Source organism: Sphingobacterium sp. BS-2, from assembly GCF_046161205.1.
GTDB lineage: Bacteria > Bacteroidota > Bacteroidia > Sphingobacteriales > Sphingobacteriaceae > Sphingobacterium > Sphingobacterium mizutaii.
Genome location: NZ_JBIXGO010000020.1, coordinates 57672 through 264559, shown reverse-complemented (window position 1 = coordinate 264559; position 206888 = coordinate 57672). Strand labels below are relative to the sequence as shown.

Below are 206888 nucleotides of genomic sequence, written 5' to 3'. Positions count from 1 at the left end.
CTTAACGGGAACAGGATTTTAAGTCCTGCGTGTCTACCAGTTCCACCACCTAGGCAACTGAGCGAAAGACGAGATTCGAACTCGCGACCCCAACCTTGGCAAGGTTGTGCTCTACCAACTGAGCTACTTTCGCTTGACGTGGTGCAAATATAGAGAGAAAATTGAAATCCTAAAATTATTTTTTCAAAAATATTTCATTATCCCTCCAACCCATTGTCTTTCAGTATCTCTAAAATCAAATTATTTTCATACCCTCGACCCAAGGCATATTGATACAGCTTGTTTCTATGTTTATAAGGGTCTGATTCTTTAATTAAGGCCGATTTCTTCTCTATGATTGTCTTCAATTTCTCAAAGTAATCATTCGGGTCGATCTCCTTCATCGCGATCTTAATCAATGGAGCTGAAACCTGTTTTAATTTCAATCCTTGCATGATCTTGATCCGGCCCCAACCTTTAATCCTAAATTTGCCCAGTACATAGGCATTCGCAAAACGCTCCTCATTTAAGAAATTGTTCTCGATCAGGTAACTGATAATATTTTCAACATCCTTACTATGTAAGCCCCATTGATATAATTTGTCACGAACTTCCTGCTGCGAACGCTCCTGATAGGCACAATAGGATTCAGCTTTCCGCTTGGCTTCCAAGGGAGTATAGGTCTTCTGTTTTCTTATAGGGTCATCCATAATGCAAATCTTCAAAAAATGATGAACTTTTAAAAAAAATGATGAACTTCGTTCTTTATTTGCAGAATCATGTATACTATTAAATTTATTTGCGAGGAATTAAATATAAGACCTTTGATATCAAATGATTTATCGTCTAAAATCAGCGAACTAGTATACGATAGCCGTAAGGTAAACAATCCTGATGAATCTCTATTCTTTGCCCTTAAAGCCACTCGTGATGGTCATGATTTTATTCCTGATGCCTACAAGAAGGGGATTCGTAATTTCGTAATTTCCAATCCTGTCGCCTTTTTTGAGGGTAAAAACGATGTCAATGTCATCCAGGTCGACAATGTTTTGCATTTTATGCAAGAACTGGTTGCCTACCATAGAAAACAGTTCCATTACCCGATCATCGGGATAACGGGCAGTAATGGGAAGTCCATTGTCAAGGCATGGTTGTTCCAGCTGTTGATTCCAGAAAAGAAAGTTTATCAAAGTCCTAAAAGTTATAACTCCCAGCTTGGGGTTGCGCTATCACTTTGGAATTTAGGTCCACAGTATGATCTTGCCATAATCGAAGCCGGTATCAGCGAGCCTGGCGAAATGTCCAGCCTGCAACAAATGATCCAACCCAATATTGGCATTTTCACCAATATTGGTGTAGCACATTCCCAGAACTTCTCGAGTAAACAAGAGAAGTTAAAAGAAAAAATGAAACTCTTCTCCCAAGTGGAAACCCTGATTGCGGGATCCGATTATATCGATACCGAACAGATCGATCCCAATATTCGTTTGGTTACATGGGGAAGGACAGATAGGGACCAAATCCAATTGATCCAAGAGGAAACCCATAATCAGCTCAGTAAATTAAAAATCAGGATAGGCGAGGTGATCTGCATCTGTCAGGTCCCTTTCACTGACCGCGCATCCATAGAAAATATCATGAGCTGTATCGCCTGTATGTATTTCATGGGATATGATGCAGAAACCATCGTGGAAAGGATACAAAACCTGAAGCCTCTGGAAATGCGCTTGCAATTGAAAAAAGGAATCAATAATAGTTCGATTATCGATGACTCTTATTCAAATGATCTGGCATCCCTAAAGATTTCCTTAGAATTTTTAAATCAACAGAACCAACATAACAGCAAAACGCTCATTCTTTCTGAAATGGAAGGATTGGCTGAAAGCGAAAAACTGCAACAGAAATTGATCGCATTGCTGAATTCATCTGAACTTCAAAAGTTCATTTGGGTTGGCAACAAATATCCTTGGTTAAAGGATATTGAAATAGATCTGATGAAAGAATATGCAACTACGGAAGAATTCCTCGAGCATTTGACGGAATTAAACCTAAGTGATGAAAGCATTCTGATCAAAGGAGCACGTAAATTCCAATTTGAACGCATTGTCCAACGATTGGCATTAAGGTCGCATGGAACGGTATTGGAAATCAATCTGAATGCCATTTCCAATAACTTGATGTTATATCGTTCATTGATCCCCAAGAATGTCAAGTTGATGGCGATGGTCAAGGCATTCTCCTATGGCAGTGGTAGTTTTGAAGTGGCGAATCTGCTTCAATTCAGTAAGGTCGATTACCTGACTGTTGCCTTTGCAGATGAAGGAGTGGAATTAAGGACAGCAGGAATTGCTTTGCCGATTATGGTATTGAGCCCCGATCGAGATACCTTTCAATCGTTGATCCAACATAATCTGGAACCTGAAGTCTATAGTATGGACTTTCTACATGAATTTATTGAATTCTTGGAAGAACAGAAGATCAATGATTTTAAGATCCATCTGAAATTGGATACGGGCATGCATAGATTAGGTTTCTTTCCATCAGAAATCGATTCCGTGATAGAAAAACTAAAATCACAGAAACAGGTACGGGTGCAGTCTTTCTTTACCCATTTAGTAGCTTCTGGTGATCCGAATCAAGATGAATTCACAGCATCGCAGATTTCAAGCTATCTTACTGCTGCACAGAAATTAGAACAGGGTTTGGGCTATAAGTTTATTAAGCATGTGGCCAATACATCAGCGATTGTCCGTTGGCCAGAGGCGCATTTGGATATGGTTCGATTGGGGATAGGGCTATATGGAGTAGATATGGATAAAAACCTTATGAACCTGGAACAGGTCAGCTGCCTAAAAACTACGGTGACCCAGATCAAAGAATTGCAAGCAGGAGAGACCGTTGGGTACGATAGGAAGGGAGTCTTGAGCAGGGACAGCAAGATTGCTACGGTAAAAATCGGCTATGCAGATGGTTATGCCCGCCGATTTGGTAATTCAGTCGGAAAAATGCAAATTAATGGTTTCCTAGCGCCAACCGTTGGAAATATCTGCATGGATATGTGTATGTTGGATGTTACTGGACAGGATGTCCAGGTGGGCGATGAGGTCTTGGTATTTCCAGACCTGATGCAAGCAGCTTCCGATATCGGTACCATACCGTATGAACTGTTGGTCAATATTTCAAGTCGAGTAAAAAGAGTCTATTATTACGAGTAAAAATGATAACTAAATTTTTTCAACAATTCTTCTATTACCTCATCAAAGGAACATTGGTTGTAGCACCTGTTGCCGGGGCGATTTTCGTCATTGTCTGGTTGGTGGCCACCTTAGATGGCGCATTGAACATTACAGAGCACTTCTTGGTCGATGAAACCGGCAAACCGCTTTATATTCCAGGATTAGGCATTGTGTCTGTCATTCTTTTATTAACATTGATTGGTTTTATTTTTACCACCTTGGTTACTGCACCCATCCGGAACTGGTTGAGCAGGACCATCAGTAAGATTCCATTGTTCAATACGCTTTATTCATCCATCAAGGATTTTACGGAAGCCTTTGTGGGGGATGCCAAAAAGTTCAATGAACCAGTATTAGTGGAAGTCAATGAATTTGGGCTTAAGAAAATCGGTTTCTTGACCCAAAAAGACTTACATATCATTGACCTTCCGGGTGAAGTGATTGTTTATTTTCCTTATTCCTATTCCGTTGCAGGTCAGGTTGTAGTGGTTGCTTCAGAAAAAGTGACCAAGTTGAATATTTCCGCTACGGATGCCATGAAGTTGGTAGTTTCAGGTGGTGTGAGTGGCTTAGAGGGAAAGAAGGAAACAAAAAAAGAAATACATTAACCTAAAACCATGTTTTGGAAAAATAATTCGAAAAACATTAAGGAGCTGGAATACAAACTCTTGAATTCAGATGCTGAGCTAAGTTTTTTGAATGCACAGACAGAAAGGGAACTTTCGAAACTTTATTATAACCAATCGTCGGATGATGGGATCCTGAAAAGCAAATACCAAGAATATCAACAGAAGGTATTGGCCATTTCAAAAAGCAGCGTTCACTCGGTAGACGAGGAATGCAAACTGCTCTCAAAATTTATTGACCTATATGCTGGACTTTCCAGTTCTGAACATTTCCATAAGGTAGATCTAGCTATTGATGATGCTGATGGGAAAATACCAGCTTTGTTGCTTTTTCCGATTGTGCAGAATGCAATGGTCAATGGGTATAATAGCATGTCTAGCTTCCCTTTGAAAATAAAGTTAAAGGTAAAGGGGCAGCAGCTAAGTCTGGAGGTCAGCAATCGTGTAAATCATTACCTGAGCAATCAGGCAGATGATCCTCGGATCAAACAACTGGAAAGTAGGTTGTTCTTGGAATATGCTGAGGATTACAATCTCTTTATCAATAGCAATTCCAATCTCTTTAAAATTACTCTTCTTATTAAGTTTAAGAGAGACTGATCATACTTACTTATACAAAAAAAGAGCAATCATATTGATCGCTCTTTTCAAGTTAAATTAATCTGTATATATCGAAGTTTTAGTCTCTTTTACAATTGGCTGTCCAAGTTTCTCCTTCATCAGTAGAAGAGTATCCAATTGTCAACTGATCAGCATCAATGGAGATAAGTCCAAGTTTTCCGTCCTCTAAGAACAATTTATTGTTATCTCCCTTTTGCATTTTAACATTCAAGATATCTGGAATTTCACTATCAAAGATAAAGGAGTAATTTGAGCCACCCACTTTGGTCACTGTTACCTTCCCTTCGGTAGGTGCTACATTTTTCTGACTATCATTTTTGTTAACATAACTGATTGTTCCTCTGTATTCATCCACAAATATGTCGTTATCTGCTGGATCATCGTCTTTTGAACATGCAGAAACTGCGAACAATACTACAAACAATAGACTTAGTAATTTCATTGATTTTTTCATAGTGCAAATTATTTTATCGTTTTTCTATAGTTTATCGCTGTACTATGACCAAACGATATGCCATTTAGGCTGCAACATAGCTGTTACAACATTATTTTAACAAAACTTTAACGTTCCTTAACCTAAGGTTTCAAATAGGTCTAATTGGGGATTTTGTTGCTTTTTGAAGTGTGAGAGGTCATATTCGAACATGCTCTGGTTCAAATTATTCTTTCGGCAATGCAGCCTGAAATTATTGCGGATTATTTCAGCAAGCTGACCTGTTCCTCTCATTCTGTTGCCAAATTCACTGTCATTTACTTTACCGTTATGGCAAGCTTGTATGCTATGCCAAATCTTATTTGCACGATCGGGGTAGGCCTTATGCAGCCATTCTTCAAAAATCTTGGAAATTTCACCATTTAAGCGTACAACGGTATAGCCTGCCCATTTTGCCCCAGCAGATGCCGCGGCCTTCAATACCTTAGGTATTTCATGGTCTGTTAGCCCAGGGATCACTGGAGCGCACATGATTCCTACAGGGATGCCATTATTCGAAAGCGTTTCAATCACCTTGAGCCTTTGTTGGGCAGTAGCCGTCCTAGGTTCCATCTTGGATCGCGTTTCTTTCGTCAGGGAATTAATGGAAATAAAGACCATACATAGATTTTTCATGGCCATTTCCTTCAGTATGTCCAGATCACGCAGTATTAAGCTGTTCTTCGTAATTAATCCAATAGGTTGACCATGTTCAAGAGCAATTTTTAAAATGGCTCTAGTGAGCTTAAATTTCCTTTCTAATGGCTGGTAACAATCCGTGTTGCCCGAAAGGGAAATAGGGGTTCCGTCCCAGTTTTTTCGGGTAATGAAATCCCGGAACAATTTAGGACTGTTAGACTTCACTAAAATCTTGCTCTCGAAATCAAGTCCGGCACTGTATCCCCAGTATTGATGCGAATTCCGTGCATAGCAATAGATGCAACCATGTTCGCAACCCTGATATGGATTGGCGGAATATTCCATACCCACATCAGGACTGCTAACTTTGTTGACTATGCTCTTAGGATGGATAATGGTAAACTGGGTATTTGGAATGTCCTGTTCCCAATCATCAATCCCTTCTATATGATCTTGTGTATAACTCAGCTTAGAAAATACATTATGTATATTCTTTTGCGCCCCTCTTCCTGAAATAAATCCATGTTCCATCTCACCAATATTTTTACTAAAATACTAAAAATATTAGCAAAATAAAAAATCTTGTTTATTGTTCTATCGGTTCTAATACAGGGGCTTCCAATTCTTTGACCTCATGTTCCACAGCTTTTGCCTTTAAATAATTATGGATCTCGATCTGGGATCTGCAAATCGGCTCATCATTGTGGACATATTCATTATTCTGTTTATTGTTCAGGATCCTAGCCTTGACATTATCGCGCAATTGAATTTCCAGCATATCCAGAAGCTCATGTTTTAGCTTTTTGCTATTGATCTTCACAGCTGCTTCGATCCGATGGTCCAAATTTCTGGTCATCAAGTCGGCGGATGAAATGTAGGTCAGTTCTTTTCCAGCGGCATAAAAGTAAAATACGCGGGCATGCTCTAAGAATTCATCTACAATGCTAATGGCATTATAGGGTGCTGAAAACTTCCGCTGATTAACAGCACAGAATATTCCCCTTACGATCAGATCGACCTGAACACCAGCTGAGGAAGCCTCGTAGATTTTTTTGATAGATTCCTTATCGCTCAGGGAATTGATCTTGATAATAATCCTCGCAGGTCTTCCGGCCTTAGCTTCAGCGATCTCCTTATCGATTAGGGCCGATAACTGTTGTCGCATATCGTATGGACAGATCATCAAGTGCTTGTTATGATGGATCTGTTGTTCGATTGGGATTTTAGGCTTTTGCAATGCATTGAATATCTTGTTGATATCGGCCATTACACCCTTATTGCTGGTCATCAGGCAATAATCTCCATAAAGTTTTGCGGTCTTTTCATTGATATTTCCTGTGCTCACAAATCCATATTGAATGGTTTTGTTTTGTACCCTTTTCTTGATGATGCATAATTTCGCATGCACCTTTTTATTCGGTACACCCACCAATACCTTCACACCTTCCATCTCAAAGCGCTCTTTCCACTCTAGGTTATGTTCTTCATCAAATCTTGCACGAAGTTCCAACATCACCGTTACTTCCTTTCCATTTCTAGCCGCATTTACCAAGGCATTCGCAATCTTGGAATTGCTGGCCATCCTATAGATCGTCGTTTTAATAGATTTAACATCAGGGTCCATTGCGGCTTCACGCAAAAGGTCGATCATTGGACGGAACTCATGGTAAGGGAAGGAGAGAAGCACATCTTTCTTTTGGATGATGTCGGTCACTCGATCATAACCCGTGAAATCAGGATGTTCGAATGATCTACGTTCTTCAGGTTTCTGATATGACTTGAATACATCTGGAAAATCCATGAAGTGCTTAAAGTTATGGATCTTCTGGCCAGGGATTATGGAGTCTTTTTTGCTGAAATTCAATTTCTTGATCAATAATTCCAATAATTTAGGATCCATTTCCTGGTCGAAAACAAAACGGGTCGGCTTACCTTTCCTTCTGGTCTTGATCCCTTTACTGATCTTATCGGCAAAGGAAGTGTTGACATCATTGTCCAAGTCAAACTCCGCATCTTTTGTGACCTTAAAGGTGTTTGCTACAAAGTCGTCGAAGCCGAAATAAGAGAAAATGTAGGGTAAGTTTACTTTTACAATATCCTCAATCAGGATAATATCTTTTTGATTTTTTGAAGAAGGTAAGATTACAAAGCGGCCCAATTGCCTTGAGGGTAACTCGATGATAGCAAATTTGGTGTCATATTGCCATTCCTCTTTGTACATGGCAATTCCAAGATAAAGACTTTTGTCCCTTAAGTATGGCATAGGTTTGCTTTCGTCCAATATTAAGGGGATGATATTGGTCTCTACTTCTTCATCGAAATAATTCTTTACAAACTCAAGTTGGGTAGGGGTTAAGTCCTCCGCAGACTTGATATAGACCTTTTGTTTGGCCATTTCACGCTGTACCTGGTTCCAGATCTTATCAAATTTGCGTTGTTGTTTGATTACGATTTCTGTAATCTTCTCCAAAATTATAGCCGGAGCTTTGTAAAAATAGCCATTGGACTCTTTCGTGTTTATTTCAGCTGCCCGTTTAAGCGCAGCAACCCGAACCCTGAAAAACTCATCCAGGTTATTGGAAAAGATACCCAAGAACTTAATTCTTAAATGTAAGGGAACTGTAGGGTCCGCAGCTTCTTGCAAAACTCGACCATTAAAACTTAACCAACTGATATCTCTCGGGATAAACTTGCTTGCCATTTCTCTATCTATCATCATAGCTCAAAGATGTTCGAGCTTTATTTGGTAAAAGTTAATAAATTAATATCAAATTATTAAATAATCAGAGAGCTTAGGGAACAAAATTTTAATCTTCAAATTTTCCCTTTAATTTCCCGATTAGACTTGGTTTTTATACTAATTTGTTAGTTTTCCCCTCGAACTTTTTATGTGTTTACAGATTAATAATTACCTTCAATTAATTCAAGGTTAAAATTAGTTAAAATAACTGTAAATAATAATTAATAAATAAACTATTTGATAATACATTGTCTCATATGACTATATCGGAAGGAAATAGCGAGGGTAGGATGTAGCTGTTAAATAAAAGAGCATCCAAGAAAACTTGGATGCTGTCATTACTACTATAATCGCAATAAATAAAATGCAATTTAACAACAGCTTTTTTCCTGTATCATCAAATGACAGATTGGCTCATAATCATTCGAAAACAACCTTTAGGTTAAATTAATGTTTGTTAAATGTTTTATTTTTATAAAATTATAAATAAATATTTATAAAAGAAAATAATATTGCGTTAAACAATAAAAGCTGCAATAATTTAATATTGCAGCTTTCTTTATTTAATATTTTGATGATTTATTTACTCACACCTCGACGACTTAATATATTGATAGCTTCATACTTGCTATTGTCGTAATGGGGATCTTCTAGTTGAAGACTGCTAGGATAAGGTTTGTCCTTGTCAAAGAAATAGATCTTAGTAACACTGCCATAATCATTTACAGGGAACAAATCGGCACATTGATCATACTGTGCGTTTAATGGATCCTTCACAGTCACAGCGTATATCCTGATGATTCCACCTTTGTTGTTTTCATTGCGTACAAATGCTACCTCTTCAAATCCACCGGGCAGATCCTCAATGGAAGGTTGGGAATAAGCATCGTAAATGAAATAACCCAAGATCAAAATCAATGGTATGGCAATAAACCATATTTTCTTCTTCTTTTTCTCCATTATAGGGTAATCTTAACGCCTAATAGCTTATAGAATTCCTTAAGGATGTTCTGATGACCTGGCCAAGCTGGTGAAGTAACCAAGTTGCCATCAACCACTGCTTGGTCGGCAGGGATGTTTTTCCAAGTACCACCTGCTAATTCGATGTCTGGACCCACTGCCACATAAGCTGTCAATGTCCTTCCTTGTAAAACCTTGGCAGCAGTCAAGACCTGGATGCCGTGACAGATTGCCGCAACAGGTTTATCCTTGTCAAAAAAGTCCTTGGTGATCTCCAATACGCGTTTATTTAAACGGATATATTCAGCCGAACGGCCACCTGCAATGTACAAGCCATCGTAATCCTCGGTATTGATCGAGTCAAAGTCTTTGTTGATCGCAAAGTTGTGTCCTCTTAATTCCTTGTAAGTTTGATCTCCGGTGAAATCATGGACTGCCGTAGGAACAACATCGCCTTTTTTACGGTCAGGAGCCACGGTGTCTACTTCAATCCCAACAGACTCCATTGCTTGAAAAGGAACCATTGCTTCATAGTCCTCTACGTAATCACCAACTAATAATAATACTTTCTTTGCCATAATATTGAAAATTTAATTTTACTGTTGTCCTTTATTTAATATCTCTGCCATCAGTCGTTTTGTCTTCCTGACTTTTGCTTCCAATTGGCTTCTGAATACATTGCTTATAACACCTTTCCCTTCTTCAAAGTTTTTGCTGAATTCAGGCAAGGAGAAAGTCTCCAACACCTGGGCAGCATCCCTAGGCATTCTGGCAGTCGCAATTTCTAATACGGATTGTCCTCCACGGCCGCCCTCACTGGTTGCCAATAGAAAAACCGGTTTTTCGGGGAAAACCTTCCTGCCTTTGATCCTGGAAACCCAGTCAATCAAGTTCTTGTATCCAACATTGTAATTGCCATTGTTCTCCGCAAAGGAGATGATGATGAAATCTGCCCAGTCGATATGGTCGGCAAACTTTTGGGCAGCTTCCGGAATGCCAATCGCTTTTTCTAAGTCCTTTGAAAATAGGGGAAGTTCAAAATCGTTGATATCTAAAACGAGGATTTCGTCTTCTATTTCCTTGTAATACTTACTTACACTGTTTACTAATTTTTTATTGATTGAATCTGAGCTATTGCTCGCTCCAAATGCCAATATTTTCATATCCCTAAATTTAAGGAATATGTCTGAGATTTAGAATGTCTGGTTGAGATATTAGCCAAATATGACATTGGAACATTCGCAAAAAGAGCCTGATTTCCGCATTTTTTTCCAATTCCAAAAAATTATATTTTGGAAATTTGTAGTGGCACGACCTTCGAGTCAAGCTTTACCCTTATTCGAGACATGTTCGGAAATTTGAAAACATGTCTCGAATAAGGCTGAACATAGAACCATAAAATCAAGCTGAAAAATCCATTTCTTTTTTGGTTTAGGTGGAAAGGATTCTTTGTGGACTATTTTTATATTTTGGTTAGTTTAATGACTAACTGAAATTTTATGTTTCTGCAAAAGGCCGGGCAAACTGATCAAGCTAAATTTAGCTGACTTGATTTTGTTCTGGTCTGGATCAAGCAGTAGGTTCTGCGCGCCCCGGAAATCTACTTTTTCAAGTTGGCTATTGAAAAATTGGCTTCCATTGAGGTCCGACCCATCAAAACTGCTATTGCTTAGCTGCGCATTTTCAAAATCCACCTGCAGCAGCCTGCAGTTTATGAATTTCGTTCCTTTAATATTGCAATTGAAGAAAGAGCTATGGTCTAGACTGCATCCTTCAAATTCCAACTGTAGGTTAAAAGGGTTTGCACTGTCAAACCGCATGCCCAAGAGTTTACAGTTCTTGAACTTAGCATCCTGGAAACTGGTCTGCTCGATCTTGGATAAGGACAGATTGCATTCCGTAAATATACAATCTATAAACTTAACCTCGTTTAAGTTCAGCCCCTCAAAATTGCACTGTTCAAATCGGCAATATTCATATTCAGCCTTGGCAAAAGGCTGCTCTTGAAAATTAATGTTCTTGAAGGTTTGGTCTTCAAAGTACTCCATGTTAATATAAAATGTATAAAATTAATCGTTAAGGATCTCTTTTCTGATTCGGCTCAGGGAACTGTCGGTAACCCCTAAATAAGAGGCTATAAACTTGAGCGGAGCCTGCTGTATGATCTGCGGTTTTTCTTCCATCAGATGGAGGTATCGCATTTTTGCGGGCTCGGTGATCATCTCCGTTGCCCTTTTCTTGCTGAGGTAAAGTTCAAATGCCATCCATGCGCGACCCCATTCTCGAAGAGCGGGGATCTTATGGAAAAGATCCTGGAAGCTTTCATAATCGATTTTCCATAAACAGCAATCGGTAAGGCATTGTATATATTCTTGGGTAGGTATTCGTTGGAAGATAGAGGCCACTTCGATGACCACTTCGTTCTTTCCAGTAAAGCCTGTGGTTATTTCATTACCTTCATAATCGTATAAATAGGTACGAACTAAACCCTCCTCCAGAATATAATATTCATTGGCTATCTGACCCTTTTCTAAGATATAATCTCCTTTGGTCAAATTTACTTTTTCATGAGCATGATAAATCTGTTCTAAATCTGCTGCTTCTAGTAGTGGATGCTGATAGGCGTATTTTAATACTTCCATGGGTGGAAATTTATTTCTACAATATAAAGAAAAAGCCTTGGAATTAAAATGGGTCGCTCAACTCAAATTTAACCGAAGTCTTGGTCAGAGGATGGACAAATTGAATAAAACCTGCATGTAAGTGTAAGCGATTAGCTCGCTTGCCATACAGATCATCTCCGGTTATTGGGCAATTAAGTCCCTTTACATGCGCAGAATGCACTCTCAATTGATGGGTTCTTCCCGTTAGCGGAAAATAATGGATCCTCGTTTTATCCCCTTCAATCGCTACGACTTTATATTGAGTTTGTGCAGGTTTTCCATATTCGTAACAAACCACTTGCCTAGGTCGGTCATCTAAGTCGACTCGCAAAGGGAGATCGATCAGACCTTCCTTTTCCGTAATGATTCCGTCCAAAAGTGCAGTATATCTCTTTTTTACGGTATGCTTGATGAATTGATCCTGAATAAATTGATGGGCTTCCTTAGTTTTTGCCAAGACAAGTATTCCTGAGGTCGACATATCCAATCGATGGATGATCCAAGGACTATCTATTTCGGGAAACTGGTTCTGGATCCTGGCCTGAACGCTGTCTTGTACATTGATTCCAGGTACGGAAAGGAACTCAGCAGGTTTATTGACCACAATGATCGCTTCATCTTCAAATAGGATTTCCAATTCCTTGTCAGCTGCAGGGTTTTCGAGCATAGGATTTGCATCCAGCTCCAATCCAATGAGCATATGTGCCAGGATTGGTTCACATTTTCCTCGACAGGCTGGGTAATAATTTTGATGCTTTCTTACTTCTTGGTTAGGAGAGGAGCCCCACCAAAATTCAGCCATGCAAATTGGTTTCAGATTACGCTGAAACGCATATTGCAGCAATTTAGGAGCGGCACATTCACCTGCACCTGCTGGCGGTTGGATGTTTTTACTTTCCTTAAATATGTCAAGCACCGATTTGGATTCTTGCTGGGCATTTAGGAAATGGTATTGGTCAAATAGTTGATTTTGGAGATTCGAAGATCTGATTTTACGTTCTAACTTCAGCTCTTCAATTTGCTCCACGATATGGTTCAAAGCCTCCTCAGCCAATTGGATTTGCTGGGCAGAGCTTTCCTTTTGCACATCGTAATCATGTTGATCTCTATAGCTTTGCTTGATCAGGTCTTCCAGAAGGTCTTGGTATTCGGTTTCTGACAGCGTTGTTTTTTGAGAATTCCTGCTTTCTTTTCGTTCAGCTTTGTTTTTCTTGTGCAGTTTTCTCAGATCTGATAGTATTTGATCCTCACGTTTTTTGCAAATGATCAGGTTTTCTTTCAGTTCCTTCAATTCAACCGATTTTTGAAGCTGCTCAATATTTCGGTTGATCTGGTTGATATGTTCTTCTTCCTTTAAAAAGAAGCCATCGGGGTCTAACATGTCAAAAATAGGAGGGACAAAGAATTTATGCCTATTGGTGCCGGCCATTTTTCCGGAAAAGGCAGCTAAGTACCCGAGTCTACCATTTTCATCTTGGACAACCAGTACACCAAACATTTTCCCGATCACTAGGCCATCTTGTCCATCGATCAAGCCAAAGTTATGGTTGAAATCCTTTTGGCTTTCCAAATATGCTTGCACCTGCTCAGCGGCCAAGATGCTCAACTCATGCGGGTCATAGCAAAAAGGAAAGGTAAAGCGCAAAGGAAGTTCAATTCCTGAGGTATCTTTTTGGAAATGATGGAAGTAAGGGGCTGAAGTAGACATTCTTAAATTTTGCAAAGGACAAAAATAATAATAGTTCGGATAAGGCGAGGATTTATCGACTTTTTTATGACAATAAACTCCCTGAAATCGGCCTTAATCACCTAAAAAATGGCTATATTGTTAATGTTAAAATAAAACGGAAAAATGGAGAAATCAGTACAATTGGCCCATTCAGATCTGAATATCGTACCGATTATTTTCGGTGGTAATGTCTTTGGATGGACTTTGGATGAGAAGCAATCCTTTGAAATCCTAGACGGTTTTCTGGACCTGGGATTTGATGCCATCGATACGGCAAACAACTACTCGCATTGGGTACCGGGAAATGTCGGGGGCGAGTCGGAAACCATCATCGGAAATTGGTTAAAAGAAAGAAAAAATAGAGATAAAATCGTTTTGATGACTAAAGTGGGTGGACGCTTTAGTTACGACAGTAAGAAAAACACCTCAGCTCCTTATATCAAAGAACAAGTAGAGCTGTCTTTAAATAGGCTTAAGACGGATAATATTGATTTATATCAGACACATTATGATGATACCACTACGCCTGTGGAGGAAACATTAAGGGCTTACGATGATTTGGTAAAAGAAGGAAAGGTAAGGTACATCGGCGCTTCCAATATTTCAACGGACCGCTTGGTAGAGAGTTTGGACACTTCTTCTAAGCTTTCTTTACCCCAATATATTTCCTTACAACCAGAGTATAATCTATACGATCGGGAAAAATATGAACAGGAATATGAAGCAACCGTGAAGGAGTATGGGTTAGCTGTGATTCCTTATTATTCCTTAGCCAGTGGCTTTTTGTCCGGCAAGTACTTGACCGACGATGATTTTTCTAAGTCAGCAAGGGGAGAGGGTATTGAAAAACGCTATTGGAATGAACGTGGTAAAAGAATTGTCGCGGCACTGAATGAGGTAGCCTCTGCCTACAGAACATCAGCTTCTTCGGTGGCTTTAGCTTGGTTATTGGCACAGCCTACCATTACTGCACCCATTGCTAGTGCTACAAAAGATGCACATCTACAGAGTTTTGTTGCTGCGTTGCAATTGAGACTTGGAGAAGAAGCAATTGAAAAACTAAATGACGCAAGTCGTTATTAATAATAAACAACATTAAACATTTAACATAAAATTTATAACTATGAAAACTGATATCGGAATAAAAGAAAATGACACTAAAGTAGTTGCAGGATTGTTAAACAAACTCTTGTCAGATGAAAACGTGCTGTATACCAAAGTAAGGAACGCACATTGGAATGTCGAAGGTCCAGATTTCCATGCGCAACATGTTTTCTTCGAAGAGCTGTACACGGAATTGGCAGAAATTATCGATGAAGTCGCAGAACGTGTTCGTGCTATTGGACATTATGCCGTAGGGACCATGAAAGAATTCCTGGAACTTACCCAACTGACGGAAATGAAGTATAAAAAGAATGATAGTCAAGGTTTTATTACGGAATTATTAAATGATTACGAGAGCTTGATTATCTCCTTAAGGGAGGATATTAAATTAGCGGAGGAGCATAATGATGCTGGTACAGAGGATTTTCTGGTTGGCCTTTTGGAAAAACACGAGAAAAATGCTTGGATGCTGAGATCGCATGTAAGATAAGCAGTTAAAAATATCGCTGGATCACGGAGGTCCGGATAAGAAATTTTTAGGAAGCACCCAATCGGGTGCTTCTTGTTTTATTATCGTTATTTTTTAGAATTCTTGTTTAGAATAGTTAATTTCAAAAAATTATTTTCCGCTGGATCAAATGATAGACGAATTAGTAGAATTTCTTGGAAAACAGAATGCTGTTGTTGCTGCATTATTTGCTGGATTGTTCACTTGGGGTGTAACTGCCGTAGGAGCCGCCGGCGTATTTCTTTTTAAGGGGGTCAATAAAAAGTTGCTGAATGGCATGCTCGGTTTTACGGGTGGAGTCATGATTGCAGCTAGTTTTTGGTCATTATTGGCACCAGCCATTGAAATGAGTTCCGGAGAAGGGTTTAGCAAGGTCATGCCATCGGCAATTGGCTTTATCCTTGGTGCGCTTTTTATCTTTGGCTTGGATAAATTAATGCCCCACCTACACCTTAATTTCTTAAAAACAGAAGGTCCGAAATCTTCTTTACATCGAACTACCTTATTGACCATAGCGATTGCCCTGCATAATATTCCCGAGGGATTGGCCGTAGGGGTATTATTTGGAGGTGCTGCCTCAGGGATCCCTGAAGCTAGTATCACCGGCGCTGTATTATTGGCCATGGGTATCGGCTTGCAGAACTTTCCTGAAGGTATCGCCGTTTCCATGCCCCTACGTAGAATGGGACTATCAAGATGGAAGAGCTTTCAATACGGACAGCTTTCCGCTGTAGTAGAGCCCGTATTCGCCGTTCTTGGCGCATTTGCTGTAGGATTCTTTATGCCCATCCTTCCGTATGCACTTTCCTTTGCTGCAGGAGCCATGATATTCGTGGTTATCGAAGAAGTCATCCCTGAAACACAACAAGAAGAACACTCCGATATCCCAATCCTAGGATTTGTGTTGGGATTTGTGGTGATGATGGTATTGGATGTGGCTTTAGGGTAAGGAAGACATAAGACTGTGTTACGCTTTGTAGGGGCTTATTGCATAAGCCCGTTACATTATTTTGTTTGTATTGGCGTACTTTACATGACCTTCGCTTTCTCTCACAGCGCGACATTCTGACGCAGGAAGAATCTCGGAACCATACAAAATTTTAAATAGGAGCATTGGCGTAATGTTCCAGTACCTTCGCTATCTCCCACAGCGCGTCATTCTGACGCAGGAAGAATCTCGGAACCATACAAAAATTCAACTGGATTTATTAAGAACAGCATTGGCGTACAGGTCCTTTACCTTCGGTAAAGAATGACAGCACATGTGGTAGTAGAACCGTACAGATTCTTCACGAATTGTTCAGAATCGCTCTTTAGCGCATTTCCAATTCTGAACGAAAAGTGAAGAATCTGTACGCAAATGTCCAAATACCTGCTGTCATCCCCATCGAAGATGGAGGACCTGTACGCCAATACAAACAAAATCATAAAGCGGGCTTATACAATTAGACATTCCAACCTGTATATAAACTATTTATTGATCGTGGTCCATCCTCTCATCCCATCAATCCTGGTTCAAATGTCAGCGGGCGTATGCGATACGCCCCTACAGTAATATGGTCAAATATAGTCCATGAAGCCACGTTTATGCCAAAATCTTGATCCATCCGGTGGGTGAGCGGAGCCGAACTCCGCATCCCATCAATCCTGGTTCATACCCTGATCTTGGTCCATCCTCTCATCCCATTCAATCCTGGTTCAAATGTCAGCGGGCGTATGCGATACGCCCCTACCGTAATATAGTCAAATATAGTTCGAGAAGCCACGTTTATGCCAAAATCTTGGTCCATCCGGTGGGTGAGCGGAGCCGAACTCCGCATCCCATCAATCCTGGTTCAACTCTTAAATACCAGCATCTCATCCCATCCAACCATCAAACAAAAAAAGGGATGACCACTGGCCATCCCTTTTTTTTTATCTTTTCCTAAGCCTAGTTTAGGGCTTCAATTTTAGCTTGTAATTCAGCAGATTTTGCTTCGTCGTTCATAAAATCGTAGTAGTTTTTAAGGTTTCTTAAAGCGTCTACGTTTTTAGCGTCAAGCTCAACAGCTTTTTCCAAGTAAGGTACCGCTCTAGCGATTTTACCTTTGATAGCTTCTACTTTTTTGTTGTATTCAGCAGCAGGAACTGATTTGTCTTCGTTCAACTTCATCAATTCATCACGGCCACCGTTCATAATAACTACAGCAGCGTTTGTGTTCGCTTCAAGGTAGTTAGGATCGATCTCGATTGCTTTTTGGTATGAAGCCAATGCTTTTTCAGCATCGCCAGAAGCACCATAAGCAAGGCCTAGGTAGTAGTGAAGGCTTTTGTTTTGTGGGTCTTTTGCTACTTGAGACTCGATATCAGATACAATCTTAGCCTCATTTCCAGTGATTAGGTTCAATTCGATGTTTTGAACAACAGCATCATTATCATTAGGATAAGCAGCTACAGCTTCAGCAGCAGCAGCGATCGCTGATGTAGTATCACCTTTTTGAAGGTAAAGTTTAGGAAGGTCAACCATGATTGTTTTATGGCTTGAATATTCCTTAACTGGAACTAGCTCTTTGTATTTTTCGATTGCTTTGTCGTATTCCTTGTTTTGTACCGCCGCTAAACCAGAGTAGAAGGTTAAGGTAGTATCACCAGGAAGGTAAACTAAAGCATCGCTAAAGTCTGAATAAGCTGTTTTAAAATCTTGTTTGTCCCAAGCTGCAACACCTTGGTTGAATTTGTACTGACCTAAAGTTTGACCAGCAACAGCGATGTTTTCGGCGTGTTTTTTGTCTGTATCAAGTTCAGTAGCTTTTTTGATTGCGTCTTGCGCTTTAGTAGCGTCTTCAGCACTCTTGTCCAAGCTAGCTAGGTTTGAGTAAACTAGGGCATAGTATGTCCATGCTTCTGGATCATCTTTCGTCTTGTCGTGTACAACTGCAGCATCGATTGCTTCTTTGGCAGCAGTAAGGTTTGATTTACCTAATTCAGCAGAACCTGCTCCTTTTAGTTCTTCAAACTTTACAATTGCAGCTTTTGCTTTTTTCACATTGCCCGACTGTGCAAAAAGGGCAGTGGAACTGGTTGCAAAAAGCAATCCTACAAATAATATCGATTTTCTTAAATTCATATCTATTTATTGTTTGTTTAATTCGTAAGTTGGTTTAACAATAGATTCACTCGATCTAATTGAGTTTCATCTTCGGTCTTTTGATAGAATAAAGCTAAGGATTTCAAAGCATTTATTTCATAAGGCTTTATCTCATTTGCTTTTAACAAATAATTTTGGGCATTATACTGTGCTTCTTGATTCTCGGCATCCTTTAAGAAGGTATTCAAATTGATCAGCCCCAATGCAAGATTAGACTCATAATTATTTGGATCCAGTTCAAGGACCTTTTCGTAGTAAGTCTTTGCTATCTCTAAATTATTGGCATTTTCATTTGCATAACCTGCCAGGTAATTTAACTCTATGTTTTCTGGCTCTAGCTTGATTGCCTGTTCTATTATCGGAACGATAGCGTCATAGGCATTGCTTTTCGCATATTTATCGATCAACAAGAACAATATAGCTTTGTCTTCAGCATATTTGGTCCTTCCTTCTTCCAAGGTTGAAAGCGCTTTTTGCTTTTCGTCCAATTGGTCGTAAAGGTTAGCCAACTCGATATACTGGTTAGGCGTCATATTGCCAGATTCATGGATCTTGCCATAATATTTGATCGCTTCTTCCGGTTTACCTGCCTTGCTCGCCAATAATGCTAAATTGTAGGTTACATCGCCACTTTTAGCATCCAAAGCATCCACTTTGCTGAAATCGGCAAAGGCTTCATCAAACTTTTTGTTCTCGAGGGATTTATTAGCGCGGTAGATCAATGCAGCAGCCAAGTTTTGGTTGACATAGCTGATTTCACCTGAATAGCCAGATCTATCTTTCTTATCGATCCTATCCATAGTTTGATAGGTCAGATCGATAGGATCGGCATTCAACTTAATGGTCCTTGTAGAATCTGCATAAGCAATTGAACTCAATACCATAGCTCTTAAGACATTTACGCGGGTTTTGGAAGAGTCGCGTCTGGTCTTGTAGATATTGTCGATTTGTTTCCTGGCATTATCAAGGTTTGCGATGTTACCAGTTTGGGTGTATAATGCAAAGGCATTGCTGGCTTCTTTATAAGCAGACTGTCCAAAAGCACTATTGGCACCCAATAGTAATATTGCTCCTAAAGCACTTGAAATATATCTATTCTTGTTCTTCATTCTCCGTGTTAGCTGAATCATTGTCTGTTGGGTTTTCTGCTCCTTCAGCACCTTCAACGTCTAATTCCTCTTCTTCCTCTTGTCTTTCAACTTTGGTAACTGATGCAATTTCGTCGTTGTCTTTCAAAGTGATCAATTTCACACCTTGGGTAGCACGACCCATTACACGTAAGCTTTCAACTCCGATACGGATTACAATTCCAGATTTATTGATGATCATTAAGTCGTTCTCATCCGTAACGCCTTTAATGGCAACCAGTTCACCAGTTTTGTCCGTAACATTAATGGTTTTTACACCTTTACCACCACGATTGGTAATTCTATAATCATCGATATCGGTACGTTTACCGTATCCTTTTTCTGAAACTACCAATACGGTTGTTTCTTGATTATTAACACTAATCATGCCAACTACCTCATCATTTTCGTGCGCTAAGGTAATACCACGAACACCGGTAGCAGTTCTACCCATTGGTCTTACTGTTGATTCATTGAATCGGATAGCACGACCTGAGCGAAGTGCCATTACGATCTCGCTAGTACCATTGGTCAATGTTGCTTCCAATAATTGATCGCCTTCATTGATGTTGATCGCATTGATACCATTTGCTCTCGGTCTTGAATACGCTTCCAGCGAAGTTTTCTTGATGGTACCTTTCTTAGTACACATGATGATAAAGTTGTTCTCAAGGTATTCTTGATCCTTAAGGTTAGTTACCTTAATATAAGCCTTGATCTTTTCATCTTTTGGTATGTTGATGATATTCTGAAGTGCACGGCCTTTAGAAGTACGGCTACCCTCAGGAATCTCAAATGCTCTTAACCAGAAACATCTTCCAGCTTCAGTAAATAACAATAGGTAGTTGTGTGCAGAAGCGGTGATGATATGTTCGGTAAAGTCTTCATCGCGGGTAGTCGAGCCAATAGCTCCTTTACCACCACGACCTTGAACACGGTATTCGGTAAGCGGAGTACGTTTTACATAACTGTTATGTGAAATCGTGATTACCACCTCTTCATCATCGATGAAATCTTCCATACGAAGATCTTCAGCAGAGTGAACGATATGAGAACGTCTTTCGTCGCCATATTTCTCTTTCACTTCCATTAATTCATCTTTGATGATCTTGAAGCGAAGGCTTTCATCGGCAAGTACTTCTTTCAAGTATTCGATGGTTTTCATCAACTCAGCATATTCTTCTTTGATCTTGTCGCGTTCCAGTCCTGTCAACCTTCTTAGGGTCATGTCCAAGATGGCTCTTGCTTGGATATCAGAAAGCGCAAAACGCTCCATCAAGCCAACACGTGCATCTTCTGGGGTATCTGAATTACGGATCAATTTGATTACCTCGTCTAGGTGATCTAGGGCGATCAGGTAACCTTCTAAGATATGGGCTCTTTTTTCAGCTTCAGCTAATTCAAACTTAGTTCTACGGATTACCACATCATGTCTATGTTCTACGAACTCGTGGATCATATCCTTCAAGTTCAACATTTGTGGTCTACCTTTAACTAAGGCAATGTTGTTTACCGAAAAAGAGGTTTGCAAAGCGGTATGCTTATATAGGTTGTTTAAAACCACATTGGCATTCGCATCACGTTTTATTTCATAGATAACGCGGATATCCTTAGAGGATTCATCCCTGATTTCCGAGATACCTTCGATTTTCTTTTCTTGAACCAAATCGGCTGTTCTTTTGATCATATCCGATTTGTTGACTTGGTAAGGGATTTCTGTTACGATGATGATCTCTTTACCAGTCTTGGTGGTTTCGATCTCTGCTTTAGCACGCATCACGATACGGCCACGGCCAGTTTCGAAAGCTTCTTTAACCCCATTGTATCCATAGATCAGACCTCCGGTAGGGAAGTCAGGACCTTTAACATGGGTCATCAATTCCGAGATTTCGATATCTCTATTGTCGATATAGGCAATGGTACCATCGATAACTTCGCTCAAGTTGTGCGGAGCCATGTTGGTTGCCATACCTACGGCGATACCAGATGCGCCATTGACAAGAAGGTTAGGGATTCGGGTAGGAAGAACGGTAGGTTCTTCAAGGGAGTCGTCAAAGTTTAATTGAAAATCAACGGTGTCTTTGTTAATGTCCGCCAACATTTCTTCGGTAATCTTCCTTAAGCGAGCCTCTGTATAACGCATCGCTGCTGGTGGGTCACCGTCAATCGAACCGTAGTTACCCTGTCCATCGACTAGGGGATACCGCATGGACCAGTTTTGGGCCATACGCACCATGGTATCATAAACGGATGAGTCACCGTGTGGGTGGTACTTACCGAGTACATCTCCAACAATACGAGCAGATTTTTTATAAGGTTTACCACTCGTTACCCCAAGGTCTAGCATACCATACAATACACGGCGGTGTACTGGTTTCAGACCATCACGAGCATCAGGCAATGCACGCGAAACGATTACCGACATCGAATAGTCGATGTAGGCAGATTTCATTTGGTCTTCGATATTGATGGGGATGATCCTGTTTTCGGCAGGAACTAAATTGTTTTCGTTTTCTGTTTCTTCAGCCATTATATTTTGGTTTCAATCAATATAATAAGTGTTATATCTATAAAAGACACGTAACAGGCGAAGATACACAAATTTTTAGGTTTTTGGTACGGATTTCATCATTAAAGATATCCACAATCAAGGGTGTTTGTTAATATTTTTTATGAAGTAATGTGTTTAAACACGCACTTTCTTTCAATAAGAGAATGATAGCAAATGTCTTTTTAATTTAAGATATTTTAAACAAATGTGGATTTTGTTTTAAAAATTTTTAAAAATATTTTACCTTTGGGCATTCAAATTAAGGTCAAACGATTGTTTAATCGTTAACCTCCTAATTTTTAACAAATTATACAAGTCTAATGAAACATAATTTCGGTGCAGGCCCATGTATTTTACCAAAAGAGGTTTTTGAAGAAGCTTCAAGAGCGGTAATAGATTTTAATGGTACAGGTTTATCAATCTTGGAAATTTCGCACCGTTCCAAAGAGTTTGAGGAAGTAGTCATTGAGACTGAGAAATTGGTCCGTGAACTATTAGAAGTACCAGCTGGATACTCCATTTTATTCCTTCAAGGTGGTGCTAGCCAACAATTTGCCATGGTTCCGATGAACCTATTGCCTGAAAATGGGAAGGCTTCTTACTTGGATACAGGTGTTTGGGCAACAAAAGCTGCCAAAGAAGCTAAAAAGGTAGGGCAAGTTGAGATCGTTGCTTCTTCGAGCGACAAAAATTATACGTATATTCCAAAGGATTTTGTAGTTCCATCGGATGCTGCATATTTCCATTACACTTCAAATAATACCATCTACGGAACTGAAGTATTTGAAAAACCTAACACATCCGTTACGACCGTGGTGGATATGTCATCAGATATTTTGAGTAGAACGATCAATGTGTCTGAATTTGGTTTGATCTATGCTGGTGCCCAGAAAAATATGGGTCCTGCAGGGGTTACCCTAGTTATCATCAAAGATGATCTGTTTGCTAAGTCTGGACGTACCATTCCTACGATCTTTGATTATGAAGCGCATGCAAAAGCTGGTTCTATGTACAATACACCGCCAGTATTCTCCATCTATGTATCGATGTTGAACCTTCGTTGGTTGAAAGCAAAAGGTGGAATTTCGGTTATTGAACAAGAGAATATCATCAAGGCACGTACTTTATACGATGAGATTGACCGCAACCCATTCTTCAACGGAACTGCAGCTGTGGAAGATCGCTCTAGAATGAACGTTACTTTCGTGATGGATACCCCTGAATTAGAAGCTGAATTCTTGGCATTAGCTAAAGAGCGCAACTTGATCGGTATCAAAGGTCACCGTTCAGTAGGTGGATTTAGAGCATCCATCTATAATGCATTGAGCATTAGCTCTATCAATGCATTAGTGGATACGATGAGAGAGTTTGAAGAAAAGAAGAAATAATTACTATGAAAATTTTAGCTAACGATGGGATTGATCCTATCGGTAAAAAAATATTAGAGGATGCGGGCTTTGTAGTGGATACAAACCATATACCTCAGGATGAATTGATCAATAGATTGAACGAATACGATGCAGTTACGGTACGTAGTGCTACGAAATTACGTCAACCCTTGATCGATGCTTGCCCAAATATCAAGGTTATTGGTAGGGGTGGAGTCGGCATGGATAATATTGATGTGGACTATGCACGCTCAAAAGGTATCGCTGTAGTCAATACGCCTGCAGCTTCTTCACATTCAGTTGCTGAATTGGTTTTTGCGCATCTATTGAATGGGGTTAGATTCTTGTATGATTCTAATCGTAAGATGCCTGTAGAAGGAAACAGTAATTTTGCTGGATTGAAAAAAGCTTATGCTGCAGGTTCTGAATTGAAAGGAAAAGTATTAGGCGTAGTTGGATTTGGTCGTATCGGTCGCGAGACAGCTATGATCGGATTAGGTTTGGGAATGACAGTTATCTATTCAGATCTATTTGAAGGACCAAATTCTTTGACTTTAGACTTCGCTGGAGATGTTAGTGTGAATGTTCCTGTAGAGCAAGTGAACATTGATACCATCTTCCAAAAATCAGACTTTATTTCTCTTCACGTTCCTTTTACAGATAAGCCTGTAATCGGTAAAGAAGAATTTGCATTATTGAAAGATGGTGTAGGTTTGGTAAATGCTTCCAGAGGAGGTGTTATTGAAGAGCTAGCTTTGGTAGAAGCATTGAATTCTGGAAAAGTAGGTTTTGCTGCTTTGGACGTGTTTGATAATGAGCCAACTCCAAGAGCAGAGATTTTGAATCATCCAAGGATTTCATTGACTCCTCATATTGGTGCTGCTACCAATGAGGCGCAAGAACGAATCGGAGAAGAGCTTGCCCAGTTATTGATCGATAACTTGAAGAAGTAATTCTTCCGCATAAAATTATATGCGGCACAAAAGCTTTTATTTGCATTTGTGCCGCTTTTTTTTGTTAAAAGACTTATATTCACACCCTCGTAAAATAAATAGTTTAAAAATAGATATGAAAATTCTAAAATTCGGTGGAACATCCGTAGGGAGTGCTGAACGTATCCAGAGTTTATTGGATATCGTTAATCCCGCAGAGCGTCAGATTGTGGTGCTTTCAGCAGTGGCTGGAACGACAAATGCATTGGTAGAAATCTCTAAAGCTTACTTGAATGGTAAGAAGGACGAGGCCAAGGAATTGATCAAGGAACACAAGAACAAGTACGAAGCTTTAATCAAGGAACTCTTCAGCACTGAGAACGGATATAAGCAGGGTAAGGAATTGATAGATTATCATTTTAACTTAATTGCATCTTTGTCGAACGATCTATTCACTCCAACGGAAGAAAAGATCATCTTAGCTCAAGGAGAATTGATGTCCACTACTTTATGGCATCTGTACCTGAGTGAAAAAGGAATTAAATCGGTATTGCTTCCGGCTCTTGATTTTATGAAAATCGATGAGGACAATGAGCCTATGGTTCCTTTTATTAAGGAAAAATTGGAAGCAATCTTGGCTGATTATCCAGATAATAGTTTGTTTATTACGCAAGGTTATATCTGTAGAAATTCATTTGGCGAAATAGACAATTTACGTCGTGGTGGATCGGATTATACGGCATCCTTGATCGGTGCCGCTATCCAAGCGGATGAAATCCAGATCTGGACTGATATCGATGGTATGCATAACAATGATCCAAGGATTGTAAAAGGCACTACGCCGATTGCCGAGTTGAGCTTTGATGAGGCTGCAGAGTTGGCATATTTTGGTGCTAAGATCTTGCACCCGCAGAGTGTATTCCCAGCACAGCGATACAATGTGCCGGTTCGTTTGTTGAATACCATGGACCCTAAAGCTTTTGGAACCTTGATTTCTAAAAATGGTGGACAAAAGGGATCGATCCGTGCTGTTGCAGCGAAAGATGATATTACCGCAATCCATATTCATTCTTCCAGAATGTTGCTGGCTTATGGTTTCCTAAGGAAGATCTTTGAAATTTTTGAGCGCTATAAAACGCCAATCGATATGATCACTACTTCGGAAGTGGCGGTATCCTTGACCATTGATGAGACCAAAAATTTGGAAGATATCATCCGCGAGGTGGAGGATTTCGGGAAGGTGAGTGTAGATAGAAACCAAACGATCATTTGTGTGGTTGGAGATTTTGGTGCAAATACCCATGGCTATGCTGCCCGCGTATTGGATGCAGTGAAGCATTTGCCATTGCGTATGGTTTCCTATGGTGGTTCAGACTATAATGTCTCCATCTTATTGGATTCTGAGCACAAAGTAGAAGCATTGAGGTCGTTACATAATAGAATTTTTTAAAGAGAATGAACATTAATCAAATTGATTTAGGACGTTTAAAAGAATATGAAACTCCGTTTTATTACTATGACCTGGACTTGTTGAATGAGACATTGGACAAGGCTAAGGCTGCAGCTGATAAAAGAGGATTCCATGTTCATTATGCGCTAAAAGCAAATTTTAATGATAGGATTTTAGGCTTGATCCAATCGAAAGGCTTTGGTGCTGATTGTGTAAGTGGAAATGAGGTTCAAAAATCAATTGATTCTGGTTTTCCAGCAAATCAGATCACCTTTGCGGGTGTTGGAAAATCTGATAAGGAGATAAAGCTGGCCTTAAGCCATAATATTTTTGCTTTTAATGTAGAATCTATCCAGGAGTTATTGGTGATCAATGAATTGGCGGCTAAACAGAACGTGAAAGCTCAAGTTTCATTGCGCATCAATCCGAATGTAGATGCACATACGCACCATTACATTACGACTGGTTTAGATGAAAATAAATTTGGAGTGCCTAATTCGGAGTTGGAGAAAGCTGCTTCAGTGCTTAGGGAATGTGATCATCTGGATTTATTGGGTCTACATTTCCATGTTGGCTCGCAAATCACGGATATTAATGTTTTCAAGAGCCTTTGTGTGAAGGTCAATGAGTGGAAGAATTGGTTTGAGGAACGCGGAACCATGATCAAGGTATTGAATGTTGGTGGTGGCTTAGGTGTTGATTACCATGAACCCGATGCACATCCTTTTGCAGACTTTGAGGCTTATTTTGATGTTTTCGACAAGTTCTTGGAAAGAACTCCGCAGCAGGAAGTGCATTTTGAGTTAGGGCGTGCCCTAGTGGCTCAATCCGGAACATTGGTGAGTAGGGTACTTTATACCAAAAGTGGTGTAAAGAAAAACTTCCTGATCCTAGATGCCGGTATGACTGAATTAATGCGTCCAGCATTATACCAAGCCTTCCATAAAATTGAAAAATTAGGCAGCAACAATAACAGTACTGAAAAATTGAACTATGATGTGGTTGGACCAATCTGTGAGAGCTCGGATTGTTTCGGAAAAGAAGTGACCCTTCCTGTATCCGAACGCGGCGATCTAATCGCAATCCGTACCGCAGGTGCCTATGGAGAGGTTATGGCTTCGAAATATAATCTTAGAGATGAAATTAGGTTTGTGTTCTCTGGGGAGATTTGAGATATGAGATTTGAGATCTGAGATAGAAAGGGTTTTATATATTTATTCATCAGACATCAGACATCAGACATATGATGGTTGAATGTTTTTAGTCATTAAACAAGAGAATGGGGAATTTTAATACAGTTGATATCTCAATACTCACATCTCAATACTCAAATCTAATTTAATATCTCAATACTCATATCTCATATCTCACATCTAAATAAAAAAAGAACTCCTGAGCTTATTTAGCTCAGGAGTTCTTTTTTTTATTTATTCCTGGTCCTTATTAAGGAAGACGAATTTTCCATCAAATGCATCCAGTTTGATTACGGAATCTCTGGATATTTTTCCGGAAAGGATCTCTTTGGAGAGTTCGTTCAGGATTCTTTTTTGGATGACACGTTTTAATGGTCTTGCACCATAAACAGGATCGTATCCTAACTGGGCTAACCAATCTAAAGCTTCGTCGGAGGCAGTTAGGAAGATGTTTTGTTCAGCAAGTTGTTTTTCAACTCTGTTAAATTGCATCCTAACGATATCTCCAATTTCAGTTCTGGACAACGGAGTAAACATGATCACCTCATCAATACGGTTCAAGAACTCCGGACGGATGGATTTTTGTAATAGATCCAAAACTTCATCCTTGGTTTTTGCAACCACTTCTTCTCTGTTCTCATCACTCAATTTAGAGAAATTCTCTTGGATGATATGAGATCCAGTGTTGGAAGTCATGATAATGATGGTGTTCTTAAAGTTTACCACACGACCCTTATTATCAGTCAAGTGACCATCATCCAATACCTGTAACAGGATATTGAATACATCAGGATGGGCCTTTTCGATTTCGTCTAAGAGAACCACTGAATAAGGTCTACGACGGACAGCTTCTGTTAATTGTCCACCTTCATCATAACCCACATATCCCGGAGGCGCTCCGATCAAACGAGATACGGCATGTCTTTCTTGGTATTCCGACATATCGATTCGGATCATCGCCTGTTCATCATCAAATAGATATTCAGCCAAGGCTTTTGCTAGTTCGGTTTTACCGACCCCAGTGGTACCTAAGAAAATAAAGGAACCGATTGGACGTTTAGCGTCACTTAAGCCAGCTCTAGACCTACGGATGGCATCAGCAATGGCTTCGATCGCCTCGTCTTGTCCAGCAACGCGTTTATGTAATTCTTCCTCAAGGTTCAATAATTTTTCCCTTTCGGATTGAATCATTTTGCTTACAGGGATGCCGGTCCATTTGGATACAACATCAGCAATATCCTCAGAAGTTACTTCTTCTTTCAGCATCCGGCTGCTATCTTGTTTTTCGGAAAGCTCTTTCTTCAAGGCATCCACTTTATCCTGTGCTTCCTTGATCTTACCGTATCTTAATTCCGCAACCTTGCCATAGTCACCAGCACGTTCAGCTTGTTCAGCTTCCAGTTTGTAGTTCTCTATGTTTTGGGCTTCGGAGTTGACTTGGTCAACCAAAGTCTTTTCAGATTGCCATTTTGCCCTTAGGGAATCTCTTTCATTGGAAAGGTTTGCGATGGTTTCAGAGAGTTCGGAGATTTTCTTCTCGTCTTTCTCACGTTTGATCGCTTCTCTTTCGATTTCCAATTGCATGATGCGACGTTCAAGTTCATCGACAACTACTGGAACGGAGTCCATTTCAAGCCTTAATTTCGACGCTGCCTCGTCGACAAGGTCAATGGCCTTGTCTGGTAAGAAACGGTCTGTAATGTACCTTTGTGAAAGTTCTACAGCCGAAATGATGGCCTCATCCAGGATCCTTACTTTATGGTGGGTCTCGTAGCGTTCCTTGATACCTCGAAGAATTGAAATCGCATCTTGGGTATCTGGTTCTTCTACCATTACTTTTTGGAACCTACGTTCCAATGCCTTGTCCTTTTCGAAATACTTTTGGTATTCGTTCAAGGTAGTAGCTCCGATTGTTCTAAGTTCACCACGAGCTAGGGCAGGTTTTAGGATGTTGGCAGCGTCCATTGCGCCTTCACCACCACCAGCACCAACTAGGGTATGGATTTCATCAATGAATAGGATGATTTCACCATCGCTGTCTGATACTTCCTTAACCACAGCTTTTAAGCGTTCTTCGAATTCACCTTTATATTTTGCTCCGGCAACCAAAGCGCCCATATCCAAGGAGAACACGGTCTTTGTCTTCAGATTCTCAGGAGCATCACCTTTAATGATTCGATATGCAATACCTTCTGCAATGGCTGTTTTACCAACTCCTGGTTCACCTACTAGGATGGGGTTATTCTTTGTTCTACGCGATAGGATCTGCATTACGCGTCTGATTTCCTCATCTCGACCAATTACAGGGTCGAGTTTACCGGATTCAGCGTATTCATTTAAGTTCCTGGCGTATTTGTTCAAGGCATTATAGGTTGCTTCGGCGTTCTGATCCGTTACCCTTGAATTCCCTCTCAATTCTTTGATCGCAGTTTTCAGGTCTTTTTCCGTAACACCTTGATCCTTCAATAGGCTGGATACTTTATCGCCAGAAAGCAATAATCCCAATAAGATATGCTCGATGGATACGAATTCATCATTGAATTCTTTCAAAAAGCTTTGTGCTTTCTGTAAAACAGCAGTGGCACTGTTGCTTAGGTATACATTACTTCCGCTTACCTTAGGGTAGGATTCGATTATTTTATCGACTTCTTGGCTTAAGTAGCTGATATTGACGTTTAATTTCTTGAGTAAATGAGAAATGACATTCTCATCTACTGATAACAAAGCTTTCATGATATGCGCTGGCTCAATCGCTTGTTGCTGATGGCCAGATGCAATTTCGGAAGCTTTTTGTATTGCCTCTTGGGCTTTAATAGTAAAGTTGTTAAAGTTCATATGATAGTTAAGCTATTTGTATTATGAGGTTAACAAAAGGAATGCCTACAGTGTTTTTAGTTATTTTGCTGTAATTTTGACAGTTATAAATAATAATATATGTCAAAAAGACATGATGTAATTTAAATTAAGAAAAATAATGCCTTGTAGGTCATTTAGTTAGTGTTTTTGTTTAGATGGATGAAATCAAAACTCTTGTAAAAGTGGTCTGAAGTTTACATCTTTGCATCGCTTTCAAGGAAAATGCCTCCTTAGCTCAGCTGGTAGAGCAACTGACTTGTAATCAGTAGGTCATTGGTTCGATTCCGATAGGAGGCTCAAAAAGAGGATATCAAACGATATCCTCTTTTTTGTTTTATTCTTTTTATTTGAGCATCATCGCCTCTTTATGGTTCAGAACCTGTTTGAAGGTTGGTGTACCATTTTGGAATAGGGCTTTATGGTGCGGAGCAGGAATTAGGACCTTTACTTCATATTTTTCTAATGGAATAAAGAAAAGAATGCCATGTTCAACAAAGTTTTCATCTGTTATTTCCGTGTATTTCTCTGCTTTATCGTTGATACGATTTAAAGATTCTAGTTTTTTGATTACCTGCTGCATAATTATTTTTCTTCATGGAAAACCAAAATCGGCACCTTTGAATGCAGAGCAAGGTTGTTGCTGATGCTGCTATTGAATAGCCGATCAAAGAAGCTTCGATTTCTTTTAACGACGCCTAATATATCAATATTGTTTTCAAGGATGTAATTTGCAATGGTATTTTCTATACTTTCAACCTCATCAAGCAGGACATAGTTGATGTTTTCATTCGGGAATTCCTTTTGCCATGCTTCGCTATGCAATAAGACATCCGCTACTTTATCGTTATGCAACACATGCAAGCATTCGATCTTAGCATCTACAGCTTTTGCCATGATCAACATCTCTTTCAGTGCAGATTTGTCCTTTTCACGGAAAAGGGTGGTGAAGACAGTTCGTTTGATACCTTGATATTTAGCATGAGGAGGAACCGCCAGCACTGGGTTTTGGATGGACTTGATGACACTCACGGTATTGGTTCCGATCAATTTGGATAGGAAACCGGATTCGCCATGGGTTCCCATTACCACCAAATGGATATTTTCGCGAGTTACAATGTTTTTTACCACGGAAGCGACGGGGCCTTCTTCAAAGAGAAATACCAATTCCACTTCCTGCATACCTATCTCGGCAGCTATATCACGAAGCTTTTGGGTTTTCTTTTTATAGACTTCGAATTGATTGAGCTCAATGGTTTGATAGACTTCACCTAGTAGTTCCGGTTGGCCGCCATGTGTTGCAGAAAGGACTGGCTCTAAATAGGAGTAAAGGACATAAATCTTGGCATCAATCGATTTGGCTATATGCAATGCATAGAGGAACGCATTATTAGCAATTTCTGAAAAATCTGTAGGAAATAATATGGCTCTCATAGTCGTTAATTTTGTGTTTGTTAAATTTACCAAATAATGGGCAAGGAATTAATGACCTTTATCATTATTTTATACCAACTGTAGCATGAATTTGTTTTATATCGTTATCCTAATATAGAATATTTATAGCAGGATTTGTATGAATAAAGCTTAGCTTCATCTATAGTTTTTTTAATTACAGAAGATTAGAGAAGACATAGGTGGGAATTTTAAGGAAATATCTCAGTAACAGTACAGCATTGAATCTAAGGACAGCTTTGGAGCAATGTGCTATGTCTAATTCTGAGAAGAGTAAATCCTTTCTGTACAAGAAATTCTATGGGTACGTGATGGCGGTCGTGATCCGATATATGAAGCATGAAATGGAGGCTGAGGAGTTGGTCAATGAGTGTTTTGTTAAAGCTTTCAATAAGATCGGGACATTTTCACTGCATGAGGATCCTAATGTTCTGGAAAAGACATTTAAGTCTTGGATTGCAAGGATTGCCGTGAATACTTCGATCGATGCACTCAGGGTGAGAAAGCAAATGTATATGCTGGATGACCTGAGCAGTAGTGATACCATTCATTATTCAGTAGATAATGGCAGCAAGTTGGAATATGAAGATATGCTTTCCTTGATTCAGCAATTGCCAGATATCCAGCGATCGATCTTCAACTTGTATGAGATTGAGGGTTATTCGCACGAGGAGATAGGGAAGGAACTGGGCATTCCAGAAAGTACGTCCAGGACTTATTTGACAAGAGCGAAACAGAAGTTGCGCAAATTGTATTTGAGTCAAATTGATTTAGAAAATATTAAATCCTGATTCGTTTAGATAATGGAAGAGAAGAATAAAAAAGATATTGTCGAACAGATCGTCGAAAAGATGAAATCCATGGAGGAACTTCCTTATAAGGAAGGCGCATGGGAGAATTTTCAGAGTCGATACGGCGGGGCCCCGATAAAAAGAAACAAACCTTATTATTGGGCTGCTAGCGCTGCGGCAATTTTATTGTTAGGAGTTGCAACTGTTAAGTACTGGCCGGATAATAATCCTGCTGATATCAATAACCAAATGGCTTCCAATCAAGAAGCAACTATAGATAACGGATCGACCCCGCAGGATAATAATGGGCTCCAAGAAGGTTTGAACAGTCAAGATATTGGAGTGAATCCATTGCAAGGCAGTGAAATTGCTAATACTAATGGATGGAATGCCTCTGCAAATGGAACTAATCTTATTGCCCAGGCGCAAGTTCAGGATGCCCATGATGAAGTGAGGGGCTATCAAGATTTGGGTTTGGTTTCTAATTATGCTAATCAAGGAGTTTACCCATCGACCGTACAGATTCCTAATTCATTGCATGCTTATAACTTATCAGATAAGAGAGCAAAGATTGATCTTGAGGACGATAATCTAGGTTTTAGGGAAAATAATATCAATACTGAATTGGCATACCAGGCTCAAGAAGCTAAGAAAGGTGCTGAGCCGACCATTAAAAACAGGAATTTTAATTTTAGGGAGCGATTTGATCTAGGGCTTTTCGTTTCTCCAAATTCAACCAATGAGCGGTTCAACTTTGGAGGTGGAGTCTTATTAGCTTATAACATCAATAAGAATGTTAGTGTAAGGACTGGATTGGCTTACAACAGGTACGATGCGTCCCAAATGAAAGATCCTGTAGCGAATTCTGAGACTCCTGTTGTAGCGAGTAAAGAAGCCTTGCAGAAAATTACGGCAAATGGACTTACCCAGAATTTTGCGAGCAGCAATGCGATTATTTTGCCGAACGTAAATGCGATTTCTGGAAATGTGCAGGCCTTGGAAGTTCCATTGGATGTACGTGTGAAGTCTAAATCAGGTTATTACGCCTCCACAGGTATTACCTATGCTGCTGTATTCAACCAAAATAGATATGCCCACTATGTGGAGAATGCCAATACTGAATTGTTTGGTAATGGACTCCCAGAAAGTGAGGCGGAAGTGAAGACTGCCGTGAAGCAGGTTTCCAGAGCCATCAAGACTGAGGATGAAAACGTGAGTAGCAATGGTTTTGGCGGTTTTGTGAACTTCTCCATTGGAAAAGAAATGAAGATGAACAAAAACATCAATCTATCGGTAGAGCCTTATTTCAAAATGCCAGTTGGTAGCTTTAAAAGAGCAGATATGAACTATACCAATGGTGGTATCAGGATCATCACGAACTTTTAATTTACATCTGGTCTATTCGGACCCAAGCCATGCCGGCAGAAATTGCTCCTTGAACTCCAGGGTCGCCATCTTCGAATACCAAGCAGTCGATTGGATCGACATTTAAGTGTTCTGCAGCCAATAAAAATGGTTGAGGAGAGGGTTTTCCTTCAGGTGTATCACCAGCACAGACCAATGTTTCATATTTGCCCACGACCTTAATGACATCCAGTGTAATATTTAAGGTAGAGCGGCTCCCACCTGATACAATCCCAATTTTCCTGGATTCTGCGAAATCATACAAGACTTGTCTTACAAAATCTACGGGTTGGGTCTTTTGGATGAACTGTTCAATAAAGATTGCAGATTTTCTCTTTGCAAATTCAAATCTGTCCAAGGGTACTTGATAACGGGAAGAGATCTCGTCTGCCACTGCTACGGTGGGCCATCCAGCAGTTTCATCGATCAGATCAGGATTTAAAATAATGCCGTGTTCCTTGGCAGTCTCTACATAAGCAGCTTTATGGGCGTGCATATTATCTGCTAAAGTTCCATCAACATCAAAAAGTAAAGCTTTGAAAGGGGCGGCAATTTCTTTTAGTTTAAGGTATTTCTGATAATTTTCTTCCGTCATTCCGCAAAAATAAGAAAGTCTCCAAGAATTGGAGACTTTCAAGATCATTTTCTGGTCATACCTGTAGTGTTAGGTATGTTGTTAATCTTATTTTTCAGATTTACGGCGTTTCAGCTCTTTCATTATTAAGCTCAGCTCGCGTCCAGTCTGTCCACCTACAGAGGTGTTTTCTTGAGCACGGCGGAACAAGTAAGGCATTACAGATTTAACTGGTCCGTAAGGCATGTACTTAGCCACGTTGTAACCTGCAGCTGCCAAGTTGAAAGAAAGGTTGTCCGACATTCCTAGAAGCTGTGCAAAGAACACATTAGGAAGATTGTGTGGGATGTTTCTTTTTTCCAATTCATTGGTCAGCAATCTGCAGCTTTCCTCATTGTGGGTACCAGCCATCAATCCAACGGTATCAATGTTGTCAAGACAAAAGTCTACAGCGGCATTGTAATCTGTATCAGAAGCTTTTTTGTTGGGTTGAATAGGAGAAGGGTAATTGTTTTCTTTAGCCCTTTCTCTTTCAATTTCCATGTATGCACCACGTACGAGTTTAGCACCAAGATGGAAACCCTGAGTTTTAGCATAGGCAAAATCAGCTTTGATGGAAGCTAATTTGTCATGACGGTACATTTGATAGGTGTTATATACAATTGGGCTTTCCGAATTGTATTTTTCCATCATTTCTCTAGCAATATCATCGATAGTGTCCTGGATCCAGGAGTGTTCAGCATCGATAAGCACACGGATGTTGTTATCATAACAAGCTTTGCAGATCCGGTCACATCTCTCCAACATGCGGTTGTATTCCGCTTGTTCTTCAGGGGAAAGAGATTCTTTAGCATCGATTTTGGCCAAAAGGTCAAATCTTCCCAAACCGGTAGGTTTGAAAACACAGAAGGAGATCAACGGGTTTGCTTTTGCAGCTTCTACGGTCCTAAGGATTTCAGCGCAGCAAGCATCGAAGCTTTCTTCCGAGTCTTCGCCTTCCACAGAGTAGTCAAGGATGGTAGTCACATGACCTTTACCTAGGTCTTGGATTGCAGTTTGGCAATCTTGGATACTTTCTCCGCCACAGAACTGTTTGTAGATGGTGTTTTTGATAATGCCTTGAATCGGTAATCCGATATTCAACGAAAAGTTTGTAATTGGTGTCCCTATCTTAATTAGGGTGTTGCTCGCGACCATTTTAAATAACCAATACGCTTTGTTAAGGTCTTTGTCGCTTTTGCCTTGAAAGGCAATTTCGGTGTTGTTAAAGTCAAGCTTTAAGGGTGAAGCTATGTCCATATTACTTTAATTTGATGTTGGTAAAATTAGGCTTTTTTTATGAATTAAAAACATTGTAATAATGTAAATACTATCAATAAGAATTACTTTTGTTCATGCAAACGTTTACACTAGAAGGGGATTACATCCAATTGATCCAATTATTGAAAGTTATGAACTGGGTTGAGCATGGTGCCATGGCCCAATGGGTGGTCGAAGAAGGCCTTGTAAAGTACAATGGTCAAGTAGATTACAGGAAAAGATTGAAAGTTAAGGTCGGCGATATCGTAGAATTCGACGGCAATAAAGTGAAGGTTCAATAATTCTTAGGCTCTGTAAAATATCTGTTTACAGTTTTAAAAATCCAATTACATTCAATAAAAAAATCTATCTTTAGGTAGAAAATATATATGAAGAAGATTAATAGTTTGGGATACGAAGTCGTATTCGATGATGAGTTAGATGAACTGCAGTCCTTTCTCATTGATCATGATTATTCGCAACTCTTGATTCTTGTGGATAGAAACACAAATGATCATTGTCTACCTGTAATTCAGGCTGCCATACCTGATATTGTTGATTATGATATCATTGAGGTAGATCCAGGAGAGGAGAACAAGAACATAGACTTCTGTATAGGTGTTTGGAAAACCATGTTGGACTTTGGAGCCGACCGCAAAGCTTTGATGCTTAACCTAGGTGGCGGAGTAGTGACTGACATGGGCGGTTTTGCTGCCTCTACCTATAAAAGAGGGATTGATTTTTTAAATGTACCGACAACTTTACTTTCTCAAGTTGATGCTTCTGTTGGAGGCAAAACTGGGATCGATCTTGATAATGTGAAAAATATCATAGGTACATTCAGCCAACCAAAGGCTGTTTTTATTTCCAATAAATTTCTTGAAACACTAGATGATCGTCAGGTCCTATCAGGATTTGCTGAGGTAATCAAGCATGGTTTGATTCAAGATAAGGATTTGTTTAACCGTTGTAAAACAGTGAATCTGCCTGTTATACCTGAAGGTATGGTGTATGATTCTGTGCTGATCAAGAATAAGGTAGTTGTTGAAGATCCTACAGAGAAGGGATTGAGAAAGATCTTGAATTTTGGACATACTATCGGCCATGCCATTGAAGGTTATTCTTTGGTGACCGATGTAAATCCTTTATTACATGGAGAAGCAATTGCTATTGGAATGATATGTGAAGCGTATCTTTCCTATAAAATTAACAATTTAGATAAGGCTGAATTGGATGAGATCGTTGATTATCTATTATCAATCTATCCTAAATACAATTTAAATTCGGCGGTTTACCCAGAGTTGCTGGCATTGATGAAGAACGATAAGAAGAATGAAGGCAATAAACTTGGGTTTGCGCTGTTAAGGAAAATTGGGGATTGTGACTTTAATAAATACGTGGAAGAAGATGCCATCATCGAAAGTCTAGATTACTATCAATCAAAAACCAAATAAACAAATGAAAAGAATTTGCATACTGACCCTAATCTGTTGTTTAAGTATCTGTTTTGCTTTTGCAACAGGCATTGAAAAACCCAAAAAAGTTTTAGTTTTCACCAAGACAGCAGGCTTTAGGCATGACAATATTGAAGAAGGAGTGAAGGTCCTGACCAAATTGTTGAAGGATGAAAACATTGGGATGTTTCATACCGAAGATGCAAATGTATTTTTAGCGGATTCCTTAGAGAATTTTGATGCCGTTTTATTCTTCAGCACTACAGGTACTATCCTTAATGAACAACAAAAGGTTGCTTTTCAGAACTTCCTGAAATCAGGAAAGGGATTTATGGGTATTCATGCTGCTACTGATACTGAGCATGACTGGCCATGGTACAATAATTTAGTAGGGGCTTATTTTGCTAGCCATCCGGCCGTACAAGAAGCGAAGATCGATGTAAAGAATAGAAAACATTTAGCTACAAAGCATCTTCCAAAGGTATGGATGCATAAGGATGAATGGTATGATTTCTCCAATGTTAAACCGGACCTGAAAATATTGATGACCCTGGATGAGAAGTCATACAAAAATGGGAAGATGGGTGATTTCCATCCTATTGCTTGGTATCAGAAGTACGATGGTATTAAAGTTTTTTATACTGGCTTAGGACATACCAAGGAATCATTTTACGAACCTAACTTTCAAAAACAGATTATAGGTGGATTAAAATACGTTTTGGGCTATTAATCGATTCTCAATAAAGGATTTAAAAAAGGAGGTATTTTACCTCCTTTTTTCATTGTAAATAAATTGTTTCATAAAACTCTTGTTTTTTAAAAATAATTCATAAATTAGTTCTAATTGTAAACTTAATTCTAAACAAAATCAATTCCTGTTATTATTGTATTATTCCTTTTTGATGTGAAGGAAAAGTACAACAGAAATTTTGAAAGTGTTTGATGTACACTTTGTTAATATTAAGCAGAGGGAAATAGAGTGAGGGAAAGTACCATAAATACCGATAACTAATAAACTATATAACTTTAACTAACAGCTTATGATCAACAAGTACTTAATTCCAATTAGTAAACCAAAATAACTTAAAGAAATACATTTCTTTTTAGGAAGATAGATCTCCCATACTTGGGATTTCTACGGTTATTAAATAATAAATATTTAATTCATGGCATTGCTATGCCATGAGGTTAAGATTTATTGAAACATTGAACTAATAATTTAACAAACTAACTAACAAATTCTATTATGGGAAGATCAATGAAGTTCCATAGCAATTCTTTTATTCCCAAAAGATTGCTAAAAAATGGACTTCTGATATCAATGGGCGTGCTCGCAATGGGTAGTGTCTCTGCATCAGAAGTTTCAATTTGGAATAAAATCGCTATGCATCCGCTATATGCGATGCAAAGTCCAGTAAAAGGTAAGATTATTAACCAGGCTACTCAAGAGCCAATTGCTGGTGCCACCATTAAAATCGTCGGAAAGACGTCGAGTACCTCATCAGATGCTTCAGGAAATTTTGAAATCGATGCGCAAACAAACGATGTCCTTATTATTTCTTATGTAGGCTATTCTTCTACTCGTCACACAGTGACCTCCACAACTCAACCGATTACCATCTCTTTAACGGAGGATAGCAGTAATTTGGAAGAAGTGGTTGTAACCGGTTATGGAACGCAAAGGAAGAAAGACTTAACGGGTTCTGTAGCCGTAGTAAATGTATCGGAATTGAAGTCCCAGCCAGCTGGTAGTGCAGTTGAAGCCTTGCAAGGTCGTGCTACAGGGGTGCAGATTGTCAACGACGGTGCGCCAGGTTCTACGCCTCAAATTCGTATCCGTGGTTATTCTACCATTAACAACAACGAACCTTTGTACATTATTGATGGTGTACCATATGAAGGCAAGTTGAGTTGGTTGAACCAAAATGATATTGAAAGTATGCAGGTATTGAAAGATGCGTCAGCTGCTTCAATCTATGGTGCTCGTGCGAATAACGGGGTTGTGATCGTAACGACCAAGTCCGGAAAAGAAGGAAGTACCAAAATCACTTTGGATGCTTACGCAGGAGCGGGGGTTCCTAACAAAGGTTCATTCCCTAAAATGCTGACTCCTCAGCAGATTTTGGATATCGACAATAAATTCAATGGAACTAACTTACAGTTACCTGATTATTTATTGGCGGGTTCAAAAACAAACTGGGATGTAACTGCCGCAGATGCTGATATGAGCAAGTACAACTACTTCGCTAAAGATCGTGCATCATTCTATCAGATCACCAAAGCGAATAAAGCAGGAACCAAATGGTTTGATGAATTATCACAAACTGCTCCAATTCAATCCTATCAATTAGCTGCAACTGGAGGTAATGAAACTTCTCAATATGCATTCTCTGGAGGTTATCTAGATCAAAGAGGAAGTATTATCCATACCGGTTTCCGTCGTTATAACGTGAGGACCAATACCCAATTCAATGCTTTCAATAAGAAATTAAGATTCGGTGAAAACCTTTCTTATGCTTATACAGAAGGTCATGGTATGGGAGTTAACCCTAATACTGCGGGTGGTTACCAAGGTGAAGGATCTGTATTAGGATTCGCTTACCGTATCCAAAACATTATCCCAGTTTATGATGAAGGTGGAAACTTTGCAGGTTCATTTGGTAAGGACTTAGGAAACGGTGAAAACCCAGTGGCTTTGGCTTACCGTGCTAAAGACAATATGAACCGTTCTAATTTCTTCTTCGGTAACGCATTTGCAGAGTATGACATCATTGATGGTTTGACATTACGCTCTAACTTCGGTTTGAGATATGAAAACTACAATGGAGTAAGCTATACTTATCCAAACCCAGAATTCTCTGAAGGTAGTTTCAATAATGGTATGAGTGAATATCAGGGATATACTACAGAATGGACTTGGACCAATACAGTAAACTATAAACCTAATCTTGGTGAAGACCATAGCTTAAACGTAATGGTTGGTACCGAGGCTATCAAAAACAGAAACCGTGGTATTGATGGCAGTAGAAATGGTTACTTCATCATGAACAGCTTGGATTATCTGTATCTAAACGCAGGTAGTTCGAACTTCAACAATAATGGTTCTGGTTCTATAGGAAGTATGTTTTCTTTAATGGGAAAAGCTGACTATGCATACAAAGACCGTTATCTATTGAGCTTGATCGCTCGTCGTGATGGTTCTTCTAACTTTGGTGAAAACCACTTATACGGGGTGTTCCCAGGGGTTAGTGCTGCATGGCGTATTTCTCAAGAGGAGTTTGCAAAAAGTGCGGAATGGTTAACTGACTTAAAACTTCGTGCAGGATACGGGGTGACAGGTAACCAACGTATCCCAGGATTCCAGTACTTGAACAGGTATTTGGCTTCCTTGACTGAATCATCATACCCAATCAACAATGGCGTGGTAAATGGTATCTGGCAAAACTCTTACTCTAACCCAGATATTAAATGGGAGCAGGTTAAATCATTGAACGTAGGTTTGGACTTTACTGTATTGAACGGTGATTTAGACGGATCGATCGATTGGTTTAACAAGAAAACGACTGACATGTTGTTCTTAGTTCCACTTCCAGCTGCTGCTGCAGGTAGAGCTGCTTCTCCATACCAAAATATCGGTGATATGAGCAATAAAGGTTTTGAGTTCTCTTTGGGTTACCACTATGGTCACAGACAAGAGAAACCATTTACCTTAGACTTATCAGCTAATTTCTCTAACTACAAGAATGAGGTAGTAGCTTTGGCTCCAACCGTATCACAAGTGAACTATGGTGCCTTCCGTTCAATGGAAACTTCCATCCTTCAAAAGGGACAACCGTTTGGATCATTCTATGGTTACCAAGTGACCGGTATTTACCAAAGTGTTGATGATGTGAATAATTCACCTTCATACGATGACGCTAGACCAGGAGGTTTGAAATATGCAGACTTGAACGGTAACGGTGAAATCGATCCTGGAGACAGAACGATCATCGGTAATCCACACCCAGATTTCACATACTCTTTAAATATTAACGCAGCTTATAAGAACTTTGATGTGTTACTATACTTCTATGGTTCACAAGGGAATGACCTATATGAAGCTACTCGTTACTTTACAGATTTCGGGGTATTCCGTGGACAGAAGAGCGTAAGGGTATTGGATGCTTGGAGTGAATCAAACACAGGTAGTAATATCCCATCTCTACCTAATCCAGCTGACAAAACTAGTGCGATGGAATATGCAACATCCTCTTATTATGTGCAGGATGGAAGTTTCTTGAAACTTAAGAATTTCCAAATTGGATATAACTTGCCAACTAAAAAGCTATTTGGTGAGAACACTACATTCAATAGGTTAAGATTATATTTAGGTGTTACCAACTTATTCACAATTACCAAATACGAAGGCTTAGATCCAGAGGTTTCAGCGACTCCATCTGCTTATCCAGCATTGGGTGTTGACTTTGGGGTGTATCCACAAGCTCGTCAGTATACATTTGGACTTAATTTAGGATTTTAGTAGGTAGAGAATATTAAATAGAACAATCATGAAACGAAATAAATTAATGATTCTTTTAGGCGCGGGAATGCTACTTGTTACTTCCTGTGGTAAAGAATTTTTACAGAAATTACCTCAAGGCCAGTTGTCTGAGCCTCAGGTAGGGAATAAAGATGGTGTGGAAGGTGCACTAATAGGTGCATATAGTATCTTAAATGGTAATGTAAGCGGTACATGGGGTAACTATGCTTCGGCACCTAGCCAGTGGCTATTTGGTGAGGTTGCATCCGACAATGCCCACAAAGGTTCAGAGCTTACTGACCAGACACCAATGAATATGATCGAAACCTATAATGCGATCAGTACCAATGACAACTTGTCCCAAATGTGGCAAGTATACTTTGAAGGTATTTTACGTTGTAACAATACCTTGAAGTTACTAGCTGCAGACCAAGCTGGACCAAAAGAAATCTCTGCAGAGCGAGCTAAGGAAATCGAAGCTGAGGCAAAGATGTTGAGAGGTCATTACAACTTCTTCTTATGGAGGATCTTTAAAAATGTCCCAATCATTACCGAAGCGATAACTACAGCTGAAGCACAGACCATTCCAAATGACAAGGATATTACGCCTGCCATTGAAGAGGACTTCAAATTTGCAGTAGCTAATTTACCAGCTACTAAAATCAAAGATGAGTTTGGTCGTATGGACAAAAATGCTGCAAAAGCATATTTAGGTAAGCTTTATCTGTATCAAAAGAAATATGCACAGGCTTTGACTCTATTCAAAGAGGTTATGGCTGGTAAGGATATCACTACCATGCCATACTGGAACAACTTTGATGTAACCAAGGAAAATGGACCTGAGGTAGTGATGGTAGCTAAGCATGCCATCAATTCCAATGGTGCTGCCGATAACTCCAACGTAGGGGATATGCTATCCGGTCTATATGGTAGTTCACCAGTAGGATGTTGTGGTTTCTATCAACCAACCATTGATTTAGTGAATTCATTCCAAGTTGATGCTAATGGTCTTCCATTATCTACCACAGCTTACCGTGCAACTCCATATCTTTCAGATTTGAAAAACCCAACAGATTCATACGCATTAGATGTGAGCTTGAAGTTTGATCCACGTTTGGATTATACCGTTGGTCGTAGAGGTGTTTCTTATTTGGATTATGGAATTATGCCAGGTAATGCTTGGATCCGTGACGCTAAATACGCAGGACCATTCGTAACAATTAAAACCATGATTCCTGTTGCTCAATTTGCTACCAATGCTGCACCTGGAGCCAATTACCTAACAGGCTTAGACGTAAATATCATTCGTCTGGCGGATGTGTGGTTGATGGCTGCAGAATGTGAGGTTGAAGCAAATAACCTTCCAGGAGCATTGAAATTGGTCAATGATATCCGTAAGCGTGCTGCTACTCTTCCTGCAAAGAAAACAGGAACAGGAGCCAATGCTGCAGCGTATAACGTGAAGCCATATCCATCATTTACATCCCAAGATGCAGCGCGTACTGCCGTAAGAACAGAACGTCGTATTGAATTGGCAATGGAAGGACATCGTTTCTTTGACCTTGTACGTTGGGGAGTAGCCAAATCTGTACTGGAAAGCTATTCTTCATTTGAAGGTACTTATCTGCCTGCATACAAAGGCTTAACATTCTCTGCAAACAGCGAATACTGGCCAGTGCCTCAGGTGGAAATTGACCGTAGCAATGGTGCATTAAAATAGAACTATTAGGTTAATTCAATAAAAGAAGAATGGGCTGGTCAGTTGATCAGCCCTTCTCTTTTACTATAAAATCTTTGTTTCATTCTTCCTAAAATTCGAAACAATTATTATGTTTACAGCATGAGAAGCATACTAATCCTAATGTGTTTATTGGCCTGCTTGACTACCAAAGCGCAATCTACCCTCAACCTAAATGATGAATTTCAAAAATCCACAGTTTTACCCAAGCATTATTACGGTTTCAGTCTTTATGATGTCGATGAACAACGCTTTGTTTACAACCATAACCAAGACAAGCATTTCACCCCAGCATCAAACACAAAGGTATTCACCTTATTTGCTTCCCTGAAGCTGATCGGGGATTCTATCCCAGGAATTGCATACGTAGAACGCGGGGATTCCTTGATATTTTGGGGAACAGGTGATCCTAGTTTCTTGCATCCAAGATTGGATAACGGAAGAGTATATAACTTCTTAAAAAACAGCAATAAAAAGCTTTTCTATTCAAGTTCTCCTACGCAGGAACCAACCTATAGAAACGGTTGGTCTATCGAGGATTATGAATTCTATTATCAACCAGAATTGTTCCCATTTCCCATTTATGGAAATGTCGTGCAGTTTAGGGAGGTTGATGGCAAACTGAAATTATTCCCTTCTTATTTCGAACGTGATGTAAAGCAACTTGCAGATACCACCACACGTTATAGGATCCATAGAGCATTGGAGAACAATAGATATGAAATCAATGAGCTTCCATTGCCAAAGAATTATGTCAATGAAAAGCCATTCCGTCCTAGCGATAGTCTTTTGGTTCTATTGCTCCAAGATACCTTGAAAAAAGATGTCGGTTTGGTTCATCAGCAGCTCCCTCAAGATTTCAAGATCTATAATTCTGTAGAAAAAAGAGTTGTAGAACGTGAAATGATGCTACCAAGTGATAACTTCTTGGCAGAGCAGTTCAATATGGTCGCATCCTTTTTGAAGTACAACAGCTTTAAGACTGAAGATTTGCGTCAATACATGATGGACACCTATTACAGCAAATTAAGTGATACCATTGAATTGAGAGATGGAAGTGGATTGTCAAGTTACAATAAGATCACCCCAAGAAGTATGGTGGAGGTATTGCTACAGATCAGCAATGAGGTGCGTGACGAGAATGCCAAACACTTTTTATTTCCAGCAGGAGGCTTAGAAGGAACACTGAAGAATGTATATCCAACACCGGGAGGAAAGGCCTTCGTATGGGCCAAGACCGGTACGATCAATAGTGTTCACTGTCAGAGTGGTTATATCATAACCAAGAAAGGAAAGCGTTATGTATTTTCTTTCTTAAACAATAATTTCATGGGAAGCTCTAGTCCGGTCCGCAAAGAGATGGTTCGTATAGTTACCCATATCTACGAAAATTTTTAAACCAGTTCTAAAATCAAATGGTATATTCGCATAAGCAAATCTTATGAAAATATTCAAGAAGAATGATAAGAGATTAATCAGATCATGGTCCATGTACGATTGGGCCAATTCTGCTTATAATCTGGTCATCAACTCCACCATTTTTCCAGTATATTATACAACCATTACAAAAAATCCGGAAACCAATGACACGGTTTCCTTTTTTGGTTTTGAGATCATCAATACTGCACTTTCCAATTTTGCCCTCTCCATTGCTTATTTATTGATGGCTTTGGGTTTACCTTTTATTTCGGCTTATTCTGACGCTGCAGGAAAACGGAAGTTTTTCATGAAGCTCTTCACCTATATCGGCGCAATTGCCTGTATGGGATTGTTTTTCTTTAAGATCAACAGCTTAGAATGGGGGATTTTCTGCTATGCCATAGCAGCAATGGGTTATATTGGCGGAGTAGCCTTCAATAATTCCTACTTGCCCATTATTGCTAGCCCAGATCAGCAGGATAGGGTCAGTGCGCAGGGATTTGCTTATGGATATGTAGGCTGTGTTACCCTTCAGATCATTTGTTTCGTGTTTATTTTCAAGCCAGAATGGTTTGGAATCACTGATGCATCTTTTCCAGCACGTTTTTCCTTTCTATTAGTAGGCTTGTGGTGGTTGCTGTTTGCCCAGATACCATTCCGATTCTTACCTAGAAACAGACCGACCATTGGATCGGAGCGCTTGCCTTTCTTTACAAAAGTGAAGAAGGAGTTTACGAGTGTTCTAGGTCAAATTAAGCAGATTGAAGCTATCAAAACCTTTTTACCTGCCTATTTCTTTTATTCTATGGGTATTCAAACCCTATTGATCGTTGCTGCGGCATTCGGTGAAAAGGTGTTGAATTTAGGGGCAAGTAAACTGATAGCCTCCATATTATTGATCCAGATTGTAGCTATTGGTGGAGCATATATCATGTCCGTTGCAGCCAAAAGGTTCGGGAATATTAAAGTCCTATTGGTTGTAGTGTTCTTTTGGATCCTGATTTGCTGTGCATCTTTCTACATGACTACCGAATACCAGTTTTACGGAATGGCCTTTACAGTAGGATTATTGATGGGAGGGATACAGTCCTTGTCTAGATCGACCTATTCAAAACTTATTCCTGAACATATTGAAGATACCACATCATTCTTTAGTTTCTATGATGTCTCTGAAAAGGTAGCCATTGTGATTGGCTTGTTCAGTTTTGGTATCATTGAACAGATCACGCAAAACATTCGATATTCGGCATTGTTCCTATCTGTATATTTTATCATAGGGTTTTTGTTGTTGTTTCGTGTTTTAAAATTTAATAAATTACAGATTATTGAAAGCGATTAATGCATAAAGTAGAGTTATTTATTCCTTGTTTTATTGATCAATTATATCCTGAAACAGCCTTTAATACCGTTAAACTATTGGAAAAGGCAGGTTGCAAGGTCATATACAATACCGATCAGACCTGTTGTGGACAACCCGCATATAATGCCGGTTTTTGGGACGATGCCAAGAAAATTGGACAAAAGTTCTTGAACGACTTTAATGAAGAACATCCCATTGTCAGTCCATCTGCTTCCTGCGTTGGAATGGTTAGAGGAGGTTATGATGATCTTTTCACCAATTCCATTGAACACAATAAATGCAGGGCCATACAACGTAATATTTTTGAAATCAGTGATTTCTTGGTCAATGTTTTGCAAAAGGAATACTTTGGAGCAGAATTAGTGGGAACGGCAGTTTACCATGATTCCTGTTCAGCACTTCGGGAATGCAAGATCAAAGAGGAGCCGAGGCGCCTTTTGAGCCATGTGGGGGGATTAGACATTGTTGAAATGCGCGATCAAGAGACCTGCTGCGGTTTTGGAGGCACTTTTGCCGTTAAGTTTGAAGGTATCTCTGCAGCCATGGCAGAACAGAAAGTGCAAAATGCGCTGAATGTCAAGGCAGATTATATTATATCTACTGATTCATCCTGTTTATTGCAATTACAGGCTTATATTGAAAAAAATCAACTTCCCATAAAGACCATGCATCTTGTCGATGTTTTGACCTCTGGATGGGCTAATATCTAATAACATTTATATAACACAATCATGAGTTCAAGAAGAGAGTTTTTAAGAAACTTAGGTCTAGTAACAGCTGGAGTAACTTTAGCACCTTCGCTAGATGTATTCGCTGCTAAGAAAGACTGGTTTCAAATTTCATTAGCAGAATGGTCTTTACATAAAAAACTATTCAAAGGAGATTTGAAAAATATTGATTTTCCTGAGTATACTGCAAAAAACTTTGGTATCCATGGAGTTGAATATGTAAATCAATTCTTCAAGGATAAAGCTAAGGATATGACTTACTTAAAAGATTTGAATAACCGTGCTAAGGACAATGGCGTGAAAAACGTATTGATCATGATCGACGGTGAAGGAAGTCTAGGGGATCGCGATGAAACTAAACGTAAGCAAGCTGTAGAAAATCATTACAAATGGATCGACGCTGCTAACTTCCTTGGATGTAATGCTATCCGCGTAAATGCTGCTGGCGAGGGAACTAAAGAAGAAGTTAAGGACCAAGTGGTTAAAAGCTTGTCTACTTTAGCTGATTATGGCAAAAAAGGTAAGATTTCTGTAGTGGTTGAAAACCATGGTGGAATTTCTTCACATGGCGATTGGTTGGCAGATGTTCTGAAAACAGTGGGTAAGAAAAACTGTGGTAGTTTGCCAGATTTCGGCAACTTCTATGAGTACGACCGTTATCAAGGAGTAAAAGATCTTATGCCGTATGCTAAAGGCGTAAGTGCTAAATCTCATGCTTTCGATGCGAACGGCAATGATACAGGTATCGACTATGCGAAGATGATGCAGATCGTTAAATCCGCTGGCTACAATGGCTATGTGGGAATTGAATTCGAAGGAGATAAGATTTCTGAAGATGAAGGAATCAAATTGACTAAGGCTTTATTGGAGAAATTCAAATAAGAGCCCATCATATAGAGATAGAGGCAAGAATGTAGATTCTTGCCTCTTTTTTATTTAATTTTAACCATCTGCGTATTATTCAAGCTCTACGTAATAAATTGTTTACACAACTATTTTGTTTTTTATTTACCAATGATTTCCTGTTACTGCCTTTTGATTTTAATTGAAATTCAAAAAACAAGAAAAATAAATTTATTTCGATAAAAGGATGGATTATTTATCTTTTTAATGCCTTATCTAGATTAATATTTTAAATATATCAACTTAATGCCTCTTTTGATTTAAATCTTTCATTAAAAAAATTAATAGGACTTTGATGGATTGATTAAACTTTTGGCTGAAATTGATATCTTAACAATTGAATGTTAAATCCGCTAGGGGCTGTTAACTTAGTATTAATTGTAAATAAAAATTTGTTAATTTGCTATCCGGAAAAAATATTGTTCTAAAAAAATCTTAATTAACGTAAATATCAATAACCGATGAATCAAGAAAAAGACCAAGAGTTGGTCCAGCACCTTGCCAAACAAGGAGTGGACGACAAAATGGTAATGGGACATCCTGCAAGTCTATTTGTCCTATTCTTTACTGAGATGTGGGAGCGTTTCAGTTATTACGGAATGAGAGCCCTTCTGACCGTATTCCTAATCACTGAAATTTCTAAGCAAGGCTGGGGATGGAGCAATCAAGATGCCATGGAGTTATACGCTTGGTATACCGGCTTGGTTTATTTGACTCCTTTAATAGGGGGTATGATAGCCGATAAGTTGACTGGATATCGCAAAGCTATCCTCTTAGGAGCTTTGATCATGACGCTCGGTCATGCTTCCATGGCCCTCGAAGGTACTTCGCAATCCTTTTTCTATGTCGGTCTTGTCTTGATGATCTTAGGTAATGGTCTTTTCAAACCAAATATTTCTTCCATGGTGGGTCAGTTATATCCAGATACATCTGCGAAAAAGGATGCTGGTTATACGATTTTCTACATGGGTATTAATTCAGGTGCATTCTTAGGAATGCTATTGTGTGGTTATATCGGTGAAAAAGAGGGTTGGCATTACGGATTTGGATTAGCAGGAGTATTTATGTTCTTCGGTATGATTCAATTCTATTTCGCACAAAAGATCTTCGGCGTCATTGGTGAAAAGCCAGGAACGGTTCACTCACCTGAGGAACATGTTCACAACATTCAAGAAGAAGATCATACACCTAAAAACGTAGTAAGAGATCGTTTGGTGGTGGTAGCAGTATTAATGATTGCCAGTATCTTTTTCTTTTTTGCATTTGAGCAAGCTGGAGGATCGATGACCATTTTTGCAAAGAACTACACCCAACGTGTTCTTGATGGCGATACAGGTGAGATCTTTAAATGGGTCGATGCTGCCTTGACCATTTTCCCAATCCTGATCGTAACCTTTGTCCTTTTCAAATTATCCCAACAGATTTTCAGCAAGTATCCTTTGACCGTGATTTTTACAGCCATCTCCTTTGCTATTATCTGGGCATTGGGTATTTGGAAAGTGAATAAAGAATTCTCTGTTGAAACTACAGAAGTTACGGTTTCTTGGTTCCAGATCTTGAACTCCTTCTTTATTATTACACTTGCTTCTTCTTTTTCTAAATTATGGGAAAAGGTATGGAACCCTTCAGGTCCAGTGAAGTTTGCTTTCGGATTGATCTTGGTAGCCGTAGGTTTTATTGCATTAGCTTATGGATCAATGTCGATCCCTTCAGGGGCGCAGACTGCATCAGTAAGTATGATCTGGTTAATCTTGGCCTATTTCTTCCATACCACAGGTGAGTTATGTGTATCGCCAGTAGGACTTTCTTATGTAAGTAAGCTTTCCCCTAAGAAATTCGCTGGTTTATTATTTGGATTATGGTTTACTGCTTCAGCGATTGCAAACTTTATCGCTGGTATGACGGGTTCATTCATTGATAAAATCACTGAAACTTATTCCATGACCGTTTTCTTCCTGATCATTGCAGCACTTCCTATTTTGGTCGCTATTTTATTGTTGATCTTCAACGGTAAATTGAAGAAAATGATGCATGGCATCCACTAGTAGTTGAATTAATACAAAAATGATTTAAATTGAAACAAATATAAAAGCCGAATCTTAATAACATTCGGCTTTTTTCATTCCAAGATATAGGCCTTTAATGGCGCTTAAAAAAAATACCCCAGCTATGGATTCTAAGGAATCCTGAAAGTTTTTTTATTTTTACAAATTCAAACTTCGCGTTTGATTGAAATTACAGTTTATGAGTCAAGCTTCAGATGCTTCTTTTTCAGAAGAATTAGAGAAACAGGGAATCGATGGAAGCCTTGTGTTAGGTCATCCCTCCGGTTTATTTGTTTTGTTTTTCACAGAAATGTGGGAGCGTTTTTCCTTCTACGGAATGCGCGTATTACTTATCAATTTCTTAACCAGTGCAATTATTTCAGGCAGTCCATTTTCAGGTTGGGGTTGGGATCCAGTCCAAGCCGGCGCTTTATATGGTACCTATGCGATGTTGCTCTACATTTCACCCATATTTGGTGGTATTTTAGCCGATAAGTATTTAGGCTATCGATATGCCATTGTCATTGGTGCTGCCATCATGACCTTAGGTCACTTGTTTATGGCTTTTGATACCCCTTTATTCCTCTATCTAGGGCTTGGTGCCTTGGTGGTAGGTACGGGATTCTTTAAGCCGAATATGACCTCCATTTTATCCGAGATGTACAAAAAGTTCCCGCAAAAGAAAGATGCAGCCTATACCATTTTCTATATGGGTGTCAACTCAGGTGCTTTCTTTGGAATGATGCTCTGTGGTTATTTAGGCGAAAAGGTCGGTTGGCACTGGGGCTTCGGTTTAGCTGGTATCTTTATGTTTTTAGGGACTTTACAGTTCTGGTATGCCAAACCCATCTTCGGAAAGGTTGGAGATAAGCCTACAGCAGAGGTTAAAGCTGAAAAAGCTGAAGCTGCAGCATTGGCAAACCCAGATGATAAACCGAATCCATTTACGAAATTAGATATCTTCTTGATTGTTATCATGACCATCCTAGGATTGGGCTATGCATTCAATGACCCACTTTCTAAGATTTCAGGCATAGATATCTTCTCTAGTCTTCAGGTTGGATCCACCGCAGGCCAAAATGTAGCCATTTTTGCAGCATTGATCATCTTCCTGTTTGTTGTTATTTCAAGATTGGCTAGATATACCAAAGTTGTCCGAGATCGTCTGATCGCAGTTATCATCTTTGCGTTCTTCGTTATCTTCTTCTGGATGTCTTTTGAGCAAGGAGCCTCTTCCTTGGTGATTTTTGCACGAGATAGCGTAGACAGAAGTTTATCGGGTAATTCCCTGACTATTTTCAATGTGGTCAATACTTTACTGACTATCGTCCCATTAATCTTCGTTACCTATGCAGTGACCATGCTGACCAAAAAGACTTTTGGCAAGGCACCACTCTCCAATATTGTACAGGTGATTTGCTTTACAGCTGTTTGGGGTTTAGCATTATGGATGCTGTACCGTGAATTCACTGCCGAATCTTCGGAAATCGCTGTTTCATGGTTCTCGATCATGAACTCTTTCTTTATCATCACCTTTGCTAATTTCGTTTCTAAAATATGGGACTCTAAATATAATCCACCCGCAACCGTGAAATACGGAATGGGCTTGATTGTAATGGCAATCGGTTTCGGATTATTAGCTTTTGGTGCAAATGGACTCCAAGAAGGCGTAAAAGTATCGATGGTCTGGTTGATCTTGGCCTATATGTTCCATACCCTTGGCGAACTCTGTCTTTCACCGGTAGGTCTTTCCTATGTTTCCAAACTTGCCCCGGCAAGGATGATCGGTTTTATGTTTGGGATGTGGTATTTGGCATTGGCAATCGGAAATAAATTAGCAGCCATTATTGGTGGTCAAATTGAAATCATCACCAATCAGTATTCCTTGAGTACGTTTTTCTTGATCTTCACTATTGTGCCAATTGCAGCTGGAATTATCGTGATGTTACTTCACCCAATCGTGAAGAAGCTGATGCACGGCGTAAAATAGAATAATAAATACAATTAAATATAATGGCTACTGAGGCACAAAAAACTCTTGAGGAGATTCAAGATTTTAAAGGCAAATATCCAAAGCAGATCTGGAGACTCTTCTTTTCAGAAATGTGGGAGCGATTCTGTTTCTATGGGATGCGCGGGATGTTGGTCTTCTTTATGATTACACAACTGAATTTTGGAGAAAAAGAGGCCAATCTTCAATATGGAGCAACCCAGGCATTTGTTTATGCCTTTACCTTCATCGGAGGACTCTTCGCAGATAAAATTCTAGGCTTTAGAAAATCCCTCTTTTTCGGAGGATTATTGATGATCGTAGGCTCGGTATTACTGGCCATTGATACCCATCAGTTCTTTTTCTTTGGCTTGGCCTTTATCATTATCGGAACAGGTTTCTTCAAACCTAATATTTCGACCATGGTAGGAGAGCTCTATAAAAGCAATGACAACCGTCGTGATGCCGGATTTTCATTGTTCTATGCAGGAATTAACCTAGGTGCTTTTTTAGGTGGATACATCTGTGTGGCAATTGGAAAAGGCTATATGTTGAGTTCTGTCATCGATGAGGCTCACCGTTGGAATGTAGCTTTTGGTCTTGCTGCATTAGGGATGTTGATCAGTTTGATCAATTTCCAATTTACCAAGCATGAGTTGGGACCAATTGGATTGCAACCTGGGCATCCAGACGCTATTGTCAAAACAAAACCCCTTCCTAAATGGGTTGAATATGCAGTGTATGCGAGTACCTTGATTTTCGTCCCTTTGATCCAGGTTATGGTTTCTAAAACGGAGTACACCGATTATTTTATGTATACCATTGGTCCTTTGACCCTGATCTATCTTTTTTATGAGATGTCCAAAGTCGAGAAAAAGGAACGCCATAAATTGATTGCTGCATTGATATTTATTCTGTTTTCCATCGTATTCTGGGGTATTTACGAGCAGAGTGGAGGGTCATTGAGCATATTTGCAGCCAACAACCTAAATGATACCGTGGCAGGCGGAGCATTCCGTTTGGACCCTAATGGAGTGAATAACTCCGGTGGAGCATTCTTCATTATTATTTTAGCACCTCTATTTGGACTGTTATGGTTATGGTTGGCGCAACGAAAAATCGAACCCAATACCATTATCAAATTTGGATTAGGCTTTATCTTCCTGGGCTTGGGTTATTATGTGCTTTTTGCTACCCGTTTCTTTGCAGTAGATGGAATGACTTCTCTGGACATCTTTACAGCGGCGTTATTGGTGATTACGATAGGGGAGCTTTGTCTTTCTCCAATAGGTCTATCCATTATGACCAAATTATCTCCAGCTAAATTGCAAGGGATCATGATGGGAATGTGGTTTTTAGCCAGTGCCTATGGTCAATATGTGGCTGGCCTGATCGGTGCCAATATGGCCGAAGCTAGAGAAGGTGCATCTTTGATGGATAAACTCTTGACTTACACCGAAGGTTACAAGCAATTAGGATTATATTCCTTGATTGCAGGTGCAATTTTGATTATTCTATCGCCATATATTAAAAAATTAATGCATGGGGTAAATTAATATTTAATTCAACAATTATTCAAAGGCCGGAGGTGTAAACATCCGGCTTTTGTGTTTGTGATAGTTAATCCAGTGCTGGGTCTAGACGCACATCGAGCGGCATCTCGGCTTCGCTTACCGCCGAGATGCCGATCAAACATCGGATTAAATCTTGGTCCATCCTCTCATCCTCGTTGGGTGAGCGGAGCCGAACCCCAATCCTGGTTCTTACCCAAATCTTGGCCCATCCTCTAATCCCTTTCATCCTGGTTCTTGCCCAAATCTTGGCCCATCCTCTCATCCCTTGCATCCTGGTTCTTGCCCAAATCTTGGTCCATCCTCTAATCCTCGTTGGGTGAGCGGAGCCGAACCCCAATCCTGGTTCAACCCCCAAACATCTTCTGTTACCGAACCCAATTGTTTGGGACTAATTGCTTAACTTTACGCCATCAAAATTTAAGGCGTGTCAGATAGCATTGTAATCATTCCTACCTACAACGAGAAGGAAAACATAGAACGAATCATTCGAAAGGTCTTTTCATTAGAAGTAGATTTCCATATCCTTATCGTTGATGATGGATCTCCGGATGGAACAGCAAATATTGTTAAAGAACTTCAGGCTACAGAATTCGCTGATCGACTCTTTATCGAAGAACGAAAAGGGAAGTTGGGGTTAGGTACGGCCTATATCCATGGATTCAAATGGGCGTTGAGCCGCTCTTATGAATTCATTTTCGAAATGGATGCTGATTTTAGCCATAATCCCGATGATTTGATCCGACTGCGTGAAACCTGTAAAATAGGATCTGCTGATATGGCAATTGGGTCCCGATATATCAAAGGGGTGAATGTGGTAAACTGGCCGATGAACCGTGTATTGATGTCATATTTTGCATCGGCTTACGTCAGGTTGATTACGCGAATCAAGATCCAGGACGCTACAGCAGGCTTTGTATGCTTTAGGAGAGAAGTTTTAGAAACCATACCTTTGGATAAGATCAAATTTGTGGGCTATGCCTTTCAAATTGAAATGAAGTTCACTGCCATTCAATATGGTTTCAATGTTGTGGAAATTCCTATTATTTTTACAGATAGAACCTTAGGTACTTCAAAAATGAGCACCAAGATATTTAAAGAAGCTTTCTTTGGAGTAATTCAAATGAAATTCAATAGCTTGTTTAAAAAATACGAGAGATAATTGTTTACTAAAGATTTGTGTTCCAAGATATGAATGAAAACCTTGACCCCAATCCTGAAAGATTAACGTCGACTGATAAAGACTTGGAGAGGGTGCTTCGTCCGCAGACTTTCGAAGATTTTACCGGTCAGGCTAAGATATTGGAGAACCTTTCCATCTTTGTAAAAGCAGCTAAGCTACGTGCAGAAGCGCTTGACCATGTACTTTTACATGGTCCCCCCGGATTGGGTAAAACCACCTTATCCCACATCATTGCAAATGAGATGGGAGTAGGGATCAAAATAACATCAGGACCTGTATTGGATAAACCGGGCGACTTGGCTGGTCTATTGACCAACCTTGAAGAAGGTGATATCCTTTTTATTGATGAGATACACCGTTTAAGCCCCTTGGTGGAAGAGTATCTGTATTCTGCAATGGAGGACTTCAAAATCGACATCATGCTTGAAACGGGCCCAAATGCCCGTTCTGTTCAGATTTCTCTAAATCCTTTCACCTTAGTGGGAGCAACGACGCGTTCTGGCTTATTGACCGCACCGCTGCGCGCTCGCTTTGGAATCAATTCCAGGTTACAATATTACGATTCCAAGCTATTGACAGATATCGTTATGCGTTCTGCCCAGATATTAAAGGTTCCAATCTCTGAAGAAGGTGCCTTTGAAATTGCCAGAAGAAGCCGTGGAACACCAAGGATTGCCAATGCCCTTTTGAGAAGGACGCGCGATTTCGCACAGATCAAAGGAAATGGATCCATTGACAAAGCCATCGCCCAATTTGCGCTAAATGCCTTAAATGTCGATGAACATGGATTGGACGAAATGGATAACCGCATCTTAAGCACGATCATCGAAAAATTCAAAGGTGGCCCTGTAGGCTTAAAAACCATTGCTACGGCCGTGGGTGAAGATGAAGGGACCATTGAAGAAGTGTATGAACCATTCTTGATCCAAGAAGGCTACATTATGCGGACTTCTAGAGGTAGGGAGTGTACGGAATTAGCATTCAAGCATTTAGGGAAAACTCATTTTAATAAAGGAAATACCTTATTTTAATTCCAATTTGCTCAATCTCTTTAAAATATAAGTACCTCTGCTCCTTAAAGCAGGGGTATTTTCTTTTTCTAGGCTCAGTTCAATGATAAGCTTTAATTCTTTCCCAATCCAATCATAAGTAGGAATTAGCCTGTACAGGATATCGAAGGCGTTGACCCTTACCGCTACGGGACAATCGCTCTGATCTATGATCGTAAAGCTCTTTTCCATGATCATTTCTTTTTCCTTTTCGGATAAGGTAATACTTGTGTTGAATTTGGATAACATCCACATTAATAGCTTAGTATAGCTTCTTAAACTGCTCCAGTTGTATAAGTCCTTATAGTTTATGATCAATCTATTATATATGGATTTAAATAGGGAAGGGTTCTGTAATAAGATATGTTCCATTGCCAATGCACTACGAAAACATAAGCGGGGATTTTTCTCTTCTATACTCCATTGAAGAAGTTGATCTAGGCTGACTACCTTTAAGATTTCCTCATTTAAATCAGAAGCCCCAAAATGCATTAGGGCTTCTTTAAATTTATCTTCAGTTTTTTCGCTCATATTTTACCCGCTAAAATGGATCATAAAATAAGGAGAAAAACTGTTTATATTAAAATGGAATTTTTATTTAAGCGGTTTTTCCCGATTCATTTCCATCATATCAACCTCATTCATCTCAGAAGCTCCTAATAGGTGCTGACTGAAATAATCGGCCATTCTCCAGAAGAAATATTCAGTCATATCGCCAAATCCATGCCTTTGGCCGGGTAATAATAGAAAATCAAACCTTTTATTGGCCCTGATTAAGGCATCTACCATACGGATTGAATTCGCCGGATGCACATTATTGTCAATGTCTCCAGTTGCAATCAATAATTTCCCTTTTAAGTTTTTAGCCAATTCTGTATTTCTGCTGATCGTATAGCTGAAGGTGGTGTCACCTTTCGCACTGATTTCTTCCTTAACGCCATGGTGTCTTTCGCTCCACCAACGATTATAGATGTTATTCTCGTGGTTACCTGCTCCCGATACGGCTACCTTGAAGAAATCTGGATACACCAACATAGCAGCAGTAGACATAAAACCACCACCTGAATGGCCCGTAATTCCCACTTTACTAATGTCAATGAATGGATATTTATCAGCTAATTGTTCAGCTGCTACCTTTTTATCTTCTAATCCATAATCCCTTAGGTTGCCATAACCATAGGTATGGTACCATTTTGAACGGGAAGGGTGTCCACCACGGTTACCCACTGAGATTACGATAAAGCCCATCTGTGCCAATCTGTCGATCCTGTCCATCGATCTGCCAAAGCTCTTGTTTACCGCTTCCGTTTGTGGACCTGGATAAACGTACTCAATGATAGGATAGGTCTTGGTTGAATCAAAGTCGAACGGTTTGTACATGACGCCATACAAATCTGTAATTCCATCACCAGCTTTAACCTTAAATGGTTCTGGGAACTTATATCCTGCAGCGAATAGGTTTGACAAATCGGTTTCTTCCAATTTCATAACCAGTTGCCCGCTAGCATTATAAAGGTTGCTAATTGGAGCAGTGTTTACCCTGGAATAATTATCGATAAAGTAATTGCTGCTTTCACTGCTAACAACCTGATGGTCGAAATCCCCCGGCGTCAATAATTTAATGGCGCCACCACTCTTATTCACCGAGTAATAGTAGGTATAATATGGATCGATATTTTTTTCCTTGCCATTGGCTTTAAAGTACAAGGTACCTGTTGCTTCATTGTATCGGGTCAAATCATCACAATGGAACTCACCTTTGGTGATCTGGTTGATCATTCTTCCATTTTTATCATATAGGTAGAAATGTCCCCAACCATCTCGTTGGGACCAATGGATAAATTGACTGCCATTATTGACAAAGTAAGGCTTTTTGATATCTTGATATACATTAGAACGCTCTTCCAGAACTGTTCTGCTGTTACCGTTCACATTTACCGCTACAATATCAATTCGCTTTAAGTCACGACTTGACCTAGCGATATAGAACTCCTCATTATTGCCTAACCAATAATTGATATAATGTTTGCCTTTATAACTTTCCTTAGTTCTGTCCTTACTCCAGTTGCTAATCGTTTGATTTTTAAATGCAGAAACATTAATTTGTTTTGGCTTTAAGGTATTTGCGTCGAATATATAGAGTTCTACTTCAGTAGAATCTGTTTCGCCCGGCATCAAATATTTATAGGTTTCCAGGGTAGGTCGCTTTGCTGCGACATTGTTTATCACCCATAAAGCACTGTACTCTCGATTGTCCTTTTTGGTCAACGTAAAGTACTGACCATTCGGGGACCAATTGATCCAAACCGGTTTCCTCTTTTTCTTTTCTTCATCCTCCGATTTTTTATCACCGGTCGTTACGCTGTACTCGTCTCCACCCCAAGCATAATATTGTACACCGTCTGTGGTAATCTGGTGCTCAACGATCGTAGAATCCTTCTCATCCTTCTGCGCTTTCAGGTAATTGCTATAATCCATCCAATACAGGTTGTAGTTTTTAGCATAGTAAACCCTACTGGTATCGGGATTAAAGTTTGCCCAGAACAATTTGGTCTTTTCCTTACTGTCTTCGCCTAATTCCCTCAAGTTGTTGTTGCTGATATTATATTCAAAATAATACAGCTTCTTCTTGATCGTATCTTTCTTGTTGGTCAGCTTTTGGATTTCTTCTTTTGTCTTAACGGTGTCTTTACTGCTTTGGACCTCAAAACGGATCAAGTTTTCATTATCCATGAAACGAAGGTTCCTGATTTCCAGGTGTTGGGCATCGAAAGGGTTCTTGACAATGGAAGTGATCCTGGAAGCCATATCGGCATGGTCAAACAATTCGGATTTCTTTTTGGTCTTTGGATCTACCAAATACCATTTCTTGCCTGATGGACTGTTGTATTCGTACCAGAATTTATCACCAAAATTAATCCAATTGGGATTGACCTCAGTCGAGAAGATCAATTTGCTCAGTTTGCTTGGAGAAAACTTAGAGGCTAATTGGTAGTTTGGCTTGGTTAAGGTAGATTTTTCCTGTCCTTGTGATATTGCAAAACTTAGCAATAGGACAAAGGTTAAAAAATGCTTCATTTTAGTAATTTAGTCAATATTAGATTCAGCGAAAATATCCATTTACTGCCCCAAAAAAGAAGCTTTCATGTATTATTTTTGATAGGATTAGGCTTCGTAAAACTTTTCGTTGAAATTAACCAGAAAAAGCTCTTGGGTGGCACGGGTGATGGCTGTGTATAACCAGCGCATAAATTCAGTGTTCAGCATTTCATCGTTCATGTACCCTTGGTCTACAAAGACCAATGGCCATTGCCCACCTTGTGCTTTATGGCAAGTTATGGCATAGGCAAATTTAATCTGTAGTGCATTGTAATAGGGATCCTTTTTGATGGAATCCATTCTGTCTTTTTTTGCTGGAATATCCTGGTAATCCTCCGCGATACTGTTATATAGTTTTTGTTGTTGCTCGTAGGGCAAGCTGGGTGAGTCAACATAGAGGCTGTCCAATAAGACCCGACATCGGATGGCATCTCCCTCGTTATTGTCCATAAACTCAAGGTATAGGTCAGCAAACCTAAAACCATGCATTTCATGTACATTACTTACTTTCTTGATGACTGCCATGTCACCATTGGCAATGAAACCAGTGTTTTTCTCATCGTTGTCCTGCAACCAATAATAATTGTTCTTAACCACCATCACGATATCACCACCTGTAATTTCCTCATCCCTAAACAAGATCTGATTTCGAATATGCTGATTGTAAAGGTTGGCTGATTTATTAGATCGACAAATAACCATCGCGTTTTCGATACCAAATTTGTCATAAGCATAATGCAAACCTTCTATCAGCCGTTCTCCATTCATCCGAAAGATATCTTTGAAGGCTTTGGTGACAAATTGGGGATAGCTGTATTCTACAAATTCTTCGTCTAAGCGGATCTCGTTCCTGATTTTGGTAGCATTGTATAGAATTCCAGAGTTTTTGTTCTGACGGACCACATCGGTCATTTCATAATTGAATATCTGAAGACCAAACTCTGCATTCATATATTCAGGATCCAATGCAGGGCTTTGTTCCAAACCCACGGGCGGCAACTGTGCTGTATCGCCAACCAGCATCAAGCAGCAATTCTCACCCGATTGTACAAATTCGATCAGATCATGTAATAAGCCATTGGAAAACATACTATGGCCCTCGTTACTGATCATGGATGCTTCGTCCACAATAAAAAGGGTGTTTTCATGGATATTGTCCGCTAAACTGAATTGCATATCCAAGGAAACGGCATTTTTCTTTCTGTAGATTTTCTTATGAATGGTCAGTGCATTCCTACCCGAGTAGGAGGACATCACCTTGGCAGCTCGACCGGTTGGTGCCAATAATACCGATCTCTTCTGGAATTTTCCTAGGGTTTTTACCAAAGCACTGATGATGCTGGTCTTACCCGTACCTGCATAACCTTTTAGGATAAAGCATGATTCCTGGGAAAAGGTATGCAAGAATTCCCCTAAAATGGAAAATACCTGTTCCTGTTGCGGGGTAGCTTGGTGTGAAAACTGTTGTAAAAGGCTGTTTTTTATCTGCACAACCCAAAGTTATCCAAAAGGTTGGTCAATCCAATTTTAAAAACTAATTTTGTGTTTATACCATCTGCAAAGAATGAATTATACTTCAAAACAATTTCATATTCATTATATAACGCAATACACCCTGATCGTTAAAGCAAATTATCAATATGATAAACTCTATGTTTTAGATCAAGACAATCAACTTTTGGTGTACATGAACTTTGAAAGCCATAATCCTTCTGAGGAGGCCCTCAAATTATTGAGCTTACCTTTTCAGCATGTTTATGTCAGTATCCCAAGCCATAATCTGACTTTTGTCCCTGATGATCTTTATCAGGAGGTCGATCTAGAGAAATATCAGGAATTTATGGAGAATCCTGCTCAGGAAATGAACAGCACTTCTATCGATTTCTTACAAATCAAGGCTTTTTACCAATCAGATGTGCTATTGCAACACCGTTGGAAAACTCTTTTTCCAGAGGCTAAATTTGTTCCTGAGTTTAAGCTCAACCTGATTCAAGCTAGACCATTCATTCCTTTAAAAGGACATGTATTAGGTGTAGTTTTTGATGATAACTCCACTGATATTTACCTGTTTATCAATGGTCAGTTTAAGTTCTACAATACTTTTGAAATTGTTAGCGATGATGACCTAAGTTATTTTATCTTAAACATCTTCGAAAACTTTGCTATTGATGGAAAGGTGAATAAAGTCTTGTACTCGGCAATCAATGCAGATCAATCCTTTATCCAGAAACTGAGAACCTACTCTGACGAGCTGATTGAAATTTCGGCAAGTAAACCGGCAGTTTCCTTAGATGACGAATCGGAAGATTATAACAGAAGTTATTTAATAGATTTACCTACATGCGAATAATTGGAGGAAAGGCTGCTGGATTGAGGCTTAACCCTCCCCAGAACCTGCCTGTAAGACCGACCACAGATATTGCTAAAGAAGCCCTGTTCAATATCTTGAACAATCGCATCGATTTTGATGGACTGGAGTGCTTAGATTTATTTGCTGGAACAGGAAATATATCTTTTGAGTTGGCATCGCGTGGGGTCAATAAAGTAAATGCTGTAGACTTGCATGGAAAATGTGTTCTATATATTACGGAGACTGCAAAAAAATTGGATCTTTCCCAAATTAAAGCGAGAAAGGCCGATGTTTTTAAGTTTATCAAATCGGATAAGGAAAGCTACGACTTGATTTTTGCCGATCCTCCTTATGATTTAGGGCAATTGCCAATGTTGGCTTCCATGGTTCTTGAAAATAACCTGTTAAATGAGGGTGGGCTTCTAATAGTCGAACATCCTAGTAACCGCAAAATGATCGATCACCCCAATTTTGTCGAAACCCGACAATATGGAAATTCCTCATTTAGCTTTTATTCTAAATAATTATGAAAATAGCTGTCTTTCCGGGATCTTTTGATCCTTTCACCATTGCTCATCAAGATTTGATCAAAAGGGCCTTACCTCTTTTTGATAAAATATACATTGCTATTGGCGTTAATAGCTCAAAAGTAGGGATGATGGATGTGGAAAGCCGTAAATCTTCCATTTCTGAGCTTTACAAGGATAATGAACAAGTGGAAGTTGGATTCTATAATGGATTGACTGTCGATTACTGTGAGTCTATTGGAGCTGATTTTATTTTAAGGGGACTGCGCAATGGAACCGACCTGGATTATGAAAATATCATTGCACAGAACAATCTTTTATTAGCCCCTCAGATCGAAACTTACTTCTTGGTAAGCAGGAGCGGAGAGGCTCATATTTCTTCTACTATCGTTCGTGATATCTGGAAAAACAATGGCGACATCAGTCATCTTGTCCCTGCTGTAATCCTACAGTATATCAAGCGATTAAATTAGGTTGATCCTAACTTTTTGACCCTTGATCTTACCGTTTGTTCCGTTTTTGACAACCTTATTGGCTACGTCCGAACGAATAGCGACATAAGAATCATGTGGTTTCACCACGATCAAGCCTAGATCATCCTTAGAGATCTCGGGTAAGTTCAGGATATAACCCACGATATCAATCTTGTTGACCTTCTGTTTCTTTCCGGCATTGATCCTTACGGTCTTAAATTCGGGTTCTTCAGGGATAGGATAGAAGCCATCCAGTTCTAGGGTCTCTGCACCCTCTAAATAATGGGCAGCGCGATCCTCATCGGTCAAGATACCATATACATAGCCTTTTTGTCCATTCCTTCCGGCACGTCCATTTCTATGGATAAATTCATCCTCCTTATAAGGGAATTGATAATGGACCACATGGTTCATTTCAGGGATATCCAATCCTCTAGCTGCCAAATCTGTGGTTACCAAAATATTCTGGCTACCGTTCTTGATTTTGATGATGGTCAATTCACGGATAAATTGTTCCAGGCCACCATGGTAAGGAATGCTCTCGATTCCTTTTCCTTCTAAAATCTCGGATATGTTGTCTACAGCCTCCCTATGGTTACAGAAGACCAAAACCCGTTCATCACCGATCTTACATAATAATTTGAACAAAGACTCTAGCTTTAATTTAGAACTGCTCATAACCTTGTAGTAGGTCAGGTCAGGCCTTAAACCATGGTTGTCAACATAATCTAATTTGATAGGCTCATTCAGTTCCAAAAAGGCCGGGATCTCGGCCATATCGGTGGCGGAAGTCAAGATCTTATGCTTCACATCTCTACAAGCCCTGACGATATAACTTAATTGGTCTTGGAAACCTAATTCCAATGATTTATCAAATTCATCCAATACCAGCGTATGGCAACCTTCCAATAATGTTGGAACCCGATCGATATGATAGATGATCCTTCCGGGTGTACCGATGATCAGGGCAGGTTCTTGTTTTAATTTATCTTTTTCCAGCTGGCTGTTATTGCCACCGTATAATAAAGCAACATTGATAGCACTGTTCATTTGCTTAATGACCGATTCGATCTGTAAGGCCAGTTCGCGAGTAGGGACCACGATCATGGCTTTGGTACCCTTGCTGATGTTGTCGCCCAATAATTTGAACAATAACAAGCTAAATGCTAGTGTTTTACCGGATCCGGTAGGTGATAACAAGACAAGGTCGCGGGTATTGCTGAACTCTTTCAGTACCTCTTCCTGCATAGGATTTAGCGCTTCAATGTTCAGATTTTTCAGATAGGTGTTCAAATGTTGCATGGACAAAATTATCATTAATGATCGGTATTTAGGCTTTCCAAGGCAAATTGAACAAAAAAATAATTGATTTTGATTTTTGGCACAGGTTTTGAGTATAAGATAGTATTCATAATTTAGGTTAATAATTGGTTAGTTAAGGATTGAAATCTCCCCGATTTCAATCCTTTTTTCTTTAAGACTAATTTGACTTTATTCGAGACATATTCCGAAAATTTGTAATATGGATAAAATTCTAGCAAATCCATTCCCGAATAAGTCCCGACTATGCCTCGAATCAGGTTAAGATTTAGGCTACTTCCGTGACAGTATTTTATCCTAAAATAATTCTGCTCTAAAATAATTCTGCCCTTCTAGGGCAGTAAGCTCATCGAGCGTCATCTCGACTCCGCTCTATAACCATCGAGACCCGGCACAGGATTATTGAACCAGGATGGATGGGATGGGAGGAAGGACCAAGATCAATTTACCAACAGAAAGGTATCCAATTTTCGTAGGGGCGAATTGAATTCGCCCGCAACATGCATTTGAACCAGGATGTTCGGGATGGGAGGATGGACCAAGATCACACCGACGGTCGAGTATCTCGGCTCCGCTAACCATCGAGATGCCAACAATTCTTCGTTACTTTTGAAGCGCAAAAGTACCAAACCGACGAAGGAGCTCACGGATACCAAAAAAACAACTCGAATCCGTAAACGCTTCGGCCCATTTAAGGTGGCTTTTCGCACTGGCTCCCGCTCATGGATGGAATGCCTTGTTGTCGGGAATATCTTTCAATAGATCATCCCTTTTGATGGGATGATCTATTGAAAGCATTCCAAGGCCAATCCCATCGCGCAGGGCATCGGCATTCTATCCATTTTTCCGCCAAGGAAATGAGCCGGGGGCTAAAGGACTTCCTTCGGAAGGATGCTGATTGCATGGATAGGCAACCCCCAGTGGGGGTGGAATCTTTGTAGAGAATCAAACCGCTTGACGGATAACCCACAGCGTGGGTGAAATATTTTTCTAAAAATCCCTCTCTGGAATATCCAATTCTGAACGATGAGTGAAGAATCTGTACGACAATGTCCACTACATATTGTCATTCTGTACCGGAGGTACAGGAACTGTACGCCAATGCAATCTTTGTTTGTATGGTCCGAGAACCTTCCTGCGTCAGGTTGAAACTAAAAAGAAACAAAGAAAATGTTTGCCATCTCGACGGTTATCGAAGCCTAGATGCCGCTCAATGATCGGTGGTTGCCATCTCGACGGTTATCGAGCGAAGCCGAGATGCCGCTCGATGGTCGGTGGTTGCCATCTCGACGGTTATCGAGCGAAGCCGAGATGCCGCTCGATGGTCATCTCGTTGTCCATATTCAATATTATGGATTGATGTTTCCCTTTCCTTGTTAGATCTGAATAGCAATAATGTTTTATTGAATTATGATAAAATAATGAGAATTGTTCTTGGTTTATTTAAAGGAAAGAGCTTAAATTTAAAATAAAATATTTTTAAATAATCGCTGCTTAGATAGCTAAAATAGGGGATTATTTAGAAAATCTGTTTTGGCATTGCGCTAATTGTGCATAAAAGGCATTCCTTTTGCTTAACAGTAGCGTAACATTATAAGAATACAAATAAAATCAAGCGTTATGATTAAAAGAATTAGCGTACCACTACTGTTGGTGTCAGCCTTGTTTATCACTTCATGTGGAGTAAGCAAGAAGACCCACCGAGCTTTAGAAGCTCAATATAAGGAACTGGGTGATAAATATAATCAGAGTCAGTTAGACCTTGCAGAAAGTAAAACCAGAGTGAAGAGCTTAGAGGAGCAACTTGAGCAAGAACGCAAAAACAATGCGGGCTTAAGAGAGGCCTTAGCTAAATTACAAAGAACATTGGACAATAGTATTAACCAAAATACCCAAGGGAATGTCAATATTTCCAAATTGGTTGATGAAATCAATGCTTCCAACAAATACATTCAACATTTAGTAAACACCAAGCAAAAAAGTGATTCACTTAATATGGTGTTGACAAACAACTTGACACGTTCTTTGAGTCGTGAAGAAATGAACGACGTGGATGTTCAAGTATTAAAAGGTGTGGTTTATATTTCATTGTCTGATAATATGCTATATAAATCAGGAAGCTATGAAATCTCAGACCGTGCTGGTGAAACCTTGTCGAAAATCGCCAAGATCATCCAAGATTACAAAGATTATGATGTGCTGATTGAAGGTAATACCGATACAGACCCAATCTCAAAACCTAACATCCGTAATAACTGGGATTTAAGTACGTTGAGAGCATCATCCGTCGTTCAAGCTTTACAGAACACTTATGGAGTTGATCCTAAGCGCTTGACTGCAGGTGGACGAGGTGAATATAACCCTGTTGCCAGCAATGCCAGTGCAGACGGTAAATCTAAAAACCGTAGGACACAAATTATCATTACCCCTAAACTGGATCAGTTTATGGAGTTGATCGATAAGGCTCCTGAAACCGAAAATTCAGAAGTTCCGGTGGATACAACATCGTTCTAATAAAAACCAAAAGGGAGTCTAAAATGACTCCTTTTTGGTTTTTAGACATAAGATAATAGACACAAGACATAAGGCTGTTCTTGTGTTTTTTTTGAACCAGGATGCCCTTCGACGCCGCTCAGGGTACGGGATGAGAGGATGGACCAAGATCTGGGAAGGAACCAGGATTAATGGGATGAGAGGATGTACCAAGATTTGGGAAGGAACCAGGATGCCCTTCGACGCCGCTCAGGGTACGGGATAAGAGGATAGACCAAGATCTGGGATTGAACCAGGAATAAAGGGATTAAGGGAATTTTTTTTATTTTGATTCTGAACGATTAGTGAAGAATCTGTACGGCAATGTCCACTACATTTTGTCATTCTGCACCGAAGGTGCAGGACCTGTACGCCAATACAATCTTTTTTATATTCTAATTATCTATAGTTCCGAGATGTTTCGTACCTCAACATGACAGGCATGTGGACAATAAAAGGCATAGTTCCGAGATTTTTCGTACCTCAACATGACAGTCTTGGGGACAATAAAAGGCCTGGTTCCGAGATGTTTCGTACCTCAACATGACAGTCTTGGGGACCATAAAAGGCATAGTTCCGAGATGTTTCGTATCTCAACATGACAGGCATGGGGACAATAAAAGGCATGGTTCCGAGTTTCGTGCCTCAACAAGCATGGGCGCATTAAAACAGTACCTTTACTTGTTTTTACGCTTTGACAGGTCTCATATCTCACATCTCACATCTAACAACTCCCTCTACCCAAACATCAACATCAGCGAGGATATAATCACCAAGGCCAGGATAACGATCTTAAATTCCTTTTCGGGAATGATTTTGACCAGTTTGATACCTATATAGCCACCTAGAAGGATAAAAGGAATGGCAAGGCAATTAAGGATGATTCCTTCCCAGGTCAGGTTTTTCCAGACAAAAAGCTGTAGGGGTATTTTGGAAAAATTCAGGATCATGATAAACCAAGCTCCAGTGGCCACTAAGGTTACTTTGTTGAGCTTTCGGGTCAGAAGGTAGATGGTGAGGGCTGGACCTGCGGCATTGCCAATCATGGTGGAGAAACCGACTAAGAGGCCAAAGGAGGGGGAATACCACCAATTGTCGGTGAAATCCTTTGCATCTTGACTTTTCTTGGCTTTGTTCGTGCCCCAGATCATCAATAAAACCGAGATAAAGATACAGGCACCCATAATAAACTTAAAGGTACCATCGTCGATATATTCACCTACAAAGAGACCGATAAATAGGCCTAACATGGAAAAGGGGAGCATGGACTTGATCTCGGACCAAATAAATTGCTTCCGATAATAGATCACAGCGAGCAGATCGGCCATGCAAAGGAGGATTAGAACGATTCCTGTAGAGAACTTGGCTCCGAAAAGAAGGGCAAACATAGGGATGGTAAAGGTCCCTACGTTCTGGATTCCTGTCTTGGAGACACCAATCAGCATGGCGCAGAAAAAATAAAGTATCCATGCGCCTGGTGAAGGAATCAGTTCTAAGGCATTATCCCACATGCTGTTTGTAAAGTGACTTTAGCTTATCGACATTCATGTTTTTATAGTTATCGATATAATCCAGGCAGACCGGAAGATCTTCTTTCTTATGGGAGCTAAGTACCCCAATCACATTCATATTAGCATTCAAACCCGCTGTTACGCCTGAAAAAGAGTCTTCGAAGACAAAGCAGTTTTGCGGATCCATGTTTAAGTTATTTGCCGATTTAAGGTATACTTCAGGATGAGGTTTGTGCAATTCCACATTTTCAGAACCTAAAGTAGACTGGAAGAAATTGCGGATATCCAATGTGTCCAGGATCAGGTCCATATTGGCAAGGGGGGCTGAAGTAGCTACTCCGAGCTTGATTTCGTTGTCTTTCAAGTTGCTTAAGAAATCTGGAAGATAAGGGATTGGCTTGGCTTCCAATTTATATATTTCCCTGAACAAACCTTCTTTTTCCTTTTCTAGGCTCAGCAATTCCTGTCCTGCAATCGGTCTTTTGAAGAAATGGGTAAATATATAACTGTTATGTTTGCCATACATATGTTTTTCAAATTCCTCATCAGAATAAGGGATTTGGTATTTGTCAAAAAATGCTTCAAAGGCTTTGGCGTGGTATGGATTAGTGTGGGCAATTACACCATCCATATCAAAGATGACGGCTAATTCTTTCATTGGGGCAAAAATACAAATATTATCTTTAAAACAGCTTTAATTCAGCTGTTTGCCTAATTTTCTTTGATTCTGTCGCCAAGCATGATATAAGCTTGGTCTATGAAATTATAGAATGCAGAGCCAGGGTTAGACCTTGGCTTGCCGCCGATTCCATGTCCTAAACGCACAATGATCAAGTCATCTTGCGGAATAGAAATTACATATTGGCCAAGGTGGCCGTCCATATAGAAATAATCTTTGTCCTTGTATTTGCCGATCCACCATCCATAACCATACTCAGGCGAAGCCGAAAAAGTATTAGTTACAGATTGTTTGATGTATGCCGAATCTAAGAGTTGGTTACCATTCCAATTTCCGTGGTTCATGTACAATTTACCGAATCGGGCAAAATCACGGGCATTGGATGCGACGCAGCAATAAGCCTTTTCAATTCCGTATTTTTTGCTGTCAACCTGCCAAAGAGCAGTGTGTTCTGCACCCATTGGCTTCCAGAAATATTGGGAAAGCAATTCCGATAAACTCTTTTTTGTAGCTCGCTGTAACGCTATTCCAAGTAATTGGGTGTCACCGCTTTTATAGATGAACTTTTGTCCTGGTTGGTTGTTGATAGGGAGCTGGTCTAATGTTCCAACAATATCTTTATCAAAATATAACCTAGTAGTGATAGAGAAGGGATCATAATAGCTTTCGTCCCATTTCATTCCAGAGCTCATGGAAACTAGGTCTACCATTTTAAGGGAGTCTGCATAGGGTCCGATCAGTTCTGGGACAAAATCTTTCACTTTCTGTTGCAAGCTCTTTACCTGACCGCTTTCAATTGTTTTTCCCAAGAGTGCAGCGACCATGCTTTTGGCCATGGAGAAAGAGTTGGAATGGGAGGAATCGGAATAACCGCCATAATACTCCTCAAACCAGATACTGTCTTGATGGATGATCATGTAGGCTACAGATTTCCACCGGTCATGTATGTTCTTGAGGCTATCGGTTATTTTTACGCTATTATATTCCTTGGAGATATTCCAGGGCTGAGGGGTTCCAGTTTCAATTTCATGGTTGTCAAAAAAACGATAATCATCGAGATAGGCTGTTTTATGGCCATGTAGGTAAGTGACGTAGACCCCTTTGAGCAGGAAGTCTTTTCCAGTGGCATATAAATACACAACAGCGATTAGGAGAACCGACACAAGGGCGATTCCTAACCATTTAAGGAGCTTCAAAATAATTTGCATACGACAGGTTTTGTACCGTATTAAAGTTATCAAGAAAAAAACACAAGTACAATTATTTCAGCTTTTTAGCTTCGTTCCAATAGACGTCCATTTCTTCTAGGGTCATCTCTTTTAAGACCTGTCCGTTTTCTGCAGCCTTGGTTTCGAGGTAAGTGAATCGGTGGATAAATTTCTTATTGGTTTTCTCCAGTGCATTTTCAGGATTGATACCAATATGACGGGCGTAATTGATCAGGGAGAAAAGGAGGTCGCCAAACTCTTCTTCTGCTTTTTCTGCATTGATGCTGCCATTTTTAAGGTCGAATTCGGCTTTGAATTCGGCAAGTTCTTCTTCGACTTTGTTCCATACTTCGGTTTTGTCTTCCCAATCAAAGCCAACACCACGGACTTTATCTTGGATTCGATAGGCTTTCACGAGAGCCGGAAGGCTTTGTGGTACACCTTGGAGCACCGATTTATTGCCTTCTTTCAGTTTGAGGGCTTCCCAGTTTTGTTTGACTTCTTCATCATCCTTTACTTCTGTGTCGGAATAGATATGGGGATGTCTACTGATCAATTTATCACAGACTGCATTCAGGACATCTACAATATCAAATCGGTTTTCTTCCGATGCAATTCGAGCATAGAATACCAGGTGCATCATAATATCGCCTAGTTCTTTTTTGATTTCTGGGTAATCCTTTTCAAGGATCGCATCGGTAAGTTCATACAGTTCTTCTATGGTCAGATGCCTTAAAGATTCCATGGTTTGTTTTCGGTCCCATGGGCATTCAACCCTTAAAGTGTTAAGGACTTCCAGTAATCTTTCAAAAGCTTCAGCGGGGTTGTTTTTTGCAAGAGGTGGAATATGAGCCATAGTGGAATGAGAATTTATATGATCATTTTGAAACAATAGCCAAAGTTATGTGTTTTTATAGAAACGTACATTAATAAAATAACATGGATAAAACATTTAAATATGCAACAATGACGGAGGCCTTAGATAATCTGTCGAAGAATGGGTATTCAATTGATTATAATGTTGAATTTGATAAACTATCCGATGAGGCTGCAGTTTATGAAATTGATGTGCTTTATCGGTATGAAGGCGAGTCAGATCCGGCAGATGAATCATCGGTCTATGGAATCCGGAACACTAAGACAGGGGAGAAGGGCGTGTTTGTTGCGGGCAATCTTTCGTTGATCGAAGGTAAGAAGAGAGATATAATTTTAGATTTGGAAATGAAATACAAGCAGCATCATCATTAAAATGAACTGTTGATTAACACAAAGCCTGGGATTTCCCGGGCTTTGTTTGTTTTATGTCCTTTTTAAATTCGGATTCTAAATGACATAATAACTTCCTTACATTTGTATAGTTAAAATTTATAACATGACCCTAGTTCAATTAGAATACATAATTGCCGTTGATACCTATAGAAGCTTTGTAGCTGCTGCTGAAAAATGTTTTGTCACCCAACCGACCTTGAGCATGCAGATCCAAAAATTAGAAGAATCATTAGGTGTCAAGATTTTTGATAGGAGTAGGCAGCCTGTTGTACCCACTGAGATTGGGGAAAAGATTATTGAGCAGGCTCGCACCGTATTGACCGAGAGCAAGAAGATCTCCGAGATCCTACAAGCAGAAAGAGGGGAATTGGCGGGGGATTTGAAAATAGGGGTCATTCCTACGGTTGCTCCTTATTTATTGCCCAATGTGATTTCGAACTTTATGAAGAAGTACAACAAATTGAAGTTGCAGATCTGGGAGTATACAACTGAGCAAATCATCCAGGAATTAAAGATCGGCACATTAGATTGTGGAATCCTTTCCACTCCATTGCATGATCCGAGCATTCAGGAAATTCCCTTATTTTACGAAACCTTTGTGGCTTATGTATCGGATAAGAGTTCCGTTTATGAGAAGAAGATTATCAATATCGAGGATATATCGAGTGAAAAGCTTTGGTTATTGAATGAAGGACATTGTATGCGTGGGCAGGTATTGAATATTTGTAATTACAAACATAATCAGTCCAAAGAGGGAACGTTTGATTATAATACGGGAAGTGTGGAAACCTTGAAACGGATGGTTGACCTCAATGGAGGATTGACGATCCTGCCGGAGATGAGCATTTCCAATTATGACGAAGATCAATTGGCGCATGTGCGTTATTTCCGTAATCCTGAACCGGTCAGGGAGATCAGTTTGGTGACTCCACAGAACTATGTCAAGAAACATGCAATCAATATGTTGAAGAATGAGATCCTGAATATTGTTCCGGAAAAATTCAAGACAAAACGTAAAAAAGAAGTAATGGGCTTTTCAATATAAAAGCCCAATTTTTTTTATTGTTTCATGGCGAGCAGTTTGCTCACATATTTACCAAGAATATCAAATTCTAGATTTACGGTAGAACCAAGCTCTATTGTTTTGAGATTGGTATGGTCCAGTGTATAAGGGATGATGGCTACAGAAAAGCTGTTCTTTCCAGAGTTCACGACAGTTAGGCTGATACCATTAACGGTAATTGATCCCTTTTCTACCGTGATGTTGTTCAAAGCAGCATCATATTCAAAAGTATACACGACACTTCCTTCCTGGGGATCTACTGCAGTACAGACGGCGGTTTGATCCACATGGCCTTGAACAATATGTCCATCTAAGCGTCCATCCACTTTAACACATCTTTCCAGATTCACGATATCCCCAACTTTGAGTTTTCCTAGATTGCTTTTTTCAAGCGTTTCATGGATGGCTGTAACTTGATGGGTATTTTCTTCGATACCGACTACAGTTAAACATACGCCATTGTGGGAAACACTTTGGTCAATTTTAAGGTCGGGGGAGATAGGTGATTCGATGAAATAATGGATATTGCTCTGTTCCAACTCAATTTTCTTAACCGTTCCTAAAGTTTCTATAATGCCTGTAAACATATTTTTGAATGTTTTTTTCAAATATAATATAAACAATTTTCTTCCTAAACGGGCAGGGTATAAAAATTATTTTAAAAAAGATTTGCAAATGTGTAAAATGTACACTATCTTTGTGGTATCATAATTTAGGTTTATAATTGGTTATTAAAGGTTTTCATTCTCCCCGTTTGAAAACCTTTATTTTTTTAATTTTATTCTTCTGATTTCCAACAAGTTAAATATTTTATACACAAGAATAGGACTTAAATCCATTAATAAATTTGGAATTTATATAAGTAAATCTCTATCTTTGTCTTAGGTTTAGGTTGATTACCTCATAAAAGAGGTTATTTTTTAAAGCTTGAGCAGTCGCCCGATTGACTCAAGCTTTATTTTTTTTTAGGCCCTTTCGAACCAAAAATTCCCACATATCTGTAGCTTGATTTTTCTCACGACGATAATTTAAATGATAGCAATATTTATTTAAAGTAGAATGCGCGCATATTATTTTATATAAGCGCGCATTCTTTTAATATTTATGCAAAAAAGTCGTTATAACGTCTATTTCTTAATCAACTTTAAATTTATCTTTTTTTGCTACAAAAGACAGGTATAAATACCCGCAAGTACCTGATATTAATGATCCTATGAGGACTGCGAATTTAGCTTCTTCAATAAATAGGGGATCCTTGAAGGAAAGCATAGAGATGAAAATAGACATAGTAAAACCGATACCGCCTAACATACCGACTCCGATCATGTGTTTCCAGCCGGCCATATCGGGAAGATTGGCCAATTTGGTTTTTACGCAGATCCAAGTGGTTAGGTAGATTCCGATGGTTTTTCCGAAGAATAGGCCTAGGATAATCCCTAATCCAAGCGGAGTCTGTAGTCCGTGTACCATTTCACTATGTATGCTAATGTTGGTGTTGACCAATGCAAAAAGAGGAATAATGATAAAATTTACTGGGTTTGCCAACGCATGTTCCAATTTTTCCAACGGGGATTCTGTTGCATCTGGGGTTGTAGGCAAGGTCATGGCAACCAATACCCCGGCAATGGTAGCATGGATTCCGGAGTGATGGATAAAGTACCAAATAAATAAGCCTGGAATAATATAAGCCCAGATGTTTTTTACACCAGTTCGATTGAAAACAACCAATAAGCCGGTGATGCCTGCTGCATACAACAGATAGGTATAATGTAATTCCGTAGAATAGAAGATGGCGATTACCAAAATAGCCAAGAGGTCATCCACAATGGCCAATGCGGCTAAGAATATTTTTAGACTGGGTGGAACTCTTTTATCCAAAAGGGAGATTATTGCCAATGCAAAGGCGATATCCGTTGCCATGGGTATTCCCCAACCGTGGTGTGAAGCTTGATCATGATTGAAAATGGTGTAGATTAAGGCAGGGACTATAGCTCCACCTACAGCTGCCAAAATAGGCAGGATTGCATTTTTTGGAGAGGACAGCTCGCCTTCCACCAATTCCCTTTTGATTTCAAGACCTACCAATAAGAAGAAAATGGCCATTAAGCCATCATCAATCCATTGCTTGATGCTATACCGTAACTGGATGGTTTCATTTTCGAAACCTAATTTAACTTGTAAAAGTTCATTGAAAGCGTTAGAAGCGGAGGTGTTTGCAATGATCAAGGAGATCACGACGCATAAAAAGAGTAGAATACCGCCGGATGTATTCGAGGAGAAAAACTTCTTGAATACCGACAGATTAATTTTGTCAGTCATTTGAATTCTGTTTGAATTTTATTACAGCGATGGTAAAGGTATAAAAAATTTAAAAGCCCTTCTTAAAATTAACTTTCAGAAGGGCTTTTAAAATGTATCTTTTTGGTTGCTAACTTTTGTATCGGAACCATTTAATAAGTTCTTTAAAGCTGGCTTTCTTACCGTACATCAAAATACCGATCCGATATATCCTTGCGGCAACCCAGGTCGTAAATATAAATCCAGCAACGAGCAGGATAAAGGATACGATGATCTGCCAAGTAGGGACCCCGAATGGAATCCTAACGAGCATGGCAATCGGCGAGGTTAATGGAATAAAGCTTAACCAAGTGGCAATTGGGCCATGGGGATTGTTGACCAAGACTCCAAAAGAAAGGATATAAGCCAATAACAATGGCGTGGTAATAGGCATGGTAAACTGGTTGGCCTCGGTTTCATTATCGACAGCTGAACCAACGGCAGCAAACAGCGCACTATAAAGCATGTATCCTCCAATAAAGAACAGGAAGAACGTAATCAATAATTCAGGGATATTGACAGCATCCATTGCCGTGCTGATTTCAGTGATAATGGAGTTATTGTCCATTTGCATTTCTGCCCCTTGCGGAGCGTTCTGCATCATTTCCTTTTGAAAATCAGATTTATCGATCAAGGTATTGGAAGCAATGCTGATCAGACCAAAGCTTAAAATGATCCAAAGTACAAATTGAGTGATGCCGACCAAACCAATGCCGATAATCTTTCCCATCATCAATTGGAAGGGTTTAACGGATGAGATGATGACTTCAATGATCCGGTTTGATTTCTCCTCAATAATACCACGCATGACTTGAGCGCCATATAAGAATAAGGATAGGTAGATCAGTACCGATAAGGCCATGGCAATTCCCATAGCGATTCGCGTATCGCTGTCTTTCGCTTCGCCTGAGGATGTTATTTCCTTGGCAGCAGTATTGATCTTGGTATCGATGCTTTTAATCTTGGAGGCATCTATATTCAGTTCCTTGTATTGATATTCCAGCAATATGTCTTCCAATTGGGATTCCACAGCGGCTTTAGTGCCAATATTCGGCTTGCCAGAAGAAAGGAATTCAATATGGTGTGATTGATAGAAGTCTTCTGGGATCATGAGGATATTGGTGTTTCCATCGAGGTCCTTGATTTCTTGGATCTGTTGGTTCAGCTCTTGGGTAGATTGGGTAAAAGTAATCTGTTCGGTATTCTTTAGCAGGACACCTACTTCTTTGCTGTTATCGACCACATAGATCAAAGCTTTGGAATCTTCAAAGCTCTTTTTTGTCAAAAAGAATACTCCAACGTACATGCCAATAAAAAACAGGGGCACCAGAAAAGTAGTGAGCAGGAAGGATTTTTTCTTAACCCTGCTTAAATATTCTCTTTGTATGATTAATAAAATCTTGTTCATATACTTTTCGGCAGTTAGTTGGTTACTTTATCAATAAAGATATCATGCATGGACGGGATGATCTCAAAGATCTGTTGGATTTCAATTTGCGGAATCAAATGGGTCAAAACATCGTTTAAAGATTTGTCTTGAGGAATTTGGATCGTTAGGGCATTATTGCCATTCGACTCATTTTCCATGATTTGCCATAAATTGTGATCGAGTTGGATCGCCGCTGTTTCAGGTTTCAAGCTATATTCGATCTTATAGGTTTGATTTCTATAATTATTTTTGATTTCCTTTACAGAACCTTCCAGGATAACCTTGGATTTGTTCAGTAGGGCAATATTATCACATAAGGCCTCTACAGACTCCATGCGGTGTGTAGAATAAATAATGGTAGCTCCCTTTTTGTTGAGTTCAAGGATTTCATCTTGGATAACCTGTGCATTGACAGGGTCAAATCCGGAGAAAGGTTCATCGAGGATAATCAAGTCGGGTTCATGTAGGACGGTTGCCACAAATTGTACTTTCTGTTGCATACCTTTGCTCAAATCTTCAACTTTTTTGTCCCACCAGCTTTCGATTTTCAGTTTTTCGAACCAATATTTGATCTTTTCCTTTGCGTCGTTTTTGCTAAGGCCTTTCAATTGGGCGAGGTAGATCATCTGATCACCGATCAGCATTTTCTTATAAAGTCCGCGTTCTTCAGGGAGGTAGCCAATTCTGCCGATGTGTGAAGAGTTCAACGGTTGTCCGTCGAACAGGATCTGTCCGGCATCAGGTGCTGTAATTTGATTTATGATACGGATAAGCGATGTTTTTCCGGCACCATTGGGTCCTAAAAGGCCAAAGATTTTTCCGCTAGGTACATGGATAGAGACATCGTCTAATGCTTTATGATTGGCATATTGCTTAACAATATTCTTAATTTCGAGCATATATATGGATTTGTTGATGAAATTATGAATTTTTCTTGAATTGAATGCGGTCTAGGTATTATTCTGATAAGAAATAAAAGCGTTTTTAATCGTACCTTTGCCTTATGAATATCAATCGAGCAGAATTCTTAACCAGTAATACAGATGTCAATAAGCTTCCTGAGGCAAATAAAGCGGAGTACGCCTTTATTGGCCGTTCGAATGTAGGGAAGTCTTCTTTGATCAATGCAATCACCCGTAGGAAGGGCTTGGCTAAAACTTCACAAAAACCGGGTAAAACCCAGTTGATCAACCATTTTATCATTAATGATGAGTGGTATCTGGTCGATTTACCAGGCTATGGATTTGCGCAGACTTCGAAGAAGAACCGTGCAACTTGGGAGAAATTCATCCGTGAATATTTGACTAAACGGGAAAATTTGCAATGTGTATTTGTCCTGATCGACAGTAGACATGAACCTCAGAAAATAGATCTAGATTTTTGTTATTGGTTAGGGGAGCAGGGTATTCCATTCTTTTTGTTATTCACGAAAGCGGATAAGCATTCCGGAGTGAAGGCGGACCAGAATATTGCCAAGTTCAGAAAGGCATTGAAAGTTTGGTTTGAGGAAGTGCCTCCACATATCTTGACTTCTTCAGAAACAAAATTAGGTTGTGAAGCAGTATTGCAGACCATAGGTGAAATCAATAATAACTTTGTTTCTCCACTTAGCTAGTTTATGAAAAAATATATGTCCTTGGTGCTTTTTGCACACAGTATATTTGCTCTTCCTTTTGCTATCATCGGTTTTTTCTTGGCTATACATACTACAGATTATCAATTTGAATGGAAGTTGTTTCTATTGATGTTGGTCTGTATGGTTACGGCAAGGAATGCTGCGATGGCATTTAACAGGTATTTGGATCGAGATATCGATGCATTGAATCCGCGGACTGCAGTTCGTGATATTCCGGCAGGTCGGATCAGTCCGAAGCAGGCCTTATTATTTACGATCATCAACTGTATCGTTTTTATGGTAGCCTGTTATTTTATCAACTTCATGTGTTTTGTGCTATCACCTGTGGCCTTATTCGTGATTCTGTTCTATTCCTATATGAAAAGAATATCTCCTTTATGTCATATTGTTTTGGGGATAGGATTGGGCTTGGCTCCAGTTGGTGCTTATTTAGCCGTTACAGGTGAATTCAATATCGTACCGATTTTTTATGGTTTGGCAGTATTGACATGGGTCAGTGGCTTTGACATTATTTATGCCTTGCAGGATGAGGAATTTGACAAAGCAAATGGCTTGAATTCAATTCCAGCGAATTTTGGAGGAAAGACAGCATTGAGGATTTCTGAAGTGCTTCATGTTCTGTCCTTTATATTTGTGCTTCTCCCGGTCTTATTCATGCCAGTCGGTATCTTATATTATATAGGTGTTGCATTTTATGCGGCATTATTAATTTATCAGCATCGAATCGTGAGTCCAACAGATTTAAGTAGAGTAGACCGTGCATTTATGACCACCAACGGGGTTGCCTCGGTAGTTTTTGCCGTGTTTTATTTACTGGATATTTGGGTTAATTGATAAATGATTGTACTCACTTTTTTGCCATTGGGGATAAAAAAGAATTTGCATTCCATTTTGAAATCGTTTTCTTTGCATCAAATCAAAGAATTTAAATGGCAAAAAATTTATTGATAGTCGAGTCACCCGCAAAGGCTAAAACAATAGAAGGATATTTAGGCAAAGATTTTTTAGTAAAATCCAGTTATGGTCACATCCGTGATTTGGTGAAAACCGATGATGCGATTGATACGGAAGACAATTTCAAACAGAAGTATGAAGTTCCGTCGGATAAAAAAGCTTTGGTCAGTGAGTTAAAGAAGTTGGCGAAATCTGCAGAGACAGTATGGTTAGCGTCCGATGAGGACCGTGAGGGGGAAGCCATTTCCTGGCACTTATTCGAGACCTTGGGTTTGAAGGACGATAAAACTAAGCGTATCGTTTTCCATGAGATTACCAAGCCGGCCATTTTAAAAGCGATAGAGTCACCAAGAAAGATAGATTTTAACCTGGTTAATGCACAGCAAGCACGCCGCGTATTGGATAGGTTAGTAGGTTTTGAATTGTCTCCGGTTTTATGGAGAAAGGTAAAGCCATCACTTTCAGCGGGTAGGGTTCAATCTGTAGCGGTTCGATTAATTGTTGAGCGCGAAAGAGATATCAATAAATTTAATGCAGAAGCGGCATTTAAGGTAGTTGCCATTTTTAATACCGGCAATGCTAAAGACCGTTTCAAAGCGGAATTGCCGCAAAGGTTTTCAACCGTTGAGGAAGCGAATCAGTTCCTGAACGATTGTGCAAAGGCTGCATTCCAAATCAAGAGTTTAGAAACCAAACCATCTAAACGTACTCCATCAGCACCTTTTACGACTTCGACCTTGCAACAAGAGGCAAGTAGAAAGTTAGGTTTTTCAGTTGCCCGGACCATGCAGGTTGCTCAACGTCTATATGAGGCTGGACGTATTACCTATATGCGTACCGACTCGGTAAACTTATCTGACACAGCATTACAAGGCGCACAGGCAGAGATTATCAATGCCTATGGAGAGAAATACCATAAATTACGCCAATACCGTACAAAGAGTGCCGGGGCACAAGAGGCTCACGAAGCTATTCGTCCTACGTACTTCAATGATCATACGATTGATGGCGATAATTCGGAAAAAAGATTATATGAGCTGATCTGGAAGCGTTCAATCGCATCACAGATGAGTGAGGCTGAATTTGAAAAAACTACCGCTAAGATCTCGATTTCTACTAGGTCAGAAGATTTAGTGGCAACAGGAGAGATCATGAAATTTGATGGTTTCTTGAAAGTATATTTTGAATCTTCAGATGATGACAATGATGAAATCGATCTGGATAATTCAGACAATGCCATCCTTCCACCACTAAGTAAAGGGCAAGAGCTGAATCTAGAGATCATGCATGCGACGGAAAGGTTTTCGAGACCACCGGCAAGGTTTACAGAAGCTTCATTGGTTAAGAAATTGGAAGAATTGGGTATCGGTCGTCCTTCGACGTATGCACCTACTATTTCGACCATTCAAAACCGTGGATATGTTGTCAAAGAAGACCGTGATGGAAAGGAAAGAGCTTATAAAGTACTTACCTTAAATGGCGGACAGGTGACTTCACAGACTAAAACTGAAATAACCGGAGCGGAGCGCAATAAGATGTTCCCCACAGACATCGGTGTTTTGGTGAATGATTTCTTGGTACAACATTTCAAAGGAATCGTGGATTATCATTTTACTGCTAAGGTAGAAAAGGAATTTGACGAGATTGCACAGGGCTTCAAAGAATGGACTGATATGCTTTCCAATTTCTATGGGCCATTCCATTCGGAAGTACAAAATACATTAGATAATGCTGATCGTGCTACGCATGAACGTGAATTAGGAGTAGATCCTGTAACAGGAAAGCCGATTTCGGTTCGTGTAGGTCGTTTTGGGCCATTGGTTCAGATTGGAACGGCAGATGATGAAGAAAAACCAGTATTTGCTTCCCTACGTAAAGGACAGATGATTGAGACCATTACTTTGGAAGAAGCATTGGAATTGTTCAAACTGCCTAAAAAAGTTGGAGAATTTGAAGGGAAAGAGATGACGGTAGCTATCGGTCGTTTTGGACCATATATTCGCCATAACAGCAGCTTCTATTCATTACCTAAAGGTTTGGATCCTTTGGATGTAGAGCAAGATCAAGCTATTCAGATCATTGAGGAGAAACGTCAGAAAGATAAAGATAAGATCATCAAGATTTTTGATGAAAATCCGGAAGCGAAGATTGAAAATGGCCGTTGGGGACCTTTTGTTCGTTTTGGAAAGCAAAACCTCAAAATCCCTAAAGGTGTTGAAGTTGAGAAGATCACTTATGCGGACGTACTGAAATGGGCTGAGGAAGATAGCAAATCGCCTTCGGCAAAAAAAGCCGCACGAGCAACGAAAGCGACTAAAACGACTACTAAAAAGACGACTACTAAAAAAGCTACGGCTAAAAAGAAATAGGATAAAATGAAGAAGGATCTACCTTTAAATATAGTTGAAGATATCTCAGTTGCCGTTGTTCTGGAAGCTGAATCTCCGACTACAAAGGTTTGGAATGTTTATTTGATCAATGAAAAAAATACTGCCATTCAAAATGTGCTAGTATCCTCTAAAGGGTATGGCATAAAGGATGGCAAGGATGTGAAAACGACCATTCTGAGGCATTTCATCGGTGACATGGATGCCAAGACTTCTCAAAAGATCGAAGCGATCGATCCGCAGGTTTTCGGGCTGACCAATGAATATTGGTTGAGTTATTATATGGACGGTACTATTTATGATAAGAAATACGTTTTCTTACCAGAGAGTATTGTTGATGAGAATCTGATTAAGATTCCATTGGTAAATAAACCCGGTGTAATGATTGGAGGAACCAACTAATGGTTATGAAGAATTTTGTAATTGCTATTGATGGTTTTTCATCATGCGGAAAGAGTACAGTGGCAAAGGCATTGGCGAAAGAATTGAATTTTGTTTTTATTGACAGTGGAGCAATGTACAGGGCAGTAACCTTGTATATTCAACAGAACCAAATCGATATCAACGATGAACAAGCCGTTTCCACTGCTTTAGAGAATATCCATATTGATTTTATACCTAATCCTGAAAAAACACAGATCTTATTGAATGGCACAGACGTATCAGACGCGATCAGAACGATGGAAGTATCGGAATATGTCTCTGAGGTAAGTGCATTGAAGGCTGTCCGTAAGGCTATGGTGAAGCAGCAGCAGGATTTGGGCATGAAGAGGAACATTGTGATGGATGGTCGAGATATAGGCACCACCGTTTTCCCGAATGCAGATCTCAAGATCTTTATGACGGCAAGCCCACAAGTGAGAGCCGAGCGTAGATTTGCAGAATTGTCTGCAAAAGGTGAGGTTTTGACGATGGAAGAAGTGAAAGAAAACCTATCGCATCGCGATCATATTGATAGCACAAGGGAGGAGAGCCCGTTGAGACAGGCAGAAGATGCAGTGGTGTTGGATAATTCAGAATTGAACCAAGTTGAGCAATTGAATTTCGTGATTCAATTGGTAAAAGATAGAATCGCATTGCCGCAATCCTAAGGGAAAGATATTAAAAGAAAAAGGCCTCAATTTGAGGCCTTTTCTATTATTTCATATTATCGATTTCTTGTTGTTGTTTCAACTGATCGATATTGTTTTTACTTCCAAAATCATCTGTTTTCTCTTGGAAGGAATTGAGGATCTCCAGAATAGCTTCAGAGTTATCAGCAGTTCGTTGATAGATATCAGGAATTTTGCTTTCGATAGTTTTATCACCTAACTCTATATTGTCAATTTCAACTTTTGCGATTTTTTCTAAAACAGCCTGTTGGCTATTTCTAATGTCCTCTAATTCTCTGGATATTTTCTCCATTAATTCGAATTTCTTTAATTTATCCATATATATTATTCATTAGTTTCTACTATTATAAACGCCAAAGATTGTAAATTGTTGTATATTTTTTATAAGTAACTGGTTTGCTGATAATTAATAAGTGTTATTTATGCGATTATTAAGATAAGATGTTGGAGAAATTAAAAAGGTCGCTAGATAAAATAGCGACCTTTGAAAATGTTATGGGGATAAACTTAGATTGTTCTTCCCGGGTATTCTTCTAGACCTTTTTCTAAGCAAGTTAGTGCTTTTTTAAGGTCGTCTTGGTTTAATACATAAGCCAAACGCACTTCGTTTGAACCGGCACCTGGAGTAGAGTAGAATCCAGTTGCTGGGGCCATCATCACCGTTTCATTGTTGTAAGAGAATTTCTCCAACATCCATTGGCAGAAATTGTCTGCATTATCAATTGGCAATTTTGCGATTACGTAGAATGCACCACCTGGGTTAGGGCAGAAGACCCCATCTATTTTATTAAGTCCTTCTACCAATGTATCCCTTCTCGCGGTATACTCTTTAGAAACTGCTTCAAAATAACTGTCAGGAGTATCTACTGCAGCTTCTCCAGCGATCTGGCCTTCTAAAGAAGGGCTCAGTCTTGCTTGAGCAAATTTTAATGCTGTCAGGTATAATTCCCTGTTTTTGGTAATGATACATCCAATTCTTGCTCCACAAGCTGAATAACGTTTAGAAACGGTATCAAATACCACCACGTTTTGCTCTAGACCTTCTAATTGCATTGGGGAGATGAATTCGCGACCATCATAACAAAACTCTCTATAAGCTTCGTCTGAGAACAGATAAAGGTCATGTTTCAAACAAAGTTCTTTCAAAGCTTCTAATTCTTCCCTAGAATAGAGGTAACCTGTTGGGTTGTTTGGATTACAGATGGCGATAGCTTTAGTTTTTTCGGTGATTACTTTTTCGAAATCAGCAATAGACGGTAAAGCGAAGCCATTGTCAATAACGGACATGATGGGTTTAACGACGATATCAGCCGAACAAGCGAAACCATTATAGTTTGCATAGAAAGGTTCAGGAATGATAACTTCTTCACCTGGGTTAAGGCAAGCTTGCATGGCAATGGTAATAGCTTCAGAGCCACCATTGGTCACTAATATATCGTTGGGAGTGATGTTATAATGGATTTTATTATAATACTCAGCCAATTTTGTTCTGTAAGATAAAGTTCCTTCAGAAGGGGTATAAGCCCAAACTTTAAAATCAATGTTTTTTAAAGCATTCAACATGATTTCAGGCGTTTCAATATCAGGCTGACCTATATTCAAATGGTAAATTTTCTTTCCATCTTTTTTGGCCTGATCGGCAAATGGAGTTAGTTTTCTAATAGGCGATGCAGGCATGTTGGTGCCCTTTTGAGAAATAGTTGGCATTATAATTCTATTATGTTTTTAATCTTTACAAAAATACAAATAAAACTGAGCTTGTCCTTAAAAAAAGAAAGCCGCCCTGTTTAGGACGGCTTTTAAAAATTCTCTATACTATTCCAAAAATGTTTCGTTTTGGAATTATATTTCCCTTACTCCACGATACCTTTGATGGTTAGTGTTTTAACAGGGGTTTTTGTATTTGATTTTACAATAAATGACTTTGTAAAAGGACCTTTTGCAGCTGCATTGAAGGTAACTTTAATAGTACCTGCTTCACCTGGTTTAACAGGAGTTTTGGTAAATTCCGCTACTGAACATCCGCAAGTGGGTTGTACATCTGAAATAATGATTGGTTCATCTCCCGAATTGCTGAATTTATATTCATGGGAAACCGGTTTATTCAAAGGAATCTTTCCGAAGTCATGGGTTTCTTTGTCAAATTTAAATTCTGCAGCAAACATTCCCATCGCAGTCAAACTAATAAATGCAATCAATACTGCACATATACTTGTAATCTTTTTCATTGTTTCAATTTTTTCGTTGCTTTAATCAATCAAATCTAAGACCATTTTTATAAGAATACGATTCTTTAATGAAATTTTGAAATAATTCCACAAGAATATTACAATCTTGATATTAGATAATGCCTTCTTTTAAAATGTCTTGCAGATGGATAATGCCCGCATATTTTCCTTCAGCTGTAACCACTAATTGTGAGATACTGTTCTGTCGCATGAGGTGGAGTGCATTTGCAGCCAATTCTGTTTTGTCGATTGTCTTCGGGTTTAAAGACATGATATCTTTCGCCTGCAAACCGGATACATCCTCGTATTTGCCCAGCATCCTCCGGATATCACCATCAGTTATGATTCCCAAAATCTTTTCATCTTCGATGACTACCGTAGCGCCAAGTCTATATTCAGTAATACTGATCAATACGGAGCGGATGCTCGCATCTGCGTTAACCATTGGGATTCCGTTATGATCGGAAAGATCGCTTACTTTTAAATAAAGCTGTTTTCCTAAAGCTCCTCCTGGATGATATTTAGCAAAGTCTTGATCGGTGAATTGTCTTTTGGTTTGAAGGCAGACAGCAATGGCATCGCCCATCGCTAGCTGTACCGTAGTACTGGTTGTCGGAGCAAGATTATTCGGACAAGCCTCTCGAGTAATACTGGTATCAAGAATATAATCCGCTTGCTCAGCTAAGAAAGATTCATGATTTCCAACCATGGCTACCAGAATATTCCCAGTTTGCTTTAAGTATGGAACTAAAACTTTGATTTCTGGTGTATTCCCACTTTTGGAAATCGCGATGATCAGGTCATCCTTCTGAATAATTCCGAGGTCACCATGGATGGCGTCTGCGGCATGCATAAATATTGCAGGCGTTCCGGTGGAATTTAGGGTAGCGACAATTTTTTGAGCGATGATTGCACTTTTTCCGATTCCGGTCAATATTACTCTTCCTTTAAGTGTCAAAATCTTCTCAATAACCTCTACAAAATCGTTGTCGATTTTTTCGGATAGAGCCAATACGTTAGCGGCTTCAAGTTCAAATGTGCTCTGTGCCAACGATTTGATATCTATATTGTTTTTCACGTAATATTTCCTTAATTTTATATATAAATATGATGTGTTCGCTACAAAAATACATTATTTAGCACGTATTATTCATACCGTTATTACATCTATTTATTTTGCATAGTCAATGGAAATAGAAAAATCACTTTTCGACAATCTTCAAGATTTTTTTGGGTTCGACACTTTTAAAGGCGATCAAGAAGCAATTATTACCAATGTTCTGAATAGGAAGGATACATTTGTGATAATGCCTACAGGTGGCGGAAAATCAATCTGTTATCAGTTGCCTGCTTTGATGAGCGAGGGGACAGCAATTGTTATTTCTCCGCTTATTGCTTTGATGAAGAATCAGGTCGACCAAGTTCGCGCTTTTGGAGGCAGAGACAGCATCGCTCACTTTTTGAACTCCTCCCTTACCAAGAACGAAATTCAACGTGTCAAGCAGGATGTACAAGATGGTAAAACCAAGCTTTTGTATGTCGCTCCTGAATCTTTAGCCAAAGAGGAAAATGTTAACTTTTTAAGAAGTATAACAGTTTCATTTGTGGCTGTTGATGAGGCACACTGTATTTCAGAATGGGGGCACGATTTTAGGCCGGAATATCGCAAGATCCGTCAGGTAATCAATGAAATTGGGGAGGATATCCCAATTATTGCATTGACTGCCACCGCTACCCCAAAGGTACAGTCTGATATCCGTAAGAACCTTCAAATGAATGATGCGACTTTATTTAAGTCTTCGTTCAACCGTACAAACCTGTACTATGAGGTGAGGCCTAAGGAAGATGTAATCAAGCAGATTGTCCGTTTTATTAAAAGTAATGCCGGAAAAGCCGGTATTGTGTACTGTCTAAGCCGCAAGAAGGTAGAAGAGATTGCTGAGGTATTAAATATCAACGGCATTAAAGCGCTTCCTTATCATGCTGGATTGGATGCCAAGACCCGCGCTGATACTCAGGATAAGTTTTTGATGGAAGATATCGAAGTAATCGTTGCAACGATTGCTTTTGGAATGGGCATCGATAAACCTGATGTCCGTTATGTCATCCACCATGATATCCCTAAATCGATGGAAGGTTATTACCAGGAAACTGGTCGTGCTGGACGTGATGGTGGGGAAGGCTATTGTTTGGCTTTTTACTCCGAGAAAGATGTTGAAAAGCTGACTAAGTTTATGAAAGATAAGCCGGTTTCTGAAAAGGAAATTGGTACCCAAATATTGAAGGAAGTGATTGATTATTCTGAATCGGCAGTTTGTCGCAGAAAGCAGATCCTTCATTATTTCGGTGAGAAGTTTGATGATACTGGATGTAATTCCATGTGTGATAATTGTCGCTCAGCAAAAACTTATTTTGATGCGGAGGAACCATTATTGACCGTGTTGAATTTTATCAAAGAGGAGGGGGATAAGTTTGATGATCAACATATTATCAATGTCTTGATTGGTCAAAACAATCAGCCTATCTCAAAATATAAACATGATACCCATGCCTTATTTGGTTCAGGGAAGGAGCAAGGGGTTAATTTCTGGAACTCATTGATCCGTCAGGCTGAATTGGCAGATTTTATCAAGAAGGATATTGACCATTATGGTCTGCTACAGTTGACTCCAGCAGGAAACAAATACATCAATAATCCGTATCCATTGAAGTTTATATTAAATAAACCGATGGAAATGTCTAAATCAGATTCTTCTGAAGAAGGTTCGGGACAGACTGGGGCATTAGATGCAGAGCTTCTTAAAATGTTAAAAGATCTTAGGAAGAAGATCGCAAAGCAGAAATCACTGCCTCCATTTGTTATTTTCCAGGATCCGTCGTTGGATGAAATGTGTACCCATTATCCGGTTAGCATTGATGAACTGAAGCAAATCCAAGGGGTCGGTTCAGGGAAAGCCATCAAGTTTGGCGCTCCATTCGTAGAACTGATCAAGAAGTATGTGGAAGATAACGATATTGATAGGCCTCAGGATCTGGTGATCAAGAGTACGGCCAATAAATCAGCTTTGAAGGTTTCCATTATCCAGAATATCGATAGAAAGATTTCCTTGGAGGATATAGCATCATCAAAAGGTATCAGTTATGAGGATCTTTTGCGTGAGGTGGAGTCTATCGTAAATTCAGGCACCAAATTAAATATTGGTTATTTTGTGGATGAAATGATTGATCAGGATCGACAAGATGAGGTCTACGATTATTTTAAAACAGCTGAGAATGATGCCATTGAAACTGCATTGGATGAATTGGGCGAGGAGGATTATTCCTTTGAGGACATCCAGTTGATGCGCATCAAATTTATGTCGGAACTAGGTAATTAAAAATTATATGATTAATACATATTTGCCAGAAATCAAAAATGGCAACTCTTCTTCTTTCTTCTTGATGGCAGGACCATGTGCCATCGAAGGTGAAGAAATCGCTTTACGTATTGCGGATAAAATCGTTAATATCACTGATAAACTAAACATCCCATATATTTTCAAGGGGTCTTACCGTAAAGCAAATCGTTCTAAAGGAAATTCTTTTACTGGGATTGGGGATGAAAAAGCATTGAAAGTGTTGGAAAAAGTAGGGAAGACTTTTGGAATACCTACAGTGACTGATATCCACGAAAGCCATGAAGCTGCAATGGCTGCTGCTTATGTGGATGTGCTGCAGATTCCAGCATTCCTATGTAGACAGACGGATCTTTTGATCGCAGCTGCTGAGACTGGAAAAGTGGTAAACATCAAAAAAGGACAATTCCTTTCTGCGGAGTCGATGAAATTTGCTGTTGAGAAGGTCCAAGATGCTGGAAACCCTAAGGTCATTCTAACTGATCGTGGTAATACTTTCGGATATCAGGACTTGATCGTAGATTATAGGGGATTACCAGTCATGAAATCCTTTAATGTTCCTACGGTAATGGACTGTACGCATTCCTTGCAACAGCCAAACCAGAGTTCAGGAGTGACTGGCGGTAAACCGGAGTTAATCGAGACCATCGCCAAGGCTGCCATAGCTGTTGGTGCTGATGGACTGTTTATTGAAACCCATCCTGACCCTGCAAATGCCAAATCTGATGGCGCAAATATGCTCCACCTAGATCTGTTAGAAGATCTGTTGGTGAAATTGCAAAGAATTAGGGAAGCGATTCTTTAAGACATAAAAAAAGCTGGTTTATTCAAACCAGCTTTTTTATGTCTTAGATTTTAGATATGAGATTTTAGATTTGAGTATTGAGATAGTAGAAAGTCTATTCAACTTAATATCTCATGTCTCATATCTCACATCTCACATCCATTATTCAAAATACTCTTTAATTCTCTCAAAGAATGATTTTTCGCTTTTACCAGGTTGTGGTTTGAAGTTAGCGGAGTTCTTAAGTTTCTCTAAAAGTTCTTTTTCTTCTTTGGAAACTGTTTTTGGAGTCCATACATTCACATAAACCAACTGATCACCTTTGTGGTATGAATTTACTTCTGGAAGGCCTTTTCCTTTTAAACGAAGGATCTTGCCGCCTTGGGTTCCTGGTTCGATCTTGATCTTTGCTTTGCCATCTATGGTCGGTATTTCTACGCTAGTACCTAGTGCAGCATCCGCAAAATTGATATATAGATCATAGATCACATTGATGCCATCGCGTTTCAGAGTTTCGTGAGGAACTTCTTCAACCAAGATGATCAAATCTCCAGGGATTCCACCACGAGGGGCAGCATTACCTTTTCCACTCATGGACAATTGCATGCCTTCGCTCACACCTGCTGGAATATTGATTGAAATGGTTTCTTCACCACGAACTAGGCCTTCACCTTTACATGAAGTACATTTTGCAGTGATTTCAACGCCTTCACCATTACAGGTAGGGCAGGTGCTAGTGGTTTGCATCTGACCAAGGATAGTGTTGGTCACACGTCTTACAGAACCCGAACCACCACAGGTATTACAGGTATGGTAAGAGTTTTTGTCTTTGGCACCAGTACCATCACAGGTATTACATTTCACCTGTTTGTTTACTTTTACCTTTTTCTCAACTCCTTTAGCAATTTCTTCTAGGGTAAGTTTGACTTTGATTCTCAGGTTGGTTCCGCGTTGGACGCGACGTCCGCCACGAGTACCACCGCCGCCACCTCCGAAGAAGCTTTCAAACGGATTGCCGCCGCCAAAGATATCTCCAAATTGACTGAAGATGTCGTCCATATTCATGCCGCCACCGCCATATCCAGACGCAGAATTGCCTGCATGTCCGAATTGGTCATAGCGTCTTCTTTTTTCAGGGTTGCTCAGGACTTCATAAGCCTCAGCAGCCTCTTTAAACTTGTCTTCAGCCTCTTTGTCTCCAGGGTTTTTGTCTGGATGGTATTTGATGGCTAGCTTACGATATGATGTTTTTATTTCTGTTACTTCTGCCGTTCTGGTTACACCAAGGACATCGTAATAATCTCTTTTTGACATCTTTTATATTTATTGGCCTACTACTACTTTCGCAAATCTGATTACGTTGTCATTCAAAGTATAACCTTTTTCAATAACATCGATAACCTTGTCTTTTAAATCTGGGGTAGGAGCAGGAATGAGGGTAATGGCTTCTTGGAATTCAGGGTCAAAAGGTTGACCAATAACTTCGATTTCCTTTACGCCAAGTTGTTCCATGGTTTTCTTCAATTTATGGTAAACCAAATCGATGCCTTGTTTCATGGGGTCATCAGCAGGAACATCTTTCATAAAGCTTAGGGATCTGTCGAAATCATCAACTACGGGTAATAATTTTAAGATTACATCTTTACCAGCAGATTGCATTAAATCGATCTTTTCTTTTGCAGTTCTCTTTTTGTAATTGTCAAACTCTGCAACCAAGCGGGCATATTTATCGTTGGATTCGTTTAACTTATTGGTAAGTTCTTCGGTTGCTGCAGAACCTTGCTCTACATTCTCCTCCGAATTGTTCATTTCTGGGTCTTGAATATTCTCGTTCTCGTTTATCATCTCCTAATATCTAGTTTAAGTAACCTTAACATGGCATCCATCAATTTTTTTGCCAACAAAAAAAATCCGACATGCTGTCAGTGTTTACTGGATCCACTAGCAATAATGTCGGATTAAAATGGTATTGTCAGCTATTAGATGCTGACATTGTCATGCAACGCACCATCTGCTGTTTTCAGGATACGTGCAGGCATATTTCTAATAATTTGGTAATCGTGTGTAGCCATTAAGACTGCTGTTCCTGAGGAAGCGATGTCTCTTAATAACAAGACGATTTCTTCGGATGTAGCAGGGTCTAAGTTTCCTGTAGGCTCATCGGCAAGGATGATTTCAGGGTTGTTCAATAGTGCTCTCGCAATAACGACACGTTGTTGCTCACCACCGGAAAGTTCATGAGGCATTTTTTTAAGTTTAGAACGAAGCCCTACTTTTTCCAATACATCAACGATTCTATTCTCGATTTGAGCTTTTTCTTTCCAGCCCGTTGCCTTAAGGGCAAATTCAAGGTTTTTCTCAACGGTACGGTCGTTCAATAAATGGAAGTCCTGAAAAACGATCCCCAATTTACGGCGTAAATAAGGCACATCATTTTCATGAAGTTTTTTCAGGTCAAATCCAGCAATCATTCCCTCGCCATTCGCGATATATAGGTCACCGTAGATTATTTTCAATAAACTACTTTTACCTGAACCAGATTGTCCAATAAGGTATAAAAATTCTCCTTGGGCAATGTCTAAGTTAACATCTGAAAGTACAAGGTGTTTTTGTTGATAGATATCTACATGTTTAAGCTTGATAACCGTATTTGTCTCTCTCATAGTAATTTATAAGTCGATTTTCTTTATTTGGCCAAATGGCAACTCACGAACAACATCCATAATGTATTCAGATTTGTCGCCAAGACCGATTTTTTCCAATGATTTGTCGGGTCTATCCACGCGGAAATAAGCCAAAAGCGTAAATGCATCGTCCCTTAATTGAACATAATCTGGAATTTTTGCTACACCTTTAACCTTAATAACATACATAGTCAAACAAAATTATAATTTTTTACGAATTCACACTCATATAACGACAATAAAAGCTAATTATTGGTTCGCCAATAAAAAGTCTAATGTATTTACATTGTCGGCATAATCATCCAATTCAGGGTATTGGCTCGCGCCAAATGGAAATACAGGGACATCTTTAACCTTCAAATCCATGTCGCTGGTAATACATTGGATCTTATCTTTATGAGCGATAATGTACTTTTCAACTTCCTCCATTGATTTGTAATATTCGAAATGAACAACGGCAAGGGGAGAAGCTAGGCTTTCATCTTCTTTCAACAATAGAAATCCATTGTCAAAATGTTTGTTCTTGTTGATCAAATAGATTGATTTATTGAAATCGTAATTGTTGTTGTATTTTGAGTGATCCTTAATCGGATGAAATGATTCTAGGTTGTCCAAGAGTTTTGCAATATCGTAACCTTCTGGAATAAAGATTTTGGAAACAGAACGGCAACCTAATCCAAAATAATCAAAGATATCATGTCCAAGTGCCACTAATTCTTCTTTAGTTTCATCACCAGAAAGGACCGAAAGTGAGTTTCTGTTTTTACGGATGATATTTGGTTTTTTGCCGAAATAATATTCGAAATAGCGTGCTGAATTATTGCTACCAGTTGCAATGACCAGGTCAAAATTCTCTAGTTTTTCTACTAATTGAATCTTTTCTGCGAATTGAGGCTCGATTTCAATTAACTGATCCAAAATAAATTTAGTTAATCCGGCATCGTCCGAAGACACTTTGATTTTGGCAGTGAATCCCGCCAGAAGTACACACATAATATCGTGGAATCCCACTAATGGAAGGTTTCCCGCTAATACTAAACCGACAGATTTATCAATATCGTGATTAGGAATATCCTTTAACCATTTTTCCAATTTTTCATGAGTTAGATTATGCGCAATAGCATGGATCTGTTGTAACACATTTGGTTTGGTATACCAAGCATTTTTATGAACTGCTGAATCCAAGATGGGGGAGTTCTTCAACTCATCAGCTTGAAGGAATTGTCCTAGTTTTACGAAGGCGTTTATTCTCTGTTCTCTTGTCAAAATCTTACTATTTATAATTAATCTGTGTTTTTTTTGCCGTATATTTGCCATATCAAAGTAAATAACTACTAATTTTGTATACTTTTATTTTTGAGTGTATGGCATTAGTATTAACTTTGAAAGTGCAAAATTAGTTTATTATTTTATTGTAAGGACATAAATGGCAATTAAAATTACTGACGAATGTATAAATTGTGGGGCATGTGAACCAGAATGCCCAAATAATGCAATCTATGATGCTGGTGTAAGTTGGAAGTTTTCAGATGGTACAGCATTGGATGGTGTGATTGATTTTGGTGATGGAGTAACTCTTGACGCGAATGAATCACAGGATGCTATTTCCAATGAAGTTTATTATATCGTTTCAGATAAATGTACGGAGTGTGTTGGATTCCATGATGAACCTCAATGTGCTGCTGTATGTCCAGTTGATTGTTGTGTTGAGGATGAAGACGTTCGTGAAACAGAAGAAGAATTATTAGCGAAGAAAGCTTGGCTTCACGCTGAATAATCCTAATGATATTTTATTTATAAACCACCTTTTACGAGGTGGTTTTTTTATTTCCCAAAAATATACGGAAGATTAATTGAGCTGATTTCAGCCTATCGGTAAGCGTATGTAGCTCTTATTTTACAATCCTCCCGAATATTTTTATCCTTAACCTATCTCTCTGATTCAAGATATTACGCTTTAAAATGCAAAAAATCCTCCCGTTTCATGAAATACAATAACGCAAAAGATTTGGTTTGCAGCGCTATTTTTTTATTTTTGTTCGTCTAAAAAGTAAAAAAAAGAAATAAATAACCTTATTAAATCTACATGTCAAAAAAAACTACAGGATATGTTCTACTTGCGACCATTGCGATAGCTTCTGTCCTGACCCTCCTCTATGAATTTAATCTTGCGCCAATTCCCGCATCATTGATGATGGTTGTTCGTTGGGTTACTGCCATTGTTTTGGTATGGAATGCCATCGTTCGAAAAGGATTGACAACATGGATCCTGACCTGTATGGTATTGGGTATTTTTGTTGGGCTTGATTTTCCAGATGTGGCGAAGGCATTGCAGCCTTTGAGCCAAGGATTTATCAAGTTAGTGAAAACCATTGTTGGACCAATCTTGTTCTCCACCTTGGTGTTTGGTATTGCTGGTCACTCGGATCTGAAGCAAGTAGGTCGTATGGCTTGGAAATCCATGTTGTATTTCTTCTGTGCTACTACCTGTGCCATTTTCATTGGTCTAGGTGCTATTAACTTGACTCGTGCTGGTGTAGGTATCGATATTGAGCACATGCCCCATGAAGAATTACCACAGACTTCTGCAATTTCTGATGGAGACAAGGTTGCACTTGAGCATATTGATGAAAGTGCCCATTGGATCTACAAATTCACGTCTTTCTTTAGAGATACTTTCCCTGAAAATATTGTAAAATCAGTATACGAAAATAAGGTATTACAGATCGTTGTTTTCGCTGTAATCTTTGGTATTGGACTTGCCATGGTGGATGAAAAGAAACGAAAGCCCTTTGTGGACTTCGCAGAATCGCTCTCCGAAGCCATGTTCAAGTTTACCAACCTGGTCATGCTCTTTGCGCCGATTGGTGTTGGTGCTGCTATGGCCTATACAGTCGGACATCTTGGGATTGATATCCTCAAGAACCTGTTTATGCTATTGGCAACCTTGTACTTAGCGTTGATTTTCTTCCTCGCTGGGGTATTACTGCCTGTAGCGCTTTACCTAAAAATACCTGTTAAGCAATTCATCAATGCCATCAAAGAACCTGTTTCTATTGCATTTGCAACAACAAGTTCTGATGCTGCTCTTCCAAAAGCCATGAGCGCCATGGAGAAGTTTGGTGTGCCAAGGAAAATTGTTTCGTTTGTAATTCCTACCGGTTACAGCTTTAACTTAGATGGTACCTCGCTTTATCTTTCGTTAGCCTCAATCTTTGTTGCTCAAGCTGCAGGTATTCATTTGTCATTCGGTCAACAATTGATGATCGCCTTCACTTTGATGATCACGTCTAAAGGGGTTGCTGCCGTTCCAAGAGCTTCATTGATCATTTTGATTGCTACAGCTGATCAATTTGGTTTGCCGGTATTTGTTATTGCTGCAATCTTGGGTATCGATGAATTAATGGATATGGCTAGAACTTCTGTGAATGTAATCGGAAACTGTTTAGCTACTGTGGTAGTCGCCAAGTGGGAGGGGGAATTTGATGAAACCGCCCCATTTAGGCAGGATTCTGATGAAGATGGAATAGATGAAATTGCCGAAGTAATAGAAGAAGGGCCTGAGGGTGAGACTAGGGCCTAAACCATAAGAATATTTAAATAAATAAGGGAGCTTTTCATTCGAATTGCTCCCTTTTTCTATCTATTAATTATGATTATGAAATAAATCCTTTGACATACTGTTTTGTGATTTCATGTTGTGGTTCTAAAAGGATCTGTTCTGAAGGTCCAAATTCAACTACTTCACCATTGTATAGGAATAAGATGTAATCAGATACCCTTCTAGCTTGGCGGAGGATATGGGTAACCAGAACAATGGTATAATCTTGTTTTAATTGGATCAATAGGTTTTCAATTACCTGAGTCGAAATAGGATCCAATGCCGAGGTGGATTCATCACCTAATATGATTTCTGGTTCCACCGCTAATCCTCTTGCAAGACATAACCTTTGTTGCTGACCTATCGATAATTTACTTGCTGACCCATCTAAACGGTCTTTTACCTCTTCCCATAAGCCTACATTCCGCAGCTGTCTTTCAACAATAGCTTTTAAAGACTTTTTATCTTTATTACCATGTATTTTCGGACCATAAGCAATATTGTCAAAAATCGACATGGGTAATGGAAAAGGCTTTTGAGACAATAAGCCCATCTTTTTTCGAATATGTGTTACTTCCGCATCAGGTCCATAAATATCCTCTCCATTGACAAGGACAGAACCAGTAACCCTGACCTCTGTGGAATCATCCAACAGCCTATTGAGCGTCTTTAGTAAGGTAGTTTTACCACATCCTGAAGGTCCAATTATGGAAGTAATACAGTTGTTTGGGATCTCTAGGTTGATATTCTTTAATATATGTTGATCCTCAACATAGACATTCAACCCTTTGATCTCAATATGTGGATTTACCTGATGAATTATGCCCTGTGTTTTTTCTGTCTCGATGCTAGGTATTGCGTACATATAACGATAAGTAAGATAATGATAGTTAAAATTAATGCTGAAGCATAGGCCCGGCCTTGTACCTCAGGGATAGGACTGCTCAATTGAAAGAAAATGGCTAATGGGAGAGTTGCTGTAGGTTCATCCAGATAGATCGGGATATTGTCACTGAAGCCAGTCGTCAAAAGCACACCCGCCACATCGCCAATCGCTCGTCCAAATGCCAGTAAAATAGCTGTGAATAATCCTGGTTTTATATAGGTAATCATGACTTTTGCTGATTCCCAACGCGTTGCTCCTAAAGAAGTGGTGATATGCCCTAAATCAGTTGGAATCGTTTGGATTAATTCATCCAAGGTCCTCACAACTATCGGGATGGTGAGCAGGGTTATGGTTATAACACCACCTATCAAAGATGCCCTGACACCTAACCAAACCATAATACTGAAAGCTATAGCCCCATATACAATAGATGGGACTCCGAATAGAACGTCAAATATCAATTTAGAAAACCGACTGATCCTTGATCCTTTCTTGGAATATATATTCAGATAAATACAGATCGGAATTCCTATGATGGTAGCCAAAAAGGTTGATAAACCAGCGAGATAAAGCGACCCAAGGATAGCATTTAGGATTCCACCGCCTTTGCCAACATAGAAACCTCCTTCGGGCGTCTTCGTGATCATGTCCAAGCTCAAATATGGTAGCCCTTTATAGAGGATAGTCCCAATGATAAAGAACAAGGAACCCGTAATGATTATGCCAGAACCCTGCATAAGGAGTTTGGCAAATTTTTCTTTTCTCAGCCTTCTATTGATGTTGCTCATATATTCTTTGCCTCCATTTTCTTTAAAATCCCTCTTGAAATCAGGTTAAAACCCAATATGATCAGAAACAACAGCAAGGCTGCAAACATCAATGCTGAATCGTACAGAGGAATTGACATCATTTCCCCAAAGTTATTGGCAATTAGTGCTGGCAAAGGATATCCTGCATCAAATATAGATTGAGGAATCTTTGGGATATTGCCACAAACCATTAGAACAGCAATGGTTTCTCCAAATGCTCTGGATACTGCCAGAACTATTGCGGCCATTATTCCAGGTCGGGCTTTCTTTAAGATGACTTGTTGGATAGTTTCCAGCTTTGTTGCTCCCAAAGAAAGTGAAACTGACCTCAATTCCTTGGGAATAGTCTGTAATACCTCAACCATGATGCTGACCATGATAGGGAAAATCATGACAGCCAATACGATACCTCCAGAAAAAACAGAATAACCAGTGCTGCTGATTCCAAATAACGGTGCAATATATTTTCCAATTAAGGGTACTACGAACAATACACCCCAAACTCCGTAAAGCACTGGTGGGATTGCTGCCAGGACATTCACCAAAGGCAAAACGAAATTTCGCAATCTACTGCCCGCATATTCCACCAAGTATACTGAGGCAGAAAGACATAAAGGCACTGCAATGATCAAAGCAATTAATGTCACCCAGACTGTGCCCATGATGAAGGGTAGAAATCCGAAGTTTCCCTTCATTGGTGACCAAACGCTACTGCTCAAGATCGTCCAAAGAGATTCAGTGGCTATCAGGGGCTCTGCTTTAATACTTAAGCCAACGAGAATTGCCAATATCACCAAAAGGCATATTCCCAATAAAATCCCTGAGAGGTTTTTGATTAACTTATCTTTTATCAGTCTGTAATTCACTCGCAAGCAGTTTTTCGTTTTCTTTCTTGTTTAATTCCTTGTTAATTGGCACAAATCCATTGTCCAGCAAATAAGCCTGCTGTTTGTCTGTCATGACAAAGCGGACAAATTCTTCAAGCAATTTAGATTGATGTCCCTTGTTTAAAACAAACATGAGCTCTCTTGAAGGAGGAGAAGGATATTTCCCAGTTGCAACCGCATTGGTAAGACTGTCCAATTCGCTATAGAAGTTTTCCTGGGCGTCAATCTTATGATCAGCATTAATATCCAATGGAAGGGCTACAATATTAGCAGTCGTTCTTTTGCTGTTTAAATCATAGACATAGTTTATATTATTGAAACCAATAGCTAGGGGATTGTCTTTAATTGCCTGAGCTAAGCCCGGGTCACCAAAAATCCCGATACCTTTCAATTCTTCTTGGGTAGCACCTAAATATTTAGCCCAGGTCTCAGCCGCGCCAGCAGCATCCGAGCGTATGTATACCTCAATGTTTTTGTTAATAAAACTAGGATCCAAATCACTCCATTTCTTAATCTTGCCTGTTACGAAGATGTCTTTCAATTCATCTTGACTCAAACCCCGTTTTAAAAGGGATGATAAATTGGGGTGATTGCTGTTCAGCGTCCCAATAACGGCATCGTTTGCCACGATGATGGGCAATGCGCCTTTTTCTATCTCAATAGGATGAAGGTCGCGGGATACCAAGCCAATGTCTACCATATTTGACAGTACATCTGAAATGCCTTTACCAGCACCTCCAGCAGAAATATTAAACCTCACATTCGGATGTAATTTCTTGAAATCCTCACTCCATAAAACTGCAATTGGGTAGAGTGCAAATGCTCCAGAAATGGAAATTGTACCGACAAATCCTCTCTCTTTATCATAACCTTGATCGACCTTCGGTGCGCAAGAAAATGTTACAATTTGGATTAAGGAACTAAATATCAGTGTTTTAAATACTCTAAGTCGCTGTTTTTTACGCATCCTTTGAAATTAATTACACAAATATATAGTAATTTGGTAGACTTTGTATAGTTCTTTTATAATTATTTTATACATTTGTCGAATAAACATTAACAATAACCTAACTAAAGAGGTGAATAATTACCTTTTTAATAATTGAAGATAGAATGCAGAGCTTTAGGACAGAATTAGAGAATCCTGTAGTAGCACAGGAAATCATAGAATTAGAAAAGAAGATCAGGGCATATCGGAAAGGTGAGCTGCCTGAGGAAAAATTCAGATCCTTGCGTTTAGCTAGGGGAGTATATGGGCAGAGGCAACCGGGTGTACAGATGGTGAGGATTAAACTCCCGTTTGGAAAAGTTACTTTTCAGCAGATATTAAAAATCGCAGATATCTCAGATGAGTACGCAAGCAAAAACCTTCACCTAACAACCAGACAAGACATCCAAATCCATTTCGTAAGCTTAGATAAAACCCCAGAACTGTGGGCCAAGCTTGCTGAGGATGATATGACCTTAAGAGAAGCCTGTGGAAATACGGTAAGGAATGTTACAGCGTCTCCAACCGCAGGGATTGATCCTGAGGAACCATTTGATGTTTCTCCTTATGCTCATCAAACTTTTAAATATTTTGTTCGTAATCCAATCTGCGCAGAAATGGGCAGGAAGTTTAAGATTTCCTTTTCATCGTCTGATAAGGATACTGCATTCTCTTATATCCATGATTTTGGCTTTATTCCTAAGGTTAGGATCGTAGATGGTAAAGAACAACGCGGTTTTAAGGTTATGTTGGGCGGTGGCTTGGGAGCTCAACCTATCTTAGCGCATGAAGTTTATGATTTCCTCCCGGAGGATGAAATCCTGCCTTATGCTGAGGCTACCATTCGCGTTTTCGATCGCTATGGAGAAAGAAATAACCGAAATAAAGCCAGATTTAAGTTCTTGGTCCAAAAACTAGGCTTGGAAACAGTTTTGAACTTGATCGAAGAAGAGAAAATAGCTGTAAAACATAAATTGGTTTCCTTCGATGTTGACGCTGTTTCTCAACCAGAACCTCCAACCAAAAAAGTCGAAGAAGAAACTGCCCATGATCTCCTTGGATTTGAGTTATGGAAAGCCACAAACACCTTCGAACAGAAGCAAAAAGGTTATTATGGGGTTTATGCGAATATCCAAACTGGTGATATTTCTACTGAAAAAGCACGTGTACTAGTTGATGGTATCAGAGATCATGTGGCTGATGATATACGAATTACCCAAGACCAAAATCTTTTGTTCAAATATGTTCGTCCTGAATCCTTGGCAAGCATCTACAATGTGCTTTTGAAATTAGGCTTTGCAAAACCAGGATACAATAGCACTGCCGATATTACTACTTGCCCTGGAACAGACACCTGTAATCTAGGGATTTCTAATTCCACTGAAATGGCAAGAGTGTTAGAAAACTATATCCATGAATTCCATCAGGATTTTATCCAAGAAAAAGAGCTGAAGATTAAGATCTCTGGCTGTATGAACTCTTGTGGCCAACATGGGCTTGCCCATATCGGCTTCCATGGTAGCTCCGTAAAAGTGAATGGTAATGTAGTTCCCGCGGCACAGGTTATGCTTGGTGGAGGAACCCTTGGCGATGGTAAAGGAAGAGTTGCTGACCGCGTGATCAAAGTTCCTACTAAAAGGGTGCTTCAAGTAGTCGATGTTATATTAGCTGATTTTAAGTCCAATAAGAATAAAGAACAAAACTTCATCGCATACTATGAGCAACAAGGAAAAGATCATTTTTATAGGTTATTGAAGCCATTGGCTGAACTGGGAAATCTAAGTGCAGACGAGCATATCGATTGGGGTCATGAAGAAAGTTTTGAGACTGCGATTGGTGTTGGTGAATGTGCGGGTGTTGTAATAGATCTAGTAGCAACCCTGTTATTAGAGGCGGAAGAAAAATTAGAATTAGCAGAACTGGCTTTGGAGCAAAAGCAATTCGCTGATGCCATCTATCATTCTTATAGTTCGTTTGTATGGACCGCAAAAGCATTATTGTTAGATAAAGGGATAAATGCTTCCACACAAACTGCAGTAATTCAAGAGTTTGATGATAACTATGTAAATGATGACTACTTCCAGTTTCCATCTACATTTTCAGATAGAGTATTACAGATTAATAAATACGAGCCTTCCGAAGAATTTGCAAGAACCTATTTGCTACAAGCTAAGGCATTTTGCATTGAGGCAAAAGAACGTAGGGAAGAATGGCGTGTAGTAAACCAATAAGAGAGGAGAGAACATGAAGGAAATAAAACCATTTGTAACATTGGTAGGCGCTGGTCCAGGTGACCCAGACCTAATCACTTTAAAAGGAATAAAGGCAATTCAGCAAGCAGACGTCATTCTATATGATGCTTTGGTCAATGAGGAATTGCTCGAACTAGCATCAAAAGATTGTACTAAAATATATGTCGGCAAGCGTGCTGAACAACTTTCGACTTCCCAAGATCAGATCAATCAACTTCTCGTTGATTATGCCTTGACCCATGGCCATGTCGTTAGGCTGAAAGGTGGAGATCCATTTGTTTTCGGCCGTGGAGGAGAAGAAATTGATTTTGTAAGAAAATTCAATATTCCAACAGCAGTTGTTCCAGGTTTATCCTCTTCGATCAGTTTGACCGGCTTACAACAAATACCCTTGACCTATAGAGGTATTTCTGAATCTTTCTGGGTAATTACCGGAGCGACAAAAGCAGGTTTTCTATCTGAAGATTTATATACTGCAGTCAATACAAATGCTACAGTGGTAGTTTTGATGGGATTTGCTAAGCTTCAACAAATCATTGATTTATATAAAGAGAATGGTAAAGCTGATCTTCCAATTGCATTGATCCAAAATGGTTCGCTTCCAAATGAGAAGATTGTACTTGGTCGAGTAGAGAATATCCTGGAACAGGCGGAAGCTTCAGCTATTGGAGTGCCTGCTATAATCGTACTGGGCGAAGTGGTAGCAAAACACTTGGAGTTTGAAAAGGTAAAAGAACAACTACAATACATAGAAGCTTAATGAACCAACTTTTTCCAATATATATCAAATTAGATCAGATAGAAACCTTATTGGTTGGTGCTGGTCCTGTTGGATTGGAAAAAATACAGGCTATTATTTCCAATTCTCCGAACGCTAATGTCATGGTGGTTGCAGAAGATATTTCTTCAGATTTCTCGGAATTTGTAAAGGACAAAGCAAAAATTACGGTTTATAAACGTTCTTTTACAGCTGTAGACCTATTTGCTAAACAAATGGTCGTGTTAGCAACCAACAATCCCAAATTGAACAATTATGTCAGGGAACTTTGCTCAAATCACCACATCCTTTTAAATGTGGCCGACAAACCGTCCTTATGTGATTTCTATTTGGGATCAGTAGTCCAAAAAGGAAACCTGAAAATCGGAATCTCTACAAACGGCAAGTCTCCAACGATTGCCAAAAGGCTTAAGGAATTCTTAAATGAATTATTGCCCGAGGAGATTGATGAAACGCTTCATCTCATGGCTGATCTCAGAAATCAACTTTCTGGAGACCTAAAGGAAAAAATAACAGTGCTCAATGCACATACAGAACAATTAATCAAACAAAATGAATATGATCGAGCAAATTAAAGCAGACTTAATCGGAGCAGATGCTCGGTCTATAGTTCTATATATAGATGAGAAATTTGCTGATAAAGCGGTTTTTTCAACTTCATTTGGCATTGAAGACCAAGTGTTGACCCATTTATTGGCTCAAGAAAATGCAAAGACTTCAATCTTCACTTTGGATACAGGTCGACTTTTTCCCGAAACCTATTACGTTTGGAATCGGACTTTAGACCTTTACAAGCTTAAAATCAAAGCTTATTATCCCGAAACCAAGGCAGTAGAAGGACTTTTGGAACAGAAAGGTCCTTCCAGTTTCTACAATTCAGTTGAAGATAGAAAGGAATGCTGTTATATCAGGAAGATTGAACCTTTAAAAAGAGCCATCGCAGGTTATCAGGTCTGGATCACAGGTATCCGTGCTGAACAATCCCAAAACAGGGACCAAATGGAGTTTGTAGAATGGGATGAAGTAAACCAAATTATCAAGATACATCCCTTGTATAATTGGACATTATCTGATGTAGAAAATTACTTAAAAGACAATTTCGTTCCATATAATCCATTACATGATAAAGGCTTTATCAGTATCGGTTGTCAACCTTGTACCAGGGCAGTACAAGAAGGAGAAGACTTCCGAGCCGGCAGATGGTGGTGGGAAGATAAATCAAAGAAGGAGTGCGGATTACATGTAACACATAAATAATTAGTTTACAAAATGGATTACTTAGATCATTTAGAGGCAGAAGCCATTTACATATTGAGAGAAGTAGCTGGACAATTCGAAAATCCCGCACTTTTATTCTCTGGAGGAAAAGATTCAATTACATTAGTCCACTTAGCAAAGAAGGCATTTAGACCAGGTAAATTTCCATTCCCTTTAGTACATATTGATACCGGCCATAATTTTCCTGAAACTATAGAGTTTCGTGATTGGCTAGTGGATCAAATTGGCGAAAAACTGATTGTAGGCTATGTACAAGAAAGCATAGACGCTGGGAAGGTGGTTGAGCAAAAAGGTAAAAATGCCAGTAGAAATGCGCTGCAGACCGTGACTTTACTCGACACTATCGAAAAGAACGGCTTTGATGCTTGTATTGGCGGAGCTCGTCGCGATGAGGAAAAGGCCAGAGCCAAAGAAAGAATTTTTTCTGTAAGGGATGATTTTGGACAATGGGATCCAAAAAGACAAAGACCAGAACTGTGGAATATCTTTAATGGAAAGATCCAAAGAGGAGAAAATGTACGTGTTTTCCCAATCTCCAATTGGACTGAACTAGATGTTTGGAATTATATAAAAAGAGAAAAGATCGCTTTGCCATCCATTTATTTCTCCCACAAAAGGGACGTGGTTTTTAGAAATGGCCAATGGATGGCGGCAGATCCTGTCCTTCAAATCGATGATAGTGATGTTGTTGAACATAAATCAGTGCGTTTCAGAACTGTAGGTGATATGACTTGTACAGCTGCTGTAGACTCTATTGCAACTGAATTGGATGATATCATCGACGAAATCAAAGCTTCAACGGTTAGCGAACGCGGTGCTAGATTGGACGATAAGGTTTCTGAAGCTGCAATGGAAGACCGTAAAAAACAAGGCTATTTTTAATTAAAGGGAGGAAAAGAACATGAACATTTTGAAATTTTTAACGGCCGGTTCTGTAGACGACGGAAAGAGCACATTGATTGGCCGATTATTATATGATACCAATTCCATTCTTGATGATCAACTGGAAGCTATCCAAAAAGCCAACCGAAAGAACGATGATGGAACAATTGATTTGGCGATCCTGACTGATGGTCTAAAAGCAGAACGTGAGCAAGGGATTACCATTGATGTAGCTTACAAATACTTCCAAACTGAAAAAAGGAAATTTATCATAGCTGATGCACCAGGTCATATCCAATACACCAGAAACATGGTTACCGGTGCTTCTAATTCAGATCTGATCATTATCCTAATTGATGCTAGAAAAGGTGTCATTGAACAAACCAAAAGGCATTCCTTTATTGCAAAGATATTGGGAATCAAAAAGGTGCTGGTCTGTGTCAATAAAATGGACATGGTAGACTACGAATTGGCGGTTTTTGAAAACATCAAGACAGAATATCTAAATCTTGCCAATAAATTAGGCTTAGAAGACGTTGATTTCATCCCTGTTTCAGCCTTAAAAGGTGATAATATCGTACAAAAGTCCCAAAGAATGCCTTGGTACCATGCTGCACCATTGCTTACCTATCTAGAAGAAGTTGAATTTGAAGAACTTGCAAATCAAGGTTGGCGCTTTCCAGTACAATGGGTTGTTCGTCCACAAAGTGCTGATTTACATGATTATAGGGGATATGCAGGTCGAGTGTTAGGAGAGGGGCTGAAAGTAGGGGAAGAGGTGTTAGTTTTACCGAATGGCTCTAAATCTAAGGTGAAATCCATCGAATTTGACAGCGTAGAACTGCCTGAAGCACACAATGGATCTTCTGTAATTATCCATTTAGAAGATGATATTGATATTTCCAGAGGAGATTTTATTGTCAGTGCAAACCATCCAGCAAAAACAGATAAATCATTTGAAGCAAATATCTCTTGGTTTGAGAATAAGGAACTTGACTTAGGGCAGATCTATTTATTACAGACATATTCTAAAGTAAGTAAAATAAAAATTCCTGAAATTCTTTTTAAATATGATGTTCATACGCAAGAACCACAATATGATCAAGGCATTGGTCTAAATGATATTGGTCGTGTATTAATTAAATCTGCTGACGAAATTGTATTTGACCAACAAAAAGATTTCCCAGAAAATTCCAGAGCAATAATTATAGATCCTAGAACTAATATAACAGTAGCCGCTGCTATAATCCAATAAACATTATTCATAATCCTACAGATATCTAATAGTTATAGAATCTGTAGGATTGATATTATTAAAGATTGATTCAATAGAAGGGTATATTCCTTAACATTTATTTAACATAATATAAATTATTTGACATATTACCAATCTAGAATATTATCCCAAAATCTATATATATCATTTAAACCTAACAAACTCAATGTACCTAGCTATTTTCCTGATATATTGAAATTATCAAAATCCTATTAAGTTAAATAAACCAAATCTTTAAGAATTCACTAAATCTTATAAAGTGTTCCTTATTAATAAATCCTAAAACAAAAAATCAAAAACTTTAGAATTCCTTTCTAACCGAAATAATTGTCCCAAAGCTATTCCTAAACATTTGCCCATAATCTACGGATCCGATTAAACCAATTGTATAATTGTTTCTAAATGATCTGCTGGCGTTTAGATAAAAAGAAAATTGATCCACTTGCTTAAATAATCCATAAGGTTTTTCAAATAGTCTCCCCGAAGAACCGCCCCATGGACTTGTACTGAATGTCCCAAAATGCTTTGAATAAGTTCCTTTCAATAACAAATTCGTTTGGAATAAATTAATATCAAAGCCTACATGAAATGCAGATACCCGATTGCTAATGTAATACTTTATGGGATTGTATATTTGTCCTTCTTTAGCGTCTTTGCTGGGTATGATTAATGGGCTTCCTAGTCCCAAACCTTTATAGGTCCATCCATCTAAATAATATGAATTGTTATAGTAATCTTCATCTCCAGATGCCGTTGTAATTGACCATGGATAGCCTGCTTGATCTTTGCTGTAAAAATATTCCACTAAAACCTTCTTCCAGCGAAAAAGCTTACTATTGTCGGTGTTAAATTTCAAATTTTCAATTGAAATTCCATTCAATCCATCTCGAATATTGGCCAGTTTTGAAATAGCCCCTACATCATAAAAATTCTGCCTATACCCTATTATTTTGACGTTTTTGAGGTTAATGGATGCACCTAAATCTATTGAACCAAGATGATTTCCAATTTTAGAACTCCAGATAAATTCACTGGAATAGGCTTTTCCAAAAAAGACATAATAAAAGGTTCCAAAATTAGACAGCGAAAACTCATCCCCATATATCTGTTTTTCACTTCCCCAAAATGCTTGGTGATTGATGCCGCCATATAGATTGATCTTCCAATTTTCTTTCCCAATCCTTCCGTATAATGACTTTTGATGGTAAAAAGTTTCCATTTTATGATTTTCGGTTTTCACTAAAAATACACCTGGATTCATCCTTGTTTTACCAATATAACCCAAAGCAAAATTTCCTTTTATTGAAATAAGGCCATCCAATACGGGTATTCTATAGAAATTCGGAATTATTACTTCCATTTTAGGAATACCTAATGAATTCCCTGAAATAGAAAAGTTGCCGGAACTCAAGGTACTATCCCCATTCAATCCCATTAGATCTTTGCTACGACCAATTTTCCCCTCAAATATCCACCATTTCGCATTAAGGTTGCCTTCAATGAGGTCTACAGTTGATTTCCCAGCCAAATTGACCCTGCTTTCAAAATTCAATCCCCAATCAAAGGATGAAAAATCAGTGGGTTCTATCTGCTTTAAGTTTTTCTGAAATCCAATCAACCAACTGTTTGATAAACCAGTTGCCGGAATGGAACCAAATTGGTTTGATCGCATCCAAAAAGGAACAACATACTTATTAGTCATACCAACCTGAGATTCTATAAAACCCTTATATTTTGATGCTTCGAATAGCTGTGCTAATGATACTATCGGGAAAATATACAACAGCAATGATATTATGGATTTATTCATATTCATCTGGTTTTATTGCTGAACTTTTCTCGAAATAATAGTTCAATAAACTTGGTATTTGTTATTAAATACCGTTTCCACATCCTTTTGGGTTCTTGATAAGTCCGATAAAGCCATTCTAAACCTGCCTTTTGCATCCAAATTGGAGCCCTTTTGATATGTCCAGAAATCACATCAAATGTCCCCCCCACTCCCATTATAAATGGAATCTTGATGATGTCTTTATACTTATTTAGAAAGATCTCTTTCTTAGGGGAACTAATGGCAACAAATAGCATTTGTGCAGCACTTTCGGCTATCATTTTCGCTATGGTCTCCTCCTCTCCTTCAGCATAATATCCGTTTCTATACCCTGCAATGACCTGATTTCCAAACTTATCACGATACATCTTGGCTACCTTCGAAACAATTTCTTCCTTCGCTCCAAACAAAAAGACCTTATAACCCTTTTCTCCTGCCAAATCCATTAAATTGATCATTAAATCTGCCCCTGCAACGCGCTCAGGAAGGGGCTGTCTTAATATCCGACTTGCCCAGACAATACTCTGCCCATCCGCATTGATGATATCACAGTTTACCACCGAGTCATATAGCGTTTTATCAGTCTGCATGTTCACCAATTTTGCCGCATTAACTACAACATGGTGTATCTGTTTGTTTAGCTTAATATTGTTTTCTATTTCTGTTATTGTTTGATCCATAGTTAATGGAGGATAGGACAATTCATGATATTTACAGTAGGTATCTTTTTAGATTCCATAATAGATTCGCTTTTGATTTATTGATTAATTGCTTTTTTTGGGCTTTCTATGATACCAAGGCAGCCCCAAAGACCTTCGGATTAATTTCGTTTAACTTGAAATGTAACTTTGCTGTTTGTTGCTAATTCAGAAGTATTCTCATTGAGTAAAAATTCTGTGAAAGCATAAAACATCCAAGCTTGTGCCCATCTCATATACGGAATCTTAGTATTGAAATTCTTTTTTAACTGATAATAGAAATATCCTTTTGGATCTTGCATATTGATTATGGTCCACATTAAAACACTTTTGATTAAGTCTATATTTTCATCCCAGATCTTTAGTCTGGAAAGTGTTATGATCAATTGCGAAGTGGCATGTACATCAATTGGATAGATTCGGTTATCATAATACTTTGGAATACCCTTGCTTGTAAAAAAGTTCTTTAGGTAATAGTTTGTCCCACTTTCTATGACCTGATTAAAGCTCTTATCTCCAGAATATTGTTGATAGGCATGTATGCATTCTAGGTTATAGCCAGTATGGAAACTATCGATCCATTGATGGAAAGGTAAAGTTCCATAAGCCCATTCTCCATTTTTTTGTTGATGCTTGGCAGCAAATGAAACCGATTTTCTTGCTTCAGTCAGCAGGTTTTCATCCTTCGTGTGCCCATATATCTGACTTAATAATCGACTCCCTAACAAGGAGGCATTAAAGACTTGGGTTTTATCCAGAGGAGAATAAGAAAATGAGAAATCTCCATCCTTATCATAAGTCCTATTTAAATCTTTTAAAATAAAATACTGGGTATCAATTGCCGTATTTAAGTATTCCATGCGCTTGGTAATCCGATATGCTTCAAGCAAAGCTGATGCAATAAATGTGGTTGCTACAACGGTTGGTGTTCCTTTTGGTTGGAAAAAAGCACGGGCTTGCCAGTCAAAATTATAACCCCAACATGCCCCAGAGTATCCTTCATTTTTTATTTTTATTAATAGATCTGCCAACTCTATTATTTTTTGGAGATAATTTTCGTTTGGTGCCAATTTATAAAGATTACAATATCCGTTTAAGAACAGCCCGATTCCCTTAGGGTTATAATCTTTTTCTACGCCAAATAGTGGCCTAAAATTGATGTGGCTCCTTTTAAAAAATTGGATCCAAGCCAGTCTCGGCAACTCCAATTTTGAAAAGGGCATATTTCTGAAAAACCTACTGTTTAACCCATCATAAGGATCCCAACCTTTAAATTCTTGGCTTTCGCAGTATGTTTTTAATTTTTGAAAGGAATAATAATAATTCATCATACGATCCTTACATTTCAATCATTTGAGGTAAGCCTGTATTCAAACTGTCGACTATCTTAAGCGTAGTGAGAGTGGTTAAATAGATGGATTGAAAGGGAATAGGTGCATCATTTCCCGCCCTTATTGCTGACAGAAAGGCTACCAATTCTTCTTTATGCCCTTTTCCAATCGAACTGAGCTTTTTCATCTTATTATTTTCATATAGATAACCTTCTCTAAAATCTTTGATGACACCAACCTTTCCAGCTCCAAATATTTCGATGTTTTCCTTTGCTAATGATTTATCCCCGTTTGCCAAATAGGTTAAGTTTCCAACCGAACCATTCTTAAATTTTACCACTACAGCAATATTATCCTCATTCGTGATCTTACCATTGGAAGAATTGATACATTCTGAATACACCCGAATAGGCTCTGAATCTGTAAAATATTGCATTAGATCAATGAAATGACACATTTCACCAATAATCCTTCCTCCTCCTATTTCTTTTATCTGTGTCCAATGATCCTTAGGAATAAAACCTGCATTGACCCGAACATTTACGACAATAGGCTCTTCAACATTTTCAAATGATCTTTTTATTTGCACTGATATTGGTGCAAAACGTCTGTTGAAACCAACCATTAATGGATAATTGTACTCCTTCTTTACCTCAGTAATTTCCATCAATTGCTTATAGCTTGTTGCTAATGGTTTTTCGACAAATACTGATTTTCTGGCTTTTAATGCCGCAATGGCAAGTTTAGTATGCGATGAGTGCGGAGTGGCAATAAAGATGCTATTGATTTTCTCATTCTCAATCACATCTTTTATATCCGTTGAACAACTGTTGAAACCAAATTTATCAGCTACATTTTTTGCAGTTATTCCCTTAGAAGTGACCACTACGTCTAATGAAACCTGTAACCGTTTTACATTTGGGATTAAATAACTCTGCGCAAAGCTTCCTGCTCCAATGAAACCAATGTTAATATCCTGTATAGGATCCGATTTTAAGCTAACTAAGGAATTATATGGTTTTGAATCAGGTTTATATTGCAATAAGATCCCAATATGTGGTTCCGGATTTTTCCCTAAAACGATATCATAGGCTTTTTCAGCATCAACTATATTAAAAACATGGGAAATCAACGGTTTAATGTCGATCTTTTTGCTCCTTAATAGCTCCAAAAACGTCTCCATGTTTCTTTGTTCCGTCCAACGTACATAGGCTATAGGATAGTCCATGCCTAATTCTTCATATTTTTCATCATATCTCCCAGGCCCATAAGAACATGACATCTTCAAATCCAATTCCTTTCTATAAAAATGAGGATCTCTTGGGATATCCATTTTTACTGCCCCGACAATCACTACAGAACCCTTCTTTTTTAATATTTCGGAAGAAAGCTCAATCGGATCATTGGAAGGAGCCGCAGCAGTGATGATCACCGAATCAAAACCTATCCCTTTGGTAAAGTCTTCACAAGCAACCTTTAAATTTGGATCATTCCTGTTCAGCGCCTTTTCAATGCCGAGTTCCTTTGCTAGCGTGATCAATCGATCTGAAAGGTCTATTCCAAACACCTGGCATCCATTAGCTTTTACTAATTGACAGGTAATCTGCCCCAAAAGTCCTAGCCCAATGACACATACCCTTTCCCCAAGTGTTGGATTTGCTTGTCGGACACCTTGCAGCGCAATGGCTCCCAAGGTGGTAAAGGAAGCTTCTTCCATGCTGACACCATCTGGGATTTTTGCGACCAGATTTTGGGGTACAGAAACAATATCAGCATGTGAGGCATAATCCTGTCCTGCACAGGCAACCCGATCTCCGGGTAAAAACTTTCCCGTGCTATCCATAGAAGCTATTACCGTTCCTGCAGTGCTATAGCCTAAAGCCTTTAATGAATCCAGTTTGGTCCTAACCTTATCCAAGGTCGCCATTAAGCCTTCTTTTTTGATGTTTTGAAGCACTTGAGCCACTAAATCCGGACGATGTTTTGCTTTCCCAATTAAGCTCGCCTTGGCAACCTTTACCGTACTCCTTTCCGTTCCAGCACTTATTAAGGAAAATGCATTTTCAATTAATACCTGTCCTTGTGATAGGCTTGGTTGTGGCACTTCATCAACATATAAGGCTCCTGTCTTGAAATTTTGAATGAGTTGTTTCATAATTATTTAATAAGTAATGGAACCTTCCCCAAGGACGTTTTTATAGGTTGTTTATATTGTTCGAAACTAAAGTCGATTTGGATGTTTCTGGTGTCGAATAGGACATCCGGATATTGGATTTCCAATTTGGAAGAGTAATACACGATCAACTTTCCAGGTGTAGGTTGTTTCACTTGAAGAAAATCAATGTAATCAAATAGCTTATGATGCTGCCCGAAGATCAGACCCGTCAATGAAATCAAATTCCCGTTTTTATCAATCACAAACTCCCCTATCCTTCCCTCCTTAATTTTAAAGCTGTTCAAATAGCCATTATTGGAAAAATTCGGTTCTATCAAATCTTCCGTATCATATCGAATAAATGGAGTGGCTTTATTGGAAAAACAGGTGCCGATCAAATGATAACTGCCATTGATTTTTACGGCTTCTGCAAATCCATAAGAAAGAAAAGGGACATACTCGTATTTTTTGTACAGTTCTCCTGCCAGAACTACTGCCTCTGTATGGCCGTACCAAGAAACGGTATTCTCCGTAATTGTATTTTCAATATAGTTTCTATACTGGGGAGAAGGATATTCGGAACTGAACATTATCCCCTTTATGTTTTTTTGAAGATATTCGAAAAGCGCCGGAAATTTTAATTCAACGGTTTTGATGAAATAAAAGATCGAGCTAGGATAGCCATGGATGAAAGTTGGTTTATATTTTTTAAAGACTTTTAGCAATATTTCAAAATCTGCGGTCTTTAATTCTGCATAAGCATCCAGTAAAAATTCATTCTGGTTATAATTGTATTGAATCAGACTATGGAGCTTTTTCCCCCGAATGGTAATTTTAGTATTGATGTACTTATAGCCAATCCTTTCCCATAAGAAATGCATGTGGGACCATTCTCGAGCATAATATCCTTTTTCCAGGAAAAAATCCATAGGTCTTCCGGATGTGCCGCCTGTATTGAATTTTGCAAAGGCAAACTCCCGTACCGTCCTTTCATCAATCCCTACCGACTTTAATATTGTTTTGGAAATTATTGGAAATTCAAGGTAGGATTGGTTGAGATTATTAGGTAAAAGGGATCTGAAAAAGTCTGAATTTTCGGAAAAGTACTTGACCAGTTCCCCAAAAGACTTTTCTACATAGATCTCTTTCTGTCGATCGTTCAGGTCCAAGAAATATTGGATTTTGGACTTCTTCTGACAATAATTTCTTCCTAATCGCAGCGAGAATGGTATCCTGTTCAGTGGAACACCTACCGCGGGAGGGATGTTTTCTACAAGTTTTTTAATTGGTCGCATTTTGGGTTTTATTAATGATGTTTATTAGAGAATTTTCGAAAGCCTCCATCTGATATTTATTCTCAAAAGATTTCAAGGAATTCTTGGAATACTTTTCTCGCAGATCGTCATTTTCAACAATCATGGAAAGGATTGAGGTTAATTCCTCCAAATCCTCAGGTTTGGACAATAGCCCACAGTTATTTTCTAACACGAGTTCTGGGATGGCACCAACAGCTGTTGAGACAATACATAAACCACACATCATGGCCTCGATGATGGACAGTGGAAAACATTCAAATCGGGACGGGAACAGAAAAATATCACAGGTTTCCATTTTCCTTATTTTTTCCTCCCCGTAAATTCCACTATTAATAGATACATGCGCCTCAAGTTTATTTTCCCTTACATAATCCTTTATGGAGTTGAAATAGGCCTGGTTGGAAATACCGCCAAATAGTTCAAAGCTTACAGGTTTATTGCTTTGTTTTAATATGCTGTGAAAGGCTTTTAAGGCTAAAAGAGCTCCTTTAGCTGGTATATAATTGGAAAGATATAATATCCTAATTTCCTTCGGGGAACCATTATGGTTTCTTTCAGGGAAGGTAATTACACTTTTTGGGATGCCATTTGGTAATATGAAAACATTCTTACTGACATCACGTACTTTTATGATATCAAAAAGTAACATCTTGGATAAAATGATAATATCAGCTGATTTAAAAACATATTTATAGATGCGATATTTGTTTTTGCTGCTATTGATCACCTTGTATATCCCTTGACCATGTAAATGATAAACTATTTTAACTTTGAATAACTTTACCATCTGTGCGAAAATCGCATCTTTATAAAAAGCAGCACCCGTTGGACTGATGGTGAGATAAACCAGATTTGGTCGATTGACCATGAGCTCCTTCAACACCTTGAAATACATCCCTAGAAAATTAAAAATCTTCCTTTTCCGTAATTTCCCTATATCGGCTAACTCATTTGCTGCAGAAATATTAATATGTTTCGTGCTAAAATGGTTATTAATGAGTGCTGATGTTTTAATAAAGGTATTCATCAATGAAGCCCCATGTACGGGTGGTGGTAGTTGAACCAGAAACAGGACTTTTACCTTATTGTTATTATCCATGATTATATCAGTTTGTGGTGAGCAATTGTTTGGACCCCTGAATAATTTCTGTTCTTCGGATATGGAAAAAGAATATCATTAAATAATACACGATCATGGTGTCGTAATAGATCAGCACATTATCTGTTAGGTAGAGAATGTTTAAATAGATGGTCAGTAAAAAAGCAATTTTATTGATGAAGCCCAGCTTGTAAATAAATACGATCCAAATGACTAAGCCCAATAATCCTGTGTCAAAAAATAATTTCAATACATCCGAATGCAGGTTCTCCTCTTTCTCCAGAAAATTGGTCGTTTCCACATACGAAGTACCCAAGCCGTTTCCAAAAAAGAATTTAACCCAATTGCCTTCATCCCTGGAAAATAGGTTTTCATAGATAGACTTCCTGCCCATCGATATATAGTCCGCAGATAGGCCTAGATACTGTTCGATGAATGGGTCATATTTCGATAAAGAGAATTGGATGATGATGTAGACAAAGATTAGATTGATAATGACAGCAATTAAAATAACGGCTTGTTTATTAAGAGACCGTATGCTCGGCGTTAATCTATTAATGATATAGATCAATATCAAAGCGAGGATAACAATTCGTTTGGATGATAAAAGGGTAAAGATTAATGAAGTCCAAAACAGTGCTTTCTTATTGTAATAGCTGAAAAATATCACGAACATGCCCATAGGAAATGCCATGGTAGTTTCAAATGGTGATTGGGAGTCTATTAAGAACCTAATCAGGTTGAATTGAAACGGACTCATCAAAATGTTCTTGGCAGAAATAAAAAGGAAAATAATGGAAATCGTAATAAAACCAAACCGAATAAACATATAAGAGTAGTTTATCTTCCTATCCTGCCCCTGTTTATACATGATGGGCAACAAGAAATAAAACATGATGGAAATGGCTATAAAACTAAAGTCTTTGACAAACTGTACCGGATCAAAGGAGTCTACCAGGAAATAGGATATCCCAGTCAACAGGATGAGAACCAGGAAAACCCAAAAGAACTCTAATCGCTTATAGTAGGTATTGGAAAACTTTATACTTTGAAAAGTAGGAAGTACAAATACAAAAAAGAACAAAAATGTAATTACGTATTTAAAATACCTAAACTCATGTAATACCAAACTTGACCCTATATAGGAAATCATATAAAGTATTAGAAACCAAAAATATATCGGAAACCTTCCAAATATTACTACCAAATTTTTCATTTTACTTTTATCAAAATTTATTCATGCTCTTTGTTAATTAATTCGTTTTGGAATCAGCTTGAGTCTATAAATAGGCAAAAACTTACAGCTTAAACTGATTATTAAGTCATATAATCCGATTAGGATAAAAATGGAATTAATGGGGAAATGGAATTTGTTGAACAGCCACACCAACATTAAACAGATGCTGGAGGCAATTATGGTAATGGCACTATATAGATTAAAATAACCTAATGCCAATAACCTCGTCAATTCAACCGAATAAAAACTGTTGCAGACTATAATAAACAACAAAGAGAAATGTAATACTTGGATATCTAATTTAGATTCATCAAAAAACCATTTTAAATAGAATGGCCCTCCAATCAATAATAAGAGAACCAGCGACAAGCCCCCTATTCCAATCATATAGTTGATCTTGACAGACATGATCTTATCAGAAATTATTTCCTTGATATAGGTTTGGATGACCATCCTTTTGACCCCAAAAAACATGAGGTACAATTTTAGGAAAGCATAGATTGTCGCTAATCCTATACCAGTCCAATAGGCCGCACATATAATGAATATGAAGTTTTTAATGACATTAAAAACACTGGTCCCTATGCCCACTTGGATAATCTTGCCCAAGCGGTTCCATTCAATCTTAAAGTTGAAATTCTTGTAAAAACTAAAGATTAGATACCTATTGACCAACAGGCTGGCAACGATTAAGAATAAGCCTACAATCAATACATATACAATAACATCCACTGCTAATCCCAAAGCAATCAGGATACTTAAGATAATGTACGGGAAGGTGTTCCTGATAAAACTCGAAAAAGCAGCTTGAATTGTTTTCCCTCGCATATATAAGGCATAATCACCATTTATCGCAATGATGGGTGCAAACAATAAGATCAGCTGTACCGTATTTCCTGTAATCAATAAATGAACAAGACCAACCATAAAAACAATACAGGATAGGACCAATCGAAAGGACAAGGATTTATTGTAACTTTCTAACCAAGTACTTTCATTTGCAATATCCTTCGCATAATATTGGGTAATCCCAATGGAGATAACACTAGAAATGATCAGGTAAGCGTTGTCAACCAGACCAATATCTTTTAGCAACACAGAATCCAAGTTATTTACACTCACCACTGAAAACATGAAAATTGAAAGCTGACCTATTCCTGTTAAGAAGAATACAAAGATCAATTTGTTAAATCTTCCATTAAGTTTGTTAAGCATGCTTTTTCTGTGATTTAAGGTCAGCTCCTTTAATTATGATGATCATGTTGTCTTAATGCTTCTTTTTCGTTTTCTTAATGACCACCAATATTTTTTCCTTTCAAAATTCCCATAGGTTCCCAAGCCATTTGAATAGCCATAGCCATATCCATAACCATAGCCGTAGCCATAATTTGAATAATAATTGCCATGTGTTTTGATATCATTCAAAACAAGTTGGATATTGCTTATCTTTCCTTTTTTAATCAAATCCTCTGGTATACGCAATTGCTCTTTATGGGTCATCTCCTGCCTAATCAGATACAAGCAACAGTCTGAAAACCTTGCTAATAACTGGGCGTCTGTAACCATGCCTATTGGAGGAGCGTCCATTAATATATAATCATATTTTTTGGACAGGTCTTTCATCAATTCGGTAGACCTAGGATGGACCAGTAACTCTGCCGGATTCGGGGGTATCGCACCTGCCTGAATGAGATCGACTAGCTCATGTACCCCTGATTTCATGATGATTTCTTCAGAACGCATCTCAGAACGTACAATAAAATGAGAAAATCCATTTCCCGTTGGTAAACCTAATTTGTTGCTTAAGGAAGGTTTTCTTAGATCGAGTTCCATTAGGAGTACTTTTTTATTCAATAACGCTAGAGAAACTGCCAGATTTAAAGCAACATATGATTTCCCTTCACCAGACATCGAAGAGGTGAATAATATGCACTTCCCTCCTTTCAAAATAAACTCCAGGTTCGTACGCATGGATCGAAACTGTTCTGCTATCGCTGACCTTGATGTTTTCGATACGACAACCTGATTATTTTCATCGGAGTGAGAAACCATACCCAAAACGGGTAGATGTGGATAGTCTTCCAAATCTTGTGGCCCCCTAATTTTTAAATTCAATAGATCCTTTAAGTTAAAGGTGATAAACGGTATGAGTAAACCTGCCAATAGTGAGAAACCATAAACAAGGTTTCTATGGGGAGAAAAAGGATGTTTATCGGCTTTTGGAGAATCAATGACCTTGGAGTTGGAAACGTTTGCAGTTCGTCTAATGGCAGTCTCTTCCCATTTTTCCTGTAGAAAAACGTATTGTGCCTGTTTAATTTGTTGAAGACGAGCCAGGTCGATAAATCCACGTTCCAAGGTTGGTACCTGTTTGATCTGTGAAGTCACGTTTTGGGCTGAACTCTCATGGCTGTCTTTTACCAATTCCAGCTGTCTTCGTGTAGAAGCCACATTTGAAATCATGTCCTGACGAACGCCAGCAATCTGATTTGTGATATTCACTACCAATGGATTATCTTCGGTATTCGCCAGTAAAAGCCGCTCGCGTTGCAAGACCAATTCATTATATCGCTGAATCAGCTCATTGAATCCAACATCCTGCGGTATCACTGATGATGGCACCACCCTTGGGTTTTGGCTGTTCTTCAAGTATCCAGCTACAGCATCTATGGAGGAAAGTTGCGTTTCCACCTCAGCCAATTCCTTGGAATAACTGACGGAACTCGCAAGCAATAATTTCCCTTGCTCAGATATGTCCGCCAATTGGTTTTGCTTTTTGTATCCCGAAATGCGATCTTCTACCCCCGCGAGCTCCTCGGTAATCTTGTATAATCGGGCATTGATAAATGCCAAAGTAGAATCAGCAATTACATTTTTATCATGCAGATTCAATTCCACATATTTCTCGATCAGGGTCTTTAACTGCTCCTCCCCTTTTTTAGGCAGTTGGTTCTCTAAGGTTAAATTTATGGTGGAGACATTCTTGTTCGTGACATAAACGCTTAGCGAGGCTCGAAAAGCTTCCACCACCGAGCGAACTGGAGTAATTTTGAAACCATAATTCCCCGCATTGATCTCCCTTTTGACATCATTGATCACGACCCGACCTACATGCGGAAGGAAAAATTCATGTCCTATTTTTACCTTAAAAGCTGTATCTAAGGAAGAAAGAACCAACTGTCCTTCTTTCATGGATTTAACCAAATATTCCCTGCTAAACAGGATGGAATCTGGATTGCTCAATAGTTGGACATCAAATGGAGCACTATAGACCGGCACATCCTGAAGCCTTCCAATTTTTTGATAAGATATATAAGATTTCTCCGTCAGGATCATTTCCCTTAAAAGATCGTCTGTTTTTAAAACCTCTACCTCATTGTCCACGGAATTTTTTATGCCGGCAAAGTCAGTTAATTCACCCAAGGTCGATGATGCAAATAATCCACCTCCTTTGTTCTCGTCAGACACCAATAGTTTAGCATGGATTTTATATTTTGGAATGGAGTGCTTCAAAAATAGATATCCAAAGCTTGCACCCACTAATCCACATATTAAAAACCAATACCAGTTGGAAATGATCCGTCCTAAAAAGCGAAGGAAAACCTTGTTGTCACTTTTCCTGTTATCAAAGAAAACTTCATCGTCCCAATCTAATTTGTTATTAGCCATTTTTGTGTTTTTTTATAATTGATTGAATATTAAAGTCGTGTTAAGGCGACTATCAGTACCGACAAAACAGAACCGATTATGGCAAAAGTTTGGGTTCTTGCAGCATTGTTAGCTGCGGCTTTGCTCTTGCCTGGCTCGACGTAAATCACATCATTTTGCTTTAAATAGAAATAAGGAGATTTCAGCAATTCACTGTTGTTCAGATTCAATCGGACGAGTTCTTTTTTGCTGCCGTAATCTCTAACCAATAAAACATTCTCCCGCTTTCCATAAATCGTCATATCCCCAGCAAGTCCAAGGGCATCAAAAACCGTTACTTTTTCATTAGGAACCGTATAGGTAGCAGGCCTTGTCACCTCTCCTAAAACCGTGATCTTGAAATTGGCAAAACGGACCTGAACCGTAGGGTTTTTATAATACTGTGCAGCAAGTTCAGTGATCTTTTCCCTGGCCTGGAAAGTAGTGAGCCCGGCAACATAAACTTTCCCGATCAAGGTCATATTTACATTTCCGTTTTTATCAACCAAGAATCCTGAAATCACCTGGTTTCCAACATTGGTGGCAGAACTGGCCCCAACTGCCTGTATAACCTCAGATTGATTGGCAACTGAGCTTGAGCTTGGATCAAGCGTCTGTATTACTATACTGAGGATATCATCAGTCTGAATTTTTGGCTCTGAATAAACGGATCCTTCTTTAGAAATATTTAGATCATCATTGGGTAGATCATTGAAATAAACAATCTTTTTGACGGAACAACTGGTTATTAATAAGATTTGCAAAAGGAAAAATAATCCCCATCGGAGATGAGATTGTTTTTTGGTTTCATGTTTCATTGGGAAATTCATTAATTAAATTCTGTTCTTGTTCTTTATTCTATTTAAGTAGGTATTTTGGCAAATAATTCCTCGTTGAGTATTGTGCACTTTTTAAACTGATTTAAGATATCCCTCCTTTGCAATCCTAATTCTAGGGCTTTGACATGCCTGGTATGATGTGAATCTGTCCCTAGAAGGTTAATCCATCCTTTCTCTATTAAGAAATTGGCCATGCGACTTTCGTTTTTTCCATAATAACTAAAGATGGAAAGCAGATTAAGTTGTAGCAGGCAGCCTATCTCTTTGAGTCGTTGTATTTTTTGTGGACTTTTATGGTTGTATAAGTACCTTTCTGGATGAGCTAGAATTGGATAAAAGCCTTTTATCTTTAAATCAAATACCGCTTTTTCAATCAATTTGCTTTCCTCTAGATAGGAAAGCTCCAGTAAGACATAATTACCGGGCAGAGCCAGGATTTTTTCAGGCTCATTATTGAGCATTTTATCGAAAGAAGTATCAACCATATACTCTGCTGCAAAACCGCTCATGAGATGAGCCGCTTCTTTTACTGTTTTTAATTGTTCGTATTTATTGGAAATGGTTTCCATTGTATTAGGATATATTTCACTCATGATATGGGGGGTAAAAAAGAATTTCTTTAAACCCAGGTTTTCTAACCTTTTTAACAGTTCAACACTTTCTTTGAGATTTTCACAGCCATCATCAATGCCCGGCAATATATGTGAGTGGATATCGACTGACATCCATCCGAGATCTGGATATTTTGGCTTCCAATTAAAAATGTTTAACATGACTTTTTTATGTACTTTGGAACAAATAGAAATATCCGGCCAGCTCGCCCGGCCGGTATATTTCCCTACAATCACAAGCTTTCACTTGGTTTTTTTGGTAATCCTAATTGTTTATAATTTATCGCACTCTTCTTTTAGAATGGCCAAATTTGTTGCCCCATCCATCGTTCCAATCAGATTTCCTGGAAGAGTGCCAACAGTGGCGGAATTGTCTTTTTTCACTGTTTTCCCATTGACAATCTTGATCCGATCATTCCAGATCGCTTTGAAATCATACTTCGTTCCATCAGTTTTCAATAATGTCGTCCTCAAAAATCCATTGCCAACTGTTCCCAAAAACTTGTAGTTAGTGGTTCCACTGATACGATAAAACATCTGAAAGGTTGGTAATAAGGTAATTACTGATGTTTTATTAGGGCACCTAACATATAACTGCAAAGTCGAAATCGCCTCCGTTACTTCACCTGGATTTGGTAATATCAGGTTGGTGTTTTGACCACAGGGTTCGAGTGTACCTTCTGCCAAAAATCTACCTGAACTATTCTTTACCACAAAAGTGACATCGTTGGTTGGAACATCCATTAAGCTGATGCTATTATTGCTTTGATTAATGGAATACAGGTTTGAAAAGATCACTTTTCCGCCCCAAATGGCATCTACCTGGATTGGATAAGTAGATCCATTTGCCATCCAATCACCGGAAAATTTAATTACTCTCGCTGATGTACAAGCTTCCCCAAATTCTCCTGCCAAGAAGTAGGATAAATGGCTAATTGGAAAATTAATGGAATAGCCTTTCGCAGCCGACCCACTCACGGAACTGTTCTGTTCATACCGCCAAGTTTCGTCCGCACTATAGCTGAAGATTTGGAATGATTTTCCAGCTGTTAGTGTTTCTCCAGAAATTGGACTAATATGCTTAGCAGAAACTGGCATCTGAACCATGATCGCTTTACTGAATTTCTTCACCTCTGTAGCATTCACCACCATCTTGACCTTGGCCACAGCGATTGGGCTAAAGGTGCCTGAAGCTGTTCTACCATCCTTAAGTATGACTTGGTCTGCTCGAAGGGTTCCGCCTGGCAAAAGCCTAGTCGCTTCATTGATATTGCCATCGATATTGGTTACAGTCACCTGTAATGAATTCCCCGTAATGATATTGCCTGCATCGTCCAAAAATTGCGTGCCACTCGGAATCGTCATTGTCATGTTTCCAATCCCTTGAGCTGAAGGAATATTAATGGTCGTTAGTTTGGATATGGATCCTTTTTTATCAAGTTCCAAATTATCGATTAGCTCTTTTACCCCGACTGGAATCACCAATGGTTTGCTAAGTATTATGGTTTGTATGCCTGAAGAAGCATCCGTAATGGCTACTGGAACAGTTTGACTGGTATAACCATTGGCAGTTAACTTGACCCGAAACCGGATTGGTCTTTCTGAATTGGGGATACGGTTCGGGGTTAATCCCAACGTGATGAGATTGTCTATGAATTTAAATTCTTTTTTCCCGTTCAGGTTATATATGTCCTGGATATCACCAGAAGCCAGGGAAATGGAAACGCCAGGTATGTTTTGACCTTCCGGATCAGCTACTTTTAAAGTGATATTATGCTTGATTACCTCTGTACTGACTTGTAAATTGAAGTCTTTCAGCGGACTTTCACAGGAATTTAAGGTGCTAAATAGTGAAATCGCTAAGCCGTAAATCACTAGTTTGTTTATCTTTTTCATCATTTTGTTTTCAATAATTACTTACCAGAATCTATAGCTAAAGCCAAATTCCAAACGCGGCAAATAGCGATAGTTCCTTATGTTATTTTCGATATTGGAAGTGTTATTTACATTTCTCTCTAATAGTCCTGTCGCTTCCATCCTGACAGTTGGCCTTGAGAGGAAATAGCATCCCAGGTCTAGGTTCATTGAAAATCGACTGTCTATTATGATATTGCTCCAGCCAATCCCAGCATAAGGGCTCAATGATTTTTTCCAATCAACCTGGGTACTAATAGTGCCCATGTGGATCGGATTCACCTGGATGTCCCCAAATCTATAGGGATCTTTCAACCGTGTGGTCAATTGGCCATCCAGTTTATAGAAATAGGCCGCACCCGCCTGTATATTGAAACTTCTAAAAAAACCAGATTTTAGGTAAAAGGGATTCCAGCCAAAAGCCACTGATACATTGCCTGATTTTGCTTGGGCATCACTTCTCGTTAATATATTGTTATAGGTACCAGTGATATTGCTGTTGAAGGGCATATAACTCGCTCCAAACCGAAATCCGAATTGTGGCCCAATGGGTTGGTAAAAATGTAAACCAACGCCTGTGGAACCCATATGAACCCCTAACGCGTTCGGATATGGGAAACCATTTAGGTAGGCTGATTGGGGGATACTATCGCGTTGCCCATTACCATAGAGTTCCAAAGGCATAAATGCGAGAGAACTCAATAGCAAGTAAAAAATGGTATAAAATCTGATCTTCATAATTCGTATTGTTTTTTTATTCTTATATGGGTTAATTGATGATTAATAAGCATTCTTCTCGCCTCGAAGCATGTTCCATGCGGTCATAAAAATTATTTTAAAATCCAGCATGACAGTCCAATTACTGATATATTCCAAATCATATTCTACCCTTTTTGCCATCAGGTCAGGCTCCCTGGTTTCTCCTCGGTAGCCATTGACCTGCGCCCATCCGGTAATGCCCGGCTTGACAAAATGCCTCAGCATATAATGTTGGATTAATTTGCTGTAATGCTCAGTATGGGATAACATATGTGGTCGAGGGCCCACAATGGTCATTTGTCCTTTAAATACATTGATAAATTGAGGGAACTCATCTAAATTGGTCTTCCTCAAAAACCTACCAATAGGTGTGATCCGCTTATCGTCCTTGCTAGCTTGTGCTTTATTAGATTCTGAATTGACGACCATGCTCCTGAATTTTAGGCAGTTGAACGTTTCATTGTTCCGGCCAGAGCGAGGTTGCTTAAAAAAGATTGGTCCAGGACTTTGGATCTTGATCAATAATCCAATCAATGGTATCATCCAACTCAGGATAAAAACAATGACCAATCCTGAAATAATAATATCAACAATCCTTTTTTTTAACCGATTCTCAATGTTAGAGAGTGAATCCTCATGTGATCGAATGATGGGGAGACTTGCACCCAAGATATTTCCCTTAGTTTTCCTATGATATTGATCCGTAATGGCAGGTGAAACAAAATTGATCTGTACACAATGGTTATTTGCTTCAGCGATGAGATCCTTGGAATAACTGTTTATATCAGGGGAACTTATGATAAAGACATCATGGATTCCCAAGTTGGAAACTTCCTCAAAATATTCACGAAATTGCGCTAACTTTTCCTCTTTACTTTTTAGTTCATCTTCCCTTTTGTATTTGATGGTGTTGATCTTATAAAAAGCATGGTAATGTCCTAAACTCCCTTCAATTGCACCTATATAGTCGTTATGACCTATTATCGTTACGTTTTTGCTCCAGCCAAACCTTCTCGGAAAGACCGTATATACATAAGTCAACAAGAACCTAGAAAAGATGGCATAAAATATAAGGGATAGGAAAATTCCCCCTAGAAAATAAAGTACCCCCTTGAAATGATAGCCGATCAAAACACAGGTCGCAAATACGCAAAACATGGTTAATAAGGAAAGATTGGTCTGCCGAAATACCAATTCGAGCTTTTCGATGACCTGACTCTCATATAACCTGAAATAAAGGGAAGAAATAATAGCAACCAGATTGAAGGTCAGCCAGAGTGAATAAAAATTACTTGAGATTATCTCCTTTTCTATGACTAATCCCAAGTTAATACCTGCAACAGACACGATTATGAATAACAGGTTAATACAAAGTGCATCGGTTAGACCTAATAGCATTTTTATTAATATCAATACTGGATTTTGGACATACTTGTGCATATCGTTATCAAAATAAATTCAATACAATAAAATACCTTATGTGAAATTTTTAATCTATTCAGGCTATCGGAATGATGTTAAACAACCATATTTTTTTAAGCGATAATTACCGCCCAATAAAATATTGATCTTGCAGATATCTAGATAGCAATAGATGACCAGTATGCCCCTTAATGCACACACATGAATTTATAACTGATTTTTTTCATCATTTTTTATTTAGTTAATATTTTGGTTGGTTTATATTAAAAACAAAGCTTTATTAGCTTATTATTAATAACATTAAATGTTTTCAGTGACTCTCATCACGAGCAAGGGAAAGGATTTGAAGATTGTAGTACACAAATGTAATTATATTAATGATAAATAAATTATCATTATTGTTAAATCTATATTAACTATTCTTTCATTTAAATTGTTCTTGAATTTAATTTTCTTATACTTTAGGTAAAACAGTCTTACCATTGTTAGAAAAGCAAACCAAACTAATTTGTGATGTTTTTTTATTAATGATGTCGGTTAAATTATTAGAATATTAAAAAACTAATCCTACCCTTCAGCAAGAACCAAAACGCAATCCTTTTTTTGATATGCTCCAAATCCAACTTGAAGAATACTTCCTTGGCCAACGCTTGGATTTATTAATCCCAATGGTAATTTCAGGGACAGATTTTCAAATGAAAGTTTGGAGAGAAATTCAAAGGATAAAATATGGCCACAGCCTCAAGCTTAGACAAATTGCTTACAAGCTGGATAAACCAAATGCGATGAATTAGATATCATATGCCTATAACAAGAACAGACTGAAAATCCTTAATTCCAACGTATAGAATAAACCGCTTGGGCAACCACAATACGGCTTTAGAAAGAGGGATTTGGCGGATGCAATGGTTGCAAGATTTCGAAAAAAGATACCTATAATCCTAACCTTTTCTTCCATAAATCAATAAACGCTTAAAGGCGTAAATAGCAGGAAACCTACTGTACTCTTCCCCTATTCTTTTCTTGAATTCTTGGATAAAATCATCCTTGATTTCTCCCTTCAAAATTTCTAAATAGGGAATCATTGCCGAACCAGAAATAAAATCATATAGTTCATCTACATTTTCAGCAATCTGTGGGTATACCTTTTGATAGATTTCAATATCCTTTATCTGATTTTCAAACAGGATTTTGGCATATTGATCCATGGAAAGTACGGGTGATTTTCGGATAAAATGGTTCAGATGGCTAGCAAAAGGCTCTTCCTGTACCAGTTTGAGTAGGATCTGGTTTAATGCGTTTTCATTCTGAACAGGCATTTGGATGGCCAATTGACCCCCAGTTTTTAACTTAGCAATGATTTTAGGGAATAGAACTTCATGCTTATCCAACCACTGCAATGCGGCATTGCTGAAAATCAAGTCCCAACTTGTTTGATCCTCCAAATTGTCCTCAATGGACTCCATCCGAAAGGAAAGTCGGCTATTTTCAAAAGCCTTTGACTTTTCGAGCATTTCTGCTGAACTATCTATACCCAAGATTTTGGCTTCCTTAAATCGATGAGCAATGGTTGCAGTCTGTTCACCAGTTCCACAGCCTAAATCAATACATTCCTTAGCACCATGATCTTCTACTAAATTTAGCAAATCATAGAATGGTTTATAACGAATGTCCTTATAACGATTGTAAATTTCCGGATCCCAAGGCATAATGCTGAATTATTTAAGTTTTGAAAATGCTACTTTAATTCCCATCAAAATAAATACCATTCCTGAAAATTTATCCATAAATCCCTTGATCTTATTGTTTTCCTTGATCTTAGCGGAGAACAGGTTCATGGAAAGTGCCAATATGCAATAATAAATCAGTCCTAATATGGCATAAGTAAATCCTAGGACAATAAAGGGAATAGAAGAACCTACAGCTTCTTTTTGGACAAACTGAGGGAAAAAAGAAAGAAAAAATAGAGCCACTTTAGGATTCAATACATTGGTAATCAATCCTGATTTAAAGTTTTTCCAACCACTTTCTTCCTCCGATGAAATTTGCGCTAGATTGAAGCTCTTCTCTTTAGATAAGATGGATTTTATTCCTAAATAGATTAAATAGGCCGCTCCTAGATACTTGACGATTGAAAATGCTAAGGCAGATTGGGCAATCAGAACGGATAAGCCCAATGCGGCAAACATGGTATGTACCAAGATGCCTGCATTGACGCCGATAGCAGAATAAATACCAGCAGACCTGCCTTGACTTATAGATTTATTCAATACAAAAATGGTGTCCATCCCAGGTGTAATTATAAACACTAGGGTTGCAATAAGGAAAAGCTCAAAATTAAGTATGCCAAACATGTCTAGGTATTTCTTTTCCCAAATCTAAAAATTTATGGGCTGAATGCAATTGAAAAATTAACCAAGTATTTCGAAATGTTTTTGATAATTTAGAAAGGAAGAATACCTGAAAATATCTTTTTAAATAAAGATCATTGAGAAAGTTACCCAAAATGGATAGGAATACCATTGGCCCATTTGCCGATGTCTCACTGTTAGATTTCTATAGCGGTGTCTTCAACTGTGTGTTTGTCTCCTTAAATCCTTTCCTCCAACTTCTGGACTCTTCCACCTTGAAACTTTCTAATTTTTGGGAAATAGATGATAGAACTTCTATTGATATTAAAAAAAGGATCCTTCTCCATACTAAACCCATCAAGTGGGAAGAGATATTAATGATATCAGGTTTTCAAGGTATTAAACAAATAGATATCGCTTTGAGGACTTCTATCGGTGGATTGGTCAAGCTGAAACAAGATTGGGTCCTTGAGGAAATATTAGATAATGCAATGGAGAATAACCAAATCCTAGCACCAACTGAAGGCCGCATTCCTGAAAATCAAATCAACTCTATTCTAAAAGCGATTAAAAAACAGGGATATGAATGGATATGTTTAGGCGCTGAATTTGGTGATGCCATGGAATTGGTCTGGATTGATGACCTGATCCAGGACAATATAGAATATGCTACACATCAAAATCTATATACTTATGACCGCAAGATATTGATCAGCTGCCATTGGGATAGCTTCCAAATCTATATCTGTTCAAATCCAGAAACCGTAAAAAAGATCGTTAAGGATGCTTTTTTGGAAGGTTTTTACGCCAATGAGAAAACGGAGGTTTATTGGAGTGTAAAAGAAGAATAATCTTACTTCGCTCAAAATATTATTATTGGCAGAACTTTTTCAACAATATTCCTCAAATTTGCCATTCTATTGAATGATACATGAAGCTTCAAGCCATCAATCTTATTTCCAAGGAAAAAATCAATCTTAAAAATGAAATTCTCGCAGGATTAACGGTTTCTATGACCATGATCCCCGAATCGCTATCTTTTGCCATCTTGGCTGGACTTAGCCCGCTCAAAGGACTCTATGCGGCTTTTCTAATGGGGATAGTGACAGCTTTCTTAGGTGGAAGACCGGGAATGGTCTCTGGAGGTGCCGGCGCAACCATTGTCGTTCTGATCGCTCTAGCTTCATCCCATGGAGTTGAATATTTGTTTGCTGCTGTAGCTCTTGCAGGACTGATCCAAATTCTGGTGGGCGCATTTAAATTAGGGAAATTTGTCCGATTAATCCCTCAGCCGGTCATGTATGGATTCCTAAATGGGCTGGCCATCATTATCTTTATGGCTCAATTAAAACAGTTTAAAACTGTCAGCAATGGTATAGAAACTTGGATGACAGGTTCTCCCCTTTTCATTATGGCTGGATTGACCTTGTTGACCATCCTGATTGTTTTGGGCTTTCCTAAACTTAGCAAAGCTATTCCGGCATCATTGGTTGCCATTATCGTAACCTTTGCTTTAGTGTATTTTTTTGATATCCATACCAAAAAAGTGATTGATATCGCATCTGTTAGTGGCGCCTTCCCTTCCTTTCATATTCCTAATGTGCCTTTTTCCTTTGAAACATTGAAAATCATATTTCCCTATGCTTCTGTGATGGCAGCAGTGGGTTTGATTGAGTCCTTGCTGACCCTAAACATGGTGGATGAAATCACCAATAGCAAGGGAAGTTCTAACCAGGAAGCTGTAGCTCAAGGAACGGCAAATATGGTCAACGGATTTTTCGCCGGAATGGGTGGATGTGCCATGGTGGCTCAAACCTTAGTAAACATCAATGCAGGTGCTAGAACAAGGATTTCTGCCATAGTGGGTGCATTAGGAATTTTGTTTGTCATCCTTGTTGGTGGAAAGGTAATCGAACAGATTCCAATGGCGGCTTTGGTTGGTGTGATGATGATGGTTGCCATTTCTACCTTCCAATGGGGATTTTTAAGGCTTTTGACTAAAATGCCAAAATCAGATGTCTTGGTCGGTATCTTAGTAGCTGCAATCACCGTAATCCTCCATAACCTAGCTTTGGCAGTTTTTGTAGGCGTAATCATATCGGCATTGGTGTTTTCGTGGGACAATGCCAAGAGAATCAGGGCCAGGAAATCTATTGCAGAGAATGGGGCTAAGATCTATGAAATATATGGTCCTCTTTTCTTTGGATCTACCAGTAATTTTATGGATAAATTTGACCTGTCTGATGATCCAAACCATATCATTATTGACTTCCAGGAGTCAAGGGTTGTGGATATGTCGGCCATTGAGACCTTAAAGAAACTGATCCAAAAGTACCAGGATTTAAATAAGAGGGTAACACTCCGACATTTAAGTCCAGATTGTGTTCGCTTACTGGATAATGCCAAAGGATTTATCGAAGTCGATATCGAAGAAGATCCTACCTACAAGGTCATGCCAAAAGGATAGACAAGTGCTATAAAAAAAACAAAGCAGGTTTATGCTAATAAACCCACTTTATATATTTATAGTCAGTGTTTAAATCTTATCCGCCAATGTGGTAATATCAAGCTTTGGTTTTGCCAAATTCATGGATTTAATTGCGTTTTTAACTTCATCCACCATTTGTTGGGTCATTTTGTATTCATAATTCCCGTAATCATCATATTTCATTTCCCCTACATAAAAGAATCCATATTGATCAAAGAAATCAGTTAAATCTGTTTTTGAAACCTCACAGGCAGTCTTGATAAAATTCAATTGATGAACTGCAGGATTTCGTTCCACAACAACAGCTTCTCTTCCCCATCTCTCACGGATTTTTTGCCTAGATGGGCTGTTATTCGTGTTTTGTTTCCTCAAAGTCTCAAATAGATCTGGATAGAAATCCGGGTTCTGTCCTTCACCTTCAAAATATAATTGCAACTGCCAAAATGGAACTAACCTATTGAATACATCGGGATCTTGTAAATAGGAAATTTTCTTGTCAATAATCGATTTTTTAGCCAAATTGAAATTATTCTCCGCCAAGATTCTGGACTTATTTCCAAAGGATCTCATGACATATAGGGAATAGATGTTATTGCTAACCTCTCCTAATCCGCCCCAGCTCAACATCGGCGAAGTCTGATGCACGTGACCAACTTCATGGCTGAATCCCCAACAAGGATCTCCATTGATCACTGAACTAGGATCCAACACCATTTTCATGGCATAGCCCTGTTTGTCTCCCATATAAGCAACTCCATCTCCATCCCTGAACATATAGTAATTATAGTTTACCCGCGCCAATATCTTATTGTCAGGAACTTTGTTGTACTTGATCAAGCCCATTAGGCGATGCTGCCTATAAACTAGGGAATCGTAATTACTGATCAGCTCCTTCCCTTTTCCATAAGCATATTTCTTTAAATCCTCTACTGGATACGCTGTTTGGATATGCTTGCCTTTGGCATCCATAATGGGAAAGACTGCTTGGTCAAGGAATGCATTCCAATCTTGATCTGAATGCTTTTGTATATCAAAATACCCATTTACCTTGCCTGAAAGAAAATGTATGTTTATTGGCTTTTCTTCCTTTGGTTTATCTGAGAAGTAGCTGACGTATGCCAAGCTGCCAAAATCCTTTAACTCAATAATATTGACCCCATTCCTCAATTTAAATTCCTTTTTCTCGATTCCCCATCCTTTAGGGTCTTTGGTAGGTTCTTCAGGGTTAGGGGCTTTACGCATCCAATTGGGAACCAGTAATTTGATGTCCTTGCTTTCATCTATTCCGTCAGCAATAATAACATGCTTGCCAACTGGTAGATAGACCCCTGTTATATTTTCATATTTACTGTACCCATCGCCGATACTCAATTCCTGTCCCAATGTTTTTGGAGACAATAGAGCAGGATAGCTGGCATACTTATAAGGATCTACCTTTTTTCCAGCTAGTAATTCCTGTGCTAAAACACGGATGTCTTCGTTTTCAATAGATGCGATTTGTTTCTTGTTTACTCCCTTTTTTAGTTGGGTAGCTAGGCCATCCTCGAATACCGTTAAATCCGAATAAACCTGATGCAGATCGTGGGCGCTCTGGGCACAACTGACCGCACTGATTAATAATGCTGCTGAAAGTGTAATTAGTGTTTTTTTCATAATAAAGGATTGATTCAGTACTGACTAAAATACATTTATTTTTTAATCTCATTGCTGTGAGATTTTGTATAATTGCGCTAATTCTGCTTTAAACAAGGTTTCAATCGTTTGACTAAAATTTTATTTATTTCCAGTCTTTTGATAAACAATAAATAATATCCAGTTCCGTTTAAAATTTATACCCTAAAAATCATATTCCATGAACTTCAAAACGTACTCTTTAACGCTTGTTTCCAGTCTTATTTCCTGTTCTGTTTTCTCCCAAAATCTGCAAGGCTTAAAACCACAGATAGATCAAGTATTGGCTAATAATAAAGCTAAAGTTGGGATTGCTATTCACAACGATACTTTTACCGATAGCCTGATCATAAATGGGGACTATCCTTATCCTATGCAGAGTACTTATAAGTTCCATTTGGCCATCGCCGTCCTAGATCAGGTTGATAAAGGTAAGTTAACCTTAGACCAGCCGGTTGAAATCAGTAAAGAGACAGTAAGCACTGATTTATACAGTCCCATCAAGGATAAATACCCTAATGGCACTACCCTACCATTAAGTGAAATTATAAGGTATACCGTAGCGGAAAGTGATAATGTAGGTTGTGATATTATGTTTGGATTGCTTGGTGGTACCGAGCAGGTACAAAAATATTTTGAAGAAAAGGGATATTCAGAACAATCGATCAAAACCACGGAGGAAGAACAACAAGCTAATTGGGATATACAATTCCAGAATTGGACGAAGGTATCTCAAGCCAATAAAATTTTATTTGATTATTATTCCAACACGAAGAAACTGTTATCAGACAGTTCCCATAAATTTCTATGGGATACCATGCGCTCCACCAGCACCGGTAAGAATAGATTAAAAGGCTTATTACCTCAAGGCACAGTGGTAGCCCACAAAACCGGCTATTCTGGAATCAACAAAACAACTGGTATCATTGCTGCCGTAAATGATATAGGTGTGATAGAGTTGCCAAATGGCAAGGTGTTTTATATTTCAGTCTATGTTACCGATTCTAAAGAAACAGAACCTAATAGTGCTAAGATCATTGCAGAAGTTTCAAAAGCCGCATATGATTATTTGAGGAAGTAGAGGAATGATCTTGGTCCATCCTCCCATCCTCGCTGGGTGAGCGGAGTCGAACCCCATCCTGGTTCAAATACATGTTGCGGGCGAATTCAATTCGCCCCTACGAAAATTTGATACCTTTCTGTTGGTAAATTGATCTTGGTCCATCCTCCCATCCTCGCTGGGTGAGCGAAGTCGAACCCCATCCTGATTCAAAATAATAAAACATTCATCTCCAACTTTCTGTTTTAAGCATTAGATTTGTTTATACGACTAAAAAAATGAAACCAAAAAACTTAGAACCCAAGCGTGCCGAAGAACTTCTCGAGATCCTTAAAAAGCGATTTGACAAGAATATGCATAGGCATCCCAATATTGACTGGGAGGATGTAAAGGCAAAATTAGAGGCTTCAGCTGAAAAATTATGGAGCATCAATGAAATGGAAGAATCAGATGGCGAACCTGATGTAGTATCTATTTACGACAATGAAGAAATTATCTTTATCGATTGTGCTGCTGAGAGTCCGAAAGGCAGGCGAATCTTATGTTATGATGAAGAGGCATTAGAATCGAGGAAGGAACATAAGCCCAAAGATTCTGCCGTCAATTTGGCCAAATTTATGGGGATTAAGATGTTGAATGAAGAGGAATACGCTGCTTTACAATCTTTGGGACATTTTGATGCTAAAACTTCCAGTTGGTTGGAGACCCCATCTGAGATTAGGGAAAAAGGAGGAGCAATTTTTGGTGACTATCGATTTGGTCGTGTGTTCACTTATCATAACGGCGCAGAATCCTATTATGCAGCTCGTGGTTTCCGTGGTTTGATTTCACTTTCTTAAAAATATCAATTTTCCTTTCCAGAGGAAAACAAAACCTAGTCGATGAAAATTCTGCTAGGTTTTTTATTTTTAACACTAGAATATATTCGGGATTGCTTTTGACCTTATTCGAGGCATGTTCGGGCGAATTCGAACGGCTTGAAATCATTTCCGAATGATTCTCGAATGTGTCTCGAATGAAACTATCAAAATTGGCTAATTTTTGAATTTGAAGAAAAGAGTTGTTTGCTCAAGATTCTTTAAATTTCCTTATATTTAATTATAAATTTTAATTATGGGAATGTATTGCACCCTCAGACGGGTAACTATGGAAAAATTGGAGTCTTATCTCGAAGACAGTCATAAGTTGGAGCAAGATTTCTTTTCCAATGAAGTTACACAAGCTCCATCCTTGGATATTGACAAAGCTTGGGATGGGATAATTTTTTTATTGACAGGATCTTCCTTTGAGGATGCGGTCGAGAATAAAATGAGCCAAGTCATCTTAGGATCGGCATCTATAGATGAAAATCAAGATTTAGGCTATGGTCCTGCTCGATACTTACTCCCTGAAGAAGTAAAGAGCTTGAACGAAAAGATCAAAGCCATCGGAATTGAAGACCTGAAATTAAGATTTAATCCCCAAGAGATGAAAGACCAATCGGTCTATCCAGATATTTGGGATGAACAGAACAGCTTTGATTATTTGGAAGAGTACTTTGTGAAACTCCAAAGCTTTTTCCAACATGCGAGCTGGGCAAATGAAGCCATAGTAATCATCATTAACTAATTATTCCCATTCCGGATTTTAAATCCCATTTAGGATTTAATGATGGTGTCTAACTGTTCTGATAACTTTTTCAATACAGTTCTATCACCTCCATTTACTTCCAAGGTCATATATTGACCTTTATAGTTGATGTCCTTGATGGTTTTCATGACTTGGGACCAATTAACATCTCCCTGGGTGAGTTCCACATTGAAGCCCTTCCCTAGTCCTTGTTCATTCATGATCTTCTTACTGTATTCTTTAACGTGGAGCTTGAATACTTTATCGCCTAAAACTTCAAGCCAATGGTCAGGCCAACCATAACGTAGGATATTCCCCAAGTCAAAGTACCAGCCAACTAAGGGGTGATCTATTTTATCTAAAAAGTCTTTTGCTTCAATTGGGCTAAGGATAAAATTGTTCCAAACATTTTCCAATGCAATCTTTACCCCCGTTTTTTCGGCATGGGGAATCATTTTACGGATCGAATCCAAAGCGTTATCATAAGCAGTTTTATAAGATACTGTATCGCTAACTACTCCTGGTACTAGCAATACCGTATCTCCGCCTAATTCTTTGGTCTGTTCTAATGATCTTGCCATGGAATCGATGGTAAACTGTCTGATGGCAGGATCAGGATCTGAAATAGGTTTGCCCCAATGGTCTTTATTGACCGTACTTGGGATTTCAACCCCTGTTTTATCACGAGCTTCTAATAGTTCTTTTAGAGGTAAATCCAATGGGCTGTTGAATTCAATACCATCAAAGCCGAGGTCTTTGACCAGTTTAAATTTATCGAGTAAAGAGAGTTCTTCTTTGATCATCCAAAAACCTAGTCCTTTTTTTATTTTGAGTGAATTGCTATTGACCTTGAAGGTATTGCCAATTACATTCGATGATAAACTTGTGGTCGCTAAGATTCCCAGAGATTTAATGAAGTCTTTTCTTTGCATAGGATTTTATTAAAGTTATTGTGGTTGATTGCCTAAAGATAGAAATTTAAAACCAATTGCTATAGGCGAATAAGCCTGCTGTACCGCCAGTATGGATAAATAATACAGGTTCTCCTTTAGGGTATTTCCCTAGTTTAATATCATTGACCAAACCGGTAAAGGCCTTGCCTGTATAAACTGGATCTAAGAAAACTCCTTCTGTTTTAGCGAGATGCTTAATGGTAGCAAGTGTTTGTTCGTTAGGTATCCCATAGGCTTCCCCCACATAATCATTGCACAAACGGTATTCGATTTTTGATTTTTCTTCTTCTAAATTGAAAATATCAAGAATCCCTTCCGTAATAAGTTTGGTTTCTGTCAAGATTGGCTCTCGGTCTGGTTGTACATTATAGGCTTGGATAAATACTTTCTTGTTTTGGATTTCATAGCCTGCGATAACTCCGCCATGCGTACCGCCAGAACCACTAGCCAAGGCAATGTGCTGAAAATTTACCCCTAATGCTGCTGCTTGGGCTTCGATCTCAAAGGTAGCTCTAGCATATCCTAATCCCCCCACAATATTGGACCCGCCTACTGGAATGAAATAGACCTTCTCCCCTTCGGTTTCATAGTGTTTGGTCAGATTGCTGATAAAGGTATTGGCAGTTCCATCATTGGGGATTTCATGGATGTTTGCGTCAACAATATTGTCTAAAACCAAGTTCCCATTGAGTTGGTAGCTCTCAGTATCCAAGGGTACCGAGTTTTTCAGTACTAAATCAACTTCAAAGCCCTGCGTTTTTCCAGCAATAGCTGTTAATCTGGCATGGTTGGATTGTCTAGCGCCAATCGTGATTACTCGATTTGCTTGCTGGTTCTTTGCTTCAGCCAAGAGATATTCTAACTTTCTAAGTTTATTTCCACCGGTTCCGAGCTCGGTTAGATCGTCCCTTTTAATGAAAATTGGGGTATCAAGTTCCTTGCTCAAAGATTTTAATTGTAGTAATGGACTGGCTTGGTTTAATAGGTTAATTCGGTGGTATCCGTTTGAAACCAAGTGATGGTCAAATCCGTTTAATTCTTTCATGAAATAAAATTAAGGAATTAAATGCGTTGATTAAAAACATAAAATATTGGCATTTTTCTAGAATTTTTGGTAATATTGCGATGAATCAAATAATTATTTTATAATAAATGTCCCTTAATTTTAAGAATTTCATTAAACAAGTAGATCAGCGCAATCCGAATGAACCTGAATTTCTACAAGCCGTTACCGAAGTAGTGGAAGATTTAATTCCATATATCAGTGAAAACAGACAAGATTTTGTTGATCTCAAGATCTTGGAGCGTATGGTCGAGCCGGAACGTGTTGTTTCCTTTCGAGTTGCTTGGCTGGACGATAAGAATCAGATTCAAGTAAATCGCGGTTATCGTGTTCAGATGAATTCTGCCATCGGTCCATACAAGGGCGGATTGAGATTTGCTCCAGATGTAAATTTGAGCATCTTGAAGTTCTTGGCTTTCGAGCAGGTTTTCAAAAACAGCTTGACAGGCTTGCCTATTGGTGGTGGTAAAGGAGGTTCAGATTTTGATCCTAAAGGTAAGTCGGACAATGAGATCATGCGATTTTGCCAAAGTTTCATGACGGAATTGCAAAGACATATCGGTTCAGAAACAGATGTTCCAGCTGGAGATATCGGTGTAGGAACGAGAGAAATCGGTTATTTATTTGGACAATACAAAAGATTACAGAACAACTTCTCTGGTGTATTAACTGGAAAAGGTACACAATGGGGAGGTTCTTATATACGTCCAGAAGCTACGGGTTATGGACTACTTTACTTTGTGCAATGCGTATTGGATTACAACAACGAAAGCATTGAAGGAAAAACGATCAGTATTTCCGGAGCTGGGAATGTAGCGTACTATGCTGCAGAAAAAGCAATCCAACTAGGCGCCAAAGTGATCACTTTATCAAATAGCCAGGGGACAATCTATGATAAAGAAGGATTTACATTAGAGAAATTGACTTATGTAGCTACCTTAGGCCGTGATTTGGCTAAGTTTAGCAAAAAATATCCATCAGCAACATACCATGCAAAGGAAAATCCTTGGCAATTTAAATGTGATATAGCATTACCATGCGCGACACAGAATGAAATAAATGAAGCTGATGCCAAGAAATTAGTTAAAAATGGCTGTACAATCGTTGCTGAGGGTGCCAATATGCCTTCAACAGCTGAGGCCATCCGGGTATACCATCAAGCTAAGATCCACTTTGGTCCTGGCAAAGCAGCGAATGCTGGTGGTGTTGCGGTTTCAGGATTGGAAATGTCACAAAATGCAATTGGCCAACAATGGTCACCCGAGAAAGTAGACCATCGTTTGAAATTGATCATGGAGAATATCCATAAGACCTGTGTTCGTTTTGGAAAGGAACAGACTGGCTATGTCAATTACCTAAGAGGTGCCAATATTGGAGGCTTTATTAAAGTTGCAGAAGCAATGAAAGCCCAAGGAGTCGTTTAGAATAGTAATAATTTATATTTTTGAAGTTCTGGCTTATATAGGCCAGAACTTTTTTTATTTCATAATATACTAGAATAGATATGCGAGTACTAGCTGAGTTGCCACATCCTGATTGTAAGATCAGCATCTTCGGGATGAACCAAAAGTTTATCATCAAGTTTGAACAAGGGACATTGGAGCAGTCTTATAAAATAGCTGAAGTTGATGTTGTAGGTGGAGTCAATGGAGTTTTTGAAATGCTCGATGAAGAGTTTATGAAGAAGGTTTTAGACCTATTTGTACAAATGAGATCAGCTATCATTGAAACTTACAACAAATATCAATAAAGAGTTTACATAAATACTGTAAATATCTGATAATTTACTATTTAAAAAATGAAAAACCTGTAATCCAAATAATATTTGGCGTTACAGGTTTTTTTTGTGATGAACTTTTAGTTTAATAATAACTAATTATTAATGTCAATATATATAATATACTGATATATAGTGTAGTTATATATGTGTGCAAAATTTTATTTTGTGAGATATTTTGCCAAATATTCCACTCCTACGCTGGCTTTTTCTGCAATTTTAATTACGACTGGTGGTACGCGATATTGTTCAGCATTTGGATCGATCAGGATGAGCTTACAGTCAGGTTTGGTTTCATATAAAAGGTTTGCTGCCGGGTATACTTGTAAGGAAGTTCCTATGGTCACGAAGACATCTGCCTGCCTAGCGACTTTATAAGCTTCAACCATATTTGGGACAGCCTCTCCAAACCATACCACATGTGGCCGAAGCTGGGAACCTAGTTCGCACAGATCTCCATCTTTGATGTCAGCTCCATCAATATCATAGATTAAATTCGCGTTTAAGGAAGATTGGGCTTTTCTGATTTGTCCATGTAGATGCAGTATTTTGCTACTACCAGCACGTTCATGTAAATCATCGATATTTTGGGTGATAATAGTGATATCATAATCTTTCTCCAATTCAGCGAGTTTTTTATGGGCGTGGTTTGGTTCAGCAGCTATACAATCTGCTCTCCTTTTATTATAGAAGTTTTGGACCAATTCAGGGTCTTTTTCCCAAGCCTCCGGTGTTGCTACATCTTCGACGCGATGTCCTTCCCAAAGTCCATCTGACCCTCTAAATGTAGGTAAACCACTCTCTACTGATATTCCAGCACCTGTAAATACGACTATTTTTTTCATAAAAATGGATTAAAAAAAATCGGTTTCATTATTAAATGAAACCGATCGTAAAAATAATTGCGAAATTTATTTCACAAAATATCTATGTTCAATAACTGTTGCTTCGGGTTTCTTTTCTTCGATGGCTTCTTTGATAGGGCAACTTCCAGTGACACCTCTTAAAACCAAAGCACCGCCTAGGGTAATTCCAGAAAACGCCGTTATAGGGTTCTTGAAAAGTTTCCTTGCACCCATACCGATAATAAAACCACCAGCAATTACTGATAATATACGTTCTGATGTTCCTACATTGCCATATTCGCAGGATTCTTCTAGTCTAGTTTTTACTTTGTCTATTGCAAAATTTAAAATACCGCTCATAATTTTCGAAATTTATTCCTATACAATATAACGATTGAAAAATTAAAATGTTTCCAGTTAGGTATAAATTTTGTGTTTCAGCCATTAATATTTGTAAATTCAAGCAGAAAAGAAAAACATGCGCGTAAAAAAATATTCAGGTGAGCTGGTGCCTTTTGATGAAACAGCATTACGTCGCTCCTTATCCCGATCTGGAGCTAATGATCAAGAAGTCAATATGGTCTATGAATCTATTAAAGGTTCAGTATACGATGGAATCCCGACCAAAGAATTATATGAAATGGCTTTTAATGCGCTGCGAGGCAAGAAAAACTCCTACGCTGCCCGCTATAGCCTGAAGCGTGCTATCCGCGAATTAGGCCCTGAAGGGTTTTATTTTGAGAAGTGGGTTGCGCGATTATTTCAGGAGGATGGCTATGAGGCCGTGACCGGACAGACCGTACAAGGTCATGCGGTAAGCCATGAGATCGATGTGGTGGCATTAAAAGGGAATGAAATGTTGGCGATTGAGTGTAAGTTCAGGAATGATGCAGATGCAAAAATATCGGTAACTACTCCGATGTACTTCAAATCAAGAAAAGAGGATATCACAGGAATTTCCTATCATTTTTTTAATCAAAACCATGAATTTACAGATGGATGGTTGGTGACCAACGCTTATCTTACATCAGATTCTATTGCTTTTGGAAATTATTATAAAGTTAATTTACTGTCTTGGGATTACCCTAGAGGCAGTAGTCTGAAAAAAAGAGTAGATAGCAATGCAGAATATCCAGTGACCTGTTTGACCAACATCTCAGAGCAAGATAAAGCGATGTTGTTGAAATTTCAATGTATTTTGGTCAAGGACCTGGTTAAGTCTCCACAGATCTTGGATAAGATCCAAGTAGCAAAAGATAAACAAAAGCTTATATTGATGGAGGCAAACGAATTAATTAATAGCCCTTTAGAACATGAGTAATAAGTTTGTCCGTGAGGAAATTAGCTTCCTGAAAGGAGCACGAGGTAGGTGGAATGAATTGAAATATGCCATCGGAGTGGTTTTTCAATTTATGAAAGGTTTCCGGACCTTACATTTCGTAGGTCCATGTGTTACCGTTTTCGGTTCTGCACGGTTTGGGGAGGATCATCCCTATTATGTCCAAGCACGTGAACTTTCTGCGAAACTAGCTGATCAAGGTTTTACTATTATGACCGGCGGCGGACCAGGTATTATGGAGGCTGCAAATCGTGGTGCTAAGGATGTAGATGGTAACTCGGTGGGTTGCAATATCGTCCTGCCCCATGAGCAAAAGCATAATCCATATATGGATAAGTTCGTTAATATTGATTATTTCTTCGTTAGAAAGGAATTGCTCCGCAAATATTCTTTTGCTTTTGTCATTATGCCCGGTGGTTTCGGAACCCTTGATGAATTCTTTGAAACTCTAACCCTTATCCAAACGAAAAAGATTTCTCAATTTCCGATCGTTATTATGGGTATGGATTATCATAAGAACATCAAAGAACATGTTGACATGATGATTGAAGCAAAGACCATCAGCCCTGAGGATCAAGATTTGCTGCTGTTTACCGATGATATTACGGAAGCCGCAATGCATATCTTAAAATACGCTGATAGCAATAAGATCATTAAACTTAAAGAGCCTAAACCGAACTGGATTTTGGGTGAGAAAAAGGCAATTTAATAAGTAGTATTTAGTATCTAGTATTTAGTATTTAGACTTGGGGCAATAGTCAATATTTGATTGCCTATCGATGCTGAAAAAAAATATGTTTATGCTTCAACTGGCATAAATACTTTACCATATTTGTTTAATTCATTTAAGTTTTCTGTGTCTTCAAATATCCCGAACACTGAGGATCCTGAACCGCTCATTGAAGCGTAGATAGCTCCTTTTTCATAAAGCTTTGCTTTAATATCTCCGATCAATGGATACCGGTCAAAAAGCGAGATTTCAAAATCATTGATAATATGATATTTCCAATCTTGGATAGGAAGTTTGATCGCTTCCCTTAGGTCTACACTTGGGATCATTGGACTTACTCGGCTATAGGCTTCGGCTGTCGAGATATGGATGTCTGGTTTAACTACCACAATTTTATATGGACTCAAATCCAGCTGTATCTCACTAAGCTCTGTGCCTATCCCTTCGGCATACATGGCTTTATTGTCAATGAAGAACGGACAGTCTGCTCCTAGTTTTGCTGCATAGCCTTTAAGGGTTGCTTTGCTTAAGTTTAACTTGAAGTAATTGTTTAAAAGTTCTAAGGTTGAGCTTGCATCAGAAGATCCGCCTCCAAGACCTGCGCCTATTGGAATGTTCTTTAAGAGATGGATTTTAACGGGAGAAATTTGATGGTCCTGTTGCAGTAAGCGGAACGCTTGTAGACAAAGGTTTTGCTCATCTGCAAGCAGATCGGAATTCCAGATTTGGAGCTCTGGCTTTTCTGCTGGCAGGATTTCCAAGACATCATAGATCTTGACTGGATAGAATATCGTTTCCAGTTCATGGTATCCATCTTGCCTTTTACTACGAATGTGTAAACCGAGGTTAATTTTAGCGTTTGCGAACTTCAACATATACAAATTAAATGAATTTCCCTTAAGTAGCCAATGAGAATTTCAATGTTCATAAGTAGCTTTTGTTATATTTGGAGTCTTAAGAATATGAAGCTGATTAAGTATTTCCTTGTTTTCTTATTTATTGCTGGTCATTTTGTCGAATCAATTGGTCAGGAAATCCCTCGTGTTGGATCGCCATTTGTGAAGCAATACAGCAAGACGGTCTATCATGCGGGCAATCAAAACTGGGGTATTGCTGTTAGTCCAGAAGGAATGATCTATTCTGCAAATACAGAGGGTCTCCTGCAATTTGATGGTCAGGAATGGGAATTGTATCGGATGAAGAATCATGCTGGCTTAAGAAGCGTTAATATCGATCCTACGGGAAGGATATTTGTGGGTGGTGCAGGAGAATTTGGCTATTGGACCCGCTCCCAATATGGCAGAATGGAATACAGCAGCCTTTCAGGCCTTGTCAAAGATCAGCAATCTCTAAAAAATGATGAAATCTGGCGAATCATTATTGATGGCGAAAAGATTTTCTTCCATACTTTTTCCAAAAGTTATCTTTATCAAAACAATCAAATAAAAACCATCACAGCTAATGGAGAGCCTTTTTTATTTGGCTTCCAAGTGAATGGGAAAATGTATTTTGAGCAACTCCCTTCCGGCCTGCATGAATGGAATGAGAGTAAATTAATCGCTGTAAAGGATAAGCATAAGTTGTTAGGGTATAATATTTTAGCTATGTTGCCCTATAGTTCCAATGAAGTATTGATTGGGACAGATCGCAATGGGGTTTTCAAGATGAATGCTGATGGTAGCATGGAACCTTGGGAAACCGAAGCACAGGATCTATTAAAGAAATATCAGATCAATAATGCGGTCAAGCTTTTTGGAAACCAATATGCATTTGGTACCATCCAGAATGGCGTAATCATAGTCAACCAGTCTGGGGAAATCGTTCAGCACATCAATAAAAACAATGGACTGCAGAATAACACAGTTCTAAGCCTTGCTGTAGATAAGCAATCGAACCTGTGGGTTGGATTGGATAATGGTATTGACCGGATCGATATCAATAGCCCTTTGTATTATTATTCGGATTTGACGGGTAATATTGGGACGGTCTATAGTTCTATAATATTTGACAATAAGATTTACTTGGGGACCAACCAAGGCCTATTTGTCAGCGATTGGCAAGGTGTTAATGATTATAAATCCTTAAATTTTAGGATTGTGCCCAATTCACAAGGTCAAGTATGGAAGTTGGCAAACATTAAAGGACAATTGATCTGTGGCCATAATAATGGAACTTTTGTTGTTGAGGGGAATACCTTACGCAAGGTATCTACCGTAACCGGTGCATGGGATTTCTTAGCGATCCGAGATTCAAAATATTGGTTGCAGGCAAATTATACAGGCGTAGGTTTGATGGAGAGTGATCCTTCTGCTAGCTTTGTGAAGCAGTTTTCCTATAAAAAGGACCCAATCCGGAATATTATGCAAATTGGTCCGGAAAGCTTTTGGTTGAGCAATTCGCAGAATGTATTTAGTTTTAAGCTCAGTCCCAATTACCAAGATGCCTTGGAATTCAAACTGGAGAATAATGGATTGCCAAAGGACAGCAAATTACATGGGATCTTTAATTTGGCCAATAACATAGTTTTTGCCAGTGATTCGGGGTTCTACTTGTATGATAATATCCTGAGGGCATTTAAACCTTATGAGGAATTAAATACCCAATTAGCAAGCTTTGCTTCATCCAATAAAATCATTCCTATCAATAATAATGAATATTGGTTTATCAAGAAATCGCATCTGGCGAAGATCCAGTTCTTAAGTGACGGAAAGCTAAAGATTGATTCCAGTTCATGGAATTCCCTGAAAGGGCGAATGATGAACGATTATGAGCAGGTATTAAACGTGAATGAGAACCTCTCCCTTATTGGTTTAGATAATGGGTTTGCACTTTATTTCAATCAGTATCCTTTGCAGCAAAGTATTCCAAAACCGATGATTACAAGTATTTGGAATACAACATCTGAGCCATATTCAATTTATGATGAACTTGAGATTCCTAATAAGGAAAATAACATCAGGTTCTCATTTGCATCAGCATGGTATTCCTCCTCTCCATTGAAATACCAATATTATCTGGAAGGTTATACCGAATCTTGGTCATCATGGGAAGAGATTGCATTTAAAGATTTCACGAATCTACCCTTTGGTAGTTATACCTTCCAGGTCAGGGCTATTACTCCGAATGGCGTAAAATCTGAGATTACATCTGTCTCTTTTAAGGTATTGCCACCGTGGTACTGGAGTTGGCCAGCTATTTTGGCTTATTTCATCGCATTAGCCGTATTGATATACTTCGGGAAGAAATGGTATGAAAACCGACTGTTAGAGCATCAACGTAAGCTGAAGAAGAAATTGTTGGAGGAGCAAGAAGAACGTATGGCGCGTGAGGCAGCTGCTAATGAGAAAAAATTGATTTCCTTAAAGAATCTGCAGTTGGAGCAAGAATTGGAAAGCAAGAATAGAGAATTAGCCAATGCAGCGATGAACATTGTCTATAAAAATGAGATGCTCAACAACCTCCATCATGAATTGACCAACCTGAATGATTCCAGCGGGAATAAATTGAGCCATGATCAATTGCGCAAGGTCAATAAACTGATCGATGAGGCACATAGTGATGACCGCGATTGGGATCTGTTTGAGAAAAGCTTTAATGAGGCCCATGAGAACTTCTTCAAGAAGCTGAAATCTGATTATCCGGGTTTGGTACCCAATGACCTGAAACTTTGTGCGTACCTGAGATTAAATATGTCCAGCAAGGAAATTGCCTCCCTTCTGAACATCAGTACACGCGGTGTTGAAATCCGCAGGTACAGACTTCGAAAGAAGTTGAATTTGCCAACGAACAAGAACCTTACGGAGTTCCTTTTGGAGCTCTAAGGTCACCCTCCTTTTATTTCATTTTCATTAGCTAAATTTCTTTATGAGTAATCACTGATTTGCTAAAATTAGTCTCTTTTTTAGCATCTGCTCTGCTAAAAATGCCTCTAAAAATTGTTAAATATTTACTTTACACTACTACATCACTACATCATTACGCTAATATCAATTATGTGTTATTATTACACTAACTTAATAAAGTTGTGATGAATATGATTATTTTAAACGTTTAGTTATCAAACATATAACATTTATTTAACATTTGAATGAGCAAGTAATAAATGCATGTAGTAGTAATGTATATATGGATTATTTTAATTACAAACTAATACATCACATATTTGTTAAGTGAACAAACACTTTTTTACTTACTAAACATTATTCACTCAATTAAACCATTTGTTATATGAGGAAGTTATTTACACTGACCTTTGTTTTCCTAATTAGCTTTACATGGCTATACGGTCAAAACAAAACCGTAACAGGTACGGTAAAGGACAGTCAGAGCATGATGGCTTTGCCTGGAGTTTCCGTTTCTATTAGTGGCAAATCAGGAGGAGCTCAGACGGATGAGGCAGGCCGTTTTAGCTTAGAGGCAAGCTCTACTGATTCATTGGTATTCTCCTTTATAGGGTACCTGTCGCAAACCATCGCTGTTGGCGACAAAGATCAAATCAATGTTTTCTTAGATGATGAGAACATGGCTTTAGAAGAAGTCGTAGTTGTCGGTTATGGTACACAGAAGAAAGTAGACTTAACAGGTTCCATTGGATCTGTTAAAGCTGAAGAAATTGTGAAACAACCTGCTATGTCAGCTATGCAATCTATCCAAGGTAAAGTAGCCGGATTGAACGTAACAGCTTCTGAAGCTCCGGGTTCTACCCCACAGGTTACTATCCGCGGTCTAGGAACTGCATTAGGAGGAAGAAATCCATTATATATCGTGGATGGTTTCCCAACGGATAACCTAAACTCCATTAACCCAGCAGATATTGAGTCTATTAACGTATTGAAGGATGCGTCATCAGCTTCTATTTACGGTGTTCGTGCTGCCAATGGGGTAATCATGGTGACTACCAAAAAAGGTAGAGTTGGTTCAGTGAAGATTGGGTATGAGGGCTATGCAGGCATGAAAAACATGTTGAACCGTGTTAAAATGGCCGATGCCTCTCAATATATCCAATACTACAATGAAAATATCCAAGGAATCGGAAGAGGTACTCTATTAGCATCCAGCCAAGCCAATAATACGGACTGGTTTGATGAAATCCTTCAAAATGGTACTGTATTCAATAATTCCATCAATATTTCTGGAGGTTCTGAGATTGTTGACTATTTCTTCAGTGCGAATAATTTTACGGAGCAAGGTATCATCGATGGTTCTAAATTCACTAGAAATACCATTAGAAATAACAATACCTATAAGTTCTTGGACAACAAACTTAAGTTTATCCAGACATTAAACCTTTCATTCAATAAATCTACGCCAAAACCATTCGGAGCATTTAATGATGCCTACCGTCAGACTCCATTGGCTCCAGTTATGTTTGACAATGGTCGTTACGGTACTTCGATCTACAATACTACTACAGGTGTTGCTGGATACCAAACTCAACCTGGTGAAGCTACTGGTAACTTGAACTCGATCGGTAACCCAGTTTATGCGATCCAAAGAGCGAATCAATTGTTGAACAATACCCGCCTTCAAGGTGGTATCGAAGCAGAATATCAAATATTTGATTTCTTGAAAATCAATTCACGTATTGGTGGAACTAAGATCTTCAGCAATGAAAGATCCTTTACTGACATCAAAGATGCATGGTTAAATGGTAGTCCACTTCGTACAGAAGCTGATTTCAATAAATTGAAGAATGACAATCCAAATGTGACCCAATATGCAAACAACAGCTTGATGTATAAAAAGAATGAAGACTTCAGATGGCAATGGGAAACCTTCTTGACATTTGACAAAAACTTCAATGGACATCAAATTAATGCGGTTGCTGGTTTCTCAAGAGAGAAATCAAATATTTCAAACATGCTTTCGGGAACCGGGTACGACCTACCTGTATTGGAGCAATATTGGAACATTGACATGGCTTCAGCAGATTATACCAAAGTATTGAACCAAACTTATTATACGCCAAGAGCCTTAGCTTCTTATTTCGGACGTGTTCAATACAATTATAACAGCAAATACTACGCAACAGCGACGATCAGACGTGATGGATCTAGTGTATTTAGAAATACAGGTGACTATTATGCTACTTTCCCTTCGTTTGGTTTAGGTTGGACCATCTCCAATGAAGATTTCATGAAAGACAATACCGTATTGAACTTCTTGAAATTGAGAGCTAACTGGGGTGTATTAGGAAACCAAGATATTCCATTGAACGTTTCTCAATTATTGACTGCTGAAGGTAGTTCAAACTATAACTATGTATTCGGACCTGGTCAAGACTTAGTTTTAGGAGCAGCATTTGGTAGCCCTGCATTGCCATTGACTTGGGAAAAAACTCAAGAAACTGGTATTGGTTTAGATTTCGAAATGTTCAACAGAAAACTATCAGGATCGGTAGATTTCTATAATAAATTGAACACAAACGTATTGATGAACGTTCAGCCAATCTTGAACTCCCCTTTTGCTAATAACTTCTACGATCATGGTGGTAAGGTTAGAAACAAAGGTATTGAGGTGATCTTGAACTGGGCAAATTCAGTTTCGGAAGACTTTAATTACAACATCGGCGTGAACTATTCATACAACCATAATGAGTTGACCGATGTAAAGGCAGCTTATGATGGTGCTATCGGTGGTAGTTTGGCGAATGGTCAGATCACTAAACAGATCAAATCTGGTCAGCCACTGTACGGCTGGTGGATGTGGGAGACCGAGGGTGTTTGGCAAAATGCTGATGAAATTGCTAATAATCCAAAATATGGTACTCCTCGTCCTGGACACCTACGTTACAAAGATCAAAATGATGATGGCGTAATTGACAACAGAGATAAAGTATTCTTTGGCTCGTATATGCCAACTTCTACCTATGGAGTGAACCTAGGTATTAACTACAAAGCGATTGATTTCTCTCTTTCTGGATATGGTGTTGCAGGTAATAAAATCTACAATGCTTTGAAAGGAACTAGAATCAATGGTGGTGAAAATATCACGGAAGATACTTTCAACAACCGTTGGACTGCAGACAACAAATCAAACACCAACCCAGGTGCTGATAGAGATTCTTATGCATCCAACTATTACTTAGAATCAGGTAATTATTTCAGGATCAACAACATTACTTTGGGATATACCTTCAAAAAGTTATATAACTCTACTTCAAACATGAGATTATATTTCACTGCACAGAATCCATTTATGTTTACTAAATACAGTGGTTTCTCACCAGAGATTGCTAGTGATGGTAATCCTCAATTGACTTCAGGTATAGAGTTATCGGCATACCCTACTACAAGAAACTTCTTGTTTGGTATCAATGTTCAGTTCTAATTAATTAATGACGACAACATGAAATTTAGAAATTTAAATATAGCATTATTGGCAGCTGCAGGTCTTTTGATGACTGGCTGTTCCAAGGATTTTTTAGACGTGCCATCCCAGGAAGTAATCGAAGCTGAAGATAGTAATGAAAATTACTCACCCGAAGTATTAGTGAATGGTATCTATGGGATGTTCACGGACTGGAATTATGGATTCTCCTTCATGGGGATTACAGAGATCATTTCGGATAACTCGGATAAAGGTTCTTCACCTACCGATACAGGTAGTGACAAAGATATTTTAGACAATCTAACTTATACTGCTACAGCTGGTTCATTTTCAGCTTTATGGGAACAATGGTACAAGTCTATCGGTAGAGCGACCAATTCTATCCAATTTACTGAAGAATATGGCCTGACTGATGAAACCTTGAAAAACAGGTATATCGGTGAAGCGAGATTCTTGAGAGCATTGAATTACTTCTGGTTGGTTCGTGGCTGGGGCGATGTCCCTATCCAAGAAAAAGACCTGATCGTTAGAGCTCCTCAGGCTGAAGTGTATGCCTATATTGAGGCTGACCTTCAGTTTGCGATCAATAATCTTCCTGATAAGTCTAAATACGCGGCTAAAGACTTAGGTAGAGCTACTAAAGGTGCTGCCCAAGGATTATTATCCAAGGTATATCTATACCAAGGAAAATGGCAACAAGCATTTGATATGGCACAAGCAGTAATTGGTTCTGGTGAATACTCTTTAGAGCCAGATTATGCTAAGATCTGGAGATTGGCTGGTGAAAATGGATCAGAATCTTTATTTGAAGTTCAAGCTAGAGGTTCTTCGATTGCACATGGTATCCAACAATACTCACAAACGCAAGGACCACGTGGTGGATCTGCTAGCATCGGTTGGGGTTTCAATACGCCATCTCAAAACCTTTTGGATGCTTTCAATGCAGAAAAAGATGATATCCGCCGTGATGCTACCATTATTTTCAGAAATGAGACCATGTTTGATGGTTTAGAAATCGGTAATACCGAGAATGAAATGTACAACGAAAAGGCTTATTCATCAGCAAATGGTGGAGCTTCCGATACAGATAAAAACCTTAGGTACTTACGTTTAGGTGAAATCTACTTAATCAAAGCAGAAGCTGCAAATGAATTGGGCAATACCTCAGAAGCATTGACAGCCTTGAATGCGGTCCGTTCTCGTGTTAAACTGGCTAATTCCACAGCTTCAGGCCAAGTGGCTATTCGTCAAGCGATCTGGAAGGAACGCCGTTTAGAGTTGGCAATGGAGCATGATCGTTGGTTTGATTTGGTTAGGACCAAACAAGCTGAGGCAGCGATGAAAGCTGCTGGAAAGCCTTTCCTTGCTAAACATTATCTGTTCCCTATTCCAGATAATCAATTGATTCAAACACCAGATATGGTTCAGAATACTGGCTGGTAAATTTTCATACAATTAGAGGGAAGGTCTTCGGGTCTTCCCTTCTATTACCACAATCAAGCATGAGAAATCTATACTCCACTATATTATTGTTCAGTTCAATTTTCATGGCTTGTTCTAAAAACGAAGCCCCTGATAAACCTTCTAATACCGGTTTTGCACTGACTTCTATAAGCAATGGCAATAAAGTTTTGGGAGCCACTTCCAAAGGAATTGAGCTTCAACCTGAATTCATTATTGAATTTGATGAGAATCTTTCCAATCAAGATTTAAATAGTGCTATTCAGATTCTTGATGCCAATAAATCCACTATTTCAAGCACAGTTAAACTACTTGAAGCAGGCAAAAAGGTTTCCATCAGTCCGACAAAAGCCTTAAATCCACTTTCTAAATATGAGGTATTGGTTAAAAATTCGCTGAAAAGCAATGCCAATAGTTCATTAAAGCAACAATACAATTATTCATTCAACACAGCGATTGACCCTTCTGATAAGTTCAAGAGGATTTCGCAAGATGAGTTGATGACCTTGGTCCAAAAGCAGACCTTTAACTATTTCTGGACCTTTGCGCATCCCAGTTCTGGCATGATCAGGGAGCGAAATAGTTCTACTGAAACCGTTACTACTGGAGGGACTGGATTTGGTTTAATGGCAATTGTAACTGGAGTTCACAGGAACTTTATCAGCAAATCTGAAGGATTGGAAAGGACCAAGAAAATAGTTTCCTTTCTCAAGACAGCGGATAGATATCATGGAGCTTTATCGCATTGGTACCTAGGTGCAACCGGAAAAACCCAACCTTTCAGTGAGAAAGATAATGGTGCAGATATCGTTGAGACCTCCCTACTCTTTCAAGGGCTATTGGTCGCTAGGCAATATTTCCAAGACGCAACCTTAACCGCTGACATCAATGCCCTATACCAAGAGGTGGAATGGAATTTCTTCCAAAATGGACAGAATGTGCTATTCTGGCATTGGAGTCCTAATCATAATTGGGACATGAACCTGAAAGTTCAGGGCTGGAATGAATCTTTGATCACCTATGTATTGGCGGCTGGCAGCAGTAAGTTCAGCATTGACAAAAAGGTTTATGACGAAGGTTGGGCAAGGAATGGCCAAATGAAAAACGGAAAGCGTTTCTTTGAGATGGAATTACCACTAGGACCAGACCAAGGTGGACCTCTTTTCACTGCTCAATATAGCTTTCTTGGGATCAATCCAATGGGTTTAAAAGATGTTTATGCGGATTATGAGGTACAAGTGAAAAATCAGACTTTAATCAACCGAGCTTATTGTATCTCAAATCCAAAGGGATATTATGGATACTCTTCAAGCAGTTGGGGTCTTACGGCCGGGGATATTCCAAATGGTTATTCGGCGATGTCGCCAAGCAATGATCTAGGGATCATCAGTCCGACAGCTGCATTGACTTCAATGGCATTTACGCCAAAGGAATCTATGGAGGCCATGGAGTTCTTTTATTATAAGCTTGGTGATAAATTATGGGGCCAGTATGGCTTTAAAGATGGTTTCTCTTTAGATGAACCTTGGTTTGCGGAAAGTTATATCGCCATCAACCAAGGACCTATCATCATAGGTATAGAAAACCATCGCAGTAAATTAATCTGGAACTTATTGATGAAAACTCCAGAAGTAAAAAATGGATTAAAGAAATTAGGGTTTAATTCTCCTAACATTTAAGATAATATGAAGATACGAGCAATTACAATCGGGCTATTATTAGCAGCTGCAGGGATTCAATCTTGTCAGAACGTTCAAAAAACAGATGGCAAAAAGGAAACTAGCCAGTCTGTTGATAGCCTAGCCCATTCGAATGATTCCTTGATGAACAAGATTCAGCAACAGACTTTCCAATATTTTTGGGAAGGTGCTGAACCTAACTCAGGGATGGCAAGAGAGAGAATCCATATCGATGGGGTTTATCCAGAGAATGATGAAAATGTTGTTACCATCGGCGGTAGTGGATTTGGGATCATGGGTTTGATCGTTGGAATGGAGCGCGGCTATATTTCCAAGAAAGAAGGAGAAGATCGCTTAAACCATATCATGGATTACTTGGCAAAAATCCCAAGATTCAAAGGTGCATGGTCGCATTGGTACCATGGTGATACGGGCAAGGTTAAAGCATTCAGTGAAAAAGATAATGGCGGTGATTTGGTTGAAACTGCGTTTTTAGCACAATCACTGATCGTCGTGAGAGAATATTTAAAGAATGGTTCTGATACCCAGAAATCCATTGCCAATAAAGCAGATGAACTATGGAAAGAAATTGATTGGAACCATTATACCAATGGCAAAAATGTATTGTTATGGCATTGGAGTCCAACTCATGATTTCGGAATGAATCACCCGATCCAAGGTTATGATGAATGTCTGGTAACCTATGTTTTGGCGGCCTCCTCTCCTACACATGCTATCGATACTGCTGTTTACAACCAAGGTTGGGCAAGAGATGGCAAAATTAAGTCAGATCTTAAAAAATTTGATATCCCAATTGGGATCAAACATAATGCAAAAGAAGGTCAGGTTGGACCATTATTCTGGGCACATTATTCCTTCTTAGGCTTAAATCCGAATGGATTAAAGGATCAATATGTTGATTATGGTCAAGTGGTGGTGAACCATGCGAAGATCAACATAGCTTATGCTGAAGAAAACCCACAACAGTTTAAGGGATATGGAGCAGATAAAGGCTGGGGATGGACAGCTTCCTATTCAATCAAGGGTTATGATGCCCATCATCCAGACAATGACAAATCAGTCATCAGTCCGACGGCTGCATTGTCTTCTACCCCATATACTCCGAAGGAAAGCTTAGCCTTTGCTAGGTACCTTTTCAATAATCTAGGTGAGAAGGTATGGGGGAAATATGGTTTTTATGATGCTTATAGTGAAACTGAGAATTGGTTTCCGCAGCGATACTTAGCCATCGACCAAGGTCCTATCGTGGTCATGATGGAAAATTACCGTTCTGGTTTGATCTGGAATCTGTTTATGCAAGCTCCAGAGATTCAATCCGGATTGAAAAAGTTAGGGTTTCAAAGTCCAAATTTGAAATAATTAGTGGTTAGTTATGAATGCTCAGCCCAGCTTTGGGCTGAGTTTCTATGAATCAATTTGCAATGAATTTAATTAAGAATATACTCTGTTGTGGACTTATCTTAAGTTCCAATCTGTTGTTTGCACAGCAGGACCAGAAGATGGATGCTTTCATCGATGGACTGATGAGTAAAATGACTATAGAGGAGAAAATCGGCCAATTAAATCTGGTGACTGCCGGTGAAGCAACAACAGGTTCAGTGGTTTCTACGGATGTGGAGTCTAAGATCAAAGCTGGAAATATCGGTGGAATCTTCAGTATGACCTCTCCTGCTCGAATCCGTAAAGCGCAAGAATTGGCTGTTAAAGAATCCCGTTTGAAGATCCCTATCATATTTGGAATGGATGTAATCCACGGTTATAAAACCATTTTCCCTATTCCATTGGGATTGGCAGCGACTTGGGACATGCCATTGATCCAAAAGACAGCCCGTGTAGCTGCTGTAGAGGCCTCGGCTGACGGTTTGAACTGGACCTTCTCTCCTATGGTCGATATTTCAAGAGATGCCCGCTGGGGAAGGATTTCTGAAGGTAGTGGCGAAGATACCTACCTAAGCTCTCGCATTGCGCGTGAAATGGTAATTGGGTATCAAGGTGACGACCTGAGCAAGGACAATACCTTGATGGCTTGCGTAAAGCATTTTGCACTATATGGTGCAGCTGAATCTGGTAGGGATTATAATACTACAGATATGAGTTTGCATAGAATGTACAACGAGTATTTACCCCCATATAAAGCTGCCTTGGATGCAGGTGCTATGTCTGTGATGACTTCTTTTAATGATATCAATGGCGTTCCTGCAAGTGCAAACCATTGGTTATTGACCGATCTATTGCGTAAAGACTGGAAGTTCAATGGTTTGGTTGTCACTGATTACACGGCAGTGAACGAATTAATCGACCATGGATTAGGTGATCTGCAAAAGGTTTCTGAATTATCCTTGAAAGCTGGAGTAGATATGGATATGGTTGGTGAAGGTTTTCTGACAACCTTAAAGAAATCCTTAGATGAAGGCAAAGTTTCAGAGGATGACATCAATAGAGCTTGTCGGTTTGTCTTGGAGGCAAAATATAGATTAGGCTTATTTGAAGATCCATTTAAATATTGCAATGAAGACCGCGCTAAAAAGGAAATCCTAACAGCTGACCATTTAAAGTTGGCTAGAGAAGCAGCAGGCAAATCTTTTGTGTTATTGAAAAATGAAAACAATAGCTTGCCATTAAAGAAGCAAGGAACAGTTGCTGTTATTGGTCCATTAGCCAATACTGGTGCGAATATGCCAGGTACCTGGAGCGTTAGTGCAGATCTGAACAATACCCAATCTCTAGTAGAAGGCATGCGTTCTGTTCTGGGCAATAAAGTTAATATTGTGACCCATTTAGGCGCGAATTTAACAGATGATCCTGCATTACAAGAACGTTCTACGATGTTCGGCCGTACTATCCCTAGGGATGATCGTGCGCCAGAAGAAATCATTGCAGATGCTGTCAAAGTATCTCAAGAAGCTGATGTTATTATTGCGGCTTTAGGTGAGAGTTCTGAAATGAGTGGTGAAAGTTCAAGCCGTACCGATCTCAATATTCCCGAAAGTCAAAAACGCTTGTTAGAAGCATTGGTGAAAACTGGAAAGCCAGTTGTATTAGTATTATTTGCCGGAAGACCAATGACCCTAACTTGGGAGAACGAGCATGTTCCAGCTATTCTGAATGTTTGGTTTGGGGGAACTGAAACTGGCAAAGCAGTGGCTGATGTCTTATTTGGTGATGTGAATCCATCGGGAAAACTCCCTGCAACCTTTCCTCAGAACGTTGGACAATTACCAATGTACTACAGCCAAAAAAACACAGGCAGACCTTTGGCAAAAGATGCTTGGTTCCAAAAGTTCAGATCCAATTATTTAGATGTAAGTAATGAACCTTTATATCCATTTGGATATGGTTTAAGCTATACGAATTTTGAATATGGGGCAGTAAAATTAGATAAATCAAGTATCAGTAAAACGGATCAAATAAAGGTTACTGTAAGCATAAAGAACAACGGAAACTTTGACGGTGAGGAAGTGGTTCAATTATATCTTCAAGATCTAGTAGGTTCACAAACAAGGCCCGTAAAAGAATTAAAAGGATTTCAGAAAATCTTTTTAGGAAAAGGGAAATCAAAAGATGTTGAGTTCATTTTGAAAGAAGAAGATCTTCGTTTCTATAATCAAAAGTTAGAATTTGTATCAGAACCTGGGAAATTCAAGGTTTATGTAGGAACGAATTCAAGAGATGTTCAGGAGGCTGAATTTGAATTGATGGACTAGAAGAACTTGCATAATAATAGTTAGAACAATGAGTAAGAGCGACCCTAATTGGTCGCTCTTCTTTATTTTATTTAGCTTCGTTGTAGAAATCTACTTCGATAAACTTCTGAAAATCACTTTCATCATCCTGTGCTAATTGAAACTGCTTGATGACTCCAGCAATATTCAATTTTGTTTCAGGCAATAGGCCAGCATCCTTATCATGGGCAACTAAAACCGATTGGCCAGAGACATCGTCCTTGATTTCATAAACGATATAAGTTTCACTTATCGGAATTAAGGTAAATACATCAATAACAGGGATCGATATATAGCCAGAAATAACTCCTTCGCCCTCAATTTTCCTAGGTACCCCAGAGATGATCACTCCAGTTCCAGCTTTTAAGGATTCCAACTCAGCATGCGAGTCTATTTTCTGTGGAGCATACTTTTGAAAGCTATCCGAAAGATTATCATCAAATCTACCTTCAATTTCTTGTTGTTCCCTTGCTGTCAAGTTCGTCATCGCTAAATTCAAGAATAATACGGCCTTTTGCTTTTGAAGACCTGCACCTGCGACCTTAGAAACCTCTGACTGTGAAATAAGATCATCATCGGCTTTTGTGAAAATATTATAAAATTGACCACCGTTGTCTAAGGCATCGATGGCTTGACTAGCACTATTGAAAGGTGTTATTTGTTCCATGGGAGAATTTATTATTGATTTACTTAAATCTAAGGATTTTATTGTTTTTATAATAGCTATTTACCGTTTATCTAGAGCTTTTTGGCATTTATGACATGGGTCAGATGATGGTTACAATGCCAAGAATAAATCCCGATGGCTGTTTCAATACTGATTACCTTTTTACTTTCAGGATTGATAAATTGCTTTTTCAAATCCTCTTCGGAAAGACTTTCCAATAGCGTTGCCCAGCGTTGGTGTAATCCTTCCAAGATCTTTATCGAACTCTCAATAGGCTGCAAACTATCCGCCAAACATGCCCATTTATCCTCTTTATAAGGTTTAATTGTTGGAGTATCTTCAGTGAGGGCCAATTTAAAACGAATGAAACTATTCATATGGCTATCTGCACAATGGTGAACCAATTGCCTGATGGTCCATCCGCCTTCCCTATACGTCAGTTCCAGATCCTTTTCCTGAAGCTTCTGCACTTCATTTTTCAAGTATTCGGGAAACTTGGCAATGGTATTGATCCAAGAATCAATGGTTTCTTGGGTAATATTTTCAGGCTGACTGAACTTACCGATGGGGTATCTCAGTTTCTCCAATTGATCTTTTAACATTTTCGTAGGTTTTAAATCTTCAAATTAATTGGGTTTATGCCAATTCTCTTCATAGTAATTGATGTATTGTCGGTATTGCGATTCGGGTTCAGCATTTTTAACAACTATGCTTTTCCATTCATCAAATTTTGCCTTATCCTTCGCATGAAAATAACTCTGAGCCATATTGATGGCCATTTCAGCGATTTGACTTTTATCAGAAGCGAGTTCAATGCCTTTTTTATAAACCTTTTCGGCCTCAGGTAAGTTATTGAGGTGTTTTAAAGAAAAACCAAGTTCTCTATAATACCAAAAATTACTAGGATCGTTTTCAATCGCCTTATTCAGGACGATTACCGCCTTATAAAAGCTTCCAGTAGCATTATAGGCATAACCCAGTTCAAATTCCAATCCCGGATAATGAGGTTCTTCCTGATAGGCTTTTTGAAGGATCGGCAAAGCTTTCAAACTAGCCCCGGCCCCATTCATCATAGATGCTTTATGAACTCTTACATCAATGAAGTCTGCATTTACTTTATACCCTTCAAGCCAACTAGGTGGATTTGATAAATTTAAGCTTTTTATCTGCTCATCATTCAGGATCATAACATCAAAAGTATTGAGATCCAATCTTACCTTGATATTAGATGTAGTATCCAATCTAGGTACTTTTTGGAATTTATTGTTTTTATATTCCAATTCACACTCATAATTAAAAGTATATCCAGCTTGTGGATCCAGATAGATAAAACCTAATGCATACGTATTCTGTTTTTCCTTTTTATCAAAGATCACCCATTTATCTTCAGCATCATAAAACTTGGTTTCAAAGGTCAGACCTGACTTTTGTGCGTAAGCGATTTGGATTATAGAAATAAAAAGGAAAAGTATTTTTTTCATGCTTAATGACTTTACGCTAAAGTCGGGAATTAAATGTTAAAAACTAAAAGATGCGAAGGATTTTAAGGGTTTTTAACCAAGAATAAGTCCTAAATAGTGGTTTTTTCTACCCAATAAAAAATAATCAGGCTCATTTTCAGGCTAATAATAATTAAGTTTTGGAGAGCGTACAAAAATTTCTACTTTTGTCGCGGAGAGTTGGCAGAGTGGTCGAATGCGGCGGTCTTGAAAACCGTTAACTGTCACAGGTTCGGGGGTTCGAATCCCTCACTCTCCGCACAAAAAGCCTTCATCGAAAAGATGAAGGCTTTTTTGCGTAGGTGAGGGATCGAACCTTGTGCCGGGCGGGGTTCGACCCGCAAGGGGGTTCAGGGTTGCGTTGGGGGTATGTGGGGCTGAACCAATCCCTCACGGATGCTGATTGAAAATGTTCCTAGAAAACGAAATACAAAAAGCCTTCATCGCAAGATGGAGGCTATTATGCATCGGCTGGTGATCATCCCTTCTACTCGACAGGAATCCCCCTCAAGGGGTTCAGGGTTTGCGTTGGGGGCTTGTGGGGCTGAACCAATCCCTCACGCGTGCTGATCGTAATTATTCCTAGTAAACGAAAAACAAAAAGCCTTCATCGCAAGATGAAGACTCTTTTATGTAGTAATGTAGTATAGTGATCGTCTCTTGTACCAAATAGGAATCCAACCGAAAACTTTCGATCCTTACCTCAGGACCCTCAATCCTAATTTATTTCGTATAATTATTAATTGTAGCCAATAGTTCCGATTTATAAGAATAAATATCATCTACTGATTCTATTAGTTTCCTTTCACCATTATCCTTTCCCATATTGAATAATTCTAAATATTTCACATTATTAGAATTAAAATGAAGTCTACAAATTGGTTTCCTATTGTTATCATCCAATAAAATTCCAAAGTAAGATTGTGTATCTCTAAATGCTATCCTAGAAGCAGGTAATATTTCTCTTAAAATTGCCTTTACAATCTGAAATCCTTCCTTCTCTTCATCAGTAGTTATTATTTTTTCCTGTTTTTCCCCAGTTGCTGAATTTTCATCTATTGGAGTAGTATTTTCAGAGTCTTTTGAAGGGATGGATTCATTAATATTTAATGCATTCTTCAACCTTGAATTTATACTTTCATTAATAAAGTTTGAAATGGCTCTTTTTGAATAATCTTTAAAAACAGCCAACCTAGAAGCTATAAGTGGTTTGTCAAAAAATTTAGAAACCAACATTTTTACAAACTCATCTGATGGATCACTCAATTCTTTTTCCAATTCATATCTTATTGCCTTAATATATTTTAATCCTTCTGCAGAATCTAAGATGCCTTCTAGATTGTAGCCGTTTTTTGTGAATTTTTCTAATATTTTAATATTGGAGTCTTTAAGGTTATTAAGATCTAAAGTGAAAAAAGGTTTCTCATCCATAATATTTGGCTTTTCTAAATCAGCATAAAAATTATAGATATGCCCATTGGTCAAAACTCCAAACCTAGCTTTTGAAACATGATAATACCTATGCAATTGAGAATTGTGTGCATTTGCATTTTCTCGCCAATGCTTACATTCTATTATTAGAATAGGTTCATCATCCTTTTTAATTACATAATCTACCTTTTCGCCTTTTTTAGTTCCAATATCACATATAAATTCAGGGATTACTTCCGTAGGATTAAAGATATCATAGCCTAAAATTTGAATAAATGGCATTACAAAAGCATTTTTTGTTGCTTCTTCAGTTCCTATTTGTTCCTTTAAAGCATCGACTCTTTGATGAAGTTGCTCTAATTTCAATTTTAAATCTTGTTCCATGATGCAATTGGTATTTTTTAAGATTGCTAATATTTAATTGAAGTTAATGGCAAAAGTTGAAGCTTATTTACGGTTAACCGTAATCCATGATTTTTAATTAAATTAGATCAACCCTCCCAACTATCCCTCCCATTCCTTAAATTTATCCTATCACAAAATCCTCATCCCCATGCAACCATCAATTTCCAATAGCACCCTTATCAACGGCATCCATATCTACTACGAAATATACGGCTCAGGCTTTCCATTAATCATGCTACATGGTGGTGGATCGACCATCCAAAGTAGTTTTGAAAGCATCATTCCCTTACTAGCCAATAACCACCAAATCATAGCCATAGAATCCCAAGCCCACGGCAGAACCTCCGACAGAAACTCCCCTTCCTCCTTTAGCCAAGACGCTGAGGATGTCGCCCAACTCTTGGACCACCTAAAAATCAATAAAGCAGATATTCTCGGATTTAGTAATGGAGCCACGACGGCTCTCCAATTGGCCATCAACCATCCCGAAAAAGTAAACAAACTCATCTTAGGATCACCTTTAGCAAAGCGAAGTGGCGTTGCAGACGGCTTTTGGGAATTTATGGAAAATGCCAGCTTAGACAATATGCCGACGCAATTAAAAGAAGCATACCTAAGAGTAAATCCATCAGAAGAAGGCTTATTAAAAATGCATGATAAGGATGCGGCGAGAATGCTGGCATTCAAAGATATTTCCGATCCAGAACTTTCCAGCATCCTTGCACCAAGCTTAATTATCCTAGCGGAGCAGGACATAATTCTTCAAGAGCATGGAATGGAACTCAATAAATTGATTCCGAACAGCCAGCTGGCCATTGTTCCAGGTGTACATGGCGAGTATTTTGGAGAAATCACAACCATAGGTCCAGACTTCAAAGAAGTAAACCTACAAGTCCCTTTGATAGAAAAGTTCCTCCAATAATGAAAAAAGCCAATCTAAAATTAAACCAGCTTTTACTTTATAGGTAGATATTATTTAATCTTTTGTAAACGGATGGTGTCACCCTCCAAACTGAAGAACTTCAGGGTATCGACTTTGATGCTAAATGGAACTTCTCTGTCTGCAGTATCAATGATGATACCTTCATTGGCTTCTAAATTGAAATTATAGGTTCCCTCCCATTTTGTAGTGTCATAAGCAGCATGAAGGATCCCATCCTTTAAAAAGTTTAATGAAAGTTCAACAGAATCTGAATCAACATTCAATTTTCCTTTCCCCTTCCATTCCGTACCAATTATTGCGATTTCCTCATCTACATTAAACTCATCTTTCACACATGAAGTAATTCCAATTGAAACCATTATCAAACCAAAAAGTAGCTTTCTCATCTTATCCTAAAATTTTTCCTGATTAGACCTGCAATTATCAATATTAATGCCAATGTAAAGTTCTCTGAAAAGAGAACATATCAATCCATGCTTAATACGTTTTAAGGATGCTTCTGGTAAATTTTCTTTAAAAGCTCTATGATTTTAAAGTTGAATGAAATAAATTTATTAAAAAATAACTCCTACTATGTTAATGGTAAACTATCATAACAGAACATTCCACACCGTCAGCAATTCTCAAAACGGCGAGACCTCTTCTGAAACAATATTTCATTACAAACAAATCGGCAATGTAGTTTTTGCAGAATACCAAGGTGGCAATATTAAATATGGCCATCTATTGGGTCTTGTGAGCGAATACGGAACCATAGAAATGACCTACCATCAGGTAAATGTTGCTGGCGAATTGATGACTGGAAAATGCGAATCAATCCCCGAAATCTTAAGCAATGGCAAAGTCAGGCTTCATGAAAACTGGGAATGGACTTCCGGAGATTTTTCTAAAGGAAAATCTATCGTTGAAGAGGTATAATCGGTACTAAAAGCTTAAATCCTTCCTGCGCATTCTATTGAATTTTTTGGATACCATTCTAAATCCAGTATATTTAAACCCATATGTTACTGGTACAATTACAATTCAATACCTTTACAACCATCTTGTTGGCGGGGCTCTTGCTCGTCATTATCTTTTTATTGATCTATTTATATAGGAGCCAAAAACAGGTCAATTCTCTTGCAAATAAGCTTAATAAGATCGAAGGAGAATTACATAGCCACCAATTGAAAGATATCGATTACAAGCTTAATCCGCACCTGTTTAAGAATGTATTGAACTCCATCCAGTCCCATGCCTATCAGACTTTCCACTCCTTAGATTCGCTTTCCAATGTGCTGGATTATATCTTATATGAAAGCAGCAAGAAGTTTGTCACACCTCAGCAGGAGATATCCTTTGCGATGAGCTTGATTGAAATCAATAAGATAAAACTGAGTCCCTTATTCGATTTAAAGGTGAAACAAAAGGTTCGAGAGAATGAACCTCTATTGAACCAAAAACTGATGGTTCCTATGTTGAGCACAGATTTGATTGAGAATGCCTTCAAGCATGCCGATATCCAAAGCCCAAATGCCTTTATCTCGGTTACTTTTGAATTCAAGGATAATGTATTCTCCTTGACCGTTGCCAATAAAATATCCAAGAAAGAGCCTATTCAGAAGGACAAGGATGGTTATGGTTCCAAAATGCTGGAACAACGCTTGAATATCGTCTACAAGGACAATTACAAACTCGATAAGTTCATTGAGGGCGATGTCTACATTGCCCATTTAAAAATAAATCTACTTGATTACAAAGCTAAGGTGCTTGCTGCTCGATGATGAGCTGCCAAGCCTACAATATTTGAAATTACTGTGCCAGCAGATTCCTGACCTGGAAGTCGTCAAATCCTTTAATTCCCCTCAAGATTTATTGGCAGATCTTCCTACATTGGATTTTGACCTATTGATTTCAGATATTAATATGCCTGGCTTAAACGGTCTCGAGCTAGCTGAACAATTACGAGGCAAGCCTATAATCTTTATCACGGCCTATGCTGAATATGCTGCTGATGCATTTGACCTCCAAGCCGTCGATTATATCCGAAAGCCGCTCAAAATTGAGCGATTAAAGCAAGCTATCCAAAAACTATTGAGTATTCGTGGTAGAAAACCGATTGAAGAAAAATACTTCGTCCAATTAAATACTGATCAAGGCAAATACCTGCTCTATTTTGACCAGATTGCCTATATCCAAACTTCATCCCTTGATAGCCGCGATAAAATCGTTCGGCTTGTGGATCAGAAAGAGGTAACCCTTAAAAACATCTCCTTTGATAAATTATTGGAGATTCTCCCTGAAATGCAGTTTTGTAGGATCAATAAAAAGGAAATCATTTCCATGAATATCATCAGTTCCTTCTCGCATGATGAAATCAAGACCAATTTTAATATTGGAACCGATGCTCCCCTAACCTTTAATCTGAGTGAAATCTATAAAACCGCTTTCATCCAAAAGGTCAGTTTATAGTTTCGCTACATAAAAGCCCCCTTTCATTACATATTTCGGCTTGATGGTCCAATAAGCAAGGTTTTTAAGTTTATTAATTTCTATTTTCATCCCGTCAGACTGCGCAGAAACTGACGCCAAAACAAAAATTGAAGAAGGAATTATTGTATGAAGAACTTAAAAAGCAGCTTCTTTTATATTGTTATCATTGGTGGATTTTCATTATTGATTTATTGGATTATCAACCATGGTGCTTTTATGGAAGAAGGTCGTCATGTTGAAAACATGGGATCCAACCTTTCCAATTGGGAAGAATTCCTAAGTTCCATGTTGCATAATTTACAGCATCCATTGGCAATTTTATTGGTACAGATCATCGTCATTATATTGGTTGCTAGATTATTTGGTTGGCTCTTTAAAAAAATAGGTCAGCCTTCTGTAATCGGAGAAATCATTGCCGGTATAGTCTTGGGGCCATCCTTTTTGGGCATGTATTTCCCCGATTTCTCTGCTGCCCTATTTCCAGAAGCCTCTTTTGGCAACTTGCAGTTCTTGAGCCAGATCGGATTGATCCTGTTTATGTTTGTCATAGGAATGGAACTGGATCTAAAAGTCTTGCAGAAGAAAGCCCATGATGCCATTGTTATCAGTCATGCTAGTATTATTTTACCCTTTGCATTGGGTGTTGGCTTGGCTTATTTCATTTACCAAAGTTTTGCTCCAGAGGGAATCGCATTCTCATCTTTCGCTTTATTTATCGGGATCTCCATGAGTATTACTGCATTCCCAGTCCTAGCTAGGATTGTTCAGGAACGCCACATGCAAAAAACCAGGGTCGGCACCATTGCCATCACCTGTGCTGCTGCCGATGATATCACTGCATGGTGTCTCTTGGCAGCTGTAATTGCTATCGTCAAGGCAGGTTCATTTGTCAGCTCCCTATATGTTATTGCTTTGGCGGTTGCTTACGTTTTATTGATGATCAAAGTGGTGCGTCCATTCCTTAAACGAATTGGCGAGCTTCACTCTACACGAGAAAACCTTAATAAATCCATTGTTGCCATTTTCTTCTTGACCCTATTGGTCTCCTCTTATCTTACGGAGGTTATTGGGATCCATGCTTTGTTCGGCGCATTTATGGCAGGTGCCATCATGCCCGAAAACTCTAGGTTCAGGAATATCTTCATTGAAAAGGTGGAAGATGTAGCTTTGGTCCTGCTATTGCCTTTATTCTTTGTTTTTACGGGATTAAGGACAGAAATCGGCTTGTTAAACGAACCTTATTTATGGAAAGTAACCGGTTGGATTATTCTGGTCGCTGTTGTCGGTAAATTTGTAGGGAGTTCCCTAGCTGCCAAGTTTATGGGGCAAAATTGGAAAGATAGTCTGACCATTGGTGCATTGATGAACACCCGTGGCTTGATGGAATTGATCGTACTGAATATTGGATTTGATCTAGGGGTATTGAATGCTGAAATATTCGCCATGATGGTTATTATGGCTCTGGTCACCACCTTTATGACCGGTCCAGCAATCGATCTATTCAATAAGATTTTTAAATCTACGGAGGATGTCGTTCCAGAAGAAATCAGCCGACAAGGCAAATATAATATCTTGATTTCTTTCGGCAATCCCGAAACAAGTCCATCCCTTTTAAGATTGGCAAATGGAATGGTCAAGCAATTGAACCAAAGTTCATCCATTACCGCAATGCACCTGACCCCAACGAGTGACCTCACTTATTTAAACTCAGATTTATATGAGTTCGAAACCTTTGAACCTATCGTCAAGGAGTCCAAGTTCTTGGAGCAAAAAATCAGCACCTTATTCAAGGCTTCCAGTAACCTAGAAGCTGACGTCGCAGAAATTGCCAATGATGGCGATTATGACCTTCTTTTGATTGGTATTGGACAGTCCATATATGATGGTACTTTCCTAGGCAAAATCTTGGGGGTAACGACACGGATCATTAATCCTGAAACCTTGATCTATAGGGCTAAGGAGAAGGAAAGTCCGTTTAATACCTCCTCATTTTCTGATAGTACCATTCAGATCATGCACAAAACGAAGGTACCTGTTGGAATTTTTATGGATAAGGGTTTGAAGAAACTGGACAAGATATTGCTTCCTATTTATACAAAGGAGGATTTGGAGCTATTGCCCTATATCCAAAAATTCATCCATAATTCCCAATCACAGGTAACTTTGATCGATGTGCATCATATCCTTCAAGAGGATAAAAAGGCATCAGAAATGGTTCGCGCCATTGCTTTAAAGGCACCTAACCATATTAGCAAATTCGAGGCAATGGATATAGATGCGCAATTATTCAAGGATCATGATCTATTATTGATCAGTGCCGAAAGCTGGCGGGAATTGATCGAAAGCAATAAGATATGGCAATCTGAAATGACTTCCGTATTGGTAATAAAGAAGTAATAACGCATATTTAAATTAATATTCTTGCTGAAGATAATCAGTAGATTTTATTCTTTAATCAATTTTTTATAATTTGAAAGAAATCACGCTATCTCCAAATGGAAGAACAAAATCAAGAATTAAGGGCAACAATAAAAGAATTTAGGGTTGATCAAGATATATCCAAACTGGATCGATTTAAGTTGGATGCACAGCCTACCCCTGACAAAAAATGGACTTATGATCGTCATGCTTGGGATAGAGCCATGTTGATCTTAGAACTGTTTAATGACAATACCGCTGCTGATAAACCACTTATTAAATGGATTTTAGATGAGGAGATCAAAGGTCAAGAACTCGAAATTCCATATTATGCCTTAGATGTCATCGCCTACTTATTGTACAAGTACATGGACAATGAGGATGTCTACCAGCTTTTCCTAGCCAAATTTGCCTATGGCAATGTATTCCATTTAGACGTCGAATTGATCTTTGGCCATGATAGAGATCAAATGAAAGCCTTCTTGAAAGATGACTTGGAATCCAATCCAATGAGTAAAGATATTTTAGCTACGATTGCTTCTTATGAGCAAAACCCAGATGCAAAATTCAAGACTAGGGAGGAATATATCGCCTATTATGAAAATCGAAAAATCAAGCATATTCGGAATGATATCGAGGCCAGCAAAAAATATATGCAAACAGGAGATTATTGATAAAATATATCCCAAACAAAATAGGCTACATTTTCATGTAGCCTATTTTGTTTAATTTAATTCTTCCTGAATCTGCTCTAGGGACTTGCCTTTTGTCTCTGGCATGCGCATCACAAAGAAGAAGGACACGACGACCATAATGGCATAGAACAAGAAGATATAAAAACCACCTGAGGCAAAATTCTCAACCACGATCGGGAACACCCATGATATTAAAGCTGCCATTACCCAGTGTGTCGTACTTCCCAAAGAGGTCCCTTGCGCACGCACGGCATTAGGGAATATCTCAGAAATAAATACCCAGATTACGGCACCCTGCGATAGCGCGAATGAAGCTATAAAGCCTATGATATAGAACAACAGAAACTCGGACGCCCCGCCTTTCAATCCAAATGCAGTCAATACCAAAAAGATAAACATCCCCACTGCCCCACTCAACAGCAGTTTCTTTCTACCGTATTTATCGATAATACTCATACCGATCAGGGTAAACAACAAGTTGGTACCACCGATGAAGATCGGTTGAAGAAAGGCTAGATCCCTACTAAAACCAGCCATCTCAAAGATCCTTGGAGCATAATAAAGAATAGCATTGATGCCCGTGAATTGATTGAATACTGCTAATAAAACAGCATATATGATTGGTTTTCTATATTTCGCTTGGAACAGTGGAACTTTTTCAGACGTTCCATTTTCAGCCTGCAGTGTTTCCTCATAGGTCTGCCCTAAATCATCGAATACTTTCTTAGCTTCCTCCTTTCGGTTGTTCAATGCCAACCACCTTGGAGAAAAAGGAATGGTATTGAGCAATAGTAGAAAAGCTAATGATGGAATCGCCATGATTCCAAGCATATAGCGCCAGGCATCATCTCCAAAATTGGCAAAAAGGTAATTGGTCAAGAATGCAATAAAAATCCCACTCACGATCATAATCTGGAACATTCCAGTCATCCTTCCCCTGAGATTTGCAGGTGCAATTTCCGAAATATAAAGCGGACCAACCACAGAACTTACCCCAACAGAAAGTCCCCCCAAGAACCTAAAGACCAAAAACATATACCAATTATAGGACAAGCCACAGCCTATTGCTGATAAAAGGTACATCACAGCTACAACCTGTAATACCCTCTTTCTACCATATTTCTGGGCTGGTTTGGCAGCAGCGATGGCACCAAAAATGGTCCCGATCAGGGATATGGAAACAGTAAATCCATGCCAGAAAGAATTCAAGTGCCATAGCTCCTGGATAATCTTTTCTGCACCAGATATGACAGCGGTTTCAAAACCGAAAAGGAAACCTCCCAAAGAGGCGATAAAGACATATTTCCAAATTTTACTCATAGGTTTAGGGTTTTATAGCGTTGATTATTTGCTTTCAGGTACTGGATCAAAGTCCGTTAATTTGGTTGGATCATAAACGGCAACCGCCACTCTTGAATCTGCACAACCATAATATAGGAACCATTTGTTTTTAAAGTAGGTCAATCCTTGGATAAATACAGTCCCATCTTTATATTGGCCTGATTTTTCAAAATCTTCCATGGGTCTCAAAAAAGGAACATCCATACGCTGGATTACATTGCTGGGGTCTGTACTTGAAAACAAGACCTGACCAGCGCTATAGGTTCCAATATTAAATCTTGGATCCGCCAATTCTTTTTTATCATGATTTTTACCATTATATAATAATAAGATTCCCTTATCAGTAAGGATTGCAGGAGGACCACACTCGGTCAATGCCGAATCAAAATAACCTTCTCGCGGGGTAATGAATTTTGCTAGTTTTCCCTCTTCATCTAATATTGGTTCCCAATTGATCAGGTCCGTGGAAGTTGCTCCAGATACACCATGCTCGCCCCAATACATCAAGTATTTGCCATTCACCTTAGTAATTACCAATTTATCATTTTTTAGGCTGGTCACAATGGAAGCCGATTTGTGGGGTTCATTATAGACCTTTTGATATTTGGCATTTTTGAAGATAGGGCCATGTTTTTGCCAATTGATCAAATCTTTGGAAGTAGCAACACCTAAACGCGGCATTTTCCTATTCCATTGGGTATAGAAAACGACATAAGTTCCATCTTCTGTAACGGCCAATCGCGGATCCTCAAGACCTCCCGGCCATTCATATTCGCGCTGGCTGTCTTTGTCTGGAAATAAAACCGGTTCCTTCCTTCTCTTAAAATGAATGCCATCATTACTCTCTGCAAGCCCCAATCTAGAGGTCCTAAAACCAATGCCTATTCCAAATTTATCCTCCGCACGGTACAGCACATACACTTTCCCATCTTTCACCACAGCTCCGGGATTAAAGGTGTCATTCTCTTCCCATCGCAGCAAAGAATCACTCATTGGATCCATAAAAGTAGAATTTGAATCAGGAAGGATAATGGGATTGACCGCATTTGGCCTTTCAAATCCTCCCAAGGTCCAAACTATATCCTTTGTAGTAGCTACATCTGGTTTGGTGGAAACACAGCTGACAAAAAGAAACAATAAGGCAATTGAAAACAATCTATTGGACATGTTTTTCAGATTAATTTGGTTAATATATCAAATGGATAAACCGCTTTAGCAATTTGATATATCTAATATAAGACTAAAAATTATTTCTACAATAGCAATTGCTTATTAAAGCTCAAGTACAGAATCGTTTACAATGACGAAAATCTTGTTGCTTCTATCTTTTTTGATCAAATGCAAGCCGGTATACTTACCAAACGCCGGCATGGTCAAGACTTTATCTTGGATAAAAAAGCAAGGTAGACGGAAGGACTGCCTACCTCCTGCCTCAATTAGGCATCCAGGGTGGATATGCCCAACAATATTGTACATATAGGCTGGTAAGCCTATGAGCGGCTCATGGGAAAGGATAATGCCTTCGGCAAGTAAAACTTCATCCTTGATCTTCATGTTCATATCCCGAAAATGGGTTTCTTTCAAGATATCATGATTCCCTTTGGTTAGGGTAAATTGGATGGATTGTTTACTGATACTGTTAATATGGGATTTTAATTTTTCCCAATCTGAATTCCATTCGGAATGGAAAAGATCTCCTAAGAACACGATTTCCTTGATATCCAGGTCCTCGATCAGCAGGTTCATTCTTTCCAGTTCTTCATCAATGTTAGGTGCTGGCACAAAAAGGCCTTCTTTGCGGAAATGGGTCAACTTACCTAGGTGCCAATCCGAAATAATCAGCATAAAATACTTGGGAATATACATGACCCTTTGGGGCAATAAGTACATTTCCAATCCATTTAACTCTAAGCGTTTAGCCATCTAATAGTTGATTTTTGAGCTTTTCCAGTCGACTTTGCCAATCTTCATTGGAATAGCGCTCTCGGAAAGATTCTGCAAATATAGGGAACGCAAAGGGAGTTAATTTAATAGGCCTGCTAAAAATAATCTTATGTTTCGAGATGCGTTCAAAAGCGAGTTGCATGCGGCCTTCCTCCAATTGGAAATCAAAAACCTCATCATAAGCCTCCCGCAACAAGAGATTGGAGGGTTCATATTCAGAAAATACAGAGAAAAACAGTCCAGCATTAGCTTGTAAATGTTTGCTTTTCATCTGCTTTCCGGGAAATCCTTGAAAGATCAGCCCAGCAATTCCGGCAATATCCCGAAACCTTCTTCTCGCCATTTCTTGAACATTGATTCCCGAGTTGATATCCTTGTGCAGATTCTGCGGACTGAAAATCTGCTTCAAGAGAGCAGTGTCAATTTCATAATCTGTTTCAGAAAGAAGTTCAATGCCATATTCATTGGTCGCAATGGAAAAAGTTGCCGGTTTTAACAGGCTAAGCCTATAAGCCACAACCTGCGCCATTCCTTCATGAACCAGCTTGCCTTCAAATGGATAGAAAAAAAGGTGATAGCCATACTTGCTCTGTATATATTCAACCAACAGTTCATCTTCTTTGGGAAGGGCAGAAAGTTGTTCCTGTTCCTTAAAGAGCGGTTTTAGGAACTTGATTTCTGGACTGATGCCTACCGTTTTATGGATACTCTTAAAACTATGCCGAATAGCGATTCCGAGGTCTGGCGAAATGGCAAACCGTCCACCCATCCAAGATGGAACTACGCCTTTTTTCTTTTCTGAAGCCTTAACAATTGCATCATTAGCTATGATCTGAACCAATTCCAATTGCCGCCCTGAAAACCAAAATACATCGCCAATGTTCAATTTGGAGATAAAGGATTCCTCTATTGAGCCTAAGTACTTTCCGGAAAGAAACTTAACCCGCATCATCAGATCGGATACGATGGCTCCAATGGATAAGCGATGCCGCATTGCCAATTTCCTTGAAGTCACCTTGTATAAACCATCTTCCAAAACCAATCGATGGAAATCATCATAAGCTTGAAGGGTGGATCCGCCATGGATTAATAGCGACATACACTGGTCAAATTCCTCTTGGGTGATCGATTCAAAGCAATGCGTTTGTGCCACTTCCTGCAATATTTCATCGGCATAAAAACCATCACCTACTGCCAAGGTCATTAAATATTGGATCAACACATCAAAAGAACGCAGATAGGGAATTCGACTTTCCACGATCTTTTCCTTGACAGCGAACTTTAAGGAATCGCCTTCGATGATCTCTAATGAATTGGTGGGAACATAATATATGATGGAGGTCGCATCAGGACGATGCCCAGATCGTCCTGCCCTTTGCAGGAACCGGGCAATACCTTTAGGCGAACCCACTTGGATGACGCAGTCTACTGGCCTAAAATCAACTCCTAAATCCAAACTACTGGTACAGACCACAGCTTTTAATTTACCTTCATGAAGTGCCTCCTCTACCCAGTTTCTGACTTCATCACTCAATGATCCATGATGGATAGCTAATAATCCCGCAAACTCAGGATAATGGGTAATGATTTGCTGGTACCATATTTCAGCCTGGGACCTAGTATTAGTGAAGATTAAGGTGGTTTGGTATTTATTGATGATATCGACGACCTTATCCAACAGCTTGATACCTAAATGTCCTGCCCAAGGGAATTTCTCCAAATTATCTGGAAACACCGTTTGAATATCCATTTTCTTATGGATATCCGATCTGATAAGGGTTCCTGATGTTCCAGGACCTAATAATATATCTTTAGCTTCCACCAGATTGCCTATTGTCGCGGAAATCCCCCAGATCTTCAGATTTGGATTGATGGCCTTTAACCGACTTAATGCGAGCTCAATTAACACTCCACGCTTGGAACCCAAAAGCTCATGCCATTCATCAACCACAATAAACTCAAGATTCTTAAAGTATTCCTGGCCAGATTTCGTCGCAAGGATTAGATGCACACTTTCAGGGGTCGTAATTAAGGCTTGCGGCGGGTTTTTGCGTTGTTTCTGGCGAATACTGGTTGAAGTATCGCCTGTTCTCAATTCTATCTGATAATCTAGGTCCAAATCGACAGAGACCTGATTGGTGGCTTTATGGATTTCCTTGGATAGCGCACGCAATGGCGTAATCCACAGTGCATGCAGATGTTTTTTCTTGCTTGCCTTCGGATTAGCCATTTTAGCATAATACTGGGCAATGATCCCAAACCAGATGGCAAAGGTTTTTCCATAGCCGGTAGGTGCGTTTAAGATTCCTGATTCACCATTGGAAATAGCTTCCCAACAGTTTTCCTGGAACTCATGTGCTTTCCATCCTTGGTTAAAGAACCAAACTTCCGCAAATTCATTTTTCACTGTAGACATCCAAAGATTGAAAATAAGAATTAATAATATCTTAATAACTTTTTGCGAAGTATTTTGTTATAACTTATAACAAAGTAAATATTATGGCAAATAAAAAAATAGGTGTATTTGTAGGAAGTTTGAGAAAGGAATCTTTCAATAAGAAAATCGCTAACTATCTAGTTTCTAATCCTCCTGCAGGATTAAGCTTAGAGATTTTAGAGATTGGCCAACTTCCATTTTATAATGAGGATTTAGATCAAGGAAATCCACCAAAAGAGTATGTTGATTTTAGAAAAGCGGTATCTGAACTAGATGCTGTACTTTTTATCACTCCCGAATATAATCGTGGTGTTACGGCAGTGCTTAAGAATGCTATTGACGTAGCATCTAGACCTTATGGTAAGAACGTTTGGGACGGAAAACCAGGCGGTGTAATCAGTTCTTCGATTGGTGCAATTGGAGGATTTGGTGCCAATCATCATTTAAGGCAATCTTTGGTCTTTATCAATGTTCCGGCGATGGCGCAACCTGAAGCCTATATTGGAAATGTTGCGGCAAATTTTGATGAACAAGGTAAACTGGTCAATAAAGATTGTCAGAAATTCTTAGACTCCTTTATGGCAGCCTATAAAGAATGGATAGAAAAATTTTTGAAATAGCCTAATAGTATAGGCAAAATGAATGCAAAATCGGCAAGTTGGAACTCAATCAACTTGCCGATGTTTTTATTTCTTATTGGAATTTAATTTCTCCGAAAAATTCAGGTAAGTGAAAATTAGGATTTGGAACGTCTATAGGGTTCCAAGCTACAAAATGGGGATTTGGTAAACTGTCACCACATTTGTAGAAATTTGCCTGAACGGTTTTTCCACGGAGATCCTCCACAGTTTTCCCAAATAAGGAAATCGGAATCGCCAAGATAATGTTCCAGGACTTTTTACCTTGTAAGTTCTTTACCTGTGTAAAGCTGCTCACACTTAATATTTCTTCAGAAGTCAATCTGTTTCTGCTTGCTTTATCAGATGTTCCATACCCGATTAGACCTGCTCCTAGCACATTGAATTCCAAATTGTAATAGGTCTTGCGATCATCAAACGAAATAAAGAATTCTACACAGCTATCCTCCCAAATATTTTCATTCGGACGGATATATTGAGCTTTTATGTATTCTTCATGTACATCATAATGGATATAGATAGACTCTTGATCATAAGCCACTTGGAATTTTACTTCCGGGTTAATCGGGAATTGCGTTTGCCAAGGCGCTTGGTCAATCTGATTCCATTCCAACCCAAATAGACTGTTTGCTAAACTAGCGTATGTCAATTCAACGCCTGTCAGATCGATTTTTTTAACTTCAAGCTCCTTCATATTAGTTCGACATAAGATTCTCAGCTAATATACCTGTTAATTTATCATTATTCACTTCAAGCTCATGTACGAGCTTCAACTGCGCCTTTGTCCTAACTAAATTATGTTCAGGGTATGCGATTTTATAATAGGTATCACCATTGATGTAATCGGTCAAAAAACGAACTGCCTGCATATAAGGTAATAGGTGTACTGCAGGAATTAAAGAATCTACCTCTGCATCGGTCAAAAATTCTTTAGCCTCTGATAGATAACCTGCTGTGAAAGACTGAAACAACGGGATGTTCAAAACGATTTTTGAAACATCTGCTTCGTCCTCTGCAGCCGAGTTTATGATGGTACGGATAGCATCTCCAAAATCATAGGCTACATAGCCCGGCATTACAGTGTCTAAATCAATTACACATTGCACGTTATCGTCTTTATCTAACAATACATTGTTGAATTTCGTGTCATTATGGGTAATCCTTAATGGCAATTTATTGGAACGGCCTAATTCCAAAACTGTTCTCATCTTTTCCTCACGCTCAAAGATGTAGTCTAAAAGATCTTGGATTTTCTCTACCCTTTTGGCAGGATTCTTCTCGATTGCATCACGAAGGTTGCTCAACCTAAATTCGATGTTGTGAAAATTAGGTAGAATCTCAACGATGGTTTTCGGATCTAGATCGCTCAATTGTTTTTGAAACTGTCCAAAAGCCATCCCACCGGAATAAGCCTGTTCTTGGGTTTCCAAGATATCATAACTCCTGGTTTCTGGAATCAAATGGAATACTCGCCAATAATAACCATTTTCATCTTGATAATAGTTCTTATTGTCATAGGTAGGAACAATGGTCATTGTTCTCTTCAACACCTCTTTTTCCCCCAGATGTGCTAATTTTTCCTTGAGGTGCTTGCAGACACTTTCAATGTTATTCATTAAGCCTTCCACATCTTGGAAGATGTGGTGGTTTATGCGCTGCAATAAGTAAAGGTTATTCTGTAGGCTATTGGTTGTTATCTTAAAGGTATCATTGATATGACCAGACCCAAAAGGTACAGAATCAATGATTTCCCCCTCTAATTTAAAATTCTTTGCCGATCTAATGCTATTTTCAGTTTTCTTGGTTGACATTACTCTAAATTCATTCAACATGCTATGTAATGAATGCAATATCTATAAACAGAATCAATAAATAAAATATTTTTTATAATCAAACGGTTGCATAATAAAATTGGATGCAATTAAAATTATGCTTTAATTATAGGTTGTTTCCTTGCTTTAAAATCAATTTTAATCAAGTATTGAAAAGAATATTTCGTAATTTGCTACATGATTAGCGATTTATATCCCATATGGTCACGGAAATAGTAATTATTCTCATATTAATAGTTTTAAATGGAATCCTATCTGCCTCTGAGATAGCGATTGTATCCAGCAGAAAAGCACGATTGCAAGCTGCAAGTTCGAAAAATAAAGGTGCAAGGACCGCACTGGAACTAAAAGAAAACCCTAACAACTTCTTATCTACAGTACAGATCGGTATTACCCTGATTGGTATTTTGACAGGTTTTTTCTCCGGAGGAACAATATCTGTTTATATAGCAGAACAACTTAATAAAATAGAAGCATTAGCTCCATACAGCAATCAAGTATCTGTTTTACTGGTGGTATTGATCATTACTTACCTCTCTCTGATCATCGGAGAATTGGTGCCGAAGCGTATCGGTATGGCAATCCCAGAAAAATATGCTTCTTTTATTTCAGTACCAATGAATGTTCTGAGCAAGATCGTCAAACCTTTTGTCTGGTTATTGAGTATTTCAACGGAGTTTATCGTGAAATTATTCAACATCAAAATCAACCAAAATGCGGTGACTGAAGAAGAGATCAAGGCATTGGTGGATGAAGGTGTAGATAGTGGAGCCATTGAAGGAATTGAACATGATATGGTAGACAGGGTATTAAGCTTAGGTGATAAGAAGGCAATTAACCTGATGGTTCACCGAAGCAAGATTACTTATCTGGATATCCAAGATTCTTTTGAAGAAAACAAAGCCTGCATTATTGCTGATGAACATACGGAATACCCAGTCTGCGATGGTAATTTTGACCATGTTGTTGGATTGGTACACGTCAAAACCTTATTGAAGGAATACTTGACCTCAAAGGAAATGGACCTTTCCAAGCTGGTTACTCCTATCCCCTTTGTCAATGAAAATACTTACGCCTATAATGTCCTTAAAACACTGAAAATAGCTAAGGTTTTGCAAGCAGTGGTAGTTGATGAGTACGGTAGTCCGCAAGGGATCATCACCATGACAGATATTGTGGCATCATTGGTGGGTGGATTCGACTCGCCGGAAACAGAAGAGAAGAAAACAATCCGACAACGTGAGGACGGTTCTTTTGTCATTGATGGAAGTTTCCAATTGGATGATTTTATTGAAATGTTCAATTTGGACCTTACAGAAGAAGATGAAGATGAAATCGGTAATCTGACGACAGTTGCTGGATTGGTGTTCTTATTACTGGATCATATCCCTGAGGAAGGTGAAAAAGTAATGTACAAGAACCTTGAATTTGAGGTCTTGGATATGGATGGACACCGAATCGATAAACTGAGCTTGATCGTTAAAGATCCGGCTTCCGATGAAACCGCAAATATCGATTGATAATCACCCATAAAAATATAGAGAAAAGCTGCCCAAAAAGGTGGCTTTTTTTGATTCTAAAAGGTCCTTTTTCCTGGCTAATCTTATGATAATTATTAAGGGAATTGGAGTGAAATTTAATCGGAATTATTTTAGCGGTTTGCTATTGCTCTCAGTTTACCCTTATTCGAGGCATATTCGGAAAATTCGGAATGAGTCTCGAATGAGGTCAATATAAAATCAAAGAAATTTCCTCTATTTACGGTTAGAATTTTTCTATTAATAAAAGGCAAATTAATATGGAAAATTAAGAGCTGAAAAACCATGATAGATAAAGGTTAAAATCGGAAGGACAGCTAATGGAATTTATCATAAAAAATAAGAGGATGTTCAAGTTTGACATCCTCTTATTCAATCCTTACGAAAAGGAATTAATGATTTTCAAAAGTTCATGCTTGGGTTGCAATCCACTTTGGCGCCAAACCTGGTTTCCATCCTTATAAAGGATCAAGGTAGGAACACCTTGAACATGAAATTTGCTTGCTACCGCTTGGTTCTTGTCGATATCGATTTTTATGATCGAAAGCTTCTCTCCCATTTCATCTTTAACCTCTTTGAGGATTGGTGCCAACATTTGACATGGTCCACACCAGGCTGCTGAAAAGTCGATTAAAACCAAAGAATTCTTTTGAAGTATATCGTTAAATGATGCCATTGTTTTATAATTATTAAAATTGAGCATTTAGGACAAGCTTAAACTGCTCTGTTAATTTAATTGTTTCCTTAAGTAAGACAAATTTAAGGCTTATTCGTTTATTCTAAGCTCAATTTTTCTAACTCTTCAATATCGCCACTGAAAAGATTGAGGTCAACTGGACCTTTGATGCCCTTTACGGTTCCTTTCTCCGAAAATTGCCAAAAATTCCAATGTTTCTTGGGTTTCTCCACCCAAAAATTATAGTTCGCGATCCAAAGGGTATAATCAGCAAATTCCTTTTCCAGGAAATCGGCAAAATATTTATCTCCCGAATATAGAACAGGCTTAATTTTAAAATGTTTTTCGACTTGGACCAACCATCTTTTTAAACCGGTTTTTAAACTGTCCATGGATTGGTTCCTGGGCATTTCTTCAATATCCAATACAGGAGGAAGGTCTCCAGGTTCAAGGTCAACTGTTTTAATAAAGTTATTGGCTTGTTTAATAGAATTTTCATTCGGGCGGAAATAATGGTAGGCTCCCCGCAGTTTATTCCTATTCTTGACAGCCTTCCAATTGGATTTGAATTTGCTATCCTTAGCCTTTTCGCCCATGGTAGCACGGATGTAGATGAAATCAATGGGAAATTCATCATTGATGGTCAAGACCTCATCCCAAGATATCTCACCTTGGTACTGGGAGATATCGATTCCGAAAATCTTATCATCATGCCTGCGCATCAGCTCAACGTTCCGGATGTCGTATTTGCTGTTATCCTCGGCGATCATCTTATCCTTTTCAAACCATTTGACCATCAGGTAAGATAGACCGGCGCGATGTTGCCAAGCAAAGATGCCAATGACAATCAAGCAGGGAATGGAAATACTCCAAAACAGTAAGTTTCGGTTAATTTCTCTTTCAGAGACAACTTTTTTCTTGACCGTTTTGCGCTTTTTTGTCATATTGCGTGAAATTAGGCTATTTATAGATGATAGCCAAAAAATTTATTCAATGATTGTTTACAACCCCAAAGACTGGTTTAAAACCATAACCTACCTCCACAACAGTAAAATTTTTAAGCGACTTCTTCCCTACCTTATTATTTCGGTTTTAGTATCCTGGGCTTTAGCTTATTGGGAGTTGGAATACCTGAAGCTGTCAGACAGGACTTGGATGAAAAACATCACCACAGTACATAATCTATTGGGATTTGTACTATCCTTATTATTGGTATTTCGAACCAATACCGCTTACGACCGATGGTGGGAAGCCAGAAAGCAATGGGGTGCATTAACAAATACCAGCCGAACCCTAGCTATTAAGTTGAATGCCTTTTTAGCACCTGATGACAAGGTCAACCGGAGCTTTTATAAAAAGTCTATTGCGCTATTTGCGGAGACCTTATTTAGTTATCTTAGGTCAGACTATACCAAATTTATGTTGGATGAGAACGAGCATCCAGAATTGCAGGATTTGGATGATAAAAAGCATGGGCCTAATCAGGTTGCAGCATTGATATACAAAAAGACAAATATCCTTTATAAGGACGGGATCATTTCCGGTGATCAGTTGATTGTGTTAAATAAAGAATTGACATCATTAACGGAAATAACGGGTGCCTGTGAGCGAATCAAGAATACGCCGATCCCTTTGGGCTATAGCGCATTTATTAAAACATTTATTGTGTTGTATACAGCTACCCTACCAATTGGTCTGGTATTTTCCATGGGTTATTTCGTAGTCGCAGCAGTGCCATTTATATTTTATGTATTAGCAACCCTAGAAATGATTGGAGAATCCATTGAAGATCCATTTGGTTCAGATTCGGATGATCTACCGATCGATAAAATAGCAGCCAATATTAAAAAGCATAGCAATGAGATATTGCTGGGGTAATTTGGGAAGTTCCTCATTCCACTCCCTTCCTGTCATGTTAAGGTATGAAACATCACGAGAATAGTTTGCTCATCTTACGATTCGCAATGAAAACGACCTTAAAAAAACAAAAATAGATTCAGAGTGAAACGAAGAATCCTTCTCAAGCGCATTTCAAATTCTGAACGATTAGTGAAGAATCTGTATGGTTCTCCTTCCTAAGGTCCTGTCATTCTGCACCGAAGGTGCAGGACCTGTTCGTTAATGCAATCATTGTTTGTATAATTCCGAGAAACTTCGTGCCTCAGTTTGACACCGGAAAGGAATCCTTTTTAGTATTGCATTGTTGCACAGTTCCTCATTCCACTCCCTTTCTGTCATGTTGAGGTATGAAACATCACGGAGAATTGCGCTTTTTTAATATTGCATTGGCGTACAGCTCTTCAATCTGCTCCCTCCTTGTCATGTTGAGGCACGAAACATCTCGGAGAAATGCGAAATTTTAAAAAGAAAACATCTATTGCTGTATTGGCGTACAGGTCCTTTACCTTCGGTAAAGGATGACAGTCCATTTTTTATAAGATCGTACAGATTCTTCACTGCTCGTTCAGAATTGGAAATGCGCTAAAGAAACATCTGCCAATTAATTGTTTGATGGACTTTAAATCCTGATTCAAATCCAGATCTTGGTCCATCCGGTGGGTTAGCGGAGTAGAACCCCAAATCCCGTTCCCTGAGCTGTTCCCCGAGAAGTCGAAGGGCAATCCTGGTCCAATTCACTAAAAAAAGGGGATAGTTTTCACCATCCCCTTAAAATATTTCTATTCGCAATCCAATTCCTTACACTACAATATTGATGATCTTTCCTTTTACAAAAATCACCTTCTTGACTGCTTTGCCATCCAATAATTTTTGGACATCTGCATTTTCTTTTAATATTCCTTCAACAGCCTGCTGATCTAGGTCTAAGGCAAGTGGAAGGTTCATTTTCATTTTTCCGTTAATGGAAACAGGGTATGCAAATTCGCTCTCCACTAAATATTCTGGGTTGAAGACCGGGTAATCTGCATAAGAAATCGTTCCAGCTTCATTTCCTAATTTGGACCATAGTTCTTCCGTGATATGCGGTGCATAAGGTTCTAGGACAATCAAAAGATCTTGAAGGATCTTACGTTTGTTGGTCTTCAGGTCTGTCAATTCATTGACACAGATCATAAAGGCCGATACAGAAGTATTGAATGAGAAACGCTCAATATCTTCCTCCACTTTTTTGATGATCTTATGCAAGGCTTTGTACTCTGCTTTGCTTGGTTCTTCATCTGACACTTGGAAGTTTCCTTCAGCATCATGGAATAAGCGCCATACCTTACGTAAGAATTTATATACACCCTCGATACCATTTGTGTTCCAAGGTTTTGCCTGTTCCAAAGGTCCTAAGAACATTTCGTATAGACGAAGGGTATCAGCTCCATATTGTTCGATGATATCATCTGGGTTAACAACGTTGAATTTAGACTTTGACATCTTCTCAACTTCGGTTCCGCAGATATATTTACCGTTTTCCAATATGAATTCCGCATCATTATAATCAGGTCTTGACTGCTTGAATTTCTCTAGATCTAAAACATCATTATGAACGATATTAACATCTACGTGCAATGGATTGACCGTATATTGATCTTTCAGCCCTAAGGAAACAAATTGATTGGTACCTTTGCCTTCAGCATCTAAAACACGGTAGACGAAATTTGATCTTCCTTGGATCATTCCTTGGTTGATCAGTTTCTTGAAAGGTTCTTCCTCATTGTGATAACCGATATCCTTTAAGAACTTGTTCCAGAAGCGCGAGTATAGCAAGTGACCTGTAGCATGCTCAGAACCACCAATATATAAATCCACTGCTTTCCAATAATCTACTGCTTCTTTAGAAGCAAAATCCTTTTCATTTTTAGGATCCATATAACGGAACCAGTACCATGAAGAGCCTGCCCATCCTGGCATGGTACTCAATTCATATTCGTATTGGTCTTGGTATTTCCATCCTTCGGCACGGCCTAAAGGTGGCTCTCCGGTTTCGGTCGGAAGATATTTATCAACCTCAGGAAGCAGTAATGGTAATTCCTCTTCCTTGATCAAATATGGTAAACCATCCTTGAAATAAACAGGAACAGGTTCGCCCCAGTATCTTTGTCTGCCGAAGATGGCATCGCGCATACGGAAGTTGATCTTGGCTTTACCTAATTTAATAGCCTCTAGTTTTTCGATCAATGCTGGAACAGCCTCTTGATAGGTCATTCCATTGATGAAATCCGAATTGATATATTTTCCGTCCTTATTAGGGTCTGCTTCTTCAGAGATGTCCTGTGAATCTGAGATCGGAATAATAGGAAGGTTAAAGTGTTTTGCAAATAAATAATCGCGTTGATCGCCTGATGGAACTGCCATAACGGCTCCGGTTCCATACCCTGCCAATACATAATCAGCAATCCAGATCTGTACATCTTCCCCAGTTAAAGGATGTTTTGCATAAGAGCCTGTAAATGCTCCTGAAACAGTTTTGGTATCCGCAAGACGGTCTAATTCTGATTTCTTTGAGGTCTTATCGATATAAGATTCAATTTCAGCTTTTTGAGCGTCTGTGGTTAAAGCAGAAACCAATTCATGTTCTGGTGCCAAAACAACAAAACTAACACCGAAGATCGTATCCACACGTGTGGTAAATACTTCGATATTATCGTTTAGTTGGGGAACAGGGAATTTTACACTTGCTCCTACAGATTTACCGATCCAGTTCCGCTGCATCTCTACCAAAGGCTCTGGCCAATCGATGGTATCCAGACCTCTCAATAGGCGGTCCGCATAAGCGGTGATACGCATGGACCATTGCATCATTTTCTTTTGCTCCACTGGGAATCCACCACGTTCTGACAAGCCGTTGATTACTTCGTCATTTGCCAATACCGTACCTAAGGCAGGACACCAGTTCACCGTACTTTCCCTTAAGAAAGCCAGTCTATATTTTAAAAGTTCTGTTTGTTTTTCTGTTTCAGAGAATGCTTTCCATCCATCCGCTGTAAAGGTCAATACATCTTCATCAGACTCTGCTTTAATACCTTCAGAACCTGAGGTTTCGAATTTTTGGATTAAAGTAGCGATTGATTCCGCTTTATCGGATACCTTATTATACCATGCATCAAAAAGCTGCATAAAGATCCATTGGGTCCAGCGGTAATAATCAGGTTCAGAAGTACGAACCTCACGAGACCAGTCATAAGAGAAACCAATATTATCCAATTGTTCTCTATAACGGTTGATATTTGCTTCGGTGGTAATAGCTGGGTGCTGACCAGTTTGGATAGCATATTGTTCAGCAGGCAGACCAAAAGAGTCATAACCCATTGGGTGCAACACATTGAAGCCTTTTAAGCGCTTATAGCGTGAAAAGATGTCGGAAGCAATATAGCCGAGCGGGTGACCAACATGCAGCCCTGCTCCAGAAGGATAAGGAAACATGTCCAAAACATAGTATTTTGGTTTTTCAGTAGATTCAGAAGTTTTGAAGGTCTGATTATCAGCCCAAAACTTTTGCCATTTTTGCTCGATAGATTGATGGTTATACTCCATTATTAATTATAAAAGTATGGTACAAAGAATTGCGAAATTAGCGAATTTAGGGTAAATTCGGTATAAAAGTTTTTTATTCTATACAATAAATTCTGATATTCGCTGTTAGAAAATTAGTATTGGGAAAAAATAAATCCTTACTTTCGCAAGGATAAACGCAGAATCAAATATATGTCAGTGATCGAACAGGGTTCACCAAGGAAAAAAACTAAATCAGTATACGTATCTACAGTAATCAGTATTGCACTGGTTCTATTGATGACAGGTCTTTTGGGACTAATTCTAGTCCACGCTAAAAACTTATCCCGTTATGTTAAAGAAAACATCGTCTTGAACGTTATCGTTAATGATAATGTCAATGAAGGTGATGTGCTTTCGCTACAGAAGGATTTGGAAAAGGATCCTTATGTCTTACGTTCGGAATATGTGAGCAAGGAGCTTGCAGCAAAGAACTTGAGAGAGGATTTGGGGGAAGACTTTGTCGAGTACCTAGGTAGAAACCCTTTGTTGCCTTCTATTGATGTGTACATGAAGGAACAATACGCGAACAGCGATTCTATCCAGACCTTCATCAATAAGATTGGTAAAAACAGCCGCATTAAAGAGGTGGTTTACCAAGAGTCATTGATTGATATGGTCAACAAGAATATCCGCGTGATCAGTATCGTGATTCTTGCCTTTACCGTGATTCTATTGATCATAGCCGTGGCTTTGATCAACAATACCATTCGTTTAGCAATCTACTCTCAACGTTTCTTGATTAAGAGTATGCAGTTAATTGGTGCGACCAAAGGTTTCATCCGCAAGCCATATATATTGTATGGTATTGCCCATGGATTGATCGGTGCCTTGATTGCTATCTTACTATTGATTCTGACCTTACAATTTGCACAAAAACAAGTACCTGAACTGGTTTTCTTACGTGACTGGTTCGAATTTGCAATGATTTTCGCCATTGTCTTAGGATTAGGTATCTTGATTTCTGGAGCAAGTACATATTTTGCCGTTACCAAATATTTACGTGCTAAATCAGCGAGTTTATATAGATAATATCGATCAATTATTAATCCGTTCAGAAAATGAGTCAAACTAAGAATGTAAAAGGAACCCCAGCAAATGCTTCAAATGCAGGGTTCGTATTTAAGAAAATAAATTATCAATTATTCATTTTGAGTATTGTGTTGGTTGCCATTGGGTTCATCTTGATGATGGGTACTGAAGACATTTACAGCTTTACCAAAATCACTTTGGCACCCATTGTTGTGGTTGCTGGTTTTGCATTAGGATTTGTAGCAATATTGTATAAACCTAAGAACAAAACAACCCAGGAATAATGAGTTATTTAGAAGCAATTATCCTCGCGATCGTTGAGGGTTTAACAGAGTACCTTCCTATTTCTTCTACTGCGCATATGGGCTTTACGGCCGCATTGATGGGAATGGAAGAAAGCGAATATCTAAAAATGTTCCAGGTTTCCATTCAATTTGGAGCTATCCTTTCTATTGTTGTCCTTTATTGGAGAAGATTCTTTGATTTCAAGAACCTTAAATTTTACTACAAATTAGCCATTGCTGTCATCCCTGCCCTAGTTTTGGGTAAATTATTGGATGATAAGATCGAGGCTGTATTAGGGAACCAGATTGCGATCTCTACCGTATTGGTATTGGGTGGTGTGGTCCTTTTGTTTGTCGATAAATGGTTCAAGAATCCGAAGATCACAGATGAGAAAGAGATCCCTGTGAAGAAGGCTTTTATCATTGGTTTTTGGCAATGTTTGGCGATGATGCCAGGAACTTCCCGTTCGGCAGCATCGATTATCGGTGGTTTGACCCAAGGTCTAGATCGTAAAGCAGCAGCGGAATTCTCGTTTTTCTTGGCTGTTCCAACCATGCTTGCCGTAACGGTCTACTCTATCTTTGTAAAGACCTGGGCAGAAGGAACAGAACATGCGCAAAAAGGATATGAGATGATCATGGCCAGCAATGAAAACATTATGATCTTTATCATTGGTAATGTCGTTGCCTTTATCGTAGCAATGTTCGCCGTGAAAACCTTTATCAGCGTTCTAACAAAATACGGCTTCAAATTCTGGGGCTGGTACCGAATTGTTATCGGGATAGCATTGTTGGTGTTTTTTTATACGCAAGGATAGAAGTGTGATTTGAGATAGAAATTTAAAATATAGAAGGACCTATTAGGTCCTTTTTTAGTACCAATAATAGCTCAAATCTCAAGTCTAATATCTCACATCTAAATAAAATTCCTATTTTTGCAGAAAATTAGCCAGAGGATATATTCTGAACTGATTAACAGATTGGAATGATTTCCACGAAACTTTAAGATTAAATGAGCGAAAATATAGAAGGACAAGCTAAGCCAAAATTTGCTTTTGCGGAGGGTGAAGTATTATTAATCGATAAGCCATTAACCTGGACTAGTTTTGATGTCGTTGGTAAATTGCGCAATAGCATTAAACCGCTGAAGGTTAAAGTGGGCCACGCAGGTACCTTAGACCCCTTGGCAACAGGATTGCTGATCGTATGTACGGGTAAAATGACCAAACAAATCGATGGCTTCCAAGCGGAGGACAAAGAATATACTGGAACCATAACCTTAGGAGCTACCACTCCTTCTTATGACCTAGAAACTGAAATTGACCAAACTTTTGACTATTCTTTTTTGACAGATGAAGATATCTTGAATACTGCAGCATCTTTTGTGGGCGTTCAAGATCAGTTCCCTCCTGCCCATTCTGCTATTAAAATTGGCGGAGAGCGGGTTTATGAGAAAGCAAGACGTGGCGAGGAAGTCGAATTGAAGGCTAGACGTGTAGAAATCATGGAGTTTGATGTAGAAAAGATCGAATTGCCAAAGGTCTATTTCCGGATCAAATGCAGTAAAGGGACTTATATCCGATCTATAGCCCATGACTTTGGTAAAAAGCTGAACTGCGGCGGACATCTATCTTCATTGAGAAGAACAAAATCGGGCGACTTTGATGTGAAAAATGCCTGGGAATTAACTGAATTAATTAATCAAGTAAAAGAGTTAAAGAACCAAACGGTTTAATTCTTCTAAGCTTAGAAAAAGATATAATGAAAATATACAGAAATCTGGATGAATTCAAAGCGTTGGATTATGCTATCGTAACGATAGGAACATTTGACGGCGTGCATGTTGGCCACCAGAAGATTCTAAATAAATTGACCGAATTGGCAAAGGATAATACAGGTGAAACGGTATTGCTGACATTTTTTCCGCATCCCAGATTGATCATCAATCCAGATGATGATAGCCTCAGGTTAATCAACGACATTGAAGAGAAAGTAGAGAGATTGGCTTTGGCTGGAATCGACCACTTGATCATCACTCCTTTTACCAGAGATTTCTCTAATCAAAATCCTGAAGAATATATTTCTGATGTTTTGGTGAATAAGATCGGATGTAAGAAAATCGTAATCGGTTATGACCACCATTTCGGTAAGGACCGCAAAGGAACGATCAAAGATCTGATCCATTTTTCGGAGATCTTTGACTATACAGTGGACCAAATCGCTGAACAAGACATCGAAGATGTAGCGGTTTCTTCAACTCGAGTGCGTGAATCCTTGATCAAAGGCGATATCATTACCGCCAATAAATACCTAGGCTATCCCTTTGAATTGACCGGAACGGTGATTAAAGGTGATCAAATAGGTCGTGAGATCGGTTTCCCTACTGCGAACCTCCATGTACACGAATCCCATAAACTGATTCCTGCATACGGTATCTATGCCGTTGAGGTGGAAATTTTCCCTAAGACAACCGAAGTCGTGACTGGCGATTATTTTGAACCAGTTCCGGAACGAGTTGCGAAAGGAATGTGCTATATTGGAACCCGACCTACCGTAGATGGTATGAACAGAAAGATTGAAGTGAACCTTTTGGACTTCAACGATGACCTTTATACCAAGACCATTCGCGTAAAATTCCTTGAATTTATCCGTCATGACCAATGGTTTGAAAGCCTTGAGCTGATGCAAGAACAGATCAAAAAAGACGAAGCTGATATCAGGAATTATTTCGAAGGGAAGTAGTTTAGGAGATATGAGATTTGAGTATTGAGATTTGAGATATTAAGCGTGAAATAATAAAATATTAATAAGAAAAGGACCATTTTGGTCCTTTTTTATTTTCTCATATCTCATATCTCATATCTCATATCTATTAAAGCTATAAAAGCTCAAATAGATCCGTAACTCCTAAGATCTTCCTGCATGTGAAGCCTTCGGCATATTTCACTTGGATGGATCTTCCGAATTCATGTCCTCTCGCTTTGGTGGAATCCATGAAATCAGGATTAGAGATGTAGGTCTGCGGCTCATCATCTTGATTTTCGACATTGAATTGGGAGGTGTAAGCAAGGATTGAACGTTCTTTGATGTCCCAATACTCAGTAATGTCAATTAAGATGTCAGGCTGGATGTATTTGTCTTGAATTAATTGAAGTTGTAATCTCGGACGATAAGGCTCTTGTGCTATACCATCTAATTCGGTTTCTATCCTTCTTAATCCGGCTAGGAACAAAGCATCATTGACCAGCTTGCTGGCACGTCCATGGTCTGGGTGGCGATCCTCCCAAGCATTGGTGATTACGATTTCCGGTTGGAACTTACGGATTGCTTTGATGACTTCCTTTTGACCTTCTTCATTGTTCTGGAAGAATCCATCACGTAACTTAAGGTTCTCACGAACCGCTACACCTAGTATTTTTGCAGCATTCTGAGCTTCTTGAGCACGGATTTCAGGAGTACCACGTGTCCCCAGTTCTCCTAATGTAAGATCAACGATTCCTACTTTTTTCCCCTCGGCAACATATTTGGCAATAACACCACCGGCTCCTAATTCTGCATCATCAGGATGGACGGTCATGACAAGTAAATCTAATTTCATCAAATTGTGTATTAAGTACAGTACACAAAACTAATAAAATTTAAAGCGATTACTTGTCTCCTAGAAGCTCTTCAATGCGATTGTGGACTTTTTTTGACATTGGGCTAGTCAAAGAATAGAAATGGTCGACAACTTCCCCTTTTTTATTAATTAAATATTTATGGAAATTCCACATAGGGATGGTTCCAATCTTACCATTTTCTTCAATATTAGTAAGATATCGGTAAAGTGGATCGGTAAATTCCCCTTTCACATGGATTCTCTTGAAAACAGGAAAAGTTACTTGGCGGTTAATCCGGCAGTAGGTTTCCAATGTTCTTCCAGTTAAGGGTTCTTGGTTTCGGAAATCGTTGGATGGGAAAGCCAATACCTCAAAACCCAGTTCTTTATACTTTTTATATAAATTTTCAAGGGTCTTGAACTGCCCGCTAAAGAGACAATTGCTTGCAGTATTGACAATGAGTAAAACTTTGCCTTCAAAATCACGAAGTGATCTTTTCTGTCCACTAAACTCTAATGCATCATAATCATATACGGTCTTACTCATAATAATAGGTTTTTAACGTTTTACCATTGGCCGCGAACGTTCATACTCGCGAATAATATTCTCTATCTCATAATCTTCCTGAGGATCATATGTACTCTTTAAATTATGGCCAAATATCTTGGCCACACCTTGATAAACAAATGCGGAGATACCGCCTTTCATATCTTTTACAAGGTCATAACTGGTGTTACCCGTTTGTCTTTCTATCAGCTTGATCAAGATCTTTCCTTGAGAAACACTGAGGTTCTTTACCTCAGAAGTGATCTTATCCTTTATTTCCCGTTCACATTCTTTGATCAGTCTTTTTTCTTCTCGTCTTGAATTGGCCAAGGCTAAGTCCCGGTCTAACTGCTCATATCTTTTTTGGGCATAGATAGCATAAGGAAGGACGCGAATGACATTCCTTCTTAACCTCAAATATTTCTGCCTGTCTTCTTCTGTTTTAAATGTTCGTTTAGCGTAAATGACTACTTCCTCAATGGGGAACCAAGGCACAACTTCGCCATTATCCAGCGTTGTGGTTGCATAATGTTCTACCACCTCAGGTTTTCCCGGTCCATACTGAGGTTTTATCAATGTTTGAGCAAAGCCAAATGCTGGCCAAGCAAACAAGATCGCTACGATAAAAACCCACTTTATGTTACTTCCACACATCATCAATATAATAAGCCCTATGCGATAAAATTCATTTTTTTTCTGTATATTTATACTTTACAATTTAGTATAAAATCTTTAATTATTTGTTCAATAAATATAGCAAATTATTTTATTTTTTTTGATAGCAATGCAATTTTATGGAAGAATATGTGATTGATATTGAGGCTGAAAATAAGGAAATCCGTAAAAGATACCGCGCACTTTTAAGGGCTTGTAAGCCCACTCTTCAAAAAGGAGATAAGCAACAGATCAGAAAGGCCTTCGATTTAGCACTGGAAAGCCATAAAGATATGCGCCGGAAATCTGGCGAACCTTATATTTACCATCCAATCGCTGTAGCACAGATCGCCGCAGAAGAAATTGGACTTGGAACCACTTCTATTGTTTGTGCATTGCTACATGATGTTGTTGAGGATACAAGTGTTACCCTGCAAGACATCGAAGAACAGTTCGGTAAAAAAGTTGTCCGTATTATCGACGGCTTAACCAAGATTTCTGGGATCTTCGACCCGAACAGTTCCATGCAAGCCGAGAACTTTAGAAAAATGCTATTGACCCTAGCGGATGATGTCAGGGTTATCTTAATCAAACTTGCTGACCGACTTCATAATATGCGGACCATGGAATTTATGGCCCGTCATAAGCAATTGAAGATCGCCTCAGAAACCAGCTACCTGTATGCTCCCCTAGCCCATCGACTGGGTCTATATGCCATTAAATCGGAATTGGAAGACCTTTCGATGAAATATACGGATCCTGATACGTATAAGTTTATCGCAAAGAAATTGAACGAGAAGAAGGCTGAACGTGAAAAATTCATTGCCGATTTCATTTCTCCAATCCAAGAGATACTAGCTGAAGAGGGAATTAATGCTTCCGTTTTTGGAAGACCTAAATCTATCCACTCCATCTGGAACAAAATGCGCAAGAAGTCTATTCCTTTTGAAGAGGTCTATGACCTTTTTGCCATTAGGATCATTATTGATACCGATGATGAAAAGGAAAAGACGGAATGTTGGAAGGTGTATTCAATCGTAACTGACCTTTATCGCCCGAATCCAGACCGCTTAAGGGATTGGGTTTCTTCTCCAAAAGCAAACGGATATGAATCCTTGCACACCACCGTAATGGGTCCGAGAGGGCAATGGGTGGAAGTACAGATCCGCACGAGAAGGATGAATGAGATTGCAGAAAAAGGTTTTGCAGCTCACTGGAAATATAAAGAGTCGAACTCTGACAATGGATTGGATCAATGGATCCAAAAGGTACGTGATATCTTGAACAATCCGGAACCTAACGCCCTGGACTTTGTGGATGATTTTAAAATGAACTTGTTCTCGGACGAGATCTTTATCTTCACGCCTAAAGGTACCTTGGTGCAGCTTCCGAACGGTGCTACAGCTCTTGACTTTGCCTTTGAAATCCATACCGATATTGGGGCTACTTGTATTGGTGCCAAGGTAAACCATAAATTGGTGCCCCTGAGCCATGAACTTCTAAATGGTGACCAGGTTGAGATTATCACCTCCAGCAAACAGACTCCTAAGGAGGATTGGCTAAACTTTGTGGTAACCGCAAAAGCTAAATCAAAGATCAAATCCTCATTGAAGGAGGAAAAACGTCGGGTTGCTGAGGATGGAAAGGAGATCTTAGAGAGAAAGCTGAAATCGTTAAAGATTACCTATAACACTGAAAACATCAATAAGATTGCTAATTTCTTTAAATTTCCGAGTTCTCAAGAGCTATTCTACAATGTAGCTAAAGGGGCTATCGATATTAAGAACCTTAGGAATTTTGTAGCTAATGAACGTTCTGAAGATGCTAATCAGAATCAGTTCCAATCTCATATCAATGGGTTGGTTGAGAAGATCAATAAGAAAGATGATACCATCCTTATCGGAGATGATTATCAGAAGGTAGATTATACCTTGGCCCCTTGTTGTAACCCTATCCCTGGCGATGATATCTTTGGTTTCTTGACTGTAAATGATGGCATCAAGATACACCGCACTAGTTGTCCAAACGCTTCAAAACTAATGGCCAATTATGGCTATAGGATCTTAAAAGCTAAATGGGCTTCCTTGCACAATAATGTTGCTTTCTTAACTGGTTTGAAGATTGTTGGTATCGATGATGTGGGCTTAGTGAATAAGATCACAACTGTCATTTCGCAGGACTTCAAGGTAAACATCCGATCATTGTCCATTTCTAGTAATGAAGGGATTTTCGAGGGAGATATTATGGTCTTTGTCAATGACACCCATCAATTAGATAGTTTAATCAAGCATTTGAAACAGATCCCAGGCATTACTGGAGTAACACGATATGAGTCGGAAAACTAAAGACTTACAACGTCTTGACATTTTCACATGGACATTACCATCCTATTTTGGTAAATTTGGAACTTATAAAGGAAATACCTTATGAAACAAGGGGAAAATTACGAAACCGTAAAGAAGATTTTTGAAGCCTATTTAGAAAACAAAAATCTCAGAAAAACACCTGAGCGTTATGCAATCTTAGAAGAAATCTACTCGAGATCAGACCATTTCGATGTAGAGTCTCTTTATATCCACATGAAAAACAAAAAATACCGTGTAAGTAGAGCGACGGTATACAATACCTTAGAATTATTGGTATCATGTGATTTGGTGACCAAACACCAGTTTGGCCGCAACATGGCTCAATTCGAAAAATCCTATGGTTACAAACAACATGACCACGTAATCTGCATTGAGTGCAATAAAGTAGTGGAATTTTGTGACCCAAGGGTTTACCAGATCCAATCGATGATTGGTGATTTATTGAATTTTGATATCAAGCACCATTCCCTAAACCTGTATGGAATCTGTGCAGACTGCAGAAAAAGTAAGCTTAACCAAGAAGCTCCGGTAAAAGAAGCAGTAATTTCAAATTAATTTAACATTCGAGGAATTAATATATACCTTTGTTCGGAAAAAGGCACCTTACAACCTTTTTCCGAATTTTTTTTGATTCGTGAACAAACAAAATAAATTTTAACTAATAAATTTCAAGTAATACTATGCAAGTTGATGTGCTATTGGGATTGCAGTGGGGAGACGAGGGAAAAGGAAAAATCGTTGATGTTTTTTGTCCAAAATATGATTTGATCGCTCGCTTCCAAGGCGGACCAAACGCGGGACACACTTTAGAGTTTGACAACAAGAAATTTGTATTGAACACTATTCCTTCTGGAATCTTCAATGAAGGAACCCTTAACCTAATCGGTAACGGAGTTGTAATCGACCCTATCATCCTAAAAAGAGAATTGGACAACCTTAAAGCTGCTGGATTTGATCCAGTAGGTAAAGGAAACTTGGTAATTGCGCGTAAAGCTCACTTAATATTACCTACCCATCAACTATTGGATGCTGCATCTGAATCAAATATGGGAGCCGGTAAAATTGGTTCTACGCTTAAAGGTATCGGTCCAACTTATATGGACAAAACTGGCCGTAACGGATTGAGAGTTGGGGATACTACCCTTCCAGACTTTATGGAACGTTACGAAAAACTTAAACAAAAGCACCTTTCCATGTTGGCTCACTATGGTGAGATCCCTGATTTTTCTGAAAAAGAAAAAGCGTTCATGGATGCTATTGAATTCTTGAAATCAATTCCTCATGTAGATTCTGAACACCTTGTAAACCAATATTTAAAAGACGGTAAACGTGTTTTAGCTGAAGGTGCACAAGGAACGCTATTGGATGTTGACTTCGGGTCTTATCCTTTCGTGACTTCTTCTAATACAACAACTGCTGGTGCTTGTACCGGTTTAGGTATTGCGCCTAATAGAATTGGTCAAGTTTACGGAATTTTCAAAGCTTATGCAACTCGCGTGGGTGGCGGACCTTTCCCTACAGAACTTGATAATGAAACTGGTGAGCAATTACGTCAATTAGGTCATGAGTTTGGCGCTACTACGGGTAGAGCTCGCCGTACTGGATGGATTGACCTTCCTGCATTGAAATACGCCATTATGATCAACGGGGTTACTGAATTGATCATGATGAAAGCAGACGTATTGGATACCTTTGATAAGATCTATGTGTGTACACACTATAAATACCAAGGCGAAACGATCGATTACATGCCGTATGAAATCATTACGCACCAACCTGAGCCAATCCTGAAAGAAATCGAAGGATGGAATACAGATTTAACTGGTATCCGTAGTAAGGACGAAATCCCAGCGGCATTGAACAATTACATTGCATTCTTAGAAAAAGAATTGAATGTGCCAATTAAGTATTTGTCAGTAGGTCCAGATCGTACTCAAACTATTGTTTTATAAGAAACATGGCAAAAGCCATTTTTGAAACGGACTCTTCTGCATTTTTACTTCAGGCGCTTCAATGGTCTAAAGGATTTGATACGGTATGTCTTTTTCAATCGAATGGCTTTCAAAATCAATATTCTAAAATTGGGAATCTATTGGCCATAGGTGCTAAAGATACATTCTCAGCCAATGTTGGATCAGTTTTTACCGATCTAGAAAAATTTAAATCCCGGTATCCAAACACTTTGATACCGGGATTTCTTAGTTATGACCTCAAGAATGAGATCGAAGACCTCCAAACAAACCACCCTAATCCATTAGGGTTTCCAGATGCTTATTTCTTCATCCCACAAGTCCTGATCGAATTCCAATCGGATTCCATTATCATTACTTCAGATGATCCTCAAAGGATCTTTGAAGAAATCAGCAGTTCCCAGAATTTGGATCTAGACTACCAATTTAATGGAAAGATACAGGCTAGAATGGATCAAGAGACTTATTTTGACGCATTCAATAATATCCAAAAGCATATTTATCAGGGGGATATCTATGAAGCCAATCTATGCCAAGAATTCTATGCAGAAGGAACTGAGATCGATAATCCGGAAGCGCTGTACCTGCGTTTGAACAGCCTTTCCCCTACTCCATTTTCATCCTTTTTGAAAATCAGGGATAAGTTTGTTATCAGTGCATCTCCCGAGCGTTTTCTTGCCAAAAGAGGTAAAACTTTGGTTTCTCAACCAATAAAAGGTACAGCAGCAAGAGGAAAGGATCCCCAAGAAGATGAAGAACTAAGGAACAACTTAGCAAACAACCCCAAAGAAATTGCAGAGAATGTAATGATTGTGGATTTAGTCCGCAATGATCTGACCCGAAGTGCCATTCCTGGAACCGTTGAAGTGACGGAAAAACTCGGAATCTATACTTTCGAACATGTCCATCAGATGATTTCCACGGTCTCTTGTCAAATGGATGAAAAACTCAGTGACACCCAAGTAATCCGCAATACTTTCCCGGCTGGATCAATGACCGGTGCACCCAAGATTTCAGCCATGAAATTATGCGACAGATATGAAACTTCGCGTCGTGCTGTCTATTCCGGAGCCATTGGTTATTTTTCTCCAGATGGTGATTTTGATTTCAATGTGGTTATCCGCACCATTCTCTTCAATAAAACCCAAAAATACCTATCATTTCATACGGGCAGTGCCATCACGGTAGATGCCAATGCAGCCTATGAATTCGCCGAATGTTATACCAAAGCAAGTGCGATTTTGAAAGCTTTAGAACAAAAGCTTTAAATAAATTCATCAGATACCCAATATATTGTAGTTATTTTTTCAATAAAATCTGCAAATCATTAACATTTTGCTATTTTTGTTTCGATTATGAAAATTAGTAGACAAATGTCATACTAAGCTATGTTTATATTGTAAAAATTTTAATGGGACGTCATATTTTAAAAAGAGAGCAAGCGATCACGTTTGTTAAAGAAACATTTGCATCTCGATTGAAGGAAATTTTAAACCTTACACCAGTTTCTTCACCAATAGTGGTTTTGGATGGAACTGGAATTAATGATGATTTAAATGGTATAGAAAGACCAGTTTCTTTCCCAATCAAGTCATTATCAGACCAAAGAGCCGTAGTGGTGCATTCTTTGGCAAAATGGAAAAGAATCAGATTGAAAGAATTGGAAATGGAACCTGGAGAAGGTATCCTGACCGACATGAGAGCTTTGCGCCCTGATGAAGATTATTCTCCAATTCACTCTATATATGTGGATCAATGGGACTGGGAAAAATGCATACGCTATGATGACCGTAATCTAGATTTCTTAAAAGATACGGTAGAAAAGATCTATGACGTTATCTATTCCACCGAACAAGCAGTTGCCGAAAAATACCCACATGTAGAGACGATCCTTCCAAAGGAAATCAAGTTCATTTCATCTGAAGAATTACTGTTGGCTTATCCTCACCTATCTCCTAAAGAGCGTGAAAACGCAATCTCTAAAGAGTTCGGTGCTGTATTCCTTTATGGTATCGGTGGCGAATTATCCAACGGCCTTGCACATGATGGCCGTGCAGCTGATTACGATGATTGGAGTACCGACAATAGCCTTGGATTTAGAGGGTTAAACGGTGATATTTTGGTCTGGAACCCAATTCTTGGCTCTGCCTTTGAACTATCATCTATGGGAATCCGTGTTGATAAAAAAGCATTGATGACCCAATTGGAAATCAGAAATAGCCTAGACCGCCAAAAACTTACTTTCCACCAGATGTTATTGAATGATCTATTGCCAGAATCAATTGGCGGTGGTATCGGTCAATCTAGAATCTGCATGTTTATGTTGAAATTAAAACATATTGGCGAGGTTCAAGTAAGTATTTGGGACCCTAAGAAAAAAGAAGAGCTCCTGGACCAAGGAGTCGAATTACTATAGTCCATAAATAACTTTCAAAATAATACTAATAATTTTAGTAATTAAAATTATTAGTATTATTTTTGTTTAATGGAGTCCTCACACTTTGCTATAGTCGATATCGAGACCACTGGTGGCTATGCCTCTGCCAGTCAAATTACGGAGATTGCTATTTTTATTTTCGATGGTGATCGAGTTATTAACGAGTATAGCACCTTAATCAATCCTGAACAGCCCATTCCTTTCCATATCCAAGCCCTGACAGGTATCACGGATGAAATGGTCAAGGACTCCCCTGTTTTCGCTGATGTAGCCGAGAAGATCTATAATTTATTGGACAATAAGATATTTGTTGCCCATAACGTACATTTTGATTATTCCTTCATCCAATCATCATTAAAAAGTTCAGGCTACGATTGGAAAGCTTCAAGGTTATGTACAGTTCGACTTTCCAAGAAAATATTCCCAAATCTCAATTCTTATAGCCTAGGGCGTTTATGCCAGTCATTGGGAATTGATATACAGGATAGGCACCGCGCAAAAGGCGATGCAGAAGCTACGGTGACCTTATTTCAGAAATTGAAAGGAGCCGATGCAAATCAAATAATTGAAAATTCCATCAAGCATAAGGCAAAGGAACAACGCATCCCTACCCATATTTCCTCCGACTTGGTCAATAACCTTCCCATGAGTACCGGAGTGTATATCTTCAAGAATTCCAGTTCCAAGATCATCTATGTCGGTAAAGCAAACAATATTAAGAAAAGGGTGATTTCCCACTTTACAGGCAATAATACAGGTCAAAGAAGACAAAGCTTTATCAATGAAATCTGCCACATCGAATTCCAAGAGACCGGTACCGAATTAATGGCTTTCCTATTGGAATGCCACTTGATCAAGAAGAACTGGCCAATCTACAATCGGGCCTTAAAGAAATTTGAACCCAAGTATGGTCTTTTGGACTACGAGGATCAAAATGGCTATATCCGCCTTTCCATTTGCCAAGTCCGTAAAAACGTAAAACCCATTTACTATTTCAATAGCGTCCATGAATCCACACAGCTACTGCTCCGCTTGGTTCAGGAATTTGAATTAGACTTGCGTTTATGTTCATTTTTTTCAAATCCTAACGCCCCCAAGGAAATCAAGGAAATATTAGCTCAAAAAAACTTCCCTGAGATAGAGGATTACAATCTCAAGGTCACCCAAGCTATAGAATCCTTAACCGATCAGAAGCGTAGTTTTGTGATTTTGGACAAAGGCAGGAATCTGAATGAGAAGAGCTACATCTATTATAAGGACAATAAGGTCCATGCCATTGGATTTGTAGAAAATGAAGATGAAAACATGGATATTGAGAACATTGTCAGCCAAGATGATTTGGTGATCAACAATTTTTACATGAACCACCTGGCGGAAAGCTATGCGGCCTTATACCCCAATAAAGTCTTGCAATTAAAAGGCGTTCCTTTAGAATAGCGTCAATTGGTATCCCTCTTCCACAGCATCCTGATCATGGAAATTAGAAATCGTAACGCCCAATAACCTGACCCTACTTTCTTGCAGGTCCAGCTTGTCCAGTAGATCCAAAGCTTGATTTTCAATTTCCTCCAATTCCTCCATCGCTGTAAAGAAAGTACGGCTTCTGGTGATTTGCGTAAAGTCTCCGAACTTGACTTTTAAGGTTATGGTCTTTCCAAACTTTTCCGCTTTCTTGAGACGTTTATATAGCTTGCTGGAAATCCTTTTTATTTCTTCCACCATATCCTCCCTTTCCCTTAGGTCAGTTTCAAACGTATCCTCCACTCCGATCGACTTACTGATCCTATTGGGTTTTACAGGCCGATTATCCTCCCCCCGAACAATTTGATAAAAGAATTTCCCCGACTTCCCAAAATGCTGGATCATTTCGATTTCCGAAAACCTTTTCAGGTCCTGACCATTGAAAATCCCCATTTGGTTCATCTTTTTTGCCGTGACTTTACCGACTCCAAAGAACTTTTCAATAGGCAGCTTTTCCAAGAAGGAGACAATCTTGGATGGACCAATAAAAGTCAATCCATCAGGTTTTTGAAAGTCTGAAGCAATTTTAGCGACAAACTTATTGACTGAAACTCCGGCAGAGGCTGTCAAATTCAGTTCTTTGGAAATTGCCTCTTTGATCTGTTTGGCAATCTCAATGGCCGACCCGATCCCAAGCTTATCTTCCGTTACATCTAAATAGGCCTCATCCAAAGACAAGGGCTCGATCAAATCCGTGTAGCGACTGAAAATAGAACGAATATGATTGGATACTTCCTTGTATACATCAAATCTTGGGTAAGTAAACAGTAAATGCGGGCATAATTTCAAGGCCATCCGAGAAGACATAGCCGATTTAACGCCAAATTTCCTGGCTTCATAGCTTGCCGTAGCCACAACGCCCCTGCCATCAGGTGAACCACCCACGGCCAAGGCCTTCCCCCTGAATTCGGGAAAATCTCGCTGTTCTACAGAAGCATAGAATGCATCCATGTCGATATGAATGATCTTTCGCATTATCCAAAAGTAAAAAAATGGTATTAATACTACATATCCATTGCCCAAATTTGACTTTAAGCCATGAAATTATAGTATCTTTGCGCTAAGTCCAATATATTATTAAAAAATGAGTAAAGTAAAAGTTGGTTTGGTTCAAATGTCTTGTGTAAAAGACAAACAAACGAACCTAAACAAAGCTATTGAGAAAGTTCGTGAAGCTGCTGCTAAAGGTGCACAAATTGTATGTTTGCAAGAGTTATTTACCTCTTTGTATTTCTGCGATGTAGAAGACTACGATAATTTTGATTTAGCAGAAGCAATCCCTGGACCTTCTACCGATGCCCTTTCTGCTGTGGCTAAAGAGTTAGGCGTAGTGATCATTGCTTCGCTTTTCGAAAAAAGAGCACAAGGATTATATCACAATACCACCGCTATCCTAGATGCAGACGGTTCTTATCTTGGCAAATATCGCAAGATGCATATCCCTGATGATCCAGCATTCTACGAAAAATTCTATTTCACTCCAGGTGACTTAGGTTACAAAGTATTCAGCACAAAATTTGGTAAAATTGGCGTATTGATCTGTTGGGATCAATGGTACCCAGAAGCTTCCAGGATTACTGCGCTTATGGGAGCTGAAATAATGTTCTACCCTACTGCGATCGGTTGGGCGACTGACCAAGATGAAGAAACCAACCAAGACCAATATAACGCTTGGCAGACTATCCAACGTTCTCACGCCGTTGCAAACGGAGTTCCGGTGGTATCTGTAAACCGTGTTGGATTTGAACAAGATGGAGCCATGAAATTCTGGGGCGGTAGTTTTGCTACCAATGCACAAGGTAAATTATTGTACCTGGCCTCCCATGATAAAGAAGAAGTTGAAGTCGTGGAAATCGATCTAAATCAATCCGACTACTTCCGTAAACACTGGCCTTTCTTACGTGATAGACGTATTGAGACCTATAGCCCGATTACCAAAAGGTTCATTGACGAAGATTAATAACCTTTAATTTAAAATATATTAAAAACTATGTTTTGTCCTGCAGAACATAGTTTTTTTACGCTAATTTAATATGACAGCGCATATCAATTCAGATTTATACCAATATCAAGATACCCCCAAAGCACAAGGTTTTGTTTTTCCAGCTGAATGGGAAAAGCAAGACGCACTTTGGTTAAGCTGGCCCCACAAAGAAGAATCTTGGCCAGGAAAAATCGAAACTATTTACGAACCTTATTCCCAATTCATTAAACTGGTTGCTGAAGATCAACTGGTTCGTATCAATGTTGCTGATGAGGAAATGAAAACTTTTGCTCTTTCGCATATTGAAAAATCAGGAGCTAAAATGGAGAATATCAGTTTCCATTTCAACCCTACTAACGATGCATGGTGCCGTGATCACGGTCCAGCTTTTGTAATCAATCGTGAAACTGGCGAGAAAGCAGTTGTAGACTGGGGATACAATGCTTGGGGCGGGAAATACCCTCCCTTTGACCTTGATGATGTAGTTCCAACGAGAATCGCAAAGGAATTTAACCTGAAACTATTTACACCTCCAATCGTCATGGAAGGTGGATCAGTAGAATTTAATGGTAAAGGGACTATCCTAACTACTACAGCTTGTTTATTGAATGAAAACAGAAACCCGCATCTCAGCAAGGAACAGATCGAAACTTACTTAAAGGATTATTATGGTCAAGACCAAGTCCTTTGGTTAGGTGATGGAATTGTTGGTGATGATACCGATGGGCATATTGATGATATTACCAGATTTGTTTCCGAAGACACCGTACTTACCGTTGTAGAAGAAGATAAAGCTGATGATAATTACGAACTATTACAGGAAAACCTAGAAAACTTAAAAGCAATGAAGCTTTTGGATGGTCGCTCCTTAAATGTTATTGAATTACCAATGCCAAGGCCGGTAGAATATGATCAAAGACTACCAGCATCTTACGCAAATTTCTATATTGCAAACAAAGTAGTTATTGTTCCTGTTTTTAATGATAAAAACGACAGTAAAGCTTTGGAGATTATCCAGAGTGTCTTCCCAGATAGAAAAGTAATCGGTATCGACTCAGTTGATATTATTTGGGGATTGGGGAGTTTTCACTGTTTAAGCCAACAAGAACCATCAATATAATATGAAAAACCTAAAACAGCTTTTATTAACCAGCGCTTTCATTTTTTTAGGTCTTTGCTTGGCTCAAGCTCAGGAAAGAGATGACCGTGCAACTATCTTAAACTTCAAAGGGATTCAATATAAATCGAATGACTCTTTGTTCTATATCAACTTTCGTTTCAGGATGCAAAACCGTTTAGGTTTCAAACAAGAACTGAATGATATTGACGATGGTAAATTTGATGCAAGGATCAGAAGGCTACGGATGCGTATGGATGGTTACATCTATACCCCTAAGATTTCTTATTCCGTTCAATTGGCGTTTACACGCAGTGACCAGGACTACGATGATACCAAAGTGGCTAATATCGTAAGGGACGCTGTTATGTTCTATAACTTCAGCGATGATTTCTATATATCCTTTGGACAGAATAAATTACCGGGTAACCGCCAACGTGTGAATTCATCAGGACAATTGCAATTTGCTGATCGTTCCTTGGTGAATGACAACTTTACCCTTGACCGTGACTTTGGTATTTCCTTGAACTTGAGTAAGAAGATTGGTGACATGCCTTTCAATGCAAAAGCTGCAATCTCAACAGGTGAAGGTCGGGCAGCATCTTCAACAGATCCAGGTTTAGCTTATACAGGTCGGGTTGAATTCCTTCCATTGGGTAAGTTTACTGATGGAAACGACTACCAAGAGGGCGATTTAGATCGTGAGGAAACCCCAAAACTATCTATAGGTGCTGGTTACAGCTATAATGATAGAACCAAAAGAGAAGGCGGACAATTGGGAAGATTTGTAAAAAATCCTTTCACATTTAAAACGACCTTTGCCGATGCTATATTTAAATATAGTGGCTTTGCTTATCAGGCTGAATACATGCGTCGCGATGTAGACAATCCATTTAACGTGACAGATGAGGAAACACCTCAAGAAACCGTTGCTTATAAAGGTTGGGGTGTTAACCAGCAGGTTTCCTATTTATTGAACCACGGCTATGAAATAGCTGGTCGATATACCATGGTTCAACCGGACAGTGAAATCAAAGCGTTTGAAAGACAAACGGAAGTAATGGAGCTAGGTTTAACCAAATATGTTAAATCCCACCGTTTGAAATTCCAATTGAATGGCAACTATACCTTCAAGGATGGCCATTTCAACAACAGTAATGATAAAAGCTCTTGGGGCGCGATGTTCCAAGTTGAATTGGGAATCTAAACTTTCCCAACACATATTATCCAAAGGCTGCAAGTAATTTTGCAGCCTTTGTCATTTAATCCTATGGATTTTCCCCATTTATTGCATCATGGTAATAAGAATCCTTATCTTTAAAGATTAATTGTTGCAATGAAGTATTACTTAATAGCCGGTGAAACATCAGGCGATCTGCATGGTGCAAACCTGATCAAAGCATTAAAAAAAGAAGATCCTGAAGCTGAATTCCATATTGTTGGTGGCGATCAGATGAAAGAGGCTGCTGGAGTCCCTGCCTTGATCCATACCTCTGAAATGGCTTTCATGGGGTTCATCGAAGTGTTGATGAACCTGAGAAGTATTTCTAAAAACCTAAAAAAAGTCAAAGAAGATATCCAAAAAGTCCAACCCGATTGCCTAATCCTGATAGATTTCCCAGGTTTCAACATGAAAATAGCGGAATTTGCAAAGAAAATCGGGATCCCGGTCAACTATTATATTTCACCCAAAATTTGGGCTTGGAACCAAAAACGCGTTTACAAAATCAAAAAAGTGGTGGACCACATGTTTTGTATCCTTCCATTTGAGGTTAAGTTTTACAAGGAATTTAGGTACGATGTAGATTATGTTGGCAATCCTCTATTGGATGCCATTTCAGCCTATAAATTCCAGCCAGATTTCCGAGAAAAAAATGGTTTGGACAAAAGTCCGATCATCGCCCTATTACCGGGAAGCCGTAAAATGGAAATCGAACATCTCCTTCCAGAAATGGTCGATCTCTATAACCGATTCCCTGCACATCAATTGGTCATTGCTGGAGCCCCGAATATTGACCTCAGTCTTTACCAAAGGTATATTGGCGATTACCCTATACCTATTATATTTGATCAAACCTACGATCTCCTAAACAATGCAGAGGCTGCAGTAGTTACCAGTGGTACAGCAACTTTAGAAACGGCTTTGTTAAGAGTTCCTCAAGTGGTGGTTTACAAAGCCAATCCTATTTCGGTCATGATAGCGAGACAGGTCATCAAAGTGCAGTTTATTTCCTTGGTAAATCTGATCAACAACTATTTATCCGTTATTGAATTGATCCAAAAGGATTGTACCACCTCCAATATCGCTGATGAACTCGGTTTATTGATTTCCAATCCAGAGCATCGGGCTAGCGTTTTAGAAAATTATGATGTGCTCATGGAGAAGATGGGAACCCCTGGTGCATCCGAAAAAACGGCTAAATTGATCGTGGAATATATGAAGGCAGAAAATTAAACTTTTTCCCAATAATATTGTCCTAATAAACAGGAGGATAATGAAATGAAATATATATTAAGTTTAGCGTTAATTTTAGGTAGCTTCTTTACTTATGCCCAAGAAGTCCAACATATTCCACGCCTAGAGCTTGGAAAAAAAGACAAAAAGGTTTTCAGCAGAGGTGACTCTTCTATGGTCCTAAAGATTGATACCTTGATCATGAAGGATAAATCCAAATTGGAGTTCTACGCCAAGAAGGATGTCAAGCTCGATATTGGATATGCTGAAATTGGTAAAAATGTAGTGATCACCGGCCAAGACAGCAAGAACAATGCAACGAATATCGACATGGATGTTAATTTCAAAAAATTGGGATCCCTATTTGTAATTGCAAGAGGTCTTGATGCCTTCAATGGTACCAAAACATTTCCGAATGGGAATGGTGGGAAAGTCAGTATTACCTACGATCCAAACGGTATCAGCCCCCAAACAAAGGATAAAAAAGGAACCAACTACTTATTTGTAGATGTGAATGAAGGCGGCCGAAGGGTCAATCCTACCAGCGAGATTGGACAGATTTACAGCCGTATCTCTATGTCCTATCCTGGATTGAGAGGAATGCCTCAAGGCCAGATCTACTCTGGTTCTCCGGGTAGAGAAGGATCAGTTGAAATAAAAGCAAAGGAATAATAATAGAATAAAATATTTGTCCAAAATATTTTCGGAATATAAAAAAACGATCAGCTGCATACAGTTGATCGTTTTTTTATTACCCTTTATTCTTAATAAATGATCCGTTTTATTCGGACCAAGCTTTGACCTTATTCGAGACATATTCGGAAATTTCGGAATGTGTCTCGAATAAGATCCAAAAGAGCTAGCCAATAATATTCATGATTTTTCATCAATAATGAAATTAGTTGGAGCTCTACCCTATCGCATGTTGCGTATTTTCTTTTGTTTTATTTTCTTTCTTGGCCTTATTGATCTTCAACTGCAAGAGAATGATGGAAGCGATAAAGGTAACAATAGCAATGATAGCCAAACCCCAAATTGGGCCTTGCAAATAAGCTGATGTCCCTTTTTCAATCATTAAGGTACGGAAAATCTGAAGATAGTGTGTCAACGGAATCATTTTCGCGATGCCAACTACCCAATCAGGCATTTGGCTTAAAGGCCAGGTAAAACCACTTAAGATAAAACTTGGCGTAGCGATCACCATCAAGATTTCTGTTGCCTTCAATTGACTTGGGATCGCGATACTCACTAATACACCAATAAAGCTTACTGCCAATAGGAATAACATGGTTGATCCAAAGAAAGTCCAGCCTTCCAGCTCCAAAGGCATCCTATACCAAATTGAATAAGCGTAGTACAGACTAAAGATCAAGAAAGACATCAAGATATAAGGCAAGATTTTCACCAAAATCAGAACAAATACGTTTTTAGATCTGCTGACCAAATCGTTAAAGGTTCCTTTTTCAAACTCCGATGCAAAACTCAATGCCAAACCTAACATCATGACCTGTTGCAAGACGGTCAATAATACCCCCGGCAACATAAAATAAAGGTAGTTTCCACTACGGATATTCTGCTTGATCATGGTGATCTTAAAGGGCTCAAACTGCTTGCTAGCGACAAATTCAGGAACACCTTTTTTCTGTTGAGCTTTAATCTGAACACCTGCCTTTAAGGTCGATGCTGCAACATTGACCGCCATCATCGCATAATTGGAGGTCAAGGTATTAGAAGCATTCACGAACAAAGTCAGTTCCGTACTTCGATTATAGTTGACGTCTGAAGAAAAATTACGCGGGATCTGCACCACCACGGTTGATTCCGTTTTCATGGCTTCATCTTTTGCCGTAAAAGGATCATTGAGAACCTTGGCCACATAGATGACCTCGTTTTCCTCAAACATATCAATCAGTTGCCTGCTCAATGGGCTCCTATCCTCATCCACAACAATAATGGGAAGGTTAGTGACCTTACCTTTCTTGTATACTCCACCAACCAAAACACCATAAAGCACAGGAGCACCAAGGAAAAGAACTAGCAATACTTTGTTCTGGAAGAACAGCTTGAATTCTCTTATTATTAAACTCCAAAAATTCTTCATGTTGTTTAGTTTTGTTTGACTATGAAAGTCGCTTTCGTTAATAGATCTTTAGACTCTTGTTTATTCACCGGTTTTAGGTGAACCTCAAACAAAGTCTCCTGTTCTTCAAAATCAGGGTATGCTGTTGAGATATTCGCATAAGAACTCAATGGCTTTATGGTCTCTACAGTGGCCTTAATTTCCTTGTTATCTAAATAAGGTAAGGTCAAGGTTTTCTCTTGTCCTTTCGCAAATTCCTTAACCTTGCTTTCTGGAATGGTTACCCTAAAGAAGGTACCATCATTGATATATCCAGAAACTAGGCTGTATCCAGCTAGGGCAAGTTCCCCAACCTGTAGGTTAATATTCTCTACAGTCATATCTTGGGGAGCTAAGATATATCTTTCTTTTCCGGCTACTTTTACCTCATCTACTGCACCCAGAGCACGTTCCTTTTGACCCAAAGCCATTCTTTGTTGCTCAATACGTGCTCCATGCTGCACATCAGCCAATTCAGCTTGTGCGGCTAGGTACTGATTCTTGGCACCTTGATATTTGGCATAGACCTCATCGTATTTTTGTTGAGCTATTAAAGAGTCTTTCAATAGATTGTTCATCCTATCTAAAGATTTTTGGGCAAAATCAAATTGTTCTTTAAGGCCATCTACCTTCGCATGGAGTTGTTTCATCTGTCCATCGGTCGCACCCTTGACTGCCATCTCATATTGCGCTTGTGCGGCAGCTAAAGCCCCTTCAGCTTGAATGGATTTGGCATCAACCTCTGGCAACTCCAATACGATTAAGGTATCACCTCTATGGACGTTCTCTCCTACTTCCACCAATATCTTCTGGATTTTCCCAGGTATCTTAGTGGTCACTGCAATTTGATCACGCTCAATCTTGCCTTCTAATTTTGTTTCCTTTTTAGCATTGTCCCCTGAACAACTTTGTAAAAGAATAATTCCTGCTATGCTGTATATAATATTTTTCATGTCTATCTAGTGATGGTTTGGTATAAGTTTCCGTTTGCTTTTAATAACTCCGATGCTGCCACGCGTTGGTTTAGGACTTGATTGTAAAATCCCAATGACTGTTTGTAAAATTCATTTTCTGCTTCCAATCTTTCGGTAACATCTGCTAAGCCTTCTTCAAATTGCCTTGAAGCTAAATGAAGATTGTTCTTGGCAATTTCCACCTGTTGGTTGCTCACACTTATTTTTTTCATTGCCAGGTTATAATCCACCTCCGTTTTACGCTGTAATAGTGAAAGTTTATCCTTGGTGTCAGCAAGTTTGTTCTCATTAATCTGAATATCCAATCTAGCCTTATCGATGGCAGTTTTATGGGCCTTTCCTTCAAATATGGTCCATTTAACCCCAACACCTAAAGCAAAGTTGGGTGCCATTCTTAAATGATTGGATTCTAATTTTAAATCCCCTAGATGTGGCAAATCTTTAAGCGTTATATTGGTTCCAAAAGCATTGAAATATGAAACATTACCAAAGGCAAATACCTGCGGTAACTTGGCGCCTTTTTCTTTTTTCAAAACGTATTCATAGGCTTTTTGCGAAGCTTCCAAAGCTTGCAATTCCTTTCGATTCATCTGTTTAGCAGAATCCATCTCCAAGTTGATCTCTTGAAGTTGGTAATGTATAGATTCCAATTCTTCAATATTCATCCCGGTCAGCTCCTGTAGTTTAAAGTACAATAGCTCTCTATTGCTCTGAACCTCTGCTTTTTTACTCTCCAACTCCAACATTGCCAACTTGATCTTGTCACGGTCATAAGGGATGGCAAAACCATTTTCAATTCCTTTGACCACCTTGACATGTTCTTTGTTCAACCTTTTTTCAGAATCTATGATCAATAGATCGACTTCCTTCAAAAGCATCAATTGGTCAAAACTATGCATGACCTCTTGGGCAAGTTCATCATAGCCAGCTTCAGTCATCAATTGCTGGGCTTTGAACTTTTGCTCTAAAGCCTTTTGTCCATTGGTGATTTGCAGACCACTAAAAATAACTTGGGTCGCAGTCACGCCCGCCATTCCAATTTGGGTCGAAAGGTTCATCCTTTGTGAACCATCAAAAATGCTAGTCCCCAACAATGGCAAAGTCTTGGCTGGAAGATCTACATCAATATTGCTGTTTAGATAACCGTACATTGCATTTGCAGAAACAGTTGGCAACAATTTTCCTTTTACATTTTCACGGTCCAATGCTACCTTTTGGTTTTCAAGGTTGGCATTGATCAGTGATTTATTATAATTAACTGCCTTCTCAACTGGTGCTTTGAAAGCTTCCAGACCTTCTTGACCAAAAGCAGTCATCGTAGTAATCCATACAAAAGCTAAGCTTGATAAGGTTTTATTAATTTTAAAATCCATGTTGAATCAGTTTGACTTAATCTTTTAACAAGACAAAGATGCAAGTGTTTTAGATGAATAAATTTCAGATATCTTAAAAAAGGCTTTGTAAATGAATTTCTAACCATAATAATTACCATCCATAAGTTAATATGGAGGAGCGGCATCAAAATACCGCCAGAGTGATCTAGAAAAAATACTATTTAATCCCTCGGATGACCGAGAGGGTCTGTTGGGAAATACCCAGATAGGAAGCAATATGTCCCAGAGAGGCGTTTTGGAACAACTCGGGGTTTTCTTCAATCAAGGCATTGTAACGTTCATGGGCAGTTTCAAACTGGGTCTTATAAAACCGATTGGAAAAGTTTATGAGAGAGTCTAATAGCACTTTCTGAATAATCTTATTGACGGTAATATTAGAATTCGAAAGTTCTTCAATTGGGGCAAATGGGATCAGGCAAACCTTGGATGGAGCCAATGCCTGGAACCCAAATAAAGATGGCTTTTTATAAAATACACTTTCAATTCCGGTACCGAAGCTATTAGGTCCAAAGAAATAATGCGTAATTTCTCTTTTGTTTTTATAGTAGTATATCCGAGTAAATCCAGATTCAATAAAGTAGATATATTTTAAGTAAGTATCTGGTTCAAAGATCACTTCGCCTTTTGCATATTCTTTAATTTCAATAATAGAATCAAAGAATTGTTCAAGCTCATCATTGATATGGTAAAGTTCCTTAAAATATTTTAATATGGTCATCCGAATTTGTGCTGATAAACATTGAAAATATTGTTTTTAATTAACCTAAACAAATGAATTTTGCAATAAATCATAGGATTTCCGGCACTACAAGGGAAAGGATACTTTTAAAAAAAATAAGTACATTTATGTTAGAAAGTTAAAAGGTAAAAATAGCTTCAAACTAATCAATTTTAAAAGATGAAAATTACATTAACCGTTATTATGTTAGCCTTTATTTCATTGGCGCATGCCCAACACCATGAGACCAGAAAGATCGGGAATATTTCAGGTATTTCAGTTGCTTCAGGAATTCAAACTAAATTCATTAAATCTTCAAAAAATGAGGTCGTAGTGGATGTTTCCAGACAAGATCTGCTGAATAAGATTGAAACAGTAGTAAAAGGTGGAAATTTGCAAATCCGGGTAAAAAGAGGAAGCAATATCAGAGGTAACAATTCATTGAAGGTAACAGTTTACAGCAATTCTTCCATTGAATCGATCGCTGTTAGCTCCGCAGGAACATTAGAAATATTGGACCCAATAAGTGTCAACAATTTCAGTGCAGACATGTCCTCTGCTGGAAAGCTGAAGACTGGAAAAGTGGAAGCAACAACTTCAGAAATAAACCTTAGCTCGGCAGGCAAAATGTCTGGAGAATTAAAAACTGAAAAATTGGCGATCAATGCTTCAAGTTCAGGTGAATTAACACTATCTGGTATGGCAAAACAAACTACAGTGAATATGTCTTCTAATGGCAAGGCTTTCTTACAAAGCTTCAAAACCTCTAATTTGACCGTTAATGGTAGCTCAGGTGCCGGATTAAAAATTAATGTGTCCAATGAACTGACTGCAAATGTATCTTCAGGAGCAAAAGTTGAATATTCCGGAAACCCTAAATCAAAATCAGTGAATCATTCATCAGGTGGTTCGGTTAGCCAACTCTAAAAATATTTTAAGGACGAAACAAAGGAGCTAAGTTTTAATTTAGCTCCTTTTTTGTTTAATAACATTGCTAAAATATTTCTGCCCTTCCAGGGCAGTAGGACACCAAAAAGGGTTTCCTATTCCGGTGTCACCTTGAGGCACGAAAGGTCTCGGAACCATACAAACTATGATAGTATTGGCGTACAGGTCCTAAATCTTCGATTTAGGATGACAGGAAATTGTAGGACATTTACGTACAGATTCTTCACTATTCGTTCAGAATTGGAAGTGTCCCATAGAGGGATTCAGAGCAAAGCGAAGAATCTCTTTTTATTTTTATTGTGGATTGATGTCATCGTAAGCACAGCGAAAGATCTATTTTTCTTTTCTATGGAAGGTCTATTGAAAAATATTTCACCCCGTCTAGGGGTTATCCGTTTTATATTCCAATTTTTCTACAAAGATTCCACCCCCTCCAGGGGTTGCCTACCTAGGCAATTATTGCCCACCTTCCAGGGCGGTATCTCCAAAAAAGAGTTTCCTATTCCGGTGTCACCTTGAGGAACGAAAGGTCTCGGAACTAGACAAACCATAAATGTATTGGCGAACAGGTCCTAAATCTTCGATTTAGAATGACAGGAAATTGTAGGACATTGCCGTACAGATTCTTCACTCATCGTTCAGAATTGAAAGTGAACTATTTAACGCTTGTATTTATTTCGGATAACGTCAGTATTATTTCCTTTTACGTTATAAAATTATTTTGAACTCTACTTTGGAAGGGTTAAGTTTGTAGTGTTATTTAAAATCATTCTAAATAATATTGAATTAAAAAAATAAAAGGCTTACAAAAGTCTACAAAGAATCTCCATAATCTCTTTACTACTATTTCTATTGAGCTCCTGTATCCTTTCCACCGATACGGGAGCCATAGAAATAATTTTCAGCTAGCTAATTCCTTTCATTTTAATTCAAAAAATTAAGTTTCAATTCTTCGCTACACTTTATATTTCATAAAATATGTTCTAAATTCAGGCTGTAAAATTACCCTTATGAAAGCTCTGTTTTTTATTGGATTCTGGCTATGTCAGATCAGTTCTAGTATTATTTTTAAATATGGCGGAATACAACCAAAATATCAGTGGATGGCATTGATCAGTGGGAATATCATTTTACTTTCTGCATCTTGGTTTTTGGTCCAATTATTCAAAACCGTTCCCCAACCTATAGTCATAGCACTTTGTTCAGGGGGTACATTTCTTACCGTACAATTGGCAATGGCATTATGGTTTAAGCAACCATTAAGCTGGATGCAGATATTGGGATCCTTGATCATTATTGTAGGAATGGTCATGGTAACATTTGGAGATAAATCAATCAGTCAAAACTA

177 protein-coding genes and 3 tRNA genes (1 of these 180 only partly in view) are annotated in these 206888 nt (G+C 38.8%); 91 read left to right on the top strand and 89 right to left on the bottom strand.

Features of this window, described 5'->3' with window-relative positions; all coding sequences use genetic code 11:
* Nucleotides 1–60: 60 nt before the first annotated feature.
* Nucleotides 61–133 (bottom strand) — tRNA-Gly (locus ACK2WI_RS16160).
* A gap of 64 nt (nucleotides 134–197) precedes the next feature.
* Nucleotides 198–689 (bottom strand): regulatory protein RecX, encoded by a 492-nt coding sequence (locus ACK2WI_RS16155; RefSeq protein ID WP_409151580.1) that lies wholly within the window; start codon nucleotides 687–689, stop codon nucleotides 198–200.
* 69 nt (nucleotides 690–758) lie between these two features.
* Here ACK2WI_RS16155 and ACK2WI_RS16150 point away from each other — a divergent pair, with 69 nt between their 5' ends.
* From ACK2WI_RS16150 to ACK2WI_RS16140, 3 genes are read left to right on the top strand one after another with little or no spacing between them, the layout of a single operon-like run.
* A complete protein-coding gene (locus ACK2WI_RS16150) occupies nucleotides 759–3194 on the top strand; it encodes a bifunctional UDP-N-acetylmuramoyl-tripeptide:D-alanyl-D-alanine ligase/alanine racemase (RefSeq protein ID WP_409151579.1) in 2436 nt (811 codons plus the stop codon).
* A 2-nt stretch (nucleotides 3195–3196) separates the two neighbouring features.
* Complete coding sequence (locus ACK2WI_RS16145) at nucleotides 3197–3823, top strand: DUF502 domain-containing protein (RefSeq protein ID WP_093096764.1); 627 nt, start codon at nucleotides 3197–3199, stop codon at nucleotides 3821–3823.
* A 9-nt stretch (nucleotides 3824–3832) separates the two neighbouring features.
* Entirely contained in the window at nucleotides 3833–4441 is a 609-nt protein-coding gene (locus ACK2WI_RS16140; RefSeq protein WP_409151578.1) for a hypothetical protein, read from the top strand.
* A 79-nt stretch (nucleotides 4442–4520) separates the two neighbouring features.
* Here the strand turns inward: ACK2WI_RS16140 and ACK2WI_RS16135 are convergent, their stop codons facing one another.
* The 9 genes from ACK2WI_RS16135 to ACK2WI_RS16095 all read right to left on the bottom strand — a co-directional run bounded on the left by ACK2WI_RS16135 (nucleotide 4521) and on the right by ACK2WI_RS16095 (nucleotide 13644).
* The gene (locus tag ACK2WI_RS16135) at nucleotides 4521–4904 is read right to left on the bottom strand and encodes a hypothetical protein (protein WP_409151577.1); all 384 of its coding nucleotides are present in this window, start codon (nucleotides 4902–4904) and stop codon (nucleotides 4521–4523) included.
* Nucleotides 4905–5033: 129 nt separating this feature from the next.
* Nucleotides 5034–6104: a PA0069 family radical SAM protein gene (locus tag ACK2WI_RS16130; RefSeq protein WP_409151576.1), complete on the bottom strand. Its 1071-nt coding sequence runs from the start codon at nucleotides 6102–6104 to the stop codon at nucleotides 5034–5036.
* Nucleotides 6105–6159: 55 nt separating this feature from the next.
* Nucleotides 6160–8292, bottom strand: coding sequence for a polyphosphate kinase 1 (ppk1, locus tag ACK2WI_RS16125; RefSeq protein ID WP_313367455.1), 2133 nt, complete (start codon nucleotides 8290–8292; stop codon nucleotides 6160–6162).
* Nucleotides 8293–8892: 600 nt separating this feature from the next.
* Nucleotides 8893–9273, bottom strand: a complete 381-nt coding sequence (locus ACK2WI_RS16120) for a hypothetical protein (RefSeq protein ID WP_093096754.1) — start codon at nucleotides 9271–9273, stop codon at nucleotides 8893–8895.
* The gene (locus ACK2WI_RS16115) at nucleotides 9273–9851 is read right to left on the bottom strand and encodes a DJ-1/PfpI family protein (protein WP_185212224.1); all 579 of its coding nucleotides are present in this window, start codon (nucleotides 9849–9851) and stop codon (nucleotides 9273–9275) included. Before ACK2WI_RS16115 ends, ACK2WI_RS16120 begins: the two co-directional genes overlap by 1 nt.
* A gap of 18 nt (nucleotides 9852–9869) precedes the next feature.
* Nucleotides 9870–10436, bottom strand: a complete 567-nt coding sequence (locus ACK2WI_RS16110) for an NAD(P)H-dependent oxidoreductase (protein ID WP_312697541.1) — start codon at nucleotides 10434–10436, stop codon at nucleotides 9870–9872.
* A gap of 315 nt (nucleotides 10437–10751) precedes the next feature.
* On the bottom strand, nucleotides 10752–11321 hold the full coding sequence (locus ACK2WI_RS16105; RefSeq protein WP_409151575.1) for a pentapeptide repeat-containing protein: 570 nt from the start codon (nucleotides 11319–11321) through the stop codon (nucleotides 10752–10754).
* 21 nt (nucleotides 11322–11342) lie between these two features.
* On the bottom strand, nucleotides 11343–11915 hold the full coding sequence (locus ACK2WI_RS16100) for a Crp/Fnr family transcriptional regulator (RefSeq protein WP_409151574.1): 573 nt from the start codon (nucleotides 11913–11915) through the stop codon (nucleotides 11343–11345).
* Nucleotides 11916–11958: 43 nt separating this feature from the next.
* Nucleotides 11959–13644: a pseudouridine synthase gene (locus ACK2WI_RS16095; RefSeq protein WP_409151573.1), complete on the bottom strand. Its 1686-nt coding sequence runs from the start codon at nucleotides 13642–13644 to the stop codon at nucleotides 11959–11961.
* 144 nt (nucleotides 13645–13788) lie between these two features.
* Here ACK2WI_RS16095 and ACK2WI_RS16090 point away from each other — a divergent pair, with 144 nt between their 5' ends.
* From ACK2WI_RS16090 to ACK2WI_RS16080, 3 genes are all read left to right on the top strand, one after another.
* Nucleotides 13789–14748, top strand: a complete 960-nt coding sequence (locus ACK2WI_RS16090) for an aldo/keto reductase (RefSeq protein ID WP_409151572.1) — start codon at nucleotides 13789–13791, stop codon at nucleotides 14746–14748.
* 40 nt (nucleotides 14749–14788) lie between these two features.
* Nucleotides 14789–15259, top strand: a complete 471-nt coding sequence (locus ACK2WI_RS16085; protein WP_409151571.1) for a Dps family protein — start codon at nucleotides 14789–14791, stop codon at nucleotides 15257–15259.
* A gap of 148 nt (nucleotides 15260–15407) precedes the next feature.
* Nucleotides 15408–16226: a ZIP family metal transporter gene (locus ACK2WI_RS16080; protein ID WP_409151570.1), complete on the top strand. Its 819-nt coding sequence runs from the start codon at nucleotides 15408–15410 to the stop codon at nucleotides 16224–16226.
* Nucleotides 16227–17207: 981 nt separating this feature from the next.
* Here ACK2WI_RS16080 and ACK2WI_RS16075 read toward each other — a convergent pair.
* From ACK2WI_RS16075 to gyrA, 3 genes are read right to left on the bottom strand one after another with little or no spacing between them, the layout of a single operon-like run.
* Nucleotides 17208–18383, bottom strand: a complete 1176-nt coding sequence (locus tag ACK2WI_RS16075; protein ID WP_409151569.1) for a tetratricopeptide repeat protein — start codon at nucleotides 18381–18383, stop codon at nucleotides 17208–17210.
* A gap of 17 nt (nucleotides 18384–18400) precedes the next feature.
* Complete coding sequence (locus ACK2WI_RS16070; RefSeq protein ID WP_312697533.1) at nucleotides 18401–19513, bottom strand: tetratricopeptide repeat protein; 1113 nt, start codon at nucleotides 19511–19513, stop codon at nucleotides 18401–18403.
* Nucleotides 19497–22061, bottom strand: a complete 2565-nt coding sequence (gene gyrA, locus ACK2WI_RS16065) for a DNA gyrase subunit A (protein WP_409151568.1) — start codon at nucleotides 22059–22061, stop codon at nucleotides 19497–19499. Before gyrA ends, ACK2WI_RS16070 begins: the two co-directional genes overlap by 17 nt.
* A 341-nt stretch (nucleotides 22062–22402) precedes the next feature.
* Here gyrA and serC point away from each other — a divergent pair, with 341 nt between their 5' ends.
* From serC to lysA, 4 genes are all read left to right on the top strand, one after another.
* Nucleotides 22403–23470 carry a 3-phosphoserine/phosphohydroxythreonine transaminase gene (gene serC / locus ACK2WI_RS16060; protein ID WP_409151567.1) on the top strand — a complete coding sequence of 356 codons (1068 nt, stop codon included), beginning with the start codon at nucleotides 22403–22405 and terminating at the stop codon, nucleotides 23468–23470.
* A gap of 5 nt (nucleotides 23471–23475) precedes the next feature.
* Nucleotides 23476–24423 carry a D-2-hydroxyacid dehydrogenase gene (locus ACK2WI_RS16055; protein ID WP_409151566.1) on the top strand — a complete coding sequence of 316 codons (948 nt, stop codon included), beginning with the start codon at nucleotides 23476–23478 and terminating at the stop codon, nucleotides 24421–24423.
* A 115-nt stretch (nucleotides 24424–24538) separates the two neighbouring features.
* Nucleotides 24539–25852 (top strand): aspartate kinase, encoded by a 1314-nt coding sequence (locus ACK2WI_RS16050; protein ID WP_312697530.1) that lies wholly within the window; start codon nucleotides 24539–24541, stop codon nucleotides 25850–25852.
* A 5-nt stretch (nucleotides 25853–25857) separates the two neighbouring features.
* Nucleotides 25858–27024 carry a diaminopimelate decarboxylase gene (gene lysA / locus ACK2WI_RS16045; RefSeq protein ID WP_409151565.1) on the top strand — a complete coding sequence of 389 codons (1167 nt, stop codon included), beginning with the start codon at nucleotides 25858–25860 and terminating at the stop codon, nucleotides 27022–27024.
* A 255-nt stretch (nucleotides 27025–27279) separates the two neighbouring features.
* Here the strand turns inward: lysA and clpB are convergent, their stop codons facing one another.
* Nucleotides 27280–29880 (bottom strand): ATP-dependent chaperone ClpB, encoded by a 2601-nt coding sequence (gene clpB, locus ACK2WI_RS16040; protein ID WP_409151564.1) that lies wholly within the window; start codon nucleotides 29878–29880, stop codon nucleotides 27280–27282.
* Nucleotides 29881–30125: 245 nt separating this feature from the next.
* On the opposite strand from clpB, the gene ACK2WI_RS16035 reads away from it, so the two are divergent.
* Nucleotides 30126–30198 (top strand) — tRNA-Thr (locus ACK2WI_RS16035).
* Between the two features lie 46 nt (nucleotides 30199–30244).
* Here ACK2WI_RS16035 and ACK2WI_RS16030 read toward each other — a convergent pair.
* Nucleotides 30245–30481 (bottom strand): hypothetical protein, encoded by a 237-nt coding sequence (locus tag ACK2WI_RS16030; RefSeq protein ID WP_093096705.1) that lies wholly within the window; start codon nucleotides 30479–30481, stop codon nucleotides 30245–30247.
* A gap of 2 nt (nucleotides 30482–30483) precedes the next feature.
* The gene (locus tag ACK2WI_RS16025; protein ID WP_409151563.1) at nucleotides 30484–31332 is read right to left on the bottom strand and encodes a universal stress protein; all 849 of its coding nucleotides are present in this window, start codon (nucleotides 31330–31332) and stop codon (nucleotides 30484–30486) included.
* Between the two features lie 200 nt (nucleotides 31333–31532).
* Between ACK2WI_RS16025 and ACK2WI_RS16020 the strand changes: the two genes are divergently transcribed.
* Together ACK2WI_RS16020 and ACK2WI_RS16015 are read left to right on the top strand one after the other, a co-directional pair.
* Nucleotides 31533–32141 (top strand): RNA polymerase sigma factor, encoded by a 609-nt coding sequence (locus ACK2WI_RS16020; protein WP_236736462.1) that lies wholly within the window; start codon nucleotides 31533–31535, stop codon nucleotides 32139–32141.
* A 12-nt stretch (nucleotides 32142–32153) separates the two neighbouring features.
* A complete protein-coding gene (locus ACK2WI_RS16015) occupies nucleotides 32154–33527 on the top strand; it encodes a hypothetical protein (RefSeq protein ID WP_409151562.1) in 1374 nt (457 codons plus the stop codon).
* 1 nt (nucleotide 33528) lies between these two features.
* Here ACK2WI_RS16015 and ACK2WI_RS16010 read toward each other — a convergent pair whose 3' ends face one another.
* Both ACK2WI_RS16010 and ACK2WI_RS16005 read right to left on the bottom strand, forming a co-directional pair.
* Nucleotides 33529–34140, bottom strand: a complete 612-nt coding sequence (locus tag ACK2WI_RS16010) for an HAD family hydrolase (protein ID WP_409151561.1) — start codon at nucleotides 34138–34140, stop codon at nucleotides 33529–33531.
* A gap of 87 nt (nucleotides 34141–34227) precedes the next feature.
* Nucleotides 34228–35418: a proline dehydrogenase family protein gene (locus tag ACK2WI_RS16005; RefSeq protein ID WP_093096691.1), complete on the bottom strand. Its 1191-nt coding sequence runs from the start codon at nucleotides 35416–35418 to the stop codon at nucleotides 34228–34230.
* 95 nt (nucleotides 35419–35513) lie between these two features.
* Between ACK2WI_RS16005 and ACK2WI_RS16000 the strand changes: the two genes are divergently transcribed.
* From ACK2WI_RS16000 to ACK2WI_RS15945, 12 genes are all read left to right on the top strand, one after another.
* Entirely contained in the window at nucleotides 35514–35720 is a 207-nt protein-coding gene (locus tag ACK2WI_RS16000; protein ID WP_093096688.1) for an RNA-binding S4 domain-containing protein, read from the top strand.
* 87 nt (nucleotides 35721–35807) lie between these two features.
* Nucleotides 35808–36872 (top strand): 3-dehydroquinate synthase, encoded by a 1065-nt coding sequence (gene aroB, locus ACK2WI_RS15995; protein ID WP_409151560.1) that lies wholly within the window; start codon nucleotides 35808–35810, stop codon nucleotides 36870–36872.
* Nucleotides 36873–36876: 4 nt separating this feature from the next.
* Nucleotides 36877–37602: a ThuA domain-containing protein gene (locus tag ACK2WI_RS15990; protein WP_312697917.1), complete on the top strand. Its 726-nt coding sequence runs from the start codon at nucleotides 36877–36879 to the stop codon at nucleotides 37600–37602.
* Between the two features lie 516 nt (nucleotides 37603–38118).
* Complete coding sequence (locus tag ACK2WI_RS15985; RefSeq protein WP_409151559.1) at nucleotides 38119–41391, top strand: SusC/RagA family TonB-linked outer membrane protein; 3273 nt, start codon at nucleotides 38119–38121, stop codon at nucleotides 41389–41391.
* Nucleotides 41392–41419: 28 nt separating this feature from the next.
* Nucleotides 41420–43111 carry a RagB/SusD family nutrient uptake outer membrane protein gene (locus ACK2WI_RS15980; protein WP_312697919.1) on the top strand — a complete coding sequence of 564 codons (1692 nt, stop codon included), beginning with the start codon at nucleotides 41420–41422 and terminating at the stop codon, nucleotides 43109–43111.
* A 120-nt stretch (nucleotides 43112–43231) separates the two neighbouring features.
* The gene (locus tag ACK2WI_RS15975; RefSeq protein ID WP_409151558.1) at nucleotides 43232–44527 is read left to right on the top strand and encodes a D-alanyl-D-alanine carboxypeptidase; all 1296 of its coding nucleotides are present in this window, start codon (nucleotides 43232–43234) and stop codon (nucleotides 44525–44527) included.
* A 43-nt stretch (nucleotides 44528–44570) separates the two neighbouring features.
* A complete protein-coding gene (locus ACK2WI_RS15970) occupies nucleotides 44571–45887 on the top strand; it encodes an MFS transporter (protein ID WP_409151557.1) in 1317 nt (438 codons plus the stop codon).
* Nucleotides 45887–46618, top strand: a complete 732-nt coding sequence (locus ACK2WI_RS15965; protein ID WP_093096668.1) for a (Fe-S)-binding protein — start codon at nucleotides 45887–45889, stop codon at nucleotides 46616–46618. Before ACK2WI_RS15970 ends, ACK2WI_RS15965 begins: the two co-directional genes overlap by 1 nt.
* Before the next feature lie 21 nt (nucleotides 46619–46639).
* The gene (locus tag ACK2WI_RS15960) at nucleotides 46640–47518 is read left to right on the top strand and encodes a sugar phosphate isomerase/epimerase family protein (protein WP_409151556.1); all 879 of its coding nucleotides are present in this window, start codon (nucleotides 46640–46642) and stop codon (nucleotides 47516–47518) included.
* 482 nt (nucleotides 47519–48000) lie between these two features.
* Nucleotides 48001–49584: a peptide MFS transporter gene (locus ACK2WI_RS15955; RefSeq protein ID WP_409151555.1), complete on the top strand. Its 1584-nt coding sequence runs from the start codon at nucleotides 48001–48003 to the stop codon at nucleotides 49582–49584.
* Nucleotides 49585–49783: 199 nt separating this feature from the next.
* Entirely contained in the window at nucleotides 49784–51574 is a 1791-nt protein-coding gene (locus ACK2WI_RS15950) for a peptide MFS transporter (RefSeq protein ID WP_409151554.1), read from the top strand.
* Between the two features lie 23 nt (nucleotides 51575–51597).
* Complete coding sequence (locus ACK2WI_RS15945) at nucleotides 51598–53130, top strand: peptide MFS transporter (RefSeq protein ID WP_093096656.1); 1533 nt, start codon at nucleotides 51598–51600, stop codon at nucleotides 53128–53130.
* A gap of 64 nt (nucleotides 53131–53194) precedes the next feature.
* On the opposite strand, the gene ACK2WI_RS15940 is transcribed toward ACK2WI_RS15945, so the two are convergent.
* Nucleotides 53195–53503, bottom strand: a complete 309-nt coding sequence (locus tag ACK2WI_RS15940) for a hypothetical protein (RefSeq protein WP_409151553.1) — start codon at nucleotides 53501–53503, stop codon at nucleotides 53195–53197.
* A 69-nt stretch (nucleotides 53504–53572) separates the two neighbouring features.
* Between ACK2WI_RS15940 and ACK2WI_RS15935 the strand changes: the two genes are divergently transcribed.
* Both ACK2WI_RS15935 and ruvB read left to right on the top strand, forming a co-directional pair.
* Complete coding sequence (locus ACK2WI_RS15935) at nucleotides 53573–54307, top strand: polyprenol monophosphomannose synthase (protein ID WP_093096654.1); 735 nt, start codon at nucleotides 53573–53575, stop codon at nucleotides 54305–54307.
* A 29-nt stretch (nucleotides 54308–54336) separates the two neighbouring features.
* Nucleotides 54337–55359, top strand: a complete 1023-nt coding sequence (gene ruvB, locus ACK2WI_RS15930) for a Holliday junction branch migration DNA helicase RuvB (protein ID WP_313512917.1) — start codon at nucleotides 54337–54339, stop codon at nucleotides 55357–55359.
* On the opposite strand, the gene ACK2WI_RS15925 is transcribed toward ruvB, so the two are convergent.
* The 3 genes from ACK2WI_RS15925 to ACK2WI_RS15915 form a co-directional block, all read right to left on the bottom strand.
* On the bottom strand, nucleotides 55351–55908 hold the full coding sequence (locus ACK2WI_RS15925; RefSeq protein ID WP_409151552.1) for a hypothetical protein: 558 nt from the start codon (nucleotides 55906–55908) through the stop codon (nucleotides 55351–55353). The two genes, ruvB and ACK2WI_RS15925, sit on opposite strands and share 9 nt — an antisense overlap.
* A gap of 63 nt (nucleotides 55909–55971) precedes the next feature.
* The gene (locus ACK2WI_RS15920; protein ID WP_409151551.1) at nucleotides 55972–58455 is read right to left on the bottom strand and encodes a DPP IV N-terminal domain-containing protein; all 2484 of its coding nucleotides are present in this window, start codon (nucleotides 58453–58455) and stop codon (nucleotides 55972–55974) included.
* Nucleotides 58456–58542: 87 nt separating this feature from the next.
* A complete protein-coding gene (locus ACK2WI_RS15915) occupies nucleotides 58543–59967 on the bottom strand; it encodes an ATP-dependent RecD-like DNA helicase (RefSeq protein ID WP_409151550.1) in 1425 nt (474 codons plus the stop codon).
* Nucleotides 59968–60040: 73 nt separating this feature from the next.
* On the opposite strand from ACK2WI_RS15915, the gene ACK2WI_RS15910 reads away from it, so the two are divergent.
* Genes ACK2WI_RS15910 through coaD form a run of 3 tightly spaced genes read left to right on the top strand, consistent with a single transcriptional unit; the run spans nucleotide 60041 to nucleotide 61826 of the window.
* Nucleotides 60041–60826, top strand: coding sequence for a DUF3822 family protein (locus ACK2WI_RS15910; protein WP_093096642.1), 786 nt, complete (start codon nucleotides 60041–60043; stop codon nucleotides 60824–60826).
* Nucleotides 60817–61350: a 16S rRNA (guanine(966)-N(2))-methyltransferase RsmD gene (gene rsmD / locus ACK2WI_RS15905; RefSeq protein WP_093096639.1), complete on the top strand. Its 534-nt coding sequence runs from the start codon at nucleotides 60817–60819 to the stop codon at nucleotides 61348–61350. The genes ACK2WI_RS15910 and rsmD overlap by 10 nt, the downstream gene beginning before the upstream one ends.
* Nucleotides 61351–61352: 2 nt before the next feature.
* Nucleotides 61353–61826, top strand: a complete 474-nt coding sequence (gene coaD / locus ACK2WI_RS15900) for a pantetheine-phosphate adenylyltransferase (protein WP_093096636.1) — start codon at nucleotides 61353–61355, stop codon at nucleotides 61824–61826.
* On the opposite strand, the gene ACK2WI_RS15895 is transcribed toward coaD, so the two are convergent.
* Nucleotides 61818–63128: a DEAD/DEAH box helicase gene (locus ACK2WI_RS15895; protein ID WP_409151549.1), complete on the bottom strand. Its 1311-nt coding sequence runs from the start codon at nucleotides 63126–63128 to the stop codon at nucleotides 61818–61820. The two genes, coaD and ACK2WI_RS15895, sit on opposite strands and share 9 nt — an antisense overlap.
* A gap of 1638 nt (nucleotides 63129–64766) precedes the next feature.
* On the opposite strand from ACK2WI_RS15895, the gene ACK2WI_RS15890 reads away from it, so the two are divergent.
* Complete coding sequence (locus ACK2WI_RS15890; protein ID WP_409151548.1) at nucleotides 64767–65660, top strand: OmpA family protein; 894 nt, start codon at nucleotides 64767–64769, stop codon at nucleotides 65658–65660.
* 755 nt (nucleotides 65661–66415) lie between these two features.
* Here ACK2WI_RS15890 and ACK2WI_RS15885 read toward each other — a convergent pair.
* The 4 genes from ACK2WI_RS15885 to mazG are packed head-to-tail and all read right to left on the bottom strand — an operon-like array spanning nucleotide 66416 to nucleotide 69932.
* On the bottom strand, nucleotides 66416–67189 hold the full coding sequence (locus ACK2WI_RS15885) for a sulfite exporter TauE/SafE family protein (protein ID WP_093096619.1): 774 nt from the start codon (nucleotides 67187–67189) through the stop codon (nucleotides 66416–66418).
* Nucleotides 67179–67847 carry an HAD family hydrolase gene (locus ACK2WI_RS15880; RefSeq protein ID WP_409151547.1) on the bottom strand — a complete coding sequence of 223 codons (669 nt, stop codon included), beginning with the start codon at nucleotides 67845–67847 and terminating at the stop codon, nucleotides 67179–67181. Before ACK2WI_RS15880 ends, ACK2WI_RS15885 begins: the two co-directional genes overlap by 11 nt.
* Nucleotides 67848–67900: 53 nt before the next feature.
* Nucleotides 67901–69076: a serine hydrolase domain-containing protein gene (locus tag ACK2WI_RS15875; protein WP_409151546.1), complete on the bottom strand. Its 1176-nt coding sequence runs from the start codon at nucleotides 69074–69076 to the stop codon at nucleotides 67901–67903.
* A 52-nt stretch (nucleotides 69077–69128) separates the two neighbouring features.
* Entirely contained in the window at nucleotides 69129–69932 is an 804-nt protein-coding gene (mazG, locus tag ACK2WI_RS15870; RefSeq protein WP_409151545.1) for a nucleoside triphosphate pyrophosphohydrolase, read from the bottom strand.
* Nucleotides 69933–70015: 83 nt separating this feature from the next.
* On the opposite strand from mazG, the gene ACK2WI_RS15865 reads away from it, so the two are divergent.
* Both ACK2WI_RS15865 and ACK2WI_RS15860 read left to right on the top strand, forming a co-directional pair.
* On the top strand, nucleotides 70016–70324 hold the full coding sequence (locus tag ACK2WI_RS15865) for a hypothetical protein (RefSeq protein WP_093096607.1): 309 nt from the start codon (nucleotides 70016–70018) through the stop codon (nucleotides 70322–70324).
* A gap of 124 nt (nucleotides 70325–70448) precedes the next feature.
* Entirely contained in the window at nucleotides 70449–71390 is a 942-nt protein-coding gene (locus ACK2WI_RS15860) for a LysR substrate-binding domain-containing protein (protein ID WP_409151544.1), read from the top strand.
* 14 nt (nucleotides 71391–71404) lie between these two features.
* Here ACK2WI_RS15860 and ACK2WI_RS15855 read toward each other — a convergent pair whose 3' ends face one another.
* The 4 genes from ACK2WI_RS15855 to ACK2WI_RS15840 form a co-directional block, all read right to left on the bottom strand.
* A complete protein-coding gene (locus ACK2WI_RS15855) occupies nucleotides 71405–71995 on the bottom strand; it encodes a riboflavin synthase (protein ID WP_313368334.1) in 591 nt (196 codons plus the stop codon).
* Nucleotides 71996–72542: 547 nt separating this feature from the next.
* The gene (gene nhaA / locus ACK2WI_RS15850) at nucleotides 72543–73727 is read right to left on the bottom strand and encodes a Na+/H+ antiporter NhaA (protein WP_093096598.1); all 1185 of its coding nucleotides are present in this window, start codon (nucleotides 73725–73727) and stop codon (nucleotides 72543–72545) included.
* Nucleotides 73728–73836: 109 nt separating this feature from the next.
* Entirely contained in the window at nucleotides 73837–75153 is a 1317-nt protein-coding gene (locus tag ACK2WI_RS15845) for an ABC transporter permease (protein ID WP_093096595.1), read from the bottom strand.
* Nucleotides 75154–75167: 14 nt separating this feature from the next.
* Nucleotides 75168–76073 (bottom strand): ABC transporter ATP-binding protein, encoded by a 906-nt coding sequence (locus tag ACK2WI_RS15840; RefSeq protein ID WP_312696160.1) that lies wholly within the window; start codon nucleotides 76071–76073, stop codon nucleotides 75168–75170.
* Between the two features lie 104 nt (nucleotides 76074–76177).
* On the opposite strand from ACK2WI_RS15840, the gene yihA reads away from it, so the two are divergent.
* The 5 genes from yihA to cmk all read left to right on the top strand — a co-directional run bounded on the left by yihA (nucleotide 76178) and on the right by cmk (nucleotide 81242).
* On the top strand, nucleotides 76178–76789 hold the full coding sequence (gene yihA / locus ACK2WI_RS15835) for a ribosome biogenesis GTP-binding protein YihA/YsxC (RefSeq protein WP_093096589.1): 612 nt from the start codon (nucleotides 76178–76180) through the stop codon (nucleotides 76787–76789).
* 3 nt (nucleotides 76790–76792) lie between these two features.
* Nucleotides 76793–77644 carry a UbiA-like polyprenyltransferase gene (locus ACK2WI_RS15830; protein ID WP_093096588.1) on the top strand — a complete coding sequence of 284 codons (852 nt, stop codon included), beginning with the start codon at nucleotides 76793–76795 and terminating at the stop codon, nucleotides 77642–77644.
* A 95-nt stretch (nucleotides 77645–77739) separates the two neighbouring features.
* Nucleotides 77740–80133 (top strand): type I DNA topoisomerase, encoded by a 2394-nt coding sequence (gene topA / locus ACK2WI_RS15825; protein WP_093096585.1) that lies wholly within the window; start codon nucleotides 77740–77742, stop codon nucleotides 80131–80133.
* 6 nt (nucleotides 80134–80139) lie between these two features.
* A complete protein-coding gene (locus ACK2WI_RS15820) occupies nucleotides 80140–80553 on the top strand; it encodes a hypothetical protein (protein ID WP_093096582.1) in 414 nt (137 codons plus the stop codon).
* Nucleotides 80553–81242, top strand: coding sequence for a (d)CMP kinase (gene cmk, locus ACK2WI_RS15815; RefSeq protein WP_312696161.1), 690 nt, complete (start codon nucleotides 80553–80555; stop codon nucleotides 81240–81242). The genes ACK2WI_RS15820 and cmk overlap by 1 nt, the downstream gene beginning before the upstream one ends.
* A gap of 46 nt (nucleotides 81243–81288) precedes the next feature.
* Here the strand turns inward: cmk and ACK2WI_RS15810 are convergent, their stop codons facing one another.
* The 4 genes from ACK2WI_RS15810 to ACK2WI_RS15795 all read right to left on the bottom strand — a co-directional run bounded on the left by ACK2WI_RS15810 (nucleotide 81289) and on the right by ACK2WI_RS15795 (nucleotide 84569).
* Nucleotides 81289–81582 carry a hypothetical protein gene (locus ACK2WI_RS15810; protein WP_093096576.1) on the bottom strand — a complete coding sequence of 98 codons (294 nt, stop codon included), beginning with the start codon at nucleotides 81580–81582 and terminating at the stop codon, nucleotides 81289–81291.
* Between the two features lie 188 nt (nucleotides 81583–81770).
* Nucleotides 81771–82970, bottom strand: a complete 1200-nt coding sequence (locus ACK2WI_RS15805) for a pyridoxal phosphate-dependent aminotransferase (protein ID WP_409151543.1) — start codon at nucleotides 82968–82970, stop codon at nucleotides 81771–81773.
* Nucleotides 82971–83116: 146 nt separating this feature from the next.
* Nucleotides 83117–83491: a DUF1573 domain-containing protein gene (locus tag ACK2WI_RS15800; RefSeq protein ID WP_093096571.1), complete on the bottom strand. Its 375-nt coding sequence runs from the start codon at nucleotides 83489–83491 to the stop codon at nucleotides 83117–83119.
* Nucleotides 83492–83603: 112 nt separating this feature from the next.
* Entirely contained in the window at nucleotides 83604–84569 is a 966-nt protein-coding gene (locus ACK2WI_RS15795) for a KpsF/GutQ family sugar-phosphate isomerase (RefSeq protein WP_312696163.1), read from the bottom strand.
* 109 nt (nucleotides 84570–84678) lie between these two features.
* Between ACK2WI_RS15795 and recQ the strand changes: the two genes are divergently transcribed.
* Both recQ and kdsA read left to right on the top strand, forming a co-directional pair.
* Entirely contained in the window at nucleotides 84679–86868 is a 2190-nt protein-coding gene (recQ, locus tag ACK2WI_RS15790) for a DNA helicase RecQ (RefSeq protein WP_093096566.1), read from the top strand.
* 7 nt (nucleotides 86869–86875) lie between these two features.
* Nucleotides 86876–87691: a 3-deoxy-8-phosphooctulonate synthase gene (kdsA, locus tag ACK2WI_RS15785; protein ID WP_093096563.1), complete on the top strand. Its 816-nt coding sequence runs from the start codon at nucleotides 86876–86878 to the stop codon at nucleotides 87689–87691.
* Nucleotides 87692–87832: 141 nt separating this feature from the next.
* On the opposite strand, the gene dnaJ is transcribed toward kdsA, so the two are convergent.
* From dnaJ to ACK2WI_RS15760, 5 genes are all read right to left on the bottom strand, one after another.
* Nucleotides 87833–88984 carry a molecular chaperone DnaJ gene (gene dnaJ, locus ACK2WI_RS15780; protein ID WP_093096560.1) on the bottom strand — a complete coding sequence of 384 codons (1152 nt, stop codon included), beginning with the start codon at nucleotides 88982–88984 and terminating at the stop codon, nucleotides 87833–87835.
* A 9-nt stretch (nucleotides 88985–88993) separates the two neighbouring features.
* On the bottom strand, nucleotides 88994–89512 hold the full coding sequence (locus ACK2WI_RS15775) for a nucleotide exchange factor GrpE (protein WP_373865676.1): 519 nt from the start codon (nucleotides 89510–89512) through the stop codon (nucleotides 88994–88996).
* 137 nt (nucleotides 89513–89649) lie between these two features.
* A complete protein-coding gene (locus tag ACK2WI_RS15770) occupies nucleotides 89650–90333 on the bottom strand; it encodes a cell division ATP-binding protein FtsE (RefSeq protein ID WP_093096558.1) in 684 nt (227 codons plus the stop codon).
* Between the two features lie 6 nt (nucleotides 90334–90339).
* Complete coding sequence (locus ACK2WI_RS15765) at nucleotides 90340–90543, bottom strand: fructose-6-phosphate aldolase (RefSeq protein ID WP_093096556.1); 204 nt, start codon at nucleotides 90541–90543, stop codon at nucleotides 90340–90342.
* Between the two features lie 60 nt (nucleotides 90544–90603).
* Nucleotides 90604–91620, bottom strand: a complete 1017-nt coding sequence (locus tag ACK2WI_RS15760; RefSeq protein WP_312696165.1) for an acyl-CoA reductase — start codon at nucleotides 91618–91620, stop codon at nucleotides 90604–90606.
* Nucleotides 91621–91780: 160 nt separating this feature from the next.
* Between ACK2WI_RS15760 and ACK2WI_RS15755 the strand changes: the two genes are divergently transcribed.
* Nucleotides 91781–92131 carry a 4Fe-4S dicluster domain-containing protein gene (locus ACK2WI_RS15755; RefSeq protein WP_093096554.1) on the top strand — a complete coding sequence of 117 codons (351 nt, stop codon included), beginning with the start codon at nucleotides 91781–91783 and terminating at the stop codon, nucleotides 92129–92131.
* A gap of 309 nt (nucleotides 92132–92440) precedes the next feature.
* Nucleotides 92441–93937: a dicarboxylate/amino acid:cation symporter gene (locus ACK2WI_RS15750; RefSeq protein WP_409151542.1), complete on the top strand. Its 1497-nt coding sequence runs from the start codon at nucleotides 92441–92443 to the stop codon at nucleotides 93935–93937.
* Between the two features lie 73 nt (nucleotides 93938–94010).
* On the opposite strand, the gene ACK2WI_RS15745 is transcribed toward ACK2WI_RS15750, so the two are convergent.
* The 4 genes from ACK2WI_RS15745 to ACK2WI_RS15730 are packed head-to-tail and all read right to left on the bottom strand — an operon-like array spanning nucleotide 94011 to nucleotide 97504.
* Nucleotides 94011–94820 (bottom strand): phosphate ABC transporter ATP-binding protein, encoded by an 810-nt coding sequence (locus ACK2WI_RS15745; protein WP_093096550.1) that lies wholly within the window; start codon nucleotides 94818–94820, stop codon nucleotides 94011–94013.
* A complete protein-coding gene (locus ACK2WI_RS15740; protein WP_312696167.1) occupies nucleotides 94775–95629 on the bottom strand; it encodes an ABC transporter permease subunit in 855 nt (284 codons plus the stop codon). The genes ACK2WI_RS15745 and ACK2WI_RS15740 overlap by 46 nt, the downstream gene beginning before the upstream one ends.
* Nucleotides 95626–96516 (bottom strand): phosphate ABC transporter permease subunit PstC, encoded by an 891-nt coding sequence (gene pstC / locus ACK2WI_RS15735; RefSeq protein ID WP_093096545.1) that lies wholly within the window; start codon nucleotides 96514–96516, stop codon nucleotides 95626–95628. Before pstC ends, ACK2WI_RS15740 begins: the two co-directional genes overlap by 4 nt.
* Nucleotides 96491–97504, bottom strand: coding sequence for a PstS family phosphate ABC transporter substrate-binding protein (locus ACK2WI_RS15730; protein WP_312696168.1), 1014 nt, complete (start codon nucleotides 97502–97504; stop codon nucleotides 96491–96493). The genes pstC and ACK2WI_RS15730 overlap by 26 nt, the downstream gene beginning before the upstream one ends.
* A 146-nt stretch (nucleotides 97505–97650) precedes the next feature.
* Here ACK2WI_RS15730 and ACK2WI_RS15725 point away from each other — a divergent pair, with 146 nt between their 5' ends.
* From ACK2WI_RS15725 to ACK2WI_RS15700, 6 genes are read left to right on the top strand one after another with little or no spacing between them, the layout of a single operon-like run.
* Nucleotides 97651–99756 carry a HEPN domain-containing protein gene (locus ACK2WI_RS15725; protein ID WP_409151541.1) on the top strand — a complete coding sequence of 702 codons (2106 nt, stop codon included), beginning with the start codon at nucleotides 97651–97653 and terminating at the stop codon, nucleotides 99754–99756.
* Between the two features lie 13 nt (nucleotides 99757–99769).
* Nucleotides 99770–100537, top strand: coding sequence for a uroporphyrinogen-III C-methyltransferase (gene cobA, locus ACK2WI_RS15720; RefSeq protein WP_093096537.1), 768 nt, complete (start codon nucleotides 99770–99772; stop codon nucleotides 100535–100537).
* Entirely contained in the window at nucleotides 100537–101130 is a 594-nt protein-coding gene (locus ACK2WI_RS15715; RefSeq protein WP_312696170.1) for a bifunctional precorrin-2 dehydrogenase/sirohydrochlorin ferrochelatase, read from the top strand. The genes cobA and ACK2WI_RS15715 overlap by 1 nt, the downstream gene beginning before the upstream one ends.
* A complete protein-coding gene (locus ACK2WI_RS15710) occupies nucleotides 101114–101812 on the top strand; it encodes a phosphoadenylyl-sulfate reductase (protein WP_376751309.1) in 699 nt (232 codons plus the stop codon). Before ACK2WI_RS15715 ends, ACK2WI_RS15710 begins: the two co-directional genes overlap by 17 nt.
* Nucleotides 101813–101824: 12 nt before the next feature.
* A complete protein-coding gene (gene cysD / locus ACK2WI_RS15705; protein WP_312696172.1) occupies nucleotides 101825–102715 on the top strand; it encodes a sulfate adenylyltransferase subunit CysD in 891 nt (296 codons plus the stop codon).
* Nucleotides 102716–102734: 19 nt separating this feature from the next.
* On the top strand, nucleotides 102735–103970 hold the full coding sequence (locus ACK2WI_RS15700) for a sulfate adenylyltransferase subunit 1 (protein WP_409151540.1): 1236 nt from the start codon (nucleotides 102735–102737) through the stop codon (nucleotides 103968–103970).
* Nucleotides 103971–104292: 322 nt separating this feature from the next.
* Here ACK2WI_RS15700 and ACK2WI_RS15695 read toward each other — a convergent pair whose 3' ends face one another.
* The 16 genes from ACK2WI_RS15695 to ACK2WI_RS15620 form a co-directional block, all read right to left on the bottom strand.
* Complete coding sequence (locus ACK2WI_RS15695) at nucleotides 104293–105801, bottom strand: capsule assembly Wzi family protein (protein ID WP_409151539.1); 1509 nt, start codon at nucleotides 105799–105801, stop codon at nucleotides 104293–104295.
* Between the two features lie 2 nt (nucleotides 105802–105803).
* Nucleotides 105804–106502 (bottom strand): WecB/TagA/CpsF family glycosyltransferase, encoded by a 699-nt coding sequence (locus tag ACK2WI_RS15690; RefSeq protein ID WP_409151538.1) that lies wholly within the window; start codon nucleotides 106500–106502, stop codon nucleotides 105804–105806.
* A 140-nt stretch (nucleotides 106503–106642) separates the two neighbouring features.
* Nucleotides 106643–107851, bottom strand: a complete 1209-nt coding sequence (locus tag ACK2WI_RS15685; protein ID WP_409151537.1) for a hypothetical protein — start codon at nucleotides 107849–107851, stop codon at nucleotides 106643–106645.
* Nucleotides 107852–107858: 7 nt separating this feature from the next.
* Nucleotides 107859–110006 (bottom strand): bi-domain-containing oxidoreductase, encoded by a 2148-nt coding sequence (locus tag ACK2WI_RS15680; protein WP_312696177.1) that lies wholly within the window; start codon nucleotides 110004–110006, stop codon nucleotides 107859–107861.
* Between the two features lie 2 nt (nucleotides 110007–110008).
* On the bottom strand, nucleotides 110009–111301 hold the full coding sequence (locus ACK2WI_RS15675; RefSeq protein WP_093096524.1) for a hypothetical protein: 1293 nt from the start codon (nucleotides 111299–111301) through the stop codon (nucleotides 110009–110011).
* Complete coding sequence (locus ACK2WI_RS15670) at nucleotides 111288–112421, bottom strand: glycosyltransferase family 4 protein (protein ID WP_312696178.1); 1134 nt, start codon at nucleotides 112419–112421, stop codon at nucleotides 111288–111290. Before ACK2WI_RS15670 ends, ACK2WI_RS15675 begins: the two co-directional genes overlap by 14 nt.
* Before the next feature lie 7 nt (nucleotides 112422–112428).
* On the bottom strand, nucleotides 112429–113574 hold the full coding sequence (locus ACK2WI_RS15665) for a hypothetical protein (protein ID WP_312696179.1): 1146 nt from the start codon (nucleotides 113572–113574) through the stop codon (nucleotides 112429–112431).
* 96 nt (nucleotides 113575–113670) lie between these two features.
* Complete coding sequence (locus ACK2WI_RS15660; RefSeq protein ID WP_409151536.1) at nucleotides 113671–114873, bottom strand: hypothetical protein; 1203 nt, start codon at nucleotides 114871–114873, stop codon at nucleotides 113671–113673.
* A 42-nt stretch (nucleotides 114874–114915) separates the two neighbouring features.
* Nucleotides 114916–117327, bottom strand: a complete 2412-nt coding sequence (locus tag ACK2WI_RS15655; protein ID WP_312696181.1) for a polysaccharide biosynthesis tyrosine autokinase — start codon at nucleotides 117325–117327, stop codon at nucleotides 114916–114918.
* A 29-nt stretch (nucleotides 117328–117356) separates the two neighbouring features.
* Nucleotides 117357–118163, bottom strand: coding sequence for a polysaccharide biosynthesis/export family protein (locus ACK2WI_RS15650; protein ID WP_093097776.1), 807 nt, complete (start codon nucleotides 118161–118163; stop codon nucleotides 117357–117359).
* A gap of 44 nt (nucleotides 118164–118207) precedes the next feature.
* A complete protein-coding gene (locus ACK2WI_RS15645; protein ID WP_409151535.1) occupies nucleotides 118208–118909 on the bottom strand; it encodes a tyrosine-protein phosphatase in 702 nt (233 codons plus the stop codon).
* Between the two features lie 159 nt (nucleotides 118910–119068).
* Nucleotides 119069–120694: a hypothetical protein gene (locus tag ACK2WI_RS15640; RefSeq protein WP_409151534.1), complete on the bottom strand. Its 1626-nt coding sequence runs from the start codon at nucleotides 120692–120694 to the stop codon at nucleotides 119069–119071.
* Nucleotides 120695–120712: 18 nt separating this feature from the next.
* Nucleotides 120713–121447: a hypothetical protein gene (locus tag ACK2WI_RS15635; protein ID WP_312696185.1), complete on the bottom strand. Its 735-nt coding sequence runs from the start codon at nucleotides 121445–121447 to the stop codon at nucleotides 120713–120715.
* 42 nt (nucleotides 121448–121489) lie between these two features.
* Nucleotides 121490–122866, bottom strand: a complete 1377-nt coding sequence (locus ACK2WI_RS15630; RefSeq protein WP_409151533.1) for an exopolysaccharide biosynthesis polyprenyl glycosylphosphotransferase — start codon at nucleotides 122864–122866, stop codon at nucleotides 121490–121492.
* 965 nt (nucleotides 122867–123831) lie between these two features.
* Complete coding sequence (locus ACK2WI_RS15625; protein WP_312696186.1) at nucleotides 123832–124599, bottom strand: methyltransferase domain-containing protein; 768 nt, start codon at nucleotides 124597–124599, stop codon at nucleotides 123832–123834.
* Nucleotides 124600–124608: 9 nt separating this feature from the next.
* Nucleotides 124609–125244 (bottom strand): LysE family translocator, encoded by a 636-nt coding sequence (locus tag ACK2WI_RS15620; protein ID WP_312696187.1) that lies wholly within the window; start codon nucleotides 125242–125244, stop codon nucleotides 124609–124611.
* Between the two features lie 134 nt (nucleotides 125245–125378).
* Here ACK2WI_RS15620 and ACK2WI_RS15615 point away from each other — a divergent pair, with 134 nt between their 5' ends.
* A complete protein-coding gene (locus ACK2WI_RS15615) occupies nucleotides 125379–126092 on the top strand; it encodes a DUF2711 family protein (RefSeq protein WP_312696188.1) in 714 nt (237 codons plus the stop codon).
* An 80-nt stretch (nucleotides 126093–126172) separates the two neighbouring features.
* The gene (locus tag ACK2WI_RS15610) at nucleotides 126173–127708 is read left to right on the top strand and encodes a SulP family inorganic anion transporter (protein ID WP_409151532.1); all 1536 of its coding nucleotides are present in this window, start codon (nucleotides 126173–126175) and stop codon (nucleotides 127706–127708) included.
* A 69-nt stretch (nucleotides 127709–127777) separates the two neighbouring features.
* Here ACK2WI_RS15610 and ACK2WI_RS15605 read toward each other — a convergent pair whose 3' ends face one another.
* Nucleotides 127778–129382 (bottom strand): M60 family metallopeptidase, encoded by a 1605-nt coding sequence (locus ACK2WI_RS15605; RefSeq protein WP_409151531.1) that lies wholly within the window; start codon nucleotides 129380–129382, stop codon nucleotides 127778–127780.
* Between the two features lie 199 nt (nucleotides 129383–129581).
* On the opposite strand from ACK2WI_RS15605, the gene bla reads away from it, so the two are divergent.
* From bla to ACK2WI_RS15590, 3 genes are all read left to right on the top strand, one after another.
* Nucleotides 129582–130481 (top strand): class A beta-lactamase, subclass A2, encoded by a 900-nt coding sequence (gene bla / locus ACK2WI_RS15600; protein ID WP_312696191.1) that lies wholly within the window; start codon nucleotides 129582–129584, stop codon nucleotides 130479–130481.
* A gap of 257 nt (nucleotides 130482–130738) precedes the next feature.
* Nucleotides 130739–131299: a DUF4256 domain-containing protein gene (locus ACK2WI_RS15595; protein ID WP_312696192.1), complete on the top strand. Its 561-nt coding sequence runs from the start codon at nucleotides 130739–130741 to the stop codon at nucleotides 131297–131299.
* 274 nt (nucleotides 131300–131573) lie between these two features.
* Complete coding sequence (locus tag ACK2WI_RS15590; RefSeq protein WP_093096487.1) at nucleotides 131574–132068, top strand: YfbM family protein; 495 nt, start codon at nucleotides 131574–131576, stop codon at nucleotides 132066–132068.
* 29 nt (nucleotides 132069–132097) lie between these two features.
* Here ACK2WI_RS15590 and ACK2WI_RS15585 read toward each other — a convergent pair whose 3' ends face one another.
* Both ACK2WI_RS15585 and ACK2WI_RS15580 read right to left on the bottom strand, forming a co-directional pair.
* Entirely contained in the window at nucleotides 132098–133000 is a 903-nt protein-coding gene (locus ACK2WI_RS15585) for a sugar phosphate isomerase/epimerase family protein (RefSeq protein WP_312696193.1), read from the bottom strand.
* Between the two features lie 46 nt (nucleotides 133001–133046).
* The gene (locus tag ACK2WI_RS15580; RefSeq protein ID WP_312696194.1) at nucleotides 133047–134066 is read right to left on the bottom strand and encodes a D-cysteine desulfhydrase family protein; all 1020 of its coding nucleotides are present in this window, start codon (nucleotides 134064–134066) and stop codon (nucleotides 133047–133049) included.
* Nucleotides 134067–134173: 107 nt separating this feature from the next.
* Here ACK2WI_RS15580 and gdhA point away from each other — a divergent pair, with 107 nt between their 5' ends.
* Together gdhA and ACK2WI_RS15570 are read left to right on the top strand one after the other, a co-directional pair.
* A complete protein-coding gene (gdhA, locus tag ACK2WI_RS15575; RefSeq protein WP_312696195.1) occupies nucleotides 134174–135508 on the top strand; it encodes an NADP-specific glutamate dehydrogenase in 1335 nt (444 codons plus the stop codon).
* Between the two features lie 80 nt (nucleotides 135509–135588).
* On the top strand, nucleotides 135589–135834 hold the full coding sequence (locus tag ACK2WI_RS15570) for a hypothetical protein (protein WP_093096477.1): 246 nt from the start codon (nucleotides 135589–135591) through the stop codon (nucleotides 135832–135834).
* 188 nt (nucleotides 135835–136022) lie between these two features.
* Here ACK2WI_RS15570 and ACK2WI_RS15565 read toward each other — a convergent pair whose 3' ends face one another.
* Together ACK2WI_RS15565 and ACK2WI_RS15560 are read right to left on the bottom strand one after the other, a co-directional pair.
* Nucleotides 136023–136706: an NAD-dependent deacylase gene (locus tag ACK2WI_RS15565; protein WP_312696196.1), complete on the bottom strand. Its 684-nt coding sequence runs from the start codon at nucleotides 136704–136706 to the stop codon at nucleotides 136023–136025.
* 66 nt (nucleotides 136707–136772) lie between these two features.
* Nucleotides 136773–137066, bottom strand: coding sequence for a DUF2892 domain-containing protein (locus ACK2WI_RS15560; RefSeq protein WP_093096472.1), 294 nt, complete (start codon nucleotides 137064–137066; stop codon nucleotides 136773–136775).
* 118 nt (nucleotides 137067–137184) lie between these two features.
* On the opposite strand from ACK2WI_RS15560, the gene ACK2WI_RS15555 reads away from it, so the two are divergent.
* Nucleotides 137185–138027, top strand: a complete 843-nt coding sequence (locus tag ACK2WI_RS15555) for an ATP cone domain-containing protein (RefSeq protein ID WP_312696197.1) — start codon at nucleotides 137185–137187, stop codon at nucleotides 138025–138027.
* Nucleotides 138020–138754, top strand: coding sequence for a TIGR00730 family Rossman fold protein (locus tag ACK2WI_RS15550; protein ID WP_093096470.1), 735 nt, complete (start codon nucleotides 138020–138022; stop codon nucleotides 138752–138754). Before ACK2WI_RS15555 ends, ACK2WI_RS15550 begins: the two co-directional genes overlap by 8 nt.
* A gap of 89 nt (nucleotides 138755–138843) precedes the next feature.
* On the opposite strand, the gene ispE is transcribed toward ACK2WI_RS15550, so the two are convergent.
* A complete protein-coding gene (ispE, locus tag ACK2WI_RS15545; RefSeq protein ID WP_409151530.1) occupies nucleotides 138844–139650 on the bottom strand; it encodes a 4-(cytidine 5'-diphospho)-2-C-methyl-D-erythritol kinase in 807 nt (268 codons plus the stop codon).
* 87 nt (nucleotides 139651–139737) lie between these two features.
* Between ispE and ACK2WI_RS15540 the strand changes: the two genes are divergently transcribed.
* The 6 genes from ACK2WI_RS15540 (at nucleotide 139738) to bglX (ending at nucleotide 152969) form a co-directional block, all read left to right on the top strand.
* Complete coding sequence (locus ACK2WI_RS15540) at nucleotides 139738–142596, top strand: triple tyrosine motif-containing protein (RefSeq protein ID WP_312696199.1); 2859 nt, start codon at nucleotides 139738–139740, stop codon at nucleotides 142594–142596.
* Nucleotides 142597–143002: 406 nt separating this feature from the next.
* A complete protein-coding gene (locus tag ACK2WI_RS15535) occupies nucleotides 143003–146104 on the top strand; it encodes a SusC/RagA family TonB-linked outer membrane protein (RefSeq protein ID WP_409151529.1) in 3102 nt (1033 codons plus the stop codon).
* Nucleotides 146105–146122: 18 nt separating this feature from the next.
* Nucleotides 146123–147547 (top strand): RagB/SusD family nutrient uptake outer membrane protein, encoded by a 1425-nt coding sequence (locus ACK2WI_RS15530; RefSeq protein WP_312696203.1) that lies wholly within the window; start codon nucleotides 146123–146125, stop codon nucleotides 147545–147547.
* Between the two features lie 59 nt (nucleotides 147548–147606).
* Complete coding sequence (locus ACK2WI_RS15525; RefSeq protein ID WP_409151528.1) at nucleotides 147607–149244, top strand: glucoamylase family protein; 1638 nt, start codon at nucleotides 147607–147609, stop codon at nucleotides 149242–149244.
* A gap of 6 nt (nucleotides 149245–149250) precedes the next feature.
* Nucleotides 149251–150624 carry a glucoamylase family protein gene (locus tag ACK2WI_RS15520; RefSeq protein ID WP_093096460.1) on the top strand — a complete coding sequence of 458 codons (1374 nt, stop codon included), beginning with the start codon at nucleotides 149251–149253 and terminating at the stop codon, nucleotides 150622–150624.
* 62 nt (nucleotides 150625–150686) lie between these two features.
* Nucleotides 150687–152969, top strand: coding sequence for a beta-glucosidase BglX (gene bglX / locus ACK2WI_RS15515; protein ID WP_312696205.1), 2283 nt, complete (start codon nucleotides 150687–150689; stop codon nucleotides 152967–152969).
* Between the two features lie 67 nt (nucleotides 152970–153036).
* Here bglX and ACK2WI_RS15510 read toward each other — a convergent pair whose 3' ends face one another.
* From ACK2WI_RS15510 to ACK2WI_RS15500, 3 genes are all read right to left on the bottom strand, one after another.
* Nucleotides 153037–153654 (bottom strand): hypothetical protein, encoded by a 618-nt coding sequence (locus ACK2WI_RS15510; RefSeq protein ID WP_175486288.1) that lies wholly within the window; start codon nucleotides 153652–153654, stop codon nucleotides 153037–153039.
* Nucleotides 153655–153725: 71 nt separating this feature from the next.
* On the bottom strand, nucleotides 153726–154256 hold the full coding sequence (locus tag ACK2WI_RS15505) for a YfiT family bacillithiol transferase (RefSeq protein ID WP_312696206.1): 531 nt from the start codon (nucleotides 154254–154256) through the stop codon (nucleotides 153726–153728).
* 24 nt (nucleotides 154257–154280) lie between these two features.
* Nucleotides 154281–155135 (bottom strand): tetratricopeptide repeat protein, encoded by an 855-nt coding sequence (locus ACK2WI_RS15500; protein ID WP_312696207.1) that lies wholly within the window; start codon nucleotides 155133–155135, stop codon nucleotides 154281–154283.
* 192 nt (nucleotides 155136–155327) lie between these two features.
* Here ACK2WI_RS15500 and ACK2WI_RS15495 point away from each other — a divergent pair.
* A tRNA-Ser gene (locus tag ACK2WI_RS15495) sits at nucleotides 155328–155412 on the top strand.
* Between the two features lie 464 nt (nucleotides 155413–155876).
* Here ACK2WI_RS15495 and ACK2WI_RS15490 read toward each other — a convergent pair.
* Nucleotides 155877–156968, bottom strand: coding sequence for a type I restriction endonuclease (locus tag ACK2WI_RS15490; protein WP_409151527.1), 1092 nt, complete (start codon nucleotides 156966–156968; stop codon nucleotides 155877–155879).
* Nucleotides 156969–157137: 169 nt separating this feature from the next.
* Here ACK2WI_RS15490 and ACK2WI_RS15485 point away from each other — a divergent pair, with 169 nt between their 5' ends.
* Nucleotides 157138–157911: an alpha/beta hydrolase gene (locus tag ACK2WI_RS15485; RefSeq protein ID WP_312696209.1), complete on the top strand. Its 774-nt coding sequence runs from the start codon at nucleotides 157138–157140 to the stop codon at nucleotides 157909–157911.
* Nucleotides 157912–157961: 50 nt separating this feature from the next.
* Here ACK2WI_RS15485 and ACK2WI_RS15480 read toward each other — a convergent pair whose 3' ends face one another.
* Complete coding sequence (locus tag ACK2WI_RS15480; RefSeq protein WP_093096445.1) at nucleotides 157962–158318, bottom strand: hypothetical protein; 357 nt, start codon at nucleotides 158316–158318, stop codon at nucleotides 157962–157964.
* A 193-nt stretch (nucleotides 158319–158511) separates the two neighbouring features.
* On the opposite strand from ACK2WI_RS15480, the gene ACK2WI_RS15475 reads away from it, so the two are divergent.
* The 5 genes from ACK2WI_RS15475 to ACK2WI_RS15455 all read left to right on the top strand — a co-directional run bounded on the left by ACK2WI_RS15475 (nucleotide 158512) and on the right by ACK2WI_RS15455 (nucleotide 163496).
* Nucleotides 158512–158850, top strand: a complete 339-nt coding sequence (locus ACK2WI_RS15475; protein WP_312696210.1) for a n-acetylglutamate synthase — start codon at nucleotides 158512–158514, stop codon at nucleotides 158848–158850.
* An 83-nt stretch (nucleotides 158851–158933) separates the two neighbouring features.
* Nucleotides 158934–159695, top strand: coding sequence for a histidine kinase (locus tag ACK2WI_RS15470; protein WP_312696211.1), 762 nt, complete (start codon nucleotides 158934–158936; stop codon nucleotides 159693–159695).
* A complete protein-coding gene (locus ACK2WI_RS15465) occupies nucleotides 159661–160383 on the top strand; it encodes a LytR/AlgR family response regulator transcription factor (protein WP_409151526.1) in 723 nt (240 codons plus the stop codon). The genes ACK2WI_RS15470 and ACK2WI_RS15465 overlap by 35 nt, the downstream gene beginning before the upstream one ends.
* A gap of 147 nt (nucleotides 160384–160530) precedes the next feature.
* Nucleotides 160531–162801, top strand: a complete 2271-nt coding sequence (locus ACK2WI_RS15460; RefSeq protein ID WP_312696213.1) for a cation:proton antiporter — start codon at nucleotides 160531–160533, stop codon at nucleotides 162799–162801.
* A 98-nt stretch (nucleotides 162802–162899) separates the two neighbouring features.
* Nucleotides 162900–163496: a hypothetical protein gene (locus ACK2WI_RS15455; protein ID WP_312696214.1), complete on the top strand. Its 597-nt coding sequence runs from the start codon at nucleotides 162900–162902 to the stop codon at nucleotides 163494–163496.
* Between the two features lie 51 nt (nucleotides 163497–163547).
* Here the strand turns inward: ACK2WI_RS15455 and ACK2WI_RS15450 are convergent, their stop codons facing one another.
* The 4 genes from ACK2WI_RS15450 to ACK2WI_RS15435 form a co-directional block, all read right to left on the bottom strand.
* Entirely contained in the window at nucleotides 163548–164837 is a 1290-nt protein-coding gene (locus ACK2WI_RS15450) for a sugar porter family MFS transporter (RefSeq protein ID WP_312696215.1), read from the bottom strand.
* A gap of 24 nt (nucleotides 164838–164861) precedes the next feature.
* Nucleotides 164862–166025: a glycoside hydrolase family 130 protein gene (locus tag ACK2WI_RS15445; RefSeq protein WP_312696216.1), complete on the bottom strand. Its 1164-nt coding sequence runs from the start codon at nucleotides 166023–166025 to the stop codon at nucleotides 164862–164864.
* A gap of 105 nt (nucleotides 166026–166130) precedes the next feature.
* On the bottom strand, nucleotides 166131–166781 hold the full coding sequence (gene pdeM, locus ACK2WI_RS15440) for a ligase-associated DNA damage response endonuclease PdeM (RefSeq protein WP_312696217.1): 651 nt from the start codon (nucleotides 166779–166781) through the stop codon (nucleotides 166131–166133).
* Nucleotides 166774–169218, bottom strand: a complete 2445-nt coding sequence (locus ACK2WI_RS15435) for a ligase-associated DNA damage response DEXH box helicase (protein ID WP_312696218.1) — start codon at nucleotides 169216–169218, stop codon at nucleotides 166774–166776. Before ACK2WI_RS15435 ends, pdeM begins: the two co-directional genes overlap by 8 nt.
* Nucleotides 169219–169301: 83 nt before the next feature.
* Here ACK2WI_RS15435 and ACK2WI_RS15430 point away from each other — a divergent pair, with 83 nt between their 5' ends.
* Complete coding sequence (locus ACK2WI_RS15430) at nucleotides 169302–169859, top strand: NADPH-dependent FMN reductase (RefSeq protein WP_312696219.1); 558 nt, start codon at nucleotides 169302–169304, stop codon at nucleotides 169857–169859.
* Between the two features lie 73 nt (nucleotides 169860–169932).
* Here the strand turns inward: ACK2WI_RS15430 and ACK2WI_RS15425 are convergent, their stop codons facing one another.
* Nucleotides 169933–170571: a carbohydrate-binding family 9-like protein gene (locus ACK2WI_RS15425; RefSeq protein ID WP_312696220.1), complete on the bottom strand. Its 639-nt coding sequence runs from the start codon at nucleotides 170569–170571 to the stop codon at nucleotides 169933–169935.
* Nucleotide 170572: 1 nt separating this feature from the next.
* Nucleotides 170573–171688, bottom strand: coding sequence for a phosphotransferase (locus ACK2WI_RS15420; RefSeq protein WP_312696221.1), 1116 nt, complete (start codon nucleotides 171686–171688; stop codon nucleotides 170573–170575).
* Between the two features lie 221 nt (nucleotides 171689–171909).
* Between ACK2WI_RS15420 and ACK2WI_RS15415 the strand changes: the two genes are divergently transcribed.
* Complete coding sequence (locus tag ACK2WI_RS15415; RefSeq protein ID WP_093096420.1) at nucleotides 171910–173229, top strand: hemolysin family protein; 1320 nt, start codon at nucleotides 171910–171912, stop codon at nucleotides 173227–173229.
* A 397-nt stretch (nucleotides 173230–173626) separates the two neighbouring features.
* On the opposite strand, the gene trxA is transcribed toward ACK2WI_RS15415, so the two are convergent.
* Both trxA and ACK2WI_RS15405 read right to left on the bottom strand, forming a co-directional pair.
* On the bottom strand, nucleotides 173627–173923 hold the full coding sequence (gene trxA, locus ACK2WI_RS15410) for a thioredoxin (RefSeq protein ID WP_093096417.1): 297 nt from the start codon (nucleotides 173921–173923) through the stop codon (nucleotides 173627–173629).
* A 98-nt stretch (nucleotides 173924–174021) separates the two neighbouring features.
* A complete protein-coding gene (locus ACK2WI_RS15405; RefSeq protein WP_312696222.1) occupies nucleotides 174022–174867 on the bottom strand; it encodes a glycoside hydrolase family 25 protein in 846 nt (281 codons plus the stop codon).
* A gap of 49 nt (nucleotides 174868–174916) precedes the next feature.
* Here ACK2WI_RS15405 and ACK2WI_RS15400 point away from each other — a divergent pair, with 49 nt between their 5' ends.
* Nucleotides 174917–175801 (top strand): bestrophin family ion channel, encoded by an 885-nt coding sequence (locus ACK2WI_RS15400; RefSeq protein WP_312696223.1) that lies wholly within the window; start codon nucleotides 174917–174919, stop codon nucleotides 175799–175801.
* Between the two features lie 819 nt (nucleotides 175802–176620).
* Here ACK2WI_RS15400 and leuS read toward each other — a convergent pair.
* The gene (gene leuS, locus ACK2WI_RS15395) at nucleotides 176621–179404 is read right to left on the bottom strand and encodes a leucine--tRNA ligase (RefSeq protein WP_312696224.1); all 2784 of its coding nucleotides are present in this window, start codon (nucleotides 179402–179404) and stop codon (nucleotides 176621–176623) included.
* 171 nt (nucleotides 179405–179575) lie between these two features.
* Between leuS and ACK2WI_RS15390 the strand changes: the two genes are divergently transcribed.
* The 5 genes from ACK2WI_RS15390 (at nucleotide 179576) to ACK2WI_RS15370 (ending at nucleotide 183480) form a co-directional block, all read left to right on the top strand.
* Nucleotides 179576–180454, top strand: coding sequence for an ABC transporter permease (locus tag ACK2WI_RS15390; protein ID WP_093096407.1), 879 nt, complete (start codon nucleotides 179576–179578; stop codon nucleotides 180452–180454).
* 29 nt (nucleotides 180455–180483) lie between these two features.
* Nucleotides 180484–180738 carry a DUF3098 domain-containing protein gene (locus tag ACK2WI_RS15385; protein ID WP_312696225.1) on the top strand — a complete coding sequence of 85 codons (255 nt, stop codon included), beginning with the start codon at nucleotides 180484–180486 and terminating at the stop codon, nucleotides 180736–180738.
* Nucleotides 180738–181556 (top strand): undecaprenyl-diphosphate phosphatase, encoded by an 819-nt coding sequence (locus tag ACK2WI_RS15380; RefSeq protein ID WP_312696226.1) that lies wholly within the window; start codon nucleotides 180738–180740, stop codon nucleotides 181554–181556. The genes ACK2WI_RS15385 and ACK2WI_RS15380 overlap by 1 nt, the downstream gene beginning before the upstream one ends.
* A gap of 194 nt (nucleotides 181557–181750) precedes the next feature.
* The gene (gene truB, locus ACK2WI_RS15375) at nucleotides 181751–182473 is read left to right on the top strand and encodes a tRNA pseudouridine(55) synthase TruB (RefSeq protein WP_093096399.1); all 723 of its coding nucleotides are present in this window, start codon (nucleotides 181751–181753) and stop codon (nucleotides 182471–182473) included.
* A gap of 26 nt (nucleotides 182474–182499) precedes the next feature.
* Nucleotides 182500–183480, top strand: a complete 981-nt coding sequence (locus ACK2WI_RS15370; protein ID WP_093096398.1) for a bifunctional riboflavin kinase/FAD synthetase — start codon at nucleotides 182500–182502, stop codon at nucleotides 183478–183480.
* 136 nt (nucleotides 183481–183616) lie between these two features.
* On the opposite strand, the gene bshB1 is transcribed toward ACK2WI_RS15370, so the two are convergent.
* Genes bshB1 through ACK2WI_RS15355 form a run of 3 tightly spaced genes read right to left on the bottom strand, consistent with a single transcriptional unit; the run spans nucleotide 183617 to nucleotide 185540 of the window.
* Nucleotides 183617–184336: a bacillithiol biosynthesis deacetylase BshB1 gene (bshB1, locus tag ACK2WI_RS15365; RefSeq protein ID WP_312696227.1), complete on the bottom strand. Its 720-nt coding sequence runs from the start codon at nucleotides 184334–184336 to the stop codon at nucleotides 183617–183619.
* A gap of 49 nt (nucleotides 184337–184385) precedes the next feature.
* Nucleotides 184386–184883 (bottom strand): glutathione peroxidase, encoded by a 498-nt coding sequence (locus ACK2WI_RS15360; protein WP_093096394.1) that lies wholly within the window; start codon nucleotides 184881–184883, stop codon nucleotides 184386–184388.
* Nucleotides 184884–184895: 12 nt separating this feature from the next.
* Nucleotides 184896–185540, bottom strand: a complete 645-nt coding sequence (locus ACK2WI_RS15355) for a DUF4294 domain-containing protein (protein WP_236736458.1) — start codon at nucleotides 185538–185540, stop codon at nucleotides 184896–184898.
* A gap of 137 nt (nucleotides 185541–185677) precedes the next feature.
* Here ACK2WI_RS15355 and ACK2WI_RS15350 point away from each other — a divergent pair, with 137 nt between their 5' ends.
* From ACK2WI_RS15350 to ACK2WI_RS15325, 6 genes are all read left to right on the top strand, one after another.
* A complete protein-coding gene (locus ACK2WI_RS15350; RefSeq protein WP_312696228.1) occupies nucleotides 185678–187882 on the top strand; it encodes a bifunctional (p)ppGpp synthetase/guanosine-3',5'-bis(diphosphate) 3'-pyrophosphohydrolase in 2205 nt (734 codons plus the stop codon).
* 81 nt (nucleotides 187883–187963) lie between these two features.
* A complete protein-coding gene (locus ACK2WI_RS15345; protein WP_093096388.1) occupies nucleotides 187964–188458 on the top strand; it encodes a Fur family transcriptional regulator in 495 nt (164 codons plus the stop codon).
* Nucleotides 188459–188583: 125 nt separating this feature from the next.
* On the top strand, nucleotides 188584–189855 hold the full coding sequence (locus ACK2WI_RS15340) for an adenylosuccinate synthase (protein ID WP_409151525.1): 1272 nt from the start codon (nucleotides 188584–188586) through the stop codon (nucleotides 189853–189855).
* 5 nt (nucleotides 189856–189860) lie between these two features.
* Nucleotides 189861–191141 carry an anthranilate synthase component I family protein gene (locus ACK2WI_RS15335; RefSeq protein WP_312696231.1) on the top strand — a complete coding sequence of 427 codons (1281 nt, stop codon included), beginning with the start codon at nucleotides 189861–189863 and terminating at the stop codon, nucleotides 191139–191141.
* A 143-nt stretch (nucleotides 191142–191284) separates the two neighbouring features.
* Entirely contained in the window at nucleotides 191285–192289 is a 1005-nt protein-coding gene (asnA, locus tag ACK2WI_RS15330; RefSeq protein ID WP_093096383.1) for an aspartate--ammonia ligase, read from the top strand.
* Between the two features lie 69 nt (nucleotides 192290–192358).
* Nucleotides 192359–193747, top strand: a complete 1389-nt coding sequence (locus tag ACK2WI_RS15325) for an exonuclease domain-containing protein (protein WP_312696232.1) — start codon at nucleotides 192359–192361, stop codon at nucleotides 193745–193747.
* On the opposite strand, the gene dinB is transcribed toward ACK2WI_RS15325, so the two are convergent.
* The gene (dinB, locus tag ACK2WI_RS15320) at nucleotides 193739–194806 is read right to left on the bottom strand and encodes a DNA polymerase IV (protein WP_409151524.1); all 1068 of its coding nucleotides are present in this window, start codon (nucleotides 194804–194806) and stop codon (nucleotides 193739–193741) included. The two genes, ACK2WI_RS15325 and dinB, sit on opposite strands and share 9 nt — an antisense overlap.
* Nucleotides 194807–194915: 109 nt before the next feature.
* Between dinB and ACK2WI_RS15315 the strand changes: the two genes are divergently transcribed.
* The 5 genes from ACK2WI_RS15315 to ACK2WI_RS15295 all read left to right on the top strand — a co-directional run bounded on the left by ACK2WI_RS15315 (nucleotide 194916) and on the right by ACK2WI_RS15295 (nucleotide 200059).
* Nucleotides 194916–195791, top strand: coding sequence for a carbon-nitrogen hydrolase (locus ACK2WI_RS15315; RefSeq protein WP_093096376.1), 876 nt, complete (start codon nucleotides 194916–194918; stop codon nucleotides 195789–195791).
* A gap of 73 nt (nucleotides 195792–195864) precedes the next feature.
* On the top strand, nucleotides 195865–196935 hold the full coding sequence (locus tag ACK2WI_RS15310; protein WP_409151523.1) for an agmatine/peptidylarginine deiminase: 1071 nt from the start codon (nucleotides 195865–195867) through the stop codon (nucleotides 196933–196935).
* A gap of 1 nt (nucleotide 196936) precedes the next feature.
* Nucleotides 196937–198139 (top strand): porin, encoded by a 1203-nt coding sequence (locus ACK2WI_RS15305; protein WP_312696235.1) that lies wholly within the window; start codon nucleotides 196937–196939, stop codon nucleotides 198137–198139.
* Nucleotides 198140–198268: 129 nt separating this feature from the next.
* Nucleotides 198269–199387, top strand: a complete 1119-nt coding sequence (gene lpxB / locus ACK2WI_RS15300) for a lipid-A-disaccharide synthase (RefSeq protein WP_312696236.1) — start codon at nucleotides 198269–198271, stop codon at nucleotides 199385–199387.
* Nucleotides 199388–199432: 45 nt separating this feature from the next.
* The gene (locus ACK2WI_RS15295) at nucleotides 199433–200059 is read left to right on the top strand and encodes a hypothetical protein (RefSeq protein ID WP_312696237.1); all 627 of its coding nucleotides are present in this window, start codon (nucleotides 199433–199435) and stop codon (nucleotides 200057–200059) included.
* A 238-nt stretch (nucleotides 200060–200297) separates the two neighbouring features.
* Here ACK2WI_RS15295 and ACK2WI_RS15290 read toward each other — a convergent pair whose 3' ends face one another.
* The 4 genes from ACK2WI_RS15290 to ACK2WI_RS15275 form a co-directional block, all read right to left on the bottom strand.
* On the bottom strand, nucleotides 200298–201488 hold the full coding sequence (locus ACK2WI_RS15290; RefSeq protein ID WP_312696238.1) for an ABC transporter permease: 1191 nt from the start codon (nucleotides 201486–201488) through the stop codon (nucleotides 200298–200300).
* Between the two features lie 5 nt (nucleotides 201489–201493).
* The gene (locus ACK2WI_RS15285) at nucleotides 201494–202459 is read right to left on the bottom strand and encodes a biotin/lipoyl-binding protein (protein WP_312696239.1); all 966 of its coding nucleotides are present in this window, start codon (nucleotides 202457–202459) and stop codon (nucleotides 201494–201496) included.
* Between the two features lie 2 nt (nucleotides 202460–202461).
* The gene (locus ACK2WI_RS15280; RefSeq protein WP_409151522.1) at nucleotides 202462–203853 is read right to left on the bottom strand and encodes a TolC family protein; all 1392 of its coding nucleotides are present in this window, start codon (nucleotides 203851–203853) and stop codon (nucleotides 202462–202464) included.
* A 178-nt stretch (nucleotides 203854–204031) separates the two neighbouring features.
* Nucleotides 204032–204592 carry a Crp/Fnr family transcriptional regulator gene (locus ACK2WI_RS15275; protein WP_312696241.1) on the bottom strand — a complete coding sequence of 187 codons (561 nt, stop codon included), beginning with the start codon at nucleotides 204590–204592 and terminating at the stop codon, nucleotides 204032–204034.
* A gap of 180 nt (nucleotides 204593–204772) precedes the next feature.
* Here ACK2WI_RS15275 and ACK2WI_RS15270 point away from each other — a divergent pair, with 180 nt between their 5' ends.
* Nucleotides 204773–205519, top strand: a complete 747-nt coding sequence (locus ACK2WI_RS15270; protein ID WP_312696242.1) for a GIN domain-containing protein — start codon at nucleotides 204773–204775, stop codon at nucleotides 205517–205519.
* A 1031-nt stretch (nucleotides 205520–206550) separates the two neighbouring features.
* Nucleotides 206551–206888, top strand: the 5' portion of a protein-coding gene (locus ACK2WI_RS15265) for a hypothetical protein (RefSeq protein ID WP_312696243.1). 1 nt of this gene lie beyond the right edge of the window; only the first 338 of its 339 coding nucleotides appear in the window; its start codon is at nucleotides 206551–206553; only part of the stop codon is in view: it crosses the right edge, with 2 bases visible at nucleotides 206887–206888.

Coding starts and splice junctions, on each gene's coding strand:
- ACK2WI_RS16155 (WP_409151580.1), bottom strand. CDS start 689: ATGGATGACCCTATAAGAAAACAGAAGACCTATACTCCCTTGGAAGCC.
- ACK2WI_RS16150 (WP_409151579.1), top strand. CDS start 759: ATGTATACTATTAAATTTATTTGCGAGGAATTAAATATAAGACCTTTG.
- ACK2WI_RS16145 (WP_093096764.1), top strand. CDS start 3,197: ATGATAACTAAATTTTTTCAACAATTCTTCTATTACCTCATCAAAGGA.
- ACK2WI_RS16140 (WP_409151578.1), top strand. CDS start 3,833: ATGTTTTGGAAAAATAATTCGAAAAACATTAAGGAGCTGGAATACAAA.
- ACK2WI_RS16135 (WP_409151577.1), bottom strand. CDS start 4,904: ATGAAATTACTAAGTCTATTGTTTGTAGTATTGTTCGCAGTTTCTGCA.
- ACK2WI_RS16130 (WP_409151576.1), bottom strand. CDS start 6,104: ATGGAACATGGATTTATTTCAGGAAGAGGGGCGCAAAAGAATATACAT.
- ppk1 (WP_313367455.1), bottom strand. CDS start 8,292: ATGATGATAGATAGAGAAATGGCAAGCAAGTTTATCCCGAGAGATATC.
- ACK2WI_RS16120 (WP_093096754.1), bottom strand. CDS start 9,273: ATGGAGAAAAAGAAGAAGAAAATATGGTTTATTGCCATACCATTGATT.
- ACK2WI_RS16115 (WP_185212224.1), bottom strand. CDS start 9,851: ATGGCAAAGAAAGTATTATTATTAGTTGGTGATTACGTAGAGGACTAT.
- ACK2WI_RS16110 (WP_312697541.1), bottom strand. CDS start 10,436: ATGAAAATATTGGCATTTGGAGCGAGCAATAGCTCAGATTCAATCAAT.
- ACK2WI_RS16105 (WP_409151575.1), bottom strand. CDS start 11,321: ATGGAGTACTTTGAAGACCAAACCTTCAAGAACATTAATTTTCAAGAG.
- ACK2WI_RS16100 (WP_409151574.1), bottom strand. CDS start 11,915: ATGGAAGTATTAAAATACGCCTATCAGCATCCACTACTAGAAGCAGCA.
- ACK2WI_RS16095 (WP_409151573.1), bottom strand. CDS start 13,644: ATGTCTACTTCAGCCCCTTACTTCCATCATTTCCAAAAAGATACCTCA.
- ACK2WI_RS16090 (WP_409151572.1), top strand. CDS start 13,789: ATGGAGAAATCAGTACAATTGGCCCATTCAGATCTGAATATCGTACCG.
- ACK2WI_RS16085 (WP_409151571.1), top strand. CDS start 14,789: ATGAAAACTGATATCGGAATAAAAGAAAATGACACTAAAGTAGTTGCA.
- ACK2WI_RS16080 (WP_409151570.1), top strand. CDS start 15,408: ATGATAGACGAATTAGTAGAATTTCTTGGAAAACAGAATGCTGTTGTT.
- ACK2WI_RS16075 (WP_409151569.1), bottom strand. CDS start 18,383: ATGAATTTAAGAAAATCGATATTATTTGTAGGATTGCTTTTTGCAACC.
- ACK2WI_RS16070 (WP_312697533.1), bottom strand. CDS start 19,513: ATGAAGAACAAGAATAGATATATTTCAAGTGCTTTAGGAGCAATATTA.
- gyrA (WP_409151568.1), bottom strand. CDS start 22,061: ATGGCTGAAGAAACAGAAAACGAAAACAATTTAGTTCCTGCCGAAAAC.
- serC (WP_409151567.1), top strand. CDS start 22,403: ATGAAACATAATTTCGGTGCAGGCCCATGTATTTTACCAAAAGAGGTT.
- ACK2WI_RS16055 (WP_409151566.1), top strand. CDS start 23,476: ATGAAAATTTTAGCTAACGATGGGATTGATCCTATCGGTAAAAAAATA.
- ACK2WI_RS16050 (WP_312697530.1), top strand. CDS start 24,539: ATGAAAATTCTAAAATTCGGTGGAACATCCGTAGGGAGTGCTGAACGT.
- lysA (WP_409151565.1), top strand. CDS start 25,858: ATGAACATTAATCAAATTGATTTAGGACGTTTAAAAGAATATGAAACT.
- clpB (WP_409151564.1), bottom strand. CDS start 29,880: ATGAACTTTAACAACTTTACTATTAAAGCCCAAGAGGCAATACAAAAA.
- ACK2WI_RS16030 (WP_093096705.1), bottom strand. CDS start 30,481: ATGCAGCAGGTAATCAAAAAACTAGAATCTTTAAATCGTATCAACGAT.
- ACK2WI_RS16025 (WP_409151563.1), bottom strand. CDS start 31,332: ATGAGAGCCATATTATTTCCTACAGATTTTTCAGAAATTGCTAATAAT.
- ACK2WI_RS16015 (WP_409151562.1), top strand. CDS start 32,154: ATGGAAGAGAAGAATAAAAAAGATATTGTCGAACAGATCGTCGAAAAG.
- ACK2WI_RS16010 (WP_409151561.1), bottom strand. CDS start 34,140: ATGACGGAAGAAAATTATCAGAAATACCTTAAACTAAAAGAAATTGCC.
- ACK2WI_RS16005 (WP_093096691.1), bottom strand. CDS start 35,418: ATGGACATAGCTTCACCCTTAAAGCTTGACTTTAACAACACCGAAATT.
- ACK2WI_RS16000 (WP_093096688.1), top strand. CDS start 35,514: ATGCAAACGTTTACACTAGAAGGGGATTACATCCAATTGATCCAATTA.
- aroB (WP_409151560.1), top strand. CDS start 35,808: ATGAAGAAGATTAATAGTTTGGGATACGAAGTCGTATTCGATGATGAG.
- ACK2WI_RS15990 (WP_312697917.1), top strand. CDS start 36,877: ATGAAAAGAATTTGCATACTGACCCTAATCTGTTGTTTAAGTATCTGT.
- ACK2WI_RS15985 (WP_409151559.1), top strand. CDS start 38,119: ATGGGAAGATCAATGAAGTTCCATAGCAATTCTTTTATTCCCAAAAGA.
- ACK2WI_RS15980 (WP_312697919.1), top strand. CDS start 41,420: ATGAAACGAAATAAATTAATGATTCTTTTAGGCGCGGGAATGCTACTT.
- ACK2WI_RS15975 (WP_409151558.1), top strand. CDS start 43,232: ATGAGAAGCATACTAATCCTAATGTGTTTATTGGCCTGCTTGACTACC.
- ACK2WI_RS15970 (WP_409151557.1), top strand. CDS start 44,571: ATGAAAATATTCAAGAAGAATGATAAGAGATTAATCAGATCATGGTCC.
- ACK2WI_RS15965 (WP_093096668.1), top strand. CDS start 45,887: ATGCATAAAGTAGAGTTATTTATTCCTTGTTTTATTGATCAATTATAT.
- ACK2WI_RS15960 (WP_409151556.1), top strand. CDS start 46,640: ATGAGTTCAAGAAGAGAGTTTTTAAGAAACTTAGGTCTAGTAACAGCT.
- ACK2WI_RS15955 (WP_409151555.1), top strand. CDS start 48,001: ATGAATCAAGAAAAAGACCAAGAGTTGGTCCAGCACCTTGCCAAACAA.
- ACK2WI_RS15950 (WP_409151554.1), top strand. CDS start 49,784: ATGAGTCAAGCTTCAGATGCTTCTTTTTCAGAAGAATTAGAGAAACAG.
- ACK2WI_RS15945 (WP_093096656.1), top strand. CDS start 51,598: ATGGCTACTGAGGCACAAAAAACTCTTGAGGAGATTCAAGATTTTAAA.
- ruvB (WP_313512917.1), top strand. CDS start 54,337: ATGAATGAAAACCTTGACCCCAATCCTGAAAGATTAACGTCGACTGAT.
- ACK2WI_RS15925 (WP_409151552.1), bottom strand. CDS start 55,908: ATGAGCGAAAAAACTGAAGATAAATTTAAAGAAGCCCTAATGCATTTT.
- ACK2WI_RS15920 (WP_409151551.1), bottom strand. CDS start 58,455: ATGAAGCATTTTTTAACCTTTGTCCTATTGCTAAGTTTTGCAATATCA.
- ACK2WI_RS15910 (WP_093096642.1), top strand. CDS start 60,041: ATGAATTATACTTCAAAACAATTTCATATTCATTATATAACGCAATAC.
- rsmD (WP_093096639.1), top strand. CDS start 60,817: ATGCGAATAATTGGAGGAAAGGCTGCTGGATTGAGGCTTAACCCTCCC.
- coaD (WP_093096636.1), top strand. CDS start 61,353: ATGAAAATAGCTGTCTTTCCGGGATCTTTTGATCCTTTCACCATTGCT.
- ACK2WI_RS15895 (WP_409151549.1), bottom strand. CDS start 63,128: ATGCAACATTTGAACACCTATCTGAAAAATCTGAACATTGAAGCGCTA.
- ACK2WI_RS15890 (WP_409151548.1), top strand. CDS start 64,767: ATGATTAAAAGAATTAGCGTACCACTACTGTTGGTGTCAGCCTTGTTT.
- ACK2WI_RS15885 (WP_093096619.1), bottom strand. CDS start 67,189: ATGTGGGATAATGCCTTAGAACTGATTCCTTCACCAGGCGCATGGATA.
- ACK2WI_RS15880 (WP_409151547.1), bottom strand. CDS start 67,847: ATGAAAGAATTAGCCGTCATCTTTGATATGGATGGTGTAATTGCCCAC.
- ACK2WI_RS15875 (WP_409151546.1), bottom strand. CDS start 69,076: ATGCAAATTATTTTGAAGCTCCTTAAATGGTTAGGAATCGCCCTTGTG.
- mazG (WP_409151545.1), bottom strand. CDS start 69,932: ATGGCTCATATTCCACCTCTTGCAAAAAACAACCCCGCTGAAGCTTTT.
- ACK2WI_RS15865 (WP_093096607.1), top strand. CDS start 70,016: ATGGATAAAACATTTAAATATGCAACAATGACGGAGGCCTTAGATAAT.
- ACK2WI_RS15860 (WP_409151544.1), top strand. CDS start 70,449: ATGACCCTAGTTCAATTAGAATACATAATTGCCGTTGATACCTATAGA.
- ACK2WI_RS15855 (WP_313368334.1), bottom strand. CDS start 71,995: ATGTTTACAGGCATTATAGAAACTTTAGGAACGGTTAAGAAAATTGAG.
- nhaA (WP_093096598.1), bottom strand. CDS start 73,727: ATGACTGACAAAATTAATCTGTCGGTATTCAAGAAGTTTTTCTCCTCG.
- ACK2WI_RS15845 (WP_093096595.1), bottom strand. CDS start 75,153: ATGAACAAGATTTTATTAATCATACAAAGAGAATATTTAAGCAGGGTT.
- ACK2WI_RS15840 (WP_312696160.1), bottom strand. CDS start 76,073: ATGCTCGAAATTAAGAATATTGTTAAGCAATATGCCAATCATAAAGCA.
- yihA (WP_093096589.1), top strand. CDS start 76,178: ATGAATATCAATCGAGCAGAATTCTTAACCAGTAATACAGATGTCAAT.
- ACK2WI_RS15830 (WP_093096588.1), top strand. CDS start 76,793: ATGAAAAAATATATGTCCTTGGTGCTTTTTGCACACAGTATATTTGCT.
- topA (WP_093096585.1), top strand. CDS start 77,740: ATGGCAAAAAATTTATTGATAGTCGAGTCACCCGCAAAGGCTAAAACA.
- ACK2WI_RS15820 (WP_093096582.1), top strand. CDS start 80,140: ATGAAGAAGGATCTACCTTTAAATATAGTTGAAGATATCTCAGTTGCC.
- cmk (WP_312696161.1), top strand. CDS start 80,553: ATGGTTATGAAGAATTTTGTAATTGCTATTGATGGTTTTTCATCATGC.
- ACK2WI_RS15810 (WP_093096576.1), bottom strand. CDS start 81,582: ATGGATAAATTAAAGAAATTCGAATTAATGGAGAAAATATCCAGAGAA.
- ACK2WI_RS15805 (WP_409151543.1), bottom strand. CDS start 82,970: ATGCCAACTATTTCTCAAAAGGGCACCAACATGCCTGCATCGCCTATT.
- ACK2WI_RS15800 (WP_093096571.1), bottom strand. CDS start 83,491: ATGAAAAAGATTACAAGTATATGTGCAGTATTGATTGCATTTATTAGT.
- recQ (WP_093096566.1), top strand. CDS start 84,679: ATGGAAATAGAAAAATCACTTTTCGACAATCTTCAAGATTTTTTTGGG.
- kdsA (WP_093096563.1), top strand. CDS start 86,876: ATGATTAATACATATTTGCCAGAAATCAAAAATGGCAACTCTTCTTCT.
- dnaJ (WP_093096560.1), bottom strand. CDS start 88,984: ATGTCAAAAAGAGATTATTACGATGTCCTTGGTGTAACCAGAACGGCA.
- ACK2WI_RS15770 (WP_093096558.1), bottom strand. CDS start 90,333: ATGAGAGAGACAAATACGGTTATCAAGCTTAAACATGTAGATATCTAT.
- ACK2WI_RS15765 (WP_093096556.1), bottom strand. CDS start 90,543: ATGTATGTTATTAAGGTTAAAGGTGTAGCAAAAATTCCAGATTATGTT.
- ACK2WI_RS15755 (WP_093096554.1), top strand. CDS start 91,781: ATGGCAATTAAAATTACTGACGAATGTATAAATTGTGGGGCATGTGAA.
- ACK2WI_RS15750 (WP_409151542.1), top strand. CDS start 92,441: ATGTCAAAAAAAACTACAGGATATGTTCTACTTGCGACCATTGCGATA.
- ACK2WI_RS15745 (WP_093096550.1), bottom strand. CDS start 94,820: ATGTACGCAATACCTAGCATCGAGACAGAAAAAACACAGGGCATAATT.
- ACK2WI_RS15740 (WP_312696167.1), bottom strand. CDS start 95,629: ATGAGCAACATCAATAGAAGGCTGAGAAAAGAAAAATTTGCCAAACTC.
- ACK2WI_RS15730 (WP_312696168.1), bottom strand. CDS start 97,504: ATGCGTAAAAAACAGCGACTTAGAGTATTTAAAACACTGATATTTAGT.
- ACK2WI_RS15725 (WP_409151541.1), top strand. CDS start 97,651: ATGCAGAGCTTTAGGACAGAATTAGAGAATCCTGTAGTAGCACAGGAA.
- cobA (WP_093096537.1), top strand. CDS start 99,770: ATGAAGGAAATAAAACCATTTGTAACATTGGTAGGCGCTGGTCCAGGT.
- ACK2WI_RS15715 (WP_312696170.1), top strand. CDS start 100,537: ATGAACCAACTTTTTCCAATATATATCAAATTAGATCAGATAGAAACC.
- ACK2WI_RS15710 (WP_376751309.1), top strand. CDS start 101,114: ATGATCGAGCAAATTAAAGCAGACTTAATCGGAGCAGATGCTCGGTCT.
- cysD (WP_312696172.1), top strand. CDS start 101,825: ATGGATTACTTAGATCATTTAGAGGCAGAAGCCATTTACATATTGAGA.
- ACK2WI_RS15700 (WP_409151540.1), top strand. CDS start 102,735: ATGAACATTTTGAAATTTTTAACGGCCGGTTCTGTAGACGACGGAAAG.
- ACK2WI_RS15695 (WP_409151539.1), bottom strand. CDS start 105,801: ATGAATAAATCCATAATATCATTGCTGTTGTATATTTTCCCGATAGTA.
- ACK2WI_RS15690 (WP_409151538.1), bottom strand. CDS start 106,502: ATGGATCAAACAATAACAGAAATAGAAAACAATATTAAGCTAAACAAA.
- ACK2WI_RS15685 (WP_409151537.1), bottom strand. CDS start 107,851: ATGATGAATTATTATTATTCCTTTCAAAAATTAAAAACATACTGCGAA.
- ACK2WI_RS15680 (WP_312696177.1), bottom strand. CDS start 110,006: ATGAAACAACTCATTCAAAATTTCAAGACAGGAGCCTTATATGTTGAT.
- ACK2WI_RS15675 (WP_093096524.1), bottom strand. CDS start 111,301: ATGCGACCAATTAAAAAACTTGTAGAAAACATCCCTCCCGCGGTAGGT.
- ACK2WI_RS15670 (WP_312696178.1), bottom strand. CDS start 112,421: ATGGATAATAACAATAAGGTAAAAGTCCTGTTTCTGGTTCAACTACCA.
- ACK2WI_RS15665 (WP_312696179.1), bottom strand. CDS start 113,574: ATGATTTCCTATATAGGGTCAAGTTTGGTATTACATGAGTTTAGGTAT.
- ACK2WI_RS15660 (WP_409151536.1), bottom strand. CDS start 114,873: ATGCTTAACAAACTTAATGGAAGATTTAACAAATTGATCTTTGTATTC.
- ACK2WI_RS15655 (WP_312696181.1), bottom strand. CDS start 117,327: ATGGCTAATAACAAATTAGATTGGGACGATGAAGTTTTCTTTGATAAC.
- ACK2WI_RS15650 (WP_093097776.1), bottom strand. CDS start 118,163: ATGAAACATGAAACCAAAAAACAATCTCATCTCCGATGGGGATTATTT.
- ACK2WI_RS15645 (WP_409151535.1), bottom strand. CDS start 118,909: ATGTCAGTCGATATCCACTCACATATATTGCCGGGCATTGATGATGGC.
- ACK2WI_RS15640 (WP_409151534.1), bottom strand. CDS start 120,694: ATGATGAAAAAGATAAACAAACTAGTGATTTACGGCTTAGCGATTTCA.
- ACK2WI_RS15635 (WP_312696185.1), bottom strand. CDS start 121,447: ATGAAGATCAGATTTTATACCATTTTTTACTTGCTATTGAGTTCTCTC.
- ACK2WI_RS15630 (WP_409151533.1), bottom strand. CDS start 122,866: ATGCTATTAGGTCTAACCGATGCACTTTGTATTAACCTGTTATTCATA.
- ACK2WI_RS15625 (WP_312696186.1), bottom strand. CDS start 124,599: ATGCCTTGGGATCCGGAAATTTACAATCGTTATAAGGACATTCGTTAT.
- ACK2WI_RS15620 (WP_312696187.1), bottom strand. CDS start 125,244: ATGTTTGGCATACTTAATTTTGAGCTTTTCCTTATTGCAACCCTAGTG.
- ACK2WI_RS15610 (WP_409151532.1), top strand. CDS start 126,173: ATGAAGCTTCAAGCCATCAATCTTATTTCCAAGGAAAAAATCAATCTT.
- ACK2WI_RS15605 (WP_409151531.1), bottom strand. CDS start 129,382: ATGAAAAAAACACTAATTACACTTTCAGCAGCATTATTAATCAGTGCG.
- bla (WP_312696191.1), top strand. CDS start 129,582: ATGAACTTCAAAACGTACTCTTTAACGCTTGTTTCCAGTCTTATTTCC.
- ACK2WI_RS15595 (WP_312696192.1), top strand. CDS start 130,739: ATGAAACCAAAAAACTTAGAACCCAAGCGTGCCGAAGAACTTCTCGAG.
- ACK2WI_RS15590 (WP_093096487.1), top strand. CDS start 131,574: ATGGGAATGTATTGCACCCTCAGACGGGTAACTATGGAAAAATTGGAG.
- ACK2WI_RS15585 (WP_312696193.1), bottom strand. CDS start 133,000: ATGCAAAGAAAAGACTTCATTAAATCTCTGGGAATCTTAGCGACCACA.
- ACK2WI_RS15580 (WP_312696194.1), bottom strand. CDS start 134,066: ATGAAAGAATTAAACGGATTTGACCATCACTTGGTTTCAAACGGATAC.
- gdhA (WP_312696195.1), top strand. CDS start 134,174: ATGTCCCTTAATTTTAAGAATTTCATTAAACAAGTAGATCAGCGCAAT.
- ACK2WI_RS15570 (WP_093096477.1), top strand. CDS start 135,589: ATGCGAGTACTAGCTGAGTTGCCACATCCTGATTGTAAGATCAGCATC.
- ACK2WI_RS15565 (WP_312696196.1), bottom strand. CDS start 136,706: ATGAAAAAAATAGTCGTATTTACAGGTGCTGGAATATCAGTAGAGAGT.
- ACK2WI_RS15560 (WP_093096472.1), bottom strand. CDS start 137,066: ATGAGCGGTATTTTAAATTTTGCAATAGACAAAGTAAAAACTAGACTA.
- ACK2WI_RS15555 (WP_312696197.1), top strand. CDS start 137,185: ATGCGCGTAAAAAAATATTCAGGTGAGCTGGTGCCTTTTGATGAAACA.
- ACK2WI_RS15550 (WP_093096470.1), top strand. CDS start 138,020: ATGAGTAATAAGTTTGTCCGTGAGGAAATTAGCTTCCTGAAAGGAGCA.
- ispE (WP_409151530.1), bottom strand. CDS start 139,650: ATGTTGAAGTTCGCAAACGCTAAAATTAACCTCGGTTTACACATTCGT.
- ACK2WI_RS15540 (WP_312696199.1), top strand. CDS start 139,738: ATGAAGCTGATTAAGTATTTCCTTGTTTTCTTATTTATTGCTGGTCAT.
- ACK2WI_RS15535 (WP_409151529.1), top strand. CDS start 143,003: ATGAGGAAGTTATTTACACTGACCTTTGTTTTCCTAATTAGCTTTACA.
- ACK2WI_RS15530 (WP_312696203.1), top strand. CDS start 146,123: ATGAAATTTAGAAATTTAAATATAGCATTATTGGCAGCTGCAGGTCTT.
- ACK2WI_RS15525 (WP_409151528.1), top strand. CDS start 147,607: ATGAGAAATCTATACTCCACTATATTATTGTTCAGTTCAATTTTCATG.
- ACK2WI_RS15520 (WP_093096460.1), top strand. CDS start 149,251: ATGAAGATACGAGCAATTACAATCGGGCTATTATTAGCAGCTGCAGGG.
- bglX (WP_312696205.1), top strand. CDS start 150,687: ATGAATTTAATTAAGAATATACTCTGTTGTGGACTTATCTTAAGTTCC.
- ACK2WI_RS15510 (WP_175486288.1), bottom strand. CDS start 153,654: ATGGAACAAATAACACCTTTCAATAGTGCTAGTCAAGCCATCGATGCC.
- ACK2WI_RS15505 (WP_312696206.1), bottom strand. CDS start 154,256: ATGTTAAAAGATCAATTGGAGAAACTGAGATACCCCATCGGTAAGTTC.
- ACK2WI_RS15500 (WP_312696207.1), bottom strand. CDS start 155,135: ATGAAAAAAATACTTTTCCTTTTTATTTCTATAATCCAAATCGCTTAC.
- ACK2WI_RS15490 (WP_409151527.1), bottom strand. CDS start 156,968: ATGGAACAAGATTTAAAATTGAAATTAGAGCAACTTCATCAAAGAGTC.
- ACK2WI_RS15485 (WP_312696209.1), top strand. CDS start 157,138: ATGCAACCATCAATTTCCAATAGCACCCTTATCAACGGCATCCATATC.
- ACK2WI_RS15480 (WP_093096445.1), bottom strand. CDS start 158,318: ATGAGAAAGCTACTTTTTGGTTTGATAATGGTTTCAATTGGAATTACT.
- ACK2WI_RS15475 (WP_312696210.1), top strand. CDS start 158,512: ATGGTAAACTATCATAACAGAACATTCCACACCGTCAGCAATTCTCAA.
- ACK2WI_RS15470 (WP_312696211.1), top strand. CDS start 158,934: ATGTTACTGGTACAATTACAATTCAATACCTTTACAACCATCTTGTTG.
- ACK2WI_RS15460 (WP_312696213.1), top strand. CDS start 160,531: ATGAAGAACTTAAAAAGCAGCTTCTTTTATATTGTTATCATTGGTGGA.
- ACK2WI_RS15455 (WP_312696214.1), top strand. CDS start 162,900: ATGGAAGAACAAAATCAAGAATTAAGGGCAACAATAAAAGAATTTAGG.
- ACK2WI_RS15450 (WP_312696215.1), bottom strand. CDS start 164,837: ATGAGTAAAATTTGGAAATATGTCTTTATCGCCTCTTTGGGAGGTTTC.
- ACK2WI_RS15445 (WP_312696216.1), bottom strand. CDS start 166,025: ATGTCCAATAGATTGTTTTCAATTGCCTTATTGTTTCTTTTTGTCAGC.
- pdeM (WP_312696217.1), bottom strand. CDS start 166,781: ATGGCTAAACGCTTAGAGTTAAATGGATTGGAAATGTACTTATTGCCC.
- ACK2WI_RS15435 (WP_312696218.1), bottom strand. CDS start 169,218: ATGTCTACAGTGAAAAATGAATTTGCGGAAGTTTGGTTCTTTAACCAA.
- ACK2WI_RS15430 (WP_312696219.1), top strand. CDS start 169,302: ATGGCAAATAAAAAAATAGGTGTATTTGTAGGAAGTTTGAGAAAGGAA.
- ACK2WI_RS15425 (WP_312696220.1), bottom strand. CDS start 170,571: ATGAAGGAGCTTGAAGTTAAAAAAATCGATCTGACAGGCGTTGAATTG.
- ACK2WI_RS15420 (WP_312696221.1), bottom strand. CDS start 171,688: ATGTCAACCAAGAAAACTGAAAATAGCATTAGATCGGCAAAGAATTTT.
- ACK2WI_RS15415 (WP_093096420.1), top strand. CDS start 171,910: ATGGTCACGGAAATAGTAATTATTCTCATATTAATAGTTTTAAATGGA.
- trxA (WP_093096417.1), bottom strand. CDS start 173,923: ATGGCATCATTTAACGATATACTTCAAAAGAATTCTTTGGTTTTAATC.
- ACK2WI_RS15405 (WP_312696222.1), bottom strand. CDS start 174,867: ATGACAAAAAAGCGCAAAACGGTCAAGAAAAAAGTTGTCTCTGAAAGA.
- ACK2WI_RS15400 (WP_312696223.1), top strand. CDS start 174,917: ATGATTGTTTACAACCCCAAAGACTGGTTTAAAACCATAACCTACCTC.
- leuS (WP_312696224.1), bottom strand. CDS start 179,404: ATGGAGTATAACCATCAATCTATCGAGCAAAAATGGCAAAAGTTTTGG.
- ACK2WI_RS15390 (WP_093096407.1), top strand. CDS start 179,576: ATGTCAGTGATCGAACAGGGTTCACCAAGGAAAAAAACTAAATCAGTA.
- ACK2WI_RS15385 (WP_312696225.1), top strand. CDS start 180,484: ATGAGTCAAACTAAGAATGTAAAAGGAACCCCAGCAAATGCTTCAAAT.
- ACK2WI_RS15380 (WP_312696226.1), top strand. CDS start 180,738: ATGAGTTATTTAGAAGCAATTATCCTCGCGATCGTTGAGGGTTTAACA.
- truB (WP_093096399.1), top strand. CDS start 181,751: ATGAGCGAAAATATAGAAGGACAAGCTAAGCCAAAATTTGCTTTTGCG.
- ACK2WI_RS15370 (WP_093096398.1), top strand. CDS start 182,500: ATGAAAATATACAGAAATCTGGATGAATTCAAAGCGTTGGATTATGCT.
- bshB1 (WP_312696227.1), bottom strand. CDS start 184,336: ATGAAATTAGATTTACTTGTCATGACCGTCCATCCTGATGATGCAGAA.
- ACK2WI_RS15360 (WP_093096394.1), bottom strand. CDS start 184,883: ATGAGTAAGACCGTATATGATTATGATGCATTAGAGTTTAGTGGACAG.
- ACK2WI_RS15355 (WP_236736458.1), bottom strand. CDS start 185,540: ATGATGTGTGGAAGTAACATAAAGTGGGTTTTTATCGTAGCGATCTTG.
- ACK2WI_RS15350 (WP_312696228.1), top strand. CDS start 185,678: ATGGAAGAATATGTGATTGATATTGAGGCTGAAAATAAGGAAATCCGT.
- ACK2WI_RS15345 (WP_093096388.1), top strand. CDS start 187,964: ATGAAACAAGGGGAAAATTACGAAACCGTAAAGAAGATTTTTGAAGCC.
- ACK2WI_RS15340 (WP_409151525.1), top strand. CDS start 188,584: ATGCAAGTTGATGTGCTATTGGGATTGCAGTGGGGAGACGAGGGAAAA.
- ACK2WI_RS15335 (WP_312696231.1), top strand. CDS start 189,861: ATGGCAAAAGCCATTTTTGAAACGGACTCTTCTGCATTTTTACTTCAG.
- asnA (WP_093096383.1), top strand. CDS start 191,285: ATGGGACGTCATATTTTAAAAAGAGAGCAAGCGATCACGTTTGTTAAA.
- ACK2WI_RS15325 (WP_312696232.1), top strand. CDS start 192,359: ATGGAGTCCTCACACTTTGCTATAGTCGATATCGAGACCACTGGTGGC.
- dinB (WP_409151524.1), bottom strand. CDS start 194,806: ATGCGAAAGATCATTCATATCGACATGGATGCATTCTATGCTTCTGTA.
- ACK2WI_RS15315 (WP_093096376.1), top strand. CDS start 194,916: ATGAGTAAAGTAAAAGTTGGTTTGGTTCAAATGTCTTGTGTAAAAGAC.
- ACK2WI_RS15310 (WP_409151523.1), top strand. CDS start 195,865: ATGACAGCGCATATCAATTCAGATTTATACCAATATCAAGATACCCCC.
- ACK2WI_RS15305 (WP_312696235.1), top strand. CDS start 196,937: ATGAAAAACCTAAAACAGCTTTTATTAACCAGCGCTTTCATTTTTTTA.
- lpxB (WP_312696236.1), top strand. CDS start 198,269: ATGAAGTATTACTTAATAGCCGGTGAAACATCAGGCGATCTGCATGGT.
- ACK2WI_RS15295 (WP_312696237.1), top strand. CDS start 199,433: ATGAAATATATATTAAGTTTAGCGTTAATTTTAGGTAGCTTCTTTACT.
- ACK2WI_RS15290 (WP_312696238.1), bottom strand. CDS start 201,488: ATGAAGAATTTTTGGAGTTTAATAATAAGAGAATTCAAGCTGTTCTTC.
- ACK2WI_RS15285 (WP_312696239.1), bottom strand. CDS start 202,459: ATGAAAAATATTATATACAGCATAGCAGGAATTATTCTTTTACAAAGT.
- ACK2WI_RS15280 (WP_409151522.1), bottom strand. CDS start 203,853: ATGGATTTTAAAATTAATAAAACCTTATCAAGCTTAGCTTTTGTATGG.
- ACK2WI_RS15275 (WP_312696241.1), bottom strand. CDS start 204,592: ATGACCATATTAAAATATTTTAAGGAACTTTACCATATCAATGATGAG.
- ACK2WI_RS15270 (WP_312696242.1), top strand. CDS start 204,773: ATGAAAATTACATTAACCGTTATTATGTTAGCCTTTATTTCATTGGCG.